The sequence below is a fragment of the Streptomyces sp. NPDC029956 genome (assembly GCF_055574655.1).
The window spans coordinates 28,081-190,990 of sequence record NZ_JBVHZJ010000011.1 but is presented as its reverse complement, the minus strand read 5'-3'; the positions used below and the strand labels follow the sequence as shown (position 1 = coordinate 190,990).

137 protein-coding genes, 1 tRNA gene and 3 pseudogenes are annotated in these 162,910 nt (G+C 71.8%); 77 read left to right on the top strand and 64 right to left on the bottom strand.

What is annotated here, in order from left to right; translation table 11 throughout:
- Positions 1-168 precede the first annotated feature (168 nt).
- Genes ACZ4XX_RS12060 through ACZ4XX_RS12050 form a run of 3 tightly spaced genes read right to left on the bottom strand, consistent with a single transcriptional unit; the run spans position 169 to position 2,901 of the window.
- A complete protein-coding gene (locus ACZ4XX_RS12060; RefSeq protein WP_030320915.1) occupies positions 169-936 on the bottom strand; it encodes an amino acid ABC transporter ATP-binding protein in 768 nt (255 codons plus the stop codon).
- Positions 933-1,880 carry an amino acid ABC transporter permease gene (locus tag ACZ4XX_RS12055; protein WP_468507805.1) on the bottom strand — a complete coding sequence of 316 codons (948 nt, stop codon included), beginning with the start codon at positions 1,878-1,880 and terminating at the stop codon, positions 933-935. The genes ACZ4XX_RS12060 and ACZ4XX_RS12055 overlap by 4 nt, the downstream gene beginning before the upstream one ends.
- A gap of 55 nt (positions 1,881-1,935) precedes the next feature.
- A complete protein-coding gene (locus tag ACZ4XX_RS12050; protein ID WP_468507804.1) occupies positions 1,936-2,901 on the bottom strand; it encodes an ABC transporter substrate-binding protein in 966 nt (321 codons plus the stop codon).
- 536 nt (positions 2,902-3,437) lie between these two features.
- Here ACZ4XX_RS12050 and ACZ4XX_RS12045 point away from each other — a divergent pair.
- Positions 3,438-4,649, top strand: coding sequence for an NAD(P)-dependent malic enzyme (locus ACZ4XX_RS12045; protein WP_468507803.1), 1,212 nt, complete (start codon positions 3,438-3,440; stop codon positions 4,647-4,649).
- 78 nt (positions 4,650-4,727) lie between these two features.
- Here the strand turns inward: ACZ4XX_RS12045 and ACZ4XX_RS12040 are convergent, their stop codons facing one another.
- Positions 4,728-5,150, bottom strand: coding sequence for a DUF6416 domain-containing protein (locus ACZ4XX_RS12040; protein WP_468507802.1), 423 nt, complete (start codon positions 5,148-5,150; stop codon positions 4,728-4,730).
- Between the two features lie 88 nt (positions 5,151-5,238).
- Between ACZ4XX_RS12040 and ACZ4XX_RS12035 the strand changes: the two genes are divergently transcribed.
- Both ACZ4XX_RS12035 and ACZ4XX_RS12030 read left to right on the top strand, forming a co-directional pair.
- A complete protein-coding gene (locus ACZ4XX_RS12035) occupies positions 5,239-6,204 on the top strand; it encodes a zinc-binding dehydrogenase (RefSeq protein ID WP_468507801.1) in 966 nt (321 codons plus the stop codon).
- A gap of 90 nt (positions 6,205-6,294) precedes the next feature.
- The gene (locus ACZ4XX_RS12030; protein ID WP_468507800.1) at positions 6,295-7,701 is read left to right on the top strand and encodes a cellulase family glycosylhydrolase; all 1,407 of its coding nucleotides are present in this window, start codon (positions 6,295-6,297) and stop codon (positions 7,699-7,701) included.
- A 61-nt stretch (positions 7,702-7,762) separates the two neighbouring features.
- On the opposite strand, the gene ACZ4XX_RS12025 is transcribed toward ACZ4XX_RS12030, so the two are convergent.
- Together ACZ4XX_RS12025 and ACZ4XX_RS12020 are read right to left on the bottom strand one after the other, a co-directional pair.
- Positions 7,763-8,677 carry a PadR family transcriptional regulator gene (locus tag ACZ4XX_RS12025; RefSeq protein ID WP_468507799.1) on the bottom strand — a complete coding sequence of 305 codons (915 nt, stop codon included), beginning with the start codon at positions 8,675-8,677 and terminating at the stop codon, positions 7,763-7,765.
- Position 8,678: 1 nt separating this feature from the next.
- Entirely contained in the window at positions 8,679-9,554 is an 876-nt protein-coding gene (locus tag ACZ4XX_RS12020; protein ID WP_468507798.1) for a DUF4097 family beta strand repeat-containing protein, read from the bottom strand.
- Positions 9,555-9,704: 150 nt separating this feature from the next.
- Here ACZ4XX_RS12020 and ACZ4XX_RS12015 point away from each other — a divergent pair.
- Positions 9,705-10,522, top strand: a pseudogene (locus ACZ4XX_RS12015) (hypothetical protein).
- A 49-nt stretch (positions 10,523-10,571) separates the two neighbouring features.
- On the opposite strand, the gene ACZ4XX_RS12010 reads toward ACZ4XX_RS12015, so the two are convergent.
- Positions 10,572-10,757, bottom strand: coding sequence for a DUF6104 family protein (locus tag ACZ4XX_RS12010; protein WP_010061466.1), 186 nt, complete (start codon positions 10,755-10,757; stop codon positions 10,572-10,574).
- Positions 10,758-10,851: 94 nt separating this feature from the next.
- Here ACZ4XX_RS12010 and ACZ4XX_RS12005 point away from each other — a divergent pair, with 94 nt between their 5' ends.
- The 7 genes from ACZ4XX_RS12005 (at position 10,852) to fxsT (ending at position 22,515) form a co-directional block, all read left to right on the top strand.
- Positions 10,852-11,304: a CU044_2847 family protein gene (locus ACZ4XX_RS12005; protein WP_468507797.1), complete on the top strand. Its 453-nt coding sequence runs from the start codon at positions 10,852-10,854 to the stop codon at positions 11,302-11,304.
- The gene (locus ACZ4XX_RS12000; protein WP_468507796.1) at positions 11,301-13,340 is read left to right on the top strand and encodes a VMAP-C domain-containing protein; all 2,040 of its coding nucleotides are present in this window, start codon (positions 11,301-11,303) and stop codon (positions 13,338-13,340) included. The genes ACZ4XX_RS12005 and ACZ4XX_RS12000 overlap by 4 nt, the downstream gene beginning before the upstream one ends.
- A 121-nt stretch (positions 13,341-13,461) precedes the next feature.
- Entirely contained in the window at positions 13,462-14,478 is a 1,017-nt protein-coding gene (locus ACZ4XX_RS11995; protein ID WP_468507795.1) for an AAA family ATPase, read from the top strand.
- A 7-nt stretch (positions 14,479-14,485) separates the two neighbouring features.
- Positions 14,486-17,767 carry an SAV_2336 N-terminal domain-related protein gene (locus ACZ4XX_RS11990; protein WP_468507794.1) on the top strand — a complete coding sequence of 1,094 codons (3,282 nt, stop codon included), beginning with the start codon at positions 14,486-14,488 and terminating at the stop codon, positions 17,765-17,767.
- A 90-nt stretch (positions 17,768-17,857) separates the two neighbouring features.
- Positions 17,858-18,067: a hypothetical protein gene (locus ACZ4XX_RS11985; protein ID WP_468507793.1), complete on the top strand. Its 210-nt coding sequence runs from the start codon at positions 17,858-17,860 to the stop codon at positions 18,065-18,067.
- 75 nt (positions 18,068-18,142) lie between these two features.
- Positions 18,143-19,435 (top strand): aKG-HExxH-type peptide beta-hydroxylase, encoded by a 1,293-nt coding sequence (locus ACZ4XX_RS11980; RefSeq protein ID WP_468507792.1) that lies wholly within the window; start codon positions 18,143-18,145, stop codon positions 19,433-19,435.
- A gap of 59 nt (positions 19,436-19,494) precedes the next feature.
- Entirely contained in the window at positions 19,495-22,515 is a 3,021-nt protein-coding gene (gene fxsT / locus ACZ4XX_RS11975; RefSeq protein ID WP_468507791.1) for an FxSxx-COOH system tetratricopeptide repeat protein, read from the top strand.
- 84 nt (positions 22,516-22,599) lie between these two features.
- On the opposite strand, the gene ACZ4XX_RS11970 is transcribed toward fxsT, so the two are convergent.
- The 5 genes from ACZ4XX_RS11970 to tap form a co-directional block, all read right to left on the bottom strand.
- Positions 22,600-26,418, bottom strand: a complete 3,819-nt coding sequence (locus ACZ4XX_RS11970) for a multifunctional oxoglutarate decarboxylase/oxoglutarate dehydrogenase thiamine pyrophosphate-binding subunit/dihydrolipoyllysine-residue succinyltransferase subunit (RefSeq protein ID WP_468507790.1) — start codon at positions 26,416-26,418, stop codon at positions 22,600-22,602.
- Between the two features lie 290 nt (positions 26,419-26,708).
- Positions 26,709-27,800, bottom strand: coding sequence for a HAMP domain-containing sensor histidine kinase (locus ACZ4XX_RS11965; protein WP_266973760.1), 1,092 nt, complete (start codon positions 27,798-27,800; stop codon positions 26,709-26,711).
- A 29-nt stretch (positions 27,801-27,829) separates the two neighbouring features.
- Entirely contained in the window at positions 27,830-28,567 is a 738-nt protein-coding gene (locus tag ACZ4XX_RS11960; RefSeq protein ID WP_030207163.1) for a response regulator transcription factor, read from the bottom strand.
- Between the two features lie 71 nt (positions 28,568-28,638).
- Positions 28,639-29,310, bottom strand: a complete 672-nt coding sequence (locus tag ACZ4XX_RS11955) for a spermidine synthase family protein (protein ID WP_468507789.1) — start codon at positions 29,308-29,310, stop codon at positions 28,639-28,641.
- Positions 29,311-29,429: 119 nt separating this feature from the next.
- A complete protein-coding gene (tap, locus tag ACZ4XX_RS11950; RefSeq protein WP_468507788.1) occupies positions 29,430-31,637 on the bottom strand; it encodes a telomere-associated protein Tap in 2,208 nt (735 codons plus the stop codon).
- Positions 31,638-31,876: 239 nt separating this feature from the next.
- Here tap and ACZ4XX_RS11945 point away from each other — a divergent pair, with 239 nt between their 5' ends.
- Positions 31,877-32,635 (top strand): AfsR/SARP family transcriptional regulator, encoded by a 759-nt coding sequence (locus ACZ4XX_RS11945; protein ID WP_468507812.1) that lies wholly within the window; start codon positions 31,877-31,879, stop codon positions 32,633-32,635.
- Positions 32,636-32,647: 12 nt separating this feature from the next.
- Here ACZ4XX_RS11945 and ACZ4XX_RS11940 read toward each other — a convergent pair whose 3' ends face one another.
- The 10 genes from ACZ4XX_RS11940 to ACZ4XX_RS11895 form a co-directional block, all read right to left on the bottom strand.
- On the bottom strand, positions 32,648-33,331 hold the full coding sequence (locus ACZ4XX_RS11940; RefSeq protein WP_468507787.1) for a ScbR family autoregulator-binding transcription factor: 684 nt from the start codon (positions 33,329-33,331) through the stop codon (positions 32,648-32,650).
- 52 nt (positions 33,332-33,383) lie between these two features.
- Positions 33,384-33,869, bottom strand: coding sequence for a pyridoxamine 5'-phosphate oxidase family protein (locus ACZ4XX_RS11935; RefSeq protein ID WP_468507786.1), 486 nt, complete (start codon positions 33,867-33,869; stop codon positions 33,384-33,386).
- Between the two features lie 38 nt (positions 33,870-33,907).
- Positions 33,908-35,341: an MFS transporter gene (locus ACZ4XX_RS11930; protein WP_468507811.1), complete on the bottom strand. Its 1,434-nt coding sequence runs from the start codon at positions 35,339-35,341 to the stop codon at positions 33,908-33,910.
- A gap of 380 nt (positions 35,342-35,721) precedes the next feature.
- Positions 35,722-36,333 (bottom strand): hypothetical protein, encoded by a 612-nt coding sequence (locus ACZ4XX_RS11925; RefSeq protein WP_468507785.1) that lies wholly within the window; start codon positions 36,331-36,333, stop codon positions 35,722-35,724.
- Entirely contained in the window at positions 36,330-37,658 is a 1,329-nt protein-coding gene (locus ACZ4XX_RS11920; RefSeq protein ID WP_468507784.1) for a hypothetical protein, read from the bottom strand. The genes ACZ4XX_RS11925 and ACZ4XX_RS11920 overlap by 4 nt, the downstream gene beginning before the upstream one ends.
- Positions 37,655-38,452, bottom strand: a complete 798-nt coding sequence (locus ACZ4XX_RS11915) for an ABC transporter ATP-binding protein (protein ID WP_468507783.1) — start codon at positions 38,450-38,452, stop codon at positions 37,655-37,657. Before ACZ4XX_RS11915 ends, ACZ4XX_RS11920 begins: the two co-directional genes overlap by 4 nt.
- Positions 38,449-39,594: a DNA polymerase III subunit gamma/tau domain-containing protein gene (locus ACZ4XX_RS11910; protein WP_468507782.1), complete on the bottom strand. Its 1,146-nt coding sequence runs from the start codon at positions 39,592-39,594 to the stop codon at positions 38,449-38,451. Before ACZ4XX_RS11910 ends, ACZ4XX_RS11915 begins: the two co-directional genes overlap by 4 nt.
- Positions 39,591-40,226: an RNA polymerase sigma factor gene (locus tag ACZ4XX_RS11905; protein WP_468507781.1), complete on the bottom strand. Its 636-nt coding sequence runs from the start codon at positions 40,224-40,226 to the stop codon at positions 39,591-39,593. Before ACZ4XX_RS11905 ends, ACZ4XX_RS11910 begins: the two co-directional genes overlap by 4 nt.
- Positions 40,227-40,284: 58 nt before the next feature.
- Positions 40,285-40,869 (bottom strand): hypothetical protein, encoded by a 585-nt coding sequence (locus ACZ4XX_RS11900; protein ID WP_468507780.1) that lies wholly within the window; start codon positions 40,867-40,869, stop codon positions 40,285-40,287.
- 83 nt (positions 40,870-40,952) lie between these two features.
- Positions 40,953-41,648, bottom strand: coding sequence for a GNAT family N-acetyltransferase (locus tag ACZ4XX_RS11895; protein ID WP_468507779.1), 696 nt, complete (start codon positions 41,646-41,648; stop codon positions 40,953-40,955).
- A gap of 130 nt (positions 41,649-41,778) precedes the next feature.
- Between ACZ4XX_RS11895 and lon the strand changes: the two genes are divergently transcribed.
- Both lon and ACZ4XX_RS11885 read left to right on the top strand, forming a co-directional pair.
- Positions 41,779-44,208, top strand: coding sequence for an endopeptidase La (lon, locus tag ACZ4XX_RS11890; RefSeq protein WP_468507778.1), 2,430 nt, complete (start codon positions 41,779-41,781; stop codon positions 44,206-44,208).
- Positions 44,209-44,419: 211 nt separating this feature from the next.
- Positions 44,420-45,031, top strand: coding sequence for a DUF4240 domain-containing protein (locus ACZ4XX_RS11885; RefSeq protein ID WP_468507777.1), 612 nt, complete (start codon positions 44,420-44,422; stop codon positions 45,029-45,031).
- A 111-nt stretch (positions 45,032-45,142) separates the two neighbouring features.
- On the opposite strand, the gene ACZ4XX_RS11880 is transcribed toward ACZ4XX_RS11885, so the two are convergent.
- Together ACZ4XX_RS11880 and ACZ4XX_RS11875 are read right to left on the bottom strand one after the other, a co-directional pair.
- Complete coding sequence (locus tag ACZ4XX_RS11880; RefSeq protein WP_468507776.1) at positions 45,143-46,027, bottom strand: lytic polysaccharide monooxygenase auxiliary activity family 9 protein; 885 nt, start codon at positions 46,025-46,027, stop codon at positions 45,143-45,145.
- A gap of 191 nt (positions 46,028-46,218) precedes the next feature.
- Positions 46,219-47,049 (bottom strand): lysozyme, encoded by an 831-nt coding sequence (locus tag ACZ4XX_RS11875; RefSeq protein WP_468507775.1) that lies wholly within the window; start codon positions 47,047-47,049, stop codon positions 46,219-46,221.
- 263 nt (positions 47,050-47,312) lie between these two features.
- Here ACZ4XX_RS11875 and ACZ4XX_RS11870 point away from each other — a divergent pair, with 263 nt between their 5' ends.
- Positions 47,313-47,822, top strand: coding sequence for a MarR family winged helix-turn-helix transcriptional regulator (locus ACZ4XX_RS11870; protein ID WP_468507774.1), 510 nt, complete (start codon positions 47,313-47,315; stop codon positions 47,820-47,822).
- Positions 47,823-48,032: 210 nt separating this feature from the next.
- On the opposite strand, the gene ACZ4XX_RS11865 is transcribed toward ACZ4XX_RS11870, so the two are convergent.
- Positions 48,033-48,824, bottom strand: a complete 792-nt coding sequence (locus ACZ4XX_RS11865; RefSeq protein ID WP_468507773.1) for a hypothetical protein — start codon at positions 48,822-48,824, stop codon at positions 48,033-48,035.
- 372 nt (positions 48,825-49,196) lie between these two features.
- On the opposite strand from ACZ4XX_RS11865, the gene ACZ4XX_RS11860 reads away from it, so the two are divergent.
- The 6 genes from ACZ4XX_RS11860 (at position 49,197) to ACZ4XX_RS11835 (ending at position 55,823) form a co-directional block, all read left to right on the top strand.
- Positions 49,197-52,277, top strand: a complete 3,081-nt coding sequence (locus ACZ4XX_RS11860; protein ID WP_468507772.1) for a sensor histidine kinase — start codon at positions 49,197-49,199, stop codon at positions 52,275-52,277.
- On the top strand, positions 52,274-52,765 hold the full coding sequence (locus ACZ4XX_RS11855) for a roadblock/LC7 domain-containing protein (protein ID WP_468507771.1): 492 nt from the start codon (positions 52,274-52,276) through the stop codon (positions 52,763-52,765). Before ACZ4XX_RS11860 ends, ACZ4XX_RS11855 begins: the two co-directional genes overlap by 4 nt.
- Positions 52,762-53,184, top strand: coding sequence for a DUF742 domain-containing protein (locus ACZ4XX_RS11850; RefSeq protein WP_468507770.1), 423 nt, complete (start codon positions 52,762-52,764; stop codon positions 53,182-53,184). Before ACZ4XX_RS11855 ends, ACZ4XX_RS11850 begins: the two co-directional genes overlap by 4 nt.
- Positions 53,165-53,899, top strand: a complete 735-nt coding sequence (locus ACZ4XX_RS11845; RefSeq protein WP_468507769.1) for a GTP-binding protein — start codon at positions 53,165-53,167, stop codon at positions 53,897-53,899. The genes ACZ4XX_RS11850 and ACZ4XX_RS11845 overlap by 20 nt, the downstream gene beginning before the upstream one ends.
- Before the next feature lie 38 nt (positions 53,900-53,937).
- Positions 53,938-55,173 carry a styrene monooxygenase/indole monooxygenase family protein gene (locus tag ACZ4XX_RS11840; RefSeq protein WP_468507768.1) on the top strand — a complete coding sequence of 412 codons (1,236 nt, stop codon included), beginning with the start codon at positions 53,938-53,940 and terminating at the stop codon, positions 55,171-55,173.
- 119 nt (positions 55,174-55,292) lie between these two features.
- The gene (locus ACZ4XX_RS11835; RefSeq protein WP_468507767.1) at positions 55,293-55,823 is read left to right on the top strand and encodes a DUF6584 family protein; all 531 of its coding nucleotides are present in this window, start codon (positions 55,293-55,295) and stop codon (positions 55,821-55,823) included.
- Positions 55,824-56,104: 281 nt separating this feature from the next.
- On the opposite strand, the pseudogene ACZ4XX_RS11830 reads toward ACZ4XX_RS11835, so the two are convergent.
- The 5 genes and pseudogenes from ACZ4XX_RS11830 to ACZ4XX_RS11810 all read right to left on the bottom strand — a co-directional run.
- Positions 56,105-57,010, bottom strand: a pseudogene (locus tag ACZ4XX_RS11830) (MFS transporter); the annotation flags it as partial.
- A gap of 108 nt (positions 57,011-57,118) precedes the next feature.
- On the bottom strand, positions 57,119-58,621 hold the full coding sequence (locus ACZ4XX_RS11825) for a C40 family peptidase (RefSeq protein ID WP_468507766.1): 1,503 nt from the start codon (positions 58,619-58,621) through the stop codon (positions 57,119-57,121).
- A 74-nt stretch (positions 58,622-58,695) separates the two neighbouring features.
- Entirely contained in the window at positions 58,696-59,004 is a 309-nt protein-coding gene (locus ACZ4XX_RS11820; RefSeq protein ID WP_468507765.1) for a hypothetical protein, read from the bottom strand.
- Between the two features lie 34 nt (positions 59,005-59,038).
- The gene (locus ACZ4XX_RS11815) at positions 59,039-59,761 is read right to left on the bottom strand and encodes a TetR/AcrR family transcriptional regulator (protein ID WP_468507764.1); all 723 of its coding nucleotides are present in this window, start codon (positions 59,759-59,761) and stop codon (positions 59,039-59,041) included.
- Positions 59,762-59,856: 95 nt separating this feature from the next.
- Positions 59,857-60,819, bottom strand: a complete 963-nt coding sequence (locus tag ACZ4XX_RS11810) for an AurF N-oxygenase family protein (protein WP_468507763.1) — start codon at positions 60,817-60,819, stop codon at positions 59,857-59,859.
- A 193-nt stretch (positions 60,820-61,012) separates the two neighbouring features.
- On the opposite strand from ACZ4XX_RS11810, the gene ACZ4XX_RS11805 reads away from it, so the two are divergent.
- Both ACZ4XX_RS11805 and ACZ4XX_RS11800 read left to right on the top strand, forming a co-directional pair.
- Positions 61,013-62,131 (top strand): ferritin-like domain-containing protein, encoded by a 1,119-nt coding sequence (locus tag ACZ4XX_RS11805; RefSeq protein WP_468507762.1) that lies wholly within the window; start codon positions 61,013-61,015, stop codon positions 62,129-62,131.
- 107 nt (positions 62,132-62,238) lie between these two features.
- Complete coding sequence (locus tag ACZ4XX_RS11800; protein WP_468507761.1) at positions 62,239-63,099, top strand: hypothetical protein; 861 nt, start codon at positions 62,239-62,241, stop codon at positions 63,097-63,099.
- Positions 63,100-63,227: 128 nt separating this feature from the next.
- On the opposite strand, the gene ACZ4XX_RS11795 is transcribed toward ACZ4XX_RS11800, so the two are convergent.
- The 7 genes from ACZ4XX_RS11795 to ligD form a co-directional block, all read right to left on the bottom strand.
- On the bottom strand, positions 63,228-64,703 hold the full coding sequence (locus tag ACZ4XX_RS11795) for a penicillin-binding transpeptidase domain-containing protein (protein ID WP_468507760.1): 1,476 nt from the start codon (positions 64,701-64,703) through the stop codon (positions 63,228-63,230).
- Positions 64,704-64,731: 28 nt separating this feature from the next.
- Positions 64,732-66,111: an FtsW/RodA/SpoVE family cell cycle protein gene (locus ACZ4XX_RS11790; RefSeq protein ID WP_468507759.1), complete on the bottom strand. Its 1,380-nt coding sequence runs from the start codon at positions 66,109-66,111 to the stop codon at positions 64,732-64,734.
- Positions 66,112-66,297: 186 nt separating this feature from the next.
- Positions 66,298-67,572 (bottom strand): ATP-binding protein, encoded by a 1,275-nt coding sequence (locus ACZ4XX_RS11785; protein ID WP_468507758.1) that lies wholly within the window; start codon positions 67,570-67,572, stop codon positions 66,298-66,300.
- On the bottom strand, positions 67,569-68,372 hold the full coding sequence (locus tag ACZ4XX_RS11780; RefSeq protein WP_468507757.1) for a hypothetical protein: 804 nt from the start codon (positions 68,370-68,372) through the stop codon (positions 67,569-67,571). Before ACZ4XX_RS11780 ends, ACZ4XX_RS11785 begins: the two co-directional genes overlap by 4 nt.
- Positions 68,373-68,577: 205 nt before the next feature.
- Positions 68,578-70,746: a PBS lyase gene (locus tag ACZ4XX_RS11775; protein ID WP_468507756.1), complete on the bottom strand. Its 2,169-nt coding sequence runs from the start codon at positions 70,744-70,746 to the stop codon at positions 68,578-68,580.
- 187 nt (positions 70,747-70,933) lie between these two features.
- Positions 70,934-71,818, bottom strand: coding sequence for an ATP-dependent DNA ligase (locus ACZ4XX_RS11770; protein ID WP_468507755.1), 885 nt, complete (start codon positions 71,816-71,818; stop codon positions 70,934-70,936).
- 449 nt (positions 71,819-72,267) lie between these two features.
- Positions 72,268-73,164, bottom strand: coding sequence for a non-homologous end-joining DNA ligase (ligD, locus tag ACZ4XX_RS11765; RefSeq protein ID WP_468507754.1), 897 nt, complete (start codon positions 73,162-73,164; stop codon positions 72,268-72,270).
- A gap of 73 nt (positions 73,165-73,237) precedes the next feature.
- On the opposite strand from ligD, the gene ku reads away from it, so the two are divergent.
- Positions 73,238-74,302, top strand: a complete 1,065-nt coding sequence (ku, locus tag ACZ4XX_RS11760; protein WP_468507753.1) for a non-homologous end joining protein Ku — start codon at positions 73,238-73,240, stop codon at positions 74,300-74,302.
- Positions 74,303-74,326: 24 nt separating this feature from the next.
- On the opposite strand, the gene ACZ4XX_RS11755 is transcribed toward ku, so the two are convergent.
- On the bottom strand, positions 74,327-76,021 hold the full coding sequence (locus ACZ4XX_RS11755; RefSeq protein WP_468507752.1) for an AAA family ATPase: 1,695 nt from the start codon (positions 76,019-76,021) through the stop codon (positions 74,327-74,329).
- Positions 76,022-76,632: 611 nt separating this feature from the next.
- Between ACZ4XX_RS11755 and ACZ4XX_RS11750 the strand changes: the two genes are divergently transcribed.
- The 4 genes from ACZ4XX_RS11750 (at position 76,633) to ACZ4XX_RS11735 (ending at position 80,042) form a co-directional block, all read left to right on the top strand.
- Positions 76,633-77,538: a hypothetical protein gene (locus ACZ4XX_RS11750; protein WP_468507751.1), complete on the top strand. Its 906-nt coding sequence runs from the start codon at positions 76,633-76,635 to the stop codon at positions 77,536-77,538.
- Positions 77,535-78,962 carry a radical SAM protein gene (locus ACZ4XX_RS11745; RefSeq protein ID WP_468507750.1) on the top strand — a complete coding sequence of 476 codons (1,428 nt, stop codon included), beginning with the start codon at positions 77,535-77,537 and terminating at the stop codon, positions 78,960-78,962. Before ACZ4XX_RS11750 ends, ACZ4XX_RS11745 begins: the two co-directional genes overlap by 4 nt.
- Before the next feature lie 166 nt (positions 78,963-79,128).
- Positions 79,129-79,482 (top strand): hypothetical protein, encoded by a 354-nt coding sequence (locus tag ACZ4XX_RS11740; RefSeq protein ID WP_468507749.1) that lies wholly within the window; start codon positions 79,129-79,131, stop codon positions 79,480-79,482.
- A gap of 32 nt (positions 79,483-79,514) precedes the next feature.
- Complete coding sequence (locus ACZ4XX_RS11735) at positions 79,515-80,042, top strand: hypothetical protein (RefSeq protein ID WP_468507748.1); 528 nt, start codon at positions 79,515-79,517, stop codon at positions 80,040-80,042.
- Between the two features lie 475 nt (positions 80,043-80,517).
- Here the strand turns inward: ACZ4XX_RS11735 and ACZ4XX_RS11730 are convergent, their stop codons facing one another.
- Positions 80,518-81,102 (bottom strand): hypothetical protein, encoded by a 585-nt coding sequence (locus ACZ4XX_RS11730; RefSeq protein WP_468507747.1) that lies wholly within the window; start codon positions 81,100-81,102, stop codon positions 80,518-80,520.
- Positions 81,103-81,384: 282 nt separating this feature from the next.
- Here ACZ4XX_RS11730 and ACZ4XX_RS11725 point away from each other — a divergent pair, with 282 nt between their 5' ends.
- Positions 81,385-81,630 carry a hypothetical protein gene (locus ACZ4XX_RS11725; protein WP_468507746.1) on the top strand — a complete coding sequence of 82 codons (246 nt, stop codon included), beginning with the start codon at positions 81,385-81,387 and terminating at the stop codon, positions 81,628-81,630.
- An 85-nt stretch (positions 81,631-81,715) separates the two neighbouring features.
- A pseudogene (locus tag ACZ4XX_RS11720) lies at positions 81,716-82,132 on the top strand (tyrosine-type recombinase/integrase); the annotation flags it as partial.
- Positions 82,133-82,348: 216 nt separating this feature from the next.
- Here the strand turns inward: ACZ4XX_RS11720 and ACZ4XX_RS11715 are convergent.
- Positions 82,349-82,420 (bottom strand) — tRNA-Arg (locus ACZ4XX_RS11715).
- A 169-nt stretch (positions 82,421-82,589) separates the two neighbouring features.
- On the opposite strand from ACZ4XX_RS11715, the gene ACZ4XX_RS11710 reads away from it, so the two are divergent.
- From ACZ4XX_RS11710 to ACZ4XX_RS11590, 25 genes are all read left to right on the top strand, one after another.
- Entirely contained in the window at positions 82,590-83,063 is a 474-nt protein-coding gene (locus ACZ4XX_RS11710; RefSeq protein ID WP_468507810.1) for a response regulator, read from the top strand.
- A gap of 101 nt (positions 83,064-83,164) precedes the next feature.
- Positions 83,165-84,283 carry an ArgS-related anticodon-binding protein NrtL gene (gene nrtL / locus ACZ4XX_RS11705; RefSeq protein ID WP_468507745.1) on the top strand — a complete coding sequence of 373 codons (1,119 nt, stop codon included), beginning with the start codon at positions 83,165-83,167 and terminating at the stop codon, positions 84,281-84,283.
- 12 nt (positions 84,284-84,295) lie between these two features.
- Positions 84,296-85,687 (top strand): diaminopimelate decarboxylase, encoded by a 1,392-nt coding sequence (gene lysA / locus ACZ4XX_RS11700; RefSeq protein WP_468507744.1) that lies wholly within the window; start codon positions 84,296-84,298, stop codon positions 85,685-85,687.
- 144 nt (positions 85,688-85,831) lie between these two features.
- Positions 85,832-87,124 carry a homoserine dehydrogenase gene (locus ACZ4XX_RS11695; protein WP_209496821.1) on the top strand — a complete coding sequence of 431 codons (1,293 nt, stop codon included), beginning with the start codon at positions 85,832-85,834 and terminating at the stop codon, positions 87,122-87,124.
- A gap of 6 nt (positions 87,125-87,130) precedes the next feature.
- Positions 87,131-88,201 (top strand): threonine synthase, encoded by a 1,071-nt coding sequence (gene thrC, locus ACZ4XX_RS11690; RefSeq protein ID WP_468507743.1) that lies wholly within the window; start codon positions 87,131-87,133, stop codon positions 88,199-88,201.
- Between the two features lie 309 nt (positions 88,202-88,510).
- Positions 88,511-89,428: a homoserine kinase gene (gene thrB, locus ACZ4XX_RS11685; RefSeq protein ID WP_030321061.1), complete on the top strand. Its 918-nt coding sequence runs from the start codon at positions 88,511-88,513 to the stop codon at positions 89,426-89,428.
- A gap of 416 nt (positions 89,429-89,844) precedes the next feature.
- The gene (rho, locus tag ACZ4XX_RS11680; protein WP_468507742.1) at positions 89,845-91,893 is read left to right on the top strand and encodes a transcription termination factor Rho; all 2,049 of its coding nucleotides are present in this window, start codon (positions 89,845-89,847) and stop codon (positions 91,891-91,893) included.
- Between the two features lie 216 nt (positions 91,894-92,109).
- Positions 92,110-93,207 (top strand): LCP family protein, encoded by a 1,098-nt coding sequence (locus ACZ4XX_RS11675; protein WP_468507741.1) that lies wholly within the window; start codon positions 92,110-92,112, stop codon positions 93,205-93,207.
- 158 nt (positions 93,208-93,365) lie between these two features.
- Positions 93,366-93,584 (top strand): 50S ribosomal protein L31, encoded by a 219-nt coding sequence (gene rpmE, locus ACZ4XX_RS11670; RefSeq protein ID WP_030321069.1) that lies wholly within the window; start codon positions 93,366-93,368, stop codon positions 93,582-93,584.
- A 95-nt stretch (positions 93,585-93,679) separates the two neighbouring features.
- Positions 93,680-94,756 carry a peptide chain release factor 1 gene (gene prfA, locus ACZ4XX_RS11665; RefSeq protein WP_328942529.1) on the top strand — a complete coding sequence of 359 codons (1,077 nt, stop codon included), beginning with the start codon at positions 93,680-93,682 and terminating at the stop codon, positions 94,754-94,756.
- Between the two features lie 46 nt (positions 94,757-94,802).
- Positions 94,803-95,648, top strand: a complete 846-nt coding sequence (prmC, locus tag ACZ4XX_RS11660; protein WP_015036198.1) for a peptide chain release factor N(5)-glutamine methyltransferase — start codon at positions 94,803-94,805, stop codon at positions 95,646-95,648.
- 49 nt (positions 95,649-95,697) lie between these two features.
- Positions 95,698-96,345, top strand: coding sequence for an L-threonylcarbamoyladenylate synthase (locus tag ACZ4XX_RS11655; protein WP_266896677.1), 648 nt, complete (start codon positions 95,698-95,700; stop codon positions 96,343-96,345).
- Positions 96,342-96,989 (top strand): arsenate reductase/protein-tyrosine-phosphatase family protein, encoded by a 648-nt coding sequence (locus ACZ4XX_RS11650; RefSeq protein ID WP_406062184.1) that lies wholly within the window; start codon positions 96,342-96,344, stop codon positions 96,987-96,989. The genes ACZ4XX_RS11655 and ACZ4XX_RS11650 overlap by 4 nt, the downstream gene beginning before the upstream one ends.
- A 156-nt stretch (positions 96,990-97,145) precedes the next feature.
- Entirely contained in the window at positions 97,146-98,393 is a 1,248-nt protein-coding gene (locus ACZ4XX_RS11645; RefSeq protein WP_468507740.1) for a serine hydroxymethyltransferase, read from the top strand.
- A 118-nt stretch (positions 98,394-98,511) separates the two neighbouring features.
- Positions 98,512-99,825, top strand: a complete 1,314-nt coding sequence (locus ACZ4XX_RS11640; RefSeq protein WP_468507739.1) for an MraY family glycosyltransferase — start codon at positions 98,512-98,514, stop codon at positions 99,823-99,825.
- 262 nt (positions 99,826-100,087) lie between these two features.
- Positions 100,088-100,501, top strand: coding sequence for a hypothetical protein (locus ACZ4XX_RS11635; RefSeq protein WP_073912432.1), 414 nt, complete (start codon positions 100,088-100,090; stop codon positions 100,499-100,501).
- A 222-nt stretch (positions 100,502-100,723) separates the two neighbouring features.
- On the top strand, positions 100,724-101,533 hold the full coding sequence (gene atpB, locus ACZ4XX_RS11630; RefSeq protein WP_319309821.1) for a F0F1 ATP synthase subunit A: 810 nt from the start codon (positions 100,724-100,726) through the stop codon (positions 101,531-101,533).
- Positions 101,534-101,627: 94 nt separating this feature from the next.
- The gene (gene atpE, locus ACZ4XX_RS11625) at positions 101,628-101,885 is read left to right on the top strand and encodes an ATP synthase F0 subunit C (protein ID WP_093874070.1); all 258 of its coding nucleotides are present in this window, start codon (positions 101,628-101,630) and stop codon (positions 101,883-101,885) included.
- Positions 101,886-101,925: 40 nt separating this feature from the next.
- Positions 101,926-102,471, top strand: a complete 546-nt coding sequence (locus ACZ4XX_RS11620) for a F0F1 ATP synthase subunit B (RefSeq protein WP_030321090.1) — start codon at positions 101,926-101,928, stop codon at positions 102,469-102,471.
- Positions 102,468-103,283, top strand: a complete 816-nt coding sequence (locus ACZ4XX_RS11615; RefSeq protein ID WP_468507738.1) for a F0F1 ATP synthase subunit delta — start codon at positions 102,468-102,470, stop codon at positions 103,281-103,283. Before ACZ4XX_RS11620 ends, ACZ4XX_RS11615 begins: the two co-directional genes overlap by 4 nt.
- A 146-nt stretch (positions 103,284-103,429) precedes the next feature.
- Positions 103,430-105,028: a F0F1 ATP synthase subunit alpha gene (gene atpA / locus ACZ4XX_RS11610; RefSeq protein WP_406062196.1), complete on the top strand. Its 1,599-nt coding sequence runs from the start codon at positions 103,430-103,432 to the stop codon at positions 105,026-105,028.
- A 20-nt stretch (positions 105,029-105,048) separates the two neighbouring features.
- The gene (locus tag ACZ4XX_RS11605; protein WP_376317027.1) at positions 105,049-105,966 is read left to right on the top strand and encodes a F0F1 ATP synthase subunit gamma; all 918 of its coding nucleotides are present in this window, start codon (positions 105,049-105,051) and stop codon (positions 105,964-105,966) included.
- Positions 105,966-107,408 carry a F0F1 ATP synthase subunit beta gene (gene atpD / locus ACZ4XX_RS11600; protein ID WP_468507737.1) on the top strand — a complete coding sequence of 481 codons (1,443 nt, stop codon included), beginning with the start codon at positions 105,966-105,968 and terminating at the stop codon, positions 107,406-107,408. The genes ACZ4XX_RS11605 and atpD overlap by 1 nt, the downstream gene beginning before the upstream one ends.
- Positions 107,409-107,520: 112 nt before the next feature.
- Positions 107,521-107,895 carry a F0F1 ATP synthase subunit epsilon gene (locus ACZ4XX_RS11595; protein ID WP_024761909.1) on the top strand — a complete coding sequence of 125 codons (375 nt, stop codon included), beginning with the start codon at positions 107,521-107,523 and terminating at the stop codon, positions 107,893-107,895.
- 142 nt (positions 107,896-108,037) lie between these two features.
- The gene (locus ACZ4XX_RS11590; protein WP_266896703.1) at positions 108,038-108,484 is read left to right on the top strand and encodes a DUF2550 domain-containing protein; all 447 of its coding nucleotides are present in this window, start codon (positions 108,038-108,040) and stop codon (positions 108,482-108,484) included.
- Positions 108,485-108,557: 73 nt separating this feature from the next.
- On the opposite strand, the gene ACZ4XX_RS11585 is transcribed toward ACZ4XX_RS11590, so the two are convergent.
- The 3 genes from ACZ4XX_RS11585 to ACZ4XX_RS11575 all read right to left on the bottom strand — a co-directional run bounded on the left by ACZ4XX_RS11585 (position 108,558) and on the right by ACZ4XX_RS11575 (position 112,387).
- Positions 108,558-110,405, bottom strand: a complete 1,848-nt coding sequence (locus tag ACZ4XX_RS11585) for a glycosyl hydrolase family 18 protein (RefSeq protein ID WP_468507736.1) — start codon at positions 110,403-110,405, stop codon at positions 108,558-108,560.
- A gap of 135 nt (positions 110,406-110,540) precedes the next feature.
- Entirely contained in the window at positions 110,541-111,194 is a 654-nt protein-coding gene (locus tag ACZ4XX_RS11580) for a response regulator (RefSeq protein ID WP_468507735.1), read from the bottom strand.
- Complete coding sequence (locus ACZ4XX_RS11575; RefSeq protein WP_468507734.1) at positions 111,191-112,387, bottom strand: sensor histidine kinase; 1,197 nt, start codon at positions 112,385-112,387, stop codon at positions 111,191-111,193. The genes ACZ4XX_RS11580 and ACZ4XX_RS11575 overlap by 4 nt, the downstream gene beginning before the upstream one ends.
- 152 nt (positions 112,388-112,539) lie before the next feature.
- Here ACZ4XX_RS11575 and ACZ4XX_RS11570 point away from each other — a divergent pair, with 152 nt between their 5' ends.
- Positions 112,540-113,163: a hypothetical protein gene (locus ACZ4XX_RS11570; RefSeq protein ID WP_468507733.1), complete on the top strand. Its 624-nt coding sequence runs from the start codon at positions 112,540-112,542 to the stop codon at positions 113,161-113,163.
- Here the strand turns inward: ACZ4XX_RS11570 and ACZ4XX_RS11565 are convergent.
- Entirely contained in the window at positions 113,083-113,655 is a 573-nt protein-coding gene (locus ACZ4XX_RS11565) for a cob(I)yrinic acid a,c-diamide adenosyltransferase (protein WP_187622544.1), read from the bottom strand. The genes ACZ4XX_RS11570 and ACZ4XX_RS11565 overlap by 81 nt on opposite strands.
- 376 nt (positions 113,656-114,031) lie before the next feature.
- Here ACZ4XX_RS11565 and ACZ4XX_RS11560 point away from each other — a divergent pair, with 376 nt between their 5' ends.
- From ACZ4XX_RS11560 to ACZ4XX_RS11550, 3 genes are all read left to right on the top strand, one after another.
- Positions 114,032-114,880 carry a 3-hydroxyacyl-CoA dehydrogenase family protein gene (locus tag ACZ4XX_RS11560; protein WP_468507732.1) on the top strand — a complete coding sequence of 283 codons (849 nt, stop codon included), beginning with the start codon at positions 114,032-114,034 and terminating at the stop codon, positions 114,878-114,880.
- 126 nt (positions 114,881-115,006) lie between these two features.
- A complete protein-coding gene (locus ACZ4XX_RS11555) occupies positions 115,007-115,330 on the top strand; it encodes an STAS domain-containing protein (RefSeq protein ID WP_015036221.1) in 324 nt (107 codons plus the stop codon).
- Positions 115,331-115,624: 294 nt separating this feature from the next.
- Entirely contained in the window at positions 115,625-118,315 is a 2,691-nt protein-coding gene (locus tag ACZ4XX_RS11550) for an ATP-binding protein (protein ID WP_468507731.1), read from the top strand.
- An 82-nt stretch (positions 118,316-118,397) separates the two neighbouring features.
- Here ACZ4XX_RS11550 and nucS read toward each other — a convergent pair whose 3' ends face one another.
- Complete coding sequence (nucS, locus tag ACZ4XX_RS11545) at positions 118,398-119,069, bottom strand: endonuclease NucS (protein ID WP_359208419.1); 672 nt, start codon at positions 119,067-119,069, stop codon at positions 118,398-118,400.
- Between the two features lie 249 nt (positions 119,070-119,318).
- On the opposite strand from nucS, the gene ACZ4XX_RS11540 reads away from it, so the two are divergent.
- Entirely contained in the window at positions 119,319-119,711 is a 393-nt protein-coding gene (locus ACZ4XX_RS11540; RefSeq protein ID WP_015036224.1) for an SCO5389 family protein, read from the top strand.
- Positions 119,712-119,843: 132 nt separating this feature from the next.
- Here ACZ4XX_RS11540 and ACZ4XX_RS11535 read toward each other — a convergent pair whose 3' ends face one another.
- Positions 119,844-120,878, bottom strand: coding sequence for an LLM class flavin-dependent oxidoreductase (locus tag ACZ4XX_RS11535; protein WP_468507730.1), 1,035 nt, complete (start codon positions 120,876-120,878; stop codon positions 119,844-119,846).
- Positions 120,879-121,077: 199 nt separating this feature from the next.
- Here ACZ4XX_RS11535 and ACZ4XX_RS11530 point away from each other — a divergent pair, with 199 nt between their 5' ends.
- The gene (locus ACZ4XX_RS11530) at positions 121,078-121,410 is read left to right on the top strand and encodes an ATP/GTP-binding protein (RefSeq protein WP_468507729.1); all 333 of its coding nucleotides are present in this window, start codon (positions 121,078-121,080) and stop codon (positions 121,408-121,410) included.
- 37 nt (positions 121,411-121,447) lie between these two features.
- On the opposite strand, the gene ACZ4XX_RS11525 is transcribed toward ACZ4XX_RS11530, so the two are convergent.
- The 7 genes from ACZ4XX_RS11525 to mce form a co-directional block, all read right to left on the bottom strand.
- Entirely contained in the window at positions 121,448-122,284 is an 837-nt protein-coding gene (locus ACZ4XX_RS11525; RefSeq protein ID WP_468507728.1) for an ABC transporter permease, read from the bottom strand.
- Positions 122,281-123,435: an ABC transporter ATP-binding protein gene (locus ACZ4XX_RS11520; RefSeq protein ID WP_468507727.1), complete on the bottom strand. Its 1,155-nt coding sequence runs from the start codon at positions 123,433-123,435 to the stop codon at positions 122,281-122,283. Before ACZ4XX_RS11520 ends, ACZ4XX_RS11525 begins: the two co-directional genes overlap by 4 nt.
- A 178-nt stretch (positions 123,436-123,613) precedes the next feature.
- Complete coding sequence (locus tag ACZ4XX_RS11515; RefSeq protein ID WP_468507726.1) at positions 123,614-124,393, bottom strand: ABC transporter permease; 780 nt, start codon at positions 124,391-124,393, stop codon at positions 123,614-123,616.
- Positions 124,394-124,396: 3 nt separating this feature from the next.
- Positions 124,397-125,365: an ABC transporter ATP-binding protein gene (locus tag ACZ4XX_RS11510; protein WP_468507725.1), complete on the bottom strand. Its 969-nt coding sequence runs from the start codon at positions 125,363-125,365 to the stop codon at positions 124,397-124,399.
- A 148-nt stretch (positions 125,366-125,513) separates the two neighbouring features.
- Complete coding sequence (locus ACZ4XX_RS11505) at positions 125,514-126,449, bottom strand: coiled-coil domain-containing protein (RefSeq protein WP_187622557.1); 936 nt, start codon at positions 126,447-126,449, stop codon at positions 125,514-125,516.
- A gap of 114 nt (positions 126,450-126,563) precedes the next feature.
- Positions 126,564-131,075, bottom strand: coding sequence for a polarized growth protein Scy (scy, locus tag ACZ4XX_RS11500; protein WP_468507809.1), 4,512 nt, complete (start codon positions 131,073-131,075; stop codon positions 126,564-126,566).
- Between the two features lie 211 nt (positions 131,076-131,286).
- Positions 131,287-131,739, bottom strand: coding sequence for a methylmalonyl-CoA epimerase (gene mce / locus ACZ4XX_RS11495; RefSeq protein WP_468507724.1), 453 nt, complete (start codon positions 131,737-131,739; stop codon positions 131,287-131,289).
- Between the two features lie 137 nt (positions 131,740-131,876).
- Between mce and ACZ4XX_RS11490 the strand changes: the two genes are divergently transcribed.
- Complete coding sequence (locus ACZ4XX_RS11490; RefSeq protein WP_468507723.1) at positions 131,877-133,079, top strand: acetyl-CoA C-acetyltransferase; 1,203 nt, start codon at positions 131,877-131,879, stop codon at positions 133,077-133,079.
- A 35-nt stretch (positions 133,080-133,114) separates the two neighbouring features.
- Positions 133,115-134,071 carry a methylmalonyl Co-A mutase-associated GTPase MeaB gene (meaB, locus tag ACZ4XX_RS11485; RefSeq protein WP_468507722.1) on the top strand — a complete coding sequence of 319 codons (957 nt, stop codon included), beginning with the start codon at positions 133,115-133,117 and terminating at the stop codon, positions 134,069-134,071.
- A gap of 90 nt (positions 134,072-134,161) precedes the next feature.
- Here meaB and ACZ4XX_RS11480 read toward each other — a convergent pair whose 3' ends face one another.
- The 4 genes from ACZ4XX_RS11480 to ACZ4XX_RS11465 form a co-directional block, all read right to left on the bottom strand.
- Positions 134,162-134,638, bottom strand: a complete 477-nt coding sequence (locus ACZ4XX_RS11480) for a MarR family winged helix-turn-helix transcriptional regulator (RefSeq protein WP_389036718.1) — start codon at positions 134,636-134,638, stop codon at positions 134,162-134,164.
- A gap of 83 nt (positions 134,639-134,721) precedes the next feature.
- Positions 134,722-135,507 (bottom strand): AIM24 family protein, encoded by a 786-nt coding sequence (locus ACZ4XX_RS11475; protein ID WP_468507721.1) that lies wholly within the window; start codon positions 135,505-135,507, stop codon positions 134,722-134,724.
- Positions 135,504-136,154, bottom strand: a complete 651-nt coding sequence (locus tag ACZ4XX_RS11470) for an AIM24 family protein (protein WP_468507720.1) — start codon at positions 136,152-136,154, stop codon at positions 135,504-135,506. The genes ACZ4XX_RS11475 and ACZ4XX_RS11470 overlap by 4 nt, the downstream gene beginning before the upstream one ends.
- Positions 136,154-136,792, bottom strand: a complete 639-nt coding sequence (locus ACZ4XX_RS11465; RefSeq protein ID WP_468507719.1) for an AIM24 family protein — start codon at positions 136,790-136,792, stop codon at positions 136,154-136,156. The genes ACZ4XX_RS11470 and ACZ4XX_RS11465 overlap by 1 nt, the downstream gene beginning before the upstream one ends.
- A 107-nt stretch (positions 136,793-136,899) precedes the next feature.
- Here ACZ4XX_RS11465 and ACZ4XX_RS11460 point away from each other — a divergent pair, with 107 nt between their 5' ends.
- From ACZ4XX_RS11460 to glxA, 4 genes are all read left to right on the top strand, one after another.
- Positions 136,900-137,253, top strand: coding sequence for a DUF3817 domain-containing protein (locus ACZ4XX_RS11460; protein ID WP_468507718.1), 354 nt, complete (start codon positions 136,900-136,902; stop codon positions 137,251-137,253).
- On the top strand, positions 137,250-137,546 hold the full coding sequence (locus ACZ4XX_RS11455) for an MTH1187 family thiamine-binding protein (RefSeq protein WP_468507717.1): 297 nt from the start codon (positions 137,250-137,252) through the stop codon (positions 137,544-137,546). The genes ACZ4XX_RS11460 and ACZ4XX_RS11455 overlap by 4 nt, the downstream gene beginning before the upstream one ends.
- A gap of 182 nt (positions 137,547-137,728) precedes the next feature.
- A complete protein-coding gene (locus ACZ4XX_RS11450) occupies positions 137,729-139,546 on the top strand; it encodes a glycosyltransferase family 2 protein (RefSeq protein ID WP_468507716.1) in 1,818 nt (605 codons plus the stop codon).
- 3 nt (positions 139,547-139,549) lie between these two features.
- On the top strand, positions 139,550-141,511 hold the full coding sequence (glxA, locus tag ACZ4XX_RS11445) for a radical copper oxidase GlxA (protein WP_468507715.1): 1,962 nt from the start codon (positions 139,550-139,552) through the stop codon (positions 141,509-141,511).
- Positions 141,512-141,529: 18 nt separating this feature from the next.
- On the opposite strand, the gene ACZ4XX_RS11440 is transcribed toward glxA, so the two are convergent.
- A complete protein-coding gene (locus ACZ4XX_RS11440; RefSeq protein ID WP_468507714.1) occupies positions 141,530-142,546 on the bottom strand; it encodes a glycoside hydrolase family 6 protein in 1,017 nt (338 codons plus the stop codon).
- 79 nt (positions 142,547-142,625) lie between these two features.
- Entirely contained in the window at positions 142,626-143,618 is a 993-nt protein-coding gene (locus ACZ4XX_RS11435; protein WP_468507713.1) for an ArsR/SmtB family transcription factor, read from the bottom strand.
- A 108-nt stretch (positions 143,619-143,726) separates the two neighbouring features.
- On the opposite strand from ACZ4XX_RS11435, the gene ACZ4XX_RS11430 reads away from it, so the two are divergent.
- From ACZ4XX_RS11430 to ACZ4XX_RS11415, 4 genes are all read left to right on the top strand, one after another.
- On the top strand, positions 143,727-145,055 hold the full coding sequence (locus tag ACZ4XX_RS11430; RefSeq protein ID WP_468507712.1) for an MFS transporter: 1,329 nt from the start codon (positions 143,727-143,729) through the stop codon (positions 145,053-145,055).
- A gap of 31 nt (positions 145,056-145,086) precedes the next feature.
- Positions 145,087-145,596, top strand: a complete 510-nt coding sequence (locus ACZ4XX_RS11425) for a MarR family winged helix-turn-helix transcriptional regulator (protein WP_468507711.1) — start codon at positions 145,087-145,089, stop codon at positions 145,594-145,596.
- A 65-nt stretch (positions 145,597-145,661) separates the two neighbouring features.
- Positions 145,662-145,994, top strand: a complete 333-nt coding sequence (locus tag ACZ4XX_RS11420; RefSeq protein WP_030321174.1) for a DUF3817 domain-containing protein — start codon at positions 145,662-145,664, stop codon at positions 145,992-145,994.
- 71 nt (positions 145,995-146,065) lie between these two features.
- Complete coding sequence (locus ACZ4XX_RS11415) at positions 146,066-147,766, top strand: acyl-CoA mutase large subunit family protein (protein ID WP_468507710.1); 1,701 nt, start codon at positions 146,066-146,068, stop codon at positions 147,764-147,766.
- Between the two features lie 62 nt (positions 147,767-147,828).
- Here ACZ4XX_RS11415 and ACZ4XX_RS11410 read toward each other — a convergent pair whose 3' ends face one another.
- Positions 147,829-148,461 carry a TetR/AcrR family transcriptional regulator gene (locus tag ACZ4XX_RS11410; RefSeq protein ID WP_468507808.1) on the bottom strand — a complete coding sequence of 211 codons (633 nt, stop codon included), beginning with the start codon at positions 148,459-148,461 and terminating at the stop codon, positions 147,829-147,831.
- A gap of 340 nt (positions 148,462-148,801) precedes the next feature.
- On the opposite strand from ACZ4XX_RS11410, the gene ACZ4XX_RS11405 reads away from it, so the two are divergent.
- The 4 genes from ACZ4XX_RS11405 to ACZ4XX_RS11390 all read left to right on the top strand — a co-directional run bounded on the left by ACZ4XX_RS11405 (position 148,802) and on the right by ACZ4XX_RS11390 (position 153,082).
- A complete protein-coding gene (locus tag ACZ4XX_RS11405) occupies positions 148,802-149,779 on the top strand; it encodes a tetratricopeptide repeat protein (protein ID WP_468507709.1) in 978 nt (325 codons plus the stop codon).
- A gap of 590 nt (positions 149,780-150,369) precedes the next feature.
- Positions 150,370-151,053: a DUF6230 family protein gene (locus ACZ4XX_RS11400; RefSeq protein ID WP_327164273.1), complete on the top strand. Its 684-nt coding sequence runs from the start codon at positions 150,370-150,372 to the stop codon at positions 151,051-151,053.
- Positions 151,054-151,170: 117 nt separating this feature from the next.
- Positions 151,171-151,764, top strand: a complete 594-nt coding sequence (locus tag ACZ4XX_RS11395) for a DUF6114 domain-containing protein (RefSeq protein ID WP_468507708.1) — start codon at positions 151,171-151,173, stop codon at positions 151,762-151,764.
- Positions 151,754-153,082 (top strand): hypothetical protein, encoded by a 1,329-nt coding sequence (locus ACZ4XX_RS11390; RefSeq protein WP_468507707.1) that lies wholly within the window; start codon positions 151,754-151,756, stop codon positions 153,080-153,082. The genes ACZ4XX_RS11395 and ACZ4XX_RS11390 overlap by 11 nt, the downstream gene beginning before the upstream one ends.
- A 128-nt stretch (positions 153,083-153,210) precedes the next feature.
- Here ACZ4XX_RS11390 and pyk read toward each other — a convergent pair whose 3' ends face one another.
- The 3 genes from pyk to pta form a co-directional block, all read right to left on the bottom strand.
- Positions 153,211-154,641 carry a pyruvate kinase gene (pyk, locus tag ACZ4XX_RS11385; RefSeq protein ID WP_468507706.1) on the bottom strand — a complete coding sequence of 477 codons (1,431 nt, stop codon included), beginning with the start codon at positions 154,639-154,641 and terminating at the stop codon, positions 153,211-153,213.
- A gap of 74 nt (positions 154,642-154,715) precedes the next feature.
- Complete coding sequence (locus ACZ4XX_RS11380) at positions 154,716-156,011, bottom strand: acetate kinase (protein ID WP_468507705.1); 1,296 nt, start codon at positions 156,009-156,011, stop codon at positions 154,716-154,718.
- Positions 156,008-158,089: a phosphate acetyltransferase gene (gene pta, locus ACZ4XX_RS11375; protein ID WP_468507704.1), complete on the bottom strand. Its 2,082-nt coding sequence runs from the start codon at positions 158,087-158,089 to the stop codon at positions 156,008-156,010. The genes ACZ4XX_RS11380 and pta overlap by 4 nt, the downstream gene beginning before the upstream one ends.
- A gap of 345 nt (positions 158,090-158,434) precedes the next feature.
- Between pta and ACZ4XX_RS11370 the strand changes: the two genes are divergently transcribed.
- On the top strand, positions 158,435-159,460 hold the full coding sequence (locus ACZ4XX_RS11370; protein ID WP_030321192.1) for an ATP-dependent 6-phosphofructokinase: 1,026 nt from the start codon (positions 158,435-158,437) through the stop codon (positions 159,458-159,460).
- Between the two features lie 371 nt (positions 159,461-159,831).
- Entirely contained in the window at positions 159,832-160,923 is a 1,092-nt protein-coding gene (locus ACZ4XX_RS11365) for a helix-turn-helix domain-containing protein (RefSeq protein WP_468507703.1), read from the top strand.
- A 75-nt stretch (positions 160,924-160,998) separates the two neighbouring features.
- On the opposite strand, the gene ACZ4XX_RS11360 is transcribed toward ACZ4XX_RS11365, so the two are convergent.
- Positions 160,999-162,714: a serine/threonine-protein kinase gene (locus ACZ4XX_RS11360; RefSeq protein WP_468507702.1), complete on the bottom strand. Its 1,716-nt coding sequence runs from the start codon at positions 162,712-162,714 to the stop codon at positions 160,999-161,001.
- Between the last annotated feature and the right edge of the window lie 196 nt (positions 162,715-162,910).

The following is a 162,910-nucleotide window of genomic DNA, read 5'->3' as shown; positions in this document are numbered from 1 at the left end:
GGGGGGCTTAGGGGGGGGGGTGGGAGGCGGGGGGCGGGGGGGGGGGGGGGGGGGGGGTGGTGGGCCCGCCTGGGGAGGGGGGGGGGGGGGGAGGAGGGGGGGGGGGGGGGGGGCTGGTCCCCCCCCCCCCCCCCCTTCCCGCAGGAAGCGCCTCACGGCGCCTTCGGCTTACAGCACCTTCGACAGGAACGCCTTCGTCCGGTCGTGCTGCGGGTTGCCCAGGACGTCGCGCGGGTTGCCCGACTCGACGACCACACCGCCGTCCATGAAGACCAGCGAGTCGCCGACCTCGCGGGCGAAGCCCATCTCGTGCGTGACGACGATCATCGTCATGCCCGACTCGGCGAGGTCCCGCATGACGTCGAGGACGTCACCGACCAGCTCCGGGTCGAGCGCCGACGTCGGCTCGTCGAAGAGCATCAGCTTCGGCTCCATCGCCAGCGCGCGGGCGATGGCGACACGCTGCTGCTGGCCGCCGGAGAGCTGCGACGGGTAGTTGCCCATCTTGTCCCGCAGGCCCACACGGTCGAGCAGACGCTCGGCACGCTCGCGCGCCACCGCCTTCGACTCGCCCTTCACCTGGATCGGGGCCTCCATGACATTGGCCAGGGCCGTCATGTGGGGGAAGAGGTTGAAGCGCTGGAAGACCATGCCGATGTCACGGCGCTGGACCGCGACCTCGCTGTCCTTCAGCTCGTACAGCTTGCCGTTCTTCTCCCGGTAGCCGACCAGCTGGCCGTCGACCGAGAGCCGGCCGCCGTCGACCCGCTCCAGGTGGTTGATGCAGCGGAGGAAGGTCGACTTGCCGGAGCCGGAGGGGCCGACCAGGCAGAAGACCTCTCCGTTCTGGACCTCCAGGTCGATGCCCCGGAGGATGTGGGCCGCGCCGTAGGACTTGTGGACGCCTTCGGCCTTGACCATGGGCTCGCCGGTCATCCGGACACCGCCGATCGCTTGAAGGTGGTCAGGTTCGTGCGGATCCGCTGCCACGGGGTGGGCGGCAGGTTACGCGTCGAACCGCGGGCGAAACGGCGCTCCAGGTAGTACTGGCCGACGCTGAACACGCTGGTCAGCGCGAGGTACCAGATGGAGGCGACGAAGAGCATCTCCATCACGGCGCCCGCCGTGCTGCCGATGTTCGACGAGGCCCGCAGGAGTTCTGTGTACTGCACGGCCGAGACCAGTGACGAGGTCTTCAGCATGTTGATGAACTCGTTGCCCGTCGGCGGCACGATGACCCGCATGGCCTGCGGAAGGACGACCCGGCCCATGGTCTTGGTCTGGGACATGCCGAGCGCGTGCGCGGCCTCCGTCTGGCCCTCGTCGACGGACTGGATGCCCGCCCGGACGATCTCCGCCATGTAGGCGCCCTCGTTGAGGCCGAGACCCAGCAGCGCGACCATGAACGGCGTCATGACGTCGACGGTCTCGTTCTTGTAGATCGGCCCGAGGTTGATGTATTCGAAGATCAGCGACAGGTTGAACCAGACGAGCAGCTGCACGTACACCGGGGTGCCGCGGAAGAACCAGATGTAGAGCCAGGCGACGGCTCCGGTCACGGGGTTCTTGGACAGCCGCATCACCGCGAAGACGACGCCGAGGACGAGGCCCAGGGCCATCGAGGCGACGCTGATGATCACGGTGTTCGCCAGGCCGTCGAGGATCGACGGGTCGAACACCTTGTCCCACACCGTGTCCCAGATGATGTTGCCCTGGGAGAAGGCGTAGACGAGCCATCCGAGCAGGACGACGACCACGACGCCGCTGACCCAGCGCCCGTAGTGCCGTACGGGGATGGCCTTGATCGCCTCGTACGGGGAACCCGAGGCGCCGGGCCCGGCCGGAGCGGCGGCCGGGTCCTTGGAGATCTTGTCAGTCATGACGACTGCCCTTCAGTGGAGCGGGGAGGTCACTTGCAGGCGTTGACGGGGAACGTCACTCGCCGGCGTTGACGGTGGCCGTCTTGACGGCGCTGTCCGAGACGTCCCACTTCTTCAGGGCATCGGCATAGGTGCCGTCCTTGATGATGGCGTCGAGCGCCTCCTTGATGGCGTCGCGCAGCTGCGTGTTGTCCTTCGAGACGCCGATGCCGAAGAGGCCGACGTCGCTCTGGTTGCCGACGACCTCGAAGTCGTTGCCGCCGCCCGAGGTCTTCGCGATGTACGCGGCCACCGGGTAGTCGTTGAGGTCGGCCACGGCGCCGCCGGCCTTGACGCGGGTCTGCGCCTCGGCGTCGGTGTCGAAGGCCTGGATCGTCAGCTTGTCGGCGCCGCACTTCGTGGCCTGGGCCTTGAAGGTGTCCTCGTAGATCGTGCCGCGCTGGACGGCCACGGTCTTGCCGCAGAGGTCGTCGAGCGAGTTGATGCCCTGCGGGTTGCCCTTCTTGACCAGGAGGGAGACGCCGGAGCTGAAGTAGTCGACGAAGTCGATGCCCTTGCCGATCTTCTTCCCGTTGTCGTCCAGGCCCTCCTGACGCTTCTTGTTGTCCGTCATCGACGACATGATCACGTCCTGGCGACCGGTGTAGATCGAGGTGATCAGACCGTCGAAGGTGCCCGAGGTGAACTGGAAGTCGACGCCGAGCTGCTTGCCGAGGGCCGCGGCGATGTCGGGGTCGACGCCGACGATCTTGCCGCCCTCGGTGAACTCCATCGGAGCGTACGAGGCGTCGGTGCCGACCTTGATGACACCGGCCTTCTGGATGTCGGCGGGGAGCTTGGAGAAGAGCGGCGCGGCGTTCGCGGAGCCGCCGTCCTTCGTCGGGGTGGCGGCTCCGCCGCCCTCGGTCTGGTCGCCACAGGCGGTCAGCAGCACGGAGCCGACGACCGCGATGGCGGCGACCGCGGCAAGACGGGACGTGCGGGTCTTGGCGGTCGTACAGCGCGTGGAGCGTGCGGTCATGATCGGGTTCCTCCGGCGTGTGAGGGAGTTGCCAGTGGTCACGTACGTCTCTTCGAGTGTCGTGACCTCGTGTGATTACGGCATCTTGCCATTCGGACCGCCTCAAACCGACGGCCACGGATGTCAAAATCGGATAACGGGTGACCCCCGAATGCCAACAGGCCGGTACATCAGGGCCGGATCTTCTACTGGATGCCTTCCACGCCGCCGAAGAATTTCCTGTTGATCTCGCCATTCGGACGACACGAAGGCCACCAATCGGGTGCTTGAAGCACCTATATGGACATGGGGTGACGTGTCGTCCTCCGTCCGTGTCCGGATGCGCTCGGTATGAGTCGCGTCACCGAGCGGATATGGACTCGTCTGCGGTGCCGTCCGTCCGGTAAGAAGGATCCTTACACCCCTCATCCGGGGCTCAGGGCGCGTTGTGCGGCGCGCCCGCGCGGCTACCAGACACGGCGGCCGCGGGACCCGCCCACCGCTCCACACCAGGAGCGGCCAACCCTCAAACGAAGCAGACTTAAGGGGTCAACCCAATGGCAGCGGAGATCGTCAATCCTCGCAATGACAGCGGTACGGAAGGAGCTCCGGAGGAGCCCTTCGATGCTGTCTTCGCCCTCCACCGCGGCGGCAAGATGGCCATTCAGGCCACCGTTCCCGTCCGGAACAAGGACGACCTGTCCCTCGCGTACACGCCCGGCGTCGCCAAGGTGTGCACCGCGATCGCAGAGCAGCCCGACCTGGTCAACGACTACACCTGGAAGTCCCAGGTCGTCGCGGTCGTGACCGACGGTACGGCGGTGCTCGGCCTCGGTGACATCGGCCCGGAGGCCTCCCTCCCGGTCATGGAGGGGAAGGCCATCCTCTTCAAGCAGTTCGGCGGCGTGGACGCGGTCCCGATCGCCCTCGCCACCACCGACACCGACGAGATCGTCGAGACCGTGGTCCGGCTGGCCCCGTCCTTCGGCGGCGTCAACCTGGAGGACATCTCGGCGCCGCGGTGCTTCGAGATCGAGCGCAAGCTCCAGGAGCGCCTCGACATCCCCGTCTTCCACGACGACCAGCACGGCACCGCCATCGTCACCCTCGCCGCCCTCCGCAACGCGGCGAAGCTGACCGGCCGGACCCTCGGCGACCTGCGCGCGGTCATCTCCGGCGCCGGCGCGGCCGGAGTCGCCATCGCCAAGTTCCTCCTGGAGGCCGGCCTCGGCGACGTCGCCGTCGCCGACCGCAAGGGCATCGTCAGCCGCGACCGGGACGACCTCAACCCGGTCAAGCGCGAGATCGCCGACCTCACGAACAAGGCGGGCCTCAGCGGCTCCCTGGAGACCGCCCTCGCCGGCGCCGACGTCTTCATCGGCGTCTCCGGCGGTACGGTCCCCGAGGCGGCCGTCGCCTCCATGGCTCCGAACGCCTTCGTGTTCGCCATGGCCAACCCGAACCCCGAGGTGCACCCCGACGTCGCGCACAAGTACGCGGCCGTCGTGGCGACCGGGCGTTCGGACTACCCGAACCAGATCAACAACGTCCTCGCGTTCCCCGGCATCTTCGCCGGAGCGCTCCAGGTCCGGGCCTCCCGGATCACCGAGGGCATGAAGATCGCCGCGGCCAACGCGATCGCGGACGTCGTCGGCGACCAGCTCGCCGCCGACTGCGTGATCCCGTCGCCGTTCGACGAGCGGGTCGCCCCGGCCGTCGCGGCCGCGGTCGCCGCCGCCGCCCGCGCCGAGGGCGTCGCGCGACGCTGACGCGCCGTGCACCCCGTGAGGGCCCCGTCCTGCTCCCAGGACGGGGCCCTTTCGCGTACGGGGAGTTCCCGGGGGTGGTCAGGAGTCGTGCGCGGACGGGTACCGGGCCGCGAGGAAGAGGGCCGCGACCGAGGGCTTCACCGCGTAGGCGGCCCCGGTCCCGCACTCCGGTGCCGCCCACCAGGAGAAGGGGTAGCGGCGGCCGCTCGCGTCGTGCGCCTCCCGCATCCCGGCGATCACGCCGGCCACGGCGCTCGCCGGGTTCGCCCCGTCGGTCCGGGCGAGCGCCCGCTCGAACAGCTCCGTGCAGTGCACGATCCGCCCCGGCCGCTCGACGAGGTAGTCGAGGATCCGGCGGGCGGACACGGGCAGCGCCTCCGCGAACCCGGCGGCCCGGCCGACGTCCGCCGCGCCCCATTCCTGCCCCGAGTGGCCCGACCCCCCGCTGTGGTTCTCCCAGATGGCGGCGCCCTCGTCCGCGAACCCGCGTATGTCTGCCATGGCCGGCACCGTACCCGGCGGGGGAGGGACGCGCGTCACACGGGTGCGTGGTTCCGTGGCCGGCCCGTGGCCGCCTAGGGTCGGGGCCATGTTCGCTGCCTACGCTGCCCGAATCGACCGCGACCAGCCCCTGAACGGCCTCGAATTGGGTGAACGTCCCGAACCCGAGGTGCGGCCGGGGTGGACGACCGTCACCGTCAAGGCCGCCTCGCTCAACCATCACGACCTGTGGTCGCTGCGCGGGGTCGGGCTGCCCGAGGGGAGGCTGCCGATGATCCTCGGCTGCGACGCCGCCGGGATCGACGAGGACGGCAACGAGGTCGTCCTGCACTCCGTGATCGGCCAGACGGGCCATGGTGTCGGGCCCGACGAGCCCCGGTCCATCCTCACTGAGCGTTACCAGGGCACCTTCGCCGAGCGGGTGACCGTGCCCCGCTGGAACGTGCTGCCCAAGCCGAAGGAGCTCTCCTTCGAGGAGGCCGCCTGTCTGCCCACCGCCTGGCTGACCGCCTACCGCATGCTCTTCACCAATGCCGGTGTACGGCCCGGGGACTCGGTGCTCGTACAGGGTGCGGGCGGCGGTGTCGCCACCGCGGCGATCGCCCTCGGCAAGGCCGCCGGCCTGCGGGTCTTCGCCACCAGCCGCGACGAGGAGAAGCGCAAGCGGGCCGTCGAGCTCGGCGCCGTCGAGGCCTTCGAGCCGGGTGCGCGGCTCCCGCAGCGGGTGGACGCCGTCATCGAGACCGTCGGCGCCGCCACCTGGTCCCACTCGGTCAAGTCGCTGCGGCCCGGCGGCACGCTGGTCATCTCGGGTGCCACGAGCGGCGACCGGCCCGCGCACGCCGAGCTGACCCGGATCTTCTTCCTGGAGCTGAAGGTCGTCGGCTCGACCATGGGGTCCAAGGACGAGCTGGAGGACCTGCTGTCCTTCTGCGGGGCGACGGGGGTCCGGCCGGTCGTCGACGAGGTCCTGCCGCTGGACCGGGCGCGGGAGGGCTTCGAGCGGCTGGCCTCCGGCGAACTCTTCGGAAAGATCGTCCTGAAGACCTCGTGACGACCTCTTGATGACTCGTCGGTAGGACTGATGGGATCTCCGGCACGTGAAACGTGAACAACGCTCACTTCGTCGTGCCGGAGGTCTACCTTGTCGCGAACCATCCACGCGTGGCGAACCGCCCTTGCCGCGGGTGCCCTCGCCGTCTCGCTGATCGCCCCCGCCGTGCCCGCCGCCGTTGCCGCCGACCGCCCGGAGACCGGCGGTGACGCGATACCCGCCCTCACCGACGAGCGCGGCCGTGCCCTCACCCTGCGCGGCTGGAACGTCGGGGACAAGGCGAACAGCGGCGACGCCGCACTCTCCGGCGTCACCGAGAGGCACTTCCGCGACATGCGGGCCAAGGGCTTCAACTTCGCCCGGCTCCTCGTCTTCTGGGACGACCTGGAACCCAGGCCCGGCCAGTACAGCCAGTCCTATCTGCGGAAGATCGAACGGATCCTGGACTGGGCCGAGAAGCACGACGTCAAGGTCCTCGTCGACGCCCACCAGGACGTCTTCGGGCCGGCCTTCGGCCACCGGGGCGTGCCCGCCTGGGCGACCAGGACCGACGGCTTGCCCTTCACACCGCACCCCGACGACTGGTTCTCCGAGTACTTCGAGCCCGCCGTGCAGCGCGCCTTCACCCACCTGTACGAGGACGAGGACCTGCGGCGCGCCCAGGCCCGGATGTGGCGGGTGCTCGCCGACCGCTTCGATGACCACCCGGCCGTGCTCGGCTACGACCCGATCAACGAGCCGATGGGCGAGCTGCGCGAGGGCGAGGACCTGGCGACCGCCGCCCGGCGCATCGAGCGGGATCAGATCACCCCGATGTACAACCGCATCGCGGACGCGATCCGGTCGGTCGACCGGGACAACTGGATCTTCGTCGAACCGACTCCCATCGTGGGCGAGGGCGTGCCCACCGGACTCGGCCGAATCGACGACCCGAAGATCGTCTACGCCCCGCACTTCTACAACGGCGCGATGGAGGCCGGCGGGGACTACGACCCGGCAGCCCGCTGGATCGAGAACTACGAGCAGGCCGTCACCCTGTACCCGAAGGAGTACAAGGTCCCCGTGGTGGTGGGCGAGTGGGGACCGCTCGACAACTCCGGGCCGAACATGAACCGCTTCTACCGGGAGGCCATGGCGTCGCTCGGCCGCTACAGCTCGGGCTGGGCGGGCTGGGAGTGGTGCTACGGCGGCGGCTACTGCGCCGTGGACGGCACGGGGGCGTTCCGTACGAACAAGGAACTGACCGCCGAGCCCTACGCGGAGGCGGTCGCGGGCACGGTGCGCTCCGCCGCCTACGAACCGGGGGCCGGGGTCTACCGCCTCTCGTACGACTCCGCCGGGCGCCGGGGCTCCCGGGTCACCGAACTCGCCCTGCCGCCCGGCGACTGGCGGGTGACGGCCCGGGGCGGGGCGCTGGTGCTCCGCCCGACCCCTGGCCGGGCCCTGGTCCTCGCGGTCCCGGGCGCCCGGGTGGCGGTGACCGTCACCCGGCGCTGAGGCCCTGTCCGAAGGGAGGGCCGGGGTCAGGCCCCGGACGGGGACCCCGTGACCCGGGAGGTCACGCTCTCGGCCGGGACCGCAGCAGGCCCGTGATCCTGATCGCCGCCGTCGACAGCCGGTCGCGGGTCTCGGCCAGCTGCTCCTGGCTCACCCCGTGGTCGCGGGCCGCGTCCCGGATCTCGTCGCGGAAGCGGTCGAGGAGCCGGTCCAGGTCGCGGGCCGGGTCGCCCGAGCCCTCCGTGTCCCGCGCCCACTCCGGCACCTCGTCGGCCTGTACCTCGTCGGCCGGCGCCGTCGCGGACGGCGGCTCCTGGCCGGCGGCCCTGGGGTGGGTCGTGCCCGCCACGAGGCCGCCGAGCTGGGCCGTGATGTCCGAGAGGCCCTCCCAGACCCCCTTGGGCCAGTCGCCGCGCGAGAAGCGGTCCTGGACCTCCTCCTGCACCTGCTGGGCGATCCGCTGGAACTCCTTCGCCTGGTGGCGGGCGGACTTCGCCTCGGCGCGGGCCTGGCGGGCCTGCTCCTTCCACTCCTGCCCGACCCGGCGCAGCTCCTCCTTGGCCTCGGTGAACGAGGAGGACTCCGCCGCACGGGTCCGGCCCGCCGCCGCGCGCATCTCGCTGCGCACCCGGCCGGCCGCGCCGCGCACGTCGTCCCGGATCTCCGCCGCGAGCTCCGACACCGACTCGCGGATCTCCCGCTCCAGGTCGTCCAGTTCGGCGCCGCGCCCGGCCAGCTCGGCACGTCCGGCGTCGGTGATCGAGTAGACCTTGCGGCCGCCCTCGCTGGCGTGGGTGACGAGGCCCTCGGCCTCCAGCTTGGCCAGGCGCGGGTAGACCGTGCCCGCCGAGGGCGCGTACAGGCCCTGGAAGCGCTCCTCCAGGAGGCGGATCACCTCGTAACCGTGGCGTGGCGCCTCGTCGAGCAGCTTGAGCAGATAGAGACGCAGGCGGCCGTGCGCGAAGACGGGCGGCATGTCAGAGCACCTTTCCGGTCGCGGAGGGGGTGGGGGAGGGGGTGGAGCCGCCGTCCTCTTCGGGCTCGGGGCGGCGGAGCAGCGCGATGGAGCCGGAGACGGTGGTCGCCTTGAGGGTGCCCCGGCCCGAACCGAGGGTGCCGGTGACGGATTTGGTGCCCCACTGTCCGGCCACGCGCAGGTCCTCGAAGGCGTTCGACACGGAGCCCGTCGTCGTGTTGGCCTCGACGCGCGCGTCGGCAGGGTGGGGGAGGCGGATGGAGACCTCGCCGGAGAGGCTGGAGAGCCGGATGTCGGCGGGCGGCCCGTCGAGCTCGGCCGGGTCGAGGTCGATGACCATGTCGCCGCTGACGGTCTCGGCCCGCACGGAGGCGCCCGCGCCCTCGATCACCGTCACGTCGCCCGTCACCGAGTTGATCCGGAGCGCGCCCGTGACCGACTGGGCCTCCAGGCTGCCCGAGACGCTCTCGGCGCGGACCGGGCCGGAGAGCCGGAGGAGAGTGGTGTCGCCGGAGACACCCCGCACCTCCGTGCGCCCCGTGATGCCGGTGACGACGGCCTCGGCGCCGACCACGGTCACCTCGACGTCGGCGCCCGCGGGGACGGCGACGGAGACGACGGCCCGGCGCCGGAACTCCTTGCGGTCGAGCCACTTGAGGGCGTTCTTCCACTGGACGTCCTCGTACCCCACGGTCAGGGTGGTGCCGTCCTGGGACACGTGCAGCGGCGGGCCCTCGACCTCGGAGACCTCCACGCGGGCGGAACTTTCGTCCGTCCCCACCACGTTCACCGTGCCGTTGACGATGCGGACCCGCAGCCGGGTCACGGGGTCGGCAGGGGCCAGCTTCGTCGGCTCGGTGACGGACCACTCTGTCATGGTGCTGACCTCCCGTTTCGGCAACGCAACATATCGTGTTTCTCGATAGACACGATATATCGCGGTGAAGGGAAGTCAACCCTGACTCTCCCCTGACAGGGTGGGTGCAATTGCCGCCGTACACGGACAAATTGGCCTAGCGTAGAGCACATGAACGCGACATCCGGACCGAACCCCGTCGGGGCGCTGCTCCTCTGCCGTGCCGACCCCCCGACGGTCCGGCCCCCCCCGCCCAGCTGCTCCGCGAACACCTGCTGCTCGCCCCCGCGGGCGAGGACTGGAGCGTGCTCGTACCGGAGGGGAAGCCCTGGCTCCACGGCGGGGAGCCGGTCGAACAGGTCGTCACCGGCTGGGCCACCGCCCTCGCCGTCTCGGCCGCCGGCTGGCCCGTCGTCGCGCTCTGGTGGGACCGCGACCGGGCCGGTCTCACGCTCGCCGCCGGCTTCCGCCGCACGGTCGGCTACACCTGGCTCGCGGACGGCACCCCCGTCGGCGAGGACGAGGCCATGCGCACCTTCGCCGCCCGGCTCGCGCTCGACCCCGTCCTGGACATCCAGGCCCTGCACCCCCTCACCGAGCCCGATCCGGACGCGGACGCCCACGCCCGGCTCCTCGGCGTGGTCGCCGTCCTCGGCCGCGTCGGCCTCGCCCTGCCGACCGGGCTCCTCCCCGGCGAGAGCGCCGACCGGCTCCGCTCCGTGGCCCTGGCCCAGGGCGCCGAGCAGCTCGAAGGGGCGGGCTGGAGGGATGCCGTGCGCGCCGAGCTCGACGTGGTGGAGGGCGGCCCGCTCGGCCCGTACCTACGCGGCCCCAAGGCGCGCGTACTGGGCGGGGCGCAGCTCGCCGCGGGAGTGCCGCTGCTGCTCTGGGGCCTCGGCCGGCGCAGTGGCGGCTGGGCGGCGGCCGGGGCGCTGCTCGTCGCCCACGGCGCGTTCGGCCTCGCCTACGACCGACTGCGGGAGGGGTGACCCCGCGCGCGGAGTCACCCCTCGAAACGGCCGTCCCGGACGAGCGGCCCTACTCGTCCTCGTCGTCCTCGTCGTCGAGACGGGCCAGCCAGGTCGCGAGGCGCTCGACCGGCACCTCGAAGTCGGGATTGAGATCGACGAACGTCCGCAGCTGCTCGGCGAGCCACTCGAAGGTGACCTCCTCCTCGCCGCGCCGCTTCTCCAGTTCCTCGATGCCACGGTCGGTGAAGTACATGCGTTCAGGATAGGCCGAAGCCCTCACGTCCCCTGTCGCCCGTCAGCCCCACCGACTAGCCTTCCCCATCATCGTTTCGGGGAGCGGGGGCGCTGTGACGCACGGGATCGCGCGTATTCGGCTGGACGACGGCACGCCCGTGTGGGCCCGGGTCAGTGACGTGCAGGAACTCGGCAGAGGCGGTGGGTTCCAGGACACCGGCGTCAAGGACCGGGTGGTCTCGATGGCCGGCGGACTCACGGACGTGGTCCGCGGCGTGGTCGGCTCGCTGCGCGCCGGACTCGACCCGCAGGGGGCCGTGGAGGTCGCCGTCAGCTTCGGCATCGAACTGTCCGCGCAGTCCGGCAAGGTGATCGGAGTCCTCGCCGACGGCTCGGGCAAGGCCTCCGTGAACGTCTCCCTGACCTGGACCGAACCGGGCCGGGCCGCCGAGCCCGCCGCCGGTCCCGCGCCGGACTCCGCCGCGGACCCCGCGGCCGTTCCCTCACCCCGGCCGCCCGCGCCCGACCCCTCCGCACCGGAGCCGGCGGCCGCCGAGCCCGCATGAGCGCCTTCGACGCTCTCGTGCGCCCCGCACTCGTACGCATCGCCGCTCCCGACTGCGGGTATGACCCGCACGGCGACCGGTACTGGGGCACCGGCTTCTTCATCGCCCCCGGCTGGGTGCTGACCTGCGCCCATGTCGTGGCCGAGGGGGGAAGCGCGGTGTGGAGGAGCGAGCCCGCCGTCGGCATCACCTGGGAGGACGGAAAGACCTCCCGGGAGACCACCGGCACCGTCGTGCTCGCCCTGCCACGCCCCGACCGGCCCGACGACCCGCCGGACCGGTGGGCCTTCCCCGACATCGCGCTCGTCCGCGTGCCCGGCGCGCAGAAGGCGTCCTGCGTGCGCCTCGGCGAGCGCCCGCCCGTACCGCCGGCCTCCGTCGGACTGCACGGCTGGTCCCGGGAGACCGGTGAACTCGGCATCCGGCACGTCCACGGCACCCTGATCGGCACGGACGGCAAGGCGCTCATCACCGACTGGGTCATGCCCGTCGAAGGCTGCTCCGGCGGGCCCGTCGTCGACCACCAGCAGGGCGCCGTCGTCGGCCTCAACAAGGGACGCGGCCGCGACGGCGGCGCCGTCGTCCCCGTCACCGCCCTGCGCCGGCTGCACGACCTGCCCGGCGGCGAGGCGATGGGCGAGGCGCTGCGCGCCCACGACCGGTACCACCTCACCCGCTACCGCTCCCTGGACGACAGACCCGACTGGACCCGCACCCAGGGACGCCTCGCCGGACCCGCGGGCGTCGGCCCGGGACTGCGCACCCAGCTGTACGGCCACTTCGCCGAGTTGCCCGCGCCCACCGCGCCCGGCGAGATCATGGACCTCGTCGACCAGGTCAAGGCCTGGATCAGGGACGACGAACTGCCGGACGCCCTGGAGGACGACCCGCGCACGTGGAGCGAGGGCGCCGGACTCCTGCGCGGTCTGCGGGCGCCCCGCAGGGACGGCGTCCGCGACCTCGAACTGGACGCGGTGCTCCTGTACACCGCCCATGTCGCCCGGCACGTGCGCGGGCGGTACGGCGACCGGGTCGACACCGCCGAGCTGACCCACTGGATCGTCGACGAGTCGGGCGACGCGGACCGGCACCTCCGGCGCGAGATCGACCGGCTCGTCAGCCCCGGCCGGCCGGCGCCCCTCTCCGTACGCGAACCCCGCGCGCGTGCCGACGTCCTCCTGGAGATCGACCCCCCGGTCTACGACCCGGGCCGGTACCCGTGGCGGGTCAAGCTCCTCCTCGACGGGCACACGGTCAGCCCGCTCCACTTCGACGAGCGGGGCGCCACACGCGCCCAGCTCAGGGAGACCCTGCGCGAACCGCTCGCGGACGCTCTGCGGCGCGGCGACAGCGGACGGCACCTGGCCGCCGTGGAGGCGGTGCTCCCGCGCGAGCTCTTCGACGAACCCCTCGACACCTGGCGGCTCGAACCGCCCCAGGGCCCCGACGACGCCTGGCTGCCCACCCTCGGCCAGCGCAGGTTCGTCGTCATCCGCGACGCCCGCCGCAACGACCGGGAACCGACGCCCGAATGGCGCGAACGCTGGGCGGCGGCGGAGCACGGGCCGCTCGACGCGACCCCGCTGCGCGCGGAGGTGCCCGGCGCGGGCCGGAACGCCCACACCCCGCGCGTGCGCCGGGAGACCTGGCCGGAGGCGTACGACCGGCTCCGTGAGGCGGCGGGCGGCGCCGTCCCGGTCTACTGCGGCCACGTCGGCGGCGGCGACGGGTTCATGGCGATGAACGCGGCGCTCGAAGCCGGCCATCCGCTCGCCGTCTGGCGGACCGGCGCCCACGACCACACCGACTGCGCGGAGTTCCACGAGCGGGCCGGCCGGCTGCTCTCCACCGTCCGCGACGCCTGGGACGTGCGCGGGCCCGTCCGGTCGCTGCGTACGCGCGCGGACCGGGCCGCCGGGCCCGAGGCGCCGTACGCGTGGGCCGAGAGCATCGCCCTGCTCCTGGACCCGCCCGACCGGCCCCCGTACGGCGGCAGCCTGGAGCCCCCGCCGCTGCTCGGCGAGGGGGAGCAGTGACCCGAGTGCCCACCGGGACGAAGGCCCCGCGATCCGTCCGATTAAGCCATCGGCAGGCCCCGCTCCCGGGCGGTACGGTCGACGGACCCGGCATCGACACCACAGCCAGGAGGAGTCCATCGTGAACGATTGGCGGATCTACCGTGGTGCCGGTCTTCCGCACGACGAGATACAGCGGCTGCCCGCCCCGCCGCCCTGGCGCGACTTCTCCACGGGCAGCACCGACGACACCCTGGCGGGCTCCGACCGGCGGCTCGGCGTCAAGCGCAGACTCGTCCAGAACCACCACCCCAGGCCCGCCGAGACCGATGCCGTCAACGCCGCGCTGTACCTGCGGCGGCCGCTCCTCGTCACCGGCAACCCCGGCACCGGCAAGTCCACCCTCGCCCACGCCGTCGCCCACGAACTGCGCCTCGGCCGGGTGCTCCGGTGGCCGATCGTCAGCCGGACCACCCTTCAGGACGGGCTCTACCGGTACGACGCCATCGGCCGGCTCCAGGACGTCCAGCTGGAGCGCGCCCAGGCCGGCTCGCCCGGCTCCGCCGCCGCAGCGCCGGCCGGCATCGGCTCGTACATCCGGCTCGGCCCGCTCGGCACCGCGCTGCTCCCCTCCGAGCAGCCCCGGGTGCTGCTCATCGACGAGCTCGACAAGAGCGACCTGGACCTGCCGAACGACCTCCTGAACGCCCTGGAGGAGGGCGAGTTCGCCATTCCCGAGCTGGAGCGGCTCGCCGACCGGGAACCCGTCGTCGAGGTGCTCAGCGACGACGGCCGCAAGGTGGCGGTGCTCGGCGGCCGGGTCCGCTGCACCACCTTCCCGTTCATCGTGCTCACCTCCAACGGCGAACGGGACTTCCCCGCCGCCCTGTTGCGCCGCTGCATCCGCCTGGAGCTCGAAGCGCCCGGCGAGGACCAGCTCCGCGCCATGATCGAGGCGCACCTCGGCGGCGAGGCCGCCGCGGGCGACGGTGAGCAGGGCCTCGTCCAGCGCTTCCTCAACCGCGAGCCCGGCGAGGTCATCGCCACCGACCAGCTGCTCAACGCCCTCTATCTGACCCAGCACGCCTCCCGCGCCGAACGGGTCACCAGGGAACGCATCGCCGACATGCTCATGCAACCGCTCGATCAGCCGAGGTGACGATCGGATGCACCGGATGCATCTGGAGGAACTCACCCGCAGGCTGCGGGCCGGTGGCCAGGACCCCACCGCCGAGGACGTCGCGGACGCCCTCTGGCTGTCCCAATGGCTCCCCGGCCCGCCCGGGGACCAGGAGGGGCCGGAAGGGTCGGAGGGACCGCCGGGCGATCCCCGGCGGGAGTCGGCCGGGGACGGTTCCGCCGACGGCCGGGACCCCGGCGGCCGCGCGGTCGGTGCCGAGGGCGGGGGAGCGGCCGGGCCCGGCGGCCCCCGCGAGTCCGTCTCCCTCCACATGGCCACGGGAGGCACGGGACCGGCCGGGGAAGGCGGAGGAACCACCGGAGCCACCGACGGGGCCGGGGACGGCGGCCCCGCCCGTGACTCCGGAACCGCCGACACCCCCCATGCCACGGGAACCACGGGCGCCACGGGCGGAGACCGGCGTACGGACCGGGGCGCGACCCTGCCCGTCCGCGCCCCCGGCGCCAACGCCCTCCCCGGACTCCTGGGACTCCAGAAGGCCCTCCGCCCCCTGCGCGCCTACGCCCTCGCACGCCACCGCCCCGGCGAGGGCGTCCTCGACGAGGAGGCCACCGCCGAACGCAGCGCCGCCGCCGGCATCCTCAGCCCCGTGATGCGCCCGGCGGCGGGCCGGCGCCCCGACATCCAGCTCCTCATGGACACCGGCCCCGCCATGCTCGTCTGGAGCCGGATGGTCGAGGAGCTCCGCCAGGCCTGCCAGCAGTCCGGCGCCTTCCGGGACGTCCAGGTGCACCGCCTGTACGACACCGGCCAAGGCCCTCCGCTCGTCACCACCACCTCCGGCGCCGACGGCCGCCCCCGGCTGCGCCCCGTCGACCAGCTCCACGACCCCACCGGCCGTCGGTTCACGCTGGTCGTCAGCGACTGCGTCGGACCCCTCTGGCAGCGCGGCGCCGCCCAGCGCTTCCTCCGCCAGTGGCCCCGCAACTCCCCGCTCGCCCTCGTCCAGCCGCTGCCGCCGCGCCTCTGGCACCGCACCGCGCTCCCCGCCGAGCCCGGCACCTTCCAGCGCTCCGCCACGCCCGGCGGCCACACCGCGTTCCGCTCCGACGACGAGCCCTGGGGGCCCCTCCTCCCCGGCCGCAGGGCCGTCCCCGTGCTCACCCCGACCCCCGAGGCCTTCGCGTCCTGGACCCGTCTCCACACCGGCCACGGCGGCAACTCCGTACGAGGCTGGGCCGCCTGGCTCGCCCCCGAAGGGGTGGAGCCGCGCGCGCCCAGGACTCCCCGCGCCGCACGGAGCGACGACGACCTCCTGCGCGCCTTCCGGGCAGCCGCCTCACCCGGCGCGCTCCGGCTCGCCGTCCACCTCGCGGCGGCCCCGCTGGCCCTGCCCGTGATGCAGCTCGTGCAGCGCGCCATGCTCCCCGACACCGGCCCCATGGAGCTGGCCGAGGTGCTCCTCAGCGGGCTTCTGCGACGCCTGCCCGGACCCACCCCGTACCCCTGCTTCAGCTATCCGCCCGGCATCCAGCAGCACTTCCTCGGCTCGCTCGACCCGAGCGCCGCCGCCCTCGTCCTCAAGCACTGCTCCGCGTACGTGGAGCGCAATTTCGGCCAGGGCATGCGCAACTTCCCGGCGCTCGCCGCCGCGCGCCTCGCGGGCACCGACACCGGGGACGACACCGGGACCGGGGACGGCACGGGGGCCCGCCGGACCCGCGGCCGGGTCACCGACCTCCCCGAGGAGACCGAGGAGACCGAGGCGACCGACGAGCCCCTGGGGCCCGAGGGCCCCGAGACCGAGCTCTTCGCCCGCATCCCCGCGCGCGTACTCCGCTTCTACCACCCCGACCTCATCACCCCCGACCCCCTCACCGAGGCCCGCCGCCTCCTCGCGCAGGGCCGCGCCCAGTCCGACCCGGCCCTGCTCGCCGGGGCACGCGAGCGCGCCGAGGCGGCGCTCCCGGCCGAACCGGTCGAGGCCCGGATCGTCCTCGCCCGTGCCCTGTACGCCGAGGCAGGCACCGCCGCCGCCCGCCGCACCGGCCGCCGCCCCGAACTCCTCGGCAAGGCCGCCGACACGCTCGTACGGGCCGGGGAGCTCGCCGGCACCGGCGGGGAGGCATGGGCCGAGTCCCGGCTCGAACTGGCCGTCGTCCACCACGCGTTGTGGCGGGACAGCGACGAGACCGGCCATCTCGACGCGGCCCTCACCGCCCTCGCCGAGGACGCCGACCACTGGCCGGAAACCGCCCGCCACACGCTCCATCTGCGGCGCGGCCGGCTGCTCCTCGCGCGCGGTGACGGCGAGGAGGCGGCCACCGAACTCACCGCCGCCCTCACCCTGCACGAGAGCGCCGCCGCCCTCCTCGACCTCGCCGACGCCCTCCACCTCGCCGCGGCCGACCCGGGCCGCATCGGCCCCGTGCTCGACCGCGCCGAGCCCTTCCTCGGCGACGCGCGCGCCCTGCGGCTGCGCTTCACCACCGCACGCGCCCGGCTGTACGACACGGAGGGCGACGGCGCCGCCGCCGACGCGGCGTACGAGGAAGCCACGCTGCTCGCGCCCGCCGACAGCGAGCAGCGCGGACCGCTCCTGCTCACCTGGGGCGGATCGCTGCTGCGGCGGGCCGCCGCGGGGACGGGCACGGCACCGGTCGACCGCGCGGAGGGGGTCCTGAGGGAGGCGCTCACCCGGCTGCCCGCGGGAGCCGCCGCCCGCGAGCGGGCCCGGATCCTCATCGGCAGCGTGCTTGCGCTGCGCTTCGACCGCGCGGGCTTCCTGCCGGACCTGTACGAGAGCCGTCACCTTCTCGACGAGGCCGTTCGCACCACCGGCGACACGGCCACCCGGGCCGGGGTCTGGCTCCAACTGGGCTGGGTGCAGCTGCAACTGAGCGAGGCGGCCAGGGACGGGCAGCTCGTCGACGCCCTCACCGCCTTCCGGCGCGCCGCGGACGACAGTCGCTCCGCCCGCGGCGACACCCCCGGCACGGTCACCCTGGCGAGGGCGCTCCACGCCCAGGGGGCGGTGCTCTACCTGATGGACCGGCTCGGCCATGCCGCGACCGTCCTGCGGGAGGCCGCCGAGCAGTGGCGGCGCCTGGACGGCATGCTGGTGCCGCTGGACTGGGCGGACGTGGAGCGGACCCGGACCCTGCTCGCCGAGGTCGGTGCCGACCCCCGCCCGCGACCCGACGGCCTCTCCCGCGAGGAGCGGCGCCGGATCGCGCCGCCCTGGTGGGCATGGCGCGAAGGGGAGGCGGAACGGCTGGATAACGGGGGCGCGCATGGGCGCAGTTGAGTCGAACGGGTTTCCGTCTCCGGGGCGTCGGGAAGAACCGCTCCGCCGCTACGACCGTGGGGGGCAAGGGCCGGTGAGGAGGAGCCGAGGGTGTTGGAGCACACGAAGCGGGTCGCAGGCGTCGACCGGGCCGGGGGACGACCCCGGCGCCTGCCCGATCTCACCGGCGTGGACCTGCGGACCCTGCGCTTCATGGACGATCCCGACCTGGCGGCAGCCGTCGAACGGGTGCTCTGGCATCCGCAGGAGCTGGGGGAGTCCTGGTACGAGGGGAGCGAAGACGGTCCGGGCTACCTCTGACCTCAGGAGGAGCGGTCGCGCGGGCCGTCGGGTTTCGGCCAGATGCACGCCCTCCGGCGGCCCCCGGGGACGGGGGTGAACACCGCGCCCCGGGCGGGGGTGAGCACCGCGCCCCTGTCCGCGACCGTCTTCGCCCAACTGGCCCGGGTCAGCCCGGCCCCGGCCGGACTCACCGCGCTGTGGTCGGCCCTGCACGTCCGGCGGCTGCTTCTCCTGAAAGCGCTGCTGGTCCGCGTCCACCGGCATCGTGCCGCCGTCGAACCGGGTGCGCTCGCCAGGTTCGAGCGCTCCTGGGAACTGCTCGAACAGGTCGAGCGTCGCCACCCGGCCGTGGTCCGCGACGTCCTCGACTACCCGACGACCGGCACCTGGCTGGCCGGCGCGCTCGCCGCGCCCGTGGGCCCGGACCTCGACCGGCTGCTGGGCCACCTGGACAGCCTCGCGGCCACCGCCGCCCTGCGCTCCGGTGGCCCGCTCGACCTGACCGTCGGGACCCCGGACGGCATGCTCCCGCTGCCCGGAGTGGGCCGGCTGCGGGTGGCCGCCGAGCGGGTGCGGATCGGTGCGGACGGCCGGACGATCCGGTTCCACCCGGACGGCGGCCGCCGTGCCCTGCCGGTCGTCCTGGCGCTCGTCGGCCGGCGTGACGGAGTCCTCGCGGGCCACGGGCCCGGCTGGAGCGCGGTCCGCCCGCTGCCGGGTGGCGCCGCGCGCCTGGACGACCTCGACCCGTACCGCGTACCGGAAGGCGCCGGGGTGGTGATCGCGGCCGATCGCGCGGACACCGACCACGGCGCCTGGTCCGCCCGCTGGCGCGCAGCCCAGGGCCTCCTCGCCCGTACGGACCCCGGCCGGGCGGCCGAGGTCGCCCAGGGTGTCCGCGCGGTCGTCCCGGTCGTCCCGCGCGGGCCCCGGCACCTCGGCGCCACGCTGAGCGCCGCTCCCGGAGCCGTGCTGACCTCGCTGCCCGACGGGGGAGAGGGCATGGCCGTGACGCTCGTGCACGAACTGCACCACAGCAAGCTGGCCACGCTCCACGAACTCGTGCCGCTGTACGGTCCCGGGCGCGACGCCGTGCACCGGGTCGGCTGGCGCCGCGACCCGCGGCCCGTCGCCGGCGTGCTGCACGGTGCCTACGCGCATCTGGCCCTGGCCGACCTGTGGCGGCGCGCGGCCCTCGCCGACGGGGTGCCGAGGGCCTGGCGGTCCGATGTAGGTCAACAGTTCGGTGACATCCACGATCAGGTGGGTGAGGCGCTCCGAATCCTGCTTGAATCCGATGAACTTACTTCTGAGGGAAGGGAGTTCACGCGCCAGATGTGGCTTCACCACGCGAGCCTCGGCGCGGCTCCCCTCGCCGCTGGGTAACACTGTGCCCACGGCACATCACACTGCGTTGTGCGGGAGCGGGACGGGAGACACGACACATGGCGGAACAGCGGTCGGGCGCTGCGGCGGACCACGGAGCCAGGAACGCGCCGGAGCACGTCCTCGTGGTCTTCCCCGGTTACAACCGGCCCTGGGCGAACTGGATCAACCAACGGCTCGACGCCCATGGGGTGCGTGCGAGCCTGCAGCGCTGGGACCCGCCGCGCGAGGTGCCGCTGGAGGACTCGCTCGGCGACCTCCTGCTCGCCCGCGGCCAGGTGCTGCTCGTCCTGGACGACTGGTTCTTCCAGCTCGGCCCCCGCGCGGCCGGTGAGTGGAACGACGTCCTGCGGGGCTTCGTCGCCGCCAAGGCCGAGCGGTTCGCCTCGGTCAACCTCACCAACCGGGCCCTGCTCCCGGCCACCGCCGTCCTCGAACCCGTCAGTCTGTGGGGCGTCGGCGAGGACGAGGCCGAGGCCCGGCTGCTCAGTCGGCTCGGCATCGAACCCCGCCGCTCGGCCGGCCGACGGCTGTCCGCCGGGGCGCTCGTCCGATTCCCGGACACCCCTCCCGAGATCTGGGGCGAGATCCCGCGCCGCAACCCGCGCTTCACCGGCCGCGACGACCTGCTCACCGAGCTGCAGGAGCGGCTCATGGACGCCGAGCGCGGAAACGCCGCGTGCACCCTGCTCGGCATGTCCGGCATCGGCAAGACCCAGCTCGCCGCCGAGTACGCCCACCGCTTCAGCTCCGACTACGACATCGTCTGGTGGGTCAGTTCGGACGACCGCAACGTCCAGCGCGACCGCTTCGGCGAACTCGCCGTCCAACTCGGCCTCGCCACCGGCAACGAGCCCGGCGAGCGCATCCGCGCCGTCCGCGAGGCCTTGCGCCGCGGCGACCCGCACAGCCGCTGGCTCGTCGTCTTCGACGGCTGGGACGACACCGACGGTGCCGACGTGATCCTGCCCCAGGGCCCCGGGCACGTCCTCGTGACCTCCCGCAACCGCGGCTGGGGCGACCACACCGAGATCGTCGAGATCCCCGGCTTCGACCGCGCCGAGTCCACCGCCTATCTGATGCGCCGCGCGCCCCACATCACCGCACCCGAGGCGGAAGAGGTCGCCGCCGAGTTCGGCGACGTGCCCCTGCCGCTGGCCCAGGCGGCCGCCTGGCTCGGCGAATCCCGCATGGAGGTCACCGAGTACCTGCGGATGGTCCGGGACGGCAGCATCTCCGACACGGACGAGCCGTCCGGCCCGTACGGCATGCCCATCGCCTCCCTGACCTCCTGGTCGATACTGATCAACCGGCTCCGTCTCTCCCAGCCGCAGGCCATCGACGTGCTCAGTCTGTGCGCCTCCTTCGCCCCCGGCCGCATCCCGCTCGGCCTCGTCCGGGCCTATCCGCAGGCCGACCTCCCCGAGGACCTGCGCTGGATGGTCACCGACCTCGCCGCCTGGTCCCGAGCCCTCGACACACTGGTCAACTACTCCGTCCTGAGCCGCGAGTCACGCAGCGCGGGTGGCGGCGAGATGGGACCGCACCAGGAGTCCGTGCACATGCACCGGCTCGTCCACAACATCGTCGCGCGACTCACCGACGGCGAACACCGCGCGGACCACCGCAAGGCCGTCCGCACCCTCCTCGCCGAGGCCGATCCCGGCAACCCCATGGACAGCCGTAACTGGCCCCGCTATGCCGAACTGCTGCCGCACCTGGAGCCCTCCGGGGCCCTGGCCAGCCGGAACCCGCGCGTACAGACCGCCGTGCTCAACTGCCTGCGCTACTGCCTCCGCAGCGCCGAGTTCCGGTCCGGCATCCGGCTCGCGGAGAAGATCCGCGAGCAGTGGTCCGCCTTCCTGGACCCGGTGAGCGCCGAGATGCTGGAGCTCACCTCCCTGGAATGCGACATCCTGCGCAAGTTCGGACGCTTCCGCGACGCGTACCAGCTGGATCTCCTCGTGCGGGGGCGCCTCGACGAGGCGGCGGCTCCCGACCCGCTCGACGCCCTGCGTTCGGCCGTGTCCATCGCCAGCGACCTCCGCTACCTCGGCCAGTACCAGGAGTCGGAGCGGTTGCAGCGGGACGCCCTCGCCGAGGCCCGGCGCCTGCTCGGGGAGAACGAGCACCTCACCCTCGTCGCCGGGAGCAACCTCGGTATCGTGCTGCGCAACCTCGGTCGCTACCAGGAGGCGTACGACCAGGACGTCGACTCCCTCGCCCGCGCGGAGAGCGCCCTCGGCGCCCTGCACTCGCAGACCCTCATCACCAGCAACAACCTCGCCCAGGACCTGCGCCTGCTCGGCCACTACCGCGAGGCCCTGGCCCGCCAGGAGGCCAACGTCCGCGTGCAGGTGCGGATCCTGGGGGCACAGCACCTGCAGACCCTGTACGCCAGGGCGCAGCTTGCCCTGTGCCGGCGCCGGGAGGGCAGCTTCCCGCAGGACATCGGCGCCACCATGGCGAGCGTGCTCGACCAGATGGAGCAGGTGCACGGACGGGGGCACTACCTCACCCTCTCCTCGCTCAACAACTACGCCAACTACCTCCGGGAGCACGGCGACCTCGGCCAGGCCCGCGAGCTCAGCCGTGAGGCCGAGGCCGGCTACCGCACCCTCCTCGGCCCCGCGCACCCGGTCGCCACCGGCGTCCTCGCCAACACCGCCCTCGTCCTCCAGGCGTCCGGCGAACGCGCGGACGCCCTGGCCATCCTGGAGGCCGCGCTCGCCGGACTCACCTCCTCGCTCGGCCCCGACCATCCCTGGGTCCTCGGCTGCGCGCTCAACACCGGCGCCGCGCGCAACTTCAACGGCCGGGTGCACGACGCCGCCGAGCTCAGCAGGGACACCCTGCGCCGCGCCCGGCACACCCTGGGCAACGAGCATCCCCTCACCCTGTCCAGCCAGGTGGCGCTCGCCACGGACCTGCGCGGCCTCAGGGAGAACGAGGAGGCGACCAAGCTGGAGGAGGACGCCCTGCTCACCCTCACCCGCACGCTCGGCGCCCAGCACCCGCACACCCTGTCGGCACGCCAGCGCAACCGGCCCTACTGGGACTTCGAGGCGAACCTGGGCTGACAGCCCGTAAGGGCGCCGGAAACGCCGGAGGCCCGGCACCCCCTCCGGGGTGCCGGGCCTCCGTACGTGCTCCGAGGGCGACGATCAGGCGTCGAAGACCTCGTTGACCAGCTGCTGCTGCTCGGCCTGGTGGCGCTTGGCCGAACCGACCGCCGGGGAAGAGGAGTGCGGACGCGAGATCCGGCGCAGGCGCTCGCCCGCCGGGATGTCCGCGCCGACCGCCAGGTCCAGGTGGTCGATCAGGTTGAGCGCGATGAACGGCCACGCACCCTGGTTCGCCGGCTCCTCCTGCGCCCAGATGTACTTCGCCGCGTTCGGGTACTTGGCGATCTCGGCCTGGAGCTCGGCACCCGGCAGCGGGTACAGGCGCTCGAGGCGGATGATCGCGGTCTCCGTGTCGCCGCGCTTCTGACGCTCGGCCTCCAGGTCGTAGTAGACCTTGCCGGCGCAGAAGACGACCTTGCGGACGTCGGCCGGGTTCGCCGTCGCGTCACCGATCACCGGGCGGAAGCCGCCGGTGGTGAACTCCTCCACCGTGGACGCCGCGGCCTTCAGGCGCAGCATCGACTTCGGGGTGAAGACGATGAGCGGCTTGTGGTGCGGGTTGTGGACCTGCCAGCGCAGCAGGTGGAAGTAGTTCGACGGCAGCGTCGGCATGGCGACCGTCATGTTGTCCTGGGCGCACATCTGGAGGAAGCGCTCCGGGCGCGCGGACGAGTGGTCCGGGCCCTGGCCCTCGTAGCCGTGCGGCAGGAGCAGCGTGACGCCGGAGGTCTGGCCCCACTTCTGCTCGGCCGAGGAGATGAACTCGTCGACGACGGTCTGCGCGCCGTTGACGAAGTCACCGAACTGGGCCTCCCAGATGACGAGGGCGTCCGGGCGCTCCAGCGAGTAGCCGTACTCGAAGCCCATCGCCGCGTACTCGCTGAGCAGCGAGTCGTAGACGTTGTAGTGGGCCTGCTCCTCGGTCAGGTAGAGCAGCGGGGTGTAGTCCTCGCCGGTCTCCTGGTCCACCAGGACCGCGTGGCGCTGGCCGAAGGTGCCGCGGCGGGAGTCCTGGCCCGACAGGCGGACCGGGGTGCCCTCCATCAGCAGGGAGCCGATGGCGAGGGTCTCGCCGAAGCCCCAGTCGATGGTGCCGTCGTCGATGGAGGCGGCACGGCGCTGCATCTGCGGCAGCAGACGCGAGTGGACCGTGATCCGCTCCGGGATGGTGACCTGCGACTCGGCGATCCGCTTCACGACCTCCGCGGAGACCGCGGTGGTGACGCCGACCGGGAACTCGGCCTGGGCGTCCGGGACGTGCACCGAGGACGTGGTGGCGGTGGTGGCCTCGCGGACCTCCGCGAACACCTTCTCCAGCTGGCCCTGGAAGTCCTGGAGCGACTGCTCCGCCTCTTCGAGGGTGATGTCGCCGCGACCGATCAGCGACTCGGTGTACAGCTTGCGCACCGAACGCTTCTTGTCGATCAGGTTGTACATCTGCGGGTTGGTGAACGAGGGGTTGTCGCCCTCGTTGTGACCGCGGCGGCGGTAGCAGATGAGGTCGATCACGACGTCCTTGTTGAACGTCTGGCGGAACTCGAAGGCGAGCCGCGCGACGCGGACCACGGCCTCCGGGTCGTCGCCGTTCACGTGGAAGATCGGCGCCTCGATCATGCGGGCCACGTCGGTCGCGTACATCGAGGAACGCGAGGACTCCGGGGCGGCGGTGAAGCCGACCTGGTTGTTGATGACGATGTGGACCGTGCCGCCGGTGCGGTAGCCGCGCAGCTGCGACATGTTCAGCGTCTCGGCGACGACACCCTGGCCGGCGAAGGCCGCGTCACCGTGCAGGGCGACGGGCAGGACGGTGAAGTCCGTGCCGCCCTTGTTGATGACGTCCTGCTTGGCGCGGACGATGCCTTCCAGGACCGGGTCGACCGCCTCCAGGTGCGAGGGGTTGGCGGCCAGGGAGACCTTGATCTCCTCGCCGTCGAGGCCCGTGAAGGTGCCCTCGGCGCCCAGGTGGTACTTGACGTCGCCGGAGCCGTGCATCGACTTCGGGTCGAGGTTGCCCTCGAACTCGCGGAAGATCTGCGCGTACGACTTGCCGACGATGTTCGCCAGGACGTTCAGCCGGCCGCGGTGGGCCATGCCGATGACGACCTCGTCGAGGCGCGACTCGGCGGCCGAGTCGATGACCGCGTCGAGCAGCGGGATGACGGACTCGCCGCCCTCCAGGGAGAAGCGCTTCTGGCCGACGTACTTCGTCTGCAGGAAGGTCTCGAAGGCCTCCGCGGCGTTCAGCCGGCGCAGGATCCGCAGCTGCTCCTCGCGCTCGACGCGGGAGTGCGGGCGCTCCACGCGGTCCTGGATCCACTTGCGCTGCTTCGGGTCCTGGATGTGCATGAACTCGACGCCGGTGGTGCGGCAGTACGAGTCGCGCAGGACGCCGAGGATGTCGCGGAGCTTCATCATCGACTTGCCGGCGAAGCCGCCGACCGCGAACTCCCGCTCCAGGTCCCACAGGGTGAGGCCGTGCTCGGTGATGTCCAGGTCGGGGTGCTTGCGCTGCTTGTACTCCAGCGGGTCGGTGTCGGCCATGACGTGGCCGCGGACCCGGTAGGAGTGGATGAGCTCGAAGACGCGCGCGGCCTTGGTGACGTCGTCGTCGTGCGAGGCGTCGATGTCCTTGAGCCAGCGGACCGGCTCGTAGGGGATGCGCAGGGCCTTGAAGATGTCGTCGTAGAAGCCCTCCTCGCCGAGGAGGAAGTTGGCGACGACGCGCAGGAACTCGCCGGAGGCGGCGCCCTGGATGACGCGGTGGTCGTACGTCGAGGTCAGGGTCATGACCTTCGAGATGCCCAGCTTGTTCAGGGTGTCCTGGGAGGTGCCCTGGAACTCGGCCGGGTAGTCCATCGAGCCGACGCCCATGATGACCGACTGTCCGGGCATCAGACGCGGGACGGAGTGGACGGTGCCGAGGCCGCCGGGGTTGGTCAGGGAGACCGTGACGCCGGTGAAGTCCTCCATCGTCAGCTTGCCCACGCGGGCCCGCTTGACGATGTCCTCGTACGCCTGCCAGAACTCGAAGAAGTTGAGCGTCTCGGCCTTCTTGATGCCCGCGACGACGAGCTGGCGGTCGCCGTTGGGCTTCACCAGGTCGATCGCGAGACCGAAGTTCACGTGCTCCGGCTTGACCAGGGTCGGCTTGCCGTCCTTCTCCGCGAAGGAGTAGTTCATCGACGGCATGGCCTTGATCGCCTGCACCATCGCGTAGCCGATCAGGTGCGTGAAGGAGATCTTCCCGCCCCGGGCGCGCTTCAGGTGGTTGTTGATCACGATCCGGTTGTCGAAGAGCAGCTTCACCGGGACGGCGCGGACGGACGTGGCCGTCGGCACATCGAGGGAGGCGTTCATGTTCTTCGCGACCGCGGCGGCGGGACCGCGCAGCGTGACCAGCTCGGGGCCGGCGGGGGCCTCGGCCGGCTTGGCGGCGGCCGGAGCGGCCTTGGCCGGGGCAGGCGCGGCGGCCGGCTTCGCGGCGACCGGCGCGGCAGGGGCCGCGGCGGCCTTCACGGGCGCCGGAGCGGCCGCGGGGGCCGGAGCCGCGACCGGAGCGGGCGCGGGAGCCGGAACGGCCGCAGGAGCGGCAGGCGCGGCCTGTGCGGGGCCCGCCTGCTGCGCCGCAGGGGCGCTCGGCGTGGTGGAAGCCGGGGCGGTCGGGGTCTCCGACGCTCCGGGCTTGTAGTCGGCGAAGAAGTCCCACCAGGCACGATCGACCGAATTCGGGTCCTGGAGGTACTGCTGGTAGATCTCGTCGACGAGCCACTCATTGGCACCGAAGGCGGCTGCGGGGCTCTTGCCCTGCCCGTCCTGGTCGGTCGGGGAGCTCGGGGTACTGGGGGACTGAGACGACACGGCGGCAACCGCCCTCTTCCGCTTCACAAGGTGATGGACAGCGGAAATAAAGGCTACGCCTGTCCGGCCGAGAGGTGCAGGCGGGGAGCGCCAACGTCGCGCAAGTCACACTTGACGGGGTGTTTCGGGGCGGTGAATGGCGGGAAACAAGCGTGGTTCCGCATGTGTGAGGGTACGGGGAAGCGCAGGCACGGCCCTCTTCGACCGTACCTCTGACCGCCCCCCGCTCACCTGCACGGAGGTCTCCCTCACGTACACGGAGAACGAGCTCTTCCGGTTCGAACCCTACGTCAATCTCTTGGCGGGAGGCTGCCCGGAAGAGTGACCCTGATGCGGCAGCCGCGTGAGGATTCGGCCACTCCGATCCCGCCGCCGTGCAGATCCACCGCCCAGCGGGCGATCGCGAGGCCGAGTCCCGTGCCGCCGTCGCTCCCGGGGCCCTGCCGGTGCGGCGCCGTGCCCCGGTTGAACCGCTCGAAGACCTTGTGCCGCTCCGACTCCGGGATGCCGGGACCCTCGTCCTCGACCTCCAGCTCCAGGGAGTCCGGGTACGGGCCGCGCCGGGCCCGGACCGTGACGCGGCCGTGCGGCGGCGAGTGCTTCACCGCGTTGTCGATCAGGTTCGCCATCACCTGGTGCAGCCGCTCCGCGTCCGCGTGCGCCACCAGCTCGGGCGGTGACACGTCCAGATGCAGATGCACGTCCGTGCGGTTGTGCAGGCCCGAGGTGGACGAGAGGCCGCGCTGCGAGGCGGCCAGGTTCGCTTCCCGCAGAACCCCGGACAAATACGGCCAGACCTCGAAACGGCTCGCCCTCAGCGCCACGACACCGTTGTCAAGACGTGACAGGTCGAGCAGCGTCTCCACCAGCCGGCCCAGCCGCTCGGTCTGCTTCAGCGCCGACCGCATCGTCTCCGGATCCGCCTCGGACACCCCGTCCACGACGTTCTCCAGTACGGCCCTGAGTGCGGCGATCGGGGTCCGCAGCTCGTGCGACACATTGGCGACCAGCTCCTTGCGGTGCCGGTCCACCGCCTCCAGGTCGTCCGCCATGCGGTTGATCGTCGACGCCAGGTCGCCCAGCTCGTCGCGCCGGTCCGCACCCCGCACCCGCCGGGTGAAGTCCCCGCGGGAGATCGTCCCGGCCACCGTGGTCATCTCGTCCAGCGGCGCCGTCAGGGACTGCGCCACGAACTGGGTGATCAACAGGGTCGCGATCATCGCGAAGATCGTGATGTACCGGAACTCCGTGGACGTGCGGATCGCCACCAGCGCCAGCCCGGAGGTCAGCAGGACCGCCCCGACGACCAGCGTGCCCAGCTTGGTCTTGATCGAGATCGCGATCCGGCGCGGCCGGCGCACCCCGCCGTCCGGCCCTCGCAGCTCGCCCGGCCGCCCCGGCGTCCGCCGGCTCACAGCGCCGGGGTCTCCAGCGCGTAACCGACGCCATGGACCGTGCGGATCCGCTCGGCCCCGATCTTCCGGCGCAGCGCCTTGATGTGGCTGTCCACGGTCCGGGTGCCCGAGGCGTCCGCCCAGTCCCACACCTCCGCGAGCAGCTGCTCGCGGGAGAGGACCGCCCGCGGTGTGCTCGCCAGGCAGACCAGCAGGTCGAACTCGGTCGGGGTCAGGTGTACGTCCTCGGACCGCACCCGGACCCGGCGCTGCGCGTGGTCGATCTCCAGCTCGCCGAGGCGAAGGATGCCGCTGCGCGGGGTCACGGCCGCCAGCGCGGCCCGTTCCACCCGGCGGAGCAGGACGTGCACCCGGGCGGCCAGCTCCCGCATCGAGAACGGCTTGGTCATGTAGTCGTCGGCGCCCACGCCGAGGCCGACCAGCATGTCGGTCTCGTCGTCGCGGGCGGTCAGCATGAGGACCGGGACGGGGCGCTGGGCCTGGACCCGGCGGCACACCTCCAGGCCGTCGAATCCGGGCAGCATCACGTCGAGGACCATCAGGTCCGGCTGCCATGCCTCGGCCGCGTCGACGGCCGCGGGGCCGTCGGTCGCGGTCTGGACGAGAAAGCCCTCGGCGCGCAGCCGAGCGGAGATCGCCTCCACGATCGTGGCGTCGTCCTCGACCACGAGCACCCGGCGCTGGGCACCCGGAGTGGCCGCCGCACCGTGGTGAGTGGTGTGTGTCTGCTCCATTGCCCCGCCTCGCGTCGCCGATGTCGGCTCTGCAGCCTAGAGGTACCGGCGGCGTCCCGGCTATCCAGGACTTACTCGGGACGGATGCCGAGGTGGACCACGTCGGGGACGCCCCGGGCAACGGGGATCTCTTCCGTCCGTACCCCGCTGAATCCGGCATTCCGCAAGGACCCTTCGAAATCGTCGGAGGGCCTGGCGGACCAGACGGCGAGTACTCCGCCGGGGTTCAGGCGGGCCGCGCAGGCCGCCAAACCCTCTGCCCCGTAAAGGGATTCGTTGTCCTCGGTGACCGTCCAGTCGGGCCCGTTGTCGACGTCCAGGCAGAGCGCGTCGAAGGTGTCGGGGGAGGTCCGGAGATAGTCCATCAGGTCCGTGTGCAGGATCACGGTCCGGGAATCGGCCAGGGCGGCCCCCGAGATCGAGGCGAGAGGACCCTGGCGGTGCCAGTCGATGATCGCCTCCTCCCGCTCGACGACCGCGATCCGCCCCCAGCGGGGGTCGGCGGCGGCATGGGCGAGCGAGAAGCCGACACCGAGACCGCCGACGAGGACGGACGCGCCGGTACGGGACCGCTCGGGAAGCGCGGCCTGCGCCGCGTCGATCAGGAGCCGCTCGGAGCGCCCGTCGGAGGTGTCCATCAGGAAGGTGCCGTTGGCGATGATCTCGTAGTGCTCGTCGCGACGGCGGAGCGCGACCTCTCCGTACGGTCCTTCGCGGCGGTCGAGGGTGACGGTTCCTGTCATGGTCGGTCGCTCCGCTCTCGGCTCGGCAGTGGGTCCCCGGCCATCCTGGCCGTACGACGGCACGGGGACAAACTCCTTCCGGAAAACACGAGAAGGGATCGGACGGCCGTGCGAGAGGCCTATGCCCCGCCGCCCCGGACGGTGACGGTCCCGTCCTCGACGTACCGCGCGAGGTTGAGCACCGGGGACTTGTGCCGCTCCCGGAGGCCCACCCCCCACCGGGTCGTCCGCGTGCCCGCGTGCCTCGTCAGACCGGGTTCCACCCCGAGCTTGAAGCCGCCCGGAAGCGGCTTGCCCTCGCGGTGCGGCAGGAAGTCGAGCGGGCTCTCGCCGTCGACGGCGTACACGACGCGGTCGGCGAGGACCGCCACCGGGTACTGGCCGGTGAACGCCGCGTGCCGCACGATCCTCCGGTGCAGGCCGATCCGCGCGCGGGAGACGATCGCCGCGAGGAGGTCGGGGCGTCGCAGCGCCTCCAGACCGCCCCTCGCCGTCGCCTCGATCGAGGCGAGGAGGGCCGCCCGCTCCGGAGCGCGGCTCCGTCGGCCGCGCATCGCCGCCAGGAAGTCCTCGGGCGGCAGACCCCGGTCCACGCCGAGTTCGGCCATCGTGGCGAGATAGGCGTCACGGAGCCGGTCGTGCCAGGCGTCCAGACCGCGGCCGTTCTCGTGCCGGACATACGCGGCCGTCGGCGCGACGTCGTAGCCGAGCTCCATCGCGTACGCGACGGTCGGCGTCGCGTACCAGGCAGGGCCCGCCGGGCGCCGGCCGCTCGGCGTGAACGGGTTCGGCAGCCGGTCGGCCTCCAGCCGCACCCAGGCGGCCCTCGCGATCCTCACCCGCGACAGGTCGACATGGGAGAGGTCGACCAACCAGGAGCCGGGCAGCCTCGGGTCGAACACCGGCCGCTCCACGTACGTCGGCGCGCCCAGACCGACGACCAGGCCCCCGGCACCCGCGACGAGCGCCAGGTTCACTTCGAGGCCGATCAGATGCCGCCGGGTGCGCTCGGCGTCCGTCAACGGCCGCGCCCAGTCGTGGGCCTCCTCGAACAGCCGCTCCGCCGGGCCGCGGACATGTGGTCGCGCCGGCTCCGCGAGTACGGGGTGCCCGTCGGGGGCCTCGCACGGCGCAGGCGCCGGCGGCTCCGCTCCCGGCGAGCCGGGTGGGTGCGGCGCGGTCAGCAGCGCCAGGCCGGTGGCGGCGGCGGAACCGCGCGGGACCGCCACCCGGAACGCGTACGAGCCGAGGAGCCGGGCGAGCGCCGCCGGTGCGAGCTGCCCGGCGTCGCCCCAGTCACGAGGGTCGAGCGCCTGCCAGGACGGGAGGCACAGCTGTACGCGACGCCCGTCCGCGCCCCGCTCCGGGTGGTGGAGCCGCGCCCAGGGGCCGAACCCGTCCTCCGGGATCCGCCACCGCCGCCGTGTCAGCTGTCTGACGGCCTTGTGGCTCTCCGGGATCCGCCCGGCGAGGAGCCGGCGCCCGGTGAGCGCGGCGGGCAGGCCGTAGCGCTCCAGCGCCGCGCCGGTGAGCACGACCAGCACGTCGGCGTCCTGCCCGGGGCCGGCGCCCTCCGGCAGTCCTGGGTCCGGCTGTCCGAGCCCGGCCTCCGTGAGCGCCCACTCGGCGAGGGACGGCAGCGAGGTGGCCGGTACGTCCAGGACCGTTCCGTCGTGGCAGTGCGCGAGGACCCGGCCGTCGTCCGTGACGTCGACGACGGCGAGCGGGCCGTTGGGGAAGCGCGGGTCGGCGGCGGTGCCGGACGGGGCTCGGACGCGCGCGGGAGCGGCCTTCGGCGACGCGGGAGGACGGAGTGGAGGCGCAGTGGTCGACGCGGCGGGGGCGGTGATGCCGGGGCCGACCTCCTGGGCCGACGCCAGGGCCCGCGCCGGTCCCGACGCCAGGGCCCGCGCCGGTCCTGGTGCGGGGGCCCGCGCCGGTCCCGGTGTTGGGGTCCGCGTCAGGACCGGTGCCGGGGGCTGCTCCGGTCCCGGCCTCGGAGTCTGCGTCAGGACCGGTGTCGGGACCGGTGTCGGGGTTCCGGCCGGTGCCCGGCGTTCCGGCGGTCCGTGTCCGGTGGTCACGGCGGCGGGGTAGAGCGTCGCGAGCCCGTCGAGCAGGCGGGCGTACGCGTTGCGCTCCGGCGGCCGCGGCTCGGTCCGGCCGGACTCCCATGCGCTGACGGTCGCCCGGCGCACCCTCAGTGCCGTCGCGACCTCGTCGACCGTCAGCCCGTGGGCCCTGCGCAGCCGTCTGCGCTCCTCGGGCGGCGGCAGGACGGCGCGGGACGCGAGCAACGCGTCGACGGCGTCGAACAACTCGGACATGCGACACCTCCGGCCTGGTGCCTGCCACGCTAACTCATCGACCGTACGCGAGAAGGCGGTTGAGCGTACATATCGCGTACACAGCGCGTCCCCCGTCTCTCAACAGCACTGATTGCACTGGTGGTTGAGGTGCGGTCGGGGTCAACAAACCGCGTACGTGGTTTCATTCAAGAACGGATGGCCACACGGTCGACGGGTTCGGCGCACCACGGGACGTTCACCTTGAAGGAGAGTGCGTGATGCGGTTCAACCTCATCGGACCGTTCCAGATCGTCGCCGACAGCGGTGCGGTCCTCCCGGTGGGGACGCCGAAGGTCTCCCGGACCCTGGCCGTCCTCCTCGTCCACGCCGGCGAACTCGTCACGCCGGACACCCTCATCCGGGAACTGTGGCGGCACGAACCGCCGCGCTCGGCGCTCAACACCGTGCAGACCTATGTGCATCACGCGCGCAGACTCCTCGCGGAGGAGGGTCGACCCGACACCGGGCACGCCCTGCTGGCCACGCGTCCCGGTGGGTACACGCTGCACGTGGACGACTCCGCGATCGACATCAGGATCTTCGAGCGGCTCGTCGCCCGAGGGGAGGGCGAGCTCCGCGCGGGCCGGTACGAGGCCGCCGCCGACGCCCTCGGCGAGGCGCTCGGCCTGTGGCGCGGGCCCATGCTCTCCGACCTGCCGACGGGCGACGTCCTCGTCGGCCGGATCGTCCATGCGGAGGAACTGCGGATCAGAGCACTGGAGTCGAGGATCGAGGCCCTGCGGTCGCTCGGGCGGCTGCGTGAACTCGTACCCGAACTGCGGGCGCTCGTGCACGCCTACCCGCTCCACGAGTGGTTCCACGGCCAGCTGATCGCCGCTCTGCACCAGGCGGGGCGGCGTGCCGATGCCCTGGATGCCTACCGGAAGGTCCGGCGCATCCTGCGGGACGAGCTCGGGCTCGAACCGTCCCCCGACATCCAGTCCCTGCACGAGCGGGTGCTGAGCCCGACGGTGTGAACCCCGCCCCGCTCAGCCGGCCGGGCGGCCGGAGCCGGCCTCACCGTTCTCGGCACGCCAGTCGGGCATGTCGGCGTGCAGTTCGGCGGCCCGCTCGGCCGAGACCTCGAGCCAGGGCAGGATGTCGGGGTCCGCGACGGCCGGCAGGACGAGCCGGAGGAGCGAGGCGATCTCGCCCGGCAGGTCGTAGTCTCCGGGGAGACCCTCGGTGACCACCCGGACGCCGGTCCAGCTGCACACCAGCATGCGGGCGGTCTCCGCCTCGTCGACCTCGGGGCGGACCTCCCCCCGTTCCTTGGCCTCCTGGAGGACCTCGGTGATCAGCTCGGTCCAGTCGGGCCAACGGGTGCCGAACCGGCGGCGGGACTGCAGGTCGACCGCCATGCGGAGGGCCGCGCTCAGGAGGGGCTCGCGGGGCAGCCGGTAGGCCAGCAGGAGCAGGATGTCGATCAGTTCCTGCAGTTTGACGGCCTGGGGGCGGACGCCCTCGGTGGTCACGGCGGCGGCCAGGACACCGCGCGCCAGATCGCCCTTGGACGCGAAGTGGAAGTAGAGCGCACCCTTCGTCACCTCGGCCCGCTCCAGGATCTCGGCGATGGTCGTGGCCTCGTAACCGCGCTCGTCGAAGATCCGGGCCGCGGCCTCCAGGATGATCCTCCGTGTCCGGATCGCCCGCTCCTGCTGCGCCACAGTCACCCCTGGTACGTGTGATCCCGCTGTCGGATGAAACGACAGGCCGGGCGGAATGCTAGTCGGTCCTCGCCGTCCAGATGCGGCTGCTGAGGTCCGAGCCGCGGAGCACCTGCACCCGCCACGGGTCTATGCGCAGGACGTGGTACCCGGGGTCCGCCGGACCGCCGGGCCAGAATCCGGCCGGGTCGTACCCGACGCCCGCGGGACTTCCCTCGCGGTAGAGGTCCCACGCGTACTCCCTGCTCTCCCGGTCCTCCGCCCAGGTCGAGACGCTGTCGACGAACACGGCGTTCTGGCGGGGGTTCCAGTACGAGTAGGTGGTGTGCGGGTTGTCGGCCAGATGCGCCACCTTGACGGGCGTCTTGTAGGCGGCGAGCCAGCCGACCGGCCTTCCGTCGACCACTTCCCAGACGGGCAGCAGCACGCGGGCCCGCGGGCGCGATCTTCTGTCCACCGTGATCATGGTGCAGTAGACGATGTCCTGGACATAGGCAGTGAATGCCTCTTCGATTTCGGAGAAGGATTCCACGCGGGTGGCCATTTCGATTCCTCTCGGCGTCGGACGGTCGATGGAAGGAACTACCTCGACGCCTCGACGCGCTCGGCCGGCACGGGAACGTCCGCGGGTGCGGTTCCGGCGTCGTCGGCCGCCCCCGACCGGCTCCGGAGGCCGAAGGCGCTGATGGCGGCCGCGACCAGGGCGGCGACCAGCGGCACGACCAGGGCGGCGCGGTAGCCGTCGAGGAGCGCCGTCGGCGAGGTGCCGTCCGTGGCCGCGATGTTCACCGCGGCGACGGTGGACAGGCCCAGCGCGGCGCCGAACTGGAAGGACGTGTAGAGCAGACCGCCGGCGACGCCCTGCTCCTCCTCCGCGATGCCGTCGGTGGCGACGATGGTCAGCGGCCCGTAGGCCAGGGAGAAGGCCAGCCCCAGGACGATCAGGCTCGGGAACATCGCCGGATACGTCCAGTCGGCGCCGACCGGCAGGAACAGCGCGTACGACAGGGCGGCGAGCAGCAGACCGCCGAAGATCACCCGGGCGTTGCCGAACCTGGCCACGAGCCGGGGAGTGAGGGTGGGGGAGAGGACCGCGTCCACACCGATGACGATGAGCGCGAAACTGGTCTGCAGGGTCGACCAGCCGCGCAGCTCCTGCAGGTAGAGCACCGCGATGAACTGGAAGCCGAAGAAGCCCGCGGCGAAGAGCAGCCCCGCCAGGTTGGCGCGGACCAGCGAACCGTTGCGGAAGATGCCCAGGCGCACCAGCGGCGAGGACGACCTGCGTTCGACGGCGACGAAGACCAGGAACAGCACCAGGCTCGCCGCGACGGTGCCGATCGTCGAGGCCGCGGAGGCGTGCGCGGCGCGCTCGACGCCGAAGACGAGGAGCAGGATGCCGCCGGTGACGCTGACCGAGCCCGCCAGGTCGACGCCCTGGCCCGTGCGGTCCGGACGCGGCGACTTCGGGATGAGGACGACCGCCGCGATCAGGATGAGAAGGCTCAGGATCACCGGCGCGAAGAACACCCAGCGCCAGTCGACGGCGGCCAGCAGACCACCCACGACGAGGCCGATCGAGAAGCCGCCGGCCGCGGTGCCGGAGTAGACCAGCAGGGCCTTGTTGCGCTGGGGACCCTCGTCGAAGCTCGTGGTGATGATGGACAGACCCGCCGGAGTCATGAACGCGGCGGCGACACCGGTCACGAAGCGGGCGACGATCAGCATCCAGCCCTCGGTGGCGAACCCGCCGAGGCCCGAGAAGAGCAGGAAGACCACGAGCCAGAGGACGAACATCCGGCGGCGCCCGAAGAGGTCGGCGGCCCGGCCGCCCAGCAGCATGAACCCGCCGTAGCCGAGCACGTAGGCGCTCATCACCCACTGGAGCATGCCGGTCGACATGTCCAGGTCCTCGCGGATCGACGGCAGGGCCACGTTGAGCATGGCCACGTCGATGCCCTCGAGGAAGATCGCGCCGCACAGCACGAACAGCACGCCCCAGGCGCGTCCGCTCATGCGGTCCGCGGTGCCGCTCGACGGGGAATTCGGAATGGACACAGAATTGCTCCTTGTGCGCGAAGGAAGGGTCGTGGGGAATCGGCCGCATTCTTGCGGCAGGCGCGTGGCATTCCCTTGAAGTCCGCGTGAGAAGCCGGCCCGGCAGGGGGGCGACACAAGGAGAGAGCCGTGCCGCGGGATTCCCACTCGGTGATGTGGAAATCCTGCGGCACGGCGGAGATTCGGGGAAGAAGGCACTTCGAAGTCACCCGGTCACCTCACGGGTACCGACCTCACGGCGTACCGACCTCACGGCACGAGGTCGGGGTTCTTCAGGACTCGCCCGTCACCTGCCGCGAGGGATGCTCAGGACCCGCCCGCCCCCGCGGCGGGGATGCTCAGGACTCGCCCGTCACGCGTCGCGCGCCGCGCCACGCGTAGAGGGCCGTGCCCGCCACGAGCGTGCCGACCGCCACCGTCCACGCCCCCGCCTGGGTGCCCGGCTGCATCACCCAGGCCCACCACTGCGCACCGCCGCCCGGGGCGGACGGGGCCGCGAGATAGACCGTGCCCACGAGGAAGGCCGGCGGCAGCCAGCTCAGCCGGCCGCCGACGACGGCGGCCGAGGCCGCCGTCACCCCCACGAGACCGAGGGTGTTGCGTACGGCGGCGAGCGCGCCGAACTCCTCCGCGTGCCCCGGCACCGCCAGGGCGAGCAGTGCGACGGCGAGGACGGCAGGGGCGAGCACATGGGCGAGACGACGGGGCCACCACGCGCGTACCGCCGTACGGTCCAGCTCGTCGCTCGGCGTGTGGAGACTGGTGCCGATCGCGGCGGCCGCGAGCAGCGGGCCGAAGACGACGACCGGCAGCCGGGCCGTGTGGTCGAAGTCGGGCAGTGACTCCAGCCACCAGGCCGCCCAGGCGGCCACCGCCGACGTTCCGGCGAGGACGGCCACGGCGCCGGGCAGGGCGCGGGAGCGGAGGTAGAGCAGGGCGGAAGGCCTCACGGGACCGGCACCTCGTCGGGGCGGCACGTGTTCGCCGCCAGATAGCGGGCGAGGTAATCGCGCTGGGCGGCCGGGGACTTGGCGCGAAGCCGGTCGATGTACGGCTGGGCGGCGGTCGGATCGGGGCCGTGGTCGGCGGGTGTCGGCGCCAGCCACTCGACGACGGCGAGGTTGATGATGCTCGCCCGCTCCGCGTTCGAACCGGTGAGGTCACCCGGCCGGCAGGTGTCCGAGAACAGCCACGTCACCGCCGAGTTCAGATACAGGTCCGGGCGCGGGAGCCGGCCGCGCACCGCGTCCGCCGCCGCGTCGGGGAGTTCGACGTCCCCGGGGCGAGGAGGTCCGAACGGGCCGGCCACCCAGCGGACGGGGGCGCCGGGCAGTCCCTTCAGACGGGCGTTGAGCGGGGCGAGCGCCGCAGACACGTCCGGCAGCAGACGTTCGTCCACGGCCGTGAGGCAGGTCTGCGGCGTCCCGTCGTCGCAGAGCGGACGGGTCAGGGCCGGGTCCGGGCGCCACGGGCCCTCGTCCTGGGGGAGGCGCAGGATCGGACCGGCGGCGGCGACCGCCACGGCCAGCGGGACCAGGGCGAGCGGCCGCAGCCGGGCGGGGCGCAGCCCGTACGCCAGGAGCGCGGTGAGCGCGAGCCCCGCCGTCCACGCCATCGACACGGGGCCGTACCACCACACCGGCCGGTCCCAGAAGAACTGGTGCTCGGCGGCGGGGCTGAGCCACCGGGCGGGGCCTTCGCTGTACGAGCCCAACCCCAGCGCCACGTACCCGACGATGCCCAGGAGGGGGGCCGTCAGCCGCCAGCGGACCGTACGTCCCACGACATGGCCGAAGGCGCCCAGGGCGGCGACGGCGACCGCGTCGGCGACGACGAGTTCGAGGAAGGGGCGGCCGCCGGAGGCGTACGGCCAGGTCGCGAGGAGGCAGACGGCAGCGGCGAGGAGTGCGCCGGCGGCCGGCCAGAGCGCGGACGGGGCGACGGCGACGAACAGGCGGTGGAGCGGCGGGCGGGGCGCGGACTCCCAGAGGTCCACCGTCCCGCGCCGCCGGTCCCGGCCGCCCTGCCAGCAGCCCGCCGCGAGGGCGAGCGGTCCGGCGAGCAGCCCGGTGGACACGTGCAGCATGTTCGTGGCGTCGGCCCAACGGCCCTGCCAGCCGGGACTCTTGCCGTACATCGTGACGAGCACGGTGAGCAGGACGGCGACGCCGGTCCAGGGGCCGAGCCCGCGACGCAACTCGATGAGGACGGGCCTCGGGGCGCGGATGGTCCGGCGGGCGGCACGGGGCGGGGGAGGGGTGAGGGTGGTGGTCACCGGAGTGCTCCGTCCGTGGAGTCCGAGGGCGTCCGGTGGGCGCGCAGGGCGACCGTGTAGCCGCGCTCGACGGCATGCGTCGTGGAGTCGTTCCCGTCGGTCGACTCCCCTCCGAGTGCGGTGAGTTCGGCCGTCGAACCCTGGAAGGCGAGGCGGCCCGACTCGATGAGGGCGACGTCGGTGCAGGCCGCGGCCACGTCCTCCACCAGGTGCGTGGAGACCACCACCGTCGCCTCTCGGCCCAGCTCCCGCAGCAGCGCCCGGAAGTCGACCCGCTGCTCCGGGTCGAGGCCCGCGGTCGGCTCGTCGAGCAGCAGCAACTCCGGTTCGTTCACGATGGCCTGGGCGATTCCGGCGCGCCGGACCATGCCGCCCGACAGCGCCTTCATCCGCGCGTCGATCCGGTCGCCGAGCCCGACCCGTGCCACCGCGTGCTCCACGGCCGCCGGCACGCGTTCGGCCGGCACCTCCTTGAGCCAGGCGACGTAGGCCACGAACTCCCGCACGGTGAAGGCCGGGTAGTAGCCGAAGTCCTGAGGCAGATAGCCGAGCCGGCGCCGGATGCCGGTGCGTTCGCGGTGGCTGGTCGCGTCTGCGCCGAGCAGCTCCACCCGGCCGGAGGAGGGGGCGGCGACGGTCGCGAGGACCCGGATGAGGGAGGTCTTGCCGGCGCCGTTCGGGCCGAGCAGACCGTGGACGCCGGGGCCGAGGGACAGGTCGAGCCGGTCGAGGGCGAGGGTACGGCGGTGGCGGACGGTCAGTCCGCTCACCGCGACGGCGGTCGAGACGTTCACCGGGACTCCAGGTGGTCGAAGGAACGGCGCCGCAGCGCGAGGAGGGCGGCGCAGGCCAGCGCGGCCGCGGCCCATCCCCCCTGGGCGGCGGGGCCGGAGAGGTACGGGGCGAGCGCCGTGGTCGAAGCGGCCGTGTCCACGGGGCCGAGCAGGGGGCCCGTGACGGCGAGCAGCCATCCGCCGCCGAGCGTCGCGGCGGCTGCCCGGCAGCCGACGAACGAGCCGAGCGCGAGCGTCGCCAGGGTCAGCGCCAGGCCGGGGAGCAACCAGGCCGCGGCCCCCGGGAATCCGGCCACCGGCGGCAGCAGCGCACCGCCCGCGGTCAGCAGCGGTACGCAGACGGCGAGGACGGCGGCGGTACGGGTGAGCAGCAGCCGCAGCCCGCCGGACGGGGTGGCGGCGGTGATCTCGTACAGCGGGTCGGCGTGACGTCCGTACGAGACGGCGACGCCGGCGAGCGGGAGGACGGGCGAGAGGGCGAGCAGCAGACCGCGTGCCCCCTGGACCCCGGCTCCGTAGGCGAGCCCGAAGGCCCCGCCGACGACCAGCATCACGGCCACCACCCAGGACCCGCGGAGGGCGGGCCCCACGGCCCACCAGAGCCGGGCCCACCGGCCGAGGGGGGTGGGGGCGTACGAGGCGGGTGCGGTGGGGGCGGGGGCGTTCCCGCCCGAGGCGTGCCCGCCGGGGGCGGGCCGGGGGCGGGCGGAGGCGGCGGGGTCGGGTCGGCGCCCCGGGGCGGCGGCTGATGCGGGTGGGCGCCCGAGGAGGGCGGCGGCGGCGAACCGGCGGCCGGGGGAGGCACCGGGTGCGAACCGGCGGCCGGTGGGCGTACCGGGTGCGGTCCGGCGGCCGGGGGAACCCTGGCGTTCGGTCCGGGCACCCTCCGGCGCCCGACCGGGCCCGAGGGACGCGAGCAGCTCGGCGCGGACGCTCGCGAGGACCGGGCCGGCCGTTCCGGCCCGTACGGCGGCCGAGACGCGGCCCGCGCAGCCCGCACAGGACTCGACGTGCTTCTCCAGCGACCAGGCGTCGGTCTCGGCGGCCGACCCGTCGGCGTACCGGCGCGCGAGGGCGTCGGAGACGTGCCAGGGGAGCCCGGGGCTCCCGGGTCCGTCGGCAGGGGGGCGTCGTGTCGTCATGCGGTGCCTCCCAAGGCGTGCGGACCACCGGAGTGGGCCGCTCCGAGTGCGGCGCGCAGCTCGCGGCGGGCGCGCAGGGCGCGGGTCTTGACCGTGCCCTCGGGTATGCCGAGGAGCCGGGCGGTCTCGCGGGTCGTCAGGCCGTCGACGACGGTCGCCCGCAGGACCTCGGCGAGTTCGGGCGAGATCCGGTCGAGGGCCGCGCCCACCTCCCCGTACTCCAGTCCGGCGAGCACCCGGTCCTCGGCGGAGGACGCGGTGGTGGACGGCCCCGTGGGTGCGGCGGCGTGTTCGACCGCCCGTTCCACGGCGCGTTCCGCGCGGGCCCCGGCCCGCTGCGCGTCCACCAGACGCCGGGCCGCGATCACCCAGATCCAGCCGCCGGCCTCGCCCCGGCCCCGGTGGCCGCCGGCCGAGCGCCACACCGTGACGAAGGTGTCCTGGAGGACCTCCCGCACGGTCTCCTCGTCCGGGCAGCGCCGGGCGAGACGCGCGTGCAGCCAGCCCGCGTGCCGGTCGTACAGCACGGCGAGCGCCTCGGAGTCCCCCCGGGCGACCGCGCGCAGCAGCGCCGAGTCGTCGTCCTCGTCGCCCCCGGAAGGGCCTCCCCCTGCGGGGCGCAACAGTCTCACGCCTTCTCTATCGCGCGCGTGCCCCGGTTCGGTTCTCCAGGCGGGTGCCGGTGCGGGCTCAGGGGTTCGTCGGCGGGCCGCCCTCCGGGAGGGCGGCGAAGACCCGCTGGAGCGCCGCCGGGCGCTCGCCGTCGCCCGAGACGACGAGACGGTGGCGGTACGTCACGTAGTACTGGAAGCCGTCGAAGACCGGGCCGCCCGTAGGCCGCTCCGGGACCCGGGCGTACGCGGGGTCCTCCAGGGCGGCCCGGAGCTCGGCGGCCTCGGCGGGGGTCTGCCGGCCGGTGCGGGGCGCCTTGGTGCCGGAGCGGCTGGTCCAGGAGCCGTCGTAGTGGACGACGAGCGTGTTGCGGACACCGGCGAGGCCGCCGTTGACGACGACCTCGACGAGGACCTCGGCCGGGTGGGGGTCCCCCGGGGAGGTCCCCGGGGTCGCGGGCGGCGACGAGGTGCCGGGGGCGGTCGTGGCGTCCGGGGGTGTCGTGGTCGTCGCCGTGGCGCCCGGCTCGGCCGGTCCGCTCGTCCTCGACGGCGGCCCGCCCGGGGCGGGCGGTGTCTCCGGCCCGCAGCCGCTCGTACCGCCGACCAGGACCCCGACCAGAAGCAGGGTCCCGCACCACGTGCCGCGTACGCCTCTCACCATGGACCGAGCATGCCGGGTGACGGGCGCCGCGCGCAGCCGGATGGTCAGGTCCGGCCCCGGACCGTCGGCCGTTCCCCGCCCCGTCAGCCGCTCCCCGTCCCCGTCACCGCGTCGCCCCCGGTCCTGCCGTCGCCCCCGGCCCCGCCGCCGTCCCGGACGATGCCGGTCAGCGGCCCCCGGTAGCGCCAGTCGAGGGAGTCGTACAGCGCGAGGCCGTCCGTGGTCGCGGCGAGCACCCCGGTCTCGGCGCCGGCCTGGGCGGCGGCCGCCTCCAGGGTGCGCATGACGTTGGCGCCGAGACCGCGCCGCCGGTGCGCGGGGTCCGTCTCGATCTGGTCGGCGACGGCCGTGGAACCGGTCGGGGCGATCTGGCCGCGGGCGGCGAGGGTGCCGTCGGGCGCCAGGACGCGGACCCGGATGACACCGTCCCGGACCTCGGTGGTCCGCGCGTATCCCTCGGGCGGTGCGGGCCGGGCGCCGGGGTCCAGCGGCTTGACCATCATGAAGCCCGGGTCGTCGGGGACCGTCCATCCCTCCGTGATCCACGCGCGCGCGTCCGCGGGCCCCGCCATGATCTTGAGCCAGCTGTACGGGGCGGTGAGCCGGGCGCAGAGTGCGCCGACCGTGGCCGCGTCGGGGGCGGGCAGCACATGCCGTACGACGTGCCGGGGCAGCCCCACGTCGATCCGGTGGCCCCAGGGCTCGTCGACGGCTGCCGGGGTGCCCCGCGAGACGGTCCAGCCCGTCACCCAGGCCGATGTAAGAGCTGCTATATCCATCCAGGCATTACATCGGTCGTAAGTGGGCCGTGCGAGGGTGATCGCTCAGAGCGAACGGACGTCCGGGAACATTCATGGGCTCACATGCATTGAGTCGGCATAGCTCAACTTGACTGCCGAAGGGGAGATCATGGCTTCCGACTCCAAGCCGTCCGTGCCGCTCACTCTGCCCGTGCTGCCGCTTGACGACGAGGTCGTGCTGCCGGGAATGGTGGTGCCGCTCGACCTGTCCGACAACGACGTACGCGCCGCGGTGGAGGCCGCCCAGGCCGCCGCGCGGCCCGGCGCCGGCAAGCCGCGGGTGCTGCTCGTGCCCCGCGTCGACGGGACCTACGCCGGAACCGGCGTGCTGGGCACCGTCGAGCAGGTCGGACGACTGTCCGACGGCGACCCCGGCGCCCTGATCCGCGGCCTCGGCCGCGTGCGCATCGGCGCCGGTACGACCGGACCCGGCGCCGCCCTCTGGGTCGAGGGCAGCACCGTCGAGGAGGCCCTGCCCGAACCGCTGCCCGGTCAGGTCACCGACCTGATCAAGGAGTACAAGGCGCTCGCCACCAGCTGGCTCAAGAAGCGCGGTGCCTGGCAGGTCGTCGACCGCGTCCAGCAGATCGACGGCGTCGGCGCCCTCGCCGACAACTCCGGATACTCGCCCTTCCTCACCGTCGAGCAGAAGGTCGCGCTCCTGGAGACCGCCGACCCGGTCGCCCGCCTCAAGCTCGCCACCGCCCAGCTCCGCGAGCACCTCGCCGAGCAGGACGTCGCCGAGACCATCGCGAAGGACGTCCAGGAGGGTGTCGACAAGCAGCAGCGCGAGTTCCTGCTCCGCCGCCAGCTCGAAGCCGTCCGCAAGGAGCTCCGCGACCTCAACGGCGAGTCCGAGGACGCCGGAGACGAGTCCGACGACTACCGCGCCCGCGTGGAGGCCGCCGACCTGCCCGAGAAGGTCCGCGAGGCCGCCCTCAAGGAGGTCGAGAAGCTGGAGCGGTCCAGCGACCAGTCCCCCGAGGGCTCCTGGATCCGCACCTGGCTGGACACCGTCCTGGAACTCCCGTGGAACGTGCGATCCGATGACGGCGCGGCCGCGTACGACATCCGCGGCGCCCGCGCCGTCCTCGACGCCGAGCACGCGGGCCTGGACGACGTGAAGGAGCGGATCACCGAGTACCTCGCGGTGCGCAAGCGCCGTGCCGAGCGCGGCCTCGGCGTGGTCGGCGGCCGCCGCGGCGGTGCCGTACTCGCCCTCGTCGGCCCGCCCGGCGTCGGCAAGACCTCGCTCGGCGAGTCGGTCGCGCACGCGATGGGCCGCGAGTTCGTCCGGGTCGCCCTCGGCGGCGTCCGTGACGAGGCGGAGATCCGCGGTCACCGCAGGACCTACGTCGGCGCCCTGCCGGGCCGGATCGTGCGGGCCGTCAAGGAGGCCGGGTCCATGAACCCGGTGATCCTGCTCGACGAGATCGACAAGGTCGGCTCCGACTTCCGCGGCGATCCCGCGGCGGCCCTCCTCGAAGTGCTCGACCCGGCGCAGAACCACACCTTCCGCGACCACTACCTGGAGGTCGAACTCGACCTCTCGGACGTCGTCTTCCTGGCCACGGCCAACGTCCTCGAAGCCATCCCGGAGGCCCTGCTCGACCGCATGGAGCTGGTCAGGCTCGACGGCTACACCGAGGACGAGAAGGTCGTCATCGCCCGCGACCACCTGCTGCCCCGACAGCTGGAGCGCGCGGGCCTCGAGCCCGGCGAGGTCGTCCTGGAAGACGCGAGCCTGCGCAGGCTGGCCGGCGAGTACACCCGCGAGGCGGGCGTACGCACCCTGGAGCGGGCGATCTCCCGGCTGCTCCGCAAGATCGCTGCCCAGCACGAACTGGGCGACCGGGAACTGCCGTTCAACGTCGGTCCCGACGACCTGCGCGAGCTCATCGGGCGACCGCACCACGTGCCCGAGTCGGCCCAGGACCCGGCGGAGCGCCGGACCGCCGTGCCGGGTGTCGCCACCGGGCTCGCCGTGACCGGCGCGGGCGGTGACGTCCTCTTCGTCGAGGCGTCCCTGGCCGATCCGGAGACCGGCGCCGCCGGGCTGACCCTCACCGGTCAGCTGGGCGACGTGATGAAGGAGTCGGCGCAGATCGCGCTCTCCTTCCTCCGCTCGCACGGCGCGGAACTGGAACTGCCCGTCACCGGACTGAAGGACCGCGGCGTGCACATCCACTTCCCGGCGGGCGCGGTCCCCAAGGACGGCCCGAGCGCGGGCGTCACCATGACGACCGCCCTCGCCTCCCTGCTCAGCGGACGGCTCGTCCGTACGGACGTGGCCATGACCGGCGAGGTCTCCCTCACCGGCCGGGTCCTCCCGATCGGCGGCGTGAAGCAGAAGCTCCTCGCCGCGCACCGGGCGGGCATCACCACGGTCGTGATCCCCAAGCGGAACGAGGCCGACCTGGACGACGTCCCGGCCGAGGTCCTGGAGAAGCTGGAGGTCCACCCGGTGACGGACGTCCGCCAGGTCCTGGAGATCGCCCTGGCGCCGGCGGCGGTGCCGGTGGGAGTGGCGGCGGCGTAACTCCCGCACGGGCCCGCACGGAGCCCGCACGGAGCCCGTGCGGGGCGCGTGCGGGGCGCGTACGACGTCCGTACGACGGTGAGACGGAGCGGGGTGTCCTCGACGGGCACCCCGCTCCGTCGTGCCCCGCGCGTTCGCGCAGGTGACGCGTGCGTCCACCCACAGGTAAATCGTGACCTGGATGTCAGCCGGGGGTGTCATGCTCGTACGCATGAACGAAGACGCCTTCTGGGCTCTCATCGACGAGTTGAGCCGCCACACCGGAGACCTGGATGAGCGGTCGGAGTGGCTGCGCGCGGAGCTGCTCCGGCGCCCGGCCGCCGAGAGCGTGGAGTTCCAGGTGCGCCTCGAGGACGCCTGCGCTGTCGCGGGCACGCACGCGTTGTGGCGGGCGGCGAACCGGATCGAGAGCGGAGCATGCACCGACGACGGCTTCGACTACTTCACCCTCTGGCTGGTCGGGCAGGGGCGGAAGGTGTACGACTCGGTCGTCGCCGACCCGGACGCGCTGGCCGACGTACCGGAGATCCGGGCCCTGGTGGGCCGGCACCGCGGCGAGTGGGACGACGACGAGTGGCCGGAGTGGGAGTGGCTGGACTACGTCGCGCAGGACGCGTACGACGAGCTGACCGGTCAGGAGGACGACTGCGGCGAGGAGTTCCACGACGCCGTGGACGAACGGGCCGATGAGCTCGCGGACGAGCTTCCGGGTGACATCGAGGGGGAGTGGGAAGAGGGCGGCGAGGCCCGGAGGTCTCGCCCGGAGGGGGTGGCGATCCCCCGGCTCACCGCCCTCTTCCCCCTCGGTACGTCCGGCCCCTAGGTCCCTCGGGACGAGTCCCTGGAGCCGGACGGTCCGGGACGGCTCCCAGGCCTGTCGTCGAACTCCCGTCGTCGCCCGGAGTCGGGCCGGGCGGGGGTTCGACGACAGGGCCTAGGAGGCCGAGGAGTTCCGGCGGCGGCCCAGGAGCAGGCTGCCCGCGCCGAAGACGGCGAGGGCGCCCGCGCCCGCGAGGGCCATGGGCAGCGGCGAGGTGGGGGTCTCGGCCGTCTCGGCGGAGAGGGCCGGGGCCTGCTCGTCGCCGCCGTGGCCCGCGTGGCTCACGGTGGAGAGCGACGCGCCCGCCGCGATCTTCGCCTCGCTCGGAGCCTGGGCCTTCGCCGCGGTCGGCTGGGCGGCCGCACCGCCGAAGGTGACGTCCGAGCAGCTGTAGAAGGCCTCGGGGCTGTCGTTGCGCTGCCACACCTTGTAGACGATGTGGCGGCCGGTGCGGGCGGGGAGGTTGCCCGTGAAGTTGTAGTAGCCGTCGGTGGCCGTGCGGCTGGTGTTGTGGACGGCGACGGGGGTCGCGTCCAGGTCCGACCACTTCAGCGGCTGCGTGGGGTCGAAGCCCTGCTTGGTGATGTAGACGGTCATGGTCCCGGAGTGGGCGGCCGTCACCCGGACCTTGAAGTCGAAGCTGCCCGCCGCGACCGCCGTCGCCGGCCAGTCGGTGCGCGCCCAGTCGAGCGCCCGGTACTTCTCGCGGTTCGCCGAGCAGAGCTTGCCGTCCGGGATGAGGGCCTGGTGCTGCCCGGCGGCGTTGGCGATGTTGACCTCGTTCCAGTCGTAGAGCGGCTGGGTGCCGGAGTCGGCGACGAGGTCCTTGCACACCTGCGACTTGGGGGTCTCGGGGCCCTCCGCGTAACAGGCGGCGACGCGGCTCACGGGGTTGAAGACGGCTCCGTGGGCGCTGGCGGTGGTGGGGGTGAGGGTGACGAGTGCTGCGGCGGCGGACAGGGCGGCGACACCGGCGGCGGTGCGGCGGTTGGACTGCATGCGGGGGCTCTCTCTCGTGCGTGGGGGAGGACGGACGAGCAACGCGCGCTGAGCACACGGAAGTTGAATCCCGGGCGATCGCCGTAGAGCCTCGCATTGGTCCATACCAATAGGCAAGGGGGGAGGCCGGAAAAGCCGGAACGGCCCCCGGGGTGCCGCACACCCGGAGGCCGCCGTACGTGCGGGGACCGTCAGCCGTTGGCGAGCGCCTGCACCCGCGAGAGGTCGCCGTTGAAGTGGTTGTGGTCGCCGACCGTCGGGCCGGAGGAGGTGTACTGCCACATCGTGTAGTACTGCCAGCCGGCCGGGAGTTCGCCCACCGACGCGGCGTACCGCGCGATCCACAGCGGGTTGGTCGCGGCGAAGGCGGAGGAGTTGCCGGTGCACTGCGTCCACCAGCTGGTCGCCGTGTAGATGACGGCGTCCCGGCCGGTCCTGGCCTTGTACCGGTTCACGAAGTCGCGGATCCAGGCCACCATCCCGGCCTGGGTCTTGCCGTAGCAGGTCGCGCCGTACGGGTTCCACTCGATGTCGAGCACGCCCGGCAGGGTCCTGCCGTCCTTCGACCAGCCGCCGCCGTTGTTGACGAAGTAGTCGGCCTGGGCCGCGCCCGTCGTCGTGTCGGGGGTCGCGAAGTGGTACGTGCCCCGGATCATGCCGACGTTGTAAGAGCCGGTGTACTGCTGGTTGAAGTAGGTGTTCTTGTAGTAGGTGCCCTCCGTCGCCTTGACGTAGGCCCACTTGACGCCGCTGGTCCACAGGGTGGACCAGGCGACGTTGCCCTGGTGGCTGGAGACGTCCACGCCTTCGGTCTGGACGGCCTGGGCGGAGACGCCGCCGGGAGCGCTGCCGCGCCCGTCGTGCGCGAGGACGCCCATGCCCATGCTGGCGGAGCCGCGCGGGGGTGTCGGGCCGGAGCCCGGGTCCGGGGCGGCCCCGGCGGACGCGGCGAGGGGGACGAGGAGGGTCAGGGCCGCGAGCGCGGCGCCGGCGAGGGTCGTTCCGGATCTGTGCACACGCATTGCGTGCCTCCGAAAGGATCGGTGGGGGGAGCGATGTCGACGGTCCTGGACACCCGCCGACAGCCATGGTGTGGACATGACAGCGAGCGTCGTGGACGACGCTACGCACGTAGACCCGGCCCATGGAAGGGGTCCCGGATACCGCCGTTGGTCTACGCCTGCGAAATACTGGAAGAGCTGCGGCGATGGCCTCGGCCGAAAGAAACTTTCAGCGGCCGGAAAGCCGTCGGCGGATCGCCGGAGAACGTGTGAGAGGTGCTGACGTGCACGGAAGCGGTACGGGAAGTGAAGGCGGGGTCCCGCCGACCGTCGGCGGCGAACCCCACGCCCCGTCCGGCGGGGTCGACCCGGTGTTCCTCGCGCTCGAACGCGAACTCGCGGTCTTCCTGCGCCGCGCCCGTGCCCAGTCCGGCGAGATGGCCCGCGAGGTCCACCCCGAACTGGAGCCCGCCGCCTACGGCCTGTTCGTGCGGCTCGATGACGCCGGCCCCCAGCGGGCCACCGAACTCGCCGGGTACTTCGGGGTCGGCAAGGCGACCATGAGCCGTCAGCTCCGTGCCCTCGAAGTCCTCGGGCTCGTCGCCCGCGACCCCGACCCCGCCGACGGACGCGCCTCCCTCGTCCGGCTCACCGAGGAGGGCCGGGACCGCTTCCGGCACGTCAGGGACGCGCGGCGCGAGCGGTACGTCCGCAAGCTCGCCGACTGGGACCGCGCCGAAGTCGCCGAACTCGGCCGCCTCCTGAACCACTTCAACATCAGAGCCGAGGGCTGACCGGCCCTGCCGGGCCGCCGAGGCTCACGGGGTCCGTGGCTCCCCCCCGTACCGCCGAGGCTCACGGGGTCCGTGGCTCCCCCCCGTACCGCCGTGGCTCACGGGGTCCGTGGCTCCCCCCCCCCGTACCGCCGTGGCTCACGGGGGGCGTGCCTCCCCCGTACCGCCGCCGCCCGGCCTGCCCCCACGTCCCACCCGTACCACCGTCCCTCAGTCGGCCCCCAGCTCCACCAGGGCCGCCGTCGCGTCGTCGTGCAGTTTCCAGCGGCGCGTCCCGCCGGCCGACGCGTCCGCCGCCTCCAGGGCGCGCACGCGGTGCAGCAGCCCGAGCGTGCCCTCCTTGCGCAGGACGCCGAAGCAGTCCGCCCAGTCGCCCTCGCCGAACAGCTCCACCCAGCGGCTCGCCCCGTCCGTGAGCGCCGCCAGGGCCCGCACCTCGGCGCGCGGGCTCGTCCCCGCCACCGCCCGCCCGGCGACCGCCGGGTCGGCCGCCGCCGTGAAGAAGCCGCCCTCCCGGTTCCGCAGCCGGTCCGTCGCCGCGAGCGACCGCAGGATCTCGTCGGGAACGTGGTCGAGCCGGTCGTCCAGCACGGCCCGTACGGCCCCGTCCGGTGCCTCCAGGAGGAGCACGGAGTCGGAGAGGACGAGGTGTTCGACCGAGGTCTCGTCCCAGCGGACGAGCACGACCGTCGCCTGGGGCGTACGGACGTGAGAAAGGTCACAGGTGTCCCGATGGGCGTCCGCGGTGCGCCGGATTGCGAGCTCCAGGATCCCGGGCAGGGACATGTCCCGGCGGGAAGCGGACAGTTCGGTCAAAGAACCGCCGAGCCGTGCGGTGAACCACGGCACCGTGTGCACACAACCGTCATCACCCGCCGGTGGCGTGACGCCGTCGAGAAGGACGACGGTTCCCCCGCCTCCGGAGGCGGGCAGGGCGGCGGCCACCCAGTCCTCGTTGGGGCGTTCGGGACTGCCGGGGAGGGTGGCGACGTCGCTGCGCATGAGGACCAGTGTGCCCGGAGCGGCCCGTGTTCCCGGTGTACGTCTTCACCGGACCTGCAAACGTGCGGAAATGGCCTGTACCAACCCGGCCGGGGTCCCCGGAGAGCCGGAGTGCCGGGCTCCGGGGAGCTGCGGGCGGGCATCCTGCCAAAGCCCGCGCGGAAGATCCAACCGAGGACCCTTCGGGCCCTCCCCGGCCCGCCCGGAGAAGTTGTTCGCCAACTCATGAGTGTTGTTCACTCGTTCGGGTGGCGGAGCGGCCGATGCGCGCCCCCTTCCCAGAAGCGCTGGAATGGTCGGAAGCCATGCCAGGGGTGGGGGCGCTCCATGTGACCGGCCGTCATCTCTGCTTTGTGGGCGGACGAATCAAGAATGCGAGCACCGGTGCAGATGAAGCGGCCTCGGAGCAAGAACGGCACGCGGAGCCAGACCCCCGGTGCGGTGCCGAACCCGGACGGCGCCGCAGCGCCCACCGGCAGCGTCCCCACCGGTGGCGTCACCGCCGGCAGCGCCCCCAAGGGCAGTGCCCCCACCGGCCGCCCCAAGCGCGTCCGCAACCGGCTCGTCGCCGGCGTCGCCCTCGTCGGCATCACGGTCATCGTCGCCGGAGCACCCGCGATCCTCGCCGCCTCCACCGAGCTCAACGACTCCCAGCGCCTGGTCACCCTCGCCGAACTCGACCGGCAGGCCGTCACCCTGGCCCACTCGCTCGCCGACGAGCGCGACGAGGTCGTCGCCTACATCGCCGCCGGCCGCGACGCCCAGACCGGCGACGCCAAGCACCGGCGCCAGATCACCAGCACCCGCTCCACCCGGGTCGACCGCCAGATCGACGAGATCCGCCCCGCCGCCTCGGCCGAGCTCCGCCGCGACCTCGCCGGCGTCACCTCCGTCCGCCGCTCCGCCCTCACCGGCAAGGGAACGGCCCTGGAGGCCCACCGGGCGTACTCGGAGGTCATCACCAAGCTCCAGGCCCTCGCCGACGAGCTGGCCGACAAGACCCCGGCCCGTGCCTCCGACACCGCGCTCACCGAGGCCACCCGCGCCCCCGCCGCCCTCGGCCGCGCCGTCGAACAGGCCTCCGCCACCCGCGGCCTGCTCCTCGCCGCGCTCTCCGTGTCGCAGCCCGAGCCCACCGGCGAGGTCCACTACGACGCCGAGACCGGCACCTACGTCCCCGACGTCCCCGAGGGCGCCGCCGAGGCCGACCGCGCCCGCGACACCCTCACCGCCGCCGCCCAGCAGGCCCGGGTCCGTGAGCTCGCCGCCCTCGGCGACTTCGACCAGGCCGCGGGCTCCGCCGCCCGCGACGCGATCGCCACGACCGTCGCCGGCCCCGACGTCAAGAGCGCCGAGCGCTCCCTCGCCTCCCTCACCGACCAGCCCCGGCTGACGGAGACCGAGCGCGAGACCGACCCGGCCGGCCTGGAGGCCGCGCTGTCCTCCCGCATCGAGCAGATGCGCGGCGTCGAGTCCCGTCTCGCCGCCGAACGGGTCGAGCACTTCGTCGCCCTCCGGGACGACGACGTCACCGCCCTCGAACTGCGCATCGCCTTCCTCGGCGGCTGTCTGATCGTCGCGATCGGCATCTCCACGTACGTCGCCCGCACCCTCACCCGGCCGCTCGCCGTCCTCCGGCTCGGCGCCGCCCGGCTCGCCGCCGCCCCCGAGCCCGGCGCCGAGGAACTGATCCGCTTCACCGGCCGCAACGACGAGTTCGCGCAGGTCGTCCGCTCCCTCAACACCCTGCACGGCAAGCTCGCCGGCCTCGCCGTCCACACCGAGCGGCTCACCGACGACCGGACCGACCTGGTCGCCGCCAAGGAGGCCCTCGGCGCCGAGCTCGCCGCCCAGCGCGCCGAGCTCCAGGGACAGGTCGCGCTCCTCACCGCCGACCTCGAACGGTTCAGGAGCACCGTCCACCACACCTTCGTCAACCTCTCGCTGCGCAGCCTCGGGCTCGTCGAGCGCCAGCTCGGCGTCATCGAGAAGCTGGAGGAGCGCGAGCAGGACCCGGACCGCCTCGCGACCCTCTTCAAGCTCGACCACATGGCGACCGTCATGCGCCGCCACAGCGAGAACCTCCTCGTCCTCGCCGGGCACGAGCACGTCCACGGCCACGCCGGGCCCGTCCCGCTGGTCGACGTGCTGCGCGCCGCCGTCAGCGAGATCGAGCGGTACGAGCGGGTCACCATCCAGTCCCTGCCGCCGCACGCCCAGGTCGCCGGCTTCGCCGCGGACGACCTGAGCCACCTCATCGCCGAACTCCTGGAGAACGCCACCTCCTTCTCGCCGCCCGACGCCGAGGTCCAGCTCTCCGGCTGGCTCCTGGAGTCCGGCGAGGTGATGCTCTCCGTGCAGGACGCGGGCATCGGCATGACCGCCTCCCGCCTCGCCGAGCTCAACGCACGCCTGGCCGAGGCCGACCCCGCCGCCTTCGACGGCGAGGGCCTCGGCATGCGGGTCATCGCCCTGCTCGCCGCCCGCCACGGCGTCCGCGTCGAGCTGCGCGAACAGCAGCCGGGCGGCACGGCGGCCGTCGTGGTCCTGCCGCAGCCCCTGCTCCCCACCGCCCTGCCGACCACCGTGACGGAGCCCGTACGGGTGGCGGGCGCGGCACCCACGCTCCACCTGCCCGGCTCGGCCGCGGAGGCCAACTCCAACACGCTGCCCTCCCGGAACCGCGACCCCCTGGTCGAGGCGGCGGAGCGGGCGTTCCTGGAGGCCGAGGTGACGGCGGCGAGGGAGCAGCGGGACCAGGACCAGGATCCGGAGCGGGAACCGGCGGACGAGCCTGAGACGCAGGCACCGTCGTACGAGCCTGAGGCGCAGGCCCCGTCGTACGAGCCGGAGCCGCAGGAGCCCTCGTACGAGCCGGAGCCGCAGGCATCCTCGTACGAGCCCGGGCCCCGCCACGACGAGCCCGAGGCCCACGGCGAGCCCGCGCTCACGCACCACGAGCCCATCGCTCCGCACGAGTCCGTCGCCCACGACGACTCCGCGCCCCTCGGCGAGAGCATCTCCGAGACCACGCTCCAGGTCCGGCTGCCCGACCCGCCGCCGGAGCCGGACGCCCATGAGCGCGCCGCGGACGTCACCGCTCCCGCCCGCCACGAGGAGCCCCCGGCTCCGCAGACTCCCGCCGCCCCCGAGCCGGTCACCGACCAGCCGGTTCCCGGGCCGCGTACCCCGCACTCGGAGCGCGTCACCGACAAGGGGCTGCCCAAGCGCACCCCGCAGGTGGTCCGCCCCGCCGGCCCCGCCACCACGACGCCCCGTCCGGGCGGCGTGGACGCGGAGGCCCTGCGCCGCCGCCTCGGCGGCTTCCACCAGGGCGCCAAGGCCGGGCGCCGCGACGTGGAGGCGGAGATGGAGACGGGGCGGATAGATGACGTAAAGACTGCACGTACAGAGGAGATGACGGGGGACACAGTCGAGGAGGCACGCAGTTGACTGCGACGGGAACGTTCGGACTGAGCACGGAAGCCCGCAACCTGCAATGGCTGCTGGGGAATCTGGTCGAGGAGGTGCCCGGGGTCCACTCGGTCGCCGTCGTCTCCTCCGACGGCCTGATGCTGCTCTCGTCCGACCCGGCCGCCCAGCAGAGCACGACGGTCGCCGCCGAAGCCGGCCGTCCCGACGGACCGCGCGGCTCCAGCGCCGACCTGGCCACCATCGTCTCCGGCATCGGCAGCCTGACCATCGGTGCCGCACGCCTCATGGACGGCGGCGGGGTCAAGCAGACCATGGTGGCGATGCAGGAGGGCAGCGTCTTCGTCATGTCGATCAGCGACGGTTCGCTGCTCGGCGTGCACGCCACGCCCGACTGCGACATGAGCGTGGTGGCCTACCACATGGCGCTCTTCGTCGGCCGCGCCGGTCACGTACTCACCCCCGAAGTCCGCAGTGAACTGCGCAAATCGATGGAGAGCACCCAGTGACGTCAGTGTCTTCGGGGTTTCACGCCCACCGGCTGCCCATACGAGGAGACGGGCGCCGCCCCGCGCGCGTCCGCCCGTACTCGCTGACCGGCGGGCGCACCCGCTTCGGCCATGTCCTGCTCGTCGAGACCTTCGTGGCGGCGCTCGAAGCGCCCGCCGTGCGCAAGCTCCTGACGGACGGCGGGCCGGGCGCCCGCGGTCTGATGCCGGAGATGCGGGCCATCGTCGAGATCTGCCGCCGGATGCGGACGGTCGCGGAGATCTCGGCGCTGCTGAAGATGCCGTTGGGGGTCGTCCGGGTGCTTCTCAGCGACCTGGCCGACCAGGGAAAGATCCGTGTGTACGGGACCGGTCACGGCACCGGCCAGCCCGACCGCGCGCTCCTCGAAAGGGTGCTGAGTGGACTCCGTCGTCTCTGACGCCTCCGCCGTCTCCGATGCCGACACCGGATCACCGACGGTGTCGGGCATTCCCGCGCAGCCCCAGGCCCCCGAGGCCGACCTGTTCCGGCGAGATACGACCGCGTCGGCCACCGCCGAGCCGGACGCCGAGGACGGCGCGCAGGACTGGCAGCTCGACCACACCCGCGCCCCGATCGCGACGAAGATCGTCGTCGCGGGCGGCTTCGGCGTCGGCAAGACCACGTTCGTGCGTGCCGTCTCGGAGATCACCCCGCTCCAGACCGAGGCGCTGATGACCCGGGCGAGCGAGGGGACCGACGACCTCACCGCCACGCCGGACAAGCTCACCACCACGGTGGCGATGGACTTCGGCCGGATCACCCTCGACAACGACCTGGTGCTGTACGTCTTCGGCACGCCGGGACAGCAGCGCTTCTGGTTCATGTGGGACGACCTGGTGCGCGGCGCGATCGGCGCGATCGTGCTGGCCGACACGCGGCGGCTCACGGACTGCTTCCCGGCCCTCGACTACTTCGAGAGCTGCGGGCTGCCGTACATCGTGGCCGTCAACCACTTCGAGGGCACCGAGCTGTTCGAGGCGGACGACGTCAGGGAGGCGTTGACCGTGCCCGCCGACGTCCCCGTGGTGATCATGGACGCGCGCAAGCGGTACAGCGTCGTCGAGAGCCTGCTCGCGATGGTCGCGCACGCGCTCGCACACACCCCCGAATAGACCGCTCAGCTCTCCCCGTCACGCCAGGAGCACCACCCATGCGGAAGATACTCATAGTCGGCGCCGGCCAGTCCGGTCTGCAGCTCGCCCTCGGACTCCAGTCGTCGGGGTACGAGGTCACCCTCATGTCGAACCGGACGGCGGACGAGATCCGGTCCGGCCGGGTCATGTCCACCCAGTGCATGTTCCACACCGCGCTCCAGCACGAGCGGGACCTCGGCCTCAACTTCTGGGAGTCCCAGGCGCCGCGCATCGAGGGCCTCGGCGTCTCGGTCGCCGCGCCCGATTCCACCCGGGCGATCGACTGGGTCGGCAGGCTCGACGGGTACGCGCAGTCCGTCGACCAGCGGGTGAAGATGGCCGGCTGGATGGAGACCTTCGCCCAGCGCGGCGGCCAGCTGGTGATACACGGCGCGGCCGTCAGCGACCTGGACTACTTCTCGCGCAGCTACGACCTGGTGCTCGTCGCGGCGGGCAAGGGCGAGCTGGTCTCGATGTTCGGCCGGGACGCGGCCCGTTCGCCGTACAGCGAGCCGCAGCGCGCGCTGGCCGTCGCGTACGTCCACGGCCTCGGCCCGCGCCCGGAGCACCCGGACTTCGACGCGGTGCGGTGCAACGTGGTCCCGGGCGTGGGCGAGCTGTTCGTCATGCCGACGCTGACGACGGGCGGCCGCGCGGACATCCTGTTCTGGGAGGGCGTCCCCGGCGGCCCGCTCGACGCCTTCAAGGGCATCAAGGACCCGGCGGAGCACCTGTCGCTGACCCTGGAACTGATGGAGAAGTTCACGCCCTGGGAGTACGCGCGGGCCACCAAGGTCGAACTGACCGACGCGGGCGGCACCCTCGCCGGCCGGTACGCGCCGACGGTCCGCAACCCGATCGGCCGGCTCCCCGGCGGCGGCCTGGTCCTCGGCGTGGCCGACGTGGTCGTGGCCAACGACCCGATCACCGGCCAGGGCTCGAACTCGGCGTCGAAGTGCGCGGCCGCGTACCTGGCGGCGATCGTCGAGCAGGGCGACGAGCCCTTCGACGAGGAGTGGATGCAGTCGGCCTTCGACCGCTACTGGCAGACGGCCCAGCACGTCACCAAGTGGACGAACGCGATGCTGGCGCCCCCGCCGGAGCACGTCCTGAACCTCCTGGGCGCAGCGGGCGGACTCCAGCCGGTCGCCGACCGCTTCGCGAACGGCTTCAACGACCCGTCGGACTTCGAGAACTTCTTCTTCGACCCGGAGAAGACGTCCGCGTACCTGGCGGAGGTCGCGGGCGGCTGACCCGCGGACGGTCTTCTTCGGCGGCCGGCACCCGGGGCTCCAGGCCCGGGGGAGCCGGCCGTCGGTCGTCGGTCGGAAAACGGATCGATTCGTCCCGCCCCGTGCTCGATCATGTGTCCATGTCTCAGTCGAACACCCTGGCCCGTGTGGACGCCGACCTCGACGCCGGGCGGGTCCCCATGGCGCGCCAGCGGCTGCGCGGGCTCGTCTCGTCGTTTCCGTACGACCTGACGCTGCGGCGCCGGCTTGCCGAGGTGTACCGGCTGTACGGGGACGCGGCCGAGGTGGGGCGCTGGATGTACCTCGAAGAGGACCGGAACGCGGAGGAGACCGCCGCCTTCGAGAAGCGCTACGGGACTCCCGGATGGCGGATGAAGGCCCTCGCCTGGCGCGGACCCGAGGCGCAGGCGGCGACGCGCTTCGCCGAGGAGCAGCTCGTGGCGGTGCGCACCGCCTGCGCCGAGCAGCTCGGGCGGTCCGTCACCTGGGACGACGATCCGGAGTCCTATGTCGGCGATCCCGACGAGGCGAACGCGCCCGAGCCGGGAGGGTGGACGCTCGACGGCGTGATCGCGTGCACCGGCGCCACCGCGGGAGCCGTCGTCATGGTGGGCATCTGGGTGTACGGGCTCGTCTCCCTCTTCTCGTAGCGCCCGGCGGCCTCGGCCCGGCGGACCGCCCACGGCGTCAGCAGACCGGTCAGGGCGAAGAGCGTGCCGACGACGTACCAGCCGGGGCGGCCCCAGCCGATGCACAGCGCGATGAGCAGGCCGGGGCCCACCGCCTCGGAGAGGCCCGCGCCGAGGCCGAAGACACCCAGGTACTGGCCGGTCGCGCGGGGCGGGGCGAGGGCGTACGACACCTCGAAACCGCCGGCGGAGTGCCACAGCTCGCCGATCGTGTGGACCACGACGGCCGCCAGGAGCAGGCCGACCGCCACCGCCGCCGGCGCGCCCGCCGAGAGCGGGACCAGCGCGCAGGAGACGAGGAACGCCGCTCCGGCGCGACGGCAGGCGTGGCCGCCCGCGCGCGGCGAGTCGATGCCCCGGCTCGCCCGCACCTGGAGTCCCACGACGATCACGGTGTTGGCGAGCATCGTGCCCGAGACGAGCCAGTGCGGCGCGTCGGTGGACCCCACAAGCCACAGCGGGATCGCCACGGTCAGCACCTTGAACTGCATCGCCATCACCCCGTCGAGCGCGGTCAGGGCGAGGTACGGCCGGTCCCGCAGCGCGATCCACCGCGGCCCCCGGGCGACGGGCGCGGGCGCCACCGGCGGCAGCAGGAGCAGCACGGCGGCGGAGGCCCCGAACGCCAGCGCATTGCCCAGTACCAGCAGTTGGTACGCGCCGAGCGTGCCCACCTGGACCGCCCAGCCCGCGAGCAGCGCGCCCAGGGAGATGCCCACGTTGGTCACGGCCCGCAGATAGGCCCGGAACTCCTGAGGCCGCTCCCCTCCGTAGTGCCTCACGAGCGGTGCGCGCGCGGCCAGCCCGGCGGCCTTCGCCCCGGTGGCCGTCGAGACCGCGAGTACGAACGGCCAGAAACTGTCCGCGCCCACGAAGGCCCCGGTCGCCACCGCCTGGACGGCCAGCGTGGCCACGTACACGCCCCGCGCCCCGCAGCGGTCCGCGAGATGACCGACCCCGATCCCCACGGCGAGGGAGAGGGTCCCGGCGATGCCGAGCCCCAGTCCCACCGAGGCGGCCGACAGGTGCACGGCCTGGGTGAAGTACAGGACCCCGGCGGTCAGGAAGAGCCCGCTGCCGACGGTGTTCACGAAGTTGGAGACGGCGAGGGTGCGTCGGGGGCCGGTGGAGGGCAGCAGTCCGGGCATGACGGGGCTCCGCGTCCGTTCGGGCAAGGTGCGGCGAGTAAGGACCCGGATAGCTTGTTGCATATTACGTGCAGGAGTAAGGGCGTTGCTCTGGGCGGGAGTCGGCACTCAGCCCCGGTCGTACCCCTCGTCCCCGCCGTCCCTCGCCCCCGCCGGCAGCGCCGGCGGGGTGTACGCGGCCAGGGCCTGCCCGTCCGGATCCGGGCGCACCGCACCCAGCAGCGGGTTCGCCGCGATCGGGGAGACCTTCACCTTCCCGCCGGGCCGCGGCGCCTGCACCACCAGGCCCTCGCCGAGATAGACCGCCACATGGGTCGCGCCGGGGAAGTACACCACCAGGTCCCCGGGGCGGAGCTCCGCCAGGGGCACCCGGGGCAGCGTCGCCCACTGTTCCTGGCTCGTCCTCGGCACCTCCAGGCCCGCCGCCGCCCACGCCTGCTGGGTGAGCCCCGAGCAGTCGTACGTCCCCGGACCCTCCGCCCCCCACTCGTACGGTTTGCCGATCTGGCCCACCGCGAACCGCAGCGCCTCCGCACCCGCCCCCGACGGGGTGCGCCGACCCGCCAGGACGCCCGAGTCGAGCAGCTCGCGCTGCGCACCCGCCGTCTGGACACGCTCCAGCTCGGTGATCCGGGCCAGCTGCTCGGGAGAGAGTCCGGCGAGCAGCTTCTCGACCTCCGTCAGCCGGGCCCGCACCTCGTCGCGCCGGGTGCGCTGCGCGGCGGCGAGGGTCTGCTGCCGGTCGAGCGCCTTGCGGGAGGCGCTCGCCAGGCTGCCGGCCTGCCGCTCGGCCTTCTCGAGCCGCGGCACGGCCGACGCCCGGTCCCGGGAGGCCCGCGCCATCAGATGCCCCTGGTCGAGCGCCGACTGGGGATCCGGCGCGAACAGCAGCCGCACGTACGAGGAGAACTCGGACCCGCCCCGGTACTGGTCCCGGGCGATCCGCCCGGCCGCGGCGCGTCCCTGTGCCAGCGCGGTACGGGCGGCGGTGAGCCGGGCGGTGACCTTCGCGGTGTCGGCGGTCTGGAGTTTCAGTGCCTCCTCGGCGGCGTTGAACCGCTCGGTCGCCTCCTCGGCCTGCCGGTAGAGCGTCCGCATGCGGGTGAGCAGGGCGGAGACCGAGTCGCCGCCGGGGGGAGGGAGGGCGGCGGCGTCGTCGGTGGCGGGGGGTGGGGTGGGAGGGGCGGATGCGCTCGGGTCGGCCGGGGCGGTGGGGTCGGCGGGACCAGTGGGGGCGACGGGGTCGACCGAGGCGTCGGGGGCGGTGGGATCCGGGAGACCGGACGGATCGGACGGATCGGCGGGATTGGCAGGCTCGGCCGGATCGGCCGGGTCCTGACTCTCGGGAGTCGCCGCCGCCGGCGTCGTCGGGGTCGCTGGGATCGTCGCGGTCTCGATCGTCTCCGCCGGGGAGGCCGTGGGTGCCGTGGACGCGTCCGGGTCGACCGGTCCCACCGGTTCCGCAGCCGGATCCGCCCAGGCGATCGGCGCCTCCGCCGGGGGATCGGCGGGTGGCTCCGGAGCGGCGGCGCCCGCCGGGAGGACGCCCGCGAGGGCGGTCGTGGCGGCCAGGGCCCCCGTGCAGACCGTACGCAGCAGTCTTCGCGACACGTCACCACCTCCACGGGGATGATGACGCGTCACTTCATGTGATTACCGTACGGAAAGGGGCGAGTCCGGCGGCCTCACCCGTTCGGCTCAGCGCCGTCCCGGGGAGGGGTCGTGCCGGTGCCCGGCTTCGACCACGGCCACTTCAGCTCGCGACGCTCGCGGCCCTCGGGGGCGTACGCGTAGATCCAGCCGCGCTGGAGGCCCAGCCGCTTCGTGTAGCCCGCGGGTTCACGGCGGTACGTGTGGAGGGTCGGGGGGTTCCCGTCGTGGGCCGGGACCGGGATCTCGTACCACTTCGGCGGGTGGCCGGTCGGGCCGAGCAGGATCGGCAGGACCCGGCCGTCGAGGGGACCGCCACGGAAGGAGGTGTTCTGGCTTCTCACCCCTCCAGTGTCCCCTCCGGCCTCCGATTCCGGCTCAGAGCAGGTGGGCGGCCTCGCCGACCACCGGGATCACCCGGCGGGCCAGCCGGGCCACGGGTCCCTCGGGCGTCTCCTCGGCGAGGAGGCGCCCGACGACGCGCGCGGTCTCCCCGTCACTGGCCGTGCTCGCGGCGAGGAGGGCGATGAGATGGTCCACGAGCCACTCCCGCAGCTCCCGGGCCGGGGGCCGCTTGTCCTCGTCGAGCCAGATGAGGGAGGCGGCCTCCACGGCGGCGATCCACGTACGGACCAGCATGTTGAGGCGGGGGCCGGGCCGGTGCACGCCGAGGTGGACGAGGATCTGCTCGGCGGCGGCGCGGCGGACCTCGTCGACGATCGCGGTGGTACGGGAGGTCTCGGCGACGCTGCCGCCGCGCAGGAGGGCGCTGAAACCGGCGTCGTGCTCGTCGACGAAGGTCAGATAGCGGTCGAGCACCCGGCCGAGCCGCTCGGTGGGGGGCCCGACCGGGGGCTCGGTGAAGCAGTGGTTCAGGGCGTCCGCGGAGGAACGGAGGGCGGCCTCGTAGAGCTGCTGCTTGCCGCCGGGGAAGTAGCGGTAGACGAGGGGCCGGGAGACGCCGGCCGCCTCGGCGACGTCGTCGAGGGAGACGTCCTCGGGCGCGCTGTGGGCGAAGAGGCCCTGGGCGGCTTCGAGGAGTTGGCCGCGGCGCGCCTCGACGCTGAGCCTGCGGTACGCGGGGGTGGCGGCGGCAGTCATGCTCCGCAGCGTAGCGGGACGCCCCCGCGTCATCGCCGCCGTGGCCTGCCCCGACGGGCTCCGCCGGGGCCCGGGCCGGCCGGTGCGGCCCCGTCTCACGCCAGCAGCCCCGACGACCTCCACAGCCGCCGCCCCGCCCCCCGCAACACCCCGATGTCGTCCAGGAAGTCCGTCAGGCGGCGCGCGCCGGACTGCATCACCTCGCGGCGGTGTCCGCTCGCCCTCACCTGGGCGACCGCCTCCCGCCGGTCCAGGCCCACCGCCTCGTAGACCTGCGGGTTCACGAAGCAGGTCGAGAAGACCCGCGCCGCCTGTCCGCAGCTCACCCGGGTGAACTCCTGTTCCCAGCGCGGCGCGGTCGTCATCTGGCGGCGCAGTTCCTCACGGGCGTACCGCACATGCCGTGCCTCCTCGACCACATGGATGCGGGTCACCCCGCGTACCAGTGTCTGCACCCGCTCGTCCGGGAAGGTCAGTCGCTGCATCCAGTCGAGGATCTCCTCGCCGAGCAGTGTCGAGGCGAACGAGCCCGGGGTCGTGGACACGGTCTTCAGCAGGCGCGCGAGGTTGTGGTAGAGCCTCGGCACCGGGTACGCCGGGGTTCCGCCCTGTCGGATCAGCCGCGCGAACATCATCGAGTGCCGGCACTCGTCCGCTATCTCGGTGAGCGCGTACCGGACGTGATGGCTGGTCAGCGACTTGTCGTAGATGTGCCGGACGAGCAGCTGCATCAGGATGATCTCGAACCAGACGCCGAGCGACGCGAGCGACGCCGCCTCGTGGCGCGAGAGCGCGATCCGCTGCTCCTCGGACATCGTGCGCCACAGCGGTGTGTCGTACAGGGAGAGCAGCTCGGGCGGCCAGAACCACTTGCCGTCCTCGAACGGCGCGTCCCAGTCGAGCTCGACGTCCGGGTCGTAGGAGTGCTTGCGGGAGGACTCCAGGAGCCGCTCGGCCACCTGCTCGCGGTCGCGCAGCGGCCCCAGGGCGTCCCTGAGGAGGCTGAAGTCCGGTTCCTCGGAGTTCGTGGACGCCGGGGAGCCGAAGAAGGGGGTCATGGTTTGCGCACCTCGCTGTGCTCGTCGCGACGGCGTGACGTCACCGGTGGTCGCCGATCATCAGACTGCCCGTCAGTAGCGCCGTCAATCCCCTGTGCACGACTTGTTGACGATCCGTCTACCAACGTGTGAGCCTGGCCTGGCCACAGGACTCGCACCACGGGAAAAGGCCCGACTCCCCAAGGAGGCGTCAGTGTCGACGCGCGACCTCTACACCACGGCCCCGTCCGCCCCGAGCTGGCAGGTCCCCGCCACCGGCGCCGCCCGCTTCAACTGGGAATACGACATGGAGGATGCCGGCCGCGAGCGCCTCCTCGCCCTCTACCAGAAGGGCAAGGACAAGCAGTGGGACGGCGCCACCCGGATCGACTGGGACCTGGAGGTCGACCCGTACGACCCCCTCGGCACCCCTGACGAGGTCCTGACCCTCCACGGCACCCGCCACTGGGCGAAGATGACCGAGAAGGACAAGGGCGACCTGCGCCGGCACTACGCCTCCTGGCAGTTCAGCCAGTTCCTGCACGGCGAGCAGGGCGCCATGATCTGCGCCGCCCGGATCGTCGAGTCCGTCCCCGACCTGGACGCCAAGTTCTACTCGGCCACCCAGACCATGGACGAGGCCCGGCACGCCGAGATCTACGGCCGCTTCCTCCACGACAAGATCGGCATGCTCTACCCGATCAACGACAACCTGCAGAGCCTCCTCGACGACACCCTGCGCGACTCCCGCTGGGACATGCCGTACCTCGGCATGCAGGTCCTCATCGAGGGCCTCGCCCTCGCCGCCTTCGGCATGATCCGCGACACCACCGACAAGCCGCTGCCCAAGCAGATCCTCGCGTACGTGATGCAGGACGAGGCCCGGCACGTCGCCTTCGGCCGAATGGCCCTGCGCGACTACTACAGGCAGCTGTCCGACGCCGAACTCCGCGAACGCGAGGAGTTCGTCATCGAGGGCTGCTACCTGATGCGCGACCGGCTGCGCGGCGTCGAGGTCCTGGACAACTTCGGCATCCCGCGGAAGGAGGCGGAGGAACTGACCGAGCAGAGCGAGTTCCTGCACCTCTTCCGCAAACTGCTCTTCAGCCGGATCGTTCCCTGTGTCAAGGACATCGGCCTCTGGGGCGAACGCCTCCAGAAGGCCTACCTCGACATGGGCGTCTTCGACCTCGGCGACTCCAACCTCGACCTCCTCATGACCCAGGACGAGGAGATCGCGGAACAGCTCGACGCGGAGCGCTTCGCGAAGGAGGAGCAGGCCCGGGTCGCGGAGGTCGCGGCGGCGATCGCGGACGGGGCGGCGCAGGGCTGAGCCCCGGTCCCGGGCCCGGGGTCGTATCCCCGGGCCGAGGCCTGTCACCCGGCCCTGCCCGCACTCGGAAGAACGGGTTGTCGTACGGGTGACGTAGCGTGATCGTCATGACCATGCCGCCACCGCCGAACCAGCCGCCCCACAACCCGTACGGCGGGCCGGTGCCGCCCCCTCAGCAGCCCGGCCCCTACGGCGCCCCGCAGCACTTCCCGTCGCCCGGCCACCCCCAACAGGCCTACGCCCAGCCCGGTGTTCCGTCGCCGTACCCGCCGGGCCCGGGGCCCGGCCCCGGCGGCTGGGGGCAGCCGCCCATGGGACCGCCGCCGAAGAAGAAGCTGTCGGCCGGCGCGATCGTCGCCATCGTCGTCGGCTCCCTGGTCGTGGTCGGCGGCATCGGTTACGGGGTCAAGGCCGGCCTCGACGGCGTCACCGGCCCCTTCCCCGACGCGACGCACAAGCTGGTCGTCCCGCAGACCCTCCTCGACGGCGAGTTCACCCTCGTCTCCGACCTCTCCGACACCCAGGGCAAGGAGATCGAGGACACCCCCGACTTCACCGTGAAGGACGCGACCGCGGCCGTCGGGCAGTACAGCGGCGAGGACGACTCCGTCCTCGTCCTCTCCGGGCTGTACGGGCAGATCAAGAGCCCCGGTACCACCCGCTCGTCCATCCTCAGGGGGGCCGCCACGGACAAGGGCTCCACCCTCGTCGTCAAGCCCAGGGACTTCACCCCCGCCGGGTACGGCGTGACCGTCAGTTGCCAGGTCACCACGTCGAAGGACGGACTCAGCTCGACGACGCTGCCCATGTGCGCCTGGGGCGACGAGAACACCGCCGCCGCCGTCGCCCTCGTCGGCGCCGGGGAGGCCACGGCCGATCCGAAGGACATCGACCTGGCCGACCTCGCCGAGAAGACGGCCAAGATCCGCGCGGAGATCCGCAAGCCGGTCGCCACCCCGGCCGGCTGACCCGGCCGAGGCGAACGCCGACACTAACGCCGACGCGAACAGCGGGGCAGAGAGCGCGGAGAGCGCGGAGAGCGGGGGGGGGAGTGGGGTGCCGGGACGCGGCCCGAAGGCCTGCCCCGCGCCTCCTCCTACCCCCGCGCCTCCTCCTCCAGCCGAAGCGCCTCCTCCATGACCGCCCTCGCGACCGGCGCCGCACTGCCGCCCCCGCTGATGTCCGTACGGGACGCCTCCGCGTCCTCGACGACCACGGCCACCGCGACCGCCGGCTGGGCCGCGTCCTCCGCCTGCGCCCAGGCGATGAACCAGGCGTACGGGGTACCGGTGTTGCCGAAGCCGTGCTGGGCGGTGCCCGTCTTGCCGCCGACCCGCGCCCCGGGGATCGCCGCGTTCGTCCCCGTCCCCTCCGTCACCGCCTTCACCATCAGCCGCTGGAGCTGCATCGCCGTCGCGGGGTTCATCGCCTGCCGGTAACTGCGGCGGCCCGTACGGTCGATCGTCGTCCCGCCCGAGGTCGTCGTGCGGTCGACGAGGTACGGCTGGGCGATCTCGCCGTTGTTGGCGACCGCCGAGGCCACCATCGCCATCTGGAGCGGAGTCGCCGTCGTGTCGAACTGTCCGATCGACGACAGCGCGAGCTGGTCCGGGCTCATCACCCCGTCGAAGTTGGACTTGGCCACCCAGGACGGCACCCGCAGCCCCGTGTCGTTGAAGCCGAACCTCCCCACCGCGTCGACCATCCCCTCCAGGCCCACCTCCACCCCCAGACCGGCCATCACCGTGTTGCACGACCACTGGATCGCGTAGGCGAGGGACGCGTCGGCGCAGCCCTTCGCCTCGTTCGGCAGCACCTGCCGGGTGCCGGGCAGGACGAACGGGTCCGGGGTGTCCGTCGGCGCGTCCACGTCCCGCACCACCCCCGCGTCGAGCGCCGCCGCGGCCGTCACGATCTTGAACGTGGAGCCCGGCGGGTACGTCTGCCGCAGCGCCCGGTTCAGCATCGGCTGGTTGGGCGAGGTGGTGAGCCGCTTCCAGGCGTCCTTGACCCCCTGCCCCGTGCCGGAGAGGACACCCGGGTCGTACGAGGGCGAGCTGACCAGTGCGAGGATGCGGCCGCTGTGCGGCTCGATCGCGACGACCGCGCCGCGCTTCCCGGCGAGGCCCCGGAAGGCGGCCTCCTGCATCGAGGCGCGGATCGTCGTCACGACGTCGCCGCCGGGCTGCCGGCCCCGGGTGAGGTCGTTCCAGAGCGGCAGCGGGGCCAGCATGGGGTCGGTTCCGGCGAGGATCGCGTCCTCGGCGTGCTCCACGAGGGTCGTTCCGTACGTCTGCGAGGAGTAGCCGGTGAGCGGGGCGTACAACGGGCCCTGGCGGTAGGTCCGTTCCCAGCGCAGCTGCTGCCCGCTGTCACGGGAGCCGGTGACCGGCTTCCCGTCGACGACGATCTCGCCCCGCGGCTCCGCGTAGCGGTTGATCGCGATGCGCCGGTTGGCCGGGTTGTCGTCGAGCGACTCGGCCTCGAAGACCATCACGCGAGCGGAGTTGACGAGGAGCGCCACCAGGAGGACGAGACAGAGGGCGGCGGCCCGCCGGGCGTAGCGGATCACGTGGCTCTCCCCGGGGCGTGCGGCCGGATCACGAGGCCCCTTCCCTCACCGGTGCGAGCGTCCCCGTGTCGGCGTCGTCGGGCTGCGGTGCGCGGGCCGAGTCGCTGACCCGGATGAGGAGCGCCACGATCACCCAGTTCGTGACCACCGACGACCCGCCCTGTGCCAGGAACGGCATCGCCATCCCGGTCAGCGGGATGAGCCCCATCACCCCGCCCGCGATCACGAACACCTGGAGCGCCACGATCGAGGCGAGCCCGATCGCGAGGAGCCGCCCGAAGGGGTCCCGCAGCGAGAGGCCGGCGCGGTAGCCGCGGGCGACGAGCAGCGCGTACAGCAGGAAGAGCGCGGTCAGGCCGACCAGGCCCAGCTCCTCGCCGGCCGTCGCCAGGATGAAGTCGGACTTGGTGGCGAAGCCGATGAGGACGGAATGGCCGAGACCGAGCCCCGAGCCGAGCATCCCGCCGGCGGCGAACGAGAAGAGCGACTGGGCGAGCTGCCCGGGTCCGTCCCCGGCCCGGATCGAGGCGAACGGGTCGAGCCAGTCCTGCACCCGGCTGTGCACATGCGGTTCGAGGGAGCCGACGAGGAACGCCCCGGCGGCGGCGAGGACGAGCCCGACCGCGATCCAGCCGGTCCGGCCGGTCGCCACGTACAGCATGATCACGAAGAGGCCGAAGAAGAGCAGCGAGGTGCCCAGGTCCCGTTCGAGGACGAGCACGCCGACGCTCAGCAGCCAGATCGCCACGATCGGCCCGAGCACCCGCCCGGTCGGGAACTGGAACTTCCAGATCCGGCGGCCGGTGTACGCGAGCGCGTTGCGGTTGGCGGCGAGGTACGCGGCGAAGAAGACCGCGAGCAGGATCTTGGCGAACTCGCCCGGCTGGAAGGAGAGACCGCCGAGTCGGATCCAGATCTTGGCTCCGTTCACCGCGGGGAAGAAGATCGGCAGGATCATCAGGGCGAGCGCGGCGGCCACCGACACGTACGCGTAGCCCTGGAGCGCGCGATGGTCGCGGAGCAGCAGGACGACCACGATGAACAGCGCGACCCCGAGCGTCGACCAGATCAGCTGCGTCGTCGCCGCCTGGTCCTTCGGCGTCTCCAGGTCGAGCCGGTAGATCAGCACCAGGCCGAGGCCGTTGAGCAGGACCGCGATCGGCAGGAGCAGCGGATCGGCGTACGGGGCGCGGAGCCGTACCGCGAGATGGGCGACGAGTGCGAGCAGACCGAGCCCTGCCCCGTAGCGCGCGGCGTCCGGCGGTACGGCCCCGCTGCGGGCGAGGCCGACCTCGGCGTACCCGTAGACGCAGATGAGGACGGCGCAGACCAGGAGGGAGAGCTCCACGCCGCGGCGCTTCGGCGTGCGTACCCCGGGCGGGGGAGCGTCCGTGCGCGGTGCGGTCATGGCCGCAACGTAGCAAGCGGTATGCCCTATGTCCCTTTTGTGCGACGGTGTGCCGTGGGGAGGTGTGTCGCGCGGAGCGGTTCTGCCCGGGGCCGCAGCGGAACGCTCCCGTGCCGGGACGCCGCGCCCGGACCTCTGGGGCCGCGTCCACGAGGAGCCGCTGCCTCGGTCCTCCGGCGCCGCCCGTCAGTCCTCCGGCTCCTCGTCCACGAGGCTCACGTACTCGGGCAGCCGCAGCCGGGCCTCGGCGCCCTCGCCGTCGGCGGCACGGCCGAAGACGAGCTCGGCACCGATCACCTCCGTCTGCCCCACCGCGATCGTCAGACCGAGGCCGTGCCCCTTGCCCCCGCTCTCGGTCCGGAACCGCTGTGGCCCCGACTCCAGCAGATACGCGGGGTAGCCGGGCCCGTGGTCGCGTACGGACACCACCGGCCCGTCCACGGTCAGGACCACCGGCGGGGCCCCGTGCTTGTGCGCGTTGGCGATCAGATTGCCGAGCACCCGCTCCAGCCGCCGCCGGTCCGTCTCCACCGTCGCGTCCCGTACGACCCGCACCTCGGTCCCGGTGCCCGAGGCGCGCACCACCCGCTCGGCGAGCGGACCGAGTTCGTGCACGGCGAGGTCGACGGTCTCGTTGCGGGCGTCGAGCCGTGAGATCTCCAGGAGGTCCTCGGTCAGCCCGCGCATCGCCCGCACCCGGTCCCGTACGAGTTCGGACGGCCGTCCCTCCGGCAGCAGCTCGGCCGCCGCCGAGAGCCCGGTGAGCGGGGTGCGCAGCTCGTGCGCCACGTCGGCGGTGAACCGCTGCTCGCTCTGCAGCTTGCTCTGCAGCGAGGAGGCCATCGTGTCGAGCGCCCCGGACACCGTGGCCACCTCGTCCTGGGGGCGCGAGGAGTCCTTCGTACGGGGGTCGTCGACGCGCGCGTCGAGATCGCCGGCACTGATCCGGCGGGCCACCTGGGCGGTGAGGTGCAGCCGCCGGGTGACCCGGGTGACGGCGAAGACGCCCACGACCAGCGTCGCCCCGATCGCGAGGACGGAGGAGCCGAGGATCGAGCGGTCGAGGGCGTCGATCGTCTCGGCGCTCTGGGTGTAGTCGAGGCGTACGGCGAGGGCGCGGCCGTCCGCCGGGCCCGCCGCCCACATCGTCGGCCGGCCCCGGTCGTCGGCGACCACCGTGCCCCGCTCGCCCCGGACGGCGAGCGCGCGGAGGGAGGGCGGGAGCCCGGGCGGGTCGACGCCGGCGAACCGGGGGAGCGGCTCACCGGCCTCGTAGAGCCGGGTGACGTCGGTGAGCCGCGCGAGGGCCTTCTCCCGGGAGTCGCTCACGGTCTGACCGGTCACCGACACATGGACGAGGATGCCGAGCAGCGCGGCCAGGGCGCAGCACATCACCGCGATGAACACCGCGGCCTTCCAGGTGAGCGTCGCGGTCCAGGCGGGCCGCCGGGGCGTCCTCACGGGCTCGGCTCGGCGGGAACGGCCACGTCCGGCGGGACCGGGAGCGGGAGGGGGGTCGAGGCGGGGCCCGGGGTCGGCGTCGGGCTGACCAGACGGGGCGCGGGGACGGTCGGGGGCGCCGTGCGGCCGGGCTTCACCCGGACGATCTCGTCGCGGGTGGGCAGCATGCTGTGCTGCTGCTCGTCCCAGGACCAGGCGGTGCGGTACTCGTACCCGGGGATGCCCGCCGAACTGACCCGCATGATCAGGTCCCGGCCGGCCAGCTCCACGCTGATGACCTGGTCGACGGTGGACATGATGCGGGTGAGCCCGCCGTTCTCGGCCAGGTAGACGCGCACGCCGACCTGCTGGTCCGGCATCCGGATGCCGACGATCAGCTCGTCCCGTCCGTTGCCGGTGAGGTCGCGGTAGTACGGCCGCATGACGGGACACCTGGCCGGCGCGGTGTCGCAGGCCTTGATCGCGCGGGCGGTCTCCTCGTAGAGCCCGTCGCCGCCGCTGTACGTGTCGGGGTGGGCGCGCACCTCGGCGTCCACCACCGCGACGGCGTCGACGGTGTGGACGTCGTTGTCGGCGACCTCGACGCCGGGGACGCGCTCGGTGTCGGACTCCCCGTAGTCGAGCGGCGGATCCGTGGCGGGCGGCAGATCGGGCCAGAGCCGTACGGGCCCTACGGCGGTGGGCGTGACTCCGGCGCTCTGGAGCCCGCCCTCGGTGCGTCCGCAGCCGACGGCGCCGCCGCCGAGTACGAGGGCACACAGGACACCGGCGGCGGCGAGATGCACTCCGCGCGGTCTCACACTGCTCCTCGTACGGGTCGATCGGTGGGGCGGGCGGTGGGGCCGGGGTGGCCGGCGTGGCCGGGCGGCGGGTCCGGTTCGGACCCGCTTCCAGTAGACCTTATTCGGGGGGAAGTCCTTTTTGTCTACCGGTCGGCCCGATCACCGGTCCAGCCGGCCGCGCCCGTCGGCCCGGTCGCCGCGCCCGTCGGTCCGGTCCCGCCGCCTAGAAACCGTCCCGCTCCATCCGTGCGAGGGCCGCCCGGCACACGGTCAGGAGCTTCTCGTCGAGGTGGATGTCATGGCTGCCCGAGGCGCCCTCGCGGGCGTTGTGACGGCGTCGGCGGGTCAGCTCCGTGAGGATGACCAGCTGCGCCTCCGAGGCCGCCGGGCCCATCTCCGCCAGGCATTCGGCCACGTCCACGCGCGCGTGCCGGTTCTCCTCCCAGGCCGCGAGCAGCACCGGCAGCGCCGCCGCCGCGTCCCCGGACACCCGCCACAGGGCCGCGGCGCTGCGGACCCGCACCCACAGGTCCCGCGAGGCCAGACCCGGTCTGAGCGCGGGGGCCGTCCAGGCGGCGGAAGGACCGATCTCGCCGAGGACCTGGGCGGCGGAGCACCAGTCCGCGCCCGAGGCGCCCGGCCGGAGCCACCGCTCCAGCGCGGCCAGCACCTCGCCCAGGTCGCCCTCGGCCGCCCACAGGGCGCGCGCCGCCGCCGTGGCGACGGTGGCGGAGTCGGCGTCGAGGAGCCCGCGCATGTCCGGTACGGCCTCCTGGGCCGCCGGCCCGAACGCCGCCAGGGTCCGCAGTGCGGACTCGCGCACCCAGTCGCGCCGGTTCGAGGGCGCGCCGCGCAGTACCCGCAGGACCTCCGGCACCGCCTGGGAGCCCCGTACCGCCGCGAGGGCGTAGAGCAGGGGCGCGGCCCGGTCGTACAGCCGCTCGTCGAGCTCGACCCCGGCGAGCCGGCGCCGCAGCAGCGGGGCCAGCATGGCGGCGGAGGGCCCGAGTCCGTCCATCGCGTACAGCAGCTCGCGCCGCACGTCGCGCTCCTCCAGGGCGCGGGCGAGCATCGGGACGGCGCGGGAGTCCCCGGCGCGGGCGAGCGCGAGGAGCGCACCGTCGCGCCCGGACCGCCCCACGAAGCCGTTCTGGGAGCTGCCGCCGACGCCGCTGCCGTCGCCCCTGCCCTGGGCGGTGCCGGTTCCGGCGCCCGCCCTGCCGTTCCCCGCCGCGGCGGTCGCCGGTCCCACGGCCAGGCGGGCGGCGAGCGCGTCGGCGGCGGGCGCGCCCAGCTCGAAGAGCCGCTCCAGGAACGAGGTCGCGGCCTCCCGGAGCCGTGGCTCGGGGTCGTTGAGCTGGGCGCCGACGAGCCGGACGACCTCCTCGTACCGCCCCCGCCAGATCCGTATCAACCCGCCGCACAGCCAGATCGCGTCCGAACGCTGCCCCCAGTCGGGGCTGCGCAGCTGCGCCCGGATGAGCGCGATACGGTCGTCGACCCGGTCGTCGAGCGCCGCGTGCAGGGTCCTGAGCAGCTCCTCCGTCCAGGGGGCGGGGCGGCCGGCGGCGTGCTCCTCCAGGAGCTCGCGGACCTGCCCGATGAGGGTCGGTGTCGCGGCGCGCTCGGTGCCGGGTGCGGCCGGCCCGAGCGCCGAGGTCCTGATCTCCTCCAGAAGCCCCGTCACCCACGGCACGATGTCGTCGGGGATGTCGCCGGGCGCGCAGCGCGCCCGCTGGGCGAGGGCCGCGAGCCGGAGGCCGGGGTCCTGGGCGGCGCGGGCGAGCCAGCCGAGCCAGTCGACGGTCTCGGTGTGCAGCGACGCGTGGCGCAGGGCGATCCGCCCGACGGCGGCGACCAGGGCGAGCCGTACCTCGGTGTCCCGCTCGACGGTGAGCCGCTCCCGCAGCAGGGTCAGCACCCGCGCGGGCTCGGGGTGCAGCGAGGCGAGCGCGCAGGGCGCGGCGAGCCGCACCTCCGGGTCGGGGTCGGAGACGAGCCCGAGGAAGACGTCGGCGCCGGCGGCGATCGCGGCGGCGGCCATCGCGTAGTTGGCGGCGGGGATGAACTCCTCTTCTTCGGGGTCGAGTTCGTCCAGTTCCTCGTCGTCGTCGAGTTCGATCCCGCCGATGCTGGTGAGCAGCTCGACGATGCAGCCGCGGTCCTGGACGGCGGGGTCGGCGACGAGTTCGAGGAGGAAGGGGATGCAGGCGAGGGTGGAGTCGTAGACGTCGCCCTGGTGGTGCACGGCGCCGTACATGCCGTCGAGGGCCGTCTCCCGTTCGGCGGGATCGGCGGAGGCGAGTCCGCGGAGCAGCTCCGGCACGTCGTCCGCGGGGCCGTACGCGTGCCCCAACGAGGCCCAGTCGACCTCCTCGATCCCCGTCAGCATTTGCCAGGCCGCCTTCCCCGTGAGCCCTGTACCAGGCAGCAAGTGTGCACCACGGCACTGGCAGTAAGGCCTTACCGACAACACCGGGCGCGCGCAGACCCCCAGTTGCGGTCTCTTTGCGCCATGTGCGGTACGCAGTGGGGCAGTTGCACTCCGTGCCGGCCCCGGAAACGGGGGCCCGGCGGCCCTACCCCTCGGACCGGACGCGGACGAAGGTCGCGTTCTCCTGCCGCTGCCGCACGGCGAGCTGCCGCAGCTCGACGGGGAGTGGCGGGTCGATCCACCGCACCGGCCCGTGCTCGGGGTCCTGGGCGAGCGGCCCCGCGCGGTCCCCTGCCAGGGCGCCGACCTCGCGCGACTGCGCCGGGGTGAGCCGGGGCGAGGTGGACACCGTACGACCGTCCGCGAGGCGTACGACCAGGGCACGTGGCCGGTCGGGCGGGCCGACGACGCCGAGCAGGACGCCGTCGCTCGTCTCCATGTGCCGGATCTTCCGCCAGGCCCAGGTGGAGCCGGCCCGATAGGGGGAGGCCAGGGACTTCGCGACGATCCCCTCGACGCCCGCGTCCCGCAGATCGCGGAACCAGTCGCGGGCGGTCTCCTCGTCCTGGGTGGCGAGCACCCGCTGGAGCGGCGGCTCGGCATCGAGCAGGGCGGTGCCGAGCAGCTCCCACCGGTCGCGGAGCGGCAGCGCCCGTACGTCGCGCCCCGGGACGGCGAGCAGGTCGAAGGCGATGTACGAGACGGGAACGCCGGCCCGCGCCCGGTCGGCGGGGGAACGCAGCAGGTCGGTGAAGCTCAGCCGCCCCTCCCGGTAGGCGCACAGCTCGCCGTCGAGGACGATCCCGGGCGGCAGCTGGTCGCGCAGGTGGGCGGCGATCCCGGGGAACTCGGGAGCGAGGTCGCGACGGGAACGCGACTGGAGGACGACCTTCCCGTCGCCGAGGACGAAGGCGAGCGCGCGGAACCCGTCGAGCTTGAGCGAGTACTGGAGCTCGCGGGGCGGCTCTCCCTGCTCGGGGATCCCGTCGGCGGAGCGGGGCCGCATGACGTCGACGGGCGGAAGGAGCACGAGGTCGGGGGAGCCGGTACCGGCCCAGGTACCGGCGTCGGCCCCGCTCTCGGGGCCGCGGTCCGGGCGGGGGTCGGGGGGCTCGGCGCGGCCGTGACCCGGAGTGCCACGGGCGGCAGGGCCACCGCCGCCGGGGGTCCGTCCGGGGGGCCGTCCGGCGGCCTGCCCAGGCTCCTGACCGGGGGTCCGTCCAGGGGCTCGCCCAAGGGGTCGTCCGAGAGGTCCGCCGCGCGCGCCCGCAGCCCCGCCACGCCCGCCCGCAGCCCCGCCACCGGCGCTCGCGGCGTCGCCGCTCCCGCCCCGGGCGTGCGCCCCGGCCCCGTTCACGACACGTCACCGGCCCGGTTCACGACACGTCCCCGGCCCCGTTCACGACACGTCACCGGCCCGGTTCCCAGCCCCGTTCACGGTGTGCCCCCGGCCCGGTTCACCACGCGCCCCGCCCCGGTTCACGGCACGTCCCCCGCCCGCCCGGGCGCGAAAAGTGGCGCAAGGAGATCCCCGTACCGCTCAAGACGTGGCGCGATGTCATCCATGAGGAGGACGAGGGACTCGGGGTCCGCGGTGGCCCCGGCGCCCTCCTCGACCTCCTCCCACGTGACGGGCGCGGAGACCATGGGGAGGGGCCGCGCCCGCAGGGTGTAGGGAGTGGCGGTGGTCTTCGCCGCGGCGTTCTGGCTGTGGTCGACGAAGACCTTCCCGGGCCGCAGCGCCCGGGCCATCCGGTGCACGACGAGCCGCGGCAGCGCGGCCTCCGCCTCGACGGCGAGCTTGCGCGCGTACGCCGAGACGAGCGGCGACGGCGTGGGCACCACCGGCACGAGCAGGTGGAGCCCCTTGGAGCCGGAGGTCTTGGCGAAGGCGTCGAGGCCGTCGGCGGCGAGCCGTTCGCGCAGGTGGAGGGCGACGCGGCAGCACTCGACGACCGTCGCCGGCGGCCCGGGGTCGAGGTCGAACACGAGCCGGTCGGCGACGGCGGGGGAGGCGGCCCGCCACTGCGGCGTGTGGAACTCCACGACGAGGTTCGCGGCCCACATCAGCGAGGCGAGGTCCTCGACGACCACCTGCCGGGCCCGGGGGTCCTCGGAACGGGGCACGGGGGTGGTCCTCACCCAGGAGGGTGTGCCCGGCGGCGGATTCTTCGTGAAGAAGAGCTGCCCGTCGGGACCGTCCGGATAGCGCAGGAAGGACACCGGGCGATCGCGCAGATGCGGCAGGATCACGGGCCCGACGGTCGCGTAGTAGTGGAGCAGCTCGCCCTTGGTGGTGCCGGTGACCGGGTGGAGCACCTTGTCCAGGTTGCTGAGCGCCAGGCGCCGCCCCTCCACCTCTGTGAGAGGCGTCATACGATGAGAATCCCACGATTACGGACAAATCGGGGGCGACGAAACGTCTTGATCCGACCCGAAGGGAACACCTGTGCGATCCATCTGGAACGGCGCCATATCCTTCGGCCTGGTCAGCATTCCGATCAAGCTGGTGAACGCCACCGAGAGCAGGTCCGTCTCCTTCCGGCAGATCCACACCGAGGACGGCGGCCGCGTCCGCTACAAGAAGGTGTGCGAACTCGACGGCGAGGAGGTCCCGCAGGCGGAGATCGGCAAGGCGTACGAGGACGCCGACGGGTCCATGATCCCGATCACCGAGGAGGACCTGGCCGCACTGCCGCTCCCCACGGCGAAGACGATCGAGATCGTCGCCTTCGTACCGGCCGGTGACATCGACCCGCTGCAGATGGACGCCGCGTACTACCTCTCGGCGAACGGAGTCCCGGCGGCGAAGCCGTACACCCTGCTCCGCGAGGCGCTGAAGCGCAGCGAGAAGGTGGCCGTGGCCAAGTACGCCCTCAGGGGGCGGGAGCGCCTGGGGATGCTCCGGGTCGTGGACGACGTGATCGCCATGCACGGCCTGCTCTGGCCGGACGAGATCCGCGCGCCGGAGGGCGTGGCCCCGGAGAACCCGGTGAGCGTACGGGACGCCGAACTCGACCTGGCGGACGCCCTGATGGCCACCCTGGGCGAGGTCGACATGAGCACCCTGCACGACGACTACCGCACGGCGGTCGAGGAGATGATCGCGGCGAAGGCGGAGGGCGGCGAGGGAGTCGCGCCCGCGACCACGGGCGAGGAGTCCGGCGGCGGCCAGGTCATCGACCTGATGGCGGCCCTGGAGAACAGCGTGAGGGCGGCGAAGGAGGCCAGGGGCGAGCAGGAGGAGGGGAAGGCGGAGGCGGAGGTCACCCCGCTGAAGCCCCGTGCGTCGCGCACGCCGAAGACGACGGACGCGAAGAAGTCCACGGCGAAGACGGCGGCGAAGAAGACGGCCGCGCCGGCACGCAAGTCCACGGCCAGGGCGGCGACGAAGAAGACGACGGCGAAGAGCACGGCGACGAAGAGCACGGCGACGAAGAGCACGGCGAAGAAGAGCACGGCGAAGAAGAAGACGACCGCGAAGAAGGCGACCCCGCACAAGCGCACGGCGTAGGGCCGTCGACCGGGTGGGCGGGGCTCACCTGGACGGCGGACCGCCGGCGGAACGCAGCTCCTCGTACGCGGTGTCGACATCGGCGACGCGCACGGTGGTGAGGTCCTCCCGACTCGGGGCGACGTCCCCACCGTGGGTGTCGTAGAGACGCAGATCGCGGGAGGAGGCCGCCTTGCGGCAGAGCTCACGGGCGAGCCGCCCGTTGCCCAGCCGGTCGACGGTCCCGTCCCGTACGACGCTCTGGAAGTGGGAGTGGAGGGCGGCGGCGGCGTCCTCGTCCACCACGTCGCCCTGGGCCTCCAGAACGCCGTGGGCGATCCGGAGGAGTTCCGCCGCCGAGTAGGAGGGGAAGTCGATCCGCGTACTGAAACGGGAGGTGAGGCCGGGGTTCGTGGAGAGCAGCTCGGCCATCTCGTCCGGGTACCCGGCCAGGATGACGACCAGCCGGTCGCGGTCGTCCTCGGCCCGCTTGAGCAGCACCTGAAGGGCTTCCTTGCCGAAGGCGTCGCCGCCGGAGTAGCCGGAGTTGCAGAGCGCGTAGGCCTCGTCGACGAAGAGGACACCACCGAGGGCGGAGTCGACGACGGCTTTCGTCTTCATCGCCGAGGAGCCGAGGTGCTCGCCCACGAGGTCGACCCGCGAGGTCTCGACGAGTGTCCCCGTCTCCAGCATGCCGAGCCCGGCGAAGACGTCCCCGATGATGCGGGCCACGGTCGTCTTGCCCGTACCCGGGGGACCCGCGAAGACGAAGTGCTGCGGCCCGGCCGTCGCCGGCAGCCCCTGCTCCCGGCGGACGGTGGCCATCCGCAGCTGGGCCACGAGGGTCCGCACCTGCCGTTTGACCGGTTCGAGCCCGATCATCCGATCGAGCCGTGCGAGCGCCTCGTCGAGCCGCCGGCCCGCGGCACCTGTACCCGGCTCCGCCGCGCCGGGCGCGGCCGACGCGACCGCCGCACCCGAGGCGGGGGCGGGAACCTGAACGGGAACATGGACCTGCGCGCGCTGGGCGACGTCGGCGAGACCGGGGAAGCAGCGGAAGGCGTACTGGAACTGGCGCAGCGCCTCCCGGTGGTCGCCGACGCCCTCGTGGGCGAGCCCGCGCAGATAGGCGACCTCGCCGTCGAACCTCCCGCCCCGGTCCAGTACACGGGGGAGGGGCGCCACGGCGTTGAGCACCTCGTGGAAGACACGCTGGCGGGCGAGCGCGTACCCGACGTACAACTGCGCCTCGTCGCGCAGGAAGGGCGCCTCGATGCCCCGCGAGAACTCCAGGACCTGCGGCCAGTTCTGCTTGAGGTAGGCGTAACGGGTGCAGAGGAACCGCGTCTCGTCACAGTCGAGAACGGCGGTGAGGAGCGCGGGCTCGGCCTCGTCGACGCGCCCCGCGGAGAGCTGCAGGGCCATGCCGGCGAGCCAGAGGTCGCGCGAGGTCTCCAGCCGGAAGGTGACGTAGGCGCCGAGATCGAACCGGGAACGGACGGCCAGCGCACATTGGTTCCGCAGCGCGCCGAAGGAATGCCGGTACCGCGCCATGGCCTCCACGGCCTCGGCCTGGGACCGCCCCGTCGCATGGAGCCCCAGCCAGGCGTCGGCAGCCGTGGGGTCGTACTCCAGCACCTCGGTGAACCGGACGGCGGCGGCATCGAACTGCCCCAGCCGAAGCAGCGCGACCCCCTCGCGCCACACCCGCTCGCACTTCTTGGCGGTACGCCTGGACACCGACTCTCCCGCCACAGTTCCCCCGACCTGGACCCACGCCAACACCCCGAAAGGCAACCGGTCAAAGCGTAATACCGCCCTGCCGAAGACGAGGAACGACGCTCCTCGCCTGATCCGCCTCCGAAGCCCGACGCCGCAGCCGAGCCCCACGCCGCAGCCAAGCCCGACGCTGCACCCAAGCCCGAACCGCGACCGCCGACACGACCGGCTGCGGAGACATCCGCCGCACGGCAGCGGGACGGCTCGCCCTGAGCGCACCAGCACGGTTCGCTGACCGGGTGCCGCCAGTGGAATGACTACCGATAGCCCCGAGTTTTTGCCGGCGAATAGCTGACGCTGAATGCGAACTCGCCATCCGGATTGGCTGCACGCTGACGCCATCCGTGCGCCGTAATTCCCGGGTCGGTGTTCTGTCAGAGCGTCTTTGCTGTAGGACCTCTCAGGGGTGACGGCCGCCCATTCACACTGTCAATCGGATGATCCGAAGGAAGCGGGCGGGTGGGGCATTCCTGGGAAACGAGACGAAATGGTCGGGGCAGGACCTCTCGGGTGTCCTACGGTGGGCGAGACTCGTAGAGCCTTTCCGGGCGCCCTCGATCCAGGAGGATGAGATGCCAAATCGCTTGGGTATCGACAGGGATATCCTGATCTTCAGTGACCGTCATTTCACTGCCGGCGGCATCACCGACGGGACCTTCCCCGCCACGGCTCTGACTCAGGGCACCACTCTCCTGCTGCGAGACATCTTCTTCCCCGAATCCGGAGATCGACCGACAACCCCCGACGAAGACGATCTGACGCTCCTCATCGGGCGCGGTTTTCCCAGCCTGAGCTTGAACGAGGCGCGGTCGGCCGGCCAAGCCGTCGTGCGAGACGTTCCCTTCCTCGTCAGCGTCGCCGATTCACCCGCACTCGGACCAGTCGAGGTGTTCGACCACGAGACCAGTGGTTGGCTGGAGCTGGGAACGGACGAGCCTGTCTTCCGTCCGGCCGGGACGCTGTACCAGAGAACGGTCGACAGCCGGATCGTCTACTTCTCCGTGGCGGCGCAGTCGCTCGTCGGTGTGGTCCGGCCGAATCCGAGTCTGGCCGTCGTCACCATGGATGCGACGGGTGTCCAGTTGCACATGGCGGAGTCGTCGAAGGGCCCGGCGTGCGGTGCCTGTGGTGTGTGCGGTGCATGCGTCGTCTGCGCCGAGATCAATTACGCGGTGGCCGGGGTCTCCGCAGTGGCACTCACGGCCTTGACCTCTGTGGCCGAAGAGATGATCGCTGCCCGGAAGACGTATGCCGAAAGCCGTGACCGTCCGTCACCGGACGTACCGTCCCGGGACGGGCGGAAGGCTCTGCTGACCCGAGCGGCCGAGCTTGACGAGGCACTGAAGCCCTTGCTGAAGGTTGCTGACGAGACGGCCGCCGACAGCGACCAGCCGCGGACGGGGAAGGCCGAGTCGCCGCAGCCGGCCTCCGGATCCCCCGCTCAGCAGACGCCCGCAACCTCGCCGGAGGAGCGATGAGGAGGGACGCCGCCGTGAACGGTTTCCCCCTGGCGGACAAGGGCCTGGAGATCCACAGGACCGCGGACGGCGGCTACCTGCTCGTTGGTGAGCACAAGCAGTTCGAGGTCGAAGAGTACTTCCTGAGATTCCTGGAACTCTCCGGAGGAACGACGTCCCTCCGGGAGATCTCCGAAGTCTTCGCAGAGGAACTAGGACCTCTTTTCGGTCCCACCTTCGCCCTCAAGGCGCTCAACGCCGCTGTGGAGGCAGGGCTGTGCACGATCGAGGATGAACCGCTGCCTGAAAGCGTCGGGGTTTCCCGGATCACCGGGTCCAAGGCCGGCTACCACCCCATGCACGCCACCTTGGAGATCATCGAGACCTGCAACTTCACCTGCGCCCACTGCTACTACTCGTCTTCGCCTCTCAAGAAGGGGCGGCTCGACCTGCAGCGTGCCATCGAACTGATGGATCTCATGGCGGAGCGCGGGGTGCGTGTCATCGAGCTCACGGGTGGCGAATGCACGATCCATCCGGACTTCAAGGAGATCCTGGCGCACGCCGCCGAACGGTTCGTCCTGGTCGCCGTCATCAGCAACGGGTACCTACTCGGTACCCGTGCATCCCTGCGGGAGTACGTCGCCGGTTTCGAGAACGTCGCTGTTCAGATCAGCATTGACGGGCTGGAAGCGCACCACGACAAGTGGCGGCGGCACAAGGGGTCCTTCGCGGCGGCGACGACCGCAGCGCGAGAGCTTTCCCGCTGCGGTGTCCCCGTGCGCGTCGCGAGCTCCATCAGCGAGCAGAACCTGCAGGAGGTCGGGGCCCTGTTCGAACTCGTGCAGAGCCTGGGCGTCGCCGCAGCTGCCTTCTCGCCGGTGGCTGCGCTCGGCCGCGGGTGCAACGTCGCAGATCCAGGGTTGGGAGCGGAGGAACTCGTCCGGGAGATCAACGAGCAGTTGGCGCCCTACGCCGACCACCCGATGCTGAGGAAGAGCGCCCCAGCTCCGACGCTCGCAACCGGGACGCCGGCCCTGAACTGTGGAGCCGGATCGCGCTCGTACGCCATCGACTACGACGGAAACGTTCGTGCGTGCAACTTCTCGCGTGATTCCAAGAAGTTCGGGAATCTGCTCACGGACTCGTATGACACCGTGTTCGGGCAGGAGGCGAACTTCCTTTTCCGGAACGCACCTTCGCCGGGCGGCGCCGAATGCCAAGGGTGTTCCTACTACCACTACTGCCGCGGTTGTTTCGTCAAGGCGTTCATGACCTCCGAAGAGCAGTATCCGGAATGCCCGTGGAGAAAGAAGTGGTTCCCGGGAATGCCCCTGGGGCTGGATTCCGAACGACAGCCGCCCACGCGCAGGCTGCTGCCACTGATGGTTGAACCCGCCAAGCCGGAATTCCACCACTGCGGATGCGGCCCTGCTGACGCGTGATCTTCGCGGTGGCTCGATCGGGCGGGTGCGATCGCCGGCGCCGACGGCGAACTGCGCGGTGGACCGGGGGGACCCCTGGAGGCTCCGGGCATCTTGTCCGGGGCCTCACTCGTTCTGAGCCCTAACCGCTGCGATGCTGCGAGCCGAGAGCGGACGAGGGGGGCTCGTGGAGCTGAAGGTCACGCGCTGGAAGCGGTACGGACATGGTCGCCTGTACGCGAATCTGCCCGACGGCACTGCGGCCGGTTGGGCGGACGTGACGACGGGGGACATCACCGTTCTGGTCGCCGAGTATCGCGATGACGTGATCGCCGTGCTGACACACCACTTACGGGAGATCTCCGAGCCGGTTCTGCCGCAGGGGGCGTCCGGGGCTGAAGACCGCCCCGCGCTGCCCCCTCTGACGCCGAACATGATGAGGAGTGGATACGGCGTGCGCTGGTGCTTCAAGGGAGGTGCTAGAGATCGGGTTCAGCCCCGGCATCAGGAAGTCGTCAGTTCTGCCGGGATACGGCAGTGAACTAGTACAGCCCTCATGCCAGGCTCGAAGGCATGGGGTGGAGATTCAAACTGCACGCAGGCGTCGCGGCCGGCCTGGGCGCAATACTTCTGGTGGCTGCTGGGCTCACTTGGCTGCCGGGGACCTTGCCGCTGACGGGGGCCAGATGGCCGATGGTTGCGTTCCTGCTGGTCTTCCCGATCCTCGTATCTGCCATGGTGCGCATGGCGCTGACGCGAGCAGACCGGCGCTCGGCGTGGATGGCCTTCCGGTGTCTGACCGGAAAGGTGCAGGCGGCACTTGGCGCGCTCCTCATCGCAGGTGTGGCGCTGACGTTCTTCGGAGAGGCCGCTCAGGAGAGCGTTCAGGGGGCCGAGACGAAGGACGGCCGATACTCCGCCTTCCGTACGACTCCTGGTGAACGTGGCACGGTCGAGCTGACCGAGAGCCAGTACCTGGCTGTCCTGGATCGCGATCAGCTCGTCATGTTCGCCATCCCGGGTGTGCTCCACGTTGTGGCCGCAGGCTTGGTCCTCACCGCAGGAGAGTTGCGTCGCTCGGATCTCGGACCATCGTCGTGACGGAGTACAGGAGGAGTGGGCGGGCTCAAACGGTTCGCGGAGCCGGCAAGGGATGCGATCGAGCGGCCTCCCCGGACGGGCCTGCGGGCGAAGGTCGTTCGCCGGTGGTCCTTCACCGTGTTCCCCATGGCGGTTGCCCCGTTCACAACAGCTCATCCTCTACTGACAGTCAGCGTCTGGGAACGGGGCGAAGCCGGACACCAAGGCTGGATGCGAGGCCTGGCGAGCGAGGGTGAGCATCCGCGGTGAGTCCGCTGCCATGCTTGACCGGTGGTCGTGCGAACACCTGCCGTAAGGCGTTCGATCAGCTCAGAGGACGCCCGCGGTGCGTGCCGGGCCGGATGGCCGTGATCGGCCGCCCCGGGGTCTTGGCCAGGAGATCACCTGCCAGCGTCGGCCGCGCACCACTCCTTGCCTGGGCGCGGCGAACGTACGCGTTCCAGTCGGCACAGTCAGGGCGTTGCAGGAAGTGATGTTAAGCGGCAAGTTCGGGGGAGTGCGGCGGTGCAAGCAACTCGCTCTCGCCTGGTTGTGCAGGGATGGCAACGGTGTCCCGAGCAGCCCGTGCGAAGTCGCGTTGTGCTTGCCAACGGGCGCGTGACGCCGCGATCAGTTCTTCCTTCGAATCAGGGTGTCGATGGAGCTTGCTAGCCTTCGCACCTTCGGCCATGAGAGCATTCGCGGCCTGGTCTGCCAGGTCGGCCACCTCGGCTGGCCCTTCGATGGTCACCAGCGCCAGAAGTGGCCACAGCTCCGCCAGTCTCTCATCAGCTTGTGTAGCGGCGTTGAGGTAAGCCTCCTCGGAGACTCGAGCTTCCGGCTTGACCATCGCGCCTATCGCGTGTGCAGTCCGTACTGCCTGATTTATGAACTGTACATACGCTTCCTTGCGTGTTGTGCGGTATTGGTCTCGCCTGGCCTCATCTCGCTCCTTGTTCGGCAACCTCTCTTGGTGTCTGAATTGGTGACGATTAGTCAGCAAACTGAGCCAACTGGTGATGCCAGCACCGGCAAGCGTTGACAACGCAGTGATCAGTGCAATCGAAGCTGCATCGCTCATAAGTCCATTCTGCTTTGGAGTACTGACACCAGGTGCTGAACGGCTCCAACGCCCGACATCGGCCACCCCGACTCCCCTCCCGTCTGCCGTCGACCCGCACACCGTGCCCGCTCGGCTCTGCCTGGGTCGACGGTAGACGGGAGGGGAGTCCCCACCTCAACAACCCACGGCCGACACCAGCGCACGGAGCCCCCTCCATCCCGGAGTTTGAGCGCCCCCGCCGGAGGCATGTCGTGAGCCGCACTCGCCTACCGGGTCGGCTGCATGGTGGTTTGCCACCTCGTGCAGTTCGCCTGGCCGGACATTGCCGAGAGTCTCGACTTTGACAGCGAGGCCGGCATGTTCTGCGCGGTCGGCAGTCTGGGCGACCTCACACGACTCAAGGAAGCCCTTGAATCCGTCATCACGAGCCCTGGCGCAGCCAGCGACTTCATTGGTCGCGCGACAACGTCGGGCTTCGAGTTCGACGACTGGGGCTTCGGCCACTGGCCCTGCGCCCCGATGAGGTCAGGGCGCTGGCTGTATTGATCACGAGCGTTGTTGACACTCGGCAGGTCTTGAACATGGCGAAGACCTCCGGTGTGGTGGGAGCTGTCTAGGAACTCACCTCGCGGACCGCGGCCTCAAGAACCGGCCCACGGAGGACGTCCGGCGGGTGCCGATCCCACCCCAGCTCGTGAGCATCTTCCAGGAGCACATCGAGACCTTCGGCACCGCGGAGGACGAGCGCCTGTTCTTCAGTGAGAACGGGGGAGGGGTGTCCTGCTCCACCTACTCTCGGGCCTGGCAGGAAGCCCGAGAGCTTGCGCTCCCGCCGGCCGTCGTCGCCTCGCCGCTCGCTCCGCGGCCGTACGACCTCCGGCACTCCGCCCTCTCTACGTGGCTCAACGCGGGTGTCGACGCCACCGAGGTCGCCGAGCGCGCCGGCCACAGCGTGGAGGTGCTGCTGACTCGGTACGCGAAATGCCTCGACGGCCGCCAGGAGGTGGCGAACCGGCGCATCGAGGAGCTGCTGCGCGAGCACGAGTGAGCGGCGAGTGAAGCACAGTTGAGGCCCTGGGACCCGTCCCGGGGCCTTCGTCGTATCCGGGTTCCCACCTGGGACGATGCCCCACGGCCCAGGCCGCGAATAGGCTGCGGCCCCTGTCATACGGCCGCTCACCCCGGCACCCGCCCGCACATACAACAAGACCCCGCGCTCAGCGTTTCCGCTGATCACGGGGTCTGTGTGGCACTTCCTGCGAAGTGCCCCCGGCAGGATTCGAACCTGCGCACACGGCTCCGGAGGCCGTTGCTCTATCCCCTGAGCTACGGGGGCGTCCGCCGCGTTCGGCGGCGACGGGTAGAACCCTACCAGCTCTGCGGGAGTGGCTGTGAACAGGTATTTCCGGGGTGTCACCAGGGGCTGGGTCCCCCGCACGGGTCAGAAGTGGGCAAAACCCGGACGCAGCCGTTCGGGGCGGCCTACTCTCGTTCGTGTGTCAGGCATGTCCGGTCGGGTGCTCGTTGTCGACGACAACAAGGTGATCCGGCAGTTGATCAGGGTCAATCTCGAACTCGAGGGGTTCGAGGTCGTGACCGCGGCCGATGGTGCCGAGTGTCTGGATGTCGTACATCGGGTCTGTCCTGATGTCGTCACCCTGGACGTCGTCATGCCCCGCTTGGACGGGATCAAGACGGCCGAGCGACTGCGGGCCGATCCCCGGACCAGTCACCTCCCCGTCGCGATCATCAGCGCCTGCGGTGAGCACGACGTGTCCGGTGGGGTGGCATCCGGCGTCGACGCCTTTCTCGCCAAACCCTTCGAGCCGGCCGAGCTCGTCCGCGTCGTCCGTCAGCTGATGCATCGCGAGCGGCGCGAGCGGCCCGAGGGGGCCGGGACCGATGGGGGAGAGGACCCGGCCGCAGTCGACGGCTGCCCGGAGTCCCGACGCGCCGGGAGCACCAACCGTCCCCACTGAGCGCGGTCGGTCGTGCGGCCGACGGGCCGGTCCCCGCCTCGGGTGACCGCATGGCGAAACCGGTTCGCGTTCCGCCCCCCCTCCTCCCCTACGCTTGTCCCGTGACCCCCGCGGACCTCTCCCTCACCGTGCTGCACGCCGTGCGCCGTGCGGTCGACGACGGTGCGCTGCGGGTCGACGTACCCCCGACGGTCAAGGTCGAGCGGGCTCGCCCCGGTGGCGTCGGCGAGTACGCCAGCAACGTCGCCCTCACCCTCGCCCGGTCCGCCGGACGCACCGCCCTCGACGTCGCCGGAATCCTGGAGGAACGCCTCCGTGGGACCCCCGGACTCCAAGCGGTCGCCGTCACCGGCCCCGGCTTCCTGAACTTCACCCTCCGTGCCGACTCCGGCGGCGAGCTCGTACGGGCCGTCCGCGAGTCCGGGGCAGCGTACGGGAGCGGCACCGCCCTCGCCGGGGTCACCGTCCGCTTCGCCGACCTGACAGAGTCGCGCGCGCTGCTCGTCACCGAGACCGTCGTCCGGCTCCTCCGGAGTCAGGGTGCCGACGCCGGGTTCCGCCGGGACGACGGAGCGGACGAGACGGTTGGCCCGCCCGTCGACCCCTCCGTCGAGCCGTCTGGCGATCAGCCCGTCGCCGCGCCCGTCGACCAGCCTCTCGGCCGGCCCGCCGACGCCTCCGTCGACCCCTCCGTCGCTCCGCCCGCCCACCACCCCCCCGACGAGCGGATCCACGTGCACCCCGGCGCGTACGACCCCGGCACCCTCGGTGTCGATGCCGCCCGATGGGCACTTCTTCGGGCCGCGCCGCAGGATCGGCCGCTCGACGGGCCGTCCCTGCTCGTTCAGCACGAGCGCAACTCCCTCTTCCGCGTGCGGTACGCCCACTCCCGTGTCCGGAGGCTGCTCGCCAACGCCGCGCAGCTCGGATTCGAGCCCGCGTACGAGACCCCCGTCCACGCACCCGAACTTCTCGGCGTCCTCGGCGACCACCCCGTCGCCCTCCTCACCGCCGCCCGCCACCGCGCCCCCGACCGGGTCGCCCGGCACCTGGAAGCCACCGCCGACGCGCTGCTCGCGTTCCAGCACACCGTTCTGCCGCTCGGCGACGAGAAACCCTCGGCCGCCCATCGTTCCCGGCTCGCGCTCGCCGAAGCCGCCGGGACGGTGCTCGCCGGTGGCCTCTCCGTGCTCGGCATCAGCGCACCCGAACGGATTTGAAAGAGTTCAGACATGAGTCGTTCCGCCCATCCCGCAGGCCCTCGCCACGCCGACGTCCTTCCCGAGGGTCACTACACCGCGCCCCCCGCGGACCTCAACGTCCTCGACCCCAAGGTGTGGTCCCGGACCGTCGAGCGGGACGAGCGCGGTGTCGCCACCGTCGGGGGGCTGAGCGTGACCGACCTCGCGGAGGAGTTCGGGACGCCCGCCTACTTCCTCGACGAGAGCGACTTCCGCGCTCGCTGCCGCGCCTGGTCCGAGGCCTTCGGCAAGGACGCCGACGTCTTCTACGCCGGGAAGGCCTTCCTCTCCCGGGCCATCGTGCGGTGGCTCAAGGAAGAGGGGCTGAACCTCGACGTGTGCTCCGGTGGCGAGCTCACCACCGCCCTCTCCGCCGGTATGCCCGCCGAGCGCATCGCGTTCCACGGCAACAACAAGAGCGAGAACGAGATCCGTACGGCCGTCGAGGCCGGTGTGGGGCGGATCGTCCTCGACTCCTTCCAGGAGATCGTGCGCGTCGCGCACATCGCGCAGTCCCTCGGCAGGCGCCAGCGCGTGCAGATCCGGGTGACCGTCGGCGTCGAGGCCCACACGCACGAGTTCATCGCCACCGCGCACGAGGACCAGAAGTTCGGCATCGCGCTCGCCGGCGGGCAGGCCGCCGAGGCCGTGCGCCGCGCGCTGAAGCTGGACGGGCTCGAGCTCATCGGCATCCACTCGCACATCGGCTCGCAGATCTTCGACATGGCCGGCTTCGAGGTCTCCGCGCGCCGCGTCGTGCAGCTGCTCGCCGAAGTGCGGGACGAGCACGGCGTCGAGCTGCCCGAGATCGACCTCGGCGGCGGCCTCGGCATCGCGTACACCTCCGAGGACGACCCGCGCGAGCCGCACGAGATCGCCAAGGCGCTCAACGAGATCGTCACGAGGGAGTGCGAGGCCGCCGGTCTCGCCACCCCCCGTATCTCCGTCGAGCCCGGGCGGGCCATCGTCGGGCCCACCGCCTTCACGCTGTACGAGGTGGGGACGGTCAAGCCGCTCGAAGGGCTGCGGACGTACGTGAGTGTCGACGGCGGCATGTCGGACAACATCCGGACCGCGCTGTACGACGCCGAGTACAGCGTCAACCTCGTCTCGCGGACCAGCGACGCCCCGCCCATGCTCTCCCGGGTCGTCGGAAAGCACTGCGAGAGCGGCGACATCGTCGTACGGGACGCCTTCCTGCCCTCGGACCTGGCGCCCGGCGACCTCGTCGCCGTGCCGGCCACCGGCGCGTACTGCCGCTCCATGGCCAGCAACTACAACCACGCACTCCGGCCGCCCGTCGTCGCCGTCCGCGACGGCGAGGCGCGGGTCATCGTGCGGCGCGAGACGGAGGAAGATCTCCTGCGTCTCGACGTCGGATGATGAAATAGTCGAGTGATGAAATAGATGTCTCAGGATCCGGACGATGGGCAGAAACCCCCGTCCGGTGAGTGAGACTGGTTCCACCGTCGGGAACCGCAGAGACTCGAAACGTAGAGATACGAAGTAGGACGAGAAAGAGGTCGGATGATGCGTACGCGTCCGCTGAAGGTGGCGCTGCTGGGCTGTGGAGTGGTCGGCTCAGAGGTGGCGCGCATCATGACGACGCACGCCGACGACCTCGCCGCGCGCATCGGCGCCCCGGTCGAGCTCGCCGGCGTGGCGGTCCGCCGCCCGGACAAGGTCCGCGAGGGCATCCCCGCGGAGCTGATCACCACCGACGCCACCGCCCTCGTGAAACGGGGGGACATCGACGTCGTCGTCGAGGTCATCGGCGGGGTCGAGCCGGCCCGCACCCTCATCACCACCGCCTTCGCGCACGGCGCCTCCGTCGTCTCGGCGAACAAGGCGCTGCTCGCCCAGGACGGCGCGAACCTCTACGCCGCCGCCCAGGAGCACGGCCAGGACCTCTACTACGAGGCCGCCGTCGCCGGCGCCATCCCGCTGATCCGCCCGCTGCGCGAGTCCCTCGCCGGCGACAAGATCAACCGCGTGATGGGCATCGTCAACGGCACGACCAACTTCATCCTCGACAAGATGGACACCTCCGGGGCCGGCTACTCCGAGGCGCTCGACGAGGCCACCGCCCTCGGGTACGCCGAGGCCGACCCGACCGCCGACGTCGAGGGCTTCGACGCCGCCGCCAAGGCCGCCATCCTCGCCGGGATCGCCTTCCACACGCGCGTGCGCCTCGACGACGTCTACCGCGAGGGCATGACCGAGGTCACCGCAGCCGACTTCGCCTCCGCCAAGCAGATGGGCTGCACCATCAAGCTGCTCGCCATCTGCGAGCGTGCCGCCGACGGCGAGTCCGTCACCGCGCGCGTGCACCCGGCGATGATCCCGCTCAGCCACCCGCTGGCCTCCGTCCGCGAGGCGTACAACGCGGTCTTCGTGGAGGCGGACGCCGCCGGGCAGCTCATGTTCTACGGCCCCGGGGCGGGCGGCTCGCCGACCGCCTCCGCCGTACTCGGCGACATCGTCGCCGTCTGCCGCAACCGTCTCAACGAGGCGACGGGCCCCGGCGAGTCCGCGTACACGCAGCTGCCCGTGAGCTCCATGGGCGAGGTCGTCACGCGGTACCACATCAGCCTCGACGTGGCCGACAAGCCGGGCGTCCTCGCCCAGGTCGCGACGGTCTTCGCCGAGCACGGCGTATCCATCGATACGGTGCGCCAGAAGGGCAAGGACGGCGAGGCCTCCCTCGTCGTCGTCACCCACCGCGCGCCCGACGCCGCCCTTTCGGGGACCGTCGAGGCGCTGCGCAAGCTCGACACCGTGCGCGGTGTCGCCAGCATCATGCGTGTTGAAGGGGAGTAAGGACCCATGACCCACAAGGGCACCCACCAGTGGCGCGGCATCATCGAGGAGTACCGGGACCGCCTTCCGGTCACGGACACGACGCCCGTCGTCACGCTCCGTGAGGGCGGTACGCCGCTCGTACCCGCTCAGGTCCTCTCCGAGCGCACGGGCTGCGAGGTGCACCTCAAGGTCGAGGGCGCCAACCCCACCGGCTCCTTCAAGGACCGGGGCATGACCATGGCCATCACCAAGGCCAAGGAGGAGGGGGCGCAGGCCGTCATCTGCGCCTCCACCGGCAACACCTCCGCCTCGGCCGCGGCCTACGCGGTACGCGCCGGCATGGTGTCGGCCGTCCTCGTGCCGCAGGGCAAGATCGCGCTCGGCAAGATGGGCCAGGCCCTCGTGCACGGCGCGAAGATCCTCCAGGTCGACGGCAACTTCGACGACTGCCTGACCCTGGCCCGCAGCCTCTCCGAGAACTACCCGGTGGCGCTGGTCAATTCGGTCAACCCGGTCCGTATCGAAGGTCAGAAGACCGCAGCCTTCGAGATCGTGGACATGCTGGGCGACGCTCCCGACATCCACGTCCTGCCCGTGGGCAACGCCGGAAACATCACGGCGTACTGGAAGGGGTACCGCGAGTACGCCACGGACGGTCTCGCGACGCACCGCCCCCGGATGTGGGGCTTCCAGGCCTCCGGTTCCGCTCCGCTGGTGCGCGGCGAGGTCGTCAAGGACCCGTCGACGATCGCCACCGCGATCCGCATCGGCAACCCGGCCTCGTGGGACTACGCGATCGCCGCGCGCGACGAGTCGGGCGGCTTCATCGACGAGGTGACGGACCGTGAGATCCTGCGCGCCTACCGTCTGTTGGCCGCGCAGGAGGGCGTCTTCGTGGAGCCCGCCTCGGCCGCGTCGGTCGCCGGTCTGCTGAAGGCCGCCGAGCAGGGCAAGGTCGACCCGGGTCAGACGATCGTCTGCACGGTCACGGGCAACGGGCTCAAGGACCCCGACTGGGCCGTCGCCGGCGCGCCGCAGCCGGTCACCGTTCCGGTCGACGCGGTCGCCGCCGCCGAGCGCCTCGGTCTGGCCTGATCCTCACCCCTCCGCGCGGGGAAACGTGCTGATCGAAACCCGATCAGGAACGTACATAGGCGCACAGGTTGGCCCGCGACACGCATCGTGCGCCTCCTGTGCGCCCTATGTCGCGGCAGAACCTTCCTTCGATAGGCTGTACCGAACCCGCCCCGACGCATATGCGCGGTGTTGTTGCCGTCGTCGCCTCATTGGCTGAAACGGCCCCCGGGTTCCCCGTACTTCTCTTGAAACACCCGCCGTAACACCCTCTGAAACACCCGCTGTTCCAGAACAACCCGTTGTCGCAATCAAGGAGATCATCGAGCGATGGCCGGTCCAGCGTTCCGCGCCGCCGCCGTACGGGTGCGCGTCCCCGCCACCAGCGCCAATCTCGGTCCGGGCTTCGACGCCTTCGGCCTGTCGCTGGGCCTCTACGACGACGTCGTCGTCCGTGTCGCCGACTCCGGACTGCACGTCGACATCGCCGGTGAGGGAGCCGAGACGCTCCCGCGCGACGAGAGCCACCTGCTCGTACGCTCCCTGCGCACCGCCTTCGACCTGCTCGGCGGACAGCCGCGCGGCCTCGAGGTCGTCTGCGCCAACCGCATCCCGCACGGCCGCGGCCTCGGCTCCTCCTCCGCCGCCATCTGCGCCGGCATCGTCGCCGCCCGCGCCGTGACCATAGGCGGGGACGCCAAGCTCGACGAGGCCGCCCTCCTGGAGCTGGCCACCGAGATCGAGGGCCACCCCGACAACGTCGCCGCCTGTCTGCTCGGCGGATTCACGCTCGCCTGGACCGAGTCCGGTGCCGCGCGGGCGATCAGGATGGATCCCTCGGATTCCATCGTTCCGGTGGTTTTCGTCCCCGGAAAGCCGGTACTGACCGAGACCGCCCGCGGACTCCTGCCGCGCACCGTCCCGCACGTGGACGCCGCGGCCAACGCCGGGCGCGCCGCCCTCCTCGTCGAGGCCCTGACCCGCCGCCCCGAGCTGCTGCTCGCGGCCACCGAGGACCGGCTGCACCAGGAGTACCGGGCTCCCGCGATGCCCGACAGCATCGCCCTGGTGAACCGGCTGCGGGCGGACGGCGTCCCCGCGGTCATCTCCGGCGCGGGCCCCACGGTCCTCGCGCTGGCCGAACACGGGACGGCCGACAAGGTCGCCCGCCTCGCGGGCGAGGGCTGGGCCGCGAACCGGCTCGACCTCGACGCGTCCGGAGCGAGCGTCCTTCCGCTGGCGCCCTAGGCGCGCGGCGGCCGGACGCCGGGCAGCGTCCGGGACAGGAGATTGCCGGTGAGGGAGAGGGGGAATGTTTGTTGGAGCCGGTAGTGTTAACCTCAAGTCAGCACCCGGCGCCTTTGTGGCGCGGTGCTGAGTGTCCCCATCAGGGACCACCGATTCTTCCGGGAGCCTCCCCAACTGCCTGAGCAGCCTGCCTGAGCAGTTTCGAGCACGCTCCGGAACCGGCACGACACCCCTCGCTCTTCTGCAGTGAGGGCCGAGCAGGGGGCGCTCGGGCCGGACCCCAGCACGTTTTCTCTCCGCCGTACCCGGCGGGACCACCGCCCCGGACACGGTCCACCCAACACGGGACCGCTGCCGGACAGCACAACCGGTCGCCGAGCCAGATGGCCGACGTCCGCTCCAGGGAAGGACCCTTCGTGAGCGACACCACCGATCTGATGGGCGTGACTGCCGACAGCAGTGTCGACGCCGCCGCGCCCGCCGCAGGTGCTGCCACCGGCGGCACCGCACGGCGCCGCCGCTCCGGCACCGGCCTCGAGGGCATGGTCCTGGCCGAGCTGCAGCAGGTCGCGTCCGGCCTCGGCATCAGGGGCACCGCGCGGATGCGCAAGAGCCAGCTGATCGAGGTCATCAAGGAGGCGCAGGCCGGTGGAGGCTCCGCCGCCCCCGCCAAGGCCGCCGACGCCGCCGAGACCAAGCCGAAGCGCCGCACCACCGCCAAGACCCGTACGGGTGAGACCGCTGCCGAGGCCGCCGAGCCCAAGGCGGAGAAGGCCGAGAAGGCCGTCGCCCAGCAGCAGATCGACATCCCGGGTCAGCCGGCCTCCGACGACCAGCCCGCGGGCGAGCGTCGCCGCCGCCGTGCCACCGCCCCCGCCGGTTCGCCGGAGGGCGAGGCCAAGGCCGAGGCCGCGCAGGTCGTCAAGACCGAGACCCGTACCGAGGCCAAGGCCGACGCGGGCACCGACACCAAGGCCGAGGCCGCCGTCGACGGCGCCGAGGGCCGTGGCCGCCGTGACCGCGGCGAGCGCGGGGAGCGTGGCGAGCGCCGCGACCGTCGTGACCGTCAGCGCGACCGTGGCAAGGGCGACGAGCAGCAGGGCGGTGGCCAGGGCGGCCAGCGTCAGCGCCAGGGCGGCCAGGGCCAGGGTCAGGGCCAGCAGGTCCAGAGCCAGGGTCAGCAGGGCGGCCAGCAGGCCGGCCCGCAGGACGACTACGACGACGAGGCCGGCGGTCGCCGCGGGCGTCGCGGGCGCTACCGCGACCGCCGTGGGCGTCGTGGCCGTGACGACTTCCAGGCCGGCGAGCCGCAGGTCGCCGACGACGACGTCCTGATCCCCGTCGCGGGCATCCTCGACATCCTCGACAACTACGCGTTCATCCGGACCTCCGGCTACCTGCCCGGTCCGAACGACGTGTACGTCTCCCTCGCCCAGGTCCGCAAGAACGGCCTGCGCAAGGGTGACCACGTCACCGGTGCCGTGCGTCAGCCGAAGGAGGGCGAGCGCCGCGAGAAGTTCAACGCGCTGGTCCGCCTGGACTCGGCGAACGGCATGGCCGCCGACTCCGGCCGCGGCCGCCCCGAGTTCAACAAGCTGACCCCGCTCTACCCGCAGGACCGGCTCCGTCTGGAGACCGACCCGGGCGTGCTGACCACGCGGATCATCGACCTCGTGTCGCCGATCGGCAAGGGCCAGCGCGGTCTGATCGTGGCCCCGCCGAAGACCGGCAAGACCATGATCATGCAGGCGATCGCCAACGCGATCACCACCAACAACCCCGAGTGCCACCTGATGGTCGTCCTGGTCGACGAGCGTCCGGAAGAGGTCACCGACATGCAGCGGTCGGTCAAGGGCGAGGTCATCTCCTCGACCTTCGACCGTCCGGCCGAGGACCACACCACCGTCGCCGAGCTGGCCATCGAGCGCGCCAAGCGTCTCGTGGAGCTGGGTCACGACGTGGTCGTCCTGCTCGACTCGATCACCCGCCTGGGCCGTGCGTACAACCTCGCGGCGCCTGCCTCCGGCCGCATCCTGTCCGGTGGTGTCGACTCGACCGCGCTCTACCCGCCGAAGCGCTTCTTCGGTGCGGCGCGCAACATCGAGGACGGCGGCTCGCTGACCATCCTGGCCACCGCGCTGGTCGACACCGGCTCGCGCATGGACGAGGTGATCTTCGAGGAGTTCAAGGGCACCGGCAACATGGAGCTCAAGCTCGACCGGAAGCTCGCCGACAAGCGCATCTTCCCGGCCGTCGACGTCGACGCCTCGGGTACGCGTAAGGAAGAGATCCTGCTCGGCAGCGACGAGCTCGCCGTCACCTGGAAGCTGCGTCGCGTGCTGCACGCGCTCGACCAGCAGCAGGCGATCGAGCTGCTGCTCGACAAGATGAAGCAGACGAAGTCGAACGGCGAGTTCCTGCTCCAGATCCAGAAGACGACTCCTGGTGGCAAGAACGACGACTGACGTGTGACCTGCGTCATGCGCCAGTCGTACGACAAGGGCGCGGCCTCGGCCTCGTAACCCTGTCGTGACCTGCGTGAACCACTGCGCCCACCGTGCCCCGCACGGTGGGCGCAGTGCTGTTCCGGCCCGCGCTCACCGAAACCTCACAGGCACGTACGCAACCCTTCTGGGCGCATCACCGTCACATATGGTGAATCTAGGGCCCGAGGGATGGCGATGACCGAGCAGAGCAAGAGCGGCCGAATAGGCGGCGCGGGAAGCGGCCGCCGCCGAAAACAGCCCGCCGGGCGCAGCCGCAGGGCGGCCGTCCTGGTCTCGGGCGCACTCGCCGTCCTCGTCCTCGGCGGCGCCGGCCTGGGCTACGTCTACTTCAAGCTCGACGGCAACCTCGAGACCGTCGACATCAACGCCCAGCTCGGCACCGACCGCCCCGACGACGTCGACAACGGCTCCCTCGACATCCTCGTCCTGGGCTCCGACTCCCGCTCCGGTGACAACGGGGCCTACGGCAAGGACGAGGGCGGCGCCCGCTCCGACACCGCGATGGTCGTCCACGTCTACGAGGGCCACAAGAAGGCCAGCGTGGTCTCCATCCCCCGCGACACCCTCATCGACCGGCCGAAGTGCACCGACCCGCAGGGCACCGCCGTCGCCGCCGAGCAGCGGGCCATGTTCAACACGGCGTACGAGGTCGGCGGCCCCGCCTGCGCCGTCAAGACCGTCGAGTCGATGTCCGGCATCCGCATGGACCACTACATCGAGGTCGACTTCACCGGCTTCAAGAAGCTCATCGACAAGCTCGGCGGGGTGGAGATCACCACCACCACGGCCATCAAGGACGGCAAGAGCCACCTCGACCTCGAACCGGGCACCCACACCCTCGACGGCGAGCAGTCCCTCGGACTCGTCCGGACCCGCAAGAGCGTCGGCGACGGCAGTGACCTCGGTCGCATCCAGCTCCAGCAGGCGTTCATGAAGGCCTTCATGAACCAGGTCAAGGACGTCGGCGTCCTCACCAACCCGAAGAAGCTCCTCGACCTCGCCGACGCCGCCACCAAGGCCATCACCCCAGACTCCGAACTCGACTCCGTCCAGGAGCTGATGGGCTTCGCCAAGGGCCTCTCCGGCATCGGCGCCCAGAACGTCCACATGGTCACCCTGCCCGTCGAGTACGACCCCCGGGACCCCAACCGCGTCGTGCCCCTGGAAGCCCAGTCGGCGCAGGTCTGGAAGGCCCTGAAGAAGGATCGGCCGATCCCCGCGTCGGCGACGAAGGACGCGGCCACCGGCCAGGCCGAGGGCATCGTGAAGTAGCACCTCGACCGCCGTCCGAGGCAGCTCAGGAATACTTTCGCCGCAACCCCGGTTTGGGGAGATGCGGCCAGTCCTGGCAGACTGGTACGTCGGCCCCGGTTCACGTTTGCCGCGACCCGCGGAAGCGACCCGGAGCCCTCCCGAAACTAGGAGACACCTTGAAGCGCGAGATTCACCCCGAGTACGTCGAGACCCAGGTCAGCTGCACCTGTGGCGCGTCGTTCACCACCCGGAGCACGCTGACCGAGGGCACCATCCGTGCCGAGGTCTGCTCCGAGTGCCACCCGTTCTACACGGGCAAGCAGAAGATCCTCGACACCGGCGGCCGCGTCGCCCGCTTCGAGGCCCGCTTCGGCAAGGCCGGCTCCGCCAAGTAGCGAGCCCCTGCGCCGGTCCACGGTCGCCCCGCGCGGGTGGCCGGGACCGGCGCTTTGCCGTCCCGTAGCAACTGACGAAAACCCAGGAGCCCCCGATGTTCGAGGCGGTCGAGGAACTGGTCGGCGAGCATGCCGGCCTCGAGACGAAGCTCGCAGACCCTTCGGTCCACGCCGACCAGGCGAACGCGCGCAAGCTGAACAAGCGCTACGCCGAGCTGACCCCGATCGTCGCCACCTACCGGGCCTGGAAGCAGACCGGTGACGACATCGAGACCGCCCGCGAGCTGGCACACGACGATCCCGACTTCGCGGCCGAGGTCAAGCAGCTGGAGAAGGACCGGGAGGAGCTCACCGAGAAGCTCCGTCTGCTCCTCGTCCCGCGCGACCCGAGCGACGACAAGGACGTCATCCTGGAGATCAAGGCGGGCGCGGGCGGCGACGAGTCCGCCCTCTTCGCCGGCGACCTGCTCCGCATGTACCTGAGGTACGCCGAGCGCGTCGGCTGGAAGACCGAGATCATCGACGCCACCGAGTCCGAGCTGGGCGGCTACAAGGACGTCCAGGTCGCCGTGAAGACCAAGGGCGGCAACGGCGCCACCGAGCCCGGCCAGGGCGTCTGGGCGCGCCTGAAGTACGAGGGCGGGGTGCACCGCGTGCAGCGCGTGCCCGCGACCGAGTCCGCCGGCCGCATCCACACCTCCGCCGCCGGCGTCCTCGTCACGCCCGAGGCCGAGGAGGTCGAGGTCGAGGTCCACGCCAACGACCTGCGCATCGACGTCTACCGCTCGTCGGGCCCCGGCGGCCAGTCGGTCAACACCACCGACTCCGCCGTCCGCATCACCCACCTGCCGACCGGCATCGTCGCCTCCTGCCAGAACGAGAAGAGCCAGCTCCAGAACAAGGAGCAGGCCATGCGCATCCTGCGGTCCCGGCTCCTCGCCGCCGCGCAGGAGGAGGCCGAGTCCAAGGCCGCCGACGCCCGCCGCAGCCAGGTCCGCACCGTCGACCGGTCCGAGAAGATCCGCACGTACAACTTCCCGGAGAACCGGATCTCGGACCACCGCGTCGGCTTCAAGGCGTACAACCTGGACCAGGTGCTCGACGGCGAGCTGGACCCGATGATCCAGGCCTGCGTCGACGCCGACTCGGCCGCCAAGCTCGCCGCGGCGTAAGTGGCACCAGTTCCGTAAGCCCCACCCCGCACCACGGAGGACCAGCGTGAACCTGCTGCTTGCCGAGGTGGCCCAGGCCACCCAGCGGCTGGCCGACGCCGGCGTTCCCTCACCGCGTTTCGACGCGGAGGAGCTCGCCGCGTTCGTGCACGGCGTCAAGCGGGGGGAGCTGCACAACGTCAAGGACGCGGACTTCGACGCCCGCTACTGGGAGACCGTCGCCCGCCGCGAGGCCCGCGAACCGCTCCAGCACATCACCGGGCGGGCGTTCTTCCGGTACCTGGAGCTCCAGGTCGGGCCCGGGGTCTTCGTGCCGCGCCCGGAGACCGAGTCGGTCGTCGGCTGGGCCATAGACGCCGTACGCGCGATGGACGTCGTCGAACCCCTCATCGTGGACCTCTGCACCGGCTCCGGCGCCATCGCCCTCGCGATGGCCCAGGAGGTGCCGCGCTCGCGCGTGCACGCGGTCGAGCTCTCCGACGACGCCCTCGTGTGGACCCGCAAGAACGCCGAGGGCTCCCGCGTCACCGTCCACCAGGGCGACGCGCTCAGCGCGCTCCCCGAGCTGGACGGCCAGGTCGACCTGGTCATCTCCAACCCGCCGTACATCCCGCTCACCGAGTGGGAGTACGTCGCACCCGAGGCACGCGACCACGATCCGGAGATGGCCCTCTTCTCGGGCGAGGACGGCCTCGACACCATCCGCGGCATCGAACGCACCGCCCACCGGCTGCTCCGTCCCGGCGGCCTCGTCGTCATCGAGCACGCGGACACCCAGGGCGGGCAGGTGCCGTGGATCTTCAACGAAGAGGCAGGCTGGGCCGACGCCGCCGACCACCCGGACCTGAACAACCGGCCGCGCTTCGCGACCGCCCGCAAGGCCATGCCATGACCGGCATGACCGCCATGACGAACCACGTGTACGAGGAGGCCGGGAACTGATGGCACGGCGATACGACTGCAACGAGGCGACCGACCGCGTGACCGGTCTGCGCGAGGCCGCGTCCGCCGTCCGCCGGGGCGAGCTGGTCGTGCTGCCCACCGACACCGTGTACGGGATCGGGGCGGACGCCTTCAGCAGCGAGGCCGTGGCGGACCTGCTCGCCGCCAAGGGCCGGGGCCGCAACATGCCCACGCCCGTGCTCATCGGCTCCCCGAACACCCTCCACGGCCTGGTCACGGACTTCTCCGAGCAGGCCTGGGAGCTCGTCGACGCCTTCTGGCCCGGCGCCCTCACCCTCGTCGCCAAGCACCAGCCGTCCCTGCAGTGGGACCTCGGCGACACCCGGGGCACCGTCGCCATCCGCATGCCGCTGCACCCGGTCGCCATCGAGCTGCTCACCGAGGTCGGCCCGATGGCCGTCTCGTCGGCGAACCTCACGGGACACCCGTCTCCGGAGGACTGCGACGCGGCCCAGCAGATGCTCGGCGACGCCGTCTCCGTCTACCTGGACGGCGGCCCCACGCCCGGCATCGTCCCGTCCTCGATCGTCGACGTCACGGGCAAGGTGCCGGTACTGCTGCGCGAGGGCGCGCTCTCGCCGGAGGAGCTCCGGAAGGTCGTACCCGACCTCGAGGTGGCGAATTGACCGCCCCTGAGGGGCGTGGCATAGCGGGGTTCGACGACAGCAACACCTTCCGCATCCTCCACGTCAGCACCGGCAACGTCTGCCGCTCGCCGATCACCGAGCGGCTGACCCGCCATGCCCTGAGCGACCGCCTCGGCGACCCTCTCGGCGGCGGCCTGATCGTGGAGAGCGCGGGCACCTGGGGCCACGAGGGCGCCCCGATGGAGGCCAACGCGGAACTGGTCCTCGCCGACTTCGGCGCGGACTACAGCGGCTTCGTGGGGCGGGAGCTCCTCGACGAGCACGTCATCCGCGCGGACCTGGTCCTGACGGCGACCCGCGACCACCGCGCCCAGGTCATCTCGATGGGCCACTCGGCGGGCCTGCGCACCTTCACCCTGAAGGAGTTCACCCGCCTGGTCCGCGCGATAGACCCGGCTACGCTCCCGGACGCCCACGACGAGGGCATGGTGGAACGCGCGCGTGCCCTGGTCCGCGCTGCAGCGGCTCTACGCGGGTGGCTGCTGGCCCCGTCGGTGGACGCGGACGAGGTCAACGATCCGTACGGAGCCCCGATCACCTTCTTCCGCTCGATCGGCGACGAGATCAACCAGGCGCTGGAGCCGGTGGTGACGGCGCTGACGGGCGTCTCGGCGCGCGACTGACGGGCGCACGAGCCCGAGACGACCGGCGTACGAGCCCGCGACCGACGGGCGTGCGAGCCGGCCACCGACCGGCGTCGCGAGGCGCGACCGCCGTTCGCGCGGTGCGTGCCCGCCGTTCACCGGGCGCGTGGGGGAGTGCGTGCCTACATTGGTGACATGTCGGTCACCGCTCCCCCCGATGAGGCTCTCGACGTCCTGCGCCGGCAGGACCCCGAGATCGCCGACGTGCTGCTCGGAGAGACGCGGCGGCAGGCCGACAGCCTGCAGCTGATCGCCGCCGAGAACTTCACCTCGCCCGCCGTTCTCGCCGCCCTCGGCTCCCCGCTCGCCAACAAGTACGCCGAGGGGTATCCCGGCGCACGTCACCACGGTGGCTGCGAGTACGCCGACGCCGCCGAGCGGATCGCCGTGGAACGGGCCACAGCGCTGTTCGGGGCCGACCACGCGAACGTCCAGGCCCACTCGGGCTCCGCGGCCGTCCTGGCGGCGTACGCGGCCCTCCTGAGGCCAGGTGACACGGTCCTGGCCATGGGCCTGGACCACGGCGGGCACCTCACCCACGGTTCGCCCGCCAACTTCTCCGGGCGCTGGTTCGACTTCGTCCCGTACGGCGTCGACGCCGAGACAGGGCTCGTCGACTACGAACAGGTCGCCGCGCTCGCCCGCCACCACCGCCCGAAGGCGATCGTGTGCGGCTCCATCGCGTACCCCCGGCACCTCGACTACGCGCTCTTCCGCGAGATCGCCGACGAGGTCGGCGCCTATCTCATCGCCGACGCCGCCCATCCCATCGGCCTGGTCGCCGGGGGAGCGGCCCCCAGCCCCGTCCCGTACGCCGATGTCGTCTGCGCGACCACGCACAAGGTGCTGCGCGGCCCGCGCGGCGGGATGATCCTGTGCGGGCGGGACCTCGCGGGGCGGATCGACCGGGCCGTCTTCCCGTTCACCCAGGGCGGCGCCCAGATGCACACCATCGCGGCGAAGGCGGTGGCCTTCGGCGAGGCGTCCACCCCGGCGTTCACCGGGTACGCCCACCAGGTGGTCGAGCACGCGCGCGTGCTCGCGGCCGCGCTCGCCGCCGAGGGGTTCGCGCTGACGACCGGCGGCACCGACACCCACCTCATCACCGCCGACCCGGCGCCCCTGGGGGTCGACGGCCGCACGGCCCGTGCCCGGCTCGCCGCCGGCGGCATGGTCCTCGACACATGTGCGCTTCCTTACGGGGAGGGGCGCGGCATCCGGCTCGGTACCGCCGCGGTCACCACCCAGGGGATGGGGGCCCCGGAGATGGCGCAGATCGCCGGGTTGTTCACCGCGGCGCTGCGTGACGATCCCGCGGAGACGGCCCGGGTACGGGCGGAGGTACGGGGGCTGACCGGGCGATTTCCCCCGTATGGAGGCTGAGGCGAGGTCACGGAAAGTCGCTGTGCAACCGTTCGGGTGGTCCAGGTGTCTCCAAGCACATGGACGGCACGGCTAGGGTGTGGGGCTGAGATGGCCAGCGAAACCTGTGGGGCAGCCCGTGCGTGATTACCTGCTGACGCTCTGTGTCACGGCCGCGGTGACCTATCTGCTCACCGGTCCGGTGCGGAAGTTCGCCATCGCGACCGGGGCGATGCCGGAGATCCGTGCCCGAGACGTACACCGAGAACCGACTCCGCGGCTCGGTGGCATCGCCATGTTCTTCGGGCTGTGCGCGGGACTTCTCGTCGCCGACCACCTGCAGAACCTGAACAGCGTCTTCGAGCTCTCCAACGAGCCGCGCGCGCTGCTCTCCGGTGCCGCCCTGATCTGGCTGATCGGCGTCCTGGACGACAAGTTCGAACTGGACGCCCTGATCAAGCTGGGCGCGCAGATGATCTCGGCGGGCGTCATGGTGGCGCAGGGTCTGACGATCCTGTGGCTGCCGATCCCGGGTGTCGGCGTCGTCTCGCTGACCCCGTGGCAGGGCACGCTCCTGACCGTCGCCCTGGTCGTCCTCACCATCAACGCGGTCAATTTCGTCGACGGCCTCGACGGTCTCGCGGCCGGCATGGTCTGCATCGCCGCCGCCGCCTTCTTCCTGTACGCGTACCGCCTCTGGTACGGCTACACGATCGAGGCCGCCGCCCCCGCGACGCTCTTCACCGTCATCCTCATGGGCATGTGCCTGGGCTTCCTGCCGCACAACATGCACCCGGCGCGGATCTTCATGGGCGACTCCGGCTCGATGCTGATCGGTCTGATCCTGGCGGCCTCGGCCATCTCGATCACCGGTCAGGTCGACCCGGACGCGCTGAAGATCTTCGAGGGTTCGACCCGTGAGGCCACGCACGCCGCGCTGCCGGTCTTCATCCCGCTGGTGCTGCCGCTGACGATCATCGCGATCCCGATGGCGGACCTGATCCTCGCGATCGTGCGCCGTACGTGGAAGGGCCAGTCGCCGTTCGCGGCCGACCGGGGGCACCTGCACCACCGGCTCCTGGAGATCGGGCACTCGCACAGCCGCGCGGTCCTGATCATGTACTTCTGGTCGGCGCTCATCGCCTTCGGAACGCTGGCGTACTCGGTCCACTCGGCGTCGATGTGGATCGTCCTCTGCGTCGTCGGTCTCAGCGCGATCGGCCTGGTGCTGCTCCTGCTGCCGCGCTTCACCCCGCGCGCGCCCCGCTGGGCCGAGTCGGTCGTACCGCCTCGCTACCGACGCCGCAAGCGGGTTCCCGTCGCGGAGGCCGCTCCTGAGCCCGTCGTGGTCGAGGAGGAGCGCATTCCGGTGCCGGCGGGGATCAACGGCGCCACCGCCATCGGCAACCGGGGGCGCTTCACCGACAGGCGGAAGGCCGGAACGCCAAGTTGACGAAAGCCGCATGCGCGGCCATTAGCAGACAAGGCGTCGTGCCGCCGCGCACACACGCGCGGGGTAACTCTCATGTGTGACAGTTGGCACACCTTATGGGTAAAGACCTATTCAAATAGTTTGTGATACCGTTCACGAGACCCGGCGGCAGTGCCGAAAGACCGTAGTGCGACGGTCTGTTGGCCCCGAGACCCACCTCGGACCGGGCTTACGCTCGTCCTTGACGACACCATCGCCCCCTTCAGCAAGCGGAGACACCGCCATGCCGTCCAACGACGCACGCATCCTTCTGCACACCGTCATCCCCACCGCTGCCGTCGGCGCGATCGCCACGGTCATCAGCGCTGTGGTCGCCGGTGGCAAGGGCGCGCTCGGCGCCGTCGTCGGCACCCTGGTCGTGCTCCTCTTCATGGGGATCGGGCAGGTCGTCCTGCAGCGGACGGCGAAGTCGCTCCCGCATCTGTTCCAGGCCATGGGGCTCATGCTCTACACGGCGCAGTTGCTGGTGCTCTTCATCTTCCTGGCCTTGCTCAAGAACACCACGCTGTTCAACTTCAAGGCCTTCGCTTTCACGCTGCTCGCGACGACCGTGGTGTGGGTCGCCGCACAGGCCCGTGCCTACATGAAGGCCAAGATCACGTACATCGACCCCGGAAACACGGGGTCGAAGTCGTGAAGGGTAGGGCCGGGATAAAGCCGCGTTCGGCTTCCTGCTATCGTCCGGTGCCAACTGCGGCACTGCGGGCGCGGGCATCCGAGACGCCTGTCCCAGCGCGAGGCTCGATGCCGAACCGCCGCCCCCTTATCCGTAAGACCAGTCCAGTGCCGACCCGCGGCTGCGTGCCGCGCCGACACAACGAGGTTGCCGTACCTATGCGCCACGCTGAAGGAGCCCGCGGTGAGTGCTGACCAGACGCTTGCCTTCGACCCGGATTGCCACATCTTCAGTGGATGTGGCTTCCCGGCGCCGGGCCTGCACACGTTCATGTACGAGCCCATCGCGACGGTGGGGGGCATCGAGATCACCAAGCCGATGCTGCTCGCCCTCCTGGGCTCCATCGTGGTCGTCGGGTTCTTCTGGGCCGCGTTCCGCAAGCCCAAGCTGGTCCCCGGCAAGCTGCAGATGGTTGGCGAGGCCGGCTACGACTTCGTGCGCCGCGGCATCGTCTACGAGATCATCGGCAAGAAGGACGGCGAGAAGTACGTCCCCTTCATGGTGTCGTTGTTCTTCTTCGTCTGGATCATGAACCTCTGGTCGATCATTCCGCTCGCCCAGTTCCCGGTCACCTCGCTGATCGCCTTCCCGGCCGGTCTCGCGCTGATCGTCTACGTCATGTGGATCTCGCTGACGTTCAAGAAGCACGGCTTCGTCGGCGGCTGGAAGAACATCGTCGGCTACGACAAGTCGCTCGGTGCGATCCTTCCGATGGTCGTCGTCCTCGAGTTCTTCTCGAACCTGCTGATCCGGCCCTTCACGCACGCGGTGCGACTGTTCGCGAACATGTTCGCCGGTCACCTGCTGATCGTGATGTTCTCGCTGGCCACCTGGTACCTCATGAACGGCCTGGGCTTCGTCTACGCCGGCGCCTCGTTCGTGATGGTCCTCGTGATGACCGCCTTCGAGCTCTTCATCCAGGCCGTCCAGGCGTACGTCTTCGTCCTCCTGGCCTGCAGCTACATCCAGGGCGCGCTCTCCGAGCACCACTGAGCCGATCCGTCCCGGATCGTAGCTTCACCCCCAATCCAACAGTCGTCCGGTGGCCAACCCCCACCGGGTCATTGAAAGAGAAGGAAGTAACGGCATGTCCGCTGCTCTCGACATGGTCAACCTCGCCGCCGGCGCCAAGGAGAACGTGGTCGGCAACGTCGCGTCGATCGGCTACGGCCTGGCCGCCATCGGCCCCGGCGTCGGCGTCGGCATCATCTTCGGTAACGGTACGCAGGCTCTCGCCCGTCAGCCCGAAGCTGCCGGCCTGATCCGCACCAACCAGATCATGGGCTTCGCGTTCTGTGAGGCGCTCGCCCTCATCGGCATCGTCATGGGCTTCGTCTACCAGTAAGCCGGACCGACAGCCCGATTCTTTTACGGAAGGCACTGATGTGAACGCGCTGCTTCTTGCGCAGGCGGAGGAGCCCCAGCCTCCTCTGATCCCGCATCTCGACGAGCTCGTCATCGGCCTGATCGCCTTCGTCATCGTCTTCGGTTTCCTCGCCAAGAAGCTCCTCCCGAACATCAACAAGGTTCTGGAGCAGCGTCGCGAGGCCATCGAGGGTGGCATCGAGAAGGCCGAGTCGGCCCAGATCGAGGCTCAGAGCGTGCTGGAGCAGTACAAGGCCCAGCTCGCCGAAGCCCGCCACGAGGCCGCGCGTCTTCGCCAGGAGGCGACGGAGCAGGGCACCGCGATCATCCAGGAGATGAAGGCGGAAGGCCAGCGCCAGCGCGAGGAGATCATCGCGGCCGGCCACACGCAGATCGCGGCCGACCGCAAGGCCGCTTCTGCCTCGCTGCGTCAGGACGTGGGCAAGCTCGCCACCGACCTGGCCGGCAAGCTGGTCGGCGAGTCCCTCGAGGACTCCGCCCGCCAGAGCCGGACGATCGACCGCTTCCTCGACGAGCTCGAGGAGAAGGCGGAGGCCGTCCGATGAACGGAGCGAGCCGTGAGGCACTGGCCGCCGGACGTGAGTCCCTCGACGCGCTGACCGACAACACGTCGGCCGACGCGACGACGCTCGCGAACGAGCTGGCCGCAGTCACCACGCTGCTCGACCGCGAGGTGTCGCTGCGCCGGGTCCTGACCGACCCCGCGCAGTCGGGCGAGGCCAAGGCCGAGCTCGCGCAGCGACTCCTGAGCGGTCAGGTGGGCGGCGAGACCGTCGACCTGGTGTCCGGCATGGTGCGTTCCCGCTGGTCGCGTTCGCGTGACCTGGTCGACGCGGCCGAGGAGCTGGCGAACACCGCCGACCTCACCGCGGCGCAGAAGGCGGGCGCCCTCGACGGTGTCGAGGACGAGCTGTTCCGCTTCGGCCGGATCGTGTCCTCCAGCCCCGAGCTCCGCTCGGCGCTGACGGACAAGGCCGCCACGGCCACCGCCAAGGGCGAGCTGCTCCGCAGCCTGCTCGGCGGCAAGGCCAACGTCACCACCGAGCGCCTGGTCGTCCGTCTGGTGACCCAGCCCCGTGGACGTAGCCTGGAAGCGGGACTCGAGTCCCTCTCCAAGCTCGCCGCGGCGCGCCGGGACCGGATGGTCGCCGTCGTCACCACGGCGGTGCCGCTGTCGGACCAGCAGAAGCAGCGCCTCGGAGCCGTACTCGCGAAGCTGTACGGCCGCGAGATGCACCTGAACCTGGACGTGGACCCCGCGGTCCTCGGCGGGATCACGGTGCAGGTCGGCGACGAGGTCATCAACGGCTCGATCGCGGAGCGCCTCGACGAGGCGACCCGTCGACTGGCCGGCTGACGACCGTCACCAGCACAAGGCATCACAGCTACACAGCTACACCAGCGGCCCGGTTGGGCCGTGCAGAGATTGCAGAAGATTCCTGGGGGTCGGCCCCCAGACCCCTTAAGAAACTTCGGGCCCAACAAGGAGAGCAGGGAACCCAGATGGCGGAGCTCACGATCCGGCCGGAGGAGATCCGGGACGCACTGGAGAACTTCGTCCAGTCGTACCAGCCGGACGCGGCCTCGCGCGAGGAGGTCGGCACGGTCAGCCTGGCCGGTGACGGTATCGCGAAGGTCGAGGGTCTTCCCTCGGCCATGGCGAACGAGCTGCTGAAGTTCGAGGACGGGACCCTCGGTCTCGCGCTGAACCTCGAAGAGCGCGAGATCGGTGCGATCGTCCTCGGCGAGTTCAGTGGCATCGAGGAGGGTCAGTCGGTGCAGCGCACCGGCGAGGTCCTCTCCGTCGGTGTCGGTGAGGGTTACCTGGGTCGCGTCGTCGACCCGCTCGGCAACCCGATCGACGGTCTCGGCGAGATCGCGACCGAGGGCCGCCGCGCCCTCGAGCTGCAGGCCCCGGGCGTTATGGCCCGTAAGTCGGTGCACGAGCCGATGGAGACCGGCTACAAGGCCGTCGACGCCATGACGCCGGTCGGCCGTGGTCAGCGTCAGCTGATCATCGGTGACCGTCAGACCGGCAAGACCGCTCTGTGTGTCGACACGATCATCAACCAGCGCGACAACTGGCGCTCGGGCGACGTGAACAAGCAGGTCCGCTGCATCTACGTCGCCGTCGGCCAGAAGGGCTCGACCATCGCGTCCGTTCGCGGCGCCCTGGAAGAGGCCGGTGCGCTCGAGTACACGACGATCGTCGCCGCCCCGGCGTCCGACCCGGCCGGCTTCAAGTACCTGGCGCCGTACACCGGCTCCGCCATCGGCCAGCACTGGATGTACCAGGGCAAGCACGTCCTGATCGTCTTCGACGACCTGTCGAAGCAGGCCGACGCCTACCGCGCCGTGTCGCTGCTGCTGCGCCGCCCGCCGGGCCGTGAGGCCTACCCGGGTGACGTCTTCTACCTGCACTCGCGTCTGCTCGAGCGCTGCGCGAAGCTCTCGGACGAGCTGGGTGCCGGTTCGATGACCGGTCTTCCGATCGTCGAGACCAAGGCGAACGACGTGTCGGCGTTCATCCCGACCAACGTCATCTCCATCACCGACGGCCAGTGCTTCCTGGAGTCCGACCTGTTCAACGCCGGCCAGCGTCCGGCCCTGAACGTCGGTATCTCGGTCTCGCGTGTCGGTGGCTCCGCCCAGCACAAGGCGATGAAGCAGATCTCCGGTCGCCTCCGCGTGGACCTGGCCCAGTTCCGTGAGCTCGAGGCGTTCGCCGCCTTCGGTTCCGACCTGGACGCCGCCTCCAAGGCGCAGCTGGAGCGTGGACAGCGCATGGTCGAGCTGCTCAAGCAGGCTCAGTACCAGCCGATGCCCACCGAGAACCAGGTCGTCTCCGTCTGGGCCGGTACCACCGGCAAGATGGACGACGTCCCGGTCGCCGACATCCGCCGCTTCGAGGCCGAGCTCCTGGCGTACCTGCGCCAGAGCCACTCGGGCCTCATGACCTCCATCCGTGAGGGCGGCAAGATGTCCGACGACACCCTGCAGGCCGTGGGCGACGCCATCGCGGAGTTCAAGAAGCAGTTCGAGACCTCTGACGGCAAGCTGCTGGGCGAGGACGCTCCTGCCGCCGTCAACGTCTCGAAGTGACGACGGAAGGGACCTGACTCATGGGAGCGCAGCTCCGGGTCTACAAGCGTCGCATCAAATCCGTCACCGCGACGAAGAAGATCACCAAGGCGATGGAGATGATCGCCGCCTCGCGTGTCGTCAAGGCGCAGCGCAAGGTGCAGGCGTCGACTCCGTACGCGACCGAGCTGACGCGCGCGGTCACGGCGGTGGCCACGGGTGCGAACGACAAGCACCCGCTGACCACCGAGGCGGAGAACCCGATCCGCGCCGCGGTTCTGCTCCTCTCGAGCGACCGCGGTCTGGCCGGTGCCTTCAACTCCAACGCCATCAAGGCGGCGGAGAAGCTGACGGCGAAGCTGGAGGGCGAGGGTCGCGAGGTCACCATCTACGTGGTGGGCCGTCGTGGCATCGCGCACTACAACTTCCGTGAGCGGAAGCTGGCCGGCTCGTGGACCGGGTTCACGGACCAGCCTTCGTACGGCGACGCCAAGACGATCGCGGCTCCGCTGATCGAGGCGATCGAGAAGGACACGGCGGAGGGTGGTGTGGACGAGCTCCACATCGTCTACACCGAGTTCGTCTCGATGATGACGCAGACCGCGGTCGAGGCCCGGCTGCTGCCCCTCAGCCTCGACGAGGTGGCGAAGGAGGCGGGCGACTCGGACACGCTTCGTCCGCTGTACGACTTCGAGCCGTCGGCGGAGGACGTCCTCGACGCCCTGCTGCCGCGGTACGTCGAGAGCCGGATCTACAACGCGCTGCTCCAGTCGGCTGCTTCCAAGCACGCCGCCACGCGACGCGCGATGAAGTCGGCGACCGACAACGCGGGAGACTTGATCAACAACCTCTCCCGACTTGCCAACGCGGCCCGCCAGGCCGAAATCACCCAGGAAATCAGCGAGATCGTCGGTGGCACCGCAGCCCTGGCCGACGCGACCGCGGGGAGTGACAAGTAATGACGACCACTGTTGAGACGGCCGCCGCCACGGGCCGCGTCGCCCGGGTCATCGGCCCGGTCGTCGACGTGGAGTTCCCCGTCGACGCGATGCCGGCGATCTACAACGCGCTGCACGTCGAGGTCATGGACCCGACCGAGGAGGGCGCGACCAAGACGCTGACCCTCGAGGTCGCCCAGCACCTCGGTGACGGCGTCGTCCGCGCCATCTCCATGCAGCCCACCGACGGTCTGGTCCGCCAGGCCGCGGTGACCGACACGGGCACGGGCATCACCGTCCCGGTCGGCGACGTCACCAAGGGCCGCGTGTTCAACACGCTCGGTCAGGTGCTGAACGCCGACGAGTCCACCGTGGCCGACGCGCCGCGCTGGACGATCCACCGCAAGGCCCCTGACTTCGACCAGCTCGAGTCCAAGACCGAGATGTTCGAGACCGGCCTCAAGGTCGTCGACCTTCTCACCCCGTACGTCAAGGGTGGAAAGATCGGTCTGTTCGGTGGTGCCGGTGTCGGCAAGACCGTTCTGATCCAGGAAATGATCGTCCGTGTGGCCAAGCTGCACGACGGTGTGTCGGTCTTCGCGGGCGTCGGCGAGCGCACCCGCGAGGGCAACGACCTCATGGTGGAGATGGAGGAGGCCGGCGTTCTGGACAAGACCGCGCTGGTCTTCGGCCAGATGGACGAGCCCCCGGGCACCCGTCTCCGCGTGGCCCTCGCCGGTCTGACCATGGCGGAGTACTTCCGCGATGTGCAGAAGCAGGACGTGCTGTTCTTCATCGACAACATCTTCCGCTTCACCCAGGCCGGTTCCGAGGTGTCGACCCTGCTCGGCCGTATGCCCTCCGCGGTGGGTTACCAGCCGAACCTGGCCGACGAGATGGGTCTCCTCCAGGAGCGCATCACCTCGACCCGTGGTCACTCGATCACCTCGATGCAGGCGATCTACGTCCCCGCGGACGACCTGACCGACCCGGCTCCGGCCACCACCTTCGCCCACCTCGACGCGACGACGGTTCTCTCCCGTCCGATCTCCGAGAAGGGCATCTACCCGGCCGTGGACCCGCTGGACTCCACGTCCCGGATCCTGGACCCGCGCTACATCGCGCAGGACCACTACGACGCCGCCACGCGCGTCAAGGGAATCCTGCAGAAGTACAAGGACCTCCAGGACATCATCGCGATCCTCGGTATCGACGAGCTGAGCGAGGAGGACAAGCTCGTTGTCCACCGCGCCCGCCGTGTCGAGCGCTTCCTGTCCCAGAACACCCACGCGGCGAAGCAGTTCACCGGTGTGGACGGTTCGGACGTTCCGCTCGACGAGTCGATCGCCGCGTTCAACGCGATCTGCGACGGTGAGTACGACCACTTCCCCGAGCAGGCGTTCTTCATGTGCGGTGGCCTTGAGGACCTCAAGGCCAACGCCAAGGAGCTCGGCGTCTCCTGAGCCCCGTGCTCTCCCGAGGGGGGCGGGATCGGTCCCGCCCCCCTCACCACGCCCACTAGAATTGACCCCAACACCCGGCACGACCGCCGGGTGGTGACCCGAGGAGCCACCCTTGGCTGCTGAGCTGCACGTCGAGCTGGTCGCCGCGGACCGGAGTGTCTGGTCCGGCGAGGCCACCCTGGTCATCGCGCGTACCACCTCCGGCGACATCGGCGTCATGCCCGGCCACCAGCCGCTGCTCGGTGTGCTGGAGTCGGGCCCGGTGACCATCCGTACCAGTGAGGGCGCGACTGTCGTCGCCGCCGTCCACGGTGGATTCATCTCGTTCGCCGACGACAAGCTGTCTCTGCTCGCGGAGATCTGCGAGCTGGCGGACGAGATCGACGCCCAGCGCGCCGAGCGCGCGCTGGAGCGTGCGAAGTCGGATTCCGACGCGGCCGCCGAGCGGCGCGCCGATGTCCGGCTGCGCGCGGTAGCGGTCCGCTGACGGTCCGCGCAGAGTAGTGCCCTCAGCCGCGGCACGGCTGGAATTTTCCAGACCGTGCCGCGGCTGAGGCGATGCAGATGCAGGTTGTATTCGGTTCTGTCGGCGGTGCCGGCTACGGGACGCAGCGAGGAGGTCGGTGAAGATGTTCCTCGCTCTGCTCGTGTGCGGCCTGGTCGTCGCACTGGTGGTGATCGGGCTCTTCGTCTTCGGCTTGCGCCGGAGGCTGATCCAGCGTGCCGGCGGCACCTTCGACTGCTCGCTGCACTGGAACGTCCCGGACGAGCCGGATCCGAGCGGCAAGGGGTGGGTGTACGGCGTCGCCCGCTACAGCGGCGACGAGATCGCCTGGTTCCGGGTCTTCTCGTACGCGCCCCGTCCGCGCCGGGTCCTGGAGCGTTCGTCCATCGTGGCCCTGGAGCGCCGGATGCCGGAGGGCGAGGAGGAACTCGCGCTGCTCTCCGAGATGGTGATCCAGCCCTGTATGTACGAGGGCGTCCGCCTGGAGCTCGCGATGAGCGAGGACGCCCGGACGGGTTTCATGGCCTGGCTGGAGGCGGCGCCGCCCGGTCAGCGGGTCAATGTCGCTTGAGTTCCCTGTCGCGTGAGGAAGCGGGGGTCGGCGTGCTGCGCCGGCCCCCGCTTCGTCGTGTCCCCGTGGGGGGCTAGTTCAGACCGGTGTTGATGGCGCCGACGAGCTCGCCGTTGGTGGTGTCACCGCTGAACTCCCAGAAGAACGCTCCGCCGAGGCCCTGGTTCTTGGCCCAGCTCATCTTCGAGTTCACGGTGGCGGGGGTGTCGTAGCTCCACCAGTTGCTGCCGCACTTGGCGTAGGCGGTGCCCGCGATGGTGCCGGTGGACGGGCAGGAGGTCTTGAGGACCTTGTAGTCCTCGATGCCCTGCTCGTAGGTGCCCGGGGCCGGGCCGGTCGCCGTGCCGCCGGGGGCGGCCTGGGTGACGCCGGTCCAGCCGCGGCCGTAGAAGCCGATGCCGAGCAGCAGCTTGTTGGCGGGGACGCCCTTCGCCTTGAACTTGGCGATCGCCTCGGCGGAGTTGAAGCCCGCCTGCGGGATGCCGGAGTACGAGGTGAGGGGGGAGTGCGGGGCCGTCGGGCCCTGCGCCGCCCAGGCGCCGAAGAAGTCGTACGTCATGACGTTGAACCAGTTCATGTACGGCGCGGCGCCCGCGTAGTCGGCGGCGTCGATCTTGCCGCCGGCGGAGGCGTCGGCCGTGACGGCCGCGGTGACGAGGTAGTTCGCGCCGAACTTGGCCCGCATGGCCTGCATCATGTTCTTGAAGGAGGCGGCGCCGCTGGTGTCACAGGAGAGACCGCAGGAGTTGGGGTACTCCCAGTCCAGGTCGATGCCGTCGAAGACGTCGGCCCAGCGCGGGTCCTCGACCAGGTCGTAGCAGGACTGTGCGAAGGCGGCCGGGTTCTGTACGGCCTGGCCGAAGCCGCCGGACCAGGTCCAGCCGCCGAAGGACCAGAGGATCTTGATGTTCGGGTAGGCCTTCTTCAGCTTGCGCAGCTGGTTGAAGTTGCCGCGCAGCGGCTGGTCCCAGGTGTCGGCGACGCCGTCGACGGACTGGTCGGCGGTGTAGGCCTTGTCGTAGTCGGCGTAGGCGTCACCGATGGTGCACTTGCCGCCCTGGACGTTGCCGAAGGCGTAGTTGATGTGGGTGATCTTGGAAGCGGAGCCCGAGGTCACGATGTTCTTCACGTGGTAGTTGCGCCCGTAGACGCCCCAGTTGGTGAAGTAGCCCATCTTCACCGCGTTGGGGAGCGGCTGGCCGCCACCGCCGCCGGTGGTGCGGACGGGGGTCGCGCCGGAGTCCGGGCCGGTCTGGTCGATGGTGTCGCGGGCGACGACCGTGTAGCGGTAGTCGGTGCCGGCGGTCAGACCCGTGTTGGTGTAGGTGAGGCCGGTGACGGTGGCGACGGTGGTGCCGTCGCGCTTGACGTCGTAGTTCTTGATGCCCTTGTCGTCGGTGGCCGCGGTCCAGGTGAGCTTCACCGAGGTGTCGGTGATGTCGGAGGCGACGGGGGTGCCGGGGGCCGAGGGGGCGTTGTCGCCGGGCTGGCTCGTGCCGTCGCAGGCGGCGCCGTTGATCTTACAGCCGCTGGGGGCGCCGGGGCCCGCGCCGTTGTAGCCGAAGGAGATGGAGGCGCCGGGGGCGAGGGTGCCGTTCCAGCCGACGTTCTTGGCGGTCCAGTGGGTGCCGGAGCTGGTGACGGTGGCGTCCCAGGCGGAGGTCACGGAGGTGCCGGCGGGGTAGTCCCACTCGACGGTCCAGGAGTTGATGGTGGTGGTGCCGGTGTTCTTGACGGTCCAGCTGGCACCGAATCCGGTGCCCCAGTCCTGGGTCTTGGTGTACGTGGCGGTGGCCGAGGTGGCCGCTTCGGCGGGTGTGGCGAGGCCGACCATGGCGGCGAGGGGCAGGATCAGGGCGGTGAGGCCGGCGGCGGCCCGGTGTCTGAACCCTGTTCTGCGCGTCGGTGCTTGAGTGCTCAACGGTGCTCCTCAAGTTGCGGACGGACTTGTGTGGTGGGGGTGGTCCGGTGGTCCGTGAAGATGCGCGCGCCCCGCGAGCGTAGGAAGGTCTGGACCAATCGTCAAGAGGTCCAGACCAACGTCGCCGATGTCTTCTCAGACGCCCAACTCCTGTGCCAGGACCGCAGCTTGGACCCTGCTCCGCAGCGCCAGTTTCCCCAGCACCTTGCTGACGTGGGTCTTCACCGTCGCCTCCGCCATGTCGAGCCGTACCGCGATCTCCGCGTTCGACAGGCCCTGGCCGAGCGTCGACAGGACCTCCCGCTCCCGGGGCGTCAGGACATCGAGCACGGAGGGGTCCGTCTTCGCCGTCGGACGCACCGGTGCGCCCGTCGCCGCGAACTCCGCGATCAGCCGCCGGGTCACCGCGGGGGCGATCAACCCCTCGCCCCGCGCCACCGTCCGGACCGCCTCGATCAGCTCCCGCGCCTCCGCGTTCTTCAACAGGAAGCCCGACGCCCCCGCCCGCAGTGCCCCGAAGACGTACGCGTCGAGATCGAAGGTCGTCAGGACCAGCACATCGGCGAGCCCCTCCGACACGACGATCCCGGTCGCCGTCACCCCGTCCATCCGGGGCATCTGCACATCCATCAGGACCAGATCGGGACGCAGTTCACGGGCCAGCTCCACCGCCCGCTCGCCGTCCGCCGCCTCGCCGACCACCTCGATGTCCGGTGCGCTGCCCAGGATGAGCACAAGCCCCGCCCGTACCGCGGACTGGTCCTCGGCGACCACCACCCGCACTGTCATGCCCGCTCCTCGTCGTTCACGTCCATGGGCAGTTCCGCCCTGACCCGCCACTGCTTCCGTCCTTCGCGGTCCGTCACCGGACCCGCATCGAACACGCCTCCCAGCAGGTCCGCCCGCTCCCGCATCCCCACCAGACCGGCGCCCGAACCGGGTGCCGTCGGGCCGGGGCGCTCCCCGCGCGGACTCGTCACCTCGACAGTAAGGGCCGCCTGCCCGCCGCCGAGCACGACCCGGACCTCGCCCGGTGCCGCGTGCTTGAGCGCGTTCGTCAGGGACTCCTGCACGATCCGGTACGCGGCGAGCTCCACCGGCGCCGGGAGGACGGCCGTGGAATCGCGGCCGTCCTCCAGGACGAGGTCGAGACCGCTCGGCCCGGCGTTGGCCCGCGCCTGGTCGACCAGGGCGTCCAGACCGGCGAGCGTGGGCGCGGCGGCGGGCTCCGAGTCCCCGCTGCTGTCCCGGAGGAGGCCGATGAGCCGCCGCATCTCCGAGAGGCCGGCCACACTGTTCTCCCGGATCACGCCCAGCGCCTGCCGGGTGGTGGCCGGTTCGTCGATCGACATCGCCGCGGTGGAGTGGATCGCGATGGCCGAGAGGTGGTTGGCGACCATGTCGTGCAGCTCGCGCGCCATCCGCGCCCGCTCGGCCACGACGGCCTGCGAACGGTCCATCTCGGCGAGCAGCGCGGTCTGCTCCGCGCGGAGGAGGGCGGCGTCGGCGGCCTGGCGGTGCGTGCGTACGACCGCGCCGGTCAGCGCGGGCAGGAACGACACCATGCCGGTGAGCAGGCCGATCACCAGGGCGATCGCGTTCTGCCACCAGACGAGGAAGCCGATCGTCACGCCGATCGTGATGAGTCCGGTCGTGTAGGGGATGCGCCGCGCGGCGGCGGCCGACCCGTAGACCACGGCCGCGTAGACCAGGTCCGTGTACATAAGCGCGGTCACGAGCGTGCCGTAGGTGAACTGGTCCGCGACGAGAGCGACCGTGCCCACGGCCAGGGCAGTCCGCGGCATCGTCCGGCGGACGGCCACCAACGCGGCCATGACGAAGAGCGGGATCAGGGTCGCCCAGCGCGCGGTGATCATCCGGTCGGTCTGGGTGTGCAGCCCGAAGGACCACATCAGCAGACCGATGGCGAGGCCTCCGGCGGCCATGAGCAGGTCGACGCGGTGGGGTCGGGGGAATGTCACGTTCCCATCCAACACGGCCCGCCCGCCCCGGGCCTCGCCGTCCTGGGCGATCCGCTCCTCCGTCGAAGGATGTAGGCGTACTTCGTCATCGGCGACGACGATCCCGCCCGGCCGCCGGGGGACGCTGAGGGAGTACCGAAAGGGGAACCGTCGTGATCGTCACGCTGATCGTCATCTGCGAGGTGGGCTTCTGGGTCCTGCTGGCCGCCGGCCTCGCCGCCCGCTACCTCCTGAAGATGCCCCGGACGGGTATCGCGCTGCTGCTCTGCGAGCCGCTCCTGGAGGTCCTCCTCCTCGTCGTCACCGCGATCGACCTCAAGAACGGCGCCGACCCCAGCTGGAAGCACGGCCTCGCCGCCCTCTACATCGGCTACACCGTCGGCCACGGCCACCGCACCGTGAAGTGGCTCGACGGCCACGCCGCCCACCGCTTCGGCGGCGCGCTCCGGCCCCCGAAGCCTCCGCAGTACGGGATGGCCCGCGCCCGCCACGAGGGCAAGGTCTGGCTGGGCTCGGTGACGGCGGCGGCCGTCGCCTCGGGACTGCTGCTCCTGGCCGCCCTGTACGTCGGCGGGGACGGGAACACCGACAGCCTGTACGGCTGGATCTTCGTCGCCTGGCGGGCGGCGGGCATCCACGGCCTGATCGCGCTCAGCTACGCGATCTGGCCGCGGAAGGCCCCGGAGGGAGCGACCTCAGCGGTCCCCGCCCGGGACCCAGAGCACGTCCCCGACCTCCTTGTTCGCCGTCCGGGCAAGGATGAAGAGCAGGTCTGAGAGGCGGTTGAGGTACGTGGCGGTCAGGGCGTTCATCGTCTCGCCGTGCACCTCCAGGGCCGCCCAGGTGGAGCGCTCCGCCCGCCGGACCACCGTGCACGCCTGGTGCAGCAGCGCTGCCCCGGGCGTGCCGCCCGGCAGGATGAAGGAGCGCAGCTTGTCGAGCTGCTCGAGGAAGAGGTCGCAGTCGGCCTCCAGCTTGTCGACGTACGACTGCTCGACCCGCAGCGGCGGGTACTTCGGGTCCTCGACCACCGGGGTGCAGAGGTCCGCGCCCACGTCGAACAGGTCGTTCTGCACCCGGACGAGCACCTTCACGACCTCCGCGTCGAGCTGCCCGAGGGCGATCGCCGTGCCGATGGCGGCGTTGGCCTCGTTGGCGTCGGCGTAGGCCGAGATCCGCAGATCCGTCTTGGCGGTCCTGCTCATGTCGCCGAGCGCCGTGGTGCCCTGGTCGCCGGTACGGGTGTAGATGCGCGTCAGATTGACCATGGGCCCAGCCTAGTGAGGCGATGGCCTTCCGGAACGTCCGTGTGCCGACCGTCACGGCGAGCCCCTCCGCGAGGTCCCGCGAGGCCCTCGTGCTCCTCGACGGGGTCGAGGAACCGCTGGAGCGAGAAGGTGCCGGACCACGCGGTCCGGCAGGGCCGACGGAGGCGCCGGGAGCTCCGGACCGGCGACGCCGGGGAGCGGCCGCCGCGCGCCCACGCCCGGGAGAGAGGGGCGGAGGTGCCCGAACGGGGTGCTGCGAGTGTGACGTCCGTCAAACAGGGCGTGACGCGCATTACTTCACGGTCACATGACGGCTCCCGACCGCTAATCTCCGCCGAAGAGCCAGAAGTGAACAGGCGTTAAGGGGTGGAACATCGTGGCCAGGAAGCTCGCCGTCATCGGGGCCGGACTCATGGGATCCGGCATCGCGCAGGTCTCGGCACAGGCGGGCTGGGACGTCGTCCTGCGTGACGTCACCGACGCCGCCCTCACCCGGGGCACCGACGGCATCAAGGCGTCGTACGACCGGTTCGTCGCGAAGGGCAGGCTGGACGCCGCCGACGCCGAGGCCGCGCTCGGCCGCATCACCGCCACCACCGAGCTCGAGGCCGTCGCCGACGCCGACATCGTCGTCGAGGCCGTCTTCGAGAACCTCGACGTCAAGCACGAGATCTTCCGCTCGCTCGACAAGGTCGTCAAGGACGGCGCGGTCCTCGCCTCCAACACCTCCGCGATCCCGATCACCAAGATCGCCGCGGTGACCGGGCGCCCCGAGTCCGTCGTCGGCGTCCACTTCTTCTCGCCGGTCCCGATGATGCAGCTCGTCGAGCTCGTCCGCGGCTACAAGACCAGCGACGAGACCCTCGCCGCCGCCCGGGAGTTCGCCGAGTCCGTCGGCAAGACCTGCATCGTCGTCAACCGCGACGTCGCCGGCTTCGTCACCACCCGCCTCATCTCGGCCCTCGTCGTCGAGGCCGCCAAGCTCCACGAGTCCGGCGTCGCCACCGCCGAGGACATCGACATCGCCTGCAAGCTCGGCTTCGGCCACGCGATGGGCCCGCTCGCCACCGCCGACCTCACCGGCATCGACATCCTGGTGAACGCGGCCAACAACATCTACACCGAGTCCCAGGACGAGAAGTTCGCGGTGCCCGAGGCGATGCGCCGGATGGTGGACGCGGGTGACATCGGCCGCAAGAGCGGGCAGGGCTTCTACAAGTACTGAGCCGTACCCGCCACCCCGCCTCACCCCGTGGGGTGAATTTCGGTATCGGTTCGCTGACAAGGCGCAACGTATCTGCCGGTGCGGCAGTCAGTTGTTGCGAAGACGGAGCACTCTCGGGGAGCGCATATGCACATCAGGGGCGACCATGTCGAGCTGGTCGTCGGGGGCCGCCTCGACGTCCGGAGCGCGGCGGACGCCCGTACGGTCCTGCACTCGGCCGTCGACGACGGCGTCGGAGACCTGGTGCTCGACCTGACCGGCCTCGACTCCTGGGACGCGACCGGGCTCGGCGTCATCATGGGCGCCCACCGCCGCGCGGGCCGCTGCGGCCGGCGGCTCGTCCTGCGCGGCGTGCCGCCCCAGATGCAGCGGCTGCTCGTCGCGACCAAGCTGCACCGCATCCTCGCCATCGAGGGCGGCCTCGCGCTGGAGTCCCTGCCCCGGGTGTGACCACCCGGAGCGGGGCCTGCCCGGACCGGGACGCCGACCGCCGGCGGTTCGGCGCGGACCGTGACGCCGCCCGCGAGCGGGGACGACCCGGACCGGGACGACCCGCGGCGGCGCGCCTGTGAAGCCGCTGTGTGAACCAGGCGTCACGCTCAATCCTCACAAGACCGTGACGACTGGGTCTCCTGGGCACCCCACCTGTTCCCGAGCGCCTGACCACGGTCTAGGGTTCGGTCGCCTGCACATTGACGGACCCACCCGGCGGGCACCGGACACCGCTTCTTGGGGGCTTGGACCATGGACCCGATCAACCGGGGGCCGGAGGAGTACGGACACGACGGCGAGGGCGACGACGCACGCCAGGGACGAGGCACCCCCGCCCCGGCCCCCGCACCCGCACGTGCCCGCGTCGTCCGGCTCGTCTCCGGCGACCTGCTCGTCACCGTCAACCCGGTCGACGGCAGCGAGATCGAACCCTGCCCGCCCGGCCACGAACCCGCGGCCCCCCGCCCCCTCACCGCCGAGGAGCGCGCCGAGGCCGCCCGCGCCGCCGCCCCGCCCGTACCACCGGGCCCGGCCGCGCCCACGCTGCCGCTCCTCGAACGCCAGGAGGAGCGCGAGCGCCTCGTCGGCATCCTCGGCCGCGGCCGTTCCGCCCGTCTGACCGGCCCCGCCGGATCCGGCCGCACCGCCCTCCTCGACGCCGTCGCCGCCGACTGCGCCGACCTCGCGCCCGACGGAGTCGTCCGGCTCTCCGGCCACCACCGCACCCCGGCCGAACTCCTCCACGAGCTGTTCGCCGCCGTCCGGTACGCCCCGGACCACCGGCCCGGCCGAACCGTGCTGCACGACCGGCTCCGCGAGATCGGCGCCGTCGTGGTCGTCGACGACCTGGAGTTCGGCGGCGCCGCCCTCGACGAGTTCCTGGCCGCCGCCCCCGAGTGCGCCTTCCTGCTCGCCGCGGGACCCGACACCCCCGCCCCCTCCGCCGACGCCCACGTCGAGGACATCCACCTCGCCGGCCTCGGCCGCGGTGCCGCGCTCAAGCTCCTGGAGAGCGCCGTCGGCCGCACCCTCACCGACGACGAGGCCAACTGGGCCGGCGACCTGTGGTTCGAGTCCGAGGGCCTGCCCCTCCGCTTCGTCCAGGCCGGCGCCCTGCTCCGCCAGCGCGACCGGCTCCGCGTCACGCCCGCCGAGTTCGACGCCTTCGGCGCCCTGGAGGAGGCCTTCGGGCCGACCGACCCGGAAGCGGCCGCGGTCGCCGCCGCGGCGGCCTTCGACGGAGTCGACGACCCCGACGTCGAACTGCGCGAGATACCCCTGCCCAGCCTCGGCGAGGGCGCCGCCCCCGCCGCCCTGCTCGCCTCCCGCCTCAGCCGCTCCGCCCAGACCGCGCTGCGCTTCGCCGTAGCCCTCGGCGGCGAGGTCCCGCACCAGGCCCATCTGCCGGCCCTCGTCGGCGACACCCACGCCGACGCCGCTCTCGGCGAGCTGCGGGCCTGCGGCCTGCTCTCCCCGGTCGGACCCCGCTACCGGCTCGCCGCCGGGGTCCTCACCCAGCTCCTCGCCCAGGGGTACGGGCCCGGCGACGCTGCCGCCGACCGCGCCCACACCGTCGCCCAGCACTACGCCTGGTGGGCCGCCCACCCCTCCGTCACCCCCGAGCGGGCCGCCGCCGAGTCCGACGCCCTTCTCGCCGCCCTGTCCGCCCTCGTCACCGGCACCGGGGGCACCCCCGAGACGGAGGCCGAGCACCGCGCCACCGCCGTCCTGCTCGCCCGCGCCGCCGCCCCCGCCTTCGCCGCCGGACTGCACTGGGGCGCCTGGGAGCGGGCCCTGCGCGCCGGACAGGAGGCCGCCCGGCTCACCGGCGAGGTCGCCGAGGAGGCCTACTTCCACCACGAGCTCGGTGTCCTCGCCCTGTGCGCCGGAAACCTGGAGCGGGCCCGCGCCGAGCTGGAGGCCTCCATCGGCATGCGCGGCGTGCTCGCCGACAAGCGCGGCACCGTCGCGGGACGCCGGGCGCTCGCCCTGGTCGCCGACCTCTCCGGGGAGCACGCCGCCGCGGCCGCGACCCGCGCCGAGGAGCCCGTCTCGCCGCCCCGCGGCATTCCCTCCCTGCGCGGCCCCGGCCGCAGACCGGCCCCCGAGCCCTTCCCGACTACGACGCCGGCAGCGCTGCCGGCCGGAGCCGCGGGAGCCGTGGGCCCGACCCCGCCGTCCGGCGGACCCGGGCGAGGCCCGGCGAAGGCATCGATGCCGGCGTTCCCCGACTTCGCCGACGAGGGCCCGACGCTCATCACCCGCCCCGACACCGCCAAGGGCGCGGGCCGCCCGAGCCTCAAGGGCGGCATCATCGACGGCGCGCGCCGCAACCTCGCCGCCGTCGGCGCGGGCGCGCTCCTCGTCGCCGTCCTCGGCACCGTCGTGACCCTCGGCGCCACGTCCGGCAACGGCGAGGACCCGGCCACCAACCGCGTCACCTCCGACAGCACGGCCACCGGCGACACCACCGACGACGGCACGGACGGCGAGGAGCAGCCGGACGAGGGCGACGCGGGGGAGCCCGGTGAGACCGGTGAGCCCACCCGCTCCGGCTCCCCGAGCCCCTCCGCCTCGGGGAGCACCTCCCCGTCGGACCCGTCGGACTCGGGCACCCCTGGCAGCTCGGGCACCCCGTCGTCCTCGGACCGCCCGTCCACCACCCCGCCGCCCACGACGACGACGGCCCCGCCGACGGGCTCGACCACGCGGCCGCCGCGGCCCACGACGACGCCCCCGAAGCCGTCGTCGACGACACCGAAGCCGAACCCGACGACGACGACCCCGCCGCCGGTGACGACGACGCCGCCGGAGCCGACGACGGATCCGCCGACCACCTCCCCGACGAGCGAAGAGGAGAACAGCCCCAGCATCTCCGCCTCCTCGTCCCTCGGCGGCCCGCCCGCCCCGGGCGACGCCACCGGCTCCCCGTCGCCCGCCTGACGGCGGTCCCGCCGGAGTACGACGAAGGCCCCGGGCGCGTTCCTCGCACCCGGGGCCTTCTCCGTACCGCCGTCGCCGTCCGCTAGAACAGCCGCAGCTTGTCGTCCTCGATGCCCCGCATCGCGTTGTAGTCCAGGACCACGCAGCCGATCCCGCGGTCGGTCGCGAGGACCCGGGCCTGCGGCTTGATCTCCTGCGCCGCGAAGACGCCCCGCACCGGGGCGAGGTGCGGATCGCGGTTGAGCAGTTCCAGGTAGCGGGTCAGCTGCTCGACGCCGTCGATCTCGCCGCGCCGCTTGATCTCGACCGCGACCGTCGCGCCGTCCGAGTCGCGGCACAGGATGTCCACGGGGCCGATCGCGGTCGGGTACTCGCGGCGGATCAGGGTGTAGCCCTCGCCGAGGGTCTCGATGCGGTCGGCGAGGAGTTCCTGGAGGTGTGCCTCGACGCCGTCCTTGATGAGACCGGGGTCCACACCCAGTTCGTGCGAGGAGTCGTGGAGGATCTCCTCCATCGTGATGATCAGTTTCTCGCCCGCTTTGTTGATCACGGTCCAGATGCCCGCCTCGCCGTCCGCACCCTCCTTGAGGGTGCACGGCGGGGACATCCAGTTGAGCGGTTTGTACGCCCGGTCGTCCGCGTGGATGGAGACACTGCCGTCTGCCTTGATGAGGATCAGACGGGGCGCGGAGGGCAGGTGGGCCGTGAGCCGGCCCGCGTAGTCCACGGAGCAACGGGCAATGACGAGACGCATGGTCGCCAACGCTACAAGACGGGCGCTCTTCCGCGCGATTCGGGCATCACCCGGACCCCCTCTGGGCATGATCCTGAGCCGAACACCCGTCGGTTATCAGCCGGTTGTGCTCCCCATCTCCTGGTGCGTGCAGGACTGCGCGCTTACCGTGGAAGCTGGAGGTCGTCGTCCGTGCACGCTGCGTGGCGGGCGGCCCGGCCTTCGCCCTGCCCGCAAGACCCCGTCCGCGGGGTCGCGAGAGGAGAACCCATGTCGCTCGACGTCTCACCGGCACTGTTGGAACAGGCCGAGCGAGGCGAGGTCGACGAAGCCGACTTCGTCGACTGCGTCCGGACCTCCCTGCCCTACGCATGGGAGATGATCAGTTCTCTGGTGGCCCAGCTGAAGGTCGACGGCGGAGAGTTCGCCGACAACCAGACGCCGCCGCCGAATGAGCAGGCACGTGGTCAGCTGCTGCGCGCGCTCGCGAGCGACGCCATTCGTGGTGCGCTGCAGCGGCATTTCGGGGTGCGTCTCGCCTTCCAGAACTGCCACCGGGTGGCGGTCTTCCCGCTGGACCCGTCGGTGGACGAGCGGCTTGCCCGCTTCACGTCCGTACGAGGGCAGCTGCTGAACCAGTCGCCGGAACTGCGCGACTGCTGAGACATGGTGCTGCCGCTCCCCATCGCGGGAGACGCGATCGATGCGTGTCGACGCGCATCGCCGCGCGGAGATGCCGGAGCGGCAGCACGGCTCCGCCCTGAGCCCGTACGGTTCGCACTTGCGTCCGTACGGTCAGACGAGCAGCGGCAGGACCTCCGCGCCGAGCCGCCGCACGTTCTCCTCGGTCGACGCGAGGTCGCCCGTGCCCTCGGCGAGCAGGGCGAAGCGGGTGATGCCCGTGCGCTCCGCCGTCGCCGCCAGCCGGTCCGCCGCGCGCCGGGGCGTGCCCACCGGGTGCAGTCCGCACAGCAGCTCCGTGTACGCGACGGGGTCCCGCATCGCCCGGTGCCGGCCGTCGACCGTCACATGCGCGTCGAGGCCCTGCTTCAGCCAGCCCGGCATCGCCTTCACCAGCGCCTCGGCCGCGTCCGCGCCCCGGTCCGCGAGCTGTGCCACGCCCGCCGACACGTGGTGGGAACCGATCCGCGCGATCTCGTCCGGGTCCCGCCCGGCCTCCCGTGCGCAGCGCGCCCAGGCCGTGACCATCTCGGCCTTCTCCTCGTCGCCGCAGTGCATCCCGAGCAGCATCGGCAGTCCGCGCTCGGCGGCCAGCCGCACACTCCTCGGCGACGTGCAGGCCACCACCACCTCGGGGGCCGGGTCCCCGCCGATCAGCTCGTCGGCGCGGGGCACCACCGGTACCTCGCGGAAGGCGAACCGTTCTCCCTCGGCGCCGACACGGGGCTCGGAGAGCCAGCGCAGCAACAGGTCGAGCGATTCGGGGAAGCCCTTCTCGTACGCCCCGAGGCCCGCGCCGAAGACCTCCAGGTCGACCCAGGGGCCGCCCCGGCCCACCCCGAGGGTGAACCTGCCGCCCGAGGTGAGGTGCAGCAGCGCCGCCTGCTCGCCCAGGGCGACCGGGTGGACGTTCGGCAGCACGCTCACCGCCGTCCCCACCCGCAGCCGCCGTGTGCGGCCCAGCAGCAGCGCGGCCAGTGTCACGGCCGAGGGGCAGACCCCGTACGGCACGAAGTGGTGCTCGGCCAGCCAGACCGAGTCGAGGCCCGCCTCCTCCGCGACCTCGGCGGTCCGCACCGCCCGGTGCAGGGCCTCACCCTGCCCCTGACCCGGGAACTGGGCTGCCAGAACGAACGTACCCACGCGCATCGCCTTGTGCCTCCTCTGCGGCCGACGCGTAACTCCCCTCGCACTGGCACCAACGTCTGACACGTGCCAAAGGCAACGGCCGTTCATGAAGTTCTTGCGATTTTCGTCTAAGCCGTCGCGGACGGGGCCCGGGGCACCGCATCGCGGCCCGTAGGCTTGAGGGAACGGTCCGTGTTCCCAGACCCCGTGAGGTGTGCCCGTGTCCCCGCGCCACAACCGTTCCCGAGGCGGCGAGAAGCCCGAGCAGCAGCAGGAGGGCGACCACGGCGACCGGTACGGCGGCGTGCAGCGCACCGAGTCCTGGCAGGGCGAGGAGTGGTACGTCCGCCTCGTCGCCGGGGCGAGCGCGCCCGGCAAGCGCTACCGCTGCCCCGGTTGCGACCAGGAGATCCCGGGCGGCGCCCCGCACGTGGTCGCCTGGCCGGAGTACGGGGGAGTGGACGACCGGCGGCACTGGCACAAGGCCTGCTGGAACGCGAAGGACCGCCGCACCAGCAGGGTGCAGCGGTCCCGGAACGCGCCGAAGTACTGAGCCGACGTACAAAGACGCGGGCCTGGGCCAGGGGCGGTCACACGTCCCGGTTGTTCAGCAGCGCGTAAGCGCCGGCGAGCGCGACCCCGGCCACCCCGGTCATGATCAGCAGCGGCTCCCAGCCCGACGGGCCGTCGTCCCCGAACGGCGGCTGCGCCGCGTACAGCGAGATCATCTGCGAGGGGATCGCGTAGGTGAAGAGCGCCTCCTGCACGGACTTCAGCGCCTCGGAGAACATGAACAGCGCGGCCACCAGCGGCAGCAGCAGCAGACCGATCATCACCGTGATCGCACCGGCCGAGTGCCGGATCAGCGTGCCGAGCGCCAGCGAGAGCAGCCCGAGCATCGCGAGGTAGGCGCCCGCGCCGACCGTCGCCCGCAGCCACTCGCCGGCCGTCGGGGCGTCCGCCGTGTCCACCAGGGCGACCTGCCCCGCCCCCACGAGCGCGGCGACCACGGTGGTGACCGTGAAGACGAGCAGGAAGAAGACGATCGCCTTCGCCGTGAGCACCCGGGCCCGGCTCGGGCAGGCCGTCAGCGTCGTACGGATCATGCCGGTGCCGTACTCGGAGGCGATGGTCAGCACCCCGAGGGTGATCACGCAGATCGAGGCCGGAAGCATCCCGAAGAAGCCGAAGCCGAGCGCGGACTCGTCGCCCATCGGGGCCTCGGAGCTCGCGGCGATCGCCGCCACTCCGAGGCCGATGACCAGCATCAGCAGGATCATGACCCCGAGCGTCCACAGCGTCGAACGCACCGAACGGATCTTCGTCCACTCGGAGGCGAGGGCGTCACCGAGGTTCGCCCGGCGGACCGGGATCGGCGAGACGTAGGAGTGCGGCGCCGGAGCGTGGTGCTGGGCGGGGGCGGTCATCGGGCGTCCTTGGGGGTGTCGCTCGGCTGGGGGGTGCCCGGCTGCGGAGCGGCCGGAGAGGCGTACGGGCCGGGCGCGGGCGCCTGGCCGGGAGCCCCGGCGTAAGGATTCTGTCCGGGCGGCGGCGGGGCGTACCAGCCCTGCTGCGGCACGTCCTGCACCACCGGCTGCGGCGGCATGCCGTACCCCGGGTGGCCGGGCTGCTGCGGCGGCTGGAGGTGCGCGAGCCGGTCGTCGGTGGAGCGGTAGTCCACGGCGCCCTGCGTCAGGCGCATGTACGCCTCCTCCAGGGAGGCCTGGTGCGGGGACAGCTCCCAGAGCCGTACGTCCGCACCGTGCGCGAGGTCGCTGATCCGCGGCAGCGGCAGGCCCGTCACCCGCAGCGCGCCGTCCGGCTCGGACATCACCTGGCCGCCGGCCTCCATGAGAGCCGCCGTCAGCTTCTCCCGCTGACCCGGATCGGTCTGGGGGGTCCGCACCCGGGCGAAGTCGGCGGAGTTCGCCGAGATGAAGTCCGTGACGCTCATGTCCGCGAGCAGCTGCCCACGGCCGATCACGATCAGATGGTCGGCGGTGAGGGCCATCTCGCTCATGAGGTGGCTGGAGACGAAGACCGTCCGCCCCTCGGCGGCCAGCTTCTTCATCAGGTTGCGGACCCAGAGGATGCCCTCCGGGTCCAGGCCGTTGACCGGCTCGTCGAAGAGCAGCACCTGCGGGTCGCCCAGGAGCGCCGCCGCGATGCCGAGCCGCTGGCCCATGCCGAGCGAGAAGCCCTTGGAACGCCGCTTGGCGACGTCCTGGAGGCCGACCACGCCGAGGACCTCGTCGACGCGCTGCGCCGGGATGCCGGCGAGCTGCGCGAGCGACAGCAGATGGCTGCGCGCGCTCCGCCCGCCGTGCACGGCCTTGGCGTCGAGCAGCGCGCCGACCTGCCGGGGCGCGTTCGGCAGCTGCCGGAAGGGGTGGCCGCCGATCGTGACATGTCCCGCGGTGGGCCGGTCGAGGCCCAGGATCATGCGCATCGTGGTCGACTTGCCCGACCCGTTGGGCCCCAGGAACCCGGTGACGACACCGGGCCTCACCTGGAAGGAAAGGTTGTACACGGCCGTCTTGGCGCCGTAGCGCTTCGTCAGGCCGACTGCCTCGATCATTCTCCAGCCCCATCGACAGGTCGGTCTCATCCATGTCGGGGCCGTGGCGGCCGAAGGCCGAGCCCCCCGTATGAGCTAGGAGCTTATCCAGCCGTTGACGGTTCCGGCGAAGTGGAGACGACCTCCGGGCCCGCTCCGGGGGGAACCTCAGGGTTCTCCCCCAGGGGGCCCGGACGGCTCAGGCGTCCCGCTTCTTCAGCACCAGGTAGCCGCCGAGCAGCGCGGCCGCCACCCAGAGCACCATGATCCCCAGTCCGGCCCACGGGCCGTACGGAGCCGGCTCCGAGTTCATGGCGTCGGGGATGACCCGCATGATCTTCGCGCCGGCCTGGTCCGGGAAGTACTGGGCCACCTCCTTCGCCTTCGGCACCGCCGAGAGGATGTTGGAGACCAGCAGGAGGAACGGCACCAGGATGCCGAGCGACAGCATTGACGAGCGCAGCATCGCCGCCACGCCCATGGAGAACAGGGCGATCAGCCCCATGTAGAGCCCGGCGCCGAACACGGCGCGCAGCACGTTGTCGTCACCGATCGAGGCGCTGTGCTCGCCCAGCAGGGCCTGCGACAGGAAGAAGGTGAGGAAGCTCGTCGCGAGACCCACGGCGAACGCGAGCCCGCCCGCCACCGCGATCTTCGAGAAGAGGAAGGTCGCGCGCTGCGGCACGGCCGCCAGCGAGGTGCGGATCATGCCGGAGGAGTACTCGGTCCCCACCACCAGGACACCGAAGACCACCATCGCCAGCTGGCCCAGGACCATCCCGGAGAAGCTGACCAGGGTGGGGTCGAAGGTGACCCGCTCCGCCTCGCTCAGATCGTCGAAGGTGGAGCTCACCAGGGCGCTCAGCCCCGCGCCCATCGCCACCGTGACGAGGAAGGCGCTCGCGAGCGTCCAGACGGTCGACGAGACCGTCCGGATCTTGGTCCACTCGGACTGCAGGACCGCGGATGCCGCTGCCATCGTTCAGGCTCCCTGGGAGGTCTTGCCCCACTGGGGGCCGGGCGCCGGAGCGCCACCGTGTACATCGGTGCCGTGCGCGTGGTACTCCACCGCACTGGCCGTCATCTGCATGAAGGCCTCTTCGAGCGAGGCGCGCTGGGAGCTCAGCTCGTGCAGCACGAGCCCGTTCTCGGCGGCGAGTTCACCCAGCTTCTCGGTCGTCGCCCCGTCCACCTCGAGGGTGCCGTTGCCCGCCTCGACCGCGATGAACCCGTGCGTGTGCAACAGGTCCCGGAGCCGCTCCTGCTGCGGAGAGCGCAGCCGTACATAACTCCGGGAATTCTCCTGGATGAAATCCGCCATCGACGTGTCGGCCAGCAGCTTTCCCTGTCCGATCACGATCAGATGATCGGCTGTCAGGGCCATTTCACTCATCAGATGGCTGGAAACGAAGATCGTCCGGCCCTCGGCCGCCAACGCCTTCATCAGATTACGGATCCAGTGAATTCCCTCGGGGTCCAGACCATTGACGGGTTCGTCGAACATCAGGATCTCGGGATCGCCGAGCAACGCCGAGGCGATGCCGAGCCGCTGCCCCATACCGAGGGAGAAACCCTTCGACTTCTTCTTCGCGACCGGCGTCAGACCCACCAGGTCCAGCACCTCGCTCACCCGGCGCTCCGGGATGCGGTTCGACTGCGCAAGACACAGCAGGTTGTTGTACGCCGAGCGCCCCCCGTTCATGGCCTTGGCGTCGAGCAGCGCGCCGATGTACTTCAGCGGCTCCTCGAGCTCCCGGTAGTGCTTGCCGTCGATCCGGACCGTCCCGCTCGTCGGGTTGTCCAGGTCCAGCATCATCCGCATCGTCGTGGACTTGCCCGCCCCGTTGGGCCCGAGGAAGCCCGTGATCACCCCAGGACGCACCTGGAAGGAGAGATGGTCGACCGCGGTCTTCGCCCCGTATCGCTTGGTCAGGCCCTCAAGCTCGATCATGAGTCCCAACCTACGGGCGCGCAAAACCCCCCGCCACCGGAATGACAGGGGGTCTGGGGAACGCTACGAACTCGTTACCGGCTGTGCGTCAGGTCGACGGCCACGACGCGGACGGCCGTACGGGGGGCGGCCGTACACGGGGCGGGCGTCAGCGCGACTGCTGGGCCGGAACACCCGCCGGACGCTCGTCGTCGATCGGCGAGCCGGCCGCCGCCACCGCGGCACCGGTCAGCGTCGCCAGCATCTCGCGGACGTTGGTCAGCTGCGCGTTGATCGAGTCCCGGCGGTTCGTCAGCGCCGCCAGCTCGCGCTCCGATTCGCTGCGGATCCGGTCGGCCTTGGCGTTCGCGTCGGCCACGATGTCCTCGGCCTGGCGCTGCGCGGTCTCCACCGTCTGGCGGGCCCGGCGCTCCGCGTCCGTACGCAGCTTCTCGGCCTCGAGGCGGAGCTGCTCGGCGCGGTGCTCGATCTCGGCGAGGCGCTTCTCGGCCTTGGCCTGACGCGAGGCCAGGTCGCGCTCCGACTGCTCGCGGCGCTTGGCCAGGTTGGTCTCGAAGTCCGCGGCGGCCTGGGCGGCCTTGGCGCGGGTCTCCTCGAAGAGGGCGTCCGCCTCCTCGCGCTTCGACTGCGCGTCCTTCTGCGCCTCGGCGCGCATCGTGTTGGCCTCGCCCTGCGCCTTCTCGACGATGCGGACGCCCTCGTCCTCGGCCTTCGACTTGCGCTCGGCCGCGAAGGACTCCGCGTCGTTGCGCACCTGCTGGGCGGCCGACTCGGCCAGCTCGCGGTGCTGCTCGGCGGCGCGACGGGCCTCCTCACGCAGGTCCTTCGCCTCCTCCTCGGCGAGCCGGAGGATCTTCTCGACCCGGGCGCCGAGCCCCGCGTACGACGGCTCGGCGTCGGTGACCTGTGCCTGGGCGTTCTGCGTCTCGAGGTGGAGTTCCTCGATGCGCTTCTCCAGGGAGGTGATGCGGGACAGTGCACTGTCGCGGTCGGACACGAGCTTGGTAATGCGGTCGTCCACCTGACCGCGGTCGTAACCGCGCCGCACGAGCTCGAAGCCGAAGGGGGAGGATGTGTCGCTCATGGGTTTCCTGTCGAATGAGACCGGTGAGGTGTTAGAGGGAATCCTAGGGGCCGAAGCGGCGTGTCATCGAGCGTATGCCCGTTTGATCTGGAGAATGTCCAGCCTTTTGAGTGGCTAGCCGTCCTGAGGCTTGCCACTCGAACGAGTGGAACCCGCTGACGCACCCGCCTTGACCCCATCCTTCGTACCGGCGGACGGGGTCTCGAAAGACTCCAACGCCTCCAGCACGTCCTGGACACGGGAGATCTCGGCATTGATGTCCTTGCGGCGCCGCACGAGCACCTCCAGTTCGCGCTGACCTTCCTCGATCGTCGTCTCCGCCTCGGCCCGGGCCTCCGCCAGCGTCCGCTCGGCCTCGGCCTTGATGCCCTCGGCCTCCGCGACGAGCGAGGCCTTCTTCTGCTCGGCCTCCTTGAGGAGCGCCTCGGCCTTGCGGACCGCGGCGATACGGACCTTGCTCGCCTCCGAACTCGCCTCGGAGACCAGCTCCTTGGCCTTCGCGTCGGCCTCGGCCCGCTGCTCCGTCGCGGCCTTCATCAGGTTGTCGACCCGCTCGCCCGCCGTCTTCATCTGCTCGGCGCTCTCGCGGCGCGCCCGCTCGTGCAGCTCCTCGATCTCGCCCTCGATCCGGCCCCGCAGCTCCTCGGCGCGCTCCCTTATGGCCGTCGCGTCGCCGCGTGCCCCGACCAGGAGTTCGTCCGCGTCCGTACGGGCCTTCTCCACCTGCGAGTTGCCCTCGATGGTCGCCTCGGCGACGATCCGCTCGGCCTCCTTGCGGGCCGCGCCGACCATCATGTCGGCCTGCGCCTCGGCCTCGGTGGTGGCCCGCAGCGCCTCCTCCTGGGCCTTGCCGATGAGCTGGTCCGCCTGCTCGGCCGCGTCCGAACGCTTCCGGGCGCCGGCCTCCCGCGCCTCGTCGAGCGTCCGGTCCGCCTCCTCGCGGGCCTCCGCACGCATCTGCTCGGCGGCCGCCTCGGCGTCGGCCCTGAGCCGCTCCGACTCGGTACGGATCCGCTCGGCGTCCTGCTGGGCGGAGGCCACGGTCGCCTCGGCCGCGGCGCGCGCCTCCGCCGTGACGGAATCGCAGAGCTCGCCGGCCTCGCGGGTGAGCCGTTCGGCCTCCGCGGTCGCCTCGGCGGTGAGCCGTTCGGCCTCGGCGGCCGTCTCGCGGGTGAGTCGCTCGGCCTCCGAGGTGGCTTCGGCGAGGAGGGCGTCGGCCTGTTCTGCGGCGTCGCTGCGGCGCTTGTCGGCGGCCTTGCGGGCCTCGTCGAGGACCTGCTCGCCGTCGGCCAGGGCGGCGTTCCGCAGGGCCTGCGCGTGTGCCTCCCCGTCGATCTTGACCTGTTCGGCCTCGGTGCGGAGGCGTCGGGCGTCCTGTTCGGTGGTCTCCATGAGCTCGACCGCCTCGGCGGTGAGCCGTTCGGCCTCGGCGGCCGTCTCGCGGGTGAGTCGCTCGGCCTCCGAGGTGGCTTCGGCGAGGAGGGCGTCGGCCTGTTCTGCGGCGTCGCTGCGGCGCTTGTCGGCGGCCTTGCGGGCCTCGTCGAGGACCTGCTCGCCGTCGGCGACCGCGGCCGCCCGCAGCGCCTCCGCGTGCGCCTCCCCGTCGGCCTTGACCTGTTCGGCCTCGGTGCGGAGGCGTCGGGCGTCCTGTTCGGTGGTCTCCATGAGCTCGACCGCCTCGGCGGTGAGCCGTTCGGCCTCGGCGGCCGTCTCGCGGGTGAGCCGTTCGGCCTCCGAGGTGGCCTCGGCGAGGAGGGCGTCGGCCTGCTCGGCCGCGTCGCTGCGGCGCTTGTCCGCCGCCTGACGGGCCTCGTCCAGGACCTGCTCGGCCTCGGCGGCGATCCGGTCCGCCTCCGCACGGGCCTCGCCGACGACCGACTCGGCGCGCTCGGCGGCCTCCGAACGGATCCGGTTCGCGTCGTCGCGGGCGTCGGCCCGGGTACGGGCCGCGTCCTGCTCGGACGCGGCGAGCGAATCCGTCACCTCGGTGCGGACCCGCTGCGCGTACTCGGCGGTGTCCGACCGCAGCTTCTCCGACTCGGCGATCGCGTCGGCGACCGTCCGCTCGGCCAGCGCCTTCGCGGCGTCCGTCTCCTCCTGCGCGCGCGTCCGCGTGCGGGCGGCGTCCTCCGACGCCCGCTCCCGCTCCTCGTACGCGTCGGCGCGGACCCGGTCCGCCTCCTCCTGCGCCTCGGAACGCGTCCGCTCGGCCGCGTGCTCGGCGGCGCTGCGCAGCCCGGCGACCTCCTCCTCGGCCTGCTCGCGCAGCCCGGCGACCGAGTCCCGAACCTCCTGGGCGGTCTGCTCGGCCGCGGTGACCATGTCGGTCGCCCGCGCGTCCGCCTCCTCGACCAGGCGCTGCGCCTCGACCTGCGCGTCCTCGACGCGCTTGCGGGCCGCGGCGAGCAGCTCCTCGGACTGCGCGCGGGCGTGCTCGCGCTCCCGGCCGGCCTCGGAACGGGCCGACTCGAGCGTCTCCTCGGCCTCCCGGCGACGCCGGACGGCCTCCTCCTGGGCGGCGGCCAGCGCCTCGGCGGCCTCGGTGGCCACCCGCTCGGCCGCGGCGGCGGCCTCGGCACGGACCCGGTCGGCGGTCTCCTGGGCCTCCGACCGCAGCCGCTCGGCCTCCTCGGCCGCCTCCTTGCGGAGTCGCCCGGCGGCGCTCTCGGCCTCGGTACGCGTGGTGGACGCGTCCGACGCGGCCTCGGCGCGCAGCCGCTCGGCCTCCTGCTCGGCCTGCTCCTGGAGCGTACGGCTGCGCTCGGCGGACTCGGTCCGCAGCCGCTCCGTCTCCTCGGCGGCCTCGCGCCGGATCAGCTCGCCCTCGGCACGCGCGTCGGTGAGCTCCTCACCGGCCGCCACGACCTTCGCCTCGGCGTCGGTGTGCAGCCGGGTCAGCTCCTCGGCGGCCTCGGCGCGGCGGGCCTCGGCGGCCCGCTCCGCGTCGGCGCGCAGCCCGGCAGCGGTCTCCTCGGCCGCCGCCCTGACCGCCTCGGCCTGCTCCTCGGCCTCGACGCGCAGCCGCTCGGCCTCGGCGCGGGTCCGCTCCAGGGTCTCCTCGGCCTGCGTCCGGAGCGTCTGGGCGCGCTCCACGGCCTCGGACTTGACCCGCTCGCTCTCGGCGCCGGCCTTCGTCCGCATCTCGTCGGCGTCGGTACGGGCCTTGGTGAGGAGCTCCTCGGCGCTGCTGGCCGCCTCCTCGATCTGCTGGACGGCCTCGCGGCGGGCCTCGCCGCGGATCCGCTCGCCCTCCGCGATGGCCTCGGCGCGCAGCTGCTCGGCCTCGCCGCGCAGCCGGCGTGCCTCCTCCTGCAGCTCGACCGTCTTGGCGCGGTACTCCTTGGTGTCGTCCTTCGCCGAACCGAGCAGCTCGTCCGCCTGCTCCTCGGCCTGGGAGCGCAGCCGGTCGATCTCCGCCTCGGTCTCGCGGCGGATCCGCTCGGCCTCCTCGGAGGCCTTGCGGGTGGTCTCCCGGGCGTCGTCGGACGCCTTGGTGAGGATCTCCTCGGCGTTGCGCGCGGCCTTGGCGAGCGCGGCGGCGGAGTCCTCGGCGGCGACCGTACGCGCCTTCTCCGAGGCCTCGGAGACGAGCTTCTCCGCCTCGGCGGTCGCCTCGCGCAGCTTCTCCCCGGCCTCGGCCTTGAGCGCCTCGGCGTCCTTGGTGGCTTCGCCGACGAGCCGGGCGATCTCCGTCTTCGCGGTGCGGGTGCGCTGCTCGTTGACCGACTCGGCGGTGGCGAGCTGCTTGGCGGCGGCTTCCTTGGCCTCGGTGAGGGCCTTCTCGGCCTCCGCGCGTGCGACGCGCAGCTTCTCCTCGGCCTCCTGCATGCGCTGCTCGGCGGCGCGGGAGAGCTCGGTGGCCTGCCGACGGGCCTGGTCGGTCTCGGCGGTGGTGGTCGTACGGAGCTGCTCGGCGTGGCTGGTGGCCTCCTGCGCCTGGCTGGAGGCGGCGCCGAGGAGTCGCTCGGCGTCCTTGCGGGCGCGCAGCAGAATCGCTTCGGCCTCGGCACGGGCGGCCTCGGCCTCGGAGCCGACGCGCCGGCTGGTCTCCTCGGCGAGCCGGGTGGCCTCGGCGCGGGCGGTGGCGAGCGCCTGCTCGGCCTCCGCGCGGGACTCCTCCATGAGACGGCGGGCCTGGGACTCCGTACGGGCGCGGAGCTGCTCGGCCCAGGCGACGTTCTCGTTGACGTGCGCCTCGACGGTCTGCCGGCGCTCGCTGAGTTCCTGGTCCAGCTGCTGACGGCGCTGGACCGCCTCGTTGTGCAGTTCGGCCTGGAGCCGGGACTGGTGCTCGGCGTGCTCCTGGAGGATGCGCTGCGTCTGGGCGCGGGCGTCGCGGAGCTCGCGCTCGGCGTCCTGGCGGAGCTGCTCGGCCTGAGCCTGCGCGTTCCGCAGCAGCTGCTCGGCCTGGTAGCCGATGTCCGCGCTGTCGTAGGCGGGTCGGGACGCGATGGTGCGGCGCGCCTCGTGGAGCTTGGCGCGCAAGACCTCGACCTGGTATCCGAGATCCTCGGCGTGCTGAACGGCCTTCTCGCGCTCGGTCTTCAGCCGGTCCATCTCGGCTTCGAACCTGGCGAGATGGTCGTCTTCAGCTCGGTGGCTCTCCTGGCGTTCGTAGCCCCGCACTGCGCGGTCCATCCTTCCCCGAGCTCTTCGAGCAGGGGAGACCCCAACCCTGGTCGCAACTCCGACGAGCCGCCCTCACGGCAGAGGACGGACCCCCGGGGAATCGTGGCAGATCGGACGACCCCGACATCCCGACTACGGTGCCGCACGGAGCGGCCCCGACCGGCCCCGGCCCGGAGTCGCCCACTCTACCGGGCCAGGAATCCGGAGGTCAGTGCTCCGCTGAGGAGTGGTCAGCCGACGGCTCTGCCGAGGTGACCAGTTCCGTGAGGACGCCGTGGCAGTCCTTGGGGTGCAGGAAGGTGATCCGGGAGCCCATGGAGCCGATCCGCGGCTGGTCGTAGAGGACCCGGACGCCCTTGGAGCGGATGTCGTCGGCGGCGCCGTCCACGTCCGCCGTGCCGAAGGCGATGTGGTGCACGCCCTCGCCGTTCTTGGCGAGCCACTTGCCCACCGCGGAGTCCTCGCGGGTCGGCTCCAGGAGCTGGAGGTACGAGGCCCCGCCGTCCGAGGTGTCGTTGATCTTGAGCATGGCCTCGCGGACGCCCTGCTCCTCGTTGACCTCGGAGTGGAAGACCTCGAAACCGTACGTGGCACGGTAGAACTCGACAGTCTTGTCCAGGTCGAAACAGGCGATCCCGATGTGGTCGATTCGCGTCAGCATGCCTCTAGTGCAGCGCTGCGACGGTGGTTACGCAACGTGCGCGCCGTCACACCGACCGGCCGATGACCCGGCGGTCCGCCGCTCAGTACATTGGCGGTAAACCCTCGTTCACCTCTCATCCCTAGGGGCCGTGCCTCATGTCTGGAACGACCGGTACCACCTCAGTGATCGTCGCGGGCGCCCGCACGCCCATGGGTCGCCTGCTCGGCTCGCTCAAGTCCTTCTCGGGCGCCGAGCTCGGCGGCTTCGCCATCAAGGCCGCGCTCGACCGGGCCGGCATCGGCGGCGACCAGGTCCAGTACGTGATCATGGGCCAGGTGCTCCAGGCGGGCGCCGGCCAGATCCCCGCCCGCCAGGCCGCGGTCAAGGCGGGCATCCCCATGAACGTTCCCGCGCTCACCATCAACAAGGTGTGTCTCTCGGGTCTCGACGCCATCGCGCTCGCCGACCAGCTGATCCGCGCCGGCGAGTTCGACGTGGTCGTCGCCGGCGGCCAGGAGTCGATGACCAACGCTCCGCACCTGCTGCCGAAGTCCCGCGAGGGCTTCAAGTACGGCGCCATCGAGATGCTCGACGCCATGGCGTACGACGGTCTGACCGACGCCTTCGAGAACATCGCCATGGGCGAGTCCACCGAGAAGCACAACAGCCGCCTGGGCATCCAGCGCCCCGAGCAGGACGAGATCGCCGCCCTCTCGCACCAGCGCGCCGCCGCCGCCCAGAAGAACGGCATCTTCGAGGCCGAGATCACTCCGGTCGAGATCCCGCAGCGCAAGGGCGAGCCGGTCGTCTTCTCCAAGGACGAGGGCATCCGCGCGGAGACCACCGCCGAGTCCCTCGGCAAGCTCCGCCCGGCCTTCGCCAAGGACGGCACCATCACCGCCGGCACGTCCTCGCAGATCTCCGACGGCGCCGCCGCCGTCGTCGTGATGAGCAAGGCCAAGGCCGAGGAGCTGGGCCTGGAGTGGATCGCCGAGATCGGCGCCCACGGCAACGTGGCGGGCCCGGACAACTCGCTGCAGTCGCAGCCGTCCAACGCGATCCGGCACGCCCTCAAGAAGGAGGGCCTGACCGTCGACGACCTCGACCTCATCGAGATCAACGAGGCCTTCGCCGCGGTCGCCGTCCAGTCAATGAAGGACCTCGGCGTTACCCCCGAGAAGGTGAACGTCAACGGTGGCGCCATCGCCCTCGGTCACCCCATCGGCATGTCCGGCGCCCGCGTGGTACTGCACCTGGCCCTGGAGCTCAAGCGGCGTGGCGGCGGCATCGGCGCGGCCGCCCTGTGCGGCGGCGGAGGTCAGGGTGACGCGCTGATCGTCCGCGTCGCCGGCAAGTAAGTCACCTCTGCAAGGTCAGGCAAGGAGCTCTGCGCATGGTGGACGTCCCCGCTCTGGTCGCCCAGGCACGGGAGGGCAGGCCACGGGCCGTGGCCCGGCTGATCTCACTCGTGGAGGGGGCGTCCCCGCAGCTGCGCGAGGTCATGGCGGCGCTCGCACCGCTCACCGGCGGCGCGTACGTGGTGGGCCTGACCGGCTCGCCCGGTGTCGGCAAGTCCACGTCGACGTCCGCGCTGGTCTCCGCCTACCGTCGGGCGGGCAGGCGGGTCGGCGTCCTGGCCGTCGACCCGTCCTCGCCGTTCAGTGGCGGGGCGCTCCTCGGTGACCGGGTCCGGATGTCGGATCACGCCTCCGACCCGGGCGTCTACATCCGTTCCATGGCGACCCGCGGTCACCTGGGCGGTCTCGCCTGGTCCGCCCCGCAGGCCATCCGCGTCCTGGACGCGGCCGGCTGCGAGGTGATCCTGGTGGAGACCGTGGGCGTCGGGCAGTCGGAGGTCGAGATCGCCTCCCAGGCCGACACCTCGGTCGTGCTGCTCGCCCCGGGCATGGGCGACGGCATCCAGGCCGCGAAGGCGGGCATCCTGGAGATCGGCGACGTGTACGTGGTGAACAAGGCCGACCGGGACGGCGCGGACGCCACGGCCCGCGAGCTCAACCACATGCTGGGCCTGGGCGAGGCACGCGGCCCCGGCGACTGGCGGCCGCCGATCGTGAAGACGGTCGCGGCGCGCGGCGAGGGCATCGACGAGGTCGTGGAGGCCCTGGAGAAGCACCGCGCCTGGATGGAGGAGCACGGGGTCCTGGCGGAGCGCCGCCGGGCCCGTGCCGCGCGCGAGGTCGAGACCATCGCGGTCACGGCCCTGCGCGAGCGGATCGGGGATCTGCACGGCGACCGGCGCCTGGACGCGCTCGCGGAGCGGATCGTGGCGGGCGACCTCGACCCGTACGCGGCCTCGGACGAGCTGGTCGCGAGCCTGACGGGCAACTGAGCCGCGTACGGCTCCACAGGTACGGAACAGGGCCTCACCGGGACGACCGGTGAGGCCCTACTTCGTCAGGTCCGGCGGGCGCGGCCGCCGCTACGGCTTGCCGCGCCGGCCGCGCAGCTGGTCCGCGACGGGCTTCAGGGACTCGCGCAGGTCGCCGAGCGCGTCAGGGCCGATCTGGTCGATGAAGTGCTTGCGCACCGACTCGACGTGGTGCGGGGCGACCTTGTGCATGGTCTCCATGCCCGCGTCGGTCAGCACGGCGTACAGTCCGCGGCGGTCGGACTCGCAGTTCTCGCGCCGGACGAGTCCGGCGTTCTCCATGCGGGTGATCTGGTGCGAGAGGCGGCTCTTCGACTGGAGCGTGGCCGAGGCCAGATCGCTCATGCGCAGCCGCCGCTCGGCCGACTCCGAGAGGTTCACGAGGATCTCGTAGTCGTTCATCGTCAGTCCGAAGGGCTGGAGGTCCCGCTCCAGCTGGTACGTCAGCATCCTCTGGACGTCCAGGAATGTGCGCCACGCACACTGCTCGGCGTCGGTGAGCCACGGGGTGGCGGTCTCGGTCTCCATATATGGATTCTACCTAAGAAGTTGAATACTTGACGAACTCTGGGAGCGTGCGTTCGAAGACGTCACCCTCCGCAGACTACCGCTCACAGACCGAAGCGACGCTGGAGGTCGCCGAGCTGGCCGGGAAGGCGCGGTACCGAGCCTTGCACAGACTGGCCGGAAGCAGGCGATCCATGGCCGCCCGGTACACCCGCCTGGGCCGGTGGGCCGCCGATCGCGCGGTCCGCCATCAGGATCTCCGTCGACTGGAGGAGGACCGTGCCCGCGCCCACGAACTCGAACTGGTGCTCCTCGCCCGAGGTGCCCCCGATGCCCGTCAGCGCGCGGACGCCGCCCATCACCCCCGTCATGTAGCCGTGGTCGTAGTGGTGGCAGGGGGAGGGGCAGTCCGCCCAGCCGACCAGGGCCTGCGGGTCCACCCGCATCGGCGGCTCCATGAAGACCACCGGGCCGTTCGACGCGGCCACGAACTTGCCCGTGCCGATCAGCGTCACGAACCCCGGCACGATCGACTGCTTGAGCGCGAGCGTGGGCTGGTAGGCGAGCAGATTGCCGGACCGGATCGTCAGATTGCCCCGGTCCAGGTCGAACGAGTTCACGTCGAAGGCCCGGTCCGCCAGCAGCATCTTCCCGCTGCCCTCGGCGACCACCCAGTCGCTCGCGTGCAGCGGCGAGTGGAACGACGTCCGCACCAGACGGTCCAGCCGCCCGTGCCCGATGCCGTTGAACTCGATCCGCCCGTAGTAGGCGATCATCTTGCCCTTCTGCAGGAACCACTGGGAGCCCTTGAGCTCCACGCAGAAGGTGTACGCGTTCACGTTGTCGTCCGACGGCAGGGTCGTCGGGTCGTGGATCACGGGACCGGTCACAGCTTCTCCTCCGAGGCCTGCACGTACACCGCACCACTGCCGCTCAGCTCCAGCTGGAACGCCTCGCCCGAGCCGCGCCCCACCATGTCGCGCCAGCCGAGCGCGGTGGAGAGCTTGTTCCGTACGTCGCCGTGGTGGGCCACGTACGCCTGCGGGTCCACGTGCACCGGGCGGCCCGGGGTGATCGGCAGCTCGATGACGCCGCCGTGCGCCATCACGGCCACCGCGCCGTGGCCCTTCAGGGTGGTGGTGAAGAGGCCCTGGCCGGTCACCTGGCCGCGGACCATGCCCATGACCCCGCCCTGCGAGCCCATGAACATGGTGCCCTGTTCCAGGGTGCCGTCGAAGGCGAGGAGCCGGTCGGCCTCCACGTACAGGGTGTCGCCGGTCAGCCCGATCACCTGGATGTGGTGACCGCCGTGCCCGAACATCACCGTGCCGTTGCCCTCGACGGTCATCAGCGGCGTCGCCTCGCCGGCCACCCGGCGGCCGATCATCGACATCACGCCGCCCTGGCCGCCCGCCGCGTTCGGCGTGAAAGTGACGTCGCCGCGGTACGCGAGCATCGCGCCACGCTGGCTGAACATCCGCTGCCCGGGGACGACGGTCGCCTCGACCATCTTCGAGTTGATCTCGCGGAACGGCATCAGACGTCCCCCCCGACCGTGTTCCGCTCGCTCGGCTGGACGTACACGAGGCCGTCCCCCTCGAAGCGGATCTGGAAGGCCTCGCCGCCGCCCTCGCCCATGAAGGTGCGGAAGGTCACACCCGACTGGAAGTGCTGCTGGAGGTTGCCCTGGTGGGCGATGTACGCGCCGGGGTCGACCTGGAGCGGGTACTGCGGGGTCACCCGCAGCACCACCGCCGGGCCGTCGGACATGATCGCGGCCTGGCCGGTGCCCTCCACGGTCGTGGTGAAGAGACCGTTGCCGGTGGCCCCGCCGCGCAGGCCGGTGAAGGTGGTGCCGGTGCGCAGCCCCGCGTCGGTGCAGAGCAGATTGCTCGCCTCGACCCAGAGCTTGTCGCCGTGGAGCGAGACGAGGTTGATCTCGGAGGCCCGGTCGGCGAACCAGCAGGTCCCCTGGCCGCGTACCTCCATCATCTCCATCTGCTCACCCGTGAGCCGGCGGGTGACCATGCCGCGCAGGCCCTCACCGCCACCACTCATCTTCTTGAACGCCATCTGGCCGTCATAGGCGACCATCGAGCCGTTCTTCGCCTTGACGGCGTCGCCGGTCACGGAGACGGCGAGCACCTTGCTGCCCTGGAGTCGGAACGTAGCCACCAGCAGAAGGTACTGGGGACCCGGATAAAGAGACAGCAAAGTCGGCGTGCACAATGGACGGGCCCTTGTGCATCCGTTCACAAGATCGAACGAAGGTGACCCCCTCCGTGGACATCAAGACCGCTTCCTCCCTCCACCGGCTCCGGCTCGTCTCCGCGCCGGAGGCCGTCTCGTTCCTGCTCCTGCTGGTCTGCTCGGTGCTCAAGCGGACGACGGACTTCAACGCGGTGCCGGTCATGGGTGCGATCCACGGCCTGCTGTTCGTCCTCTACGTCCTGTTCTGGCTGGACGCCTGGAACCGGACCAAGTGGAGCTTCGGGACGGCCGCCCTCTACTTCGTCCTCTCCGTGCTGCCCCTGGGCGGCTTCTACGCCGAGCGGAAGCTCAAGCTCGAGGCCGCGAACGCGGTCATCGCCTCCCGCGCCCGCGCCGCGGCCGCCGAGGGCGCGGTGAAGGCGTGATCGTCGCGTTCTCGGTCACCCCGCTGGGTGTGGGGGAGGAGGTCGGCGCGTACGTCGCCGACGCCGTCCGCGTCGTCCGCGAGTCCGGGCTGCCGCACCGCACCGACGCGATGTTCACCTCCGTCGAGGGCGACGACTGGGACCAGGTCATGGACGTCGTGAAGCGCGCGGTCGCCGCCGTGGAGGCGCGGGCCCCGCGCGTCTCGGTGGTCATGAAGGTCGACATCCGCCCGGGCGTGACGGACGGTCTGACGTCCAAGGTCGAGACGGTGGAGCGCCACCTCCGCGCCTGACGCCCCTGCCTCTTCGTGCATGAAGCGAAGCCCCGGTCCTGATCACAGGCCGGGGCTTCCCGCCGTCCTCCGGCCGGACAACCCACTCGGACTACTCCAGTCGACACACCGAACGTTTGCCCCTTTCGTTGGGATATCGATCCGTTGGGACTTCGATCCGTTCGACGACAGCTGGAGGCACCGTGCGGCCGGGAGCCTACGACTACGACACCTACAGCCGACTCGCCGGTCCGCTCACCGAACCGGACCCCGGGACCTACCAGGTGCGGTACCGGAGTCTGCTCTCGAAGGAGCCGCACCGAATACGGGCCGTCCTCCTGATGGGCCTCGCGCCGGTCCTCTCGGCGCTGCTCCTCGCCTATCTCGTCTGGCCCGGCCACTGGACCGTCCGCGAGGGCGGCGACCGCCTGCTCGTCCACCTCGACACCGTGATGCTCGCGTCGATCGGGCTCATCTGCTTCTTCATGCTGGTGAACGTCACCTCGATCGCCCACGCCACCATGGTCGCCCGCGACCCGATACCCGTGTACGCCGAGAAGGGCACCCGGGTCGCCTTCCTCACCACGTACGTCCCGGGCAGGGAGCCCCTCGCCATGGTCCGCGGCACCCTGGAGGGGGCCACCCGGCTGCGGCACGACGGCCACCTCGACGTCTGGCTCCTCGACGAGGGCGACTCCGCCGAGGCCAAGGCGCTCTGCGCCGAGCTGGGCGTACGCCACTTCACCCGGGCAGGCGTCCCCGAGTGGAACCGTGCGAAGGGCGCCCACAAGGCGCGGACGAAGCACGGCAACTACAACGCCTGGCTCGCCATGCACGGCGACGCGTACGAGTTCTTCGCCTCCGTCGACACCGACCACGTTCCGCTCCCCGACCTCCTGGAGCGGATGCTCGGCTACTTCCGCGACCCCGACATCGCCTTCGTCGTCGGACCGCAGGTGTACGGCAACTACACCGGCATCGTCACCAAGGCCGCCGAGTCCCAGCAGTTCCTCTTCCACGCCCTCATCCAGCGCGCCGGGAACCGCTACCACGCGCCCATGTTCGTCGGCACGAACAACGTCGTCCGGATCTCCGCCCTCAAGCAGATCGGCGGCCTGTACGACTCGGTCACCGAGGACATGGCCACCGGCTTCGAACTGCACCGCAGGAAGAACCCGGGCACCGGCCGCTACTGGCGCTCCGTCTACACCCCCGACGTCCTCGCCGTCGGCGAGGGACCGGCCTCCTGGACGGACTTCTTCACACAGCAGCTCCGCTGGTCCCGGGGCACGTACGAGACGATCGTCAGGCAGTACTGGAAGGCGCCCTTCCGTACTCCGCCGGGCCGCTTCCTCAACTACACCCTGATGCTCGTGTACTACCCGATGACCGCGGTCAACTGGCTCCTCGGCGTCCTCAGCGGCGTCCTCTACCTCTGGTTCGGCGCCTCCGGAACCCAGGTCACCACATCGGTGTGGCTGATGATCTACAGCGACGCCGTCGCCCTCCAGATCGGTCTCTACCTCTGGAACCGGCGGCACAACGTCTCGCCCCACGAACCCGAGGGCTCCGGCGGCCTCGCCGGCATGGCGATGTCCGCGTTCTCCGCCCCCATCTACCTCAGGTCCCTCGGCTCGGCGGTCCTCCGCACCCGCGGCCGCTTCGTCGTCACGCCCAAGGGCGGCGAGGCCAGCCCGGACCGGATCCTGACCTTCCGGGTCCACCTCGCCTGGGCGGCGGTCCTCGTCGCCTCACTCGCCGCCTCCGTCCACTTCGGGCACACCCACGCGGCCATGCGCGTCTGGGCGGCGCTCGCCCTGGTCGTCGCGCTCGGCCCGATCACCCTCTGGGCCTGTACGGCGATCAGGGAACGGCGCGCGCTCCGCGTCCGCGAGCTCGCCCGTGCCCGGTCCCGGGCACGCGCGAACGCCCGGGGTCCGGCCGACGCCCTCGAAGGGGTCGAGGTGGTCACGACGACCGCCCCCGTCGCCCCCGCCCCCACGACGACCGGAGGGAACTGACCCATGGCCCACCGACCGTCGAAGAAGTTCCGGAAGACCCTGTTCGGCAGCGCGGCGGTACTGGTCCTCGCCGCGCTCAACGCCCCCGCCGCCGTCTCCTTCGCCGAGGAGAAGTACCACGCCTACAAGATCGCCCAGCCCGGTTACCAGCGGCAGTTCGGCTCCTGGACCCAGGTCACGGTCCCCGGCCGGTACCGGATCAACGCCATCCACGCGGCCCTGCTGCACACCGGCAAGGTGCTGCTGATCGCCGGCTCCGGCAACAGCCAGAAGAACTTCGACGCGGGGACCTTCGAGACCGTCCTCTGGGACCCCGTGGAGAACACCTTCAAGAAGATCCCCACCCCCGTGGACTTCTTCTGCTCCGGCCACACCCAGCTCCCCGACGGCCGGCTGCTGGTCGCCGGCGGCACCGCGCGGTACGAGATCCTCGACGGAGAGGTCAAGAAGGCCGGCGGCGGCATGCGGGTCAAGAACGAGAGCCCCGACAAGGCCGTCACCCTCAGGAAGGGCACCGTCTTCCGCTCGCCGTCCGGGGTCGAGTACGTCTCCACGTCCGACGTCACCGTCCCCAAGGCCACCCGCGCGTTCGAGATCTCGTACTTCGAGAGCGGACAGATGAAGCCGTGGAAGACGAAGGTCACCGCCGCCGAGGCCCGGGTCTTCGTCGAAGCACGTGAAGAGGGCCCGCAGGCCCTCACCACCGAGGCCGCGCAGTACGAGGTCGTCGGTCTCGAGGGTGACGCCGCCGACGACGTCTACGGACTCGCGCAGAAGCTCACCACCGGGAAGCAGGACTTCCAGGGCATCAAGGGCGCCTACGAGTTCGACCCGAAGGCCGAGAGGTACATCCCCGTCGCCCCCATGAAGGACGCCCGCTGGTACCCCACCCTCGTCACCCTCCAGGACGGCAAGGTCCTCGCCGTCTCCGGACTCAACGACGTCGGCGACGTCGTCCCAGGCGACAACGAGATCTACGACCCCGGGACCAAGAAGTGGTCCAAGGGCCCCTTCCGCTACTTCCCCACCTACCCCTCCCTCTTCCTCACCAAGGGCGGCAAGCTCCTCTACACCGGCTCCAACGCCGGTTACGGCCCCGCCGAGAAGGGCCGCGAACCGGGACTGTGGGACCTGAAGAAGAACTCCTTCACCAAGCTCGGCGGGCTCACCGACCCCGACCAGCTGGAGACCTCCGCCTCCCTGATCCTGCCCCCCGCCCAGAACCAGAAGGTCATGGTCCTCGGCGGCGGCGGGGTCGGCGAGTCGTCCAGGTCGACCGCCCGCACCTCGATCATCGACGTGTCCCGGGACAGCCCCGTCTTCACCGACGGGCCGGAACTCCCGCAGGGCACCCGCTACCTCAGCAGTGTCCTGCTGCCCGACGACACCGTGTTCACCACCGGCGGCTCCGAGGACTACCGCGGCCGCGGCGGCAGCGACATCCTCAAGGCGCAGTTCTACGACCCGAGGAGCAACGCCTTCACCGAGGCCGCCGCACCCACCGTCGGCCGCAACTACCACTCCGAGGCGCTGCTGCTCCCCGACGGCCGGGTCGCCACCTTCGGCTCCGACCCGCTCTTCGACGACAAGGACAACACCAGGCTCGGCACCTTCGAGCAGCGCGTCGAGGTCTTCACCCCGCCCTACCTCCACAGGGCCGGCGCCGACCGGCCCGTCCTGGGGGAGGGCCCGCAGGAACTCGACCAGAACGGCCGGGCCACCTTCAAGACCAAGGACGCCGGCCGGATCGCCGCGGCCCGGCTCATGCGGCCCAGCGCCGTCACCCACTCCACCGACGTCGAACAGCGCTCGGTGGAGCTCGGCCTGACCAGGAGCCCGAGCGCGACGACGGTCACCGTCGACGTACCGGAGGACCGGACCCTCGTACCGCCCGGCTGGTACATGCTCTTCGTCACCGACGCGAACGGCATCCCGTCCGAGGCGAAGTGGATCCAGGTGGACTGAACCCGCTCTCCCGACGGCCTACGACTTCGCCCTGCGCGCCAGGCCCAGGGCGTAGTCCGGCCACCACGTGCCGGCGGCCGGGCCGCCCCGGCACGGGCCGTCCGAGTCGCCGGGGCGCTTGATCCACAGGTACGCGTCGACCAGCTCGTCCCCGGTCCGGTCCGTCGGCGGTACGCCGAGGGCCCGGCCCGGCGGATTGCACCAGGCGTCCTCCCGGTCGCCCGGGAGGGGGCCGTCGCCGTTGCGGCTGGTGTCCACGGCGAAGTGGGTGCCGCCGAGCAGCCCCGACAGCCTCGCGCCGAAGCTCCTCACCGCGTCGTCGGTCTGGAAGTTGGAGACGTTCAGCGAGAAGCCGTCCGCGTGGCCGACGCCCGCCCGGCGCAGCGGCTCCACCAGCCTGCCCGGGTCGTCGATCCAGGCCGGGTTGCCGGCGTCCAGGTAGACCCGGGTGCGGGGCTGCCGCTTGAGCCGCTCGATCGCCTCGGTGAGCAGCCGGTACCGCTCGTCGTGGTACTGGGCCGGGGTGCAGCCGTCCACGATGTGCGGCACCGCGTCCGGCTCCAGGACGACGATCGCCGAGGCCTCCCCGAGCGCGGTGGCGAAGGAGTCGATCCAGGTCCGGTAGGCCCGCGCGTCGTGCGAGCCGCCCGCCGAGTACATGCCGCAGTCGCGGTGCGGGATGTTGTACGCGACGAACACGGCCGTACGGTTCTCCGCCGCCGCGCCCCGCACCGCGCGGGTGATCTCCGGTACGGGATCGTCCCCGGCCGGCCAGTCCGCGACCGGGCGGTCCGCGATCCGCTTCAGGACCTTCGCGTCCTCGCTCCTGCCCTGCGCCTCGTACAGCCGCACCTGCCTGGCCGCGTCGCTCTCCGGGTCGACCCAGAACGGCGAGCCGCTCGCCGGGGTCGCGGCCTCGCCGCGCGTGGACGGCGGACCGACCGGGCCGGTCGGGGGCTCGTCCTCACCGCACCCGGTCAGGAGCAGCGCCGAGACGAGGGCCAGGGCGACGGCGGTGGCGGTGCGACGGGACATCCGGCCCCCAGGGTCGGGTACGGCGAGCACGGCGCTTCGTACGGACGGTGGGACGATCCGGGCCATCGTGGCATCTCGGTCAACTGGTTCCGGGCTGCGACACCGCGATCCCCAGCGGGGTCCGCTCGTACAGCACCTGGTGGCCGTAGCGCCGCGACGCCAGCAGCCCAGCGTCCCGCAGCACCGCCAGGTGCGCGGAGACGGTGGACGGGGCACGGCCGAGGAGGTGCGAGAGCGCCGTCGTCCCCATGGGCTCGGAGAGGGCGCACAGGACGTCCGCCCGCACCGGGCCGAGCAGCCGCCCGAGGGCCTCCGGCGTACGGTCCCCGGACTCGGACCACAGCCCGCCGATCCCGCGGGCCGGATAGACCACCGTCGGCTGCCACGGCGGATCGAACCCGCTCACCACGTCCGGCCACGTGAACACCGACGGCATCAGGACCAGCCCCTGCCCGTCCAGCGGACGGATGTGCTCACCGTGGTACGCGACCTCGAGCGTGGCGCTCCCCGCGTCCCACGCGAAGGCCGGGTGCAGCTCGTCCAGGAGCCGTTCGAGCCCGCCCTCCGCGAGCCGCCGCGAGTGGTACGCCACGTCCGCCTCCAGGAGCGCCCGCAGCCGGGGCCAGTCCGGGGCGATCAGCGCCTCCCACGCGGTCCTGAGCAGCTCCGCGAGCCGCAGCACCGCTCCTGCCGGATCCGCGAGCAGCCGCCGCCCCTCGGCCGTCCCGGCCGCCCCTGGGGTGTCCGCGAGCGCCCGCTCGAAGTCGTCCAGGACCAGCGCCGGATCGGTCTCCCGCACCGCCGCGATCTCGTCCTCGAACGCGGCGGCGGGCCCCAGCGGCGGCGGATAGAGGAAGTCCGGACTGTGCCCGTGCAACGGCATCAGCAGATGCAGCGGCCCGAGGTCGAGCTCCCGCGCAGCGGACGCGATCCGCCGCATCCACGGCAGGTGGTAGCCCTGCTTGCCGGGCCGGGCGAGGACCCGCACGGCGGAGTGGGTCTCCCAGAGCGGGGAGATCGCGAACCGGATCCGCAGCGGGTCGGCCTCGCCGAAACGCAGGTGGTACGGCACGGGCCCCTCCGGGTTCGCCTCGCTCGGACCGGAGACGGATCGAGCGGAAGATTCGTCTGGATCCGAAAGTCTAGGGCGGACCCCGTCCGCGGCGGCACGCTGCGTGCCATGCCGACGCACGACGACCCCACCACCGCACGGCCCGGGACCGGACCGGAGCCGACCGTCCCCACGCCCCTCCCCCTGCCGGGCCCGGCCCCCGCCGGTCCCGGATACCGGGCCGTCTTCCGGGTGCGGGAGTTCCGGGTCGTCTTCGCGGCCCATCTGTTCTCGCTGCTCGGGGTCGTCGTCAGCGAGCTCGCGCTCACCGTGCTCGTCTACGACCTCACCCGCTCCCCGCTCCTCTCCTCCCTCACCTTCGCCCTCGGCTTCCTCCCCTATCTCGTCGGCGGCACCCTGCTCGCCGGGCTGACCGACCGGATCCCGCCCCGCCGGATCCTCGTCGTCTGCGACCTCCTCTGCGCCGGCTGCGTCGCGCTCATGGTCGTCCCCGCGACCCCCGTCGCCGTGCTGCTCGTGCTGCGCTGCGCCATCGCCGTCGTCTCGCCCGTCTTCAACGGCACCCGCATGGCGACCCTCGCCGACATCCTCGGCGACGGCGACCTCTTCGTCCTCGGCCGCTCCCTGCTGCGGATCGTCTCCCAGAGCGCCCTGCTCGCCGGCTACGCCGTCGCCGGCGTGCTGCTCACCGTCGTCCCGCCGCGCGGCGCCCTCGCCGTCACCGCCACCACCTTCCTCGTCTCCGCGCTGCTGCTCAGGTTCGGCACCGCCCGCCGCCCCGCCCGGGCGTCCGGGGCGGACGGCGGCGCGCTCTCCGGTACCTGGGCGGTGCTGCGGAACCGGAGGGTGCGGGCCCTGATGGTGATGTTCTGGGTGCCGCCGCTCTTCGCCGTCGTCCCGGAGGCGCTCGCCGCCCCGTACGCCGACGAGATCGGCGTCTCCACCGCCGCCCTCGGGCTCCTCATGTGCGCGCTGCCCGTCGGCACCATCGCGGGCGAGCTGTTCGCCGGTTCCTTCCTCTCCGCCGCGACCCGTTCCCGGATCGTGCTGCCGCTCGCGGTGACCGGCGTCCTGCCCTACCTGCTGTACGCCCCCGAGCCCGGAGTGCCCCTCGCGGCCGCCGCCCTCCTCCTGGCGGGCGCCACCGGGGCGTACACCCTCGGGCTCGACGCCTGGTTCGTCGCGGCCGTCCCCGAGGAGCAGCGGGGGAGGGCGATGACCCTGATGACGGCGGGCCTGATGACCGTCCAGGGGATCGGCATGGCGGGGGCCGGGATCGCGGCCGAGTTCGCCCCCGTGCACGTGGTCGTCGCGGGCACGGGCGTCGTCGGCACGGTCTGTCTCCTCCTGGCCGCCGCCGAGCTCCGGGCGGCCGGGGCGGCGGGGGAGACCGGGTCGGCCGGGGCGGTCGGCGACCGAAAGGCGAGACGGGGCTGACCGGCATATGACCAGTCGGTAAGGTCGACGCGTGCCGAAGCCGCTCAGTCTCCCCTTCGACCCCATCGCCCGAGCCGACGAACTCTGGCAGAAGCGCTGGGGCCCGGTCCCCTCGATGGCCGCGATCACCTCGATCATGCGCGCCCACCAGATCCTCCTCGCGGGGGTCGACGCCGTCGTGAAGCCGTACGGGCTGACCTTCGCGCGGTACGAGGCCCTGGTGCTGCTCACCTTCTCGAAGGCCGGCGAGCTGCCGATGTCCAAGATCGGCGAGCGGCTGATGGTCCACCCCACGTCCGTGACGAACACGGTGGACCGGCTGGTGAAGTCCGGTCTCGTCGACAAGCGGCCCAACCCGAACGACGGTCGCGGCACGCTCGCCTCCATCACGGAGAAGGGCCGCGAGGTGGTCGAGGCGGCCACCCGCGACCTGATGGAGATGGAGTTCGGGCTCGGCGCGTACGACGCGGAGGAGTGCGCGGAGATCTTCGCGATGCTGCGTCCGCTGCGGGTCGCGGCGGAGGACTTCGAGGAGAAGTAGGCGCTCGCTCCGCGAGGGCGGACCCGCGCGAAGATCGCCCGGAACGTGCCGTTACGCTCGACGGCATGAAATCCAGCGTGCTGACCCGTTACCGCGTCATGGCGTACATCACCGCCGTCATGCTGCTCGTGCTGTGCACCTGCATGGTCTTCAAGTACGGGTTCGACATGGGCGAGGACGTGACCTTCGCGGTCTCCCAGGCCCACGGTGTCCTCTACATCATCTACCTCGTCTTCGCCTTCGACCTGGGCTCCAAGGCCCGCTGGCCGTTCGGGAAGCTGCTCTGGGTCCTGGTCTCGGGCACCATTCCCTTCGCCGCGTTCTTCGTCGAGCGCAAGGTCGTCGCCGAGACGCTGCCGCTGATCGGCGGCGCGCGGCCGGAGCCGGTCAAGGCCTGACGCGGACCCCCGCACGGATGTGCGGGGGTTTCCCTTCGACATTTACTAGGACGTCCTAGTAAATTTGAGGTATGGACGCTGACGCCATCGAGGAAGGCCGCCGTCGCTGGCAGGCCCGGTACGACAAGGCCCGCAAGCGGGACGCCGACTTCACCACGCTCTCCGGCGACGCCGTCGAGCCCGTCTACGGGCCCCGGCCCGGCGACACCTACGAGGGCTTCGAACGCATCGGCTGGCCCGGCGAGTACCCGTACACCCGGGGACTCCACGCGACCGGCTACCGCGGCCGGACATGGACCATTCGCCAGTTCGCCGGCTTCGGCAACGCCGAGCAGACCAACGAGCGCTACAAGATGATCCTGGCCGCCGGCGGCGGCGGCCTCTCCGTCGCCTTCGACATGCCCACCCTCATGGGCCGGGACTCCGACGACCCCCGCGCCCTCGGCGAGGTCGGCCACTGCGGTGTCGCCATCGACTCCGCCGCCGACATGGAGGTCCTCTTCAAGGACATCCCGCTCGGCGACGTCACCACCTCGATGACGATCTCCGGCCCCGCCGTGCCCGTCTTCTGCATGTACCTGGTCGCCGCCGAGCGCCAGGGCGTCGACCCGGCCGTGCTCAACGGCACGCTCCAGACCGACATCTTCAAGGAGTACATCGCGCAGAAGGAGTGGCTCTTCGAGCCCGAGCCCCATCTGCGTCTCATCGGCGACCTGATGGAGCACTGCGCGCAGGGCATCCCCGCGTACAAGCCGCTCTCCGTCTCCGGCTACCACATCCGCGAGGCCGGGGCGACGGCCGCGCAGGAGCTCGCGTACACCCTCGCCGACGGCTTCGGCTACGTCGAGCTCGGCCTCAGCCGCGGCCTCGACGTGGACGTCTTCGCCCCCGGCCTGTCCTTCTTCTTCGACGCCCACCTCGACTTCTTCGAGGAGATCGCCAAGTTCCGCGCCGCCCGCCGGATCTGGGCGCGCTGGATGAAGGAGGTGTACGGCGCCACGACCGACAAGGCCCAGTGGCTCCGCTTCCACACCCAGACCGCCGGTGTCTCCCTCACCGCCCAGCAGCCGTACAACAACGTCGTACGGACCGCCGTGGAGGCCCTCTCCGCCGTCCTCGGCGGCACCAACTCCCTCCACACCAACGCCCTCGACGAGACCCTCGCGCTCCCCAGCGAGCAGGCCGCCGAGATCGCGCTGCGCACCCAGCAGGTGCTGATGGAGGAGACCGGCGTCGCCAACGTCGCCGACCCGCTGGGCGGCTCCTGGTACGTCGAGCAGCTCACCGACCGCATCGAGGCCGACGCCGAGAAGATCTTCGACCAGATCAAGGAGCGAGGCCGCCGCGCCCACCCGGACGGCCGGCACCCCATCGGTCCGATCACCTCCGGCATCCTGCGCGGCATCGAGGACGGCTGGTTCACCGGCGAGATCGCCGAGTCCGCCTTCCAGTACCAGCGGTCCCTGGAGAAGGGCGACAAGCGGGTCGTCGGCGTCAACGTCCACCACGGCTCCGTCACCGGCGACCTGGAGATCCTCCGGGTCAGCCACGAGGTCGAGTGGGAGCAGGTCCGGGTCCTCGGCGAGCGCAAGGAGCGCCGTGACGACGCCGAGGTCCGCGCCTCGATCGACGCCATGCTGGCGGCCGCCCGCGACGGCTCGAACATGATCGCCCCGATGCTGGACGCCGTCCGCGCGGAGGCCACCCTCGGCGAGATCTGCAACGCGCTGCGCGACGAGTGGGGCGTCTACACGGAGCCCCCGGGCTTCTGATCCCTCCTCACGCGGTGGGGGCGGTACGGGAACTCCCGTACCGCCCCTCTCCCATGACGTCCTCAGCCGTGGGCGGCCGCCGCCGCGCCCAGGCCGCCCACCAGGAGCGCCGAGAGCCGCGCCACCCACGGTGCGTCGACCGGCTCCGCGCTCACCAGCGCGCGGTGCACCACGGCGCCCGCGATCACGTCGAAGATCAGGTCGTCGGTGGCGTCCACCGCGACCGGGTCCCGGTCCGACGGGAGTTCACCGCGCCGCTGCGCCCGCATCCGGCCCTCCAGGACGAGCCGCTTCTGCCGGTCGACGATCGAGGCCCGTATCCGCTCGCGCAGCGGCTCGTCGCGGGTCGACTCGGCCACCACCGCCATCAGGGCCGTCTTGGTCTCGGGACGTTCGAGGAGGGCGGCGAACTGGAGGACGACGTTCTCGATGTCGGCCTGGAGGGAACCCAGGTCGGGCAGTTCGAGTTCGTCGAAGAGGACGGCGACGGCGTCGACCACGAGCTCGCTCTTGTTGGCCCAGCGGCGGTACAGGGTCGTTTTGGCCACCCCGGCCCGGCCGGCCACGTCCCCCATCGTGAGCTTGGACCAACCCAGCTCTACCAGGGCCGCGCGGGTCGCCTCCAGGATGGCCGTGTCCGCCTCGGTGGAGCGGGGGCGTCCGGTACGGCTGCTGCGGCTGGTGCGGCGACACATCGACGACATGGACGTCGACCATACCCGCCGGTAGGTAGTGCGCCAGAGGGGCGGCGTGTGAGGCAGTTCACCGTGCGGATCCGCTCCGCGCCCTCCCCCCGGCTCGCCCCGGGGAGTTACGCTACGACCTGTAGCGAAAGGCATTGAGCGGCCTGAGCGACAACCGAAGCACCGGGTGGGGACCCGGTGCGATCGAACACCGGGTGGGGACCCGGTGGGAATCGAAGACGAAGAGAAGAACCGTGTCGCCCCACGTCTCGCACACCGGCGGGAGGCGTGCGGACGGCACGGTTCAGCCATGACTTACCGGTTACGCGCGCGGAAGGGGGAGGATGTACGCATGCAGCCCCGAAACATGTCCATGAGCGGCGTCGTCGACCTCGCCGCGGTGAAGGCGGCCGGAGAGGCCAAGGCGAAGGCGGAGCAGACGCGTGCCGCCGCCGTCCGGCAAGGCGGCCCCGCCGCCGTGCCCCCGTCCGCCCTGGTGATCGACGTCGACGAGGCGGGCTTCGAGCGCGATGTGCTCCAGCGTTCCGCCGAGGTCCCGGTCGTCCTCGACTTCTGGGCCGAGTGGTGCGAGCCCTGCAAGCAGCTGGGCCCGCTCCTGGAGCGGCTCGCCGTCGAGTACAACGGCCGCTTCCTGCTCGCGAAGATCGACGTCGACGCCAACCAGATGCTGATGCAGCAGTTCGGCATCCAGGGAATTCCGGCCGTTTTCGCGGTGGTCGCCGGTCAGGCACTGCCGCTCTTCCAGGGAGCCGTGCCCGAGGCCCAGATCCGCGAGACCCTCGACCAGCTGATCCAGATCGGCGAGGAGCGCTTCGGTCTGACCGGCATCGCCGTCGACGCGAACGGCGAGGACCCCGACGGCGGCACGGCCGCAGCCGCGCAGCCCGTCGGCCCCTACGACGCGCTCCTCGAAGCGGCCATGTCCGCGCTCGACGCGGGTGATCTGGCCGGCGCCGTCCAGGCGTACAAGAACGTGCTCGCCGACGACCCGGCCCACCCGGAGGCCAAGCTCGGTCTGGCCCAGGCCGAACTCCTCGCCCGGGTACAGGACCTCGACCCGGCCGCGGTCCGCAAGGCCGCCGCCGACGGTCCGGCCGACGTGAGCGCGCAGATCGCCGCCGCCGACCTCGATCTGGTGGGCGGTCATGTACAGGACGCCTTCGGGCGACTCGTCGAGACCGTGCGCCGCACGGTCGGCGAGGACCGCGACGCGGCACGGCTGCGGCTCCTGGAGCTCTTCGAGGTGATCGGCGCCGACGACCCGCGGGTCACGGCGGCCCGGCAGGCTCTGGCGCGGGTGCTGTTCTAGTCCCGTCCGGCGCGCCCGATCGTCCGACGATTTGGCAGCAGGGTGACAAAACGCGGCCGCGCTTTACCAAAACTTGGTAATCGCGGCCGCTGTTACTTGCAGTAAATCGAACCTGTGGTTCTGTCCGCATTCTTCCGGCAATCTGTCGACATTCCTCGCCACGCGAACGTACCCTCCGTGCCCATTCGGCCCCACCCCGCCATGACGTGGTTATCCACCCGTTACTAGCCAGTAACGAACCCCCTTGTGCGGGGGCCCGGAATGGACCACGATCGGCGACGCTCGGTCCGAACCGCACCACCCCGGCAACCACCCGGGACGCGGCGAGGGTCCCCACCGGGTGGACCGGCGCTCCGGCACCGGTCGTGGACAGGGGGGTTCCCGCTCTCACCGAACGGGGCCTGTCCGATCAGGTCGCGCGCCAAGGCGCGGCCCATGGTTGTCGCTCGGGGGTGATCGCCGGTGATTCGGACGCGCAACGCGCCGCCTGATGCCTCGGCGCTCTCCTTCCCGAGGACGTAGCTCTTCTCCCATCCCAGGACGGGCCCCGCGCCCTTCCGGAGATGTACGTCCGAGAAGGAGGAATTCTCATGAAGTCCCAGGTTCGTGGCGGGACCAGATGGAAGCGGTTCGCCGTCGTCATGGTCCCGAGTGTGGCCGCGACGGCCGCGATCGGTGTCGGCCTGGCCCAGGGCGCGCTCGCCGCGTCCTTCAGCATCTCCGGCCAGGAGTTCAAGGTTAAGGCCGACAGCCTCGTCGGTACGAACTTCGTCCAGTACGGCAGCGTCGACGCCGGCAAGGACCTCGAGGGCAAGGACTTCGCCGCCCCGGTGGCGGTGTCCGGCTTCTCCGAGGCCTGGATCACCAACATGTGCCAGTCGGTCGTGACGCCGAAGGTGCCGTTCATCGGTGACGTCACCCTCCGTCTGGAGGCCGGCACCGACGCCGTGAAGTCCGGCGAGGCCAAGGACAAGGTCTACGCGAAGGGCATCTACCTCGATGTCTCCGAGCTCAAGGCCGACGCCGAGTTCACCAACATCGACATCGGCATCGCGGCCGGCCAGCTCAACGCGGGCCCCGACGGCAAGCCGGTTCCGGGCAAGCCGGGCATCCAGCCCAACACCAAGGCCAACCCGTACGGCTTCGGCCAGCGTGCCGAGCAGGCGACGCTGAACAACGTGGAGCAGAAGGCGTGGGCCACCACGGCCGGCACCTTCAAGCTCCCCGACCTTCACCTGTCCCTGAGCCGGGGCACCTCGAAGGAGTGCTACTAGGACTGACCGGTCCGCGAGGACCAGGTCGTCCTGAGGGTGGGGCCGCCCCGTGCGGTCCCACCCGCCAGGCACCCTCTCTTCAACTTCTCAGCAACACCGCTTCCAGGGAGCTGTTCCATGAGCGCCGAGATCCCCGCCTCCCGCGAAGTCCCCAAGAAGGAGAACCGGTTCAAGGTCTGGCGGCAGACCCGGCCCTTCTGGGCGGGACTGTTCACCATGATCGGCGGCGTGCCGATCGCCTACCTTCCGTACGGGGACATGCGGCTCGGCAATGTCACCCTCGCCATGCAGACCACCGCCGGAGCCGGCGCGCTGATCATCGGCGTCCTGCTCATCACGCTCGGTCTGACGATGTGGTTCCAGCCCATCGTCCGGGTGTTCGCGGGTGTCGCGACGATCGTCCTGGCGCTCGTCTCCATCCCGGTCTCGAACTTCGGCGGCCTGGTCGTCGGCTATCTGTTCGCGGTCATCGGCGGCGGCATGTCCGCCGCGTGGGCGCCCGCCCCGCCGGCCGAGGAGGCCGACGAGGCAGAGACCGACGCAGAGCACGACGGCCGGCCGGAGGCCTCCGACGAGGCCGCCCCCGCCCCCGCCCTCGACCCCGAGACCGAGGCCATGGTGGCGGCCGTATTCCCGGAGCAGCGCGAGGGCGCGCAGCCGCTGACCGACACGACGATCGACGCCAAGGGCGGGAGGAACAGTGCGGGGTGACGAGACTCAGTCGGCGCTCGCGAAGGAGGGCCCGCGTCACGCGGCCCCGCGCAAGTCGCTGCTGAACAGGATCCAGGGCCCCGCGGGCAAGGCGATGGCGCTGGCCGCCATGCCGACCGCGGTGTTCGTGGGCATGGGCCTCACGCCCAGGCTCGCCCTCGCCGACGAGAAGGACATCCCCTTCGCCCCCGGCCCCTGCGTGACGCGCTCGGACGAGCCGACGCAGGAGGAGACGGAGAAGCCGGCCGAGACGACGAAGCCGACGCCCTCGTCCACCCCCACCGCGACGCCCTCCACGACCGCGACGGCCACCCCCACCGCCACCGCGACCCCCACCGCCACCGGAAGCCCGACGCCGACCGCGACGGAGACCGAGCAGGCGACCACGCGCCGGACGGAGGAAGAGGCGAAGACCACCGCCTCGCCGACCGCGACCCCGACACCGACGGCCACCCCCACGCCGACGAAGTCGAAGAACCCGCTCGACCCGCTGGGCGTCGGCGACGCGCTCAAGGACCTGTTCGACGGCCCGGACCCGAAGCCGACGGAGACGCCCACCACGGCGGCCCCGACGACCCAGGCACCCACCCCGAGCGCCTCCACGACGGCCCCCGCCGACAAGCCCGAGACCGCCGACGAGCCGGCCGCGACCACTCCGCCGACGTCGACCGCCACTCCGAAGGCGACCGCCGACCCGGGCGCGGAGAAGACGAAGCGGCAGATCGAGAAGGCCGCCGAGGAGGCGGGCGCGAAGGTCCAGGAGCTGCCGGAGAGTGCCAAGGGCCTGGACGCCAAGAAGGACGAGTCCATACCCGACGGCGCCAAGCCCCGGTTCCCGTGCCCCGAGCCGGACCCCGAGGCGCTCGCGGCCGCCGACATGGAGCCGGGCATCCCGCTGCTCCCGGACGAGCCGTGGCGGCTGGAGAGCTCGCTGCTCACCCTGAAGGGCCTCAAGTACCACGGCATCGTCGAGGTCAAGACGGGCAGCGGCAAGCTCAAGAAGGTCCTGAAGTTCACCGCGTCCGGCGTCGACATCAAGGACCTGCACCAGCTGACGGTCCACTCCGAGGGCCGCACGGGCCACGTCCGCTCCGACAAGGGCTCGACGTCGACCATCACCGACGGCACGGTGACGATGTACACGGAGGAGCTGAAGGGCAACCTCTTCGGCATCATCCCGATCACCTTCGGCCCGGAGAGCCCGCCCCCGCTGGACGTCCCCTTCGCGTTCTTCACCCAGGTGAAGCTCAAGCAGGCGGGCCAGTTCGGCGGCACCCTCAAGGTCCCGGGCCTCCGCAACACGATCGAGCCCAGCTGATCCCCGTACCTCGGGGACCCGTACGACGGACCGGCCGTACGACAGGCCGGCCGTAGGCCGTACGACAGACCGCGGCTCCACGACGAAGCCCCCGTCCGCGCAGAGCGGACGGGGGCTTCGTCGTGACGTCAGGCGCGCTCGCCGCCACCGAGGTGGTGGACGCGGACCATGTTCGTCGTGCCGGGGACGCCGGGGGGCGAGCCAGCGGTGATGACCATGGTGTCGCCCGCGTTGTAGCGCTGGAGCTTCAGGAGCTCGGCGTCCACCAGGTCGACCATCGCGTCCGTGTTGTCCACGTGCGGGACGACGAAGGACTCGACGCCCCAGCTCAGGGTGAGCTGGTTGCGGGTGTTCTCGTCCGTCGTGAAGGCGAGGATCGGCTGCTGGACGCGGTAGCGCGAGAGGCGGCGGGCCGTGTCGCCGGACTGGGTGAAGGCGACCAGGGCCTTGCCGCCCAGGAAGTCGGCGATCTCGCAGGCCGCACGGGCGACGGAACCGCCCTGGGTGCGCGGCTTCTTGCCCGGGACCAGGGGCTGGAGGCCCTTGGAGAGCAGCTCCTCCTCGGCCGCGGCGACGATCTTCGACATCGTCTTCACGGTCTCGATCGGGTACGCGCCGACCGAGGACTCGGCCGACAGCATGACCGCGTCCGCGCCGTCCAGGATGGCGTTGGCGACGTCGCTCGCCTCGGCGCGGGTCGGACGGGAGTTGGTGATCATCGACTCCATCATCTGGGTCGCGACGATCACCGGCTTGGCGTTGCGGCGGCACATCTCCACGAGGCGCTTCTGCACCATCGGGACCTTCTCGAGCGGGTACTCGACGGCGAGGTCGCCACGGGCCACCATGACCGCGTCGAAGGCCGCGACGACGGCCTCCATGTTCTCGACGGCCTGCGGCTTCTCGACCTTGGCGATGACGGGGACCCGGCGGCCCTCCTCGTCCATCACCTTGTGGACGTCCTTGACGTCGTCGGCGTCGCGGACGAAGGAGAGCGCGACCATGTCGCAGCCCATACGGAGCGCGAAACGGAGGTCGTCGACGTCCTTCTCCGACAGGGCGGGGACGTTGACCGCCGCGCCGGGCAGGTTGATGCCCTTGTGGTCGGAGATGACACCGCCCTCGACGACGATGGTCTTGACCCGGGGGCCCTCGACCTCGACGACCCGCAGTTCGACGTTGCCGTCGTTGATCAGGACCTGGTCGCCCTTGGAGACATCGCCGGGCAGGCCCTTGTAGGTGGTGCCGCAGATGGACTTGTCACCGGGGACGTCCTCGGTGGTGATGGTGAACTCGTCACCGCGCACCAGCTCGACCGGGCCCTCGGCGAAGGTCTCGAGACGGATCTTGGGGCCCTGGAGGTCGGCGAGTACGCCGACGGCACGACCGGTGTCCGCGGAGACCTGCCGGACGCGGTCGTACCGCTCCTGGTGTTCCGCCTGGGAACCGTGGCTGAAGTTGAATCGGGCCACGTTCATGCCGGCCTCGATGAGAGCCTTCAGCTGCTCATACGAGTCGACGGCGGGGCCCAGCGTGCAGACGATTTTGGAACGGCGCATGAGGCGGATCCTATCGGTTTGTTTCGCTGCGGAATATTCCGGCTGGCGGAAAGTACAAATGGGCGCGGGGTCGCTCAGGCGTTCACTTCTCCGAGTGTTTCTCCGAGTGCTTCGACGCGGGTTTCACCGGGCGTTTCCGCGGGCCTTTCCCCGGGTGCCTCCCCGCCCACCAGAGCGAAGGTCTGACGGGCGATCTCCAGCTCCTCGTCCGTCGGCACCACGGCGACCGCCACCCGCGCGTAGTTCGGCGAGATCAGCCGTGCCTCGTCCGACCGCACCGCGTTGAGGTCCGCGTCCACCGCGAGCCCCAGCTCCTCCAGCCCCCTGATCGCGGCCTCCCGCACCGGGGCCGCGTTCTCCCCGACCCCCGCCGTGAACGCCACCGCGTCCACCCTGCCGAGCACCGCGTAGTACGCCCCGATGTACTTCTTCAGCCGGTGGACGTAGATGTCGAAGGCGAGCGCCGCACGCTCGTCGCCCTCGTCGATCCGGCGGCGGATCTCCCGCATGTCGTTGTCGCCGCAGAGCCCCACCAGCCCGGACTTCTTGTTCAGCAGGACGTCGATGTCGTCGGCCGACATGCCCGCCACCCGCTTGAGGTGGAAGGTGACCGCCGGGTCGACGTCGCCGGATCGGGTGCCCATGACCAGGCCCTCCAGCGGCGTCAGACCCATCGAGGTGTCCACACAGCGGCCGCCCCGCACCGCGGAGGCGGACGCGCCGTTGCCCAGGTGCAGCACGATCACGTTCACCTCCTCCGGCTCCCTGCCGAGCAGCTTCGCCGTCTCCCGCGACACGTACGCGTGCGAGGTGCCGTGGAAGCCGTACCGCCGGATCCGGTACGCGTCGGCCGTCTCCACGTCGATCGCGTACCGCGCCGCCGCCTCCGGCATCGTCGTGTGGAAGGCCGTGTCGAAGACCGCGACCTGCGGGAGGTCCGGGCGGAGCGCCGTCGCCGTACGGATGCCCGTGAGGTTCGCCGGGTTGTGCAGCGGCGCCACCGGCACGAGCCGCTCGATCTCCGCCAGCACCTCGTCGTCGATGACCGTCGGCTCGGTGAACCGCAGCCCGCCGTGCACCACCCGATGGCCGATCGCCGCCAGCTCGGGGGAGTCGAGCCCGAGCCCGTCCGCCGCCAGCTCCTCGGCGACCGCCTTCAGCGCGGCCGCGTGGTCGGCGATCGGGCCGTTCTTCTCGCGCTTCTCGCCCCCGCCGCCCTGGAGCGGGGTGTGCACGAGTCGCGAGGTCTCCTCGCCGATCCGCTCCACCAGACCCTGGGCGAGCCGGCTGTCGTCGCGCATGTCGAGCAGCTGGTACTTCACCGACGAGGAGCCGGAGTTGAGGACCAGGACACGAGTGGGGGTTGTCATGCCGGGATCTCCTGGGCCTGGGACTGGATCGCCGTGATGGCGACCGTGTTGACGATGTCGCTGACGAGCGCGCCCCGCGAGAGGTCGTTCACGGGCTTGCGCAGACCCTGGAGCACCGGGCCGACGGCCACCGCGCCGGCCGAACGCTGCACGGCCTTGTAGGTGTTGTTGCCGGTGTTGAGGTCCGGGAAGATCAGCACGGTCGCCTGCCCCGCCACCTCCGAGCCCGGCAGCTTCGTCGCCGCGACGGAGGGCTCGACGGCGGCGTCGTACTGGATGGGCCCCTCGATCCGCAGCTCCGGGTGTGCCTCCCGGACCAGCTTCGTCGCCTCCCGCACCTTGTCGACGTCGGCGCCGGAGCCCGACGTGCCGGTCGAGTACGAGAGCATCGCTATCCGCGGCTCGACGCCGAAGCGGGCCGCGGTGGCCGCCGACTGGACGGCGATGTCCGCGAGCTGTTCGGCGTTCGGGTCCGGGTTGACCGCGCAGTCGCCGTACACGAGGACCTTGTCGGCGAGGCACATGAAGAAGACCGACGAGACGATCGAGGCCTCCGGCTTCGTCTTGATGATCTCGAAGGCGGGGCGGATCGTCGCCGCCGTGGAGTGCACCGAACCGGAGACCATGCCGTCGGCCAGACCCTCCTGGACCATCAGCGTGCCGAAGTAGTTGACGTCCGAGACCACGTCGTACGCCAGCTCCACGGTGACGCCCTTGTGGGCCCGCAGCGCCGCGTACTTCTCGGCGAACGAGTCCCGCAGCTCCGAGGTCGCCGGGTCGATCAGCTGCGTGCCGGCGAGCGCGATGCCCAGATCGGCGGCCTTCTTGCGGATGACCTCGACGTCGCCGAGGAGCGTCAGGTCGCACACGTCACGGCGCAGCAGCACGTCGGCGGCGCGCAGCACCCGCTCCTCGGTGCCCTCCGGGAGCACCACCCGGCGCCGGTCGGCCCGCGCCTGCTCGATGAGTTCGTGTTCGAACATCATCGGGGTGACCCGGCCGCTGCGGGCCACCGAGACCCGCTTGAGCAGGTCGGCCGTGTCCACGTGCCGCTCGAACAGGCCGAGGGCGGTCTCCGCCTTGCGCGGGGTGGCCGCGTTCAGCTTGCCCTCAAGGGCGAAGAGTTCGGTGGCGGTGGGGAAGCTGTTGCCCGGTACGGAGATGACCGGGGTGCCCGGCGCGAGACGGGCCGCCAGGGTCAGGATCTCGTCGCTGGGCCGCTCGTTCAGGGTGAGCAGCACACCGGCGATCGGCGGGGTGCCGGCGGAGTGCGCGGCCAGTGCCCCGACGACCAGGTCGGCCCGGTCCCCGGGGGTGACGACCAGACAGCCCGGGGTCAGCGCGTTGAGGAAGTTCGGCAGCATCGCGCCGCCGAAGACGAAGTCCAGCGCGTCGCGCGCGAGGCCGGCGTCGTCGCCGAGGACCACGGAGGCGCCGAGCGCGTGCCTGATCTGGGCGACGGTGGGTGCGGCGAGCGCCGGCTCGTCCGGCAGGACGTAGCAGGGCACGGGCAGCCGGGCCGTGAGCCGCTCGGCGATGACCTCGCGGTCCTCGGCCGCCACCCGGTTGACGACCATCGCGAGCACGTCGCAGCCGAGTCCGTCGTACGCCCGGAAGGCGTTGCGCGCCTCGGACCGCACGGACTCCGCCGGCTGGCCCTTGCCGCCGACGACCGGGATGACGGAGGCGCCGAACTCGTTGGCGAGCCGCGCGTTGAGCGCCAGCTCGTCGGGGAGCTGGGTGGCGGCGAAGTCGGTGCCGAGGACGAGGACGACCTCGTACTCGCGGGCGACCGCGTGGAAGCGGTCGACCAGCTGCGACACCAGCTCGTCGGTGCCCCGTTCGGCCTGCAGCGCGGAGGCCTCGTGGTAGTCCATGCCGTAGACCGTCGAGGCGTCCTGCGACAGCCGGTAGCGGGTGCGCAGCAGGTCGAAGAGCCGGTCGGGACCGTCGTGCACCAGCGGCCGGAACACCCCCACCCGGTCCACCTGGCGGGTGAGGAGCTCCATGACTCCCAGCTCGACGACCTGGCGGCCGTCACCGCGATCGATCCCGGTCACGTACACGCTGCGCGTCACGCCGTGGTCTCCTGTCCAGTCCTGCGGAAAACGGGACTCACGGAGCCGGGGCGAGCGGTGCCCTCGCGGCACGCTCGCGGCCCGTACGTCGGCCGACGCCTTCGTCCCTCGCGTCAACCGACTGTGCTCAGAAAGCCCCGATAGGGCGGCATTACCCCCTTGACAATACCCCCGCCGATGGTTAGGTCGCCCGCCGGACAAAGGGCCCGGAACCCCGGGACGAAAGGCCTCCGCGAGCGCCCCGGGAGGAACGCGCGGAGCGGCCGCGAGCGCGCCCCTCAGGCCGGGCGTGTGAGAATCGCTCTGGCTCACCAAGGAACGCGACCGAGCAGGAGACACAGCACGATGCGCATCGGAGTTCTCACCGCAGGCGGCGACTGCCCCGGCCTGAACGCAGTGATCCGGTCGGTCGTGCACCGGGCGCTGACCGGCCACGACGACGAGGTCATCGGCTTCGAGGACGGCTTCAAGGGCCTCCTCGACGGCCACTACCGGCCCCTCGACCTCAACGCCGTCAGCGGCATCCTGGCCCGCGGCGGCACCATCCTCGGCTCCGCGCGCCTGGAGCGGAACCGGCTGGCCGAGGCCGCCGAATCCGCCCCCGACCTGGCCCGCGAGTACGGCATCGACGTCCTCATCCCCATCGGCGGCGAAGGCACCCTGACCGCCGCCCGGATGCTCTCCGACGCCGGCATGCCCGTCGTCGGCGTCCCGAAGACGATCGACAACGACATCTCGTCCACGGACCGCACCTTCGGCTTCGACACCGCCGTCGGCGTCGCCACCGAGGCGATGGACCGCCTCAAGACCACCGCCGAGTCCCACCAGCGGGTGATGGTCGTCGAGGTGATGGGCCGCCACGCCGGCTGGATCGCCCTGGAGTCCGGCATGGCCGGCGGCGCGCACGGCATCTGCCTCCCCGAGCGGCCCTTCGAGGTCGACGACCTGGTCAAGATGGTCGAGGAGCGCTTCGCCCGCGGCAAGAAGTTCGCCGTCATCTGCGTCGCCGAGGGTGCCCATCCGGTCGAGGGCTCGATGGAGTACAAGAAGGGCGAGATCGACCAGTTCGGCCACGAGCGCTTCCAGGGCATCGGCAACCAGCTCGCCGTCGAGCTGGAGCGGCGCCTCGGCAAGGAGGCCCGCCCGGTCATCCTCGGCCACGTCCAGCGCGGCGGCACGCCGACCGCGTACGACCGGGTGCTCGCGACCCGCTTCGGCTGGCACGCGGTGGAGGCCGCGCACCGCGGCGAGTTCGGCAGGATGACGGCGCTGCGGGGCACGGGCGTCGAGATGGTGCCGCTGGCCGAGGCGGTCACGCGCCTCAAGACGGTCCCGGAGGACCGCATCCGCGAGGCGGAGTCCGTCTTCTAGGGACGCCTTCCGGGGGCGTCCTCCAGGGACGCCTCGTCCTTCCGGGGACGCCTCGTCCTTCCGGGGACGCCTCGTCCTTCCGGGGACGCCTCGTCCTTCCGGGGACGCCTCGTCCGTACGGCCCCACCGTCGGGACCTCCGTCCCGACCTGTCCCGGATTCCCGCCGGGACCCCGGCACACCCGAGTGGCCCCGACCGTCCCCCCGTGGACGGTCGGGGCCACTCCGCCGTGCTCGGCATCACCCCTGGAAATGCCGGGATCCACTCTTGAGCCGGAGCGTGCGATCAACAAGGCTTGGGGCTTGTCCCGGACATGTCCCAACCCCTGTCCGGCGGAGTTCGGCGGGTTCGTTCGAAGGGAAGAGGCGCGGATGACACCGGGGCGGCACACCCCTGACCCGCGGGAGGCGCGCACCCCCGCCGAGTTCCTCGCCCGCCTCCAGGCCCTCAAGGACTGGTCGGGCCTGACCTACCGCGAGCTCTCGGCCGCGGCGGAGGCACGCGGGGACGTCCTGCCCCGGTCCACCGTGGCGAACATGCTCGCCCGCGCGACCCTGCCCCGCGACGAACTGCTGACCGCCTTCGTCCGCGCCTGCGGGGTGACGCCGGCCGAGCTGGAGGAGTGGCGGACGGTACGGACGGAGCTGGCGGGACGGGGCGGGTACGGGGCGGAAGCGTCGGTGTCGGAGACGGAGGCGGCTGATACGGCTGATACGGCTGATACGGCTGATACGGCGGAGGAGCCGGAGTCGGAGCCGGAGTCGGCAGGCCCACCGCTCTCCTGGCCCGAGCCCGAGCCCGGTCCCGAGGCCGCGGCCGAGCCGCAGGGCGGTACGTCCGACCACCCTCCCGGCACCTCGTCCCGCATACGGCGCGCGCTCGTCGCCACCGTCGCCGTGACCGGCCTCGTCCTCGCCGGGGTCAGCGTCGTCGCCCTCCTCCGCGACGGCGGCACCGGCCCCGCGGGCCACCCGCCGCGTACCCCCCACGCCGTGGCCCCCGCCGCCGGGGACGTACGCATCAGGGTGACCGGAACCGACTTCTGCCTCGCGGAGCGGCGCGGCACCCGCTCCGGGCGGATCCATCAGGTGCCCTGCGCCGAGCCGGACTTCCCGCTCTACTCCCTCGCGGCGGTGGGCACCGGCCGGTGGAGGATCGCCTCCGACCACCCCGACTTCGGCCCGGGGTGCTCCGGCATACCCTCCGGCGGCCGGATACCCGACTCCGCCTTCGAGGACTCCGAGTGCGGGGACCCCAGCCGGGTCGAGGCCTTCGCCCTGGAGCCGTACGGCACTCCCGAGGGCCCCGTCCGCGGTTTCCGGATCGTGCCGGTCGGCTCCGCGACCCCCGGCACCTGCGTCACCGTCGTCGGTGACCGCGAGGCCGCCTGGGCACGGCTGGCCCAGGCGCCCTGCACGCCGGACGCAGCCGGCCAGCTCTTCTCCTTCGAGCGGCGGGACTGAGCGGGAGCAGGGGCGGGGGCGGGAGCGGGATCAGGAGCCGGAACAGCAGCAGACTCAGGACTCAGGACCCGGCACTCACGAGTCGGGACTCAGGACCGGGACGTCGAGCGCGTTTCGGGCGAGGCTCACGGCCTCCGGCCGGCAGTTCGTCTCGGGGTCGCCCTTCGTCCTGAGCGTGACCGAGACGCGCAGGGTGAGATTGCTGTCGCGCAGATGCAGGACGCAGTCGCCCTCACCTTCCGAGGGGACCGCCCAGTACGCCTCGTCGCCGACGTCCAGATCCGCGGTGCCGCCGCCGGCCGACTGCGCGGCGTGCTCGGTCTTCTGCCGGTCCGTCGCCTCGCCGAACCTGCCCGTGGGGGTCCTGACGTTCCACCAGACCTCGGCGCTCTCGGCCTTCGCCTCGCCCGACGTCCCGGTGGTCCAGGAGCAGCGGATCTCCGGACCGGTGGCGCGGGCGACGGAGAAGTCCCGCTCCGGGTTCCGCTCGTACGAGGGCAGCGCGAGGTTCACGTCCTTGCAGGCGGGCAGCGCGCGGTACTTGTCCGTGTCCGGGTCCTCGCGCAGCAGGAGGTATCCGCCGACGCCCGTCCCCGCCACGACGAGCAGCCCTGCGGCGACGAGCGCGACGGTCCTTCCGCGGCCCCTCCGCCGCGGCGGTTCCGGAGGAACGGGAACGGGAACGGGAACGGAAACGGGAGCGGGAGGGGGAACGGGAGCGGGCGAGGCCGGGACGGCGGGTGCGGGGACCCGCGCGGGCGCCGTGACCGTCGGCTGCGCGGTCGGGTGCGTCGTCGGCTGTGCGGTCGGGTGGGCCGCCGGCCGGGCGGGCGCCGCGGGTGCCTCGGCCGGGCGGGACCGCACGACGACCGTGGGAGTCGGGGTCGGCCCCTCGCCGAGCAACGCGCCGAGACGGGCCTGCTGCTCGGCCACCAGGGCGTGGACCGCCGGCGGCCAGACCCGGGCGGCCGGCGGGACCGGGCCGAGGAGTCCGATCAACCGGGCCGGGGTGGGCCGGGCGGCCGGGTCCTTGGCGAGGCACGCCTCCACGATCCCGCGCAGCCCCGTCGGCACCCCGCTCAGATCGGGAACGCCCTGCACCACGTTGGCGAGCGTCTGGAACGTCGACGTGCCGGCGAACGGAGACGCCCCGGTCAGTGCGAGGACGAGGACGGCGCCGAGCGAGAACACATCGCTCGCGGGGGTGAGTTCCCGGCTCTCCGCCTGCTCGGGCGACATGAACGGGGGCGAGCCGATGACCCACCCGGTCTGTGTCAGCTGCGTCGGCTCGGCGGCCCCCGGGTGCTCCACCGCCCGCGCGATGCCGAAGTCGATGACCCGGACCCCGTCCTCCGCGAGCAGGACGTTCTCGGGCTTGAGGTCGCGGTGGATCAGCCCCACCCGGTGGATCTCGGTCAGCGCCGAAGCCAGGCCCAGGGCGAGCCGGCGTACGGCGGCCTCGGGCAGCGGACCGGTCTCCCGCACGGCCGCCCCGAGCGAGGGCCCGGTCACGAACACCGAGGCGAGCCAGGGGAGGGCGGCGTCCGCGTCGGCGTCCATCACGGCCGCCGTGTAGGCGCCGGAGACCCTGCGGGAGGCGGCGACCTCGCGGCGGAAGCGGGCCCGGAAGTCGTCGTCGGAGGCGAACCGGGCGTGCACCTGCTTGACGGCCGCGAGCCGGCCGTCGTGGGCCGCGCCCAGGAGCACGCGGCCCATGCCCCCGTGCCCGAGCTCGGCGAGCAGTCGGTACGGACCGACCTCGGTCGGCTCGGAGTCGTCGAGCGGTTTCATCACAGGCCCCCCACGGCACAAGCCCCCGAGGCGCCGTGGCGCCGTCCGTCCGCCGAGATCCTACTGATCCCGGCGCCCTGACGTCCCGGCGGCGGGCGCGTGGGGGTGTGGGGGGGGGGGGGGGGGGGGGGGGGGGGAGGCGGGGGGGGGGGGGGGGGGGGGGGGGGGGGGGGGGGTGGGGGTGGGGGGGGGGGGG

Excerpts from the sequence above, each read along its gene's own strand:
- ACZ4XX_RS12060 (WP_030320915.1), bottom strand. The coding sequence starts at position 936 with ATGACCGGCGAGCCCATGGTCAAGGCCGAAGGCGTCCACAAGTCCTAC.
- ACZ4XX_RS12055 (WP_468507805.1), bottom strand. The coding sequence starts at position 1,880 with ATGACTGACAAGATCTCCAAGGACCCGGCCGCCGCTCCGGCCGGGCCC.
- ACZ4XX_RS12050 (WP_468507804.1), bottom strand. The coding sequence starts at position 2,901 with ATGACCGCACGCTCCACGCGCTGTACGACCGCCAAGACCCGCACGTCC.
- ACZ4XX_RS12045 (WP_468507803.1), top strand. The coding sequence starts at position 3,438 with ATGGCAGCGGAGATCGTCAATCCTCGCAATGACAGCGGTACGGAAGGA.
- ACZ4XX_RS12040 (WP_468507802.1), bottom strand. The coding sequence starts at position 5,150 with ATGGCAGACATACGCGGGTTCGCGGACGAGGGCGCCGCCATCTGGGAG.
- ACZ4XX_RS12035 (WP_468507801.1), top strand. The coding sequence starts at position 5,239 with ATGTTCGCTGCCTACGCTGCCCGAATCGACCGCGACCAGCCCCTGAAC.
- ACZ4XX_RS12025 (WP_468507799.1), bottom strand. The coding sequence starts at position 8,677 with ATGCCGCCCGTCTTCGCGCACGGCCGCCTGCGTCTCTATCTGCTCAAG.
- ACZ4XX_RS12020 (WP_468507798.1), bottom strand. The coding sequence starts at position 9,554 with ATGACAGAGTGGTCCGTCACCGAGCCGACGAAGCTGGCCCCTGCCGAC.
- ACZ4XX_RS12010 (WP_010061466.1), bottom strand. The coding sequence starts at position 10,757 with ATGTACTTCACCGACCGTGGCATCGAGGAACTGGAGAAGCGGCGCGGC.
- ACZ4XX_RS12000 (WP_468507796.1), top strand. The coding sequence starts at position 11,301 with ATGAGCGCCTTCGACGCTCTCGTGCGCCCCGCACTCGTACGCATCGCC.
- ACZ4XX_RS11990 (WP_468507794.1), top strand. The coding sequence starts at position 14,486 with ATGCACCGGATGCATCTGGAGGAACTCACCCGCAGGCTGCGGGCCGGT.
- fxsT (WP_468507791.1), top strand. The coding sequence starts at position 19,495 with ATGGCGGAACAGCGGTCGGGCGCTGCGGCGGACCACGGAGCCAGGAAC.
- ACZ4XX_RS11960 (WP_030207163.1), bottom strand. The coding sequence starts at position 28,567 with ATGGAGCAGACACACACCACTCACCACGGTGCGGCGGCCACTCCGGGT.
- ACZ4XX_RS11955 (WP_468507789.1), bottom strand. The coding sequence starts at position 29,310 with ATGACAGGAACCGTCACCCTCGACCGCCGCGAAGGACCGTACGGAGAG.
- tap (WP_468507788.1), bottom strand. The coding sequence starts at position 31,637 with ATGTCCGAGTTGTTCGACGCCGTCGACGCGTTGCTCGCGTCCCGCGCC.
- ACZ4XX_RS11945 (WP_468507812.1), top strand. The coding sequence starts at position 31,877 with ATGCGGTTCAACCTCATCGGACCGTTCCAGATCGTCGCCGACAGCGGT.
- ACZ4XX_RS11935 (WP_468507786.1), bottom strand. The coding sequence starts at position 33,869 with ATGGCCACCCGCGTGGAATCCTTCTCCGAAATCGAAGAGGCATTCACT.
- ACZ4XX_RS11930 (WP_468507811.1), bottom strand. The coding sequence starts at position 35,341 with ATGAGCGGACGCGCCTGGGGCGTGCTGTTCGTGCTGTGCGGCGCGATC.
- ACZ4XX_RS11910 (WP_468507782.1), bottom strand. The coding sequence starts at position 39,594 with ATGACGACACGACGCCCCCCTGCCGACGGACCCGGGAGCCCCGGGCTC.
- ACZ4XX_RS11900 (WP_468507780.1), bottom strand. The coding sequence starts at position 40,869 with ATGGTGAGAGGCGTACGCGGCACGTGGTGCGGGACCCTGCTTCTGGTC.
- ACZ4XX_RS11895 (WP_468507779.1), bottom strand. The coding sequence starts at position 41,648 with ATGGATATAGCAGCTCTTACATCGGCCTGGGTGACGGGCTGGACCGTC.
- lon (WP_468507778.1), top strand. The coding sequence starts at position 41,779 with ATGGCTTCCGACTCCAAGCCGTCCGTGCCGCTCACTCTGCCCGTGCTG.
- ACZ4XX_RS11885 (WP_468507777.1), top strand. The coding sequence starts at position 44,420 with ATGAACGAAGACGCCTTCTGGGCTCTCATCGACGAGTTGAGCCGCCAC.
- ACZ4XX_RS11880 (WP_468507776.1), bottom strand. The coding sequence starts at position 46,027 with ATGCAGTCCAACCGCCGCACCGCCGCCGGTGTCGCCGCCCTGTCCGCC.
- ACZ4XX_RS11875 (WP_468507775.1), bottom strand. The coding sequence starts at position 47,049 with ATGCGTGTGCACAGATCCGGAACGACCCTCGCCGGCGCCGCGCTCGCG.
- ACZ4XX_RS11865 (WP_468507773.1), bottom strand. The coding sequence starts at position 48,824 with ATGCGCAGCGACGTCGCCACCCTCCCCGGCAGTCCCGAACGCCCCAAC.
- ACZ4XX_RS11860 (WP_468507772.1), top strand. The coding sequence starts at position 49,197 with ATGCGAGCACCGGTGCAGATGAAGCGGCCTCGGAGCAAGAACGGCACG.
- ACZ4XX_RS11840 (WP_468507768.1), top strand. The coding sequence starts at position 53,938 with ATGCGGAAGATACTCATAGTCGGCGCCGGCCAGTCCGGTCTGCAGCTC.
- ACZ4XX_RS11835 (WP_468507767.1), top strand. The coding sequence starts at position 55,293 with ATGTCTCAGTCGAACACCCTGGCCCGTGTGGACGCCGACCTCGACGCC.
- ACZ4XX_RS11815 (WP_468507764.1), bottom strand. The coding sequence starts at position 59,761 with ATGACTGCCGCCGCCACCCCCGCGTACCGCAGGCTCAGCGTCGAGGCG.
- ACZ4XX_RS11810 (WP_468507763.1), bottom strand. The coding sequence starts at position 60,819 with ATGACCCCCTTCTTCGGCTCCCCGGCGTCCACGAACTCCGAGGAACCG.
- ACZ4XX_RS11800 (WP_468507761.1), top strand. The coding sequence starts at position 62,239 with ATGACCATGCCGCCACCGCCGAACCAGCCGCCCCACAACCCGTACGGC.
- ACZ4XX_RS11790 (WP_468507759.1), bottom strand. The coding sequence starts at position 66,111 with ATGACCGCACCGCGCACGGACGCTCCCCCGCCCGGGGTACGCACGCCG.
- ACZ4XX_RS11775 (WP_468507756.1), bottom strand. The coding sequence starts at position 70,746 with ATGCTGACGGGGATCGAGGAGGTCGACTGGGCCTCGTTGGGGCACGCG.
- ligD (WP_468507754.1), bottom strand. The coding sequence starts at position 73,164 with ATGACGCCTCTCACAGAGGTGGAGGGGCGGCGCCTGGCGCTCAGCAAC.
- ACZ4XX_RS11750 (WP_468507751.1), top strand. The coding sequence starts at position 76,633 with ATGCCAAATCGCTTGGGTATCGACAGGGATATCCTGATCTTCAGTGAC.
- ACZ4XX_RS11745 (WP_468507750.1), top strand. The coding sequence starts at position 77,535 with ATGAGGAGGGACGCCGCCGTGAACGGTTTCCCCCTGGCGGACAAGGGC.
- ACZ4XX_RS11735 (WP_468507748.1), top strand. The coding sequence starts at position 79,515 with ATGGGGTGGAGATTCAAACTGCACGCAGGCGTCGCGGCCGGCCTGGGC.
- ACZ4XX_RS11730 (WP_468507747.1), bottom strand. The coding sequence starts at position 81,102 with ATGAGCGATGCAGCTTCGATTGCACTGATCACTGCGTTGTCAACGCTT.
- ACZ4XX_RS11710 (WP_468507810.1), top strand. The coding sequence starts at position 82,590 with ATGTCCGGTCGGGTGCTCGTTGTCGACGACAACAAGGTGATCCGGCAG.
- lysA (WP_468507744.1), top strand. The coding sequence starts at position 84,296 with ATGAGTCGTTCCGCCCATCCCGCAGGCCCTCGCCACGCCGACGTCCTT.
- ACZ4XX_RS11695 (WP_209496821.1), top strand. The coding sequence starts at position 85,832 with ATGATGCGTACGCGTCCGCTGAAGGTGGCGCTGCTGGGCTGTGGAGTG.
- thrC (WP_468507743.1), top strand. The coding sequence starts at position 87,131 with ATGACCCACAAGGGCACCCACCAGTGGCGCGGCATCATCGAGGAGTAC.
- thrB (WP_030321061.1), top strand. The coding sequence starts at position 88,511 with ATGGCCGGTCCAGCGTTCCGCGCCGCCGCCGTACGGGTGCGCGTCCCC.
- ACZ4XX_RS11675 (WP_468507741.1), top strand. The coding sequence starts at position 92,110 with ATGACCGAGCAGAGCAAGAGCGGCCGAATAGGCGGCGCGGGAAGCGGC.
- prfA (WP_328942529.1), top strand. The coding sequence starts at position 93,680 with ATGTTCGAGGCGGTCGAGGAACTGGTCGGCGAGCATGCCGGCCTCGAG.
- ACZ4XX_RS11655 (WP_266896677.1), top strand. The coding sequence starts at position 95,698 with ATGGCACGGCGATACGACTGCAACGAGGCGACCGACCGCGTGACCGGT.
- ACZ4XX_RS11645 (WP_468507740.1), top strand. The coding sequence starts at position 97,146 with ATGTCGGTCACCGCTCCCCCCGATGAGGCTCTCGACGTCCTGCGCCGG.
- ACZ4XX_RS11635 (WP_073912432.1), top strand. The coding sequence starts at position 100,088 with ATGCCGTCCAACGACGCACGCATCCTTCTGCACACCGTCATCCCCACC.
- atpE (WP_093874070.1), top strand. The coding sequence starts at position 101,628 with ATGTCCGCTGCTCTCGACATGGTCAACCTCGCCGCCGGCGCCAAGGAG.
- ACZ4XX_RS11615 (WP_468507738.1), top strand. The coding sequence starts at position 102,468 with ATGAACGGAGCGAGCCGTGAGGCACTGGCCGCCGGACGTGAGTCCCTC.
- atpA (WP_406062196.1), top strand. The coding sequence starts at position 103,430 with ATGGCGGAGCTCACGATCCGGCCGGAGGAGATCCGGGACGCACTGGAG.
- ACZ4XX_RS11605 (WP_376317027.1), top strand. The coding sequence starts at position 105,049 with ATGGGAGCGCAGCTCCGGGTCTACAAGCGTCGCATCAAATCCGTCACC.
- atpD (WP_468507737.1), top strand. The coding sequence starts at position 105,966 with ATGACGACCACTGTTGAGACGGCCGCCGCCACGGGCCGCGTCGCCCGG.
- ACZ4XX_RS11590 (WP_266896703.1), top strand. The coding sequence starts at position 108,038 with ATGTTCCTCGCTCTGCTCGTGTGCGGCCTGGTCGTCGCACTGGTGGTG.
- ACZ4XX_RS11580 (WP_468507735.1), bottom strand. The coding sequence starts at position 111,194 with ATGACAGTGCGGGTGGTGGTCGCCGAGGACCAGTCCGCGGTACGGGCG.
- ACZ4XX_RS11565 (WP_187622544.1), bottom strand. The coding sequence starts at position 113,655 with ATGGTCAATCTGACGCGCATCTACACCCGTACCGGCGACCAGGGCACC.
- ACZ4XX_RS11555 (WP_015036221.1), top strand. The coding sequence starts at position 115,007 with ATGCACATCAGGGGCGACCATGTCGAGCTGGTCGTCGGGGGCCGCCTC.
- ACZ4XX_RS11550 (WP_468507731.1), top strand. The coding sequence starts at position 115,625 with ATGGACCCGATCAACCGGGGGCCGGAGGAGTACGGACACGACGGCGAG.
- nucS (WP_359208419.1), bottom strand. The coding sequence starts at position 119,069 with ATGCGTCTCGTCATTGCCCGTTGCTCCGTGGACTACGCGGGCCGGCTC.
- ACZ4XX_RS11540 (WP_015036224.1), top strand. The coding sequence starts at position 119,319 with ATGTCGCTCGACGTCTCACCGGCACTGTTGGAACAGGCCGAGCGAGGC.
- ACZ4XX_RS11535 (WP_468507730.1), bottom strand. The coding sequence starts at position 120,878 with ATGCGCGTGGGTACGTTCGTTCTGGCAGCCCAGTTCCCGGGTCAGGGG.
- ACZ4XX_RS11525 (WP_468507728.1), bottom strand. The coding sequence starts at position 122,284 with ATGACCGCCCCCGCCCAGCACCACGCTCCGGCGCCGCACTCCTACGTC.
- ACZ4XX_RS11520 (WP_468507727.1), bottom strand. The coding sequence starts at position 123,435 with ATGATCGAGGCAGTCGGCCTGACGAAGCGCTACGGCGCCAAGACGGCC.
- ACZ4XX_RS11515 (WP_468507726.1), bottom strand. The coding sequence starts at position 124,393 with ATGGCAGCGGCATCCGCGGTCCTGCAGTCCGAGTGGACCAAGATCCGG.
- ACZ4XX_RS11510 (WP_468507725.1), bottom strand. The coding sequence starts at position 125,365 with ATGATCGAGCTTGAGGGCCTGACCAAGCGATACGGGGCGAAGACCGCG.
- ACZ4XX_RS11505 (WP_187622557.1), bottom strand. The coding sequence starts at position 126,449 with ATGAGCGACACATCCTCCCCCTTCGGCTTCGAGCTCGTGCGGCGCGGT.
- mce (WP_468507724.1), bottom strand. The coding sequence starts at position 131,739 with ATGCTGACGCGAATCGACCACATCGGGATCGCCTGTTTCGACCTGGAC.
- ACZ4XX_RS11490 (WP_468507723.1), top strand. The coding sequence starts at position 131,877 with ATGTCTGGAACGACCGGTACCACCTCAGTGATCGTCGCGGGCGCCCGC.
- meaB (WP_468507722.1), top strand. The coding sequence starts at position 133,115 with ATGGTGGACGTCCCCGCTCTGGTCGCCCAGGCACGGGAGGGCAGGCCA.
- ACZ4XX_RS11480 (WP_389036718.1), bottom strand. The coding sequence starts at position 134,638 with ATGGAGACCGAGACCGCCACCCCGTGGCTCACCGACGCCGAGCAGTGT.
- ACZ4XX_RS11470 (WP_468507720.1), bottom strand. The coding sequence starts at position 136,154 with ATGCCGTTCCGCGAGATCAACTCGAAGATGGTCGAGGCGACCGTCGTC.
- glxA (WP_468507715.1), top strand. The coding sequence starts at position 139,550 with ATGGCCCACCGACCGTCGAAGAAGTTCCGGAAGACCCTGTTCGGCAGC.
- ACZ4XX_RS11440 (WP_468507714.1), bottom strand. The coding sequence starts at position 142,546 with ATGTCCCGTCGCACCGCCACCGCCGTCGCCCTGGCCCTCGTCTCGGCG.
- ACZ4XX_RS11430 (WP_468507712.1), top strand. The coding sequence starts at position 143,727 with ATGCCGACGCACGACGACCCCACCACCGCACGGCCCGGGACCGGACCG.
- ACZ4XX_RS11420 (WP_030321174.1), top strand. The coding sequence starts at position 145,662 with ATGAAATCCAGCGTGCTGACCCGTTACCGCGTCATGGCGTACATCACC.
- ACZ4XX_RS11415 (WP_468507710.1), top strand. The coding sequence starts at position 146,066 with ATGGACGCTGACGCCATCGAGGAAGGCCGCCGTCGCTGGCAGGCCCGG.
- ACZ4XX_RS11410 (WP_468507808.1), bottom strand. The coding sequence starts at position 148,461 with ATGTGTCGCCGCACCAGCCGCAGCAGCCGTACCGGACGCCCCCGCTCC.
- ACZ4XX_RS11405 (WP_468507709.1), top strand. The coding sequence starts at position 148,802 with ATGCAGCCCCGAAACATGTCCATGAGCGGCGTCGTCGACCTCGCCGCG.
- ACZ4XX_RS11400 (WP_327164273.1), top strand. The coding sequence starts at position 150,370 with ATGAAGTCCCAGGTTCGTGGCGGGACCAGATGGAAGCGGTTCGCCGTC.
- ACZ4XX_RS11395 (WP_468507708.1), top strand. The coding sequence starts at position 151,171 with ATGAGCGCCGAGATCCCCGCCTCCCGCGAAGTCCCCAAGAAGGAGAAC.
- pyk (WP_468507706.1), bottom strand. The coding sequence starts at position 154,641 with ATGCGCCGTTCCAAAATCGTCTGCACGCTGGGCCCCGCCGTCGACTCG.
- ACZ4XX_RS11380 (WP_468507705.1), bottom strand. The coding sequence starts at position 156,011 with ATGACAACCCCCACTCGTGTCCTGGTCCTCAACTCCGGCTCCTCGTCG.
- ACZ4XX_RS11370 (WP_030321192.1), top strand. The coding sequence starts at position 158,435 with ATGCGCATCGGAGTTCTCACCGCAGGCGGCGACTGCCCCGGCCTGAAC.
- ACZ4XX_RS11365 (WP_468507703.1), top strand. The coding sequence starts at position 159,832 with ATGACACCGGGGCGGCACACCCCTGACCCGCGGGAGGCGCGCACCCCC.
- ACZ4XX_RS11360 (WP_468507702.1), bottom strand. The coding sequence starts at position 162,714 with ATGAAACCGCTCGACGACTCCGAGCCGACCGAGGTCGGTCCGTACCGA.